Source organism: Cupriavidus sp. GW823-FHT07A04 (assembly GCF_058794615.1).
Window position 1 is genome coordinate 329,489 of the sequence record NZ_JBXAHA010000002.1, and the last position, 186,500, is coordinate 515,988.

At 64.4% G+C, this 186,500-nt stretch carries 167 protein-coding genes and 7 pseudogenes (1 of these 174 cut by a window edge); 73 read left to right on the top strand and 101 right to left on the bottom strand.

Features of this window, described 5'->3' with window-relative positions; translation table 11 throughout:
- Nucleotides 1-442: the 5' portion of a M35 family metalloendopeptidase gene (locus AC1Q7Q_RS04810; protein WP_492372049.1), read on the bottom strand. 143 nt of this gene lie to the left of the window's left edge; 442 of the gene's 585 nt are visible here — the first part of the coding sequence; the start codon lies at nucleotides 440-442; its stop codon lies off the left edge, out of view.
- Nucleotides 443-491: 49 nt separating this feature from the next.
- On the opposite strand from AC1Q7Q_RS04810, the gene AC1Q7Q_RS04815 reads away from it, so the two are divergent.
- From AC1Q7Q_RS04815 to AC1Q7Q_RS04830, 4 genes are read left to right on the top strand one after another with little or no spacing between them, the layout of a single operon-like run.
- A complete protein-coding gene (locus AC1Q7Q_RS04815) occupies nucleotides 492-839 on the top strand; it encodes a PAAR domain-containing protein (protein ID WP_492372050.1) in 348 nt (115 codons plus the stop codon).
- A 2-nt stretch (nucleotides 840-841) separates the two neighbouring features.
- Nucleotides 842-1,375 (top strand): PAAR domain-containing protein, encoded by a 534-nt coding sequence (locus tag AC1Q7Q_RS04820; protein ID WP_492372051.1) that lies wholly within the window; start codon nucleotides 842-844, stop codon nucleotides 1,373-1,375.
- Nucleotides 1,314-2,081, top strand: coding sequence for an EF-hand domain-containing protein (locus AC1Q7Q_RS04825; protein WP_492372052.1), 768 nt, complete (start codon nucleotides 1,314-1,316; stop codon nucleotides 2,079-2,081). Before AC1Q7Q_RS04820 ends, AC1Q7Q_RS04825 begins: the two co-directional genes overlap by 62 nt.
- Complete coding sequence (locus tag AC1Q7Q_RS04830) at nucleotides 2,078-2,389, top strand: hypothetical protein (protein ID WP_492372053.1); 312 nt, start codon at nucleotides 2,078-2,080, stop codon at nucleotides 2,387-2,389. Before AC1Q7Q_RS04825 ends, AC1Q7Q_RS04830 begins: the two co-directional genes overlap by 4 nt.
- Nucleotides 2,390-2,512: 123 nt before the next feature.
- Here the strand turns inward: AC1Q7Q_RS04830 and AC1Q7Q_RS04835 are convergent, their stop codons facing one another.
- Nucleotides 2,513-4,150: an acyl-CoA synthetase gene (locus AC1Q7Q_RS04835; protein WP_492372054.1), complete on the bottom strand. Its 1,638-nt coding sequence runs from the start codon at nucleotides 4,148-4,150 to the stop codon at nucleotides 2,513-2,515.
- Nucleotides 4,151-4,309: 159 nt separating this feature from the next.
- Here AC1Q7Q_RS04835 and AC1Q7Q_RS04840 point away from each other — a divergent pair, with 159 nt between their 5' ends.
- The 3 genes from AC1Q7Q_RS04840 to AC1Q7Q_RS04850 all read left to right on the top strand — a co-directional run bounded on the left by AC1Q7Q_RS04840 (nucleotide 4,310) and on the right by AC1Q7Q_RS04850 (nucleotide 6,432).
- The gene (locus tag AC1Q7Q_RS04840; protein WP_492372055.1) at nucleotides 4,310-5,065 is read left to right on the top strand and encodes a Crp/Fnr family transcriptional regulator; all 756 of its coding nucleotides are present in this window, start codon (nucleotides 4,310-4,312) and stop codon (nucleotides 5,063-5,065) included.
- Nucleotides 5,066-5,216: 151 nt separating this feature from the next.
- On the top strand, nucleotides 5,217-5,864 hold the full coding sequence (locus AC1Q7Q_RS04845; protein WP_492372056.1) for an AraC family transcriptional regulator: 648 nt from the start codon (nucleotides 5,217-5,219) through the stop codon (nucleotides 5,862-5,864).
- A 343-nt stretch (nucleotides 5,865-6,207) separates the two neighbouring features.
- Entirely contained in the window at nucleotides 6,208-6,432 is a 225-nt protein-coding gene (locus AC1Q7Q_RS04850; protein WP_492372057.1) for a hypothetical protein, read from the top strand.
- A 242-nt stretch (nucleotides 6,433-6,674) separates the two neighbouring features.
- On the opposite strand, the gene dmpG is transcribed toward AC1Q7Q_RS04850, so the two are convergent.
- From dmpG to AC1Q7Q_RS04885, 7 genes are read right to left on the bottom strand one after another with little or no spacing between them, the layout of a single operon-like run.
- The gene (dmpG, locus tag AC1Q7Q_RS04855) at nucleotides 6,675-7,691 is read right to left on the bottom strand and encodes a 4-hydroxy-2-oxovalerate aldolase (RefSeq protein ID WP_492372058.1); all 1,017 of its coding nucleotides are present in this window, start codon (nucleotides 7,689-7,691) and stop codon (nucleotides 6,675-6,677) included.
- Between the two features lie 27 nt (nucleotides 7,692-7,718).
- Nucleotides 7,719-8,669, bottom strand: a complete 951-nt coding sequence (locus AC1Q7Q_RS04860; protein ID WP_492372059.1) for an acetaldehyde dehydrogenase (acetylating) — start codon at nucleotides 8,667-8,669, stop codon at nucleotides 7,719-7,721.
- Nucleotides 8,670-8,695: 26 nt separating this feature from the next.
- Nucleotides 8,696-9,676 carry a Bug family tripartite tricarboxylate transporter substrate binding protein gene (locus AC1Q7Q_RS04865; protein ID WP_492372060.1) on the bottom strand — a complete coding sequence of 327 codons (981 nt, stop codon included), beginning with the start codon at nucleotides 9,674-9,676 and terminating at the stop codon, nucleotides 8,696-8,698.
- Nucleotides 9,677-9,728: 52 nt separating this feature from the next.
- Complete coding sequence (mhpD, locus tag AC1Q7Q_RS04870; protein ID WP_492372061.1) at nucleotides 9,729-10,520, bottom strand: 2-keto-4-pentenoate hydratase; 792 nt, start codon at nucleotides 10,518-10,520, stop codon at nucleotides 9,729-9,731.
- Between the two features lie 17 nt (nucleotides 10,521-10,537).
- The gene (locus AC1Q7Q_RS04875; protein ID WP_492372062.1) at nucleotides 10,538-11,488 is read right to left on the bottom strand and encodes a 3-carboxyethylcatechol 2,3-dioxygenase; all 951 of its coding nucleotides are present in this window, start codon (nucleotides 11,486-11,488) and stop codon (nucleotides 10,538-10,540) included.
- Between the two features lies 1 nt (nucleotide 11,489).
- Nucleotides 11,490-13,355 carry a bifunctional 3-(3-hydroxy-phenyl)propionate/3-hydroxycinnamic acid hydroxylase gene (locus AC1Q7Q_RS04880; protein ID WP_492372063.1) on the bottom strand — a complete coding sequence of 622 codons (1,866 nt, stop codon included), beginning with the start codon at nucleotides 13,353-13,355 and terminating at the stop codon, nucleotides 11,490-11,492.
- Between the two features lie 33 nt (nucleotides 13,356-13,388).
- Nucleotides 13,389-14,324 (bottom strand): alpha/beta fold hydrolase, encoded by a 936-nt coding sequence (locus tag AC1Q7Q_RS04885; protein WP_492372064.1) that lies wholly within the window; start codon nucleotides 14,322-14,324, stop codon nucleotides 13,389-13,391.
- A gap of 175 nt (nucleotides 14,325-14,499) precedes the next feature.
- On the opposite strand from AC1Q7Q_RS04885, the gene AC1Q7Q_RS04890 reads away from it, so the two are divergent.
- Nucleotides 14,500-15,306 (top strand): DNA-binding transcriptional regulator, encoded by an 807-nt coding sequence (locus AC1Q7Q_RS04890; protein WP_492372080.1) that lies wholly within the window; start codon nucleotides 14,500-14,502, stop codon nucleotides 15,304-15,306.
- A gap of 7 nt (nucleotides 15,307-15,313) precedes the next feature.
- Here AC1Q7Q_RS04890 and AC1Q7Q_RS04895 read toward each other — a convergent pair whose 3' ends face one another.
- From AC1Q7Q_RS04895 to AC1Q7Q_RS04935, 9 genes are all read right to left on the bottom strand, one after another.
- Nucleotides 15,314-16,321 (bottom strand): Bug family tripartite tricarboxylate transporter substrate binding protein, encoded by a 1,008-nt coding sequence (locus AC1Q7Q_RS04895; RefSeq protein WP_492372065.1) that lies wholly within the window; start codon nucleotides 16,319-16,321, stop codon nucleotides 15,314-15,316.
- 57 nt (nucleotides 16,322-16,378) lie between these two features.
- The gene (hpaI, locus tag AC1Q7Q_RS04900; RefSeq protein ID WP_492372066.1) at nucleotides 16,379-17,182 is read right to left on the bottom strand and encodes a 4-hydroxy-2-oxoheptanedioate aldolase; all 804 of its coding nucleotides are present in this window, start codon (nucleotides 17,180-17,182) and stop codon (nucleotides 16,379-16,381) included.
- Between the two features lie 21 nt (nucleotides 17,183-17,203).
- Entirely contained in the window at nucleotides 17,204-18,007 is an 804-nt protein-coding gene (gene hpaH / locus AC1Q7Q_RS04905; RefSeq protein ID WP_492372067.1) for a 2-oxo-hept-4-ene-1,7-dioate hydratase, read from the bottom strand.
- 63 nt (nucleotides 18,008-18,070) lie between these two features.
- Nucleotides 18,071-18,460 (bottom strand): 5-carboxymethyl-2-hydroxymuconate Delta-isomerase, encoded by a 390-nt coding sequence (locus AC1Q7Q_RS04910; RefSeq protein WP_492372068.1) that lies wholly within the window; start codon nucleotides 18,458-18,460, stop codon nucleotides 18,071-18,073.
- 51 nt (nucleotides 18,461-18,511) lie between these two features.
- Nucleotides 18,512-19,360: a 3,4-dihydroxyphenylacetate 2,3-dioxygenase gene (gene hpaD, locus AC1Q7Q_RS04915; RefSeq protein WP_492372069.1), complete on the bottom strand. Its 849-nt coding sequence runs from the start codon at nucleotides 19,358-19,360 to the stop codon at nucleotides 18,512-18,514.
- 42 nt (nucleotides 19,361-19,402) lie between these two features.
- A complete protein-coding gene (gene hpaE, locus AC1Q7Q_RS04920; RefSeq protein ID WP_174428113.1) occupies nucleotides 19,403-20,863 on the bottom strand; it encodes a 5-carboxymethyl-2-hydroxymuconate semialdehyde dehydrogenase in 1,461 nt (486 codons plus the stop codon).
- Nucleotides 20,864-20,931: 68 nt separating this feature from the next.
- On the bottom strand, nucleotides 20,932-21,696 hold the full coding sequence (locus tag AC1Q7Q_RS04925) for a fumarylacetoacetate hydrolase family protein (protein WP_492372070.1): 765 nt from the start codon (nucleotides 21,694-21,696) through the stop codon (nucleotides 20,932-20,934).
- Nucleotides 21,693-22,358 carry a fumarylacetoacetate hydrolase family protein gene (locus AC1Q7Q_RS04930; protein WP_492372081.1) on the bottom strand — a complete coding sequence of 222 codons (666 nt, stop codon included), beginning with the start codon at nucleotides 22,356-22,358 and terminating at the stop codon, nucleotides 21,693-21,695. The genes AC1Q7Q_RS04925 and AC1Q7Q_RS04930 overlap by 4 nt, the downstream gene beginning before the upstream one ends.
- A gap of 238 nt (nucleotides 22,359-22,596) precedes the next feature.
- Nucleotides 22,597-22,842, bottom strand: coding sequence for a hypothetical protein (locus AC1Q7Q_RS04935; protein WP_492372071.1), 246 nt, complete (start codon nucleotides 22,840-22,842; stop codon nucleotides 22,597-22,599).
- 35 nt (nucleotides 22,843-22,877) lie between these two features.
- On the opposite strand from AC1Q7Q_RS04935, the gene AC1Q7Q_RS04940 reads away from it, so the two are divergent.
- From AC1Q7Q_RS04940 to AC1Q7Q_RS04980, 9 genes are all read left to right on the top strand, one after another.
- The gene (locus tag AC1Q7Q_RS04940; RefSeq protein ID WP_492372072.1) at nucleotides 22,878-23,978 is read left to right on the top strand and encodes a substrate-binding domain-containing protein; all 1,101 of its coding nucleotides are present in this window, start codon (nucleotides 22,878-22,880) and stop codon (nucleotides 23,976-23,978) included.
- Between the two features lie 71 nt (nucleotides 23,979-24,049).
- Entirely contained in the window at nucleotides 24,050-25,081 is a 1,032-nt protein-coding gene (locus tag AC1Q7Q_RS04945; RefSeq protein ID WP_183032245.1) for an ABC transporter substrate-binding protein, read from the top strand.
- Between the two features lie 518 nt (nucleotides 25,082-25,599).
- Nucleotides 25,600-26,418 (top strand): ABC transporter permease, encoded by an 819-nt coding sequence (locus AC1Q7Q_RS04950; RefSeq protein ID WP_416052326.1) that lies wholly within the window; start codon nucleotides 25,600-25,602, stop codon nucleotides 26,416-26,418.
- A gap of 11 nt (nucleotides 26,419-26,429) precedes the next feature.
- A complete protein-coding gene (locus tag AC1Q7Q_RS04955; protein ID WP_492375212.1) occupies nucleotides 26,430-27,311 on the top strand; it encodes an ABC transporter permease in 882 nt (293 codons plus the stop codon).
- Entirely contained in the window at nucleotides 27,304-28,377 is a 1,074-nt protein-coding gene (locus tag AC1Q7Q_RS04960; protein WP_492375200.1) for an ABC transporter ATP-binding protein, read from the top strand. Before AC1Q7Q_RS04955 ends, AC1Q7Q_RS04960 begins: the two co-directional genes overlap by 8 nt.
- Nucleotides 28,374-29,237, top strand: coding sequence for a phosphodiesterase (locus AC1Q7Q_RS04965; protein WP_492375199.1), 864 nt, complete (start codon nucleotides 28,374-28,376; stop codon nucleotides 29,235-29,237). Before AC1Q7Q_RS04960 ends, AC1Q7Q_RS04965 begins: the two co-directional genes overlap by 4 nt.
- 492 nt (nucleotides 29,238-29,729) lie before the next feature.
- Nucleotides 29,730-30,392 (top strand): response regulator, encoded by a 663-nt coding sequence (locus AC1Q7Q_RS04970; RefSeq protein WP_492375198.1) that lies wholly within the window; start codon nucleotides 29,730-29,732, stop codon nucleotides 30,390-30,392.
- 3 nt (nucleotides 30,393-30,395) lie between these two features.
- Entirely contained in the window at nucleotides 30,396-32,207 is a 1,812-nt protein-coding gene (locus AC1Q7Q_RS04975; protein ID WP_492375197.1) for an ATP-binding response regulator, read from the top strand.
- A gap of 208 nt (nucleotides 32,208-32,415) precedes the next feature.
- Nucleotides 32,416-33,867 (top strand): aldehyde dehydrogenase family protein, encoded by a 1,452-nt coding sequence (locus AC1Q7Q_RS04980; RefSeq protein ID WP_492375196.1) that lies wholly within the window; start codon nucleotides 32,416-32,418, stop codon nucleotides 33,865-33,867.
- Nucleotides 33,868-33,919: 52 nt separating this feature from the next.
- Here AC1Q7Q_RS04980 and AC1Q7Q_RS04985 read toward each other — a convergent pair whose 3' ends face one another.
- Both AC1Q7Q_RS04985 and AC1Q7Q_RS04990 read right to left on the bottom strand, forming a co-directional pair.
- Nucleotides 33,920-34,552 (bottom strand): CDP-alcohol phosphatidyltransferase family protein, encoded by a 633-nt coding sequence (locus tag AC1Q7Q_RS04985; RefSeq protein WP_492375195.1) that lies wholly within the window; start codon nucleotides 34,550-34,552, stop codon nucleotides 33,920-33,922.
- A gap of 107 nt (nucleotides 34,553-34,659) precedes the next feature.
- Entirely contained in the window at nucleotides 34,660-35,283 is a 624-nt protein-coding gene (locus AC1Q7Q_RS04990; protein WP_492375194.1) for an HAD family hydrolase, read from the bottom strand.
- Nucleotides 35,284-35,444: 161 nt separating this feature from the next.
- Between AC1Q7Q_RS04990 and AC1Q7Q_RS04995 the strand changes: the two genes are divergently transcribed.
- The 3 genes from AC1Q7Q_RS04995 (at nucleotide 35,445) to rrtA (ending at nucleotide 40,763) form a co-directional block, all read left to right on the top strand.
- Entirely contained in the window at nucleotides 35,445-37,553 is a 2,109-nt protein-coding gene (locus AC1Q7Q_RS04995; protein ID WP_492375193.1) for an ExeM/NucH family extracellular endonuclease, read from the top strand.
- Between the two features lie 125 nt (nucleotides 37,554-37,678).
- Nucleotides 37,679-40,162 (top strand): ExeM/NucH family extracellular endonuclease, encoded by a 2,484-nt coding sequence (locus AC1Q7Q_RS05000; protein ID WP_492375192.1) that lies wholly within the window; start codon nucleotides 37,679-37,681, stop codon nucleotides 40,160-40,162.
- Entirely contained in the window at nucleotides 40,149-40,763 is a 615-nt protein-coding gene (gene rrtA, locus AC1Q7Q_RS05005; protein ID WP_492375191.1) for a rhombosortase, read from the top strand. The genes AC1Q7Q_RS05000 and rrtA overlap by 14 nt, the downstream gene beginning before the upstream one ends.
- On the opposite strand, the gene AC1Q7Q_RS05010 is transcribed toward rrtA, so the two are convergent.
- Nucleotides 40,738-41,202: a DUF2127 domain-containing protein gene (locus AC1Q7Q_RS05010; RefSeq protein ID WP_492375190.1), complete on the bottom strand. Its 465-nt coding sequence runs from the start codon at nucleotides 41,200-41,202 to the stop codon at nucleotides 40,738-40,740. The two genes, rrtA and AC1Q7Q_RS05010, sit on opposite strands and share 26 nt — an antisense overlap.
- 127 nt (nucleotides 41,203-41,329) lie before the next feature.
- Here AC1Q7Q_RS05010 and AC1Q7Q_RS05015 point away from each other — a divergent pair, with 127 nt between their 5' ends.
- A complete protein-coding gene (locus tag AC1Q7Q_RS05015; RefSeq protein ID WP_043354709.1) occupies nucleotides 41,330-41,557 on the top strand; it encodes a DUF3820 family protein in 228 nt (75 codons plus the stop codon).
- 21 nt (nucleotides 41,558-41,578) lie between these two features.
- Here AC1Q7Q_RS05015 and AC1Q7Q_RS05020 read toward each other — a convergent pair whose 3' ends face one another.
- Together AC1Q7Q_RS05020 and AC1Q7Q_RS05025 are read right to left on the bottom strand one after the other, a co-directional pair.
- Complete coding sequence (locus AC1Q7Q_RS05020; RefSeq protein ID WP_492375189.1) at nucleotides 41,579-43,072, bottom strand: fumarate hydratase; 1,494 nt, start codon at nucleotides 43,070-43,072, stop codon at nucleotides 41,579-41,581.
- Between the two features lie 132 nt (nucleotides 43,073-43,204).
- Nucleotides 43,205-43,933: a GntR family transcriptional regulator gene (locus tag AC1Q7Q_RS05025; protein WP_492375188.1), complete on the bottom strand. Its 729-nt coding sequence runs from the start codon at nucleotides 43,931-43,933 to the stop codon at nucleotides 43,205-43,207.
- A gap of 230 nt (nucleotides 43,934-44,163) precedes the next feature.
- Between AC1Q7Q_RS05025 and AC1Q7Q_RS05030 the strand changes: the two genes are divergently transcribed.
- The gene (locus AC1Q7Q_RS05030) at nucleotides 44,164-45,135 is read left to right on the top strand and encodes a tripartite tricarboxylate transporter substrate-binding protein (protein ID WP_492375187.1); all 972 of its coding nucleotides are present in this window, start codon (nucleotides 44,164-44,166) and stop codon (nucleotides 45,133-45,135) included.
- Between the two features lie 102 nt (nucleotides 45,136-45,237).
- On the top strand, nucleotides 45,238-45,948 hold the full coding sequence (locus AC1Q7Q_RS05035; protein ID WP_492375211.1) for a GntR family transcriptional regulator: 711 nt from the start codon (nucleotides 45,238-45,240) through the stop codon (nucleotides 45,946-45,948).
- Between the two features lie 5 nt (nucleotides 45,949-45,953).
- Here the strand turns inward: AC1Q7Q_RS05035 and AC1Q7Q_RS05040 are convergent, their stop codons facing one another.
- The 3 genes from AC1Q7Q_RS05040 to AC1Q7Q_RS05050 all read right to left on the bottom strand — a co-directional run bounded on the left by AC1Q7Q_RS05040 (nucleotide 45,954) and on the right by AC1Q7Q_RS05050 (nucleotide 49,056).
- Entirely contained in the window at nucleotides 45,954-47,213 is a 1,260-nt protein-coding gene (locus AC1Q7Q_RS05040) for an MFS transporter (RefSeq protein WP_492375210.1), read from the bottom strand.
- An 80-nt stretch (nucleotides 47,214-47,293) separates the two neighbouring features.
- The gene (locus tag AC1Q7Q_RS05045; protein WP_492375186.1) at nucleotides 47,294-47,992 is read right to left on the bottom strand and encodes a hypothetical protein; all 699 of its coding nucleotides are present in this window, start codon (nucleotides 47,990-47,992) and stop codon (nucleotides 47,294-47,296) included.
- Between the two features lie 152 nt (nucleotides 47,993-48,144).
- The gene (locus AC1Q7Q_RS05050; protein WP_492375185.1) at nucleotides 48,145-49,056 is read right to left on the bottom strand and encodes a LysR family transcriptional regulator; all 912 of its coding nucleotides are present in this window, start codon (nucleotides 49,054-49,056) and stop codon (nucleotides 48,145-48,147) included.
- Nucleotides 49,057-49,471: 415 nt separating this feature from the next.
- Here AC1Q7Q_RS05050 and AC1Q7Q_RS05055 point away from each other — a divergent pair, with 415 nt between their 5' ends.
- Nucleotides 49,472-50,317 carry an AraC family transcriptional regulator gene (locus tag AC1Q7Q_RS05055; RefSeq protein ID WP_492375184.1) on the top strand — a complete coding sequence of 282 codons (846 nt, stop codon included), beginning with the start codon at nucleotides 49,472-49,474 and terminating at the stop codon, nucleotides 50,315-50,317.
- Between the two features lie 112 nt (nucleotides 50,318-50,429).
- Complete coding sequence (locus tag AC1Q7Q_RS05060) at nucleotides 50,430-51,371, top strand: alpha/beta hydrolase (protein WP_492375183.1); 942 nt, start codon at nucleotides 50,430-50,432, stop codon at nucleotides 51,369-51,371.
- 174 nt (nucleotides 51,372-51,545) lie between these two features.
- Here AC1Q7Q_RS05060 and AC1Q7Q_RS05065 read toward each other — a convergent pair whose 3' ends face one another.
- The 4 genes from AC1Q7Q_RS05065 to AC1Q7Q_RS05080 all read right to left on the bottom strand — a co-directional run bounded on the left by AC1Q7Q_RS05065 (nucleotide 51,546) and on the right by AC1Q7Q_RS05080 (nucleotide 57,045).
- The gene (locus AC1Q7Q_RS05065; RefSeq protein ID WP_492375182.1) at nucleotides 51,546-51,863 is read right to left on the bottom strand and encodes a hypothetical protein; all 318 of its coding nucleotides are present in this window, start codon (nucleotides 51,861-51,863) and stop codon (nucleotides 51,546-51,548) included.
- A gap of 338 nt (nucleotides 51,864-52,201) precedes the next feature.
- Nucleotides 52,202-54,403, bottom strand: a complete 2,202-nt coding sequence (locus tag AC1Q7Q_RS05070) for a peptidase domain-containing ABC transporter (RefSeq protein WP_492375181.1) — start codon at nucleotides 54,401-54,403, stop codon at nucleotides 52,202-52,204.
- Nucleotides 54,404-54,455: 52 nt separating this feature from the next.
- Nucleotides 54,456-55,715, bottom strand: coding sequence for an HlyD family secretion protein (locus AC1Q7Q_RS05075; protein ID WP_492375180.1), 1,260 nt, complete (start codon nucleotides 55,713-55,715; stop codon nucleotides 54,456-54,458).
- Nucleotides 55,716-55,788: 73 nt separating this feature from the next.
- Nucleotides 55,789-57,045: a TolC family outer membrane protein gene (locus AC1Q7Q_RS05080; RefSeq protein ID WP_492375209.1), complete on the bottom strand. Its 1,257-nt coding sequence runs from the start codon at nucleotides 57,043-57,045 to the stop codon at nucleotides 55,789-55,791.
- Between AC1Q7Q_RS05080 and AC1Q7Q_RS05085 the strand changes: the two genes are divergently transcribed.
- Nucleotides 57,023-57,499: a hypothetical protein gene (locus AC1Q7Q_RS05085; RefSeq protein WP_492375213.1), complete on the top strand. Its 477-nt coding sequence runs from the start codon at nucleotides 57,023-57,025 to the stop codon at nucleotides 57,497-57,499. The genes AC1Q7Q_RS05080 and AC1Q7Q_RS05085 overlap by 23 nt on opposite strands.
- Nucleotides 57,500-57,973: 474 nt before the next feature.
- Here the strand turns inward: AC1Q7Q_RS05085 and AC1Q7Q_RS05090 are convergent, their stop codons facing one another.
- The 3 genes from AC1Q7Q_RS05090 to AC1Q7Q_RS05100 are packed head-to-tail and all read right to left on the bottom strand — an operon-like array spanning nucleotide 57,974 to nucleotide 60,041.
- Nucleotides 57,974-58,816, bottom strand: coding sequence for an NAD-dependent protein deacetylase (locus AC1Q7Q_RS05090; protein ID WP_492372174.1), 843 nt, complete (start codon nucleotides 58,814-58,816; stop codon nucleotides 57,974-57,976).
- A gap of 60 nt (nucleotides 58,817-58,876) precedes the next feature.
- Nucleotides 58,877-59,146: an oxidoreductase-like domain-containing protein gene (locus tag AC1Q7Q_RS05095; protein WP_492372173.1), complete on the bottom strand. Its 270-nt coding sequence runs from the start codon at nucleotides 59,144-59,146 to the stop codon at nucleotides 58,877-58,879.
- Between the two features lie 22 nt (nucleotides 59,147-59,168).
- A complete protein-coding gene (locus tag AC1Q7Q_RS05100; protein ID WP_492372172.1) occupies nucleotides 59,169-60,041 on the bottom strand; it encodes a helix-turn-helix transcriptional regulator in 873 nt (290 codons plus the stop codon).
- Nucleotides 60,042-60,155: 114 nt separating this feature from the next.
- On the opposite strand from AC1Q7Q_RS05100, the gene AC1Q7Q_RS05105 reads away from it, so the two are divergent.
- Nucleotides 60,156-61,592: an MFS transporter gene (locus AC1Q7Q_RS05105; RefSeq protein WP_492372171.1), complete on the top strand. Its 1,437-nt coding sequence runs from the start codon at nucleotides 60,156-60,158 to the stop codon at nucleotides 61,590-61,592.
- On the opposite strand, the gene AC1Q7Q_RS05110 is transcribed toward AC1Q7Q_RS05105, so the two are convergent.
- A complete protein-coding gene (locus AC1Q7Q_RS05110) occupies nucleotides 61,593-62,117 on the bottom strand; it encodes an SRPBCC family protein (RefSeq protein ID WP_492372178.1) in 525 nt (174 codons plus the stop codon).
- 369 nt (nucleotides 62,118-62,486) lie between these two features.
- On the opposite strand from AC1Q7Q_RS05110, the gene AC1Q7Q_RS05115 reads away from it, so the two are divergent.
- Complete coding sequence (locus tag AC1Q7Q_RS05115; RefSeq protein WP_492372170.1) at nucleotides 62,487-64,568, top strand: patatin-like phospholipase family protein; 2,082 nt, start codon at nucleotides 62,487-62,489, stop codon at nucleotides 64,566-64,568.
- A gap of 96 nt (nucleotides 64,569-64,664) precedes the next feature.
- Here the strand turns inward: AC1Q7Q_RS05115 and AC1Q7Q_RS05120 are convergent, their stop codons facing one another.
- From AC1Q7Q_RS05120 to AC1Q7Q_RS05135, 4 genes are all read right to left on the bottom strand, one after another.
- Complete coding sequence (locus tag AC1Q7Q_RS05120; protein WP_492387133.1) at nucleotides 64,665-66,188, bottom strand: efflux transporter outer membrane subunit; 1,524 nt, start codon at nucleotides 66,186-66,188, stop codon at nucleotides 64,665-64,667.
- Between the two features lie 35 nt (nucleotides 66,189-66,223).
- A complete protein-coding gene (locus AC1Q7Q_RS05125) occupies nucleotides 66,224-69,415 on the bottom strand; it encodes an efflux RND transporter permease subunit (protein ID WP_492372168.1) in 3,192 nt (1,063 codons plus the stop codon).
- 225 nt (nucleotides 69,416-69,640) lie between these two features.
- Nucleotides 69,641-70,903, bottom strand: a complete 1,263-nt coding sequence (locus AC1Q7Q_RS05130) for an efflux RND transporter periplasmic adaptor subunit (RefSeq protein WP_492372167.1) — start codon at nucleotides 70,901-70,903, stop codon at nucleotides 69,641-69,643.
- A 143-nt stretch (nucleotides 70,904-71,046) separates the two neighbouring features.
- Nucleotides 71,047-71,970 (bottom strand): alpha/beta hydrolase, encoded by a 924-nt coding sequence (locus AC1Q7Q_RS05135; RefSeq protein ID WP_416052301.1) that lies wholly within the window; start codon nucleotides 71,968-71,970, stop codon nucleotides 71,047-71,049.
- A 295-nt stretch (nucleotides 71,971-72,265) separates the two neighbouring features.
- On the opposite strand from AC1Q7Q_RS05135, the gene AC1Q7Q_RS05140 reads away from it, so the two are divergent.
- Nucleotides 72,266-73,222, top strand: a complete 957-nt coding sequence (locus tag AC1Q7Q_RS05140) for a LysR family transcriptional regulator (protein WP_492372166.1) — start codon at nucleotides 72,266-72,268, stop codon at nucleotides 73,220-73,222.
- A 33-nt stretch (nucleotides 73,223-73,255) separates the two neighbouring features.
- On the opposite strand, the gene AC1Q7Q_RS05145 is transcribed toward AC1Q7Q_RS05140, so the two are convergent.
- A complete protein-coding gene (locus AC1Q7Q_RS05145) occupies nucleotides 73,256-73,720 on the bottom strand; it encodes a RidA family protein (protein WP_492372165.1) in 465 nt (154 codons plus the stop codon).
- 127 nt (nucleotides 73,721-73,847) lie between these two features.
- Here AC1Q7Q_RS05145 and AC1Q7Q_RS05150 point away from each other — a divergent pair, with 127 nt between their 5' ends.
- The 3 genes from AC1Q7Q_RS05150 to pstS all read left to right on the top strand — a co-directional run bounded on the left by AC1Q7Q_RS05150 (nucleotide 73,848) and on the right by pstS (nucleotide 76,733).
- Nucleotides 73,848-74,507 carry a helix-turn-helix transcriptional regulator gene (locus tag AC1Q7Q_RS05150; protein WP_492372164.1) on the top strand — a complete coding sequence of 220 codons (660 nt, stop codon included), beginning with the start codon at nucleotides 73,848-73,850 and terminating at the stop codon, nucleotides 74,505-74,507.
- Nucleotides 74,508-74,647: 140 nt separating this feature from the next.
- A complete protein-coding gene (locus AC1Q7Q_RS05155; RefSeq protein ID WP_492372163.1) occupies nucleotides 74,648-75,463 on the top strand; it encodes an alpha/beta hydrolase in 816 nt (271 codons plus the stop codon).
- A 238-nt stretch (nucleotides 75,464-75,701) separates the two neighbouring features.
- A complete protein-coding gene (pstS, locus tag AC1Q7Q_RS05160) occupies nucleotides 75,702-76,733 on the top strand; it encodes a phosphate ABC transporter substrate-binding protein PstS (protein WP_492372162.1) in 1,032 nt (343 codons plus the stop codon).
- 41 nt (nucleotides 76,734-76,774) lie between these two features.
- Here pstS and AC1Q7Q_RS05165 read toward each other — a convergent pair whose 3' ends face one another.
- A complete protein-coding gene (locus tag AC1Q7Q_RS05165) occupies nucleotides 76,775-77,029 on the bottom strand; it encodes a hypothetical protein (RefSeq protein WP_183031900.1) in 255 nt (84 codons plus the stop codon).
- Nucleotides 77,030-77,118: 89 nt separating this feature from the next.
- Entirely contained in the window at nucleotides 77,119-77,877 is a 759-nt protein-coding gene (locus AC1Q7Q_RS05170) for a CDP-diacylglycerol diphosphatase (RefSeq protein WP_492372161.1), read from the bottom strand.
- Nucleotides 77,878-78,363: 486 nt separating this feature from the next.
- On the opposite strand from AC1Q7Q_RS05170, the gene AC1Q7Q_RS05175 reads away from it, so the two are divergent.
- A complete protein-coding gene (locus AC1Q7Q_RS05175; protein WP_492372160.1) occupies nucleotides 78,364-78,585 on the top strand; it encodes a DUF3562 domain-containing protein in 222 nt (73 codons plus the stop codon).
- A gap of 354 nt (nucleotides 78,586-78,939) precedes the next feature.
- Nucleotides 78,940-80,265 carry a type II toxin-antitoxin system HipA family toxin YjjJ gene (yjjJ, locus tag AC1Q7Q_RS05180; RefSeq protein ID WP_492372159.1) on the top strand — a complete coding sequence of 442 codons (1,326 nt, stop codon included), beginning with the start codon at nucleotides 78,940-78,942 and terminating at the stop codon, nucleotides 80,263-80,265.
- Between the two features lie 96 nt (nucleotides 80,266-80,361).
- Here the strand turns inward: yjjJ and AC1Q7Q_RS05185 are convergent, their stop codons facing one another.
- Together AC1Q7Q_RS05185 and AC1Q7Q_RS05190 are read right to left on the bottom strand one after the other, a co-directional pair.
- Nucleotides 80,362-81,384 carry an SGNH/GDSL hydrolase family protein gene (locus AC1Q7Q_RS05185; protein WP_492372158.1) on the bottom strand — a complete coding sequence of 341 codons (1,023 nt, stop codon included), beginning with the start codon at nucleotides 81,382-81,384 and terminating at the stop codon, nucleotides 80,362-80,364.
- Between the two features lie 336 nt (nucleotides 81,385-81,720).
- On the bottom strand, nucleotides 81,721-82,284 hold the full coding sequence (locus AC1Q7Q_RS05190; RefSeq protein WP_492387134.1) for a TetR/AcrR family transcriptional regulator: 564 nt from the start codon (nucleotides 82,282-82,284) through the stop codon (nucleotides 81,721-81,723).
- 174 nt (nucleotides 82,285-82,458) lie between these two features.
- On the opposite strand from AC1Q7Q_RS05190, the gene AC1Q7Q_RS05195 reads away from it, so the two are divergent.
- From AC1Q7Q_RS05195 to AC1Q7Q_RS05210, 4 genes are all read left to right on the top strand, one after another.
- The gene (locus AC1Q7Q_RS05195) at nucleotides 82,459-83,514 is read left to right on the top strand and encodes a sugar phosphate isomerase/epimerase family protein (protein ID WP_492372157.1); all 1,056 of its coding nucleotides are present in this window, start codon (nucleotides 82,459-82,461) and stop codon (nucleotides 83,512-83,514) included.
- Nucleotides 83,515-83,597: 83 nt separating this feature from the next.
- Nucleotides 83,598-84,479: an alpha/beta fold hydrolase gene (locus AC1Q7Q_RS05200; RefSeq protein ID WP_492372156.1), complete on the top strand. Its 882-nt coding sequence runs from the start codon at nucleotides 83,598-83,600 to the stop codon at nucleotides 84,477-84,479.
- On the top strand, nucleotides 84,469-85,407 hold the full coding sequence (locus tag AC1Q7Q_RS05205) for an alpha/beta hydrolase (protein WP_492372155.1): 939 nt from the start codon (nucleotides 84,469-84,471) through the stop codon (nucleotides 85,405-85,407). The genes AC1Q7Q_RS05200 and AC1Q7Q_RS05205 overlap by 11 nt, the downstream gene beginning before the upstream one ends.
- 278 nt (nucleotides 85,408-85,685) lie before the next feature.
- On the top strand, nucleotides 85,686-87,020 hold the full coding sequence (locus AC1Q7Q_RS05210) for an MFS transporter (RefSeq protein ID WP_492372154.1): 1,335 nt from the start codon (nucleotides 85,686-85,688) through the stop codon (nucleotides 87,018-87,020).
- Nucleotides 87,021-87,149: 129 nt separating this feature from the next.
- Here AC1Q7Q_RS05210 and AC1Q7Q_RS05215 read toward each other — a convergent pair.
- The 3 genes and pseudogenes from AC1Q7Q_RS05215 to AC1Q7Q_RS05225 all read right to left on the bottom strand — a co-directional run.
- Nucleotides 87,150-87,416 (bottom strand): annotated as a pseudogene (locus tag AC1Q7Q_RS05215) (DJ-1/PfpI family protein); the annotation flags it as partial.
- A gap of 163 nt (nucleotides 87,417-87,579) precedes the next feature.
- The gene (locus tag AC1Q7Q_RS05220; protein ID WP_492372153.1) at nucleotides 87,580-88,917 is read right to left on the bottom strand and encodes an MFS transporter; all 1,338 of its coding nucleotides are present in this window, start codon (nucleotides 88,915-88,917) and stop codon (nucleotides 87,580-87,582) included.
- 29 nt (nucleotides 88,918-88,946) lie between these two features.
- Nucleotides 88,947-89,639, bottom strand: a complete 693-nt coding sequence (locus tag AC1Q7Q_RS05225; RefSeq protein WP_492372152.1) for a DJ-1/PfpI family protein — start codon at nucleotides 89,637-89,639, stop codon at nucleotides 88,947-88,949.
- A gap of 58 nt (nucleotides 89,640-89,697) precedes the next feature.
- On the opposite strand from AC1Q7Q_RS05225, the gene AC1Q7Q_RS05230 reads away from it, so the two are divergent.
- Nucleotides 89,698-90,702, top strand: coding sequence for a GlxA family transcriptional regulator (locus AC1Q7Q_RS05230; protein WP_492372176.1), 1,005 nt, complete (start codon nucleotides 89,698-89,700; stop codon nucleotides 90,700-90,702).
- Nucleotides 90,703-90,871: 169 nt separating this feature from the next.
- Entirely contained in the window at nucleotides 90,872-91,909 is a 1,038-nt protein-coding gene (locus AC1Q7Q_RS05235) for a carbon-nitrogen hydrolase family protein (protein ID WP_492372151.1), read from the top strand.
- Between the two features lie 57 nt (nucleotides 91,910-91,966).
- Here the strand turns inward: AC1Q7Q_RS05235 and AC1Q7Q_RS05240 are convergent, their stop codons facing one another.
- The gene (locus AC1Q7Q_RS05240; RefSeq protein ID WP_492372150.1) at nucleotides 91,967-92,920 is read right to left on the bottom strand and encodes an AraC-like ligand-binding domain-containing protein; all 954 of its coding nucleotides are present in this window, start codon (nucleotides 92,918-92,920) and stop codon (nucleotides 91,967-91,969) included.
- Between the two features lie 226 nt (nucleotides 92,921-93,146).
- Between AC1Q7Q_RS05240 and AC1Q7Q_RS05245 the strand changes: the two genes are divergently transcribed.
- Nucleotides 93,147-94,013: a transporter gene (locus tag AC1Q7Q_RS05245; protein WP_492372149.1), complete on the top strand. Its 867-nt coding sequence runs from the start codon at nucleotides 93,147-93,149 to the stop codon at nucleotides 94,011-94,013.
- 91 nt (nucleotides 94,014-94,104) lie between these two features.
- Here the strand turns inward: AC1Q7Q_RS05245 and AC1Q7Q_RS05250 are convergent.
- From AC1Q7Q_RS05250 to AC1Q7Q_RS05260, 3 genes and pseudogenes are all read right to left on the bottom strand, one after another.
- A pseudogene (locus tag AC1Q7Q_RS05250) lies at nucleotides 94,105-94,422 on the bottom strand (helix-turn-helix domain-containing protein); the annotation flags it as partial.
- 123 nt (nucleotides 94,423-94,545) lie between these two features.
- A complete protein-coding gene (locus AC1Q7Q_RS05255) occupies nucleotides 94,546-95,187 on the bottom strand; it encodes a DsbA family protein (RefSeq protein ID WP_492372148.1) in 642 nt (213 codons plus the stop codon).
- Between the two features lie 31 nt (nucleotides 95,188-95,218).
- Nucleotides 95,219-96,097 (bottom strand): MBL fold metallo-hydrolase, encoded by an 879-nt coding sequence (locus AC1Q7Q_RS05260; protein ID WP_492372147.1) that lies wholly within the window; start codon nucleotides 96,095-96,097, stop codon nucleotides 95,219-95,221.
- A 113-nt stretch (nucleotides 96,098-96,210) separates the two neighbouring features.
- On the opposite strand from AC1Q7Q_RS05260, the gene AC1Q7Q_RS05265 reads away from it, so the two are divergent.
- The gene (locus tag AC1Q7Q_RS05265) at nucleotides 96,211-97,131 is read left to right on the top strand and encodes a LysR family transcriptional regulator (protein WP_492372146.1); all 921 of its coding nucleotides are present in this window, start codon (nucleotides 96,211-96,213) and stop codon (nucleotides 97,129-97,131) included.
- Between the two features lie 222 nt (nucleotides 97,132-97,353).
- Here AC1Q7Q_RS05265 and AC1Q7Q_RS05270 read toward each other — a convergent pair whose 3' ends face one another.
- Entirely contained in the window at nucleotides 97,354-98,130 is a 777-nt protein-coding gene (locus AC1Q7Q_RS05270; protein WP_492372145.1) for an alpha/beta fold hydrolase, read from the bottom strand.
- 166 nt (nucleotides 98,131-98,296) lie between these two features.
- Between AC1Q7Q_RS05270 and AC1Q7Q_RS05275 the strand changes: the two genes are divergently transcribed.
- The gene (locus AC1Q7Q_RS05275; RefSeq protein WP_492372144.1) at nucleotides 98,297-99,253 is read left to right on the top strand and encodes a LysR family transcriptional regulator; all 957 of its coding nucleotides are present in this window, start codon (nucleotides 98,297-98,299) and stop codon (nucleotides 99,251-99,253) included.
- A 139-nt stretch (nucleotides 99,254-99,392) separates the two neighbouring features.
- Here the strand turns inward: AC1Q7Q_RS05275 and AC1Q7Q_RS05280 are convergent, their stop codons facing one another.
- The 3 genes and pseudogenes from AC1Q7Q_RS05280 to AC1Q7Q_RS05290 all read right to left on the bottom strand — a co-directional run bounded on the left by AC1Q7Q_RS05280 (nucleotide 99,393) and on the right by AC1Q7Q_RS05290 (nucleotide 100,869).
- On the bottom strand, nucleotides 99,393-100,250 hold the full coding sequence (locus AC1Q7Q_RS05280; RefSeq protein WP_492387137.1) for an alpha/beta fold hydrolase: 858 nt from the start codon (nucleotides 100,248-100,250) through the stop codon (nucleotides 99,393-99,395).
- A gap of 26 nt (nucleotides 100,251-100,276) precedes the next feature.
- Nucleotides 100,277-100,445, bottom strand: a pseudogene (locus AC1Q7Q_RS05285) (AMP-binding protein); the annotation flags it as partial.
- Between the two features lie 58 nt (nucleotides 100,446-100,503).
- A complete protein-coding gene (locus AC1Q7Q_RS05290; protein WP_492372143.1) occupies nucleotides 100,504-100,869 on the bottom strand; it encodes a nuclear transport factor 2 family protein in 366 nt (121 codons plus the stop codon).
- A gap of 113 nt (nucleotides 100,870-100,982) precedes the next feature.
- Here AC1Q7Q_RS05290 and AC1Q7Q_RS05295 point away from each other — a divergent pair, with 113 nt between their 5' ends.
- Nucleotides 100,983-101,930, top strand: a complete 948-nt coding sequence (locus tag AC1Q7Q_RS05295; protein WP_492372142.1) for an AraC family transcriptional regulator — start codon at nucleotides 100,983-100,985, stop codon at nucleotides 101,928-101,930.
- A 59-nt stretch (nucleotides 101,931-101,989) separates the two neighbouring features.
- On the opposite strand, the pseudogene AC1Q7Q_RS05300 reads toward AC1Q7Q_RS05295, so the two are convergent.
- The 6 genes and pseudogenes from AC1Q7Q_RS05300 to AC1Q7Q_RS05325 form a co-directional block, all read right to left on the bottom strand.
- A pseudogene (locus AC1Q7Q_RS05300) lies at nucleotides 101,990-102,283 on the bottom strand (DUF3363 domain-containing protein); the annotation flags it as partial.
- On the bottom strand, nucleotides 102,220-102,540 hold the full coding sequence (locus AC1Q7Q_RS05305; protein ID WP_492372180.1) for a hypothetical protein: 321 nt from the start codon (nucleotides 102,538-102,540) through the stop codon (nucleotides 102,220-102,222). The gene AC1Q7Q_RS05305 and the pseudogene AC1Q7Q_RS05300, both read right to left, overlap by 64 nt.
- Nucleotides 102,541-102,638: 98 nt before the next feature.
- The gene (locus tag AC1Q7Q_RS05310; protein ID WP_492372141.1) at nucleotides 102,639-103,262 is read right to left on the bottom strand and encodes an HD domain-containing protein; all 624 of its coding nucleotides are present in this window, start codon (nucleotides 103,260-103,262) and stop codon (nucleotides 102,639-102,641) included.
- A gap of 134 nt (nucleotides 103,263-103,396) precedes the next feature.
- Nucleotides 103,397-104,050, bottom strand: a complete 654-nt coding sequence (locus AC1Q7Q_RS05315; protein ID WP_492372140.1) for an alpha/beta fold hydrolase — start codon at nucleotides 104,048-104,050, stop codon at nucleotides 103,397-103,399.
- A 112-nt stretch (nucleotides 104,051-104,162) separates the two neighbouring features.
- Nucleotides 104,163-104,513: a DUF6616 family protein gene (locus AC1Q7Q_RS05320; protein ID WP_492372139.1), complete on the bottom strand. Its 351-nt coding sequence runs from the start codon at nucleotides 104,511-104,513 to the stop codon at nucleotides 104,163-104,165.
- A gap of 271 nt (nucleotides 104,514-104,784) precedes the next feature.
- Complete coding sequence (locus AC1Q7Q_RS05325; protein ID WP_492372138.1) at nucleotides 104,785-105,426, bottom strand: HD domain-containing protein; 642 nt, start codon at nucleotides 105,424-105,426, stop codon at nucleotides 104,785-104,787.
- Nucleotides 105,427-105,603: 177 nt separating this feature from the next.
- Between AC1Q7Q_RS05325 and AC1Q7Q_RS05330 the strand changes: the two genes are divergently transcribed.
- Nucleotides 105,604-106,572, top strand: coding sequence for a GlxA family transcriptional regulator (locus AC1Q7Q_RS05330; RefSeq protein ID WP_492372137.1), 969 nt, complete (start codon nucleotides 105,604-105,606; stop codon nucleotides 106,570-106,572).
- Nucleotides 106,573-106,771: 199 nt separating this feature from the next.
- On the opposite strand, the gene AC1Q7Q_RS05335 is transcribed toward AC1Q7Q_RS05330, so the two are convergent.
- Nucleotides 106,772-107,728, bottom strand: a complete 957-nt coding sequence (locus AC1Q7Q_RS05335; RefSeq protein ID WP_492372136.1) for an AraC-like ligand-binding domain-containing protein — start codon at nucleotides 107,726-107,728, stop codon at nucleotides 106,772-106,774.
- A gap of 220 nt (nucleotides 107,729-107,948) precedes the next feature.
- On the opposite strand from AC1Q7Q_RS05335, the gene AC1Q7Q_RS05340 reads away from it, so the two are divergent.
- The 3 genes from AC1Q7Q_RS05340 (at nucleotide 107,949) to AC1Q7Q_RS05350 (ending at nucleotide 110,125) form a co-directional block, all read left to right on the top strand.
- Complete coding sequence (locus tag AC1Q7Q_RS05340; protein WP_492372135.1) at nucleotides 107,949-108,296, top strand: hypothetical protein; 348 nt, start codon at nucleotides 107,949-107,951, stop codon at nucleotides 108,294-108,296.
- Nucleotides 108,297-108,351: 55 nt separating this feature from the next.
- Complete coding sequence (locus AC1Q7Q_RS05345; RefSeq protein WP_492372134.1) at nucleotides 108,352-109,104, top strand: DJ-1/PfpI family protein; 753 nt, start codon at nucleotides 108,352-108,354, stop codon at nucleotides 109,102-109,104.
- Between the two features lie 352 nt (nucleotides 109,105-109,456).
- Nucleotides 109,457-110,125, top strand: coding sequence for a peroxiredoxin-like family protein (locus tag AC1Q7Q_RS05350; RefSeq protein ID WP_492372133.1), 669 nt, complete (start codon nucleotides 109,457-109,459; stop codon nucleotides 110,123-110,125).
- Between the two features lie 151 nt (nucleotides 110,126-110,276).
- Here AC1Q7Q_RS05350 and AC1Q7Q_RS05355 read toward each other — a convergent pair whose 3' ends face one another.
- The 4 genes and pseudogenes from AC1Q7Q_RS05355 to AC1Q7Q_RS05370 all read right to left on the bottom strand — a co-directional run bounded on the left by AC1Q7Q_RS05355 (nucleotide 110,277) and on the right by AC1Q7Q_RS05370 (nucleotide 112,396).
- A complete protein-coding gene (locus tag AC1Q7Q_RS05355) occupies nucleotides 110,277-110,993 on the bottom strand; it encodes a hypothetical protein (protein WP_492372132.1) in 717 nt (238 codons plus the stop codon).
- 205 nt (nucleotides 110,994-111,198) lie between these two features.
- A pseudogene (locus AC1Q7Q_RS05360) lies at nucleotides 111,199-111,534 on the bottom strand (transposase domain-containing protein); the annotation flags it as partial.
- Nucleotides 111,535-111,558: 24 nt separating this feature from the next.
- Nucleotides 111,559-112,083, bottom strand: a complete 525-nt coding sequence (locus tag AC1Q7Q_RS05365; protein ID WP_492372131.1) for a P-loop nucleotide/nucleoside kinase family protein — start codon at nucleotides 112,081-112,083, stop codon at nucleotides 111,559-111,561.
- A 124-nt stretch (nucleotides 112,084-112,207) separates the two neighbouring features.
- Nucleotides 112,208-112,396, bottom strand: coding sequence for a hypothetical protein (locus AC1Q7Q_RS05370; protein WP_492372130.1), 189 nt, complete (start codon nucleotides 112,394-112,396; stop codon nucleotides 112,208-112,210).
- A 353-nt stretch (nucleotides 112,397-112,749) separates the two neighbouring features.
- Here AC1Q7Q_RS05370 and AC1Q7Q_RS05375 point away from each other — a divergent pair, with 353 nt between their 5' ends.
- Nucleotides 112,750-113,133: a DUF2946 family protein gene (locus AC1Q7Q_RS05375; RefSeq protein WP_492372129.1), complete on the top strand. Its 384-nt coding sequence runs from the start codon at nucleotides 112,750-112,752 to the stop codon at nucleotides 113,131-113,133.
- A gap of 89 nt (nucleotides 113,134-113,222) precedes the next feature.
- Complete coding sequence (locus AC1Q7Q_RS05380) at nucleotides 113,223-114,176, top strand: TonB-dependent receptor (protein WP_492372128.1); 954 nt, start codon at nucleotides 113,223-113,225, stop codon at nucleotides 114,174-114,176.
- A 50-nt stretch (nucleotides 114,177-114,226) separates the two neighbouring features.
- Here the strand turns inward: AC1Q7Q_RS05380 and AC1Q7Q_RS05385 are convergent, their stop codons facing one another.
- The 4 genes from AC1Q7Q_RS05385 to AC1Q7Q_RS05400 all read right to left on the bottom strand — a co-directional run bounded on the left by AC1Q7Q_RS05385 (nucleotide 114,227) and on the right by AC1Q7Q_RS05400 (nucleotide 116,819).
- Nucleotides 114,227-114,835 carry a TlpA family protein disulfide reductase gene (locus AC1Q7Q_RS05385; protein ID WP_492372127.1) on the bottom strand — a complete coding sequence of 203 codons (609 nt, stop codon included), beginning with the start codon at nucleotides 114,833-114,835 and terminating at the stop codon, nucleotides 114,227-114,229.
- 39 nt (nucleotides 114,836-114,874) lie between these two features.
- Nucleotides 114,875-115,738, bottom strand: coding sequence for a GntR family transcriptional regulator (locus tag AC1Q7Q_RS05390; RefSeq protein ID WP_492372126.1), 864 nt, complete (start codon nucleotides 115,736-115,738; stop codon nucleotides 114,875-114,877).
- A gap of 216 nt (nucleotides 115,739-115,954) precedes the next feature.
- Nucleotides 115,955-116,263 (bottom strand): hypothetical protein, encoded by a 309-nt coding sequence (locus AC1Q7Q_RS05395; RefSeq protein WP_492372125.1) that lies wholly within the window; start codon nucleotides 116,261-116,263, stop codon nucleotides 115,955-115,957.
- 313 nt (nucleotides 116,264-116,576) lie between these two features.
- Nucleotides 116,577-116,819 (bottom strand): hypothetical protein, encoded by a 243-nt coding sequence (locus AC1Q7Q_RS05400; protein WP_150990685.1) that lies wholly within the window; start codon nucleotides 116,817-116,819, stop codon nucleotides 116,577-116,579.
- Between the two features lie 288 nt (nucleotides 116,820-117,107).
- Between AC1Q7Q_RS05400 and AC1Q7Q_RS05405 the strand changes: the two genes are divergently transcribed.
- Both AC1Q7Q_RS05405 and AC1Q7Q_RS05410 read left to right on the top strand, forming a co-directional pair.
- Nucleotides 117,108-117,785 (top strand): LysE family translocator, encoded by a 678-nt coding sequence (locus tag AC1Q7Q_RS05405; RefSeq protein ID WP_492372124.1) that lies wholly within the window; start codon nucleotides 117,108-117,110, stop codon nucleotides 117,783-117,785.
- Nucleotides 117,786-117,845: 60 nt separating this feature from the next.
- Nucleotides 117,846-118,649 carry a BPL-N domain-containing protein gene (locus AC1Q7Q_RS05410; RefSeq protein ID WP_492372123.1) on the top strand — a complete coding sequence of 268 codons (804 nt, stop codon included), beginning with the start codon at nucleotides 117,846-117,848 and terminating at the stop codon, nucleotides 118,647-118,649.
- Nucleotides 118,650-118,750: 101 nt separating this feature from the next.
- Here the strand turns inward: AC1Q7Q_RS05410 and AC1Q7Q_RS05415 are convergent, their stop codons facing one another.
- From AC1Q7Q_RS05415 to AC1Q7Q_RS05445, 7 genes are all read right to left on the bottom strand, one after another.
- Nucleotides 118,751-119,497, bottom strand: coding sequence for a type II toxin-antitoxin system HipA family toxin (locus AC1Q7Q_RS05415; protein ID WP_492372122.1), 747 nt, complete (start codon nucleotides 119,495-119,497; stop codon nucleotides 118,751-118,753).
- Nucleotides 119,391-119,783, bottom strand: a complete 393-nt coding sequence (locus AC1Q7Q_RS05420) for a hypothetical protein (RefSeq protein WP_492372121.1) — start codon at nucleotides 119,781-119,783, stop codon at nucleotides 119,391-119,393. Before AC1Q7Q_RS05420 ends, AC1Q7Q_RS05415 begins: the two co-directional genes overlap by 107 nt.
- Complete coding sequence (locus tag AC1Q7Q_RS05425; RefSeq protein ID WP_416052270.1) at nucleotides 119,783-120,244, bottom strand: helix-turn-helix domain-containing protein; 462 nt, start codon at nucleotides 120,242-120,244, stop codon at nucleotides 119,783-119,785. The genes AC1Q7Q_RS05420 and AC1Q7Q_RS05425 overlap by 1 nt, the downstream gene beginning before the upstream one ends.
- Nucleotides 120,245-120,394: 150 nt before the next feature.
- The gene (locus tag AC1Q7Q_RS05430; protein WP_492372120.1) at nucleotides 120,395-121,309 is read right to left on the bottom strand and encodes a glutaminase; all 915 of its coding nucleotides are present in this window, start codon (nucleotides 121,307-121,309) and stop codon (nucleotides 120,395-120,397) included.
- A gap of 84 nt (nucleotides 121,310-121,393) precedes the next feature.
- Nucleotides 121,394-122,551 (bottom strand): MFS transporter, encoded by a 1,158-nt coding sequence (locus AC1Q7Q_RS05435; RefSeq protein WP_150990695.1) that lies wholly within the window; start codon nucleotides 122,549-122,551, stop codon nucleotides 121,394-121,396.
- Nucleotides 122,552-122,859: 308 nt separating this feature from the next.
- Nucleotides 122,860-123,552: an LrgB family protein gene (locus AC1Q7Q_RS05440; protein ID WP_492372119.1), complete on the bottom strand. Its 693-nt coding sequence runs from the start codon at nucleotides 123,550-123,552 to the stop codon at nucleotides 122,860-122,862.
- On the bottom strand, nucleotides 123,545-124,033 hold the full coding sequence (locus AC1Q7Q_RS05445; protein WP_492372118.1) for a CidA/LrgA family protein: 489 nt from the start codon (nucleotides 124,031-124,033) through the stop codon (nucleotides 123,545-123,547). Before AC1Q7Q_RS05445 ends, AC1Q7Q_RS05440 begins: the two co-directional genes overlap by 8 nt.
- A gap of 167 nt (nucleotides 124,034-124,200) precedes the next feature.
- Here AC1Q7Q_RS05445 and AC1Q7Q_RS05450 point away from each other — a divergent pair, with 167 nt between their 5' ends.
- Nucleotides 124,201-125,097: a LysR family transcriptional regulator gene (locus tag AC1Q7Q_RS05450; protein WP_492372117.1), complete on the top strand. Its 897-nt coding sequence runs from the start codon at nucleotides 124,201-124,203 to the stop codon at nucleotides 125,095-125,097.
- An 865-nt stretch (nucleotides 125,098-125,962) separates the two neighbouring features.
- On the opposite strand, the gene AC1Q7Q_RS05455 is transcribed toward AC1Q7Q_RS05450, so the two are convergent.
- The 5 genes and pseudogenes from AC1Q7Q_RS05455 to AC1Q7Q_RS05475 form a co-directional block, all read right to left on the bottom strand.
- Entirely contained in the window at nucleotides 125,963-126,391 is a 429-nt protein-coding gene (locus AC1Q7Q_RS05455) for an NUDIX hydrolase (protein WP_492372116.1), read from the bottom strand.
- A complete protein-coding gene (locus AC1Q7Q_RS05460) occupies nucleotides 126,388-126,612 on the bottom strand; it encodes an AAA family ATPase (protein ID WP_492372115.1) in 225 nt (74 codons plus the stop codon). The genes AC1Q7Q_RS05455 and AC1Q7Q_RS05460 overlap by 4 nt, the downstream gene beginning before the upstream one ends.
- A 270-nt stretch (nucleotides 126,613-126,882) precedes the next feature.
- On the bottom strand, nucleotides 126,883-127,437 hold the full coding sequence (locus tag AC1Q7Q_RS05465) for a shikimate kinase (RefSeq protein ID WP_492372114.1): 555 nt from the start codon (nucleotides 127,435-127,437) through the stop codon (nucleotides 126,883-126,885).
- Nucleotides 127,438-127,441: 4 nt separating this feature from the next.
- Nucleotides 127,442-127,747 carry a hypothetical protein gene (locus AC1Q7Q_RS05470; RefSeq protein ID WP_492372179.1) on the bottom strand — a complete coding sequence of 102 codons (306 nt, stop codon included), beginning with the start codon at nucleotides 127,745-127,747 and terminating at the stop codon, nucleotides 127,442-127,444.
- A 32-nt stretch (nucleotides 127,748-127,779) separates the two neighbouring features.
- Nucleotides 127,780-128,027 (bottom strand): annotated as a pseudogene (locus tag AC1Q7Q_RS05475) (IS5/IS1182 family transposase); the annotation flags it as partial.
- A gap of 362 nt (nucleotides 128,028-128,389) precedes the next feature.
- On the opposite strand from AC1Q7Q_RS05475, the gene AC1Q7Q_RS05480 reads away from it, so the two are divergent.
- Together AC1Q7Q_RS05480 and AC1Q7Q_RS05485 are read left to right on the top strand one after the other, a co-directional pair.
- The gene (locus AC1Q7Q_RS05480) at nucleotides 128,390-128,905 is read left to right on the top strand and encodes a GNAT family N-acetyltransferase (protein WP_492372113.1); all 516 of its coding nucleotides are present in this window, start codon (nucleotides 128,390-128,392) and stop codon (nucleotides 128,903-128,905) included.
- A 274-nt stretch (nucleotides 128,906-129,179) separates the two neighbouring features.
- Nucleotides 129,180-129,359: a hypothetical protein gene (locus AC1Q7Q_RS05485; RefSeq protein ID WP_416052260.1), complete on the top strand. Its 180-nt coding sequence runs from the start codon at nucleotides 129,180-129,182 to the stop codon at nucleotides 129,357-129,359.
- 580 nt (nucleotides 129,360-129,939) lie between these two features.
- Here the strand turns inward: AC1Q7Q_RS05485 and AC1Q7Q_RS05490 are convergent.
- The 15 genes and pseudogenes from AC1Q7Q_RS05490 to AC1Q7Q_RS05560 form a co-directional block, all read right to left on the bottom strand.
- Complete coding sequence (locus AC1Q7Q_RS05490; protein ID WP_492372112.1) at nucleotides 129,940-133,752, bottom strand: M48 family metalloprotease; 3,813 nt, start codon at nucleotides 133,750-133,752, stop codon at nucleotides 129,940-129,942.
- 173 nt (nucleotides 133,753-133,925) lie between these two features.
- Nucleotides 133,926-135,698, bottom strand: coding sequence for a ShlB/FhaC/HecB family hemolysin secretion/activation protein (locus tag AC1Q7Q_RS05495; protein ID WP_492372111.1), 1,773 nt, complete (start codon nucleotides 135,696-135,698; stop codon nucleotides 133,926-133,928).
- A gap of 71 nt (nucleotides 135,699-135,769) precedes the next feature.
- Entirely contained in the window at nucleotides 135,770-136,282 is a 513-nt protein-coding gene (locus AC1Q7Q_RS05500) for a hypothetical protein (RefSeq protein WP_492372110.1), read from the bottom strand.
- A gap of 139 nt (nucleotides 136,283-136,421) precedes the next feature.
- Nucleotides 136,422-136,991 (bottom strand): hypothetical protein, encoded by a 570-nt coding sequence (locus tag AC1Q7Q_RS05505; protein WP_492372109.1) that lies wholly within the window; start codon nucleotides 136,989-136,991, stop codon nucleotides 136,422-136,424.
- A 152-nt stretch (nucleotides 136,992-137,143) separates the two neighbouring features.
- Nucleotides 137,144-137,527 (bottom strand): hypothetical protein, encoded by a 384-nt coding sequence (locus AC1Q7Q_RS05510; RefSeq protein WP_492372108.1) that lies wholly within the window; start codon nucleotides 137,525-137,527, stop codon nucleotides 137,144-137,146.
- A gap of 119 nt (nucleotides 137,528-137,646) precedes the next feature.
- Entirely contained in the window at nucleotides 137,647-138,102 is a 456-nt protein-coding gene (locus tag AC1Q7Q_RS05515; protein WP_492372107.1) for a hypothetical protein, read from the bottom strand.
- Nucleotides 138,103-138,315: 213 nt separating this feature from the next.
- Nucleotides 138,316-138,729, bottom strand: a complete 414-nt coding sequence (locus AC1Q7Q_RS05520; RefSeq protein WP_492372106.1) for a hypothetical protein — start codon at nucleotides 138,727-138,729, stop codon at nucleotides 138,316-138,318.
- A gap of 191 nt (nucleotides 138,730-138,920) precedes the next feature.
- Nucleotides 138,921-139,238, bottom strand: coding sequence for a hypothetical protein (locus AC1Q7Q_RS05525; RefSeq protein WP_492372105.1), 318 nt, complete (start codon nucleotides 139,236-139,238; stop codon nucleotides 138,921-138,923).
- Nucleotides 139,239-139,373: 135 nt separating this feature from the next.
- Nucleotides 139,374-139,811 carry a hypothetical protein gene (locus AC1Q7Q_RS05530; protein WP_492372104.1) on the bottom strand — a complete coding sequence of 146 codons (438 nt, stop codon included), beginning with the start codon at nucleotides 139,809-139,811 and terminating at the stop codon, nucleotides 139,374-139,376.
- Between the two features lie 630 nt (nucleotides 139,812-140,441).
- Nucleotides 140,442-140,633: pseudogene (locus AC1Q7Q_RS05535) on the bottom strand (hypothetical protein); the annotation flags it as partial.
- Nucleotides 140,634-140,727: 94 nt separating this feature from the next.
- Nucleotides 140,728-140,958, bottom strand: coding sequence for a hypothetical protein (locus AC1Q7Q_RS05540; protein WP_183032708.1), 231 nt, complete (start codon nucleotides 140,956-140,958; stop codon nucleotides 140,728-140,730).
- Between the two features lie 136 nt (nucleotides 140,959-141,094).
- On the bottom strand, nucleotides 141,095-141,550 hold the full coding sequence (locus AC1Q7Q_RS05545) for a hypothetical protein (RefSeq protein ID WP_492372103.1): 456 nt from the start codon (nucleotides 141,548-141,550) through the stop codon (nucleotides 141,095-141,097).
- The gene (locus AC1Q7Q_RS05550) at nucleotides 141,550-152,817 is read right to left on the bottom strand and encodes a hemagglutinin repeat-containing protein (RefSeq protein WP_492372102.1); all 11,268 of its coding nucleotides are present in this window, start codon (nucleotides 152,815-152,817) and stop codon (nucleotides 141,550-141,552) included. Before AC1Q7Q_RS05550 ends, AC1Q7Q_RS05545 begins: the two co-directional genes overlap by 1 nt.
- Nucleotides 152,818-153,318: 501 nt before the next feature.
- Entirely contained in the window at nucleotides 153,319-154,581 is a 1,263-nt protein-coding gene (locus tag AC1Q7Q_RS05555) for a M20/M25/M40 family metallo-hydrolase (protein WP_492372101.1), read from the bottom strand.
- Between the two features lie 115 nt (nucleotides 154,582-154,696).
- A complete protein-coding gene (locus AC1Q7Q_RS05560; protein WP_492372100.1) occupies nucleotides 154,697-155,956 on the bottom strand; it encodes a M20/M25/M40 family metallo-hydrolase in 1,260 nt (419 codons plus the stop codon).
- A gap of 122 nt (nucleotides 155,957-156,078) precedes the next feature.
- On the opposite strand from AC1Q7Q_RS05560, the gene AC1Q7Q_RS05565 reads away from it, so the two are divergent.
- A complete protein-coding gene (locus AC1Q7Q_RS05565; protein WP_492372099.1) occupies nucleotides 156,079-157,182 on the top strand; it encodes a GlxA family transcriptional regulator in 1,104 nt (367 codons plus the stop codon).
- 80 nt (nucleotides 157,183-157,262) lie between these two features.
- Here AC1Q7Q_RS05565 and AC1Q7Q_RS05570 read toward each other — a convergent pair whose 3' ends face one another.
- Complete coding sequence (locus AC1Q7Q_RS05570) at nucleotides 157,263-157,994, bottom strand: BON domain-containing protein (protein ID WP_183032701.1); 732 nt, start codon at nucleotides 157,992-157,994, stop codon at nucleotides 157,263-157,265.
- Nucleotides 157,995-158,201: 207 nt separating this feature from the next.
- Nucleotides 158,202-158,627 (bottom strand): OsmC family protein, encoded by a 426-nt coding sequence (locus AC1Q7Q_RS05575; RefSeq protein WP_150988105.1) that lies wholly within the window; start codon nucleotides 158,625-158,627, stop codon nucleotides 158,202-158,204.
- Nucleotides 158,628-159,075: 448 nt separating this feature from the next.
- Here AC1Q7Q_RS05575 and AC1Q7Q_RS05580 point away from each other — a divergent pair, with 448 nt between their 5' ends.
- From AC1Q7Q_RS05580 to AC1Q7Q_RS05615, 8 genes are all read left to right on the top strand, one after another.
- Nucleotides 159,076-160,161, top strand: coding sequence for a calcium:cation antiporter (locus AC1Q7Q_RS05580; protein WP_492387135.1), 1,086 nt, complete (start codon nucleotides 159,076-159,078; stop codon nucleotides 160,159-160,161).
- Nucleotides 160,162-160,291: 130 nt separating this feature from the next.
- Nucleotides 160,292-161,575, top strand: a complete 1,284-nt coding sequence (locus AC1Q7Q_RS05585; RefSeq protein ID WP_492372097.1) for an FAD-dependent oxidoreductase — start codon at nucleotides 160,292-160,294, stop codon at nucleotides 161,573-161,575.
- Nucleotides 161,576-161,644: 69 nt separating this feature from the next.
- A complete protein-coding gene (locus AC1Q7Q_RS05590; RefSeq protein WP_174428014.1) occupies nucleotides 161,645-162,568 on the top strand; it encodes a LysR family transcriptional regulator in 924 nt (307 codons plus the stop codon).
- Between the two features lie 177 nt (nucleotides 162,569-162,745).
- Nucleotides 162,746-163,123, top strand: a complete 378-nt coding sequence (hpxZ, locus tag AC1Q7Q_RS05595; RefSeq protein ID WP_458765397.1) for an oxalurate catabolism protein HpxZ — start codon at nucleotides 162,746-162,748, stop codon at nucleotides 163,121-163,123.
- A 157-nt stretch (nucleotides 163,124-163,280) separates the two neighbouring features.
- Nucleotides 163,281-164,354, top strand: a complete 1,074-nt coding sequence (locus AC1Q7Q_RS05600; RefSeq protein WP_492372096.1) for a porin — start codon at nucleotides 163,281-163,283, stop codon at nucleotides 164,352-164,354.
- 190 nt (nucleotides 164,355-164,544) lie between these two features.
- A complete protein-coding gene (locus AC1Q7Q_RS05605) occupies nucleotides 164,545-165,216 on the top strand; it encodes a uracil-DNA glycosylase family protein (protein WP_492372095.1) in 672 nt (223 codons plus the stop codon).
- A 223-nt stretch (nucleotides 165,217-165,439) separates the two neighbouring features.
- A complete protein-coding gene (locus AC1Q7Q_RS05610; RefSeq protein ID WP_492372094.1) occupies nucleotides 165,440-165,997 on the top strand; it encodes a nucleotidyltransferase domain-containing protein in 558 nt (185 codons plus the stop codon).
- A 144-nt stretch (nucleotides 165,998-166,141) separates the two neighbouring features.
- Nucleotides 166,142-166,420: a hypothetical protein gene (locus AC1Q7Q_RS05615; RefSeq protein WP_492372093.1), complete on the top strand. Its 279-nt coding sequence runs from the start codon at nucleotides 166,142-166,144 to the stop codon at nucleotides 166,418-166,420.
- A 213-nt stretch (nucleotides 166,421-166,633) separates the two neighbouring features.
- On the opposite strand, the gene AC1Q7Q_RS05620 is transcribed toward AC1Q7Q_RS05615, so the two are convergent.
- The 3 genes from AC1Q7Q_RS05620 to AC1Q7Q_RS05630 all read right to left on the bottom strand — a co-directional run bounded on the left by AC1Q7Q_RS05620 (nucleotide 166,634) and on the right by AC1Q7Q_RS05630 (nucleotide 176,217).
- Entirely contained in the window at nucleotides 166,634-167,137 is a 504-nt protein-coding gene (locus AC1Q7Q_RS05620; protein WP_492372092.1) for a phasin family protein, read from the bottom strand.
- 207 nt (nucleotides 167,138-167,344) lie between these two features.
- Entirely contained in the window at nucleotides 167,345-175,918 is an 8,574-nt protein-coding gene (locus AC1Q7Q_RS05625; RefSeq protein WP_492372091.1) for a GH36-type glycosyl hydrolase domain-containing protein, read from the bottom strand.
- 143 nt (nucleotides 175,919-176,061) lie between these two features.
- Entirely contained in the window at nucleotides 176,062-176,217 is a 156-nt protein-coding gene (locus tag AC1Q7Q_RS05630) for a DUF3309 family protein (RefSeq protein ID WP_183032690.1), read from the bottom strand.
- Nucleotides 176,218-176,748: 531 nt separating this feature from the next.
- On the opposite strand from AC1Q7Q_RS05630, the gene AC1Q7Q_RS05635 reads away from it, so the two are divergent.
- The 9 genes from AC1Q7Q_RS05635 to AC1Q7Q_RS05675 all read left to right on the top strand — a co-directional run.
- Nucleotides 176,749-177,009 carry a hypothetical protein gene (locus AC1Q7Q_RS05635; protein ID WP_492372090.1) on the top strand — a complete coding sequence of 87 codons (261 nt, stop codon included), beginning with the start codon at nucleotides 176,749-176,751 and terminating at the stop codon, nucleotides 177,007-177,009.
- Between the two features lie 87 nt (nucleotides 177,010-177,096).
- On the top strand, nucleotides 177,097-177,891 hold the full coding sequence (locus AC1Q7Q_RS05640) for a class II aldolase/adducin family protein (protein WP_459375788.1): 795 nt from the start codon (nucleotides 177,097-177,099) through the stop codon (nucleotides 177,889-177,891).
- Between the two features lie 99 nt (nucleotides 177,892-177,990).
- Nucleotides 177,991-179,556: an ABC transporter substrate-binding protein gene (locus AC1Q7Q_RS05645; protein ID WP_492372089.1), complete on the top strand. Its 1,566-nt coding sequence runs from the start codon at nucleotides 177,991-177,993 to the stop codon at nucleotides 179,554-179,556.
- 31 nt (nucleotides 179,557-179,587) lie between these two features.
- Entirely contained in the window at nucleotides 179,588-180,562 is a 975-nt protein-coding gene (locus AC1Q7Q_RS05650) for an ABC transporter permease (protein ID WP_043354633.1), read from the top strand.
- On the top strand, nucleotides 180,559-181,401 hold the full coding sequence (locus AC1Q7Q_RS05655; RefSeq protein ID WP_174428021.1) for an ABC transporter permease: 843 nt from the start codon (nucleotides 180,559-180,561) through the stop codon (nucleotides 181,399-181,401). The genes AC1Q7Q_RS05650 and AC1Q7Q_RS05655 overlap by 4 nt, the downstream gene beginning before the upstream one ends.
- The gene (locus AC1Q7Q_RS05660) at nucleotides 181,398-183,077 is read left to right on the top strand and encodes a dipeptide ABC transporter ATP-binding protein (protein ID WP_492372088.1); all 1,680 of its coding nucleotides are present in this window, start codon (nucleotides 181,398-181,400) and stop codon (nucleotides 183,075-183,077) included. Before AC1Q7Q_RS05655 ends, AC1Q7Q_RS05660 begins: the two co-directional genes overlap by 4 nt.
- Nucleotides 183,074-184,078 (top strand): 2-hydroxyacid dehydrogenase, encoded by a 1,005-nt coding sequence (locus AC1Q7Q_RS05665; RefSeq protein ID WP_492372087.1) that lies wholly within the window; start codon nucleotides 183,074-183,076, stop codon nucleotides 184,076-184,078. Before AC1Q7Q_RS05660 ends, AC1Q7Q_RS05665 begins: the two co-directional genes overlap by 4 nt.
- Nucleotides 184,079-184,156: 78 nt before the next feature.
- Complete coding sequence (locus tag AC1Q7Q_RS05670) at nucleotides 184,157-185,584, top strand: aspartate aminotransferase family protein (protein ID WP_492372086.1); 1,428 nt, start codon at nucleotides 184,157-184,159, stop codon at nucleotides 185,582-185,584.
- Nucleotides 185,584-186,500 (top strand): DMT family transporter (locus AC1Q7Q_RS05675; protein ID WP_492387136.1); only part of this gene is annotated, 917 nt, incomplete at its 3' end. The genes AC1Q7Q_RS05670 and AC1Q7Q_RS05675, both read left to right, overlap by 1 nt.

The window sequence follows — 186,500 nt, forward strand, 5'->3', positions numbered from 1 at the left end:
CAGAGTTCATCGCCTCCGGGAAATGTGAAACCTCATGAATGAGTACTGTTAGCTTACTATCCTTATCGAAGGGGATTCCCTCTGGGCTATTCTGCTCGTGATCCAGACGGCAGAATTTTGGGCCGACAAAAATGGTGTAGGTGCCATCCGGCTTGCAAACACTCGCGGTAGCTTCAATCTCCCCATCGCGGGCACGCGGTACACACCCCACGCGCCGGAGTCCCTCTTCTGAATGGCGTTCAAAGTTCTTTTCGCGCAAGCTTCCCATAATGTCACGGATTCTGGTCAACCCATCGCGTAGCGTTTGCCGCGTATTGCCAACCGTGTGACCGAACCACAGGATCACCTTGTCCTGGTCTGCTTGATTCCACCGCGACAACTCGAAAAGCCGATCACTCAGCGCTGTATTTCGGACTTGTCCGATTGACTTCAGCGGTTGCACCTGGTGATATGGATGTTGGCAATTCGCCACTTTCAATCAGGAGTAAATGATGAGCGACACAAAGATCAAGGCTGTCTATGTGGCAGCGTTCGCTGGCGCCAAGACTGCCAAGGGCGGCGAGGTTCTTATAGGGTCGGGAATACACAGCTGCGATGGTCTCACCCTCCTTCGCGTGGGCGACGTGGCAACCTATCCAGACGGCAGTACCGCGGTGATTGTCGCGGGCGCTGGCAGCGCTATGAAGGTAGAAGACATGCCCGTTGCGATTGTCGGGAGCCCTCTGAGCAATGGCGACACCATAGTATCCAGCCCTATCACGCCATTGGAATTTCATGAACTCGACGGCGAGCCCATTTTCGGCCTGCTTGATCCGTCATATCAAAGCGCAGGGGCTTAACCGTGGAACGCAGAGTTGCTTGTGTAGGTGATGCTCTCTCGACCGGCGGCAGGATTCTGCCGTATGCCGGACAAGTCTGCACCTTCGGGAGCGGCCATCAGGTCGCGCTCATTGGCGGGGATGCCTATTGTGAGGCTTGTAAGAGCATTGGCAGAATCGCAAAAACAGGCGGCCCTCGTCGAATCAATTTCATGGGCGAAACAGCCGCAGACGGTGACATTGTGCTGTGCAAGTGCGCAAGGCCTCCGCGAATCGTGGCGACCCTTTCCGGCAATAGCTGGTGCGATGACATGGCTGGCAGCGAGTATGCCAGCGATACATTTAGCGCCTTTGGTTATGACGATTCCACCTCCAGTCCTTTTGCTTACGACCAGCACTTTCTGATCGAGGACGAGGAAACGGGCGAGCCACTTGCCAATCGGCGTTATCGCCTCACGTATTCAGGTGGGGTGATCGATGGCCGCACGGACTCTCATGGGTTTACGCAGCGAATCGGAAGCGATAGCGCAGAAGCCGTACGACTGGAAATTTTCTAGGGAAAAAATGGGAAACGAAGCAATTTCAGTAAAAAATGGAAAAATGACGCCAGCGCAAGATCGAAACCCCATCAAAGCTCCCGTCAGGCCACCACTTTTATATTTTTCCATATATTACTATGACAAACACCATTCCTTCAAAAAGGCAGCCGAAACCAAAGAACGGGAAATAAGAAATTCTAGCAAATGGGATCAATCAAAAGATACCTACATTGCAATAGAAGTGCTAACGGAAGCCGATTTTCTTGCCGCCTGGGATCGCATAGCCAGTCTCGCCAATCAGGACGGACGTGTTATCGCCGAAGGTCACTTATTCACGCACGCAAGCAAACCGGGCGGCGAGAGTAGCGGCCTTGAATTCGCCGCCATACCTGGCACAGGCGATGGCACCCTCGATAAAGCCGAGTTGATGCGACTACCGGTATTGCCGTGGCGAAAAACTGGCGAACTGGTCCTCTATGGTTGCAATACATCGCGGACTGGCGAGCGCAGAGAATGGACGCCAGCGCAGCTTTTTGCTGATACGCAGAAGGTCAAGACAACCGGACAACCAGCATTCTCCGACTTTTCAAACAGACCGGACAAATACTCCAGAATATCCTCCGATTCCAATAACGTTTATCTTTTTCCATTTCACAGAGGGCAGAACGGAAGATTCGGGAATGGCTCCCGCTATCCGTCCCAATCATTTGAGCCAACCCCATGAAAAACATATTTGTTGCTATTGCTGCGTCCCCGACCATCATATCGTTGATGTTTCTTGCACATCGCGTTTTTCAAATTGACATCAATCATGTCAGCCTAACCCCCCATTATCTGGATATCCTTTCAATCTGCTCAATATTTCTCGCCTTGATATTTCGCGTGAGCCGTCCAGCGCTCTGGGGGATTACATTGCTCGCGGCCATTAATACTCTTATCGTTGTATGGGTTATTGACACACACAACTTCCTGGAATACGAGGACTGGATTAAGCGAGGTATGCCGGAAAAAACCGTGGGGCCAGGCTCCTAATGATTCAGATTGGCTTCGCTTCCCGTGGCCCCAGCTAAACCTCCCCTCCGTACGGAGAGAGAAAGTGACAGCCGCCTTCATTGCAGACGGCTCTGGCGTATCTGGCGACTTCGGACAAAGCCCTTACACGTCGATCGCCGCATCCGACTTGACCTTCTTGCGCAACTCGAACTTCTGGATCTTGCCTGTCGATGTCTTGGGCAACGGCCCGAAGTACACCGCCTTGGGCACCTTGAAGCCCGCCAGCAGGGTGCGGCAATGGGCGATCAGCTCCTCGGCCGTGGCGCTGGCGCCATCCTTCAGTTCCACGAACGCGCAGGGCGTCTCGCCCCATTTCACATCCGGCTGGGCCACCACCGCCACGGCCAGCACGGCGGGATGGCGATAGATCGCGTCTTCCACTTCCACGCTGGAGATATTCTCGCCACCGGAGATGATGATGTCCTTGCTGCGGTCCTTGATCTTGACGTAGCCGTCCGGCGTGCACACGCCCAGGTCGCCGGTGTGGAACCAGCCGCCGGCAAATGCCTCGCGCGTGGCCTTCTCGTTCTTGAGGTAGCCCTTCATGCAGATGTTGCCGCGGAACATGATCTCGCCGATTTCCTCGCCGTCCGAGGCCACCGGTTGCATGGTGTCCGGGTCCAGCACGGCCACCTCCGTCTGCAGGTGGTAACGCACGCCCTGCCTTGCCTTCTTGGTGGCGCGGTCCTCTTGCGACAGGCCGGCCCAGTCGTCCTGCTCGGCGCATACCGCGGCGGGGCCGTAGGTTTCGGTCAGGCCATAGACGTGGGTCAACGCGAAGCCCATGGCCTCCATCTGCGCCAGCACCGCGGCGGGCGGCGGCGCACCCGCGACCATGCCGCGCACCGGGCCGCGCAGGCCTTCGCGCCACGCCGGCGGGGCGTTAACCAGCGCGGTATGCACGATCGGCGCAGCGCAATAGTGCGTCACGCCCTCGTCGCGCATCAGGTCGAACACCAGCTTGGGCTCGAACTTGCGCAGGCATACGTTGACGCCGGCGCGTGCCGCGATGGTCCACGGAAAGCACCAGCCGTTGCAGTGGAACATCGGCAGCGTCCACAGGTACACGGCATGCTTGGGCAGGTCCCACTCCAGGATGTTGGAGATGGCGTTGATGGCCGCGCCGCGATGATGGTAAACGACACCCTTGGGGTCGCCGGTGGTGCCCGAGGTGTAGTTGAGCGCGATCGCATCCCACTCATCAGCGGGCATCTGCCAGGCGAACTCCGGGTCGCCCGAGGCCAGCAGGCGCTCATAGTCGGTCTCGCCGAAGGCCGGGGCGTCCTGCGGGCCGAGCGCGTCCAGCACCGCCACCACCTTCAGCCCGGGAATCTCGTTGGCGATCTGCCGCGCCAGGTCGGCAAACTCGGTATCGGCCAGCAGCACCCGCGCTTCGCCATGGCGCAGCATGAAGATCAGGTTGGAAGCATCGAGCCGGATATTCAGCGCATTGAGGACCGCGCCCACCATCGGCACCCCAAAGTGCGCCTCCACCATGGCAGGCGTATTGGGCAGCAAGGCCGCAACGGTATCGCCCTTGCCCACGCCCAGGCGTGCCAGCCCGCTGGCCAGGCGCCGTGCCCGCGCGTAGGTGTCGCGCCAGTTCTGGCGTACCGGGCCGTGCACGATGGCCAGCCGGTCGCCATACACGCTGGCGGCGCGCGCCAGGAAATCGATGGGTGTGAGGGGTACGTGATTGGCCGGGTTCTTGCCCAGGCCAGTGTCGAAATCGCTTGGCATTGCCGTAGTCTCCGCATGCGCCGGCTGTGCGGGTATTGGCCCTCAGGATGAGCCGCGCGCCGCCGGTCGCTGTTACTTTTCACTGTGCAAGGCTATCATCGCACAGGACCAAGCTCTGTCGTCCGGATGACAATGCCCGTGCCGGGCCAAGCCGAAATCATGCCCAGCCTGCCCGCAGCCACACCCAGATCGCCTACCCCTCCCCCCGCAGATATCACGACGCCACCGCCCTGCACCGGGCATGCCGCCCTGCTTTCCCAGCATGAATGGTTCGCCGCGCTCGCGCCCAGCCACCAGGCGCTGGCAGCGCGGCAGGTGGTGGTGCAGGATTTTGCCGCTGGCGCCTTCATCGCGCATCGTGGCGAGCCATCGCGCTACTGGATCGGGGTGGAGACCGGCCTGATCAAGCTCGCGGTCTACACGCCGGATGGGCGCGGTTGCACCTTTTCGGGGGTACCGGCGGGCGGCTGGTGTGGAGAAGGCAGTGTCATCAAGCGCGAAGCGCGGAGATACGATGTGATCGCCATCCGCGACTCCCGCCTGGCGCTGGTGCCCGACACCGTGTTCCATACCTTGCTCAGCGAAAGCCTGCCGTTTGCCAGCTTTGTGGTGCGCCAGTTGAACGAGCGCATGGGCCAGTTCATCGCCACCGTGCAGAACGAGCGGCTGCTGAGCGTCGATGCCCGCGTGGCGCAGGCGGTTGCCCAGCTCTTCCACCCGGCGCTGTACCCCCGTACCAGCGCGGTGCTGGAGCTGTCCCAGGAGGAGATCGGCCTGCTGACGGGACTCTCGCGCCAGCGGGTCAACCAGGCGCTGCGGCGCCTGGCGGCGGAGGGCATGGTCGATTTGTCGTACCAGAGCATCCGGGTGACCGACCTTGAGCGTTTGCGTCACTTTGGCCTGTCGGAGCTGTAGGCAGCGGCCATAGCGCAGCGGTCGCGGCCAAGGCCGGCGTTGAAACCCTCCTTCGGCATCGTGAAACTCACTGGCCGCGCGAAGCCGTACAATGCGATTTTTCCCTGGCGCCGCGCCCGATGCGCGCCAGCCTGCGTCACCTGAGCTTCGCATGGCCCTCGTCAGCAGCACCGATCTGCGCCTGTCTCACCTGCGCTTCCCCTTTGCCGTGCGCGTCGATGCGCGGCATGGCACCGCGCGCCTGCGCGACGCGAACGCGCGGCGGGAGGTAACGCCTGGCAACCCGTTCGTGGTGCCGGCGTTTGCGTACTTCGATTGCGACCTGCTGCCGGCGCCGGGCCAAAGCACCGCCATCACGCTGCAGGAAGTGCCGGACGACGCATGCCCGCGCATGACCCTGGCCACCCTGCCGGGCTGCCCGTGCCATTCGGAGAAACACTGGTCACGCGCGCTTGCCGGCGAGATCTTCGGCCAGCCTCGGCTACCGTGGAATGCGGCACTGGTCGCGCAGCGATGGGAAGTCACCCCGCGGCTGGTACGCGCACGGCTATTCGCCGAGGGCGAGGCACTAGGCGTGCTGCTGCGCGAGCAGCGCGTCGCGCGCGCGGTGTACCTGCTTGCGGGCGGCAGCGGCGTGCGCACCGATTGGCTGGCCGCGCAAGTGGGCCTGGGCAGCGTTGCTGCGTTGATCTCCGCTTGCGCGAACACGCTGGGCCCTGCCGCGTTGAGCCTGCTCGAAGCCAGCGACGACCGCGGGACCCCTCCCGGTCCGGCGCCGCGCTTGCACTTGGCGGCATAAGAGGCCGGCCCCTGGCGGTGACCGTGCAGTCGCGGATCTTCTGCTTTGTGCTGTCGGTGGCGCTGCCGGTCGGCTTGTAAAAACCTGCGGGATTTGTAAAAAGGGCTGGCAAGACCCCGCTAGCGGGCCCTGGCAAGTGCAGATCCACCGACTTGCAGTGCGTGTCCGACGCAGCATCTGTATGGACGAGGAAAGCGAAAGGCTGCGCCATCCCATGCCAGACAGGCATTTCCCGGGTATCAGCCGCGGCAAAACCCTCCCATGTGGCGCCAGCGCACAAGCCGTGGCACGCGCCTTGCACCTTTCCCTCTCGCGGCACTACCGCCGTGCCATGGAGACAGAGATGGGACAGCAACAGCAACCCGGCCAAGGCCAGCAAGACCAAAGCAAGCAGCACCAGCAAGGCGGCCAACAAGGCGGACAGCAAGGTGGCCAGGATCAGAAGGGCGGCCAGCAACAGCAGCAGGATCGCGGCCATGACAAGCAAGGCCAGCAAGGCCAGAAGACCGATCAGGCTGGGCAACAAAGCCAGCAAGGCCAGAAGAGTGGCCAGCAAGGCCAACGCTAGCCGCTTGGGGCTGCAACAGCCGCCCCAATAGCCTTCGGGACCTGACGCGACCCAACGCGACTGACCTTAGGCGACTGACCTTAGGCGACATAACGCACTTTGCCCGCGGCGACGTTCTCCGTCGCCGCGACACGCCGCCTGCCTGGCGAAAGCGGGGAGGCGGCGTCGTGTTGTCTGCCGAGGCACTGAGCCGCAAGCAGCGTGCCAGATAACATGAAACCTGAGGCGTCACGCCGATGACCTTAGCGCGCCTTCAGCAAATCCAGCGCCACGTCGACGATCATGTCTTCCTGCCCGCCCACCATGCGCCGGCGGCCCAACTCCACCAGCACGTCGACGGTCTTCAGACCATACTTGCTCGCCGCGGCCTCGCTGTGGCGCAGGAAGCTCGAGTACACCCCGGCATAGCCCAGCGCCAGCGTTTCGCGGTCGACCCGCACGGGACGGTCCTGCAGCGGACGCACGATGTCATCGGCCGCGTCCATCAGCCTGTACAGGTCGCAGCCGTGGTCCCATCCCATGCGCTCGGCGGCCGCGATAAAGACCTCCAGCGGCGCGTTGCCGGCGCCGGCGCCCATGCCGGCCAGGCTGGCGTCCACGCGGTCGCAGCCCTCCTCCACCGCCACGATGCTGTTGGCGACGCCCAGGCTCAGGTTGTGGTGCGCGTGCATGCCGGTCTGCGTTTCCGGCTTCAGCACCGTCTTGAAGGCGCGGAAGCGGTCGCGGACATCGTTCATGGTCAGCGCGCCGCCGGAGTCCACCACATAGCAGCAGGTGGCGCCGTAGCTCTCCATCAGCTTGGCCTGCGCGGCAAGGTTCTGCGGCGTGGTCATGTGGCTCATCATCAGGAAGCCAACGGCTTCCATGCCCAGATGGCGCGCGTACTCGATATGCTGCCGCGAGACGTCCGCCTCGGTGCAATGCGTGGCCACGCGGACGATACGCGCGCCGGCATCATAGGCAGCCTTGAGGTCGTGAACGGTGCCGATGCCGGGCAGCAACAGCGTGGCGATCTTTGCGTGCTTGACCACGCTGGCTGCGGCCTCGATCCATTCCAGGTCGGTGTGGGCGCCAAAGCCATAGTTGAAGCTGGATCCCTGCAGCCCATCGCCATGGGCCACTTCGATCGAATCGACCTTGGCGTCATCCAGCGCCTTGGCAATTTGCCGGGCCTGCTCGACGCTGTACTGATGGCGCACGGCGTGGCTGCCGTCGCGCAGCGTCACATCGGAAATGTAGATCTTCTTTTGGCCTTGCATGGCAGGCACTCCTTATCTGCAGGTGAGTCAGGCGGCGGCGCGCTGGGCAAGCATGGAGCTCGCCATCCGCTCGGCGATGGTGAGCGCGGCGCTGGTCATGATGTCGAGATTGCCGGCGTAGGCCGGGAGGTAGTGCGCCGCGCCCTCCACCTCCAGGAACACCGAGGTCTTGAGCCCGCTCACACGCCCCACCCCGGGCACCACCAGCGGCGCATCCGCCGGGATGCGGTCGAACTGCACCTTTTGCTTGAGGCGATAGCCGGGCACGTATTGCCGCACCTCAGCGGCCATGGCGTCGATCGACGCGGCGATGGCGGCCTCGTCCGCCATCTCGCTCAGGCAATACACCGTGTCACGCATGATCAGCGGTGGCTCGGCCGGGTTGAGCACGATGATGGCCTTGCCCTTGCTGGCCCCACCGATCGCTTCGATCGCCTTGGAGGTGGTCTCGGTAAATTCGTCGATGTTGGCGCGCGTGCCGGGGCCCGCGCTCTTGCTGGAGATGCTGGCCACGATCTCGGCATACAGCACCGGCGCCACCCGCGATACGGCCGCCACCATGGGGATGGTGGCCTGTCCGCCGCAGGTGACCATGTTGACGTTGTGCGCGTCCAGGTGCGCATCGCCGTTGACCACCGGGATGCAGTAAGGGCCAATGGCCGCCGGCGTCAGGTCGATCATGCGCAGCGACGGCCGCAGGCCACGCAGGAACGCATCGTTCTTCACGTGCGCGCCGGCGCTGGTGGCATCGAACACCACATCGATATCGCCGAACACCGGCAGGCGCGTCAGTCCTTCCACGCCTTCGTGGGTGGTCGCCACGCCCAGGCGCGCGGCGCGCGCCAGGCCGTCCGATGCCGGGTCGATGCCGACCATCGCGCCCATCTCGACGTACGCGCCGTGGCGCAGGATCTTGATCATCAGGTCGGTGCCGATATTGCCGGAACCGATGATGGCGGCCTTCAGTTTGCGGGTCATGGATCTCTCCTGTTGGATCTCTTGCGTCATTCCACACTGGCGCCGCTGGCCTTGACCAGCGGGGCCCAACGCGTGCTTTCACTGTTGAGGAAGGCGCCGAACTGCTGCGGCGTCATGGGCAGCGCTTCCAGACCCTGGTCGGCAAAGCGCTTGGTCACCTCGGGTGCCTTGAGCGCCTTGAGCGCGGCCTCGTTGAGACGCGCGACAATGGCATCGGGCGTGCCGGCCTTGACCACCATGCCAAACCAGACGCCGGCATCCAGCCCGCCGATGCCGAGTTCGGAGAGCGTGCGTACGTCCGGCAGCGAAGGCGAGCGGCGCGGCGCCGCGATGGCCAGCGGCTTGACCTTGCCGCCCTTGATCAGCGGCGAGGTGGTGATCACCGGGTCGAACATCATGTCGACCTGCCCGGCCATCACGTCCTGCAAGGCCGGGGCTGAGCCCTTGTAAGCCACGTGCGTCATGTGACCGCCAGCCTTGTCGGCAAACAAGCCGCCCAGCAGGTGGCCGATCGAGCCGATCCCCTGCGAGGCATAGTTCACGCCGTTCGGCTTGCTCTTGGACAGCGCTACCAGGTCCTTGACGGAATTGACGGGGCTGCCCTGCGGCACCACCAGCACCAGGGGCGACGACGCCAGTGCCGTCACCGGCTTGAAATCCTTGAGCGGGTCGTACGAGAAATTGCGGTACAGGCCGGGATTGATCGCGAACATTTCGGTGGCGGCCACGAACATGGTGTAGCCATCCGCGTCAGCTCGCTTGACCGATTGCGCCGCGATCTGGCCGCCACCGCCGGGACGGTTCTCGACCACGACCGGCTTGCCAAGGCCGGTCTGCATCTGCTGCGCCATCTGGCGCGCAATCATGTCGGTCACGCCGCCGGCGGGGAACGGCACCACGATGGTCAGCGGGTGGCTGGGGAACGTGTCGGCATGGACGGGGGCGCTGCCAAGCACGCCGGCGGTCACGAGCAATGCGCCTGCGAGGATGGATCTGGTGGGTTGCATGTTGTCTCCTTGTGTATTTTTAATGTGGTAAAAAAGCTTGAGATGCCGCACGTCACCCCGGCGCAAACCGTGCCCGCACGCTGCCGATGCCGCTGATGCGGGCCTCGAAGCACTGCCCCGGCGCCGCGGCCGCCATCGGCCCCAGCGCACCGGTCAGGATCAGGTCGCCGGCTCGCAGCGGGTCCCCCAGCGAGGCCAGTTTCCGGGCCAGCCAGACTGCGGCGTTAAGCGGATGGCCAAGGCAATCCGCGCCGGAACCCGTGGAAACTCGCTCGCCATCACGCAGCATTTCCATCTTCACGGTCTTCAGGTCCAGGCCAGCCAACAGCACCGGCACCGCGCCCAGCACCACCAGGCCGCTGGAGGCGTTGTCAGCCACCGTATCCACGTACGAGATATCCCAGTTGCGGATGCGGCTGCCGACCACTTCAATCGCAGGCAGCACGTAGGCGACGGCGTTGATCAGGTCGACCAACGTCGCATCCTCAGCTGGGACATCGCGGCTCAGCACCAGCGCGACCTCGGCTTCGGCCTTCGGCTGCAGGGTGCGGGCGAGCGGAATCGGCTCGTCGTCGCCGAAGACCATGTCGGCAAACAACGTGCCAAAGTCGGGCTGGTCCACGCCAAGCTGGCGCTGCACCGCGAGCGAGGTCAGGCCGATCTTGCGGCCAACCACGCGGCGGCCCTGGGCCCGCCACGCGTCGACGTTGGCGCGCTGGATGGCATAAGCCATCGCTGCATCGCCCGGCGGGATTTCGCCGCGCAGCGGCTCGACCGGCGTGCGCCTCTGCTCTGCCTCGCGCAGCCGCCTGGCGAGCGCGAGCGTCATTTCCTGGTTTGACATGGTTGGTCCTGGTTGGGTTATGCGTGCCCGGTGGCGGGCTGTGCCTGCATCACGCCGAAGCCTGCGATCCACTCGTCGATGGGCCGGTAGTACTCGATCGATGCCTGGTAAGGCCCGGCGGCCGCCAGCGCGCCAAAGGCGGCGATCCAGGTGCGGATCTCGTGCGCCGACTTGCCGGCGTCGCGCGTGATGTCGTCATTGCGCATGGCATCCACCGCTGCAAGGTTTGCGCCGGCCAGCCGTTCCAGGAAGGCGCGGTCCCATGCCGGATTGAGCGGATGCAGGGGGCTGTCGCCTTTGGTGAACGCTTGCGCGGCGGCCACGGTACGCGCCTGGCGGGCAGCACGCGACTCGGGCGGCGGATTGCGCCCGGCAATCAGGCGCTCGGCGGCCTCCGCATTGGCCGAGGCGATTTCCGGCACGGGCGGCTCGTGCGAGATGCCGCCCGACCCCACCACCAGCACACGCTTGCCCAGGCCCTGCAGGAAGCGTCCGATCGCGTCGCCAAGCAGCCGCGCACGCCGGCACGTTGCCATGGGCGGCGCCACCGAGTTGATGAAGACAGGGATGACCGGGCAAACGTCCAGCCCGCCCAGCAGGACTTCCAGCGCCTGCGCGCAGCCGTGGTCCACCTGCATGCGGTACGACACGGCCACATCCACGTCGCGGTCCAGCACCGCCTGCGCCATCGCGAGCGCGGTGGCGCGCGGCACATCGAGCGGGCCCGCCAGGCTCTTGAAGTCGCCAATGGCACTGGCCGCCACGCCGATGCAGAACTGCGGCATCACGTCGTAAAAGAAGCCGTTGAAGTGATCCGGCGCAAAGACCACCACCAGCTCCGGCGCAAAGGCTTGCACGCGAGCGCGCGCCGCGGCCTGCACGCGCTCCACTTCGGCCACGATCTCCGGCGCGGGATCGTGGTAGCCATGCAGCGGCGTGTGGGACAGGCATTCGAGATGCATCGGCATGTCAGGCTCCCCGCGCAAAGGCGATGGCGTGGTCGCGCGCCGGCTGCGTGCCTGGCTGCGCGGGCAAAGCGCCCGGCGCAGCGTCAGCCGACGGTGACGCGTCGGACAGCGCGAGCTTTGCGGCCAGCACCTGGATGGCATCGGACACTTGCTGCGGCGAGCACAACCCGGCGATAAAGCGGTCGGGGCGCAGCAGCACCACGGAGCCGGGCAGCTTGCCGAACCAATCCTTGAGACGCCCGGCAGTGTCGCCGATGGCGATCACCCCTTGCGGCACGTCGTCGCGATAGGCAAGCTGCGTATCGGGCTTGGCCATGACGAAGCACGCGCCCAGCTTTTCCCAGACGGTGCGCGCTTGTGGCGTCAGGCCAAAGGTCGGGTCCGCGCCCCAGGCGATGATGGCAAAGCGATTGCCGATCACGTCGTCCAGGCGCACGGTATGACCTTGCTCGGTCCGCACCATTGGCTGGATGAACATGCGCCCAACCGGCGAGCTTCCCGCCGGATCGCGGCCGTGAACGAGCCGGCCAACCAGCGAATCCCGCTTCTCGCTCATCAGGCCCAGCATGCGTCCCAGCGGCGAGTTGCCGGAGCGCTCCAGCAAGCGCGCGAGGAACCGGTCGTCACCCTGGCGCTCGGGCAATAGCACCACGCCCGATTCATAACGCGGCATGGGCTTGAAGCGCATCTCCACGAAGTACCGCTTGACCGAGGGAAACACGTTCAGCACACAGGTCAGGCCATCGCGCAGCGACGCGCCGAAGCGGCTGGCGGGCGCGAAGATATCGCCCGCCACTTCGGACAGGTGGATCATCGAGCGCGCATGAGCGCGCCGCTCCATGCTGTAGGTATCCAGCAGCCGGTCCTGCGCCACGCCCTTGACCACCATCGCCAGCTTCCAGCCCAGGTTGCTCGCGTCGCGGATGCCGCTGTTGTAGCCCTGCCCCTGCCAGACCGGCATGATGTGCGCGGCGTCGCCCGCCAGCAGCACGCGCTTGACGCGGAAGGTCCGCGCCAGGCGCGCGTTATGGGTGTAGACGCGCTTGCGGATGTAGTCGACCTTGTCCGGATCGGCCACTACCTTGCGGATCAGCGCGGCGAGGTTCTCCGGCCGGGACAGCTCCTCTTCCGTCTCGCCGGGCATGACCATGAACTCGAAGCGGCGGATCCCGTGCGGGAGCGCGGCCGACACATAGGGACGCGTCGGGTCGCAGTGCATGTAGATATGTGGCGTGCCGATCGGGTCATTGCGCACGTCCACCACGATCCACTGGTTGGGCTTGGTGCGGCCTTCAAACGGCACGTCCAGCGTACGCCGCACGACGCTGTTGCCGCCATCGCAGCCGGCCAGGTAGGCGGCGCGGATGGCGGTGACACGTCCGTGCGCGTCTTCCGCGCGGATCGTCACGCCGTGTTCGTCCTGCGTGAAGGCCGATAGGCCGTGGCCGAACAGCACCTGTACATGGGGAAAGCGCCGCAGGCCCTCGTACAGGATCCGGTCCGCCAGCGGCTGGATAAAGGCGTTGCGGCGAGACCAGCCAAACTCGTCGGTGCGCGGCTCGATCGACGCAAAGCAGCGGCCGGTGTGCGTGACAAAGCGCATCCAGTGGTGCGGCGTGGTATGCGGCAGCAGTGCATCGGCCAGGCCAACGGACTGGAACACCCGCAGCGCCTCGTCGTCCAGGCCAATGGCGCGGGGGTAGTCGATGATCTGGTCCAGCTTCTCGACCAGCACGACGCGCACACCCTGCAGCCCAAGGATGTTGGCAATCATCAGGCCCACCGGGCCGGCGCCGATGATGGCGACGTCGGTGTCCAGATCCCGCGGACGAGCGTCTGCGCCCGCCATCTCGATGGCGTTGTTCATGTCTCCTCTCCTGCTTGTCCGGTACTTGCCGGCTTAAACCGTGGCCGCTTCCGGCACGGCATTGCCGAGCAGGAAATTCAGGTGAATGCGGTTGAAGGTGTCGGCATCCTCGAACTGCGGCCAGTGGCCGCAACCGTCCATCACCGTGAACAGCGCGCCGGGAATCATGGTGGCGATGCGCCGTCCTTCCGACACATCGGCGGTGGGATCGTCGGAGGTCCACAGCACCAGCGTCGGGGCCTTGATGCGGCCATAGTGCTCGGCGCGAAGGATGTTGCGCTGGCGCGTTTCCATGTCCTGCAGCACCATGTTGCCGCGCTGGGCCTCGACCATGCCCGGTTGCGCGTAGATGGCCTGACGCGTGGCGATCAGGTCGTCGAAGGCCTTGGCCTTGTCGGCCATCAGCCATTCCACGCGCGCCTTGATGAAATCCCAGCCCGGTTCTTCCACGGCGCGCATGGACAGCGTCTTGAGGCGCTCCATCACCACCGGGTCCGCCTGCGAGCCACCCGCGGTGTTGAGCACCAGCCGCTCCACGCGTTCGGGGTGGTCAATCGCCAGGCGCGAGGCCACCCAGCCGCCCAGCGATTCCCCGCTGAACGCAGCGCGCGCGATGCCGAGGGTATCCATCACGCGGATCACGTGGTCGACGTAATCGGATATCTCGCGCCCGCCCGCCGGCTTGTCGGTCCAGCCGTGGCCGATCATGTCGATGGCCCATACGTCGAAATGCTCGGCATGCGATTGCAGGTTGCGCACGTAGGCCTCGGCGTGGCCGCCGACGCCGTGCAACAGGATCAAAGCGGGCTTGTCGCTGCTGCCGGCATGCAGGTAGCGGGTGCGGATGCCCTTGGCATCGAGCCAGCCCTGGCTGAAGGAGACGCCGCGCAACTCGCCCCAGATGCTCTGGAACGGCAGCTCGGGCTGGCTGGACGGGACGGACTTGAGGGGCGTGGCAGCGGCCGACATCGTGTCTCCTTCGTTCGTGAATGTTTTTGAATGGCTAACTGGTACAGCGGAGTGTAGAGAGCCGATTGCATCCGGACAAAAAAACGAACAGAATGTGCAAGGAGTGCACAACGTTGATTTAAAAGGGTTTTTTATGCCTGGAATGCCTGGAATGCCTGGGGTGCCTGATCGCCGCATCTCGCCTTACGCCAGCGTGCGCGGGCTGACCCGTGGCCTGGACGTGCTCAAGGCGCTGAACCGGATGGAAAGCGGGCGCGGGACCGCGCAGCAGCTGAGCGAGCTGACCGGGCTGCACCGCACCACGGTCAGACGCCTGCTGGAAACGCTGATCGCGGAGGGTTTCGTGCGCCGCAGCGACTCGGACGACAGCTATCGCCTGACGCTGCAGGTCAGGGCCTTGAGCGAAGGCTTCAATGACGATGAGTGGATCTCCACCATCGCCGCGCCGCTGATGGGCGAGCTGCTGCAGCGCGTGCTATGGCCGTCGGACCTGACGACGCCCGACGGCGACGCCATGATCATTCGCGAGACCACGCACCGCTTCAGCCCGCTGTCCTTTCACCGCGCCATGGTCGGGCGGCGCCTGCCGATGCTGTCGACGGCCGCCGGGCGGGCCTATTTCGCGTTTTGTGGCGAAGGGGAACGGGAGGACATCCTCAACCTGCTGCGCTCAGGTGGCGGCAGCGATGAGCAGGCAGCGCTGGCCAACAACGCCGCCTATGTGCGCAAGCTGGTTGCGCACGTGCGCGAGGATGGCTTTGGGTCGAATCGCGGCGACTGGCTGGAGCAGCGCAAGATCGGCGCGGTCGCCGTGCCGATCCGGCACGCGGACCGCGTGCGCGGCAGCCTCAACGTGGTGTATCTCGCGCGCGCCCTGAGCGAGCAGGAGGCGATCAAGCGCTTCGTGGCACCGCTGCAGGACATAGCCAGCCGCGTGCAGGCAGCCATGGCCTCGCCGGCGCCCGCGCGGCGGACCACTTAGGCTAGGCTCAATCCAGCACGATCTTGTGCGCGCGGATCAAGGCGCCCCATTTGGCGCGCTCATTGTCCACGAACGCGGCAAAGCCCGCCCGGCTATCGCCCATGGGCTCCAGCCCAAGCTCCTGCATTTGCTTGACCACCGCCGGGTCCTTCAGCGCTGCGGCAATGGCCGCGTTAAGCTTGTCGACCGAGGCCGGCGGCGTGCCGGCCGGGACCACTACGCCCTGCCACGCGAATGCCGTGAAGCCAGCCAGCCCGGCCTCGGCAAAGGTTGGCACATCCGGCAGCACCGCCGAGCGCTGCTCCGCGGGCAGCGCGATGGCGCGCAGCCGGCCGGCGCGGATCAACGGCACCGCGGCCGAGAGATCGGCCATCATGAAATCGACCTGCCCGCCCGCCACGTCCTGCAACGCGGGTGGCGTGCCTTTATACGGCGCGTGGACGGCGCTAGCCTGCACGCGGTCGAGCAGCAGCTCGGCGCTCAGGTGGTGGGGGCTGCCGGTGCCGACAGAGGCATAGGTGGCCTTGCCCTGCCCCGCTTTCAGCCACGTGATGAACTCGTGCAAGGTCTTTACCGGCAAGGCTGGGTTGGCGACCAGTATCACGGGCAGCTTCACCAGGGAGGTCACCAGCGTGAAATCCCTGGCGGCGTCATAGGGTAGCTTGCGATACAGCGCCGGGTTAAGCACCAGCGTACCCTGCCCGGCAGTCAGCACCGTAGCGCCGTCGGCACGCGCCTTGGCCACGTCCTGCGCGGCGAGGATGGTGGCGCCGCCCGGCTTGTTGTCGACCACGAAGTTCTGGTGCATGGCCGGCGCGATCTTCTGCGCGACGATGCGCGTGGCGAGGTCACTGCCGCCGCCAGCGGTGTAGGGCACCACCCAGCGTGCGGCGGGGTCGGCGGCGTGAGCGGCGCTGGTCCCGCCCAGCGCTATCGCCAATCCTGTGGCAACGCGCGAAGCATGCTGCGCCATGGCATAGAGGCGCGTGCGCCGGGCGCAGGCGTTTGCTTGCATGATTGGGTCTCCTCCGATTCTTCTGTTGTTTGTTTTTTTGCTTTGTGCAATCCGCAGCTAGTACGTCTTATCCTGGCTGGTCCCCGCACTGCCCTGGCCCTTGAACTGCGCGGCAAGACTCTCTGCCGCCCGGGCCAGCATCGTGGCATCCACGCCAACGGCGGTAAACGTAGTGCCCAGCGCCATGTACTGCCGCGACTGCGCCACGTCCGCGCTGAGGATGCCCGCGCCCTTGCCGGCGCGGCGGATGCGCGCGATGGCGTCGGCGATGGCGCTCTGCACGTCCGGGTGGCCCGGGTTGCCGAGATGGCCCATGTCGGCGGCGAGATCCGCCGGGCCGATGAACACGCCATCCACGCCTTCGGTGGCGGCGATGGCATCGAGGTGCGCAAGCCCGGCGCGCGTCTCCACCTGCACCAGCACGCACATCTCGCCGTTGGCCTGGGCCAGGTAGCCGCCGACACGGTTCCAGCGCGAGGCACGCGCCATTGCGCTGCCCACGCCGCGCACGCCTTGCGGCGGGTAGCGGGTGGCGGCAACCGCGGCGGCCGCCTCGGTCGCGTCCTGCACCATCGGCACGAGCAGGGTCTGCACGCCCAGGTCAAGCAACTGCTTGATCTGCACGGTGTCGTTCCACGACGCACGCACCACCGGCCGCACGGGATAGGCGGCCAGCGCCTGCAGTTGCGCCAGGATGGACGGCACGGTGTTGGGTGCGTGCTCGCCGTCGATCAGCAGCCAGTCGAAGCCGGCGTCGGCCAGTACTTCGGCGGTGTAGGGACTGGCCAGGCCGAGCCACAGACCGATCTGCTGCTCGTTGGCGGCAAGCGCGCGCTTGAAGGTATTGAGGGGGATTTCCATGATGGCGTCCGGGTCAGGCGTTCAGCCGAAGTGGCAGGCCACGGCGCCCAGCGCGCCATAGTCCACGTGGAATGTATCACCCGGGCTGGCCGCCACCGGCCGCGTGAAGGAGCCGCCGAGGATCACCTCGCCCGCTTCCAGGCCCACGCCATGCGGATGCAGCTTGTTGGCCAGCCATGCCACGCCGTTGGCGGGATGGTTGAGCACACCGGCGGCCACGCCGGTTTCCTCGATCACGCCGTTGCGCGACATGATGGCCGAGACCCAGCGCAGGTCCACATCGAACGGCCGCACCGGGCGCCCGCCCATCACCACGCCGGCATTGGCCGCGTTGTCGGCGATGGTGTCGAACACCTTGCGCGGGCGCTTGCTGTCGGGGTCGATCCCATGGCTGCGCGCATCGATGATCTCCAGCGCGGGGATCACGTAGGCGGTAGCGTCATACACGTCGAACAGCGTGCAGTTCGGCCCCTTGAGCGGCTTGTCCAGCACGAAGGCCAGCTCCACCTCCACGCGCGGCACGATAAAGCGCCCCGGCGGGATCGTCGCACCGTCCTGGAAGAACATGTCGTCCAGCAAGGTGCCGTAGTCAGGCTCGTCGATCTGCGAGGAAAGCTGCATGGCGCGCGAGGTCAGGCCGATCTTGTGGCCCTTGATGGTGCGGCCTTCGGACCGCTTGTGGGCCAGCCACTCGCGCTGGATGGCGTAGGCATCTTCAATCGTGATGTCAGGGTGGTCCAGCGAGATTTGCCGGATCTGCCGGCGCGATTGCTCTGCGCCGTGCAGGCGATGGGCGATCTGGTGGATCAGCTCTGGGCTGAGCATGGGGTCTCCGTGGGAAGCGTTGAGCGTTGTGCGCAGGGGCCTGTTGGTCGACGGTGGAACCGGTCAGGCCTTCTTGAAACGGGCGTGCACGTTGTTGTGCTTGTAGCTGCCACCCTCGTTGAACTCGACCAGCTCCATTGACAGCGCCAGGTAGCGCCGCGCATATAGCTCGGCAAAGTGCGCCTTGACAGCCTCGAAGAGCGCATCGCATGCCGCCTTCTTGGCCGCCTCGGGACGCCCGGCGCCGATCTTCAGCGTGATGTGGACGAAGGCGTAGTCCTCCTCGCCGTCGGCCATGCGGTAGTCGGCCAGCGCCAGCGCTCGCGAGCGGATGCCGCCGATGGGAAACACGCCGTCCTGCGCGATCAGCACGTCGTTGATGGTCTTGAGCAGGGTGGGCACGCGCGCGTCGGCGCGGATGTTGTCCGTGTACTCGACGATGATGTGGGGCATTGGCAGGCCTCTCCGATAAAGCGTGAATCGTAATCCGTGATCGGTGATCCCTCAGCACACCGGGAAGATCGCATTGATCTGGCCGGTGCCCGAGCTGGTGAAGTAGTCGGTGATGATCTCCACCGGGCGCTCGTACTTGTCCCAGCCCAGCAGGCCCAGCAGCATGGCGGTGTCATGCATGCCGCCCTCGCCGATGCAGTGCTCGTTGTACTCCGGCAACATGCGGCAGAAGGTGGCCCAGTCGCCCTGCTTCCAGAGCTCCACCACGCGCAGGTCCACCTGCTTGAAGAACTCGCGGCTGATCTGGTGGATGCTCTCCTCGGGGCTGTTGTTGTCGTTGAACCGGTGCGACAGCGAGCCACTGGCGAGAAACGCCACATTGGCATCGCTGGCCTCGATGGACGCACGCAGCGCCTCGCCAAAGCGGCGGCTTTCATCGAGCTGGTGCCAGGCGCACCAGGCCGCGATGGAGATCACCTTGAAATGGCGGTCGGCATTCATGTAGCGCATCGGCACCAGCGTGCCGTATTCCAGCTCCAGGCTGGCGATCTCGTGGGCGCGGGTCATCACGCCCTGCTCGCACGCGGTGCTGGCGATCAGCCGGCCCAGTTCGGGATTGCCGTCATAGGCGTAGGCCATGTCCTTGATGAAATGCGGCAGCTCGTTACTGGTGTAGATGCCCTCGAAGTGCGCGTTGCAGTTGACGTGGTAGCCGGCGTTGACCAGCCAATGCACATCGGCCACCACGATGGTATCGACACCCAGCTCCCGGCAGCGCCGGCTGATCTCGCGGTGCCCGGCAATCGCCGCCTCACGGCAGCCGTGGTGCTTGCCCGGCAGCTCGGACAGGTACATCGACGGCACGTGCGTGACCTTGGCGGCGAGGGATAGCTTGCCCATGGCGGTGTCTCCTGTTCTGTTTTGTTTTGGTGCGGGCTGGGCTCAAACGCCCCAGCGCGGAATATGATGCCCGCCCATCGAGATGCAAACGTTCTTCACCTCCGCAAACACCTCGAAGCTGAACTCGCCGCCCTCGCGCCCCGTGCCGGATGCCTTGGTGCCGCCAAACGGCTGGCGCAGGTCGCGCACGTTCTGGCTGTTGACGAACACCATGCCGGCCTCGATGCCGCGCGCCAGCCGGTGCACCTTGCCCACGTCCTGGGTCCAGATGTACGAGGCCAGCCCGTAGGCGGTGTCGTTGGCCATGGCCAGGCCATCGTCTTCGCCCTTGAACGGGATCAGGCAGGCCACCGGGCCAAAGATCTCTTCCTGCGCCACGCGCATGTGGTTTTCCACATTGGCCAGCACCGTGGGCTGCACGAAGTTGCCGTTGCGCAGGTGCGCCGGCAGGTCGGACGGGCGCTCGGCGCCGCCGGCCAGGATGGTGGCGCCCTCCTGCTCGCCCAGGCGGATATAGCCCGTGACCTTCTCCCAGTGCTGCTGGGTAATCATGGCGCCCACGTGCGTCTGCTCGCTGGTCGGGTCGCCCACGCGCAAGCGCCTGGCGCGTTCGGCGAACTTGCCAACGAAGTCGTCGTAGACCGTGTCCTGCACGAAGATGCGCGAACCCGCGGTGCAGCGCTCGCCGTTGATCGAGAAAATGGTGAACAGCGCGGCGTCCAGCGCGCGCTCCAGGTCCGCGTCGTCGAACACCAGCACCGGCGACTTGCCGCCCAGTTCCATCGAGAATTTCTTCAGGCCCGCGCGCTCGATGATGCGCTTGCCGGTGGCCGTGCCGCCCGTAAACGATACGGCCCGCACGTCCGGATGGCGCACCAGCGCGTCCCCGGCGCTGGCGCCGTAGCCCTGCACCACGTTGAGCACGCCAGCCGGCACCCCGGCTTCCAGCGCCAGCATGCCGAGCTGGTCCGCCGTGAGCGGCGACAGCTCCGACATCTTCAGCACCGCGGTATTGCCCAGCGCCAGGCATGGCGCGACTTTCCAGGTGGCAGTCATGAAGGGCACGTTCCACGGCGAGATCAGCGCGCACACGCCCACCGGCTGGTAGAGCGTGTAGTTGAGCATCTGATCGTCCACGGGATAGGTGCGGCCGTTCATCTGCACGCACACCTCGGCGAAGAAATTGAAGTTCTCGGCGGCGCGCGGGATCAGCTGCTTGCCGGTCTGCGCGATCGGCAAGCCTGTGTCCTGCGTTTCCAGCGCGGCAAGGTGCGGCACGTGCTCGGTGATCAGGTCGGCCAGGCGGCGCATGATGCGGGCGCGCTCCTTGGCCGGGGTATTGGCCCACTTGGGGAACGCCGCCTTGGCCGCCGCCACCGCGGCGTTGACCTCGGCCTCGCCGCCCGCGGCCACCGTGGCGATCTCTTCACCGGTGGCCGGGTTCCAGGTGGTGAACGTGTCCTTGCTGTCGACCTGCTTGCCGTTGATCCAATGCTTGATCATGGTTGTCTCCTGTTGGCATTTGGTGCGCCCGGTGCGCCTGGGTTCGCTTCAGCTCGCTTCAGCTCGCTTCAGCGCCCGCTGCCGTATTCGGTAGCCGAGGCAATGGTGTTCACCAGCCGCCCCACCCCTTCGATTTCCGTAACGATTTCATCGCCCGGCTGCGTGTCGGCCAGCCCTTCCGGCGTGCCGGTCAGGATCACATCGCCCGCCTCCAGCGTCATGAAGCTGCTGAGGTATTCGATCAGCCACGGGACGGCGAAGATCATGTCACGGGTGCTGCCCTGCTGGGTCAGCTTGCCGTTGACGGTAGTGGTGAGCGCGAGGTTCATCGGATCCGGCACGTCGTCGCGGTCCACCAGCCACGGCCCGAGCGGCGTGCAGGTGTCGCGGTTCTTCACCCGCAGGTTGGGGCGATAGTAGTTTTCCAGGTAGTCGCGGATGGCGTAGTCGTTGGCGACCGTATAGCCGCGCACGTAGTCATAAGCTTGCGCCGCCTTGACGCCGCGCGCCGTGCTGCCGATCACCACCGCCAGCTCGCACTCGTAATGCATGTACTTCACGCCCTCCGGCCGGATGGTATGCGCCCGGTGGCCAATGAACGCGCCCGGCCCCTTGAGGAAGACGAGAGGTTCTTCCGGCGCCTTGAAGGCCAGTTCGCGCGCGTGGTCGGCATAGTTCAGGCCAAGCGCGAAGGTGGTGCGCGGCACCACGGGCGGCAGCCACGTCACGGCGTGCTCGCTGACCACGCGGCCGTCGTCCAGGCGCAATGCGCCTTCGCCAGCCGGCTGCGCGGTGTGGACCAGGCCATCGAAGGCTACACGTGCGGTTCTCATGCTGCCTCCCCGGGCGCTGCCTTGATGCCGTGCCGCAGGCGCCCTACGAGTTCGATTTCGATCTCCACCATGTCGCCGGCACGCGCCAGCGGCGCGCCTTCGGGCACGCCCGCCAGCAGCACGTCGCCGGCTTCGAGCGACATGAAGGCGGTGACATCGGCCAGCAATTGCGCCACGGGGCGCAGCAGGTTGCCGGTATGGTTGCGCTGGCGTTCCTCGCCATTGATGCGCACCACCATGCTGAGCGCATCGGCGTTGCCGACCTGCTCGCTGGCCATCACCCACGGGCCAATCGGGCAATAGCCGTCGCGGCACTTGTGGCGCACCGCCGGGCGGTAATAGCTGGCGTGCGGCACGCTGACATCCGACACCACCGTGTACCCTGCGATATAGTCCGCGGCCTGCGCCGGGTCGATGCGGGTTGCGCGCCGGCCGATCACGATGCCGAGCGCGGCGCCGATTTCCAGGGTTTCCTGGCCCGGTGGCAGCGCGACAAGGCTGCCATGGGCGGCCAGGGTATTGGCCGGCTTGATGTAGAGGATCGGGCCAGCAGGCGGCGCCTGGTAAGGGGCCGCATTGACACTGTCGCCAAGGGCCGCGAGCGCGCCCTTGAAGTTCAGCAGCGTGCCGTACACCGTGCCGGTGATGGCGGGCTGCCACATGAATTCATCCTCGCGCAGGGCGCGCCCACCGTCCAGCGGCAGCAAGGTGGCACCGTCCACCGGCACTGCCCGCACTGGCCGGCCGCCGGCGGCGATTCTGGCTTGTCGCATCGTGCTCCTCTCTGGTTGCGCCCGCACGTGGCCGGGCGCTTGCGCTGCCGGGCCGGCGGATCGTCGACGGCGGATCGCCCGTTGGCGCCGCCTGTAATTAACATGTTAATGAAATTGCATGATAGTTTCAACCCCATTGTGATCCGCGGCGCCGCGATCCAGCCGCCCGGCCCTTCGCGTCCTCGTCTGCGCCTGTCATCGTGCTGTCATGCAGCATCCCCAGAATTCGCGCTGTACCGGGTTTCGCCTTGCCGCAGCGCGATTGCGCTAATGCACCGCAGCAGCAAAAAGGCTTGCGACCCGATTTTTTTGCGGCTTGAATGAAAACGTTTTCATTTTTACCGCTGTTGCGCGCCTGGTTCGCCATGCGCACGATGTGATCCCGAAACCAAGACCGGAAGCTCTCGCGTGAAGCGCACCCAGGACCGTTCCAGCAGCACCGCCCCGGACGCCGCCGGCACCGCCACGCTGGTGGACGTTGCGCAAGCAGCTGGTGTATCGCTAGCCACCGCATCGCGCGCGTTCAACAGCCCGGCGCTGGTGCGCGAAGGCACCGCGCAGCGCGTGCTGGAAGCCGCACGGCGGCTGAGCTTTCGCCCCAACCTGCTCGGCAGCAAGCTGCGCGCGCAGCAAAGCCGGATGATTGGCGTGATGCTGCCCACCCTGGAAAACGCCGTGTTCGCCGAATGCTGGCGCGGCATCGAGGACGCCGCGCTGGCCGCCGGCTACTCGCTGATGCTGGTGACCAGCGCCTACGACCCCGCGCGCGAACGCGAGCGCATCGAATACCTGCTGCGCCACCGGGTCGACGGCATGGTGCTCACGGTGGCCGACGCCGCCCGCAGCGCCGTGCTCGACCAGCTCGATGCCGAAGGCGTGCCCTATGTGCTGGCCTACAACCAGGCAGCCGCGCGCGGCCAGCGCCACTCCGTCTCCGTGGACAACCGCGGCAGCGCCCGCGAAGGCGTGCAAGCCCTGATCGCGGCAGGGCACCGCCGCATCCGCGTGGTCTCTGGCGCCTTCATCGCCTCCGACCGCGCGCGCCAGCGCTTCGAGGGCTACCGCGACGCCATGCACGCGCACGGCCTGGAAGCCGCACCACCGCTTTGCCTGCCCACCCACATCGCCAGCAACGCTGACCAGATCGGCGCGCTGGCCGCCGGGCCGGATGCGCCCACCGCCTTTTTTTGCACCAACGACCTGCTGGCGATCGGCGTGATTTCCGACCTGAAGCGGCTCGGCCTGCGCGTGCCGCGCGACATTTCCGTGCTGGGCTACGACGGCATCGCGCTGGGCGCGCTGGTGGAGCCGCCACTGGCATCGGTGGTGCAGCCCAACACCGAAATCGGCGAGCGCGCCGTTGCGCAGTTGCTTCAGCGCTTCGGCCTCGCAGCAACCGGCGTATCCAACGTATCCGGCATACCCAACGTATCCGGCGCCAGGCCCGGGCGCATTACCTTGCTGCCCCACGGCCTGCGCCTGGGCGGCACGGTAGCCGCACCGGCATGACCCTTCACCCACCGCGTTCCCCCAGCCCTAGCCCTAGCCCTAGCCCTCGTATGCAACCCAAGGAGTTCACCATGCAAGCAACCCGTTCCTGGCACAAACCGCTGCGCCGGATCGCCAGCGCGCTCGGCGCCGCCGCCGTCTGCGCATTCAGCCAGGGCGCGGCAGCGCAAACCGCGATCTGCTACAACTGCCCGCCCGAATGGGCAGATTGGGCCTCGCAGATCCGCGCCATCAAGGAAAAGACCGGCGTCACGGTGCCGCATGACAACAAGAACTCCGGCCAGTCGCTCGCGCAGCTGGTCGCCGAAAAAGGCAGCCCGGTAGCGGACGTGGTGTACTACGGCGTGACCTTCGGCATCCAGGCCAAGAAGGACGGCGTCACCGCCCCCTACAAGCCGGCCCACTGGAACGACATCCCCGACGGCCTCAAGGACCCGCAAGGCAACTGGTTCGCCATCCACTCCGGCACGCTCGGCTTCATGGTCAACGTCGACGCGCTGCGCGGCAAGCCCGTGCCGCAGTCCTGGGCCGACCTGCTCAAACCCGAGTACAAGGGCCTGATCGGCTACCTCGACCCGGCCAGCGCCTTTGTCGGCTACGTCGGCGCGGTTGCCGTCAACCAGGCGATGGGCGGCTCGATGGACAACTTCGGCCCGGCCTTCAAGTACTTCCGCGACCTGCAGAAGAACCAGCCCATCGTCCCCAAGCAAACCGCCTATGCCCGCGTGCTCTCCGGCGAGATCCCGATCCTGCTGGACTACGACTTCAACGCTTACCGCGCCCGCTACAAGGACAAGTCCAACGTGGCCTTCGTGATTCCGAAGGAAGGCACGGTGGTGGTGCCGTACGTGATGAGCCTGGTGAACAAGGCACCGCACGATGCACAAGGCAAGAAGGTGCTGGACTTTGTGCTGTCCGATGAAGGGCAAGCCCTGTGGGCCAATGCCTACCTGCGCCCCGTGCGCAGCGCCGCCGTGCCCAAGGAAGTGCAAGCGCGGTTCCTGCCGGCAGCGGATTACGCCCGCGCCAAGCCGGTGGATTTCGGAAAGATGGCAGATGCGCAGAAAGGCTTCAGCGAGCAGTATCTGAAGGAAGTCCGTTAAACGGCGAGCGCAAGTGGATGAGTGCAGCATCGCAAGCTTGACGGCGCCCGCCCTGTCCCCCGTCCCGTCTCCCACAAGTAGGAGAGGGCGCCAACCAGCGGACATAGCGAACGATTCGGTGTAGCCGTGTTTCCCGCCCGAAGGGGCGGGAAACACCCACGGCGATGCGAAGCGAGCCGTGGAGGTGTGCCAAGGCCGTATGGGGCGCCTCGGGATTCGGCGAAAAGAGCGGAAAAGAGGGACCCATGTCTGAGTATCGCCCTAAGGCGATGCGAGTTTGGGTCCCGGCCGCTCTTTTCGTCGAAGCCCGAGGGGGTGTCGCCCCATCCGGCGCGCCTTCTTTGCCTACTTTCTTGGCAAGACAAGAAAGTAGGTCGCCGCGCCGCAGGCGTGGTGAAACTGAAGTTGCAGTTGAAGCTGAAGTTGAAGTTGAAGTTGAAGTTAAGCAGCCCCCCATGAACCCAAGCAACCACCGTTGAAGCTGATCCTCCCCAACCCCGGGAAAAAGCAAACCCATCATGCCTAAACGAAGCCCCCCACTCCTCCTCTTCGCCCTCCCGGCCCTGATCGTCTTCTTCGCCTTCTTCTGCCTGCCCATGGCAAAGCTGCTGGCGATCAGCGTCACGGGTGAAAAAGGCGCGAGCGTCTACTGGACCGTCATCTCAAGCGAGCGCTATCTGCACAGCCTGATGGTCACCGTGCTGCTATCGGCAACGGTCACGCTGGCCACCCTGATCATCGCCGGCATCACCGGCACCTTCCTGGAGCGCAACGCCGTGCCCGGAAAGGCTCTGCTGGTCGCCATGCTGACGTTCCCGCTAGCCTTCCCCGGCGTTGTCATCGGCTTCATGGTCATCATGCTGGGCGGGCGCAACGGCCTGCTCGCCATGGTGGGCGACTGGCTGGTGGGAGACCGCTGGACCTTTGCGTACGGTCTCGCCGGCCTGTTCGTCGGCTACCTGTACTTCTCCATCCCGCGCGTGATCCTGACGGTGATGGCAGCCGTTGCCAAGCTCGACGCATCGCTGGAAGAAGCCGCCCGATCGCTCGGCGCGGGCCGCTGGCGCGTGGTGCGCGACGTGATGTTGCCCGCGCTGATGCCGGCCATGATTTCCAGCGGCGCGATCTGCTTCGCCACCAGCATGGGCGCCTTCGGCACGGCCTTCACGCTGGCCACGCAGCTCGATGTCTTGCCGCTGACCATCTACAACGAGTTCACCAACTACGCCAACTTCGGCATGGCCGCCGCACTGTCCCTGCTGCTCGGCACGGTCACCTGGGCCTTGCTGGCGGTGGCGCGCTGGTTCTCGGGCGACGCTGTCGCCGCTACTGCCTGAGGCTACCCATGATGACGTCTTCCCGCCGCGGCAATGCCTACTGGCTGCAGCTCGCGCTTACCCTTCTGGTATGCCTGTTCATGGTGGTACCGGTGGTGCTGTCCGTGCTGGCCGGCCTCACCAACAACATCTTTGTCGGCGTGTCCAGCGGCCTCACCACGCGCTGGCTGGTAGAGGTGTGGGCGCTCTACCGCAACACCATCTTCCTGTCGCTGGGCATTGCCCTGGCATGCCTGGCTTGCACCCTGGTGCTGGGCGTGCCCGCGGCCTACTACATGGCGCTGCGGCGCGGGCGCGTGACGCGCCTGATCGAGGAGCTGCTGATGCTGCCGGTGGCGGTGCCAGGGCTGGCCACCGCGCTTGGGCTGATCCTGCTCTATGGTGGCTGGCAGGCGTTCCGCACGAGCTGGGTGTTTATCCTCGTGGGCCATGTGCTGTTTACGTTGCCGTTCATGGTGCGCTCGGTGCTGGCCATCATGTCGGCCATCGATATCCGCACGCTGGAGGACGCTGCCGCCAGCCTGGGCGCAAACCGCCTGCAGCGCTTCTTCACCGTGGTGCTGCCGAACTGCCGCCAGGGCATCCTGGCCGGGGCGCTGATGGTGGTAACGCTGTCGGTGGGGGAGTTCAACCTGACCTGGATGCTGCATACGCCCACCACGCAGACGCTGCCCGTGGGGCTGGCCGACAGCTACGCCTCGATGCGGCTGGAGATCGGCTCGGCCTACACCATCGTGTTTTTCTTCATGATCATCCCGCTGCTGGTGCTGATGCAGGGCTTGTCCGCGCTGGGCGCGCGCGCCCGCAAGCACCAGCCGCTTGCCGACGGCGCCGACGCCAGAACGATCCCCGGCACCGATCCGCTCTCCACTTCCGAGGCCCGCCATGCATGAACCGACCACCATCACGCTGCGCCACTGCGGCAAGACCTTCGCCGACGGCACGCTGGCGCTGCAACCGCTCGACCTAGACATCGGCGCAGGCGAGACCGTGGTGCTGCTCGGCCCCTCGGGCTGCGGCAAGACCACCACACTGCGCATCATCGCCGGGCTGGAGTTCCCCGACGCCGGCGGCGTGGTGATGTTTGGCGACAACGATGTGACGCCGCTGCCGATCGAGCAGCGCGGCGTGGGCATGGTGTTCCAGAGCTACGCACTGTTCCCCAACATGACCGTGGCGGAGAACATCGCCTACGGCCTGCGCGTGCGCCGCATCGACGCCGCCGCGCGCCGCCGCCGGGTGGACGAGATGCTGGCCATGATGCATCTGGGGCCTTTTGCCGAGCGGCGCATCGACCAGTTGTCCGGCGGCCAGCGCCAGCGCGTGGCGCTGGCCCGCGCCATTGCCGTGCAGCCGCGCGTGCTGCTGCTCGATGAGCCGCTGACCGCGCTGGACGCCAAGCTGCGCGACGCCTTGCGTGCCGACATCAACCAGTTGCTGCGCAGCCTGCATATCACCGCCGTCTACGTCACCCACGACCAGGCCGAGGCAATGGCGCTGGGCGACCGCATCATCGTGATGGACCGTGGCCGCATCGCGCAGACCGGCACGCCGCAGCAGATCTACCGCGCGCCGGCCAATGCCTTCGTGGCGGATTTCATCGGCACCATGAACCGCCTGCCGGCCGTGCTGGAGGCCAATGCCTGGCGCGTGCCGGGCGGCCTGGTGCCACGCCATGGCACCGCCGCAAGCCTCGCCGCCGCGCCCTCGCCGCGCGCCGAACTGCTGTTCCGCCCCGAAGACGTCGCGCTGGCACAGGCCGAGGATGCCCACCTGGGCGGCTCGGTCGTCACCGCGCTGTTCCTGGGCAACTACACACGCTTGCTGGTCGACGTGGGCGCGCCGGCGCCGCTTGTCGTCGACACCACCCGGCGCGATGGCTGGCTCGCGGGCGACCGCGTGGGCCTGCGCCTCGATACCGGCCACCTGATCACGCTCCCCGAAGCGCTCTGCGCATGAACACCACCAACGACAACCCGGCCGGCACCTACCTGCTGGCCCACATCACCGACCTGCACATCAAGGCCGGCGGCAAGCTGTCCTACCGCATGGTAGACACCGCAGGCGCGCTGCGGCGCTGCATCGCGTCGCTGCTGGCGGCGCCGCAGCAGCCCGACTCCGTCGTCATCACCGGCGACCTGGTGGACTTCGGCACCGAGGAGGAATACCGCTTCCTGCGCGGCATCCTGCAAACGCTGCCGATGCCGGTGCGGCTCTTGCCCGGCAACCATGATCACCGCGCCACGCTGCGCCGCGTGTTTGCCGATCACCATTACCTGTTCGCCAACGGCGACGGTGACGCGCCGGTTCACTACAGTGTGGAGGCCGGGCCACTACGCCTGGTGGCCTTCGACTGCACGGTGCCGGGAAAGCCGGGCGGCCGGGTCGATCCCGCCGCGCTGCCGTGGCTCGAGGCCACGCTCGCGGCCGAACCTGGCAGGCCTACGCTGTTGATGCTCCACCACCCGCCCTTTCATACCGGCATCGGCCACATGGACCAGCAGGGCCTGAAGGATGCAGCGCTGCTGGAGGCGGTGGTGCGCAGGCACCCGACCGTCGAGCGCGTGTTGTGCGGCCACCTGCACCGGCACATCACGCACCGCTTTGGCGGCACCATCGCCATGACGGCGCCGGGTCCCGCGCATCAGGTCACGCTCGATCTCGATCCGCAGGCGGCCTCGCGGTTTCGCATGGAGCCGCCCGGCTACCTGCTGCATCAGTGGGATTCCGCGCATGGGCTGGTCAGCCACGCGGTGGTGATCGGTGACTTTGGCGCAGACCATCCTTTCTTCGATGCCGCGGGCAAGCTGATCGACTGACTGGCCGGTCAGTCAACTAAGAAGGCATCGGCAAATCGGCCTGCAACAGGTTGCATCCCCGGGCGGGGGGCCTATCCGGCGGCGCGAAACCGTGGGCCAAAAAAAACCCACTGCCGGGTGGTAGTGGGTAACAAAAGTGGTATGGGCGAGTCGCGGAAATCACCCATGCGTGCATGGTGACACCAGACGTGCGCGAACAAAATAATCCTTCTGGACTAGTGCCCATCCCTGCGCCAAGCCGCCGGCGCCCGCATGCGGCAGATCATTTCCCGCGAGCGCCAGCGCACAGGCGATCTGCAGGGCGGCACCACGCCAGACCCCGCTGCGCCCCACCCTTCCTTTCCCCTCTTTAGTGGGGAAATAGACAAGCCCACCATAATCGAGTCCAATTCGCCCTGGCGCTCGCTTCGACCGGAGCGCAGCGCGTCACATTTTGCTCCACTTGTTCCATCGGCCGCAGCCTGCGCGCCGTGCGCCGGCCAACCCCAACCCATGCTCAACGCCCACCTGCTGCTGATCGACGACCACACCCTGTTCCGCACCGGCCTGCGCCTGGTGCTGGCAGACAGCCCAAGCGTGGCGAGCATCATCGAGGCGGGCTCCGTCATGGGCGCAGTGGAGGAACACCGCGCCGCCAGCGTGGATATCATCCTGCTGGATATCCAGATGCCCGGCCTCAACGGAATCGAGGGCATCAAGGTGTTGCGCCGCCACTTCTGCGCAGCGCGCATCCTGATCGTGTCCGGCACCTCCGGGCTGGAAACCATTCCCGCCGCCGCGCGCAAGGAGATTGCCGGCTTCCTGCCAAAATCCGCGAGCAGCGGCGAGATCGAAGACGCCATCGCCTCTTGCCTTCGCGGTGACACGTACTTCAACGCCGGCGCCGACTGCGCCGACTGCGGCAACCCGGATGGCCATGCCGGCGGCAACGCGTACCAGGGCTACCAGGCCAGTTCGCTCACGCCGCGCCAGCTCGAGGTGCTGGACCAGCTCAGCCAGGGCCGCTCCAACAAGATCATTGCCTATCATCTGGGGCTCTCGGAAAACACCGTGCGCGTGCACGTGGCGGCCATTCTCGATTACCTGGGCGTGGTCAGCCGCGTCGAGGCGGTGCTGGAAGCCCAGCGCCGTGGCCTGGTGCAGACGGGCAGGTAAGCCATGGCGTTTCTCCTCCCTCGCTTTGACGAACCGCGGCTGCTGGCCGCGCAAATGGAACTGATCGACCAGAGCTTCGGCATCGCCATGCTGGGCTGCGCGTTAGCGGCGTTCATCCTGGCCCTCGGCCTGGTCCTTGGCGGCGGGCATCCGGGTGCGTTGCCCTGGGCGCTGACGATGGGGCTGGCCTGCGCCGCCGGGCATTTCGGGCGGCGCCTGATGCCCGAGCGCACGGCCGAAGCCCATGCCGGGCGCTACGCGCGCAGCATGACGCTGCTGCTGACGCTGATCGGCGCGCTCTGGGGACTGGCGGCGTGGCTCTACATGGATGTGAGCACGCCCGCGACGGTGATCTGCATCCTCTCGCTGATCGCGGGCATGAGCGCGGCCGCGCTGGCGGTGTTCTCCGCCTGCCTGCCGGTTGCCGTGGGGTTCTTCATCCCGGCCATCGTGCCGGTCTGGGCGGTCTTCATCGCCACCGGCGACGTCGCCTACCTGCCCATGTTCCTCGGCGCGCCGCTTTATCTCATGGTGCTGATGATCTTTGCGCGCAACTATGCGCGCGTGGCACGGCACGGCATTGCGCTGCGCTTTGCCAATGTGGAGCTGATCTCGCAGTTGCGCGAGCAGACAGCCCGCGCTGAATATGCCCAACGCGAGGCCGAGGAAGCCAACCGCGCCAAATCCGTGTTCCTCGCCTCGGCCAGCCACGACCTGCGCCAGCCCCTGCATGCGCTCGGCTTGTTCGTGGTCACGCTGGGCCGCTCCGAGCTCACCGACAAGCAGCGCCAGTTGCTCACGCACATCGAGGCTGCCTCCGGGGCGGCGCGCGAAATGCTCAACACGCTACTGGACTTCTCCAAGGTGGACGCGGGCGTGATCACCGCCCGGCCGCGCGCCTTCCGCCTGCAGCCCTTGCTCTACAAGCTGGAGAACGAGTTTGCGCCGCAGGCCGACGGCCGCGGCCTGTTCTACCGGACCCGGGATACCACCGCCACGGTGTTCGCCGACCCGACGCTGGTCGAGCTGATCCTGCGCAACCTGATCGCCAATGCGATCCGCTATACCACCCAGGGCGGCGTGCTGGTGGCATGCCGCCGCCGGGGTGAGCGCACGATGATCGAGGTCTGGGATACCGGGATCGGCATTCCCATGACCCAGCATCGCGCGATCTTCAAGGAATTCCACCAGTTGGGTAATCCGGAGCGGGACCAGCGCAAGGGCCTCGGGCTAGGCCTGGCTATCGTGGAAGGGCTGGCGCGCACCATCTCCACCCGGATCCTGCTGAACTCTCGGCCTGGCCGCGGATCGGTCTTCCGCTTCGCCCTGCCCCTGACTGAGGACCGCGCCGAAACCCAGCCCGCCGGCTTGCATCACAAGCCGAGCCTGAAGGGATTGCGCGTGCTGGTGATCGACGACGACCAGGAAATCCGGGTCGCCATGACGGCGCTGCTGGAGAGCTGGCAATCGGTGTGCCTGGCCGTGGAGTCCGAGGAAGACGCGCTGGCCGCGCTTGGCGCCTTCCAGCCCGACCTGCTGCTGGCCGACTATCGCCTGCGCAGCGAGCGCACCGGCCAAGAAGCCATGATGGCGATCCGCGAGCGGCTAGGACACGCCATTCCCACCGTCATCATCACCGGCGATACCGCCCCGGACCGCCTGCGCAGCGTCCATGCCGGGGGTGCCGCGCTGCTGCACAAGCCAGTTGTGGCGCATCAGTTGCATACAGCCATGACGGCGCTGTTGCGCAATGCCGGCTGGCGACAGGACATCCCCCGGGGCGCCGCGGTCCGGGCAACACGCGCCGAAGGCTGACGGGCGCGTCTGCCCCGCTTTTATCCCGTCTTGATTCATGCTTTTTTCGTATTAATCAATCCGTCCTATTAATTGGACTTAGTGCCAACGCCCACCCACACTGCATCGTGACAGCAGGCACGGGCGTCACTGGCAAGCCGTATTGCTTCCGCTAACGTGCCGCGAGGTTCACCGACCCCAAGTCACCGATCCCAAGCGAGGAGCAACCATGAGCACGCAGCCCCAACTGCCAAGACACGACCTGCTGATCGACGGCAAGCGCCTGCCACCCGGCACCGGGGAGTACTCCACCGACATCAATCCGGCCACCGAGCTCCCGATCGCCCTGGTCGCGCAGGGCAGCGCGGCCGACGTCGACCTGGCCGTGACCGCCGCCCGCGCCGCGCTCAAGGTCTGGTGCGGCCTGCGCGCGGCCGAGCGTGGCCGCATCCTGTACCGCTTTGCCGACCTGCTGGAAGCGAACCAGGAAGAGCTGATCGCGCTGGAAAGCCTGGATGCCGGCAAGCCGCTGGCCGCCGTACGGCGCCAGGACATGCCGGCGGTGATCGACACCGTGCGCTATTACGCAGGCTGGGCCGACAAGATCAACGGCCAGGTGGTGCCAACCCGCCCCGGCGCGCTGACCTACACCGTGCGCGAGCCGGTGGGCGTGGTCGCCGCCATCGTGCCGTGGAATTTCCCGCTGATGATCGGCATGTGGAAGATCGCCCCTGCGCTGGCCTGCGGCTGCACCCTCATCGTCAAACCCGCCGAGATCACGCCGCTGACCGCGCTGCGCGTGGGCGAGCTGGCACTGCAGGCCGGGTTGCCGCCCGGCGTGCTCAATATTGTCACCGGCAAGGGCAGCGTCGTGGGCAATGCGCTGGTGGCCCATCCCGGCATCGACAAGGTGACGTTCACCGGCTCGCCCGGCGTGGGGCGCGGCATCATGCAAGGCGCCGCCGCCAACTTCAAGCGCGTCACGCTGGAGCTCGGCGGCAAGTCCGCCAACCTGATCTTCGCCGACGCCAACGTGGATGCCGCGGTGCGCGCCGCCGCCTCGGGCATCTTCTTCAATGCGGGGCAAGTCTGCTCGGCCGGCTCGCGCATCCTGGCGCAGCGCGAGGTCTATGACGAAGTGGTGGAAAAGCTGGCGGCGCGCGCCGCCTCGATCCGCGTGGGAGACCCCGCCGCGCCGGACACCACCATGGGGCCGCTGGTGTCGTCCGCGCAAATGAAGACCGTGCTGGACTATGTGGAGATCGGCAAGCGCGAAGGCGCCATCGCCGTGACCGGCGGCGAGCGCGTGGGCGGCAAGGGCTACTACGTGCAGCCCACCGTATTCGCCAACGTCCGGCACGAGATGCGGGTCTCGCAGGAGGAAATTTTCGGACCGGTTGCCAGCGTGATCCGCTTCGAGGACGAGGCCGACGCCGTGCGCATCGCCAACGGCACCGCGTTCAGCCTGGCGGCGGGCGTGTGGAGCGCCGACATCGGCCGCGTGCACCAGGTGGCCGCCGAGCTCAAGGCCGGCACGGTGTGGATCAACACCTATGGCCACACCGACGTGCGCCTGCCCTGGGGCGGGGCCGGCGACTCGGGGCTGGGCCGGGAGCATGGCGACGCTGCCATCGACAACTTCACCGAGCCCAAGGCGATCTGGCTGTCGCTGCGGCAATAGTGGCCAACCTGCGGCGCGAGCGTGGAGCGGGGGCGGCCATTCTTGCGCGGGGCTACATCTTCGGGATGCGCAAGGTCTTGCTGATCATCAGCGAGCCGGAGAGCACGAACAGCAGCGCGAGCGGATGCAGGTCCGCAGGGCCGATCGACCACACGCCGCCGTAGAGCGCATCGCCCACCCGGCCCTGCCACGCGCAAAAGGCCAGCACGGCAGTCAGCAGCACGCTGGTGGGAATCGGCGTGCCCTCGAAATACGCTACCTTGCCGCTGCCCTCGGACAAGATCTCGGCGGTGACATTGAAGCGTGCCAGCCGGCTCACGCCGCAGCAGACGAAGTAGATCAGCGCCGCCATGTCCCAGCCGCCGCGCATGCCCGCGGCAAACGCCAGCGTGGCCGGGCCGACCCCGAAGGAAATGATGTCGGCGAGCGAGTCCAGCTCGCGGCCCAGCGCGGAATGCTGGTGGCGCCAGCGCGCGATGCGCCCGTCCAGCACGTCGAAAATGAAGGCCGCAGGCGCCAGCGCTGCCGCCGCCATGAAATGCGCTGGCAAACCCGAAGCGATGTAGAACATGGCGAAAAACACCGATGCCATGCCGCAGGCGGCGTTGCCCAGTGTGAACAGATCGGCAAGATGCAACTCGCGGATCATGGAGAAATGCTTGGGACGTTCTGGTGTGGATGCCATGGCGGCGGGCTCCTGAATCCTCTGGCGCGTAAGACTGTCGGAATGACGGTCGGAAAACAAGGTTTGCCCGCAACAAGCAAACCAGGCAATCGATCTGGCTAGTCTGGCTAGAAATGCAATCCCGCTGCGTGCAGCGCGCTTGCGGTCTGCGCGGCGCTGGCATGATGCACAGCCTGCCAGCCGAGTGCCGTTGCCGCAGCCACATTGGCCGCGTTGTCGTCGATGAACAGCAGCTCTCCTGGCGCGATGCCCGGCAGGCTGGCATCGATGCGCGCCTGCATGAGCCGGTAGATGGCCGGGTCGGGCTTGGCCACGCCAACCTCGCCGGACACCAGGATATCGCGGAACCATGACAGAAAATCGCCAATACGCTCGGCATAGGGATACGTTTCGCTGGACCAGTTGGTCAGGCCGAACAGTGGCACCTGCGCGTCGTGCAGGCGCTGCAGCAGGGCCACGCCATCGGCCAGCGTACCGCGCAGCATCTGCGGCCAGCGGCCATAGAACGCGCGGATCAGGCCGGCCTGCGCGGGATGCTCGGCCACCAGGGACTCGGTGGCCTCGTGCAGCGGCCTGCCGGCATCCTGGCGGATATTCCACGCCGGCGAGCACACCTCCGACAAGAACCGGGCGCGCTCCTGTGGATCCGGAATCAATTCGCGATACAGGTATTCCGGGTTCCAGTCGAACAGCACACCACCAAAATCGAACACTACGGCACGGACAGTCACGGTATCTCGTCAGCTGCGTTGAGGACAAGGCTGCATTCTCGCAGAGTCTGAGCCGCGCCCAGTATGAGAATTGGCTCAATCCGCGAGCCGGCCCTGGGTTTTACGCTTGGCATCAGCAGTCCATCCGGACCCACATGCGCCGAGACCTTGGAGACCCATCCATGCGCCTGTTCTTGCCAAAGCCTTTCCTGCACGGCTGCCTGCCGCGCATTCTGCCGCGCTGCCTGCCACCCTGGCTGGCCTTGCTCTGCTTTGCCTTGCCCGCGCATGCCGACGCGGGCGATCGCGATCAGGCACGTGCGCTGCTGGCCCCTCCCACCGCGCAATGCGGAGCGCCGGCCACGCTGATCGCGAACCTGCGGGACGAAAGCGAGGGCACGCCGTCGATCGGGCGAAGGGTCGCGCTGGAGGCGGTGGTCACGGCCGACTACTCGGGCGCCGACGGCCTCAGCGGCTTCTTCGTGCAGCAGGCCGACGCCCAGCGCCAGCGCCGTCCCGGCGTATCCGAGGGCATGTTCGTCCATGCGCCGCGCGCGGCTGCGCGGGCGGGCGATCTGGTGCGCGTGCTCGGCACGGTGGAGGACCGCGCGGGCCAGATGCGGCTTAGGCTGTCCGGCCCGGCCACGGTGTGCGCGGCGGGCCAGGCGGTCACTCCGGAAACCATCACGCTGCCCACGCCGCACACGGGCTCGCTGGCGGCCTATGAGGGCATGCTGGTGCGGCTGCCGCAGACCCTCACCGTCAGCGAGACCTTCGAGCTCGGCCGCTACGGCAGCGTGGTGCTCAGCCTCGGCCGCCCGCCGCTGCCCACCAACGTGGCCTTGCCCGGGGAAGCCGCCGCCGCACAGGCTGCCGCCAATGCGCTCAATCGCCTGGTGCTGGACGACGGCTACAGCCGGCAAAACCCGCCGCGCGTCATCCATCCCGCACCGGGCCTGAGCGCATCGAACACACTGCGCGGCGGGGACACCGTCGCCAATGTGCGGGGCGTGCTGGAATGGCGCGCAAACGCCTGGCGCGTCCAGCCGCTCCCCGGTGCGCCGCTGCCGGCGTTCCAGCGCACCAATCCGCGCACCGGCGCCCCGGCGCGCGCCGCCCGCACCGATCTGCGCGTGGCGGCGTTCAATGTCGAGAACTACTTCAACGGCAACGGCCGCGGTGCGGGCTTCGATGACCCCGGCAATCGCGGCGCCAAGACGCCTGCCGAGTTCGCCCGCCAGGAAGCCAAGATCCTGAGCGCATTGCAAGGCCTGAATGCCGACGTGATCGGCCTGATGGAAATCGAAAACAATGGCCATGGCGAGCTGAGCGCCATCCACCGGCTCGCGGGCAAGCTCGGTCCGGACTGGCGCTTCATCCATCCTGGCCGGGAGCAACTGGGCGGCGACGTCATCAAGGTCGCACTGGTCTACAACAGCCGCACCGTGGAACCCGTCGGCACGCCGGCCACCCTGGCGCTGGGCGCGAGAACCCGCCAGCCGCTGGCCGCCACCTTCCGCCTGCCGGGCCATCCCGCCAAGCTTACGGTGGTGGTGAACCATTTCAAGTCCAAGCGCTGCAACGACGCCCGCGGCGTCAATGCGGACCAGCGCGATGGCCAGAGCTGCTGGAATCCCACGCGCGTGGCGGCGGCCAGCCGCATTGCCGACTGGCTGGCCACCTCGCCCACCGGCGTGCCGGACGATGGCAAGCTGGTGATTGGCGACCTCAACAGCTACGCACAGGAAGACCCGATCCGCCTGCTGGCAGAGCGCGGCTATGCGGACATGATTGCGCGCTTCGCAGAAGCCGGCACCCCATCCTACAGCTATGTCTTTGGCGGCGAGGCCGGCTACATCGACCACGCGCTCGCCGATGCGGGGGCGGCGAGCCGCACCCTCGCGGCGCGCCATTGGCACATCAACGCCGACGAGCCGATTTCCCTGGCCTATGCGCTGGCCCACAAGAGCGAGGCGCAGCAGCAATCCTTCTATGCACCCGACGCCTATCGCTCTTCCGACCACGACCCGCTGGTGGTCGACCTTGCCATGCGCAGCGATGGCGTGGCCACGGGCGGCACAGCGGGCACAGACGACAGCGCGGGAAGTACGAGCACTCACACTGGCACCAGCGGTGGCAACGGCGCGAATGGCAGCAAGGAATCCATCGAGAAGGCGCAAGCCGGCGCTGGCGCCACGGATCCCTGGCTGCTCTGGGCGTTGGCGGTCGCCACGGCGCTCACCGCGTGGCACTGGTTTGTGCGCCGCGTCCTGCCGCGCTGGCGGGCGTGAGCCGCGTGCTTCTCCGGGGCGGCCGGGGGGAGGCGGTCAAATGTATGCCAGCCATTCATGCCCCTGTCACCTGCGCTCAATAGCATCACGGACTTTGCAAAACCCAACCCATCGAGCCGCCCCACATGCGCCTGTCCGTCCTTAGTGCCGCCCTGCTTGCCATCGCCCTGCCCGCTCATGCCGACCTGATCATCAGTGAGGTCGTGGAAGGCACCTCCAACAACAAGGCCGTCGAACTGTACAACCCGGATGCTACCGCGATCGACCTGTCGCAATACAAGCTGCAGCAATACAACAACGGCGCCACGGCGCCCACCAGCACCTTCACGCTCAGCGGCACACTGGCACCCGGCGCGGTCTACGTGATGGCGCATACCAGCATGGCGGCCACACTCGGCAGCCGCCTGAACCAGGTCATCGCATTTACCTTCAACGGCGACGACGCGCTGGTACTGACGCGCGCGGGCACCGTGATCGACCGTTTCGGGCAGGTCGGCGTGCAGCCTGCCGGCGGCGCCTGGGGCACCGGCGCCTCCACCACCAAGGACAACACCTTGCGCCGCAAGGCCGGGCTGGTCGCCGGCGACACCGACAGCACCGGGGCCTTCGATCCGGCGCTGCAGTGGGACGGCTTCGGCACCGATGCCTTCGCCGACCTTGGCTACTACAACAACGCGCCGGCGCCATTGCCGCCGGTCACCGCGCAGTGCGGCGCCCCGGCCACGTTGATCGCCGATATCCAGGGCGCCGGCGCCACCTCGCCGCTGGCCGGGCAGACGGTCGACGTGGAGGCGGTGGTGACGGCCGACTATCCCGGCACGGATGGCTTCGGCGGCTTTTTCGTCCAGCAGGCGGATGCCCAGCGCCAGAACCGTCCCGGCGTGTCCGAGGGACTGTTCGTGTACGCCCCCTCGACCAGTGCCCGTGCCGGCGACCTTGTCCACCTGGTTGGCAAGGTCGAGGAGAAGTTCGGCCAGACGCAGCTGGCGCTCGCCAGCACTGTGGCGGTTTGCGGCAACGGCCAGACCGTCACGCCCGCGGTAATCACGCTGCCCGCGCAGACCGCGCAATCGCTGGCTGCCTTCGAGGGCATGCTGGTGCGGCTGCCGCAAACCCTCACAGTCAGCGAGACTTATGAACTGGGCCGCTACGGCAGCGTGCTGCTGAGCAACGGCCGCCTGCCGCTGCCGACCAATGTGGCGCTGCCCAAGGCCGGCGCGGCCGCGCAGGCCGCGGCCAACGCACTGAACCGCCTGGTGCTCGACGACGGCTCGAACAAGCAGAACCCGGCGGTCGTGCCGTTCCCCGCGCCGGGCCTGAGCGCGGCCAACACGCTGCGCGGCGGCTACACCGTCAGCAATGTGCAGGGCGTGCTGGAAATGCGCTTTGGCAGCTGGCGCCTGCAGACCGTGCCCGGCGCGCCCGCCCCGGCCTTCCAGGCCACGGCAAACCCGCGCACCAGCGCGCCGGCACGCGCGGCCCAGTCCGATATCCGGGTGGCCTCGTTCAACGTGCTGAACTATTTCAACGGCGACGGCAAGGGCGCGGGCTTCGACGACCCGAACAATCGCGGCGCCAAGACGCTGGCGGAGTTCGAGCGCCAGGAAGCCAAGATCGTGGCCGCCCTCAAAGCGCTGAATGCCGATGTCGTTGGCCTGATGGAAATCGAGAACGACGGCTATGGCGAATTCAGCGCCATCCAGCGGCTGGTCGGCAAGCTCGGTGCGGACTGGCGCTTTGTCGACCCGGGCGTGGACAAGCTCGGCGGCGACGCCATCAAGGTCGCCCTGATCTACAACAGCCGCACCGTGGAGCCCGTGGGTGTGCCTGCCACGCTGGCCATCGACGACAAGAACCGCCAGCCGCTGGCCCGCACCTTCCGCCTGCCCGGCCAGTCCCGCAAGCTCACGGTGGTGGTCAACCACCTCAAGTCCAAGGGCTGCACCGGATCCACGGGCACCAACGCCGACCAGGGCGATGGCCAGAGCTGCTGGAACCCGACCCGCCTCGCCGCCGCCGGCAAGATCGCCGACTGGCTTGCCACCTCGCCCACCGCCGTCGCGGATGACGGCAAGCTGCTGATCGGCGACCTCAACAGCTACGCCAAGGAAGACCCGATCCGCCTCTTTGCCGACAAGGGCTACGCCGACATGGTGGCGCGCTTCATCGGGGCCGGCGCCTATAGCTATGTCTTTGGCGGCGAGGCCGGCTACATCGACCACGCACTGGCCAATGACGCCGCGGCAAGCCGCATCCGCGCGGTCAGCGAGTGGCATATCAATGCGGATGAGCCCATTGCCCTGGAGTACTCGGTGGCCTTCAAGAGCGCGGATCAGCAAACGTCGTTCTACGCGCCGGATGCCTACCGTTCGTCCGATCACGACCCGGTGCTGGTGGACCTCGCACTGCGCGACGACAGCCTTGCGCCGGAGGGTGAGCAAGCGGGTGCGGGCAACGGCAATGCCGGTGGCGCCACCGCCAGCCAGGGCGGCGACACCGGGACCGGCGCAGCGGACACGTGGATGCTGCTGGTTTTGGCCGGCGCCCTGGCCGCAGCGGCATGGCGCCGCTTGGCAGGCGGCATTGCAGGCGGTGTTGCGCGCCGCTGAAATGCACGCTGACGTGCACGTTGGCAGGCGGCGCGCCGCTGGCGGGTGGCTGCTGCTGGCCCTGGCGCTGGTCGCGCTCCAGGCTGCCGGGCCTGCGCTGATGCAGGCCCTGCGCTTCGACCGCGAGGCCATGCTCGCGGGCCAAGCCTGGCGCCTGCTGAGCTGCCATTTCGTGCATCTCGGCTGGACGCACTGTCTGCTCAACGTGGCGGGCCTGCTGATGCTGGCGGCGATCCAGCCGGCGCGCATGCGCGCCTGGCAGGTGGTGCCGCCGTTGGCTGCCATGACAGGATTGCTGCTGCTAGCCGGCGAGCCGGGGCTGCTCCGCTATGCGGGCTTCTCCGGCATCAACTACGGGCTTGCCATGGTCGCCCTGCTGCCCCGGGCCCGCCGCGATGGCCTCGCGGCGATGCTGCTGCTCGCGCTGGCGGCGCGCGCAGGCTGGCAGATTCTGGCGGGGCCCGCCGAGGACGCAGGCGCGTGGCTGGGCGGCCCGGTCGTGGCCAGCGCCCACCTGTACGGCCTGGCCGCCGGCGCATTGCTGGCCTGGCCACGCCGGGAGGCGCCTGCGATGGCTAGGCGCCGGCCGGATTGCGCCTGATGCTGTTGGCCAGGTAGGCCACGATCAGTACATTGGCGATGGCCAGCCCGATGTGAATCGCGCTGGGATGCGCCACCGCCTCGTACAGTTCCACCGGAATGTAGACCGCGCCCGACCATACGCCCAGCCATTTCGCCCACACGCGCTGACGCCATAGGCCGTAGGCCTCCGTGAGGCGCATGGCTGCGTACATCGCGGCGGATCCGCCAATGGCCCACAGCCGCGCGTCGCTCGGATGGGCCATCAGCGACAGGAAGATGGTCGGGTAGCGGCTCCCCGGGTTCAGGTGCAAGCGGGCCACAATGGCCTCGGCCAGCGCCTGCGCATCCCGGTGCAGCAGCGCCACCAGGCCCAGCCCCGCCAGGATCACCAGCACGCCCTTGGCGGCCTCGAACAGGGCGATGCCTTTCAGGCCAGCGCCAGTGCCTTGCTTTGCCATCTTGCTTGTCCTCGTTAGCGGTGAGGTCAGGATCGTACCCCGGCGCGGCCGGCGGCGGCAAACCGGGCGCGGCACGCTGGTAACATCCCCTTGCCGGCGCCATCCGAGGCCCGCCTGAGGTCGCTCCATGAATCCCGAACACCTGCCACTCCTGCTCACCCGCACCATGCCCTACGGCAAGTACAAGGGCCGCGTCATCGCCAGCCTGCCGGGCACCTACCTGAACTGGTTTGCGCGCGAAGGCTTTCCGCCGGGCGAGATCGGCCAGTTGCTGGCCCTGATGCACGAACTCGACCACAACGGCCTGACCAGCCTGCTGGATCCGCTGCGCGGGCGCTATCGGCCCCAGGCGTAGCTCCTCGGAGCGCTGCGGGCCTCAGCTCGCGACGATCCGATGAATCGACCGCCCTGTGGCATCCACCGCCACTGTGGCAGGCATGTCCTCCACCTCGAACTCATAGATGGCCTCCATCCCCAACTCTGCGAAGGCCAGCACGCGTGCCTTGCGGATCGCCCGGGAGATCAGGTAGGCCGCGCCACCCACCGCGATCAGGTAGGCCGCGCCGTGGCGGCGGATGGCCTCGATGGCCACTGGCCCGCGCTCGGCCTTGCCGATCATCACCAGCAAGCCCGTCTGCTCCAGCAACTGCGGCACGAACTTGTCCATGCGCGTCGCCGTGGTAGGCCCTGCCGGGCCCACCGCTTCGTCGCCCACTGCGTCGACCGGCCCCACGTAGTAGATCGCGCGATTGCGCAGCGGCACCGGCAGCGGCTCGCCCGCATCCAACATGGCTACCAGCCGCTTGTGCGCGGCATCGCGCGCCGTCAGCAGGCGGCCGCGCAGCCGCAAGGTCTCGCCAACCTGCCATTGCGCCACCTGCGCGGCATCCAAATTGTCCAGGTCGACCACGCGACCTGGCTTGGCGGTCAATGCGCCGGGAATGCCATCCCAGGTATCGGCAGGCGGTGGCTCCAGCCGCGCGGGGCCTGAGCCATCCAGCTCCACCGTGACAAAACGCGTGGCCGCGCAATTGGGAATCAGCGCCACCGGCAGCGTTGCAGCGTGACACGGCAGCGCGGCTACCTTGACATCCAGCACGGTGGCCAGCCCGCCCAGCCCCTGTGCGCCGATGCCGAGCGCGTTGATGCGCTCGAACAGTTCCAGCCGCAGCCGCTCGGTGTCGTTCGCGGGCCCCTTGTCGCGCAGCGCATGGATATCGATGGGGCTGAACAACGCGCGCTTGGCCGCCAGCATGGCCTGCTCCGGCGTGCCGCCCACCCCGACGCCAAGCACGCCGGGCGGGCACCAGCCGGCGCCCATCTGCGGGATGGCGGCGAGGATCCAGTCGACCAGCGAATCGCTTGGGTTGAGCGTGGCGAACTTCGCCTTGACATCGCCGCCGCCGCCCTTGGCCACCACCGTCATCTTGATGGTGTTGCCGGGCACCAGTTCCAGTTGCAGGAAGCCCGGGGTGTTGTCGCCGGTGTTGCGCCGCTCGCCCAGGGCCGAGCCAACCATGGTGGCGCGCAGCGGATTGGCGCTGTGCGTGTAGCCCCGGCGCACGGCAGCGTCCACCATCTGCTGCACGGACAGCTTTGCTGCGCCATCGCGCGCCGCAAAGCGCACGTCCATGCCCACGGTCATGAAAACCTGCGCCACGCCGGTATCCTGGCAGATCGGCCGGTGCGCCTCGGCGCTCATGCGGCTGTTGACCAGCAACTGCTCGATGGCATCGCGCGCCGCGCCAGCACGCTCGGCGGCAAAGGCGCGCTTGAGCGCCTGCACGAAATCGGCGGGATGGTAGTAGCTGACGTACTGCAGCGCGTCGGCAATGGTGTCGACGACGTCTTCCTGGAGGATCACAGTCATGGCGGGGTGGGCGCAGCATGCCGAACAGCGGCTGCGCGATTCAATTATGTCTATACATAATGACACGCCCCGCCACCGGAAAGCAAATCCTTTGGCCACCCGTCTCCGGACGATCTTCGGGCTGGCTAAGGCTCAGCCCTGACGCTGCAGCACCGTCGAATACGTGAAGCGATCGGCCGGATGCAAGCTCACCACCACTTCGAACAACCGGTCCGACTGGTCGAAATACCGCCGCACGAATTCCAGCGCATGCGCATCGGGCGCGGTGCCCAGCACCTCCGCGAGCGCAGCGGGCACGCCCACCGCCCGCACGGTCTGGCGCACTTCCTTGACCAGGCGCCCGGTAGTCTTGCCAACCAGTTCGCTGATCAGGCCGGGATCTGTCTTGAGCAGCTTGCGGATCTTGGCGCCGTCAGCCGCCATCACGTAGACATCGGACCATGACAACGGATGCGATGGCGCTTCGGGATTGGTGCGCGAGGTCTCGATATGCAGCCAGCGCGAGCCCGGCGGGCAGCCCAGCCGGGTGGCCAGTTCGATGTCCAGCACGATCTCGCGCACGCCGTGGATCACGCGCTGCGTAGCGGCGCCGTATTGCACCAGCTCGTCGATGGTGGAGAGCTTGGGCGTGTACTCGCTGCTGCGCGGCGCGGCGGCTTCCACCCGGGTGCCGGCGCGCTTTTTACGCGAGACCAGGCCTAGCTCCTGGATGCGCATCAGCGCCACCCGCACGGTGCCCCGGCTGACGCCGTGCTTCTCGGCCAGCTCCAGTTCGCCCGGCAGGCTTGACCCGACCGGATAGACCCCGCTCGTGATGTCGTGAATAAGTGCCTTGGTCAACTCGGCGTGGCGTGGCTCCATGGGTTCCCTGAATGGTCGATCGATGTGCCTGAGGCGTAGCAAATGCTAGCGCCTGGCGGCCCGCAAGCCAAGCGTAAAGGGTAAACGAGATGCGGATCCGGGTTGACGGTCTAGTGTCACATTCCTAGAATATGTTTAAACATATTTACAAAATGTACATATAAACAGTACCGGTCATCTCAAGACAACCGATCAAGACAACCAAAACCACCTCGATGATGGAGACAACAATGACCAAGCAACTGGGCGCCACCCTGGCCCTGCTAGCCCTGTCCACCAGTGCGCTGGCGCAAAGCTACCCCACCCGCCCGATCACGTGGATCGTGCCCTTCGCCGCCGGCGGCCCAACCGATGCGCTTGCCCGCAATATCGCGGACCGCGTCGGGCGCGATCTGGGCCAGCCGGTGCTGATCGAGAACCAGGCCGGCGCCGGCGGCACCATCGGCGCGGGCAAGGCGGCAAAGGCCGCGCCCGATGGCTACACCTTCCTGGTCGGGCATATGGGTTACATGGCCGCAGCGCCATCGCTGTACAAGAAGCTGTCCTACGACCCGGTCAAGGACTTCGAGGGCGTGTTCCGCTTCCCCGACACGCCGCTGGTGCTGCTGGTCGGCGCGAACTCGAAGTTCAAGACCGTGCAGGACCTGGTCGCCTTTGCCAGCGCCAATCCGGGCAAGCTCAACTTCGGCAACGCCGGTGTGGGTTCCACCTCGCATCTGGTCGCCGCCATGTTCGCCCAGCAGGCCAGGATCAAGGTGACCCCGGTCTCCTACAAAGGCGCCGGCCCGGCCATGACGGACGTGATGGGCGGGCAGGTGGATGGCATGTTCGACCAGACCAACACTGCCCTGCCGCAGGTCAAGGGCGGCAAGGTCGTCGCCGTCGCGCAGACGGCGAAGCTGCGCGTGCCGCAGTTCCCCGGCGTGCCCACCGTGGCGGAAACCGTGGTGCCGAACTTCGAGGCATCCACCTGGTACGGCCTGTATGCGCCAAAGGGCACGCCCAAGGACGTTATCGCCCGCAATTACGCCGCGTTCGCCAAGGCCATCGCCGACCCGGAGTTTGCGAAGAAGCTGGCCGACCAGGGCATCCAGCTGCTGCCGGACGCCGCCTACAAACCCGCCGCGCTAAACCAGCACACCGCGGCCGAAGTGGCCAAGTGGAAGGCCGTGATCACCACGGCGGATATCAAGCTGGATTAGGCATGCAGCATTAGCCCGGCGCCTAAGGCCGCGCCTGCTTTTGGTAGTACGATATCGCCCTTGCACGCGTTGCCGTGTTGTCGGGAGAGAGTTTTGCCATCAGTGGATCGCCGTAGCGCCGGCACATCGCGCGCCCGGGCCAGGACCGAAGAACCATCGCAGAATGAGCTGGCCTATACCGGCCTGCGGGAGCGGCTGACCACGCTGGTCTACCGCCCCGGCGAGCACCTCAACATCTCCACCCTGGTCGACGATCTTGACCTTGGCCGCACGCCCATCAACCAGGCGCTGCACCGGCTGGCCAACGAAGGATTGGTGCAAATCCTGCCGCGCAAGGGCGTGGTGGTCTCGCCACTGTCCATCGACGATGCGCTGCACCTGATCGACGTGCGCCTGGCCAACGAAACGCTGTGCGCCAGGCTGGCCGCCGAGCGCATCACCGCCGCCGGCCTGCACAAGCTCGAAAGCCTGCTGAGCCAGGTGGAAGACGCCGTGGCGCAGCGCAACCTGCCCGAGGTGACCAACCTGGACCGCCTGTTCCACGAGGAAATCGCGCAGGCCTCGGGCAACCCGATCCTGATCGAAATCCTCAAGGTGCTGCACGCGCGCTCGCAGCGCTTCTGGGCCATTTCGCTGTCGTCCGAAGGGCACCTGGCCGAGGTCGGCGCCGAGCACCGCGCGATCCTGAAGGCGCTGCGCGAGGGCGACGGCGCGGCAGCGGCCAGCGCGGTCACGGCCCATGTGCTTTCCTTTCGCCAGGCGCTACTGCAGGGCCGCCGCGAAACGGTCTTCGCGACGGCGAACGAGGGTTAGCCGGATCAGCTTTCGAGCGGCTTCTTTGCGGTTTCCCGCGCCACCAGCAGCGCCACCAGCGTCAGCGCCACGGCGGCGCTGACATACAGCGAGATCGCCAGCGTCGAGCCGTACGACTTGTACAGGCTGGCGATGATCAGCGGCGCAAAGCCGCCGCCCACGATGCCCGCCAGCGTATAGGCCAGCGATGACCCGGCGTAGCGCACCCGCGTGGGGAACTGCTCGGTCACGAAGGCCGCCTGCGGGCCGTACATCATGGCGTGGATGATCAGCCCGACCACCACCGCGGCGCAGATCTGCAGCGGCTGCGCGCTGTCCATCAGGCGGAAGAACACAAAAGCCCACACCACGGCCAGCAAGGCCCCGGCCATGTACACCGGGCGGCGGCCGAGCTTGTCCGACAGGCTGCCGAACAAGGGCACCGCGATGGCGTTGCACGCCGCGCCGATCATGGTCGCGCTCAGCGCCAGCGGCCGGGACAGGTGCAGCACGCTGGTCACGTAAGTCAGCGTGAAGACCACCACCAGCGCATAGAGCACGTCGGAGCCGATGCGCACGCCGCCGGCCACCAGCAGGCGCCGCCAGTGATCCACGAACACTTCCTTGATCGGCGTCTTGGCCGTGCTCTTGCGCGCTTCCATCTCCTTGAACAGCGGGGTTTCCTCGACGCCCTTGCGCAGCCACAGCCCGAACAGCACCAGCAGCACGCTCGACAGGAACGGAATGCGCCAGCCCCACGCCTGGAAATCTTCCGGGCTCAGCCACAGCGACACCACGGCGATAAAGCCGGTGCCCAGCAGCGTGCCGCACGACGGCCCCACCTGCGTAAACGATGCATTGCGCCCGCGCTGGTGCTGCTCGCCGTGCTCCATCGACAGCAAGACCGCGCCAGCCCATTCGCCGCCGATCGCCGCGCCTTGCGCGAAGCGCAGCGCCACTAGCAGGATCGGGCTCCAGATGCCCCACGACATGTAGGTGGGCAGCAAGCCCATCAGGCCCGTGGCCACGCCCATCAGGATCAGCGTGGCGACCAGCACGAAGCGCCGGCCGAGCTTGTCGCCCAGATGCCCGAACAGCACGCCGCCAAGCGGACGGGAGACATAGCCCACCGCATAGGTGGAAAACGCCAGGATCGTGCCCGTGAGCGGATCGAACGAGGGGAAGAAGACCGCGTTGAACACCAACGCGGCCATCAGGTTGTAGACGGTGAAGTCGTACCACTCCAGCGTGGTGCCGATGGTGCTGGCCGCGGCCAGCCGGCCCATCCTGGGCTTGGCGGCGTGGGTGACCGCATCGAGCGTGCCCGCGGCGCCCTGCGTGGTGGAAATCGTGCTTGCGTTAGTCATCACGCCACCTCCCCGGAGAAGAGCTTCCATTTCAACGCGTAGCGTGCGGCCTGCTGCATCGATGCGCCCAGACGCTTTGCCGCCTCCTGCAGTGCCTGCTCGCTCGCGGCTTCGGCGCTGCTCTCGATCACCAGGATGGGCAGCAGTTGCCGGTCGGTCAGGCTCTCCTTGGGCAGCGGCTGGCTTAGGTCGGCGTCTGGCATCAGCAGGTAGGACTGGACAAAGCCGGGCTGTGCGGACAGTTGCCCGCCAACCTCGCCCGCCAGGTCGACCAGTGCCAGCGGATCTTCCGGCTGCGCCAGCGGCAGCACGGCAATCCAGCTGCCGCTGCCCTGCCCAACGGTGGCGGTGACTTCGCTCACGCGGCGCATCGGCTGGCGCATGCGGTCCAGGTTGGCCACCGACCACGGCGTCTGGCGGCGAAAAGCCGCCTTGTAGGCCGCGGAGGTGAATGCACCGAGCGACTCGGTGCGATACAGGCCGAGATACTTGGGGCCGCCCTGCACGGCCTCATAGCGCGCGGCGGAGATGAAGCCTTCGATGCGGGCGCGCTCTTCCACGTGCTCGCGGTCGTACCATTGATTGAAATCGGCCTCGTCGGCCGCATCCACATTCGACGCGACAAACAGCATGCCCTGCGGGGCCATGCCTGCCGCGCTCTTTGTCGCCGAACTTTCGGTCGCAAACATCTCGCTCATCAAACTCTCCGGTTGCCACGCCAATACAAAGCGGTGAGCTGATGATCGGCGCGATCGCCGCGCGCGACAAACGGGTTTTTCTTCGTGTTTCCGATCAGTTTTTCTGTTCGATCCGCCTGCGTTCGCGCACCAGCTTGGCGCGCGGCCGTGCTTCACTCCGGCGCAAACGGTGCAGGCAGCGAACGCACAAAGCGATCCGATTCGCGGCAGGCCAGATCCGCCACCAGGCGAATCGCCTCCGACGCCGCATGGTCGAGATGGCTCACTACCAGCCGTTGATGCGGCAGCGGCACATCGCAACAGATCACGCGCAGCTCGCCGCGCTCCACCTCTTCACGCACCGGCGCCAGCGGCATCAGCGCATTGCCAAAGCCCGCCTTCACCAGCCGCACGATGGCCGCGATGGAGCTCACGCAGTGCACCTTGCCAACGGGCAGCCCGGCCTTGCGGTACAGCTCCTTGAGCGCCACGTGCGGCTGCGACCCCGGACTCATGGTGATAGTCGGGTGCTGCAGCAGCGTGGCCAGTTTCCCTTCATCGGGCTGCGCCGCGCCGGGCCGCCCGACCCACCCGATCGCCATCGGCAGGCACGGCGTGCTGGTGATGCCCTCGCCCACCGCGGGGTCCGTCTGCAAGGCGATATCGATGCCGCCGGCGCGCAAGGTCTTGTGCAGCCCTTCCGTGGTCTCGGAAGTGATCTGCACCTCGATGCCCGGATAGGATGATTGCAGGTGCCGCAGGAAGTCGACCAGCCAGGTATGCACCACGCTCTCGATGGCGCCGATGCGCACCAGCCCCAGCAACTCGTGGCCGGAGCGCCCCAGCACCATGATCTCCCGCTGCAACTCCAGCAGCCGCTCGCCGTAGCCAAGCAGGCGCAGGCCCACCGGCGTGAGCCGCAGGTCCCGCGCCTCGCGCTCGAACACACGCGCGCCAATCTCCTGCTCCAGCGAGGCAATGCGATTGGACATGGCGGCCTGGGTGATGTGCAGCTTCTCGGCCGCCGCGCGAAAGCTGCCTAGCCTTGCTACCCACATGAAGGCTTCGACAAAGCGCGTGTTCATGGCCTCGTGCTCCCGGCATCGCCTCCCGGGCCGCCGCGCAGGCTGCCCCCTGCATGGCCACGCTCCCGTGCACCGGGCGGCCGCGTGCGCGCCAGGTTTTGCTGGCCAGGCGCACCGTTGCAGTGCGGCAGCCGCGTCAATGCCGCCCCGGACGAGGCTGGGAGAGACGCTGAATTCGTGCCGGTATCTGCATTTTTATCCGTCATCTGAAATTTCACAAGATTTACAGAGAGATTTTTATGCAAATTCCACGCCAGCGCTCTAGTGGCATTCCCTAGGGCCGCCATGCCCGGCCAGGGCAAGGGGCCGTCCGCGGCGAGCCCCTTGCCTCACATCATCGACGGCAAGGCCGATGCGTACAATGCGGGGCAGTCCATCCAACTGTTCAACCGGCTTCTCCGCCGCAGCGTACGCCATGCCCCGACCGCGCGACCATGCCATCCCCGCCGGCAGCGGCAAGCCTGCCGTCAGGCCCGCACCCAAGAGCACCAACCCACTCGACTACCAGCAAACCGCCCGCCCCGCGGCGGTCATGCCCAAGGAATTCCCGGACGGTTTCGTAGTAGCTGCGCACCGGCACGAACGCGCACAGCTGATCTATGCTGTGGCCGGGGTGATCGAGGTGGCGGCGGGCCACGCCCTGTGGCTGCTGCCAACCCAGCGTGCGCTATGGATGCCGCCAGGCATGGAACACGGCATGCGCGCCCGCGGTGCCGTGTCGCTGCGCACGCTCTATATCCACCCGGAAGCCCGTCCCGGCGCTACGCCGGCGCAACCCCGGCTGGTCAATGTGTCGCCGTTGCTGCGCGAGCTGGTCGTGCGTGCGGCAGCGCTGCCGCTGGACCACGCACCGGGCGGCCGCGAGGACCGGCTGATGCGCGTGCTGCTGGACGAACTCGAATGGTCGCCGGAACAGCCGCTGCCGTTGCCGGCTGGCGAGGACCGGCGCCTGGCGCGCATCTGCGACGCCCTGCGCGACAACCCCGCCGACGCGCGCACGCTGGCCGAATGGGCCCTGGAGGCAGGCGCCTCCAGCCGCACGCTGGCGCGCCTGTTCCAGGCACATACGGGCGTGTCCTTCGTGCACTGGCGCCAGCAGGCGCGGCTGCTGTACGCACTGCCCCGCCTGGCCGCCGGAGAACCCGTCGCAACCATCGCGGCGGAACTGGGCTACGACACGCCCGGCGCTTTCGCCGCTATGTTCCGCCGCTATACGGGCACCACGCCCAGCCAGTATTTCAGGATGTCCGATCCGGCGTAAAGAGTGGCCCGGCCGGCGCAGACGCACCGCCTGGCCGGGCGTATCGTGGCGGGCATGCCCTTTCGCTACAGGCTACAGGCAACGGGTATGGCACGATAACCAGGACCAGGACATGACACGTTCAGACATCGAATTCATCTCCGAAGGCGCCACCCTGCGCGGGTGGCTGTACGCACCGGAGGGCACATGCACGGGCCCCCGCCCCGCCATTGTGATGGCCCACGGCTTTTCCGCCGTCAAGGAGCAGTATCTCGACCGCTACGCCGAGATGTTCGCCGCCGCGGGCTTTGCCGTACTGGTCTACGACCACCGGAACTTTGGCGCCAGCGACGGCACGCCCCGGCAGGAAGTGGACCCGGCCCTGCAAAGGCGCGGCTACCGCGATGCCATTACCTGCCTGTGCAGCCGCGATGATGTCGCGCACGAGCGCATCGGCATCTGGGGCACCAGCTACAGCGGCGGCCATGTGATCGAGGTGGCGGCACTCGACCGGCGCGTGCGCTGCGTGGTATCGCAGGTGCCGCAGATCAGCGGCCATGCCTCCGCGCTGCGCCGCACCCGCGCCGACCTGGTACCGGCCGCGCTCACGCGCTTCGAGGCCGACCGGCTGGCGCGCTTCCGGGGCGAACCGCCGGCCATGCTACCGGCCGTCAGCGCGGACCCGGCCGCCGCCTGCGCCATGGGTGGCGCCGACAGCCACAAGTTCTTCACGGACACCGCCACCTTTGCGCCGGCCTGGCGCAACGAGGTGACGCTGCGCAGCGCCGAACTCGCGCGCGAGAACGAGCCCGGCATCCACATTGCGCGCATCAGCCCCACGCCGCTGCTGATGATCGTGGCCGACCGCGACCTGCTGACCGCCACCGACCTGTGCCTGGCAGCCTATGAACAGGCCTTGCAGCCCAAGCAGCTGCTGATGATTCCGGGCGGGCATTTCACGCCCTACCTGGAACAGTTCGAAACCACCAGCCAGGCTGCGCGCGACTGGTTTGTACAGCATCTCAGGCCGCAATCTCCGGCCATGGCATCTCAGGCCAAGCATCTCAAGCCATAAGGCGGCTGCGCAGGATTGCCAGGCAGCCTCGGAGCGCCCAGCCATTGCGAAACGCGGCTGGCCGGCATGGCGCGGGAATCGGCGGCAAGCCTTCGCCCTCCCCGGCGTAGCCGGCAATTGATGGAAACCGCCGACGCCGGGCAGCGGGCATGCCGCCCGGCACCGGGAGCCGCCTTAGACCTTCGGCGGGTTCAGGGTCGGATCCAGCAGGGATCCGGTGGCATTGTTGAAGACAGGCACGGTTGCCGCCCAATCGTTCACGAAACCATAGGCAGCGCCACTGACAACACCGGCGATGCCGCCAACGATAAAGCCGACACCCGCCGACAGGATGCCCAGACCCAGCAGGCCACCCGAGCTGCCGCCAGTCACGGCGCCCTTGTATACGCCCTGGACCAGGCCGGCAATGCCGCCCAGGACTGCGGCACCCGTGCGGGAGGCGAAGCTGGCGCCCGAAACCTGGTCAAGTTCCATTACGGTCAATTCACGCATTGATTTATTTCCTTGTTGCTGATTAGTGATCGCCAATCATTCCGGGCCGGATTGGCTTCGGCCATCTTGCCGGCATCGATCGCCGGCAGAATTGCTGCCGGCATGCCCACATCCCGTCGCGGGATTCCATCGCCGCCCTTCGTGCCATGAGGCATGCAAGCTCGAGCCCTGCCCTTGCCCGTTCAGCACGGCCTGGCACCCGGGCACACCTCGGGACCGCTGGCGAAACCAGGCTCGGCATCAGACGGGCGCCGAGGGAGAAAATCGCCTTTGGCACTCAGGCCGCCAGCGCCCCGGATTGCTTCGGTATGGTTCCGCTTGCACAGTGCTCAACGCCATCAAACAGGCTTGCTGATCAACTCGCCCGGAGCGGCGTCGATCTCCCCCTGCATGGCTGATTGTGCGGGCAGCATCTCCGGCGCCAGCGCACGTACCGCGCCTCGCTCCAGCACGATCACCCGGTCCGCGCTGCGGATCGTCTCCGGCCGGTGCGCTATGATGATTCGCGTGACCCTCATGGCACGGATGGCCTGGTTGATGCGCTGTTCGCACTCCACATCCAGGTGACTGGTGGCTTCATCGAGAATCAGGATGGACGGCTTGCGGTAGAAAGCCCGCGCCAGCAGCACGCGCTGGCACTGGCCGCCCGACAGCGATGAGCCCATGTCTCCCACCAGGGTCTGATAGGCCATCGGCATGGCGGCAACGTCATCGTGGACCTGGGCCAGGCGCGCGGCTTCCTCGATGCGTGCCATGTCCGGCTGCGGATCGAAGAAGCCGATGTTTTCGGCAATGGATCCGGCAAAGAGAATGTCGTCCTGCATCACGCAGCCGATCATGTCGCGGTACTGGTGCAGGCCCAGCTTGCGGATGTCGACGCCGTCGGCGCTCACCGCCCCTTCCTCGGGTACCAGCAGGCCCAGCAGCACCTTGGCCATGGTCGTCTTACCCTGTCCCGATGGCCCCACCAGGGCAACGGACTCCCCTGGCGCGATCGAGAACGTGCAGCCGTCCAGCACCCACGGCTCGGTCTCTGCGTAGCGAAAACGCAGGCCGCGCACGTCGATGGCGGGCGAGGCCACCAGGCCTTCGGCCGCTGCCGGCGGACGTAGCGTCTTCGTTTCCATGTCGCTCTCGACGCAGGTCAACACGATGTCGGCCAGGCGCTCGCCATGCAGGCGCAACATGCGGAAATCGATGACGGTGTCGATCAGCCCGGACGCCCGGGACGAGAACTGCTCCGCGAAGCTGACGAAAGCCACCAGCATCCCGGCGGAGAACTGGCCGTCGAGCACCAGTCGCGCCGCCAGCCACACCAGCACGACCCGCCCGGCACCGGAGATGATGCCCTGCAAGGTCGAGAAGCTGATCGAAAGCCGCTGGATCGCCACGTTCTTGTTGGTGGTGTCGACCACGGCGTTGGCGTAGATGGCAACGCGCACATCCTGCTTGTTGCTCAGCTTGATCGCCTGGACGCCGCGGATCGATTCCAGCAAGTTCGACTGGGCGCGTGCCGCATAGACGATCTGGTCCTCGTTGGCCTGCCGGAACGGACGGTAGGAGACCCAGCGGATCAGGGCATAGGTGGTGAAGAGTCCCAACTCGAGCCAGGTCAGCATCGGGCTGTAGATGAACAGCATGAGGAGCGTCACGATCGCCATGACGCCGTCGAGCAGCGTGCTGACAAAGCGCGTCGTGAGCGTGCTCTGGATGGTGCCGATCGAGCCAAAGCGCGACACCACGTCACCGATATGGCGCTGCTCGAAATACGACATGGGCAGCTTGAACAGGTGCGAGCAGAGGTTGGCCGTCCACTGCACGTTCAGCAGGCTGGAGAACCATGTCAGCACCCATGCGCGCAGGGCAGCGATGGCATTCTGGAACAGCACCACCATGAGGAAGCCGATGCCGAGCAACGTCAGCAGGTCGACGTCGGCCGACACCAGCACGTGGTCCATCACCCATTGCATATAGAACGGCGAGACGATGCCGAAGACTTCCAGGGCGACCGAGAGCAGCAGCACCTGGAAGAACGCGGCGCGGATGCCGGCCACGCTGCCGATCAGCTTCAGCATCGAGATGGATTCCTTCTCGCGGGTACGCTCGAAGGTGGGCGATGGCAGCAATTCCAGCGCCACGCCGGTGAAATGATCCGACGCTTCGGACAGCGGTACGTCGAGTATGCCGCGGGCGGGATCGTGGATCGTGATCTTGTTGCGGCCGATGCGCTTCAGGACCACGAAGTGATTCAGGTCCCAGTGCAGGATACAGGGGCGCCGCAGCTTGACGAGCTCGCCGAGCTCGAGGCGCAGCGCGCGCGAGGCCAGTCCCAGGCGCGAGGCCACCAGCATCACGTCGGCCAGGGTTGCCCCCTTGAGCGAGGGGCTGAAGCGGCGGCGCAGGCTGACCAGATCGATCTCGCGGCCGAAGTAGCCGGCGACCATCCCGACGCATGCCAGGCCGCATTCCGCCGCCTGGGTCTGGAGCAGCACCGGCAGGCGCTGGCCCCAACCGAACTGCAGTGCTTTCATAAAACTCATGATCCGAGCGATTCCAAGGTGATTTGACGCATGGCGCGATGGCGGAGGATCGTCACGATCCGGCGCGGCGGCCCAGGGCATACAGCGGCGCCAGTACCCACTCGATCAGGCGTCGCCTGTCAAGCAGCACGTCGGCTTCGAGCGCCATGCCGGGCTTGAGCGGCTCATGCTTGCCATAGGCCTGGATGTCCTGCCGGTCCAGCGCGACAACCACGCGGTAGTGCTGTTCCTGCACGTTGCCCTGTCCGGTGAGATTCGCGACCTCCTTCGGCGAGAGCGCGGTGCGCGACACTTCGGTCACGCGTCCCGATTGCTGGCCGAACTTCTGGTATGGATAGGCCTGGTAGCGCAGCACGACAGGCGCGCCGGGGCGGATGAAGCCGATCGCCCGGCTCGGCACCATCAGTTGCGCCTCGAGCTGCGCGCCCTGCGGCAGCAGGGACATGACGGTCTGCCCGGCATTGACGATCTGCCCCGGTTTCGCCAGCAGCGCGCCCACCACGCTTGCCCGCGGCGCGCGCAGGATCACCGAGCGGCGCGACTCGTTCTCGGCCGTCGCCTGGTCGATATCCGCGAGCTTGCGTGCGATCTCGTTGCGCTGGTTGCTCATATTGAGCGGCAGCTCGCGCTGCCGCTGGCGGACCTGTTCGAGCTGTTGCCCGATGTCCAGCCGGTGGCGGACAAGCTCCTGCAGCCTCGCCTGGGAATCGATCAGCACGCCCTCCTGCTGCTCCACCTGGCTATTCGAGGCATAACCCTCGGCCCGCATGGACTGCAGCTTTTCGAGCTGGCGTGTGGCCAGGTCGGCCTGGCGGGTACGCTGTTCCTTCTGCGCCTGGATCTGTGCGAGCTGCTCGCGCAGCATGCCGGCTTGCATCTGCAGGCCGCGCTGCGCCTCGCCAGCCAGTTGCAACTGGCTGGCGAGGTCGATCTCGAGCTTGGAACGCTGCAGCTTGAGCTGCGTGCCGATGTGCTCGCGCGTTCCGCCCAGTTCCGTGGCCACTTCCGCGGAAACCACCATCAGCCCGGCGCCCTCTTCCACGGACTGGCCTTCACGCACGCGGGTCTCGACCAGGGTGCCGGTGAGCGGTGGCGTGATACCGAACAGGCCTTGGGCTGGCAGCAGCTGGCCGAGGACGCGCTCGCGCTTGGTGTAGGTGCCGAACACCAGCAAGCCCGCGATGGCAGCCGCCAGCGCACCGGCCACGCCGATCATCAGCCACCGGTACGGCGGGGAATACAGGCTGACCGCGCCCATGAGCCTGTACTTGCTCGCGTCGAGCGCTTCTTGCCGGAACAGCGAATCAGTCATTGCAACGTCTCGACATTGAGTCAGGATTGAATAGCGCGCGGTGCCCGGCGCGCCAGCGTCTGCCGGCCGATGCTCACCCCTTGTGCTGGTGGCATGCCAGCGCGGCGGCATCGCCCAGCGAGCCGAGCGCGGCCGACAACTGCAGGCGCGCGCGCAGGTGCTTGTAGCGCGCGGAGGCCAGGTCACGTACCGCCTCGAAGTAGCGCTGCTGCGCATTCAGTTCGTCGATGTTCGTCCGCATGCCCACCTCACGGCCAAGGCGGGTCGACTTGACCTTGCCTTCGGCGGATCCCAGCGCACGCTGCCGTGCTTGCACCAGCGCGCCACCGTTCGTCATGCCGAGATAGGCGGCACGCGCGCTCTCGCGCGCCCTGCGCCGCGCATCTTCGAGCGCGTCGCGGGCCTGGGCGCGGCGGCTGTAGGCCTCGCGCCCGGCCGAGAGTTGCGCGCCGCCGGCAAACAGCGGAATGGTGATCGTCACGCCGATCGTCGACGAGCGCGTCTTCGAGGTGGTGCCGAAGATCGCATCGAGCCTGTTCTCGCCGGCACCGTAGCTCCAGTTCGTGCCGTAGGATGCCTGGGCGCTGACGACAGGCAGGTTTGCGCCCACGGCAGCGGCGACGTCGGCCCCGGCCTGCTCGGCCTGCTGCTCGGCAATGCGCACCTCCAGATTGTCCCGGGCGGCTTCCTCCATGGCAGCCTCCATGTCGGCCGCCATGGCCGACGGCATGCATTGCAGCCCGACAGCTTCGACTTCGTCCGCCGACAGGCCGGTCAGCCTGCGGTACGTGCCGCCGGCAATCTCGAGATCGGTCAGCGCAGCCACTGCGCTGGCAAGCGCCAGGTCCAGGTTGGCCTGCGCCTCGTCCACGTCGGTCCGCGTACCCTCCCCGAGCCGTAGCGCGGCTGTTGCCTGGTCGAGCTGCTTCTGGAATGCCAGCTTTGCCGACACGGCCGCCTGCAGAACCTCGCGCTGGTACAAGACATCGAAATAGGCATCGGATACGCGGACCATCAGGTCCTGCTGCGACTTCTCGAACTCGATGTCCGCCAGGGTCGCCAAGGCAATGCCGCGCTTGACGTCGGCAAAGCGCGGCATATCGAAGATGGGCTGCGTCACGCTGGCGGCAATGCTGTGCCGGCGCACGGCGGTGGCATAGGCCGCCCCGGGCTGATCCTGCTTCGCGTAGCTGCCCTCGAGCTGCGCGCGCGGCAGCAGGCCGGCGATCCCCTGCCAGCGCTTCTCCCGGCCAGCCATCCGGGCATTGCCCGCGGCGGAAAAACCGGCGTCGAAACCTCGCGCCGCATTGATTGAATCCAGCAAGGTCACCGCGTGCGAGACCTGGGCACTTGCCAAAACACAGGGAAGAACCAACAGATCAATCAACTTCATCTTCAACATCGGCGCCCGATCCTCTCCAATCCATTGGGGAGCTTTTTTCAACATGAAACAAAGCGGTCCTGAGCAGGGAGGAACAGCGAATCCGGATCACGAAATGATCCGCCTGCGCAACGGTGTGCGCCTGCAAGGGCGAGGTCGCGGACAGGACAAATGGTACGTTCCGTGCCGTGCAACGACGCCAGGGCTGCAGCCTGGAGCATTTGCCGCGCAGCGGCGATCGCCACCGGATCCTCGCACCAGACTCGTTCCTGTCGCATCTGCATCGCGCTGGCTTAAGGATCGGACGATAGCAGGGATCGTCGATGAAAAAACCAGGATTAATCTGATTCTTTCAATCCTAAATCTGAGAGAGGCCGACATTTCCAAACTCCATGATGAGTAGTCGGAGTCGGGGGCTCACACCCATTATGGGATCCGCGCAACGGCATTTTCTATACCTGGCGGCGGGCGCCCGCGCCCGCCACGGCGCCGAGACACCCGCGGGGTTCGGAAATCAGCGTGTCGCCCACGTGGGCGCCATGAAAGCAAGGCCTCGGAATTCCCGCCCGCCTGCTGCCCCGATTGCGAAACGCCGCGCAGCCGTGGCGCGAGTGACTGAGTGACGCAGCAGCCGCGCGCGCGTTGTGCCATGCCCGCCGGTTGACGTAATGCGCTTCGCGAGCAACCATTGAACCATCCGCCCGATCCACCTGGATCCGGAGGACATGGGCCATTAATCCGCGCGGCGATCGGCGAATGGACGTTGGCAACACCGCCGCCCGCAATCCCGGCCCTGGACATCAGTTGGCGTCACGCCGCATCGGAGTCGTGGCGCTGCGCTTGCGGCTTTGACCTTGACACCGGCAACCAAGGCCCCTCACCCCACCCCCAGCCGCCCGGCAAGATCCACCAGCGCCGCCGCGCAAGACACCTCCGCCTTCAATGCCAGCAACGCATCCGCGCGCGTCTGCCCGAGATTGACCGCAGCGACCGGCTTGCCAAGCTTGCCCGCTGCGAGGCAGAAGCGATAGCCGGAGAACACCGTCAGCGACGACCCGATCACCAGCAGCGCATCGGCCCCCTCCAGCGCCTGCATGGAAGCGTCGACGCGCTCGCGCGGCACCGACTCCCCGAAGAACACCACATCGGGCTTGAGCACGCCGCCGCAGTGCCCGCACGCGGGAATGTGCACGGCCTCGAAACTGGCCAGCTCCAGGTGCGCATCGCCATCGGAAGCCGGCAGCGCGCGCAGTTCCGCCAGCGCCGGGTTGTCCGCCTCGAGTTGCGCCTGCAGCGAAGCGCGCGGGCGGCGCGTGCCGCATTGCAGGCAGATCACGCTGCCCACATGGCCATGCAGCTCGATCACGCCGGTGCTGCCAGCGCGCTGGTGCAGGCCGTCCACGTTCTGGGTGACAAGCTGGCGCACATAGCCAGCCGCTTGCAGCTGAGCCAGCGCGAAGTGCGCGGCGTTAGGCTGCGCGTTGGCCAACACCGGCCAGCCCAGCATGCTGCGCGCCCAATAGCGCTGGCGCACCGCATGCGAGCGAAAGAAATCCTGCGCCTGCACGGGCGGCGTGCGCTGCCAGTTGCCCTGCGCGTCTCGGTAGCCGGGAATGCCGGAGTCGGTGCTGATGCCGGCCCCCGTCAGCACCAGCAGGCGCGGATGGTCCCGCACGAACGCGTGGAGATCGGCCAGCAGGTTCCGGTCGGTGACGGTCAAGGGGAGCTCCTTGTCTTGTGCGCGTGGCGTGCGGGGGGCGTGCGTGGCGTATCAGCCGGATCAGAAGCTGGGACCGCCCGCGCCCGCGGCGGCATCGGCGGTCTGCCCGGCGAGCGCCAGCCAGGCCTTCAACTCGGCGCGATACTGCTCCATCGCCGCGGCGTGCAGGTCGAAGATGCAGGGATCGCAGCCATTGCCGCAGCAATCATTGATATCCGGCGTGGGCGGCGCTACAGGCTTGGGCGGCAATGCTTGCGCTGCCGGCTCCGGCGTAGCCGCCGTTTCTGGGGTGCGTCCTGCGGGGGACGCCAGGTTTTCTACCGACACCATCGACTCCAATTGAATTGCACGATCAGTATACGGCCGGCGCGCGCGCGCCGCTGCCGATGCCACTGGCCAGCCATGCCTCGAATGCCTCGCTGCCCGGCTCCCCCGCTACCGCCGCGTAGACCACCAGCCGCAGGTGACGCTCCTCGTCCGCAGTGAGCGTGGCATGCTCGCAGCGCACCGTGCCCACCGCATCCAGCCACAAGGCCCGGATGCCGGTGCAAACGCCCTGCACATCGTGCTGGCGCCACCATTGCCTGAAATCCGGCGCTGCGCGCTCCAGCTCGTCCACCAGCTCAAGCAGGGTCGGATCGTCCGGTGCGCGGGCCAGGTCGAGGCGAAAGCTCGCCAGCATCTGTGGCGCCTGCGCCTCCCAGCCGGCAAAGCGCTCGCGCATGGCCGGGTCCAGAAAGATCATGCGCAGCATATTGCGATGGCCCGGCGCGCAAGCGCCAAAGCCGAACACGCGCTCGGCCGCCGCGTTCCACGCCAGCACATCCCAGCGCAGGTTGAGCACATAGGCAGGCCGCAGCGGCAGGTCGTCCATCAACCGGCGCACCAGCGGCGGCACCGTGCACCAGGTGCGCCCGCTCTCGGCTGGCGGGCGCTGGTGCGCCAGCAGAAACAGGTGGCGCCGCTCGGCGGCGTCCAGCCGGAGCACGCGCGCCAGGTTCTCCAGGAACGCCGCCGAAACGCCGATCTCGCGCCCCTGCTCCAGCCAGGTGTACCAGGTCAGGCCCACGCCGGCCAACGCCGCCACCTCCTCGCGGCGCAGGCCCGGGGTGCGGCGCCGGCCGGCGCTGGGCAGGCCCGCCTGCGCAGGCGAGATGCGTTCGCGCCGCTGGCGCAGGAAGTCCGCCAGCGCAGCGCGGGTACGGTCTAGGGTGCGTGGCGGCATGAAATTAGCGGCATGGCGTTAGCCTGTTGCCTGATGTAATAGCATAATTAGTTAAATTGTAATACTTTAACGAGCAGCTGAGAATGCGGGCCTAAGTATTCAACAGGATCCCCCATGCCCTCTCCAAGCGCCTTGCCCGTGCTGTTCGTGCTGTTGCTAGGCGGCTTTGTCACCGTCTTCGACCTGTTCGTGGTCAATGTGGCGATTCCTTCCATTCAGGCCGACCTGGGCGCCAGCTTCGGCGAGATCGGGGCAGTCGTGGCGGCCTACGAACTGGCCTACGGCGTGCTGCTGATCACCGGCAGCCGCCTGGGCGATCTCCACGGCCGGCGGCGGCTGTTCGCGCTCGGCATGGCAGGCTTCACGCTGGCCTCGGCGCTGTGTGGCGTGGCCCCTACCGCGGCGCTGCTGATCGCGGCGCGCGTGCTGCAAGGCGGCGCCGCCGCGCTGTTGTTCCCCCAGATCTACGCCGTGATCCGCGTCAGCCTTGACGAGGCCGCGCGCCGCCGCGCCTTCGGCCTGCTCGGCATGACGCTTGGCCTGGCTGCCATCGCCGGCCAGGTGCTGGGCGGCCTGCTGGTGCAGAGCGACCTGTTTGGCCTCGGCTGGCGCCTGATCTTCCTGATCAATATCCCGGTGGGCGTGGCAGCCATGCTGGCCGCGCGGCGCATCCCCGAATCGCGGGCCATGGCAGCGCCCGGCTCGCCCGCAAGCGGGCTGGATTGGGCCGGCGTGCTGCTGGCCAGCGCCGGGCTGACGCTGCTGCTGGTGCCGCTGCTGGAGGGCCCCGCGCGCGGCTGGCCGGGCTGGGCCTTTGCCTCGCTGGCGCTGGCCGCCGCCTTGCTGGCCGGCTTTGTGCGCTTGGAGCGGCGCCGATCCGCGCCGTTGGTGGACCTGGCCCTGTTTGCCCAGCGCCGCTTTGCCCTGGGCACGCTGGTGGTGCTGCTGGTGTACTCCACGGCCAGCGCGTTCTTCCTGTGCTTTGCCCTGCTGTTGCAGGCTGGGCTGGGCGTCGGCCCGCTGCTGGCCGGCAGCGTGTTCGCGCCGGCCAGCGTGGGATTCGTTGCCGCGTCGATGTGGGCGCCCCGGCTGGTGGGGCGCTTCGGCAACGCCGTACTCGCCGTGGCGGCCTTGCTTTACGCCACGGCGCACACCGTCCTGACGCTCCAGGTGGTGACGGCAGGCGCCATGCTGGTGCCCTGGCATCTGGTGCCCGCGCTGATCCTGTTCGGCCTGGCCCAGGGCATGCTGATGACGCCGCTGCTCAATCTCGTGCTCGGCCTTGCACGCGAGGCGCAGGCCGGCATGGCGTCCGGGCTGGTGTCGACCATGCAGCAAGTGGGCGGCGCATTCGGCATCGCCATCGCGGGCATGTTCTTCCAGCAGGCGCTGCAAGCCGAAGGCGGCATCGGCAGCGCGCAACGCTATGCCCACGCGTTTGCCGGCGCGATGGGCTACAACCTGGCGGCGGCGCTGCTCTGTGCGCTGCTGTTGCTCGCACTGGCTCGGCCGCTAGCCCGCCCGGACGCCGCGGCCCAGGCGGCACGCTGATCAGCCGCCCGTGCCGGGCGAGGGCTTGCGGGCCTCCAGCACCGCCCGCAGCCGCGTCACCGCCTCAGCCGACTCGGCCTCAATGCGCTTGCGCAGCACCAGCCAATTGGTCAGCGCAAACAGCAGGTTCGGCGCGGGGTAGCTGAATTCGCGCCGGAAGTGCGTGCCCTGCGGCGTCTGGGCGAGCGTGTAGCGGACCGCGCCCGCCTCGCGCCCATCGATGGTGCCCTGGATCATCCAGGCCGAGGACGGGCTGCGCTCCACCGCGGTCCACACCACCTGGCCGCGCCGCCCGGCTACCGAGAACGTCTCGGTGACCTGCTCGCCGGGCAGGAGCGAATGACCGGCCGAGGCGCCAGTCACGGCGAGCGAAGATGGATGCCAGTTGGGCCAGTTGGCGGGCGTGGAAACGTAGTCGAACACCACGGCATCAGGCTGCGCGATCGTCACCTCGTTGACGATATGCGTGACGGCGCGCCACGACCGCGGCAAGGGGAGCAACAGCACGGCCGCCGCGCCCGCCAAAACCAGGAACCCGACGAACAGGGTCCGCCGCTTGTGGGTCCGCCTTCTGTGGATTCGCCGCCTGCTCATGGTGGGGGCCTGGACTATCAATGCGCCGACGGGCTGCGGTAAGGCCTGCGGCCCTCTCCGGCTAGGGTGGCCGAAGTGCTTTTAGCTTTTAGTGTAGTCAGCTTTGATCGCCGCGATGGCTCGGCGAATCACGCATGCAAGACGCCCTATCACGGGGACGGCCACCTCGCCCATCCCATGAAATGCTTACCCCCAATTGGCCGTATTCCGGCCATTGGCTGGTTGCTATGCTCAGTGCCGAAAAGGCGGAAAAAGCAGAGAAGGTAAAAAAGGCCGGATGGCTCTATGGAGACGAGGTATATGCGCAAAGCACTAATTTCCTGCCTGGGACTGGCAATGGCGGGCTGCGCCGTGGGTTATCGGAACCCCGATCTCGCCGGGGCTCAGGACCTGCGCATGCCGCTACCGCCCTGCACCGCCCCCGCGGCTAGCAACTGCCTGAACGACAGCCAATCACTCGAACCAGAGGCCATTTACGCGGCGGAAGTGGGATCCCGAACTAACAGTCCGCGCGTCGGGCTAGCACTGTCCGGAGGTGGGTCAAAGGCGGCACCGTTCGCGCTTGGCGTCTTGCAGGAGTTAGTCAACGCCGACGCGCTGGGCAGCATCGACTATATCTCCAGCGTGTCGGGTGGCAGCTATGCGGCACTTTACCTATACGCCAACGCGTTGAGGGTCAGCGAAAAGCCCGAACTCGGGCCCCTCAAGCGGTACTTCGCGGATATCCGTCCCGTTAGTTTCCCCCCAAAGGAAAAGACGGTTGGCACCGAGGGCTACGTGCCTGCTGCCAGCCCGGGAGGGCTGAAGAAAGACCTGCAATTGGACGTGGCCCAGGCAGGTGCCTGCGAGAAGATATTCACCCCGGCGCAGGAACCCGTCGTTCAAGACAACCGGAACCTCGGGTGGGTAGATTGCTACCAGGACATCCTGTTTACCGCGCCCGGCGGAACGTCCAAGCGCTATGACCGTACAGAGCCTGTGCGCAAAGCGGCCTTTACGGCGCTGGAGAACATCTCCACCGCGCCCGTTGCGCTGCTCAGTGGCGTGCTGTTTGACTGGCGTCTACCCACCTCACCCTCGCAGCAGCAATATGCGCGAGGGATTTTCCGGACCTACGGTTATCAGCCGTCCGCAGGCGAGGAGGTTCCAGCGCCCCTCTGGAGCGCGGATATCGCAGCGCAGATGAACTCGCTGACATTCAGGCGGCTGAGGACGCTCTATTCGGCATCGCCTGTGAATCCGCGCGTGCCGATCTGGATCATCAACGCCACCGCAGCGAGTGGCAATGTGCTGCTGGATGTCGACTCCGCACCTTATGACCTGTCCGAAGCCGTCTTTGAGGCCACGCCGTTTGGTTACGGCGCTGGCCGCTTCGGCTACGTGCGGGGCTATCTGGACGACCTGGGCGTCGGCGTCGCCGACACCGTGCTGGCTTCGGCTGCCTTCTTCGACACCGCCCAACGACAATACAACCGTTTCGCAGTCAACAGCGTGCTGACGCTAACGAACTCGCGGTGGGGAATCGATATCGCCAACTATCGCGTCGGCGACGCCACGCGCCGCTGGCACTCGCTGCTGCCCTGGCCGTTCTACTACCTGAATGACCTCCCCTCATCGAACAGCGGCCCCACCATTCATTTGTCCGACGGCGGGCAAAGTGGCGACAACCTTGGGATGGTCAGCCTGATTCGGCGCGGCATGGACAAGCTGATCGTAGTGGCAGGGGAACAGGATTTCACCGCCACCGGCGAGCGCGATGGCTATTCGGACTTCGCTTCGCTTTGCGCAGTCAACCGCTATCTGGGCCAGCAGTCGCCGCAGCGGCATATCGTGTTCTTCGGCCATCCGTCGGAGCCAAACGAGGATATGTTCGACCTTTCAGCACAATGCGATGCCGACAAGGTTCGCCTCAAGACGGCAATCTTGTCTGCCGAAGCCAAGCAACCCGTGCCGGGAGCCGTCAACCCCTTGCGCTGGCGCAATGCGGTTTGGCGAGGCCGGATCGTCCCGCTCGACGATACGCAAGCCGCCGCGTCGGAAAAATGCGTTCAGCCAGCTTGCGCGGAGGTGTTCTATCTGATGTCTGGATTGGATCGAGCGCGCTGGATGGCCAAGGCGGCCTATCTGATCGATGACAAAAAATACGCGGAGGTGCAAAACTGTATCGGATACAAGGCCTTCGATCCTGACGGATTCGAGTACAGTTGCCCTGTGTTGCAGTACTTGTTCGAGCAGATACGCGATCCGGTTTGGCGCTGGCCACAGACTACGACCGTCGGCACCACCTATAACAGCAGTGTCAACCTTGCGCGTGCCTACCGTTACCTCGGCGTACTGGGCGCACGCTCGCTGCGCGAAAGCCGGTTGTTTGCCAAAGAATAGTGCAGCGAGCCCGTACGGCCGGTTGTCCGACGCATACGGGCCCATCGTGCGGCAACGCAAGCACAGCCAGGCAGCAGGACACCACGCTGCTTGTGCTCAGTGGTTCGATGCCAGCGGGCCAGTGCCCGCCTGCGCCACACTGGGTGCGGCATCCGGCAACGGCCCCCACCCGCCGCCCAGCCGGCGCACCAGCGCCACCGTGGCGGAGGCACGCAGCCCGGCCACCTGGTTGGCGTCGCGCTGCGACTGCAGTACCGTGCGGTCCGCGTCGATCACCGTCAGGTAATCCACCGCGCCCGCCTCGTAGCGGCTGCGCGAGATCTTGGCCGCGCGGCGGGCGCCGCCCAGCGCGCCGTCCAATGCGCCGGCCTGCTGGCTCAGCCAGCGTACGTCCGCCAGGCTATCTTCCACCTCGCGCATCGCGGTCAGCACGCTCTGGCGGTAGCTCGCCACCGCTTCCTCGTGCTGGGCGCGCGCCGCCGCCAGGTTGGCCTTGTTGCGGCCTCCGTCGAAGATCGGGGCGGCGATCGTGCTGCCGATCAGCGGCCCCAGCGCCCACGCGCTGGAGGACCACTTGAACAGGTTCGACAGGTCGCTCGACTCAAAGCCGAACAAGCCGCTCAGCGTGATGCGTGGATAGAACGCGGCCTTCGCCACGCCGATGCGTGCATTAGCAGCCGCCATCAGGCGCTCGGCTTGCGCGATGTCGGGACGGCGCTCCAGCAAATCGGAGGGCAGCCCCGCCGGCACGGTGATCAGCGCGGCGTCCAGCGGGCGCGCAGCCAGCGTGAAGGCGGCCGGCGGCGCGCCGGTCAGCACCGCCAGCGCGTGCTCCTGGTTAGCGCGGCGGCGCTCGATGCCGGCGAGATCCGCGCGGGCTGTACCAAGCTCGGCTTCGGCGCGGGCGGGGTCGAGGTCCGTGGTTTCGCCTTCGTCGAAGCGGCGCTTGAGCAGCTTGAGCGCGTCCTCGCGCAGGGTGATGGTGGCGTTGAGCAGGTCGCGCTCGCTGTCCAGCGTGCGCAGCGCGAAGTAGGCTTGCGCCACGTCCGCCTGCAGCGCCAGCAGCACCGAACGATACAGGTCTTCCGCCGCATCGCCTTCGGCGCGCGCCGCCTTGACGTTGTCGGCCACGCGACCGAACAGGTCAAGCTCGTAGCTGGCAAAGGCGCGTGCCCTGAGCACGGTCTGCGGCGCCACCTTGGTGCCATCGGGCAGCCCTTGCGAGGCGGCCGACAATTGCGTGCGGGTCGGGTCCAGGCCCACGCTCAACTGCGGGTACTGGTCGGCCTCGGCCACGCCGGTGAAGGCGCGGGCCTGCTTGAGGCGTGCCGCGGCGATCGCCAGGTCCTGGTTGGATTCGGTCGCGGTGGCGATCAGGCGGTCGAGATCGGCGTCGCCGAAGATCTTCCACCATTCGCCGCGCTGCGCGCCTTCGGCGGGCGTGGCCACCTTCCATTGCGTGCCTTCGGCTTGCGCGGCCATCGCTTCCTTGTAGGCCGGCGTGGCGGCGGTCGCGCTTTCCGGCACCTTGTAGGTCGGTGCCAGCGAGCAGCCCGCCAGGATCAGGGCCACGGCCAGCGTGGCCAGGCGCGGCAGCGCCGCAGGCAGTAGCGATGTCATCTTGGATGTCAATGTTGCGTTCATGTCGATCACCGTTATTCAGCGGAGGCGATAGCCTTGTGGCTCGCCGACGGCGCTTCCGACACCTTGCGGCGCTGGCCACGGGTCGCCAGCATACGCAGCGCCACGTAGAACACCGGGGTCAGGAACAGCCCGAAGAAGGTCACGCCCAGCATGCCGGCGAACACTGCCACGCCCATCGCATGGCGCATCTCGGCACCCGCGCCGGTGGACACCACCAGCGGCACCACACCCATGATGAACGCGAACGACGTCATCAAGATCGGGCGCAGGCGCAGGCGGCTGGCTTCAATGGCGGCGGCCACGATGGAGCGGCCCTCATGCTCCAGCTCCCGCGCAAACTCCACGATCAGGATCGCGTTCTTGGCTGACAGCCCCACCAGCACGATGAAACCAATCTGCGTGAAGATGTTGTTGTCGCCCTTGGTCAGCCACACGCCAGTCATGGCAGCCAGCAGGCTCAGGGGCACGATCAGGATCACGGCCAGCGGCAAGGTCAGGCTTTCGTACTGCGCGGCCAGCACCAGGAACACCAGCAGCACGCACAGCGGGAAGATCCATACCCCCGCGTTGCCGGCCAGGATGTCCTGGTAGGTCAGGTCGGTCCACTCGAACTTGATGCCCTTGGGCAGCGTCTCGGCCGCAATGCGTTCAGCCGCGGCTTGCGCCTGGCCCGAGGAGAAGCCCGGGGCCGGGCCGCCGTTCATGTCCGCCGCGGTGAAACCGTTGTAGCGGATCACGCTGTCCGGCCCAAAGCCCTGGTTGACGGTGAGCAGCGACGACAGCGGCACCATGTCGCCCGCGCTGTTGCGCGTCTTCAGTTGCAGGATGTCCTCGGCGTGGGCGCGGAACTGCGCATCCGCCTGGACCTTGACCTGGTAGGTCCGGCCAAACTTGTTGAAGTCGTTGACATAGGCCGAGCCGAGGTAGGTCTGCAGCGTGTCGAACACGTCCGTCACCGGCACGCCCAACTGCTTGGCTTTCACCCGATCCAGTTTCACATCCAGCTGCGGCACGTTGACCTGGTAGTTGGTGAAGATACCGGCCAGCTCCGGCGTGGCGCGCGCCTTGGTGGTAAAGGCGTTGGTTGCGTCGAACAAGGCGTCGTAACCCAGCGCGGCACGGTCCTCGATCATCATCTTGAAGCCGCCGATGGTGCCCAGGCCCTGAACCGGCGGCGGCGGGAACACGGCGATGAAAGCATCCTGGATCGCGGCGTACTTGCCATTTAGCTGCGCTGCGATGGCGTTGCCCGACAGTTCCTTGGTCTTGCGTTCTTCAAACGGCTTGAGCGAGACAAAGACAATGCCGGCGCTCGGGCTGTTAGTGAAGCCATTGATCGACAGGCCCGGGAAGGCAATCGCCGATTCCACGCCCGGCTGCTTGAGCGCGATGTCGGACATCTGGCGGATCACGTCCTCGGTGCGGTCCAGCGTGGCGCCGTCAGGCAGCTTGGCAAAGCTCACCAGGTACTGCTTGTCCTGCGCCGGCACAAAGCCCTTGGGCACCAGCTGGAACACACCCCAGGTCAGCGCCAGCATCACGGCGTAGACGCCGAACACCGCCGTCTTGCGCGAGATCACGCCCTTCACACCCTTGCCGTAACGATCGGCGCTGGCGCCAAAGAAACGGTTGAAGCGGCCAAAGAAGCCACCCAGCACGCGATCCATGCCGCGCGAGAGCCAGTCCTTGGGCGCATCGTGGCCGCGCAGCAGCAGCGCGGACAAGGCCGGCGACAGCGTCAGCGAATTGAAGGCCGAGATGATGGTCGAGATGGCGATGGTCAGCGCAAACTGCTTGTAGAACTGACCGGTCAGGCCCGTCATGAAGGCCAGCGGCACGAACACGGCGATCAGCGTCAGCGCGATCGCGATGATCGGGCCGCTCACCTCACGCATGGCCTTGTAGGTGGCCTCTTTTGGCGATAACCCCTCGGCGATATTGCGCTCGACGTTCTCCACCACCACGATCGCATCGTCCACCACGATCCCGATAGCGAGCACCAGCCCGAACAGTGACAACGCATTGATCGAGAAGCCAAAGGCGTGCATCAGCCCGAACGTCCCCACGATCGACACCGGCACGGCCAGCAGCGGAATCACCGAGGCGCGCCACGTCTGCAGGAACAGGATCACCACCAGCACCACCAGGGCGATGGCTTCGAACAACGTGTGGGTCACGGCCTCGATGCTATGGCGCACGAACTGCGTCGGGTCATAGACGATGCTGTAGTCCACGCCATCGGGGAAGTTCTGCTTGAGCTCCTCCATGGTCTTGCGCACGTCGTCCGATATCTGGATGGCGTTGGAGCCAGGAGCCTGGAAGATCGGAATGGCCACCGCGGACTTGTTGTCCAGCAGCGAGCGCAGCGCGTACTCCGACGCGCCCAGCTCGATGCGGGACACGTCTTTCAGGTACGTCACGCCGCCATCGGGCGAGGTCGCCACGATGATGTCGCCAAAGGCCTCCACGGTTTCCAGGCGGCCCTGCGCGTTCACCGAGAGCTGCAGGTCAGCGCCCGGCAGCGCGGGCGAGGCGCCGATCACACCAGCGGCCACCTGCACGTTCTGCTCGCGGATGGCCTTGACCACGTCGGCGGCCACCAGCTTGCGCTCGGCCATCTTCTCGGGGTTCAGCCACACGCGCATGGAATAGTCACCCGAGCCGAACAGCTGCACCTGGCCCACGCCCTGGATCCGCGCCAGGCGGTCCTTGACGTTGATCACCGCGTAGTTGCGCAGGTAGGTCATGTCGTAGCGGTCGTTCGGCGAGACCAGGTGGACCACCATGGTCAGGTCGGGCGAGCTTTTCACCGTGGTGATGCCCAGGCGGCGCACGTCCTCCGGCAGGCGCGGCTCGGCTTGCGCCACGCGGTTCTGCACGAGCTGCTGGGCCTTGTCCGGATCCGTGCCGAGCTTGAAGGTGACGGTCAGCGTCAGCAGGCCATCGCTATTGGCTTGCGACGACATGTAGAGCATGTCCTCGACGCCGTTGATCTGCTCCTCCAGCGGAGACGCCACGGTCGCGGCAATCACCTTGGGGTTGGCGCCCGGATACTGCGCGCGCACCACCACGGACGGCGGCACCACCTCGGGATACTCCGAGATGGGTAGCTTGAACATCGAGATGGCGCCGATCAGGAAGATCAGCACCGATAGCACGCCGGCAAAGATAGGCCGGTCGATAAAGAATTTCGAGAGATTCATCTCAGTCTCGGCAGTCTTGGCGAAAGGGCTCCCCCTGGCGGCCTGAATGGCAGGCGCCATGTGGAGCGGGGAAGCTAAAAAATGGTTTGGCCTCGGGGGAGAGGTACTTTCAAAGCCGGCGCACCGTGGATACGCCCGCCCTCTCCCCCGGCCCCTCCCCCGCCATGCGGGAGAGGGGAGCAAACCCTTGACGGATTCAGCGTATGCGGTTCATGCCGGATCGGCTCAGGTCACCGGCTTTCCGTCGGCCGCCTTATCCGTGGTTTTCTCCGTGGCCGCTTGCTTGCGGTCAGCCGATTCGCCGCGTTGATCCAGTTCGCGCTTGAACGCCATATCGACCGGCTTGGGCGCAACCGTGATGCCGGGGCGCACACGCTGCAGGCCATTGACCACGATCTTCTCGTCGGCCTTCAAACCCTGGCGGATCACGCGCAGCCCTTCATACGACGGCCCAAGCGTGACTTCGCGATAGGCCAGTTTGTTGGCGCCATCCAGCACCAGCACAAACTTCTTGCCCTGATCGGTGCCGATGGCGCGGTCGTTGATCAGCACCACCGGATGCGGCGTGCCGCCGCCGAGCTTGATGCGCGCATACAGTCCCGGCAGCAGGCGGCCGTCCGGGTTGTCGAACACGGCGCGCACGCGGATGGTGCCGCTCTTGGTGTCGAGCCGGTTGTCCAGCGACTGGATATGGCCCTCGCGCGGATAGTCCTCATCGTTAGCCAGGCCCAGGAACACTGGGAGCTTTGACTGGCCACCTTCGCCACCGGACGCTTTGTCCGCCGTATAGCGCAGGTAGGTCTGCTCATCGAGCTCGAAGCTGGCATAGACCGGCGAGACCGACACCACCGTGGTCAGCACCGGCGTGCCGGCACCGGCCGCCACCAGGTTGCCCACCGTGATCTCGGCGCGCGATACGCGCCCGCTGACCGGCGCGGTGATGCGCGTATAGGTCAGGTTAAGGCGAGCCACATCCAGCGAGGCCTGCGCGGCACGCACATTGGCGATGGCTTCGCGCGAACCGTTGTCGCGCTCATCGAACTCGCGGCGCGATACCGCGTTGTCCTGCACCAGTCGCTGCGCGCGGGCCAGTTCGGTCTGCGCGTGGCCGGCACGCACTTGCGCGGCGGCCAGCGCGGCTTCCGCACGCGCTACCTCTGCGGCATAAGGACGCGGGTCGATGGTAAACAGCGGATCGCCCTTCTTCACCAGCGCGCCTTCACGGAAGTGCACGGCGTCGATGGTGCCGCCAACGCGGGCGCGGATCTCAACCCGGTCCACCGCTTCCAGACGGCCGGAGAACTCGTCCCATTCGGTGATGGTCTTGCCAAGGGCCGCTGCCACGTCCACGGTGGTGGGTGCTGCCGGGCCAGGCACGGCCTGCGCCTCGCCGGCGTGCCAGGGCTTGAAGATCGAGGTGGCCAGGCCAGCGCCGAGCACTGCGACGATGGCCAGGGCAATCATGGTGCGTCGAGTTTGCTGATTCATTTTCTTGACTCCGTATTCCGTCTGCGGGTTTTCTTCAACTGGAAAGCAAAAATAGGACGAACGCCCCCGCCGGAGCGCGCAAAGGGAGCGCGCCCGGTACGCCTGCTGATCGCAGGCCGGCGTGGCTTATTGGTAACGCGGGATCAGCCGGGCGGGCTGGCTCCTGTCTGGCGTTCGGCCTTGGGTGAGGCGTCGTCGTCGCCGGCAAGATAGCCTTGCAGGTAACGCGCGCCTTCGTTTATCCACACCTGACATCGGTCGTGGGACACTTCCACGCCGGCGCCACAGGCACCGGGCATGATCTGGACCTGCGCCGGCACACTGGCCGTCTGCAGGCGGCTGACGAAGGCTTCGCCTTCGGCACGCAATGCATCTTCTTCCGCCACCTGCACAAAGGTGGGCGGCAGGCCGGCCAGCCGCGAGGCCAGCGCCGGGGCCGCGTAGGGATGCACGCTGGCGGCCGGGGTCGGCAGGTAATCACGGTAGTAGCCCGCCAGGCGCTGGAGCATTTCCAGCGGCACGCTGCGCCCGCCCTGCCCGACCGAGCACGAGGCGTGCTGCAGGCATGGATCAGTCACCGGGCGGATCAGCCACTGCGCGCGCGGCTCGGGCAAGCCGCGGTCGCGCAGCATCTGCGACAGCGCGATCGCCAGGTTGCCGCCCGCCTCTTCGCCCACCAGGGCAAAGCGCAGCTTGTCCACCTTGAGGCGGCGCGCATGGCGCAGCACCCATTCGGCGGTATGAAACACGTCCTCCGGCGCCGCCGGGAACGGAAAATCGGGGGCCAGCGAATACGCCGGAGTGACCACCACCGCAGGCACGGTAACGGCCAGCGAGCGCGCCAGGCGCTGGGATTTCTCCAGGCTGCCGTCCACAAAGCCGCCCGCATGCAGGTAGATCAGCCACGGCAGCGACGGGGCGGCCTTGCCCTCCGGATAGCCCGGCGGGTAATTCAGGCGCACCGTGATGGTGCGCCCGCAGCTCTCCACCGCGTGCTCCGTCACGCGCCCCTCGGCCAGTTCGGCTGCTAAGGCTGCTGCTGCGGCTTTCGATTGCGAGGGCGACATGTCGGTCACGTGCGGCGCGATGGCGACGCATCCATTGCATATTGCGATGCAGCGAATTATGGTGGTTGATGAAGGTGGGATAAAGCGAGGCTTTACCAATGCACTGTTTCTCCGGTGAAATAATCGGGCATGTGGCGCCCGGGAGACCCTTCGCTGTGCAAGGTCATCCATTTTGTGCTCCACTCCCGCACTTGCGCAGCCGCGCAAGCCGTCATGAGCCACGCCGGGCCGCACCCCACCCGGGTGCCTGCCCCGCCAGCCAGACCTGCCTGTTTCCTTACCCAGGGGAGTGAACATGGATCGTCTCGTATCAATGCAGGCCTTCACCCGCGTGGTGGATGTCGGCAGCTTTGCGCGCGCGGCCGAGGCCATGGACCTGCCGAAAGCCACGCTCACCCGGCTGATCCAGAACCTGGAAACCCATCTCGGCGTGAAGCTGCTGCACCGGACCACCCGGCGCATCAGCGTGACCACCGACGGCGCCGCCTATTACGAGCGCTGCGTGCGGATCCTGGCGGACGTGGAAGAGGCCGAGCAATCCCTCACCCACCAGAACAACACGCCGCGCGGCACGCTGTGCGTGGACACCACCGCCGGGCTGGCGCAACTGGTGCTGATCCCCAAGCTGCATGAGTTTTTTGCCGCCTACCCCGAGCTCAAGATGGAGCTCACCATCAACGGCAAGCCCATCGACCTGCTCAAGGAAGGCGTGGACGTGGTGCTGCGCGTGGGCGACCCGGTGGACGACACCATGGTGGCGCGCCGCATCGGCCAGCTGCGGCTGGGGCTCTACGCCTCGCCGGTCTATCTCAAGCGCAACGGCACGCCCACCCAGCCCAGCGAGCTGGTGCAGCACCGGGCCGTGAACTACCTGTCCAACCGCACCGGCCGCGAAGTACCGTGGCCGCTCGGGCAAGGCGAGCAGCGCACGGAAATGCTGCTGCCCTCGTCCATCTCCACCAACGACGGCGACGTCTACCTGAGCTGCGCGCTGGAAAGCCACGGCATCGCCCGCATCTCGCGCGCCATGGCCCTGCCCTATGTGGAAAGCGGCCGGCTGGTCGAAGTACTGCCCGACTGGCCCACGGACTCGTTGCCGATCGCCGCGATGTACCCGCAGAACCGCCACCTGTCGGCCAAGGTGCGCGTGTTCGTCAACTGGGTGGCCGAGCTTTTCGCGCACCATCCGCAGTTTGGCGAGACCCAGGCGGGACAGCCTCAGCCATCCCGGCAACCCAAGCTGGCGGCCTGAGCGCAACACGGGCGTACTGCGCATTAGCACCGGTTACACCGCGCCGGAAGACGCGGCGGACATTGAGCCCTCCGCCACGGCCAGCGCTTCCACCTCGAACAACATCCCGTCAAGCGCCAGCCGCGGCACCGGAATCAAGGTGCATGCCGGCTTGGGTGTATCGCCCCAGGCGCGCGCCACCGCCGCCGCCAGCACGGCCAGGCGCGCCTCGTCGTGATCCACCACCAGCACGGTCAGCTTGGCCACATGGCGCAACTGCGCGCCAGCGGCGGCCAGCGCCACGCCCAGGTTGTCGAACGCCTGGCGCACCTGCGCCTCGAAACTCTCAGGCAGGCTGCCATCCGCGCGCTCCCCACCCTGCCCGGCCACGCAGACCAGGCCCGCGCCGGGCGCGACCATCGCCACATGGGAGTAACCGTTGGCGCTGGGATCATAGAGGCCAAGCGGATTAAGCATGGTGAGCTGACGCGATGCGTGTTGGGTACGAGTGGCTTGCATGGGACGATTTCCTTGATAGACAGCGTTGAAACAGCAATGATCGGCTTGGCCAGATGCAGGACAGACTCGACATTGCCGCCCGCCTGCCCTAATATCCAAGACAGTTTTTGGATATTAGGGTGCACCCATGAATTATGCAAACAATAACTTGGATAACCATACTGGGTCTCCGGGTGATCGCATCCTGTTCCTGTTGAAGACCAAGGGCGCGGCATCGACCACGCAGATCGCCCAGGCGCTGGGCGGCACCGCCGAGGCCGCACGCCAGCAGGTGCAGAAGCTGCTCGCCGCCGGGCTGATCGAGGGCCGACAGCAAAGCGCCAGCGGCGCAGGCCGGCCGCGCCAGGACTGGACCCTCACCACCAGCGGGCACGGCCGCTTTCCCGATACCCACGCGCAACTCACCATCCAGCTGATCGGATCGGTGCGGCAGTTGTTCGGCGAGGAAGGCATGGACAAGCTGATCGGCCAGCGCGAGTCCGAAACCCGCGCGCAATATCTCGCGGCGGTCGCCGGCCAGGGCGAGTTGCAGCAGCGGCTCGCCACGCTCACCGCGCTGCGCCAGGCCGAAGGCTATATGGCGCGCCTTGAGCAAGACGGCAAGGACTGGCTGCTGATCGAAGACCATTGCCCGATCTGCGCCGCTGCGCAGACCTGCCAGGGGTTCTGCCGGGCAGAGCTGCGGATCTTCCAGGAGGTCATCGGCGCGCAAGCGACCGTCACCCGCGAAGAGCATCTGCTGAGCAACGCGCGGCGCTGCGTGTATCGCGTCACTGCCGCGGCATAGGTGCCATAGGTGAAATAGGTGAAATAGGTGACCAGCCGGGGTTAGCGTGGATTGGTCATCCTCGCCGCCGATGCTATCTTGCTGCGCACCCACGGCGCCGTGCCCGCCAATTCGAAATTCGAACCCCGGAGAGACAACCCATGCCTTGCCGCCAAGCAAACACGCCGCGACGGTTGCGCCAGGCCACGCTCTGCCTCACGCTGCTGCTCTGCACCCTGGCAGCGCGCGCACAGACCGCGCCAGAGGTGGTTGACATCCCGACGCGCCCCGGCGTGACGCAGCGCTTCCTGTATCTGGCGCCCGCACAGCCCACGGCTGCGGTGATCCTCTACGCAGGCGCGCATGGTGGCCTGAATATCTACCCCAACGGGGGCGTTGCCTGGGGTGCCGGCAATTTCCTGGTGCGCTCGCGCCAACTCTTCGTCGACAACGGGTTCGCGGTTGCCGTCATCGATGCGCCGAGCGACCGCCTGTCCTGGCCCTACCTGAGCGGCTTCCGCCTGTCCCCCGAGCATGCCGAAGACACCAAGGCCGTGATCGCCTGGATGCGCAGCCACACCAACCTGCCTGTCTGGCTGGTCGGCACCAGCCGCGGCACCCAGTCGGTAGCGTCCACCGCGATCCGGCTAGCGGACGATGGCGGCCCCGATGGCATCGTGCTGACCGCCACCATCCTGCGCGACGATCGCGGCCAACAGGTGCCGGCGATGGCCCTCGACAAACTCAAGATACCCGTGCTCGTGGTCCATCACGAACAGGATGGCTGCAAGCAGTGCCCGTACAACGAAGTGCAAGGACTGATGGACAAGCTGGCCAAAGCCCCCAAAGCCGGACTGATCCACTTCGCCGGCGGCAAGAGCGTTGGAGACCCGTGCGAGGCCATGTCCTATCACGGATTCAACGGGATCGAGCCACAAGTGGTGACGGCCGTAGCGGGGTGGATGGCGGAAAAGTAAAGACTCGGCAAGCCATGATGACAGCCCGGCGACAACTTCATGACAACGCGATGACGCACCGTTGCGCCTCTCCGTCGCACTTGCAAAACACCTTGCCGATAACAAGGCAGCGAGTGCTAGGATAAGCATGTGACCTCCCCGGCGGACCGCGCCGTTGAAGCGTTACATGCAGTACGTCCGATACGGGGCGTACGTGCGCTAAGTGCGCCGTTCACTGACATGCCTGGGAGGTTGCAAGATGACTCCAACCCTCTTTTGGCAAAACGTGAAGCGCAGCGCCACGCTCATCAGCCTGTTCGCCGGCTGTGCGCTTTGCGCGCACGCGGGCGATATCACCGGCGCTGGCTCCACCTTCGTCTATCCCCTGCTGGTGAAATGGGCGGCCACCTACTACGCCAAGACCGGCCAGGAGGTGAACTACCAGCCCACCGGCTCGGGCAACGGCATCCGGCAGATCAAGGCGGCCAATGTCACGTTCGGCGCCTCCGACATGCCGCTCAAGCCAGATGAATTACGCGCAGCCGGACTGGTCCAGTTTCCGCTGGTTGTCGGTGGCGTGGTGCCGATCGTCAACCTGGACGGTGTAGCCGCGGGCCAGATCCGTTTTACCGGCCAACTGCTGGCGGATATTTATCTGGGCAAGATCGCCAACTGGGATGACCCGGCCATCGGCGCGATCAACCCCGGCATCCACTTCCCCAATCAAAAGATCCTGGTCGTGCATCGCAGCGACAGCTCCGGCACAACCTTCAACTGGGCCGACTACCTGTCCAAGGTCAGCGACGAATGGAAAGGCAGCGTGGGCTCGGGCACCACCGTCAAATGGCCGGCAGGCGTCGGCGCCAACGGCAACGAGGGCGTGGCCACCTACATCAAGAATGTCAAAGGAGCGATCGGCTATGTCGAGCTGACTTACGCACTGCAACGCAAGCTGCCCTACACGGCCGTGCGAAACCGGGACGGTGCGTTTATCGAGCCCGCGCGGGAGAGCTTCAGCGCAGCGGTAGCATCCGCAGACTGGAGCCAGCACCCCGACTTCTATCAGGTCATCACGGACGCGCCCGGCACGCAGGCGTGGCCAATTACCGGCGCCGTGTTCGTGATCATGCCAAAGGCCCCGAAGGATCCCGCCAGCGCCAAAGCCGCTCTCGCATTCTTCCGTTGGGCACTGAATGACGGGCAGGCTGATGCCGCGGCAGAGCACTACGTGGCGCTGCCACCCGCGCTGGTCAAGCAGATCGAAGCCTACTGGGGAGAGAACCTGAAGTGAGTGCGGAAAGCCCTGCGCTGCAGCGCGTTCCCGGTTTCCGCTCAGTGCTCCGTATCGCCGGCGTGGGCGCTCCAGTCAATATGGTCCGAGAGATAGTGCCTGTAGGCATACTCGACATCGGCATCGGCGTCCTCATGGGCCTGGAGCGGATTGTCCCTGCACATGGGGCAAGTGTGCCGTGATGACGCTTGCGTCTGCGTGCCCTCCATCATGGTCACAAACCCTCTGTAACGCCCCCAGGGCAATTCCTCAACAGAAGTGACGAGGAACAAATCGCCGCGCTGATACGTTGCCATGGCTGCACTCCTTCATGCTGATCGGGGACATTCATTCTAGCAACGGCTTGCGCGAGCGCAACCCCGGTTTGGCAGCCTCGAAGCCGAGGTTACTCAAGCGCCGCTGGCGCGTCTTCTTGCACATCCTCTTGCGCCAGTTTGCACTGGCGGTCCAGGAAATCGCTGGCGTGTCCATTGCTGCCAGCCTCACGATCGACCGGTTGGTCCACGATGACAAAGCCGCCCGTGCCCTTGGCATCCGCCACATAAGTGACAAACACGCCCCGGTCCGGCACGACTGACGCCGCCTCGCCAAGACGATGCTTGATAAGCAGGAATGGATTGACGGACAGCGCCGCTCCCGGCGAAGGCACGAAAACAGCCTGTACCGGCTTGCCCATGAACCGCAGCGCCGTCCAGGCGGTCCCGATACGCGCACTCGCGCCGGCGACAAAGTCCCTGGCATCCCGGCTGATGCAGTCCAGGTGGATATGCATCTGCTCCTGGCTGCGTGCCGCCTTAGCATTGATCGCCAGCCCCAGGATGCCATCGGGCAACGGCCGCCCGCGTGCCTGCCCGACAAACCGCCTGACGTCCCAGCCGAATGCCCACGGGTTCGGCCCGCCCTCTTCCCACAAGCCTCGTTCCTCCACGCCAGTCACGCGATGATCCGGAATGACGAGAAAATGCGAGCGGCCGATGGCATCCTTGTAGAGCACCAAGCCTTTTTCACGATCCACCACCACGCAATCGGGATGATGCGGCGCGCCGGGTGCTAGGCAGCGCGCCTGCACGTTACGCCAGAGCCCATCCTTGGCAAACATCGCAAGAAACCCGACGTCCGCATCGGCCCAGGCACTCGTCGCCATGCATAGCACCAGCAGCAGGGCCAATCGCCGCGCCGTGGCACCAAAAGCAAAACCAAAAACAAAAAGAGCCATCAACCTGATGGCTCCACACCCCGCGAACAAACCAGCAAAGCACACCCCATCCCCGGCATCCCCGGCATTCTTGGACGCACGGTGAGACCACAAAGCGAGGGAGAGGCCAACCGACTCGTTACGACGACTACGACGATCCAGGCCTGGGGCAGTCGTGGGTATTGGCATTCAGAACTTATCCACCTGAGTCGGCATAGCCTGCATTGTGCAGGACAAATATGGCAACACGATGGCGTGTTTAGCGACGCTGCATTCCTATACTTGAGAATGCGCCTCACCGATTATCAGGCGAGTGCCTGACCACGCCCTTTCGCCCTTTCGTCCTCAAACAACACGCGCCAGCACAGCGCCACATCACGCACCGCCGCTTCCTGCCAGGTGGCAGGCAATATGAAAACCGAATCACAGTCCTCAATGATCGCCAGGATATCCGAAGCCCTGAAAGTCCCGGTGGAGGAGGTGGAGCGCGCGTATTTCGCCGCCTGGCACGAGCTTCAGGCCGGCGCCAAGATTCACGACTACCTGCCGCTGTTTGCCGCCAGGCGCGTGACGGAGGCGTTTCGGAAACAACGGCAATCCTCAGCGCTACCACCCCCGCCTGTTCCGGCATCGGCCGCGCCGCCGCGCTACGTTTAGCAGCCGAAGGGGCCGAAGTCATCGTTGGCGCGCGCCGCACTTAAGCTAGAGGAGTGGTGGAGCGGTGTTCCTAAGACCACTGACTTTCTGCGTACCAAACGCCGCTTTGTGCGATTTTTTCCGCTTGTCCGCGTAACCCGGACACGGACACGGACAAGCCTCCTACGGCGCATACGCTCTCCCCCACTATCGATCAGCCCCAATCGAGGGGGCGCTCGACCTCCTTCTTGTTCGCGTCCGCCTGTCGCTACCCGCCCGTATCTATTCACGAGGCAGCGACCCAAGCAAGAAAACACTTCCAAACCATTGATATACAATGAATTCCTGAAATGACGATCCATTCAATATCTATTCATGCCCACCCGACCATCCGCCCTGCTGGAAATCCTTAGCGAGGGACCCGCCAACGCGGCGAGCTTGTGCCTGCGGCTGAAGATCAGCCAGCCCACGCTGTCGCGCCGTATCGCAGAAGCTGGCGACCGCATTGCGCGTGTTGGCAGCGCGCGGGCTGTGCGGTATCTGGCATGCCGGATTGTGGCGGGGCAGACGCAATTTGCGCTGTACCGTGTTACGGCTGCAGGTCGGATTGAACAGTGGGGCGAGCTGCTGCCGGTCCATCCAGGCTTTATCCTACGCCAAAGTGGCGAAGACGACTGCTTGCTGGACAGCTTGCCTTGGTGGCTACAGGACATGCGCCCGCAAGGCTTTATCGGGCGGCACTGGGTGCGCCACCGTGCCGCTGCGCTAGGTTTGCCAGATGACCTGCTGAATTGGAGCGACGACCATGTGCTGGCCGCGCTGGCGGCGGGAGAGCATGATGTGCCCGGCAATCTGCTTCTGGGTGACGCAAGCCGCTCCGCCTGGCTGGCACACCAGCCGGACAGCATCGCCACGAGTGAGCGCGCACAGCATTACCCTCGCCTTGCCGCCCAATCGATGGCGGGCGAATTGGTTGGCTCCAGTGCCGGCGGGGAGCAACCCAAATTCGCCGTGCACGTGAATGGGCATGCAGTCCTCGTCAAGTTCAGTGCCGCGCAGGACAACGCGATTAGTCAGCGTTGGCGCGACTTGCTGCTGGCGGAGCATCTCGCCCTGCAACAGTTGGCCAATCACGGCCTATCCGCAGCAAATAGCGAAGTGCTGGATGTCAACGGCCAGCGTTTCCTGCAGCTATCGCGCTTCGACCGCACCCAGCAGGGTGGTCGGCGTGGCGTGGTGTCACTGGCCACCTTGGACGCGGAATTCGTCGGGCGGGCTCGCGCGACCTGGCCGGAACTCACCGAAGCACTACTCAAGCAGGGCCGCATTACGACGCAAGCCCATCAGGATGTCTGCCGGCTATATGCCTTCGGCCGCCTGATCGGCAACAGTGATATGCACAATGGCAACCTTGCCTTTCTGCATGAAGGCACCATGCCCCTGTCACAGGCCCCTGCTTATGACATGCTGCCCATGGCCCTGGCCCCCGACCGCAGCGGCACAATGCGCGACAACCTGCCCACGTTCACACTGCCCACTCAGCCGCCGGCCAGCGTATGGCACGAAATGCTGCCGTTGGCCCGCGCATACTGGCGGCGCCTCGCCGAGCACCCGCTGGCCAGTTCAGAATTTGCGGAGATTGCCGGACGGCAGCAGGCCTGGCTCGACGAAGCCAGCCGGCAGCTCGAGCGGCTGGCCTGAGAGCAAGCACGCCCGCATGCTCTGGGGCCATGCTGGCAAAAAAACGAACGTGCTGGAACCCGACGATTCTGCTGGCGAGTCATCATTTTCCCAGGCTCAGTGACCAAGACCACTCCTGGCGATCTGCTGCTCAACGAACTGGGCGAACAATGCATGCAGGCGCGTCGCCGGATGAAGGTCGTCGGCGAACATGTAGGTCTGATCGGCATTGGCCGTCACGTAGGTAGCCGGCGAGCACAACAAGGCCGTGTCGTGAGGCGTTTTCGCAGGATCGCAGGCGACGCCGGTGTTTGACACGACGAAGCCATTGGCCTGAAAGCTCGCAATGATCTGGTTCTCCCATGTATAAGAATCGATCTGGATGACCTTGCCTTGCAGGCCATCGGCCTGCAAGGCAGCGATCAAGCTGTTGTTGAAGATCTGCGATAGCTGGGTCAGGTTTGCCCCGCCGTCGGACGAGGCGATGCCTTTGGGCGATAGTCCGACATTCGGGACATTGACCACGACGACATGCGTGGCGCCGTTCTGGATGATCTGTCCGACTATTTGAGCCAGGGTGGTTGCCGCCGTCTGCACGGTCTGCGCCGCGGCCGGCAGTGCCCCGGCGCGAAGCACGTCGTTCGAGCCGCCCCAGACCAGCACCAGCTGATTGGCGTTGAAGCTCCCGTGTGCGGACAAATAGCTCGAAACCTGCTGGTTGACGGGCATTTCGACGTTGCCGATCACGTCAGTCAGAAAATTGTTCAGGTTTGCCGGCGTTGCCACCGTGGCGCCGCCCTCCGCATAGCCGAGGCCGCCTTGCGCACTCAACTGATGCGTGATGCCGATCGTAAACGCAGCGCTTAGCGTATCGCCATAGTATTGCGCCACATTCTGAGTCCACACTTGCCCAGGATTGGTTGTGAATCGCCCTCCGCCGACCGCGCTAGCGATCGGCGCAAAGGTCCCGACATCAGACAGGCTGTCGCCAAACGAGACAACTTGCAGCGCAATGCCGCCTGCCGGGCCGGACGCGCCACTGCTGCTACCCGAGCCGCCTCCATCCCCGCCGCATGCGGCAACCAGCGAAATCACCACGGCAAGAATCGCGGCACGTACCTGATCGATGCTTCTTTGCATGGTTTCTCCCCGCAGGTTGGCCGGGCAACCGCCCCCACGTGGCGGGCCGATCGGCGGCCCGCATATCGCTCTTGCGATAGGTACCTTGTCAGGCTGACGAGTGCAAAGCGCACATGGCTGCCTTGCCGCTGACCGGCGGCTCATCAGTAGCCCATCAGTAGCTAGACTAGCGAAGGGCTCTGCGCGATGACGCATGACGCATTGATTATAGTGACCTGAACGGGCCGTGCAGTCGGTACGGTGCCGGACATGGTGGACGTCCGGATGTCAATCCGGCCCAGATCAGCAAGCAGGGGCCGCACCCGGTGCAGCGAGCGCCACTCTTCCGAATCAACGTTAAGAGTCGGCTTTGCCAGGGGCTGCGGCAGCATCCAGAGCCAGCATCGCGGGCCCGATCATCGCCTGCAAGCGGGCGCGGCTGACGCCGTCGCGGGCCTGCACGGAGATGCCGTGCAGCAGCGCGCCGTAGAGATCGCCAAGCGCGGCGATGTCGGTGTCCTGCCGCAGTTCACCGCTTTGCACCGCCGCATGCAGCCGGTCAATGATGGATTGCGTGCGCTGGCGGCGATGTTCTGCCAGCCAGTCGGCCACCGGTTCGTTCTCGAGTGCGCAACTGCTGGCCGCGGACACCACCAGGCAGCCATGCGGACGGCCGCGTTTGGTGTAGGTCCGCGCCGCGTCGTTGAGCAAGCGTTCGATGGCCTGCCTGGCCGACTCCTCTTCCTGCATGGCTCGATCCGCGAAGCCACCTTCGCCTGCCTCGTAGAGCGCCACCGCTTCCCGGAACAACGCTTCCTTGCTGCCGAACGCCGCGTAGATGCGCGCCGAGGCCAGGCCCAGCGCCTCGACCAGCGTCGACATCGACGCGCCTTCATAGCCGCGCTCCCAGAACACGGTCATGGCCGTATTCAGGGCTTGGTCTCGATCAAATTCTCTGGGGCGTCCGGCCATGTTCTGCTCGTGAGTGAATGCTGTCGCGGCGTGCATTTTACCGTCGCGGCGCCGAACACGGTTGACTTCCTCATCCTTGCCATCTATTCTTTGTCGCTCAACAAACAATAGGCGGTTCAATCCATGCAAACCATCAAAGGTCCAAGTCTCCACCTCGCCCAGTTCAGCGACACGCAAGCGCCGTTCAACACGCTGCCCGCCATCGCCAAATGGGCCGCCGACATCGGCTTCAAGGCATTGCAGATTCCAGCGTGGGACGAGCGCCTGTTCGACGTGAAGACCGCAGCGCAAAGCCAGACATACTGCGACGAAGTCAAAGGCATGCTGGCCGGGCACGGCCTGGTCATCAGCGAACTGACCACGCATATCTTCGGGCAGCTGGTGGCGGTGCATCCCGCCTACGATTCAATGTGCGACAACTTCGCGCCGCCCGCGCTGCGCGGCAATCCGCAGGCGCGCTCCGCCTGGGCGCTGGAGCGCCTCCAGCTTGCCGCCAAGGCGTCGCGCCGGCTTGGCCTGACCGAGATGGGCACCTTCTCCGGCTCGTTCGCGTGGCCTTACCTGTTCCCGTTCCCGCAGCGCCCGGAAGGCTTGATCGAAGCCGCCTTCGAAGAACTCGCCAAACGCTGGTTGCCGGTGCTCAATGCCTGCGATGCGCAAGGCGTCAACCTTTGCTATGAGATTCATCCCAGCGAAGACCTCCACGACGGCGCCACCTTCGAGCGCTTCCTCGGCCTGGTTGGCGACCATCCGCGCTGCCACATCCTGTTCGATCCCAGCCACTTCGTGCTGCAACAGCTGAACTACCTGGACTACATCGACTTGTACCGCGACCGCATCCGCATGTTCCACGTCAAGGACGCCGAGTTCAACCCAAGCGGGCGGCAAGGCATCTATGGCGGATATACGTCGTGGACCGAGCGCGCCGGACGCTTCCGCTCGCTGGGCGATGGCCAGGTCGATTTCAAGTCGATTTTCTCCAAGCTTGCGCAATACGACTACCAAGGCTGGGCCACGCTCGAGTGGGAGTGCTGCCTGAAAGACCAGGAAGACGGCGCGCGCGAAGGCGTGGATTTCATCAACCGCCATATCATCCGCGTGACCTCACGCATCTTCGACGACTTTGCTGGCGCCACCGTCAACAAGGCGCAGATCGACAGCATGCTCGGCATCGCCTGACACCGACATCGCATTCATCGCATTCATCGCATTCATCGCATCCAATGCCTCCGATGCATCCAATCCATCCACCGAAGACATCCATGCAAGACAACACCCAACACACGCACACTTATGTACGCATTGACGGCCACCGTGTGCACTGTGTCACCGCAGGCAGCGGCCAGCCGGTTCTGCTGATTCCCGGTTGGCCGCAGACGTGGTTCGCCTGGCGCCATGTCATGGCGGCGCTCGCACAACGCGGCTTTCTCGCCGTCGCGGTCGACCCGCCGGGCACTGGGCATTCCGACCGGCCGCCCACGGGCTACGACACCGGCGCCACTGCCCACACATTGCACCGCGTGATGGCCGCACTGGGCCATGGCCGCTATCAGGTGGTCGGCCACGATGTGGGCATGTGGGTGGCCTACGCGCTGGCCAGCGACCATCCCGACGCAGTCACGCGGCTGGCGCTTACCGAGGCCGTGATCCCCGGACTTGCGCCTGCGCCGAGCATCTTCGCCCCGCCTGCCGAGAACAAGTTCCTGTGGCACTTCATGTTCAACCAGGTAGCCGATCTGCCCGAGACGCTGATCGCCGGGCGCGAGGCCGCCTACCTGAATTTCATGTTCGACCAGTGGTCCCATCGTCGCGACCGCGTGGCCGTGGACACCTACATCGCGGCCTATTCGGCGCCGGGCGGCCTGCGCGGCGGTTTCGCCTACTACCGCGCGATTCCGGAAACGGTGCGGCAGAACCGCGAACGCGCAAAGCGCAAGCTGGCGATGCCGGTGCTAGCCATCGGCGCGGAGCACGCGACCAACGATGCGCCACTGGAGACGCTGCGCGACAACGCCATCGACCTGCGCGGCGTGGTGGTGCCGGACTGCGGCCACTTCATCATGGAGGAGGCACCAGAGGCATTCATCGCTGAACTGCTGCCGTTCCTGGAAGCGCAGCAGGGAGGGCATGCGCATGTCCGTTGATGTAGATATCGTTCGCTTCCTGGCAGCGTTACCAGCAAGTGTCGGTGAGACGTCGCTAGTGGAAATGCGCCAGGCCACCGAACGAGATTTGCCTGCGCTGCACGGCCCCTTGCAGGAAGTGGCCGCGATCAAGGTGTTCAGCGTGACAGCCGATGACGGCTACGAGATCAGGATTCGCGGCTACTGGCCGACGGCGTCGCGGCAAGCTGACGCGCCGCTGCCTGCCATCGTGTTCGCGCACGGCGGCGGCTGGGTTCTCTGCTCGCTGGCGCTTTACGACAACCCCTGCCGTGCCTTGGCCAACGCCACCGGCTGCGTGGTGCTGTCGGTGGACTACAGGCTCGCGCCCGAGCACAAGTTCCCTGTGCCGCTGGAGGACGTGTATCGCGCGGTGGTGTGGGCATTCGACAAAGCTGCGGAACTCGGCATCGATCCAAAGCGGATCGCGGTGGGCGGCGACAGCGCCGGCGGCAACCTTGCAGCCGCTGCGGCCCTGCTGGCACGCGACCGCAATGGCCCCGCCATCGCGCATCAGTTGCTGCTATATCCCGCGTTGGACGGCGCGATGGACTCGGACTCCTACGCCGAATTTGCCGAGGGCTACTACCTGACGCGGGATGTCATGGCGTTCTGCTGGTCGGCCTACCTGCGCGGACCGGCGGACAAAGGCTCGCCATATGCGTCGCCGCTGCGCGCAGAGCGGCTCGATGGCCTGCCGCCCGCCACCATCTTGGTCTGCGAGTACGACCCACTGCGCGACGAAGGCGAGGCCTATGCCCGCCGGCTCGCCGACGCGGGCGTCATCGTGCAACAGACTCGCTTGCCGGGCATGGTGCATGCCTGCATCCACCTGCTCGGCGTGGCGCCTGCTGCGCAATGCCTGTTCGATCGCGTCGGCGCGATGATGAAAGCGGCGCTACGGGCGTAACCGTCGGATGCCACTCAGGCGCGCAACGCGCCGGACGCTACCGGATGAACCTGGTGGACGCTGGGCAGGCCATCGCGCCGCCCGCGAGCAGCGCGTCATATCGCTCGCGGGCGGCATTCTCCGCGCGAATGCGGTAGGCGTGGGAACATCGAGTCCCATTTTTTACCTACACGTTTCCCGCACTGACGCTCTATTCTGTTAACCATGCCCGGTGGCGCAGCCCGCACATGCACGGGAGCCCCTCCGATTGGTTTTCCGAGGACGTGTACGTGGCCCCCATGTCCAAGAACTTCAAACGCGCCTCTACGAAAACGCCGGCCGCATCCGCTCGTCACGGTGCCGAGGGCAGCGACCGAACCCTGCTGTATTTCGGTTGCCTCACCCTGTTCATCTATCTGGCAACGCCGGCGGGTTTCCTGGTTGATGTACAGACGTCGTACATACTCAAGAACCAGTTGCATGCAACGGCAACGCAGATCTCGACATTCCGGCTGGTTACGGGCATACCCGTGTACATCGCGTTCGCTTTTGGCCTCGCGCGCGACCAATGGAACCCGCTGGGATTGCGCGATCGTGGCTTCTTCCTGATTTTCGCTCCGGTGACCGCGGTGGCATTCGTCTGGATAGCGTTTTCAGGTTTCTCATACGCGGGACTGGTCATCGGGATGCTGCTGGCAATGCTGTCGTCCCGATTTGTCGCCGCGGCCTATCAGGGCTTGATCGCCTTGGTGGGCCAGGAAAAACGCATGTCCGGGCGCCTGAGCGCGCTGTGCAACTTGGTCAGCTCCGTCCCGGTCGTTGCGGGCGCGTTCGCTTCCGGGTACATCTCCGATCATCTTGCCGCGAAAGAAGCCTTTATCCTGGTGGCGACGGTCACGTTATTGATTGCCGCGCTGGGGCTCTGGAAGCCCGTTTCCGTCTTCGGCCAACTCTACGATCAGCCGCAAGCCAGGGGCGCGGATCTCCTTGGCAACGTCAGCAGGCTGGCGAAGCATAAGGCCGTCTATCCAGCGGTTCTCATCTGCTTTCTGTGGAACTTTGCGCCAGGATCGGCCACTCCGCTACAGTTCTATCTGACCAATGTGCTGCATGCATCGGATTCCATTTACTCGTACTACAACGGGATCTTTGCCGCCGCGTTCATCCCGACATTTTTGCTGTATGGCTTTCTGTGCAAGAAAGTACCGCTGAACAAGCTGCTGTGGTGGGGAACGATCGTCGCAGTGCCACAGATGATTCCGCTAGCATTCATTCACTCAGCCAATCTCGCGCTTGTGTTGGCGGCTCCGATAGGGCTGATGGGCGGTGTAGCCACGGCAGCATATCTCGATCTCGCGATGCGGTCCTGCCCGCCTGGCTTGCAAGGCACCTTGATGATGCTGGTGGATGGCGTACTCGCGCTCTCGGCGCGTGCCGGGGATCTATTGGGCTCATGGATCTATAACAGCAGCCCAACGCACGGATTCACCTATTGCGTGATCGCGACGACCGTGGTGTACGCCCTGATCCTGCCCTTGATCCCGCTGGCGCCGAAAGAATTGATTGCTACCAAGGATGGCGAACCCAACCCGGAGGTCGAAGCCAAGGTGCTGAGCGAGATCCGGGAAACGTAAGCGAGTGACTTGTACCGTCGGGCCCGTGCGTGGCGATCCGCTCTGATAGGGAGGCTCTGGATCGTACTCCATCTGGAGCTGTACTTCCTGTGCCACGTCATCGCCCATAAGGTCGGCCGCTATGGATAAGGCAAAGTCGATCCTCGAGGTTACACCCGCACCAGTAATCCGATTTCGATTCCGCACAACGCACTCGCGAACGGGTTCTGCTCCGAGCAGACTCAACTGATCGATAGAGGACCAATGGCAAGTTGCACGGTAGCCCGTGAGGAGGCCAGCCGCCCCCAAAACCAGGGATCCAGTGCAGACAGACGGATCTGTTCGAGCACCGTCGTCTTGAATTCGGCGCTGTACCCGCGCCTTCGCGCTCCGCCCAACTGTCGACACATTATCCATCGTCTCCACGATCTCCTTCGTGGGGACGATGCAGGATCGCTTCGATCAGCTCAAAGTGGGAAAGCTGGACGCTTACCGTTCGACGTCGAATCGAACGACGAGCTGCTGGCGCTCATCAGCGTGCTTCCTCTCGTTCCGTACATGGACCCTTCTCGCGTCAGCGCTAAAGAGTCAACTCTGAACTCACGGAACTTGCGCGCCCGTTGTTACGGCTGATCCACTGCATCGCGAACGCCGATGTGAGTCCGCCGATCGCGACAATCGCGACCAACAACCCGGGTGCCGCCTTGTTTCCGGTTGCATTTGCGATCAGTGTAGTGGCGAGAGGCGTAAATCCACCCAAGAGGGCAGCGGCAACGTTATAGCTGATCGCCAAGCCGCTGAAGCGAAGCCTTACGGGAAATAGACTCGATGCAAGTACGCCGAACGAGCCTGAGATCAGTGAGCATACAAGCGCCATGCTAAAAAACGTGAGATATGGAGGACGTGCGGGCGCCGTGAGCAGCGATGCGTAGAACGGGTAGGCACCCATGGCAATCGCTGCGCTACCGAGGATATACAAGCTGTGGGGGCGTATGCGATCTGCAGCATAGCCGACGACGACGATGGCAATCGACATAACTGCCACGGCGGTCATCACGAGACCGCTGGCTGCACGAGCCGAGAATCCGGCTACCTGTTCGAGGTACGGGACCATCGCAACGTTCAGCATTGCTATCAGCATCTGGTTCAACCCCACGATACCAACGCCAACCGCGATCTGCGAAGAGTACGTGCGTGTTACCTCCCATGCCGGCAATCGAGCGCGTTTTTGAGCTTGGACCGAGAGGAACATCGGCGTCTCACGCAGATTTCCACGCATGCATGCACCAACGACACCGAGCACGCCACCTGCAAGAAACGCCAGTCGCCAACCAAATGTGCCTATGTCCTCGGCATTCAGTATTGTATGCAGCCCCATGCTAATGCCGACGGCGAGTAAGCTCCCAGTATTGACGCACGAGAACATGAGGCCACACGCCAGTCCGGTCCGATTCGGAGCCGTCTCGACCACGTACGCAATTGCTCCTGGCAGTTCCCCGCCGACACATGCGCCCTGCACAAAGCGCATCAACACGAAAAGACTGGTCGCGGCGACTCCGAACGATGCATATGTGGGAATGCACGCCATGATGATCGTCGCGGCAGCCATCGTGATGAGCGATACGTTGAAGGCGGCGCGACGACCGAAGCGATCACCAATGTGACCGAGAACAAGACCGCCGACCGGTCTTGCGAAATAGCCGACAGCAAATGCAGCGAATGCAGCGGCCATCGACGTCGCCGGACTACCGGTTGGAAAGAACGCACGAGCGACGTATGGGGCAAACACGCCATAAACGATGAAGTCGTAGAACTCGAGGCCACCGCCGATGCTTGCAATCACTATCGTGCGCCAGTCGATTCTCTGCTCGGAGCGCGCGTGTGCGTCAGTGGGCGAACTGACACCGCTTGTTCCCATGTCATATCCTCCGCTCAATTCGGTTGTGTTCAGGGATGGAGTATTGCAGCGGCACGCGCAATGGCGTACTGTCGACGTTTCATCCGATCTTGGCTCAATGCATCGAGTTGCTCTCGTACTGCTCGTGGCGCACGATCCGGCGATCCCGAGTCGAACGGAGGAGCCGGGTCGTACTCGAGCAAAAGCTGGATGGTCTGTGCAGCCTCGGTGCTTACCAAATCGCCGACGACCTTCAGCGCCATATCGATGCCGGCAGTGACCCCACCCGAAGTAAAGAAACGTCCGTCCGTAGTCATGCGTTCGCGCGTAGGAGTCGCGCCAAAGTCTGCAAGCAGGTCAGCGGATTGCCAATGGCAGCTTGCACGCAGACCGTGTAGACAACCTGCTGCGCCGAGCAGCAAGGGGCCAGTGCAGATGCCAAACACGTAACGAGCCCCGGCCGATTGCTCGCGGACAAAATCGACGGTTCGTGGATCAAGCATGGCATCGTCTACGCCAGGGCCACCCGGTACGACCAGCAAATCGTACTGGGGCGCCTCGGCAAAGGACGTCGTTGGCAACCAGGAAAATCCGCGCCCGCAGCGTACTGACTCGCGTGTTTTGGCGACCAAATCTACCTGCCAACTCTCGACTGCGCTTAGCACTTCGAGTGGACCGTTCATGTCCAACTGTGTGATTCCTGGATACATCAGCATCCCTACCCGAAATACAATGTCACTCATGTGATCCGCTCCTTTGACTGGGCTGGTGTCAATTCTAAGGAGCGCAAAGTTGGCAAAAATGTCAAAGTCCCCGCCTTTCGCGCCACATGTCGAGCGACGTGTCGTTGCGGTCGCTTTTGACGACCATCAACCGCTAGATATTGTTGGACCGATGCAGGTATTCAATCTCGCGAATCGGGAAGGAATTCAGCCCCTGTATGAGGTGCGTGTGGTCGCAGAAGTGCCTGGAAGAGTACGAGTTGCCGCGGGGCCGGATATTGTCGTTGACGACGATCTGTCGCTGCTTCAGCTGGCAGATACAGTCATTGTGCCCGGCGGACCTGGAGTCGGCTCCGCCGCACAGAGCATGGCGCTGCGGCGTGCGTTGAACGCGAGCCGCGGTCGAGCACGGCGGATCTGCTCGGTTTGCACTGGCGCGTTCGTACTTGCGAGCGCCGGGTTGCTTGCGGGGCGCCGTGCGACTACGCACTGGGAGAAATGCGGCGAATTGGCCCGCCTGCATCGTGATGTTGAGGTGCTTACTTCGCCAATCTACGTCAACGATGGCGACGTTTGGACGTCCGCTGGTGTTACGGCCGGCATTGATATGGCACTTGCACTCGTGGAGCAGGACCACGGACATGTAATCGCCGCTCGGATCGCGAGGAAGCTGGTTGTGTATTTGCGGCGTCCTGGCGGCCAGCCCCAGTCCAGCGAGATGCTTGCAATGCAAGAACGTGCCGGCAACGGCCTTTATCTCGAACTCATGAACCGAGTCGCATCAACGCTATATCGTCCATGGAGTATCGAGGAATTGGCTGATGCGGTCGGCCAAACACCGCGAACTTTCCAGCGGCGCTTTAGAGAAGCGATGGGATGTTCGGCATTTGTCGCAGTACAGGACCTGCGACTCGCACGGGCCAGATTGCTGCTTGAAACGACTGACGCACTCACCGCAACGATTTCCAACAAGTGCGGTTTCGCGTCCGAAGAGCAGATGCGCCGGGCATTTCGGCGGAAGTTTGGGGCGCCGCCGGCATCGTTCAGGAGTTTCCCAAAGCAGAAGGAGACAGGAGCGGAATGACAGTGCGAGTGAAGCGCTAAAGCCCTCAGCGATTAGCTGCGTAGTCGGATGTGAACGCGACTACGCAAGCGAGGCATCCCAGGAAACTAGCACATGACAAGCAGGAATCTCAGACAAGGAGGTTGAATTTTCTCGACTATGCTTGGGAACCACACATCAGGAGACCACAATGGCCATTGAACATCCCCGCTATCGGGTAGCTGCTGTCCAGGCGGCGCCAGAGTTTCTTAATCTCGAGGCAACCGTTGACAAGACGATTTCGCTTATCGAAGAGGCTGCACTAGGCGGCGCAAGTCTCATTGCTTTCCCTGAAACGTGGATACCGGGATACCCATGGTTTGCCTGGCTTGGCGCGCCGATCTGGGGCATGAAATTCATTCAGGCATATCATGACAACTCGATGCTCATCGACAGCGTGCAGTTCGATCGCATCGCGCAAGCGGCATCGCGTTGCAACATCACCGTTGTGCTCGGCTTCAGCGAGAAAGACGCAGGAAGCCTGTACATTGCCCAGGCCATCCTGAGTCCTGAGGGGAAGACCATCGCCACGCGCCGCAAGCTGAAGCCCACTCATGTCGAACGCGCGCTCTTCGGCGAAGGCGATGGCAGCGACCTGGCTGTTCACGACACCAACCTCGGCAGGATTGGCGCCCTTTGCTGCTGGGAGCATCTTCAGCCACTTACCAAGTATGCGATGTATGCTCAGAATGAGCAGGTCCATATCGCCGCTTGGCCCAGCTTCTCGCTTTACGTCGACGCGGCTTACGCGCTCGGACCAGAGGTAAACAACGCCGCGAGTCGGTTGTATGCGGTCGAGGGCCAGTGCTTTGTAGTTGCGCCGTGCGCAACGGTTTCGCAAAAGATGATCGACATGCTTTGCGAGACACCCGAGCAGCAAGCGCTGCTGAAATTGGGGGGCGGCCATGCGCAAATCTACGGACCTGACGGCCGATCGCTGGCCGACCCGCTGCCTCCAGATGCGGAGGGGTTGCTATACGCGGACATTGACCTCGCAGCAATCACCCTCGCTAAAGCAGCTGCTGATCCGGCTGGGCATTACTCGCGCCCGGACGTGACACAACTGCTGCTGGACCGCAATCCAAAGCCTCGTGTCGTGCATGTGAAGTACGGCCAAAGTGCAAACGGCAACTTACCGGGCATGCGAGCCGTCGAGCATATAGAGCTCGAGGAAGGTGAACAGGCCTGAGCGTTCAAACGACGTCTCCGATCAAGCTGTCCCACAGGGGACTGAACCGCCCGGCTGTTATTCGCGCGAGCGGAACGCAGCCGGGCTTTGGCCGAACCGTCTCCGGAATGCGCGGCTGAAGTGTGCGGGATCGTTGAATCCCCAGCTCATGGCGATCTGCTTGATGCTCAACCCGGAACAAGCGACGTCGAGCAGCGTCGCCCGACATGCCTGCAGCCTTTGATCCCAGATCCACTCGGCGAGCGAACACCGTTCCGCCTCGAACACTCGATACATTGAGCTGACGGACACACCGAGCGCTTCGCTGATCGAGATGATGCTCAGGTCCGGATCCGATAGATGTTCGTGAATATAGGACTTGATCCGGTTCAAGTGAAACAGCTTCAAGGTCGGTAGCGATCCGACCTGCGAAGCCGGCAAAGTCGCCAGGGCCGTAGCGACGAGATCGAGCACGGCGTTGGAGACAGATGCCTGTGTCTGACCAGCCATCGCTTCTGCATGCTCTGTTAATCCCACCACCAACTCCCCTAGCAGGCGCCCTATGCCCTGGCTGCCGCGAATGGCGATGGCCGTCAACCGTTCCGCCGATGGTGCTCGCACACGCAGGCGGTCGCGTGGCACCGTCACGACCAGTTGTTCGAAGTCCTCCCGGAACACGAGTTCGTAGGGACGAGTGCTGTCATAGATCACAAAATCCCCAGCTGCAAGTACTGCACGCCGACCATCTTGGCGTACTTCCCCCTCACCTGCCAATTGGAAGCTGACCAGGAACAGTTCGTCCTGAGTCTGCCGGATCAGTCGCGACGTCCGCCGCACGTGCTGGCCATTGGAATTCACCACCGCAAGTTCGATGTCCGCGAGATCACTCTGGGTGATGCGACCAGAAAACTGCCGCCCTCCATTGAGCTTAACGGGGTCGAAGTCCAGTTTGACGAAGGCGCGACTGATAGCGTCTCGCCAAAAGTCCAACCGCTCTTCAACAGGTGCGGAATCGGTACTCGTGCTTTTCATCGTCTAACGCATGAACAGGACATCAGTGATGTCTTGGATTGGTGCTGCTCGCCGAACAGTAATAGCCCAGGCACGCCATTTCCCGGGAGAAATCATCGGAACCGGGCCGGCAAGCTGAATCAACGATGTCGGGAGCGTGGTGCAATACCCGCGATCTTTGGCATTGCAGAATGGAACCGACCGGCAGGGGGGACTTCCTTGCCGAACCTTCCTCTGGGTATACTAAATGAAAACTCGTTTCGCCAGCTTGCTGTTTCTCTCGTTGATGGTGGCAACCTCTGCCAAGGCAACCGTTCTCGCGACCGATCCTGCGGACTATGTGCCTTTGCCACCGGGCACTAACCTCGGCCTGCTTTATTACCAGCACAGTGAGAGCACCGCTTTCTATGCCGACGGAAGGCGCACGCCGGCACCCTTTGATGTCCAGTCGGATATCGGCGTTGTCCGCTATATCCACTACGCAAGCCTCTTCGGCTTCACAGTGACGCCGCAGGTCATCATGCCCTTCGGCAGCGTGCGCATGAGTGCCCCGGCCAATCTTCATTCGAATGGTACTGGCGATCCGTTCATCGGCTCGGCGATCTGGTTCATCAACGACCCTGATCACCAGCGCTATCTCAGCACCGCCCAGTTCGTCTCCGCTCCGCTTGGGACCTACCACACCGATCAGGGATCCCTCAATCTCGGCGCACACCGCTGGACAGCCGTGACGCATCTGAATTATTCCCAGAACATCACTGGTCCAGTTTTCCTCGACTTGACAGGCGAAGTGGCTTTCTACGGCACTAACAACGATTTCGCTGGGGCTGACTACAAGCAGCGGCCGACGTTCAGCCTGCAAAGTCACCTCCGCTACGAACTCAGCAACAGAACACGGATCGCGATCACCTATTACCACACCGCGGGCGGCCGTACCGAACTCAACGGCGTCACTCAGAGCGCAAGCATGTCGACCGATACGTGCTTATTCACAGTGGCTCACTTGTTGACACCATCACTGCAACTGGAAATCCAGGGCGGCCAGGACGTACACGTGCGCAACGGCCCCAAGGACAAGCTTCGGCTCAATCTGCGTTTAGCAAAAGCGTTTTAGCGATCGCAAGCGCGCCTGAGATATTGATGCAGCACTTATGCCGGAGAACAGGATCGATGAACGGCAAGCCCTGGGCCAATGCACAGCATGCGCGAAAACCGGTTTCCTTAGCGATGACATCAAGCGGATGCCGGCCCTGTTCGATCATCAGTCGCTCCGCCTCCAGTCGCAGCCCTTCGATTGCCTTGGCGGGAGACTGCCCCGTTTCCAGCGTGAACACACGACCGAACTAGCGCGGACTCAGATGAACAGTCTCGGCCAGTTCCTCCACGCTCAGCGAACGGCTCCGATTCTAACGTGCATAGTTCAGCGCATTCTGGATGCGATCAGAATTTGGCGCTAGGTCGAGCATTTTGGAATGCTGGGACCGCCCGCCCGCCCGACGCTGATGCATAACCAGCTTGTGCGCCGACCAAGATGGCGCCCGCCTAGCCAACGACGAAGTGCGCGTTGACCATGGTGAAAGGAAGGATGGAAATGCGACGGATGACAGTATTGGACTCATAGACGATTGACGAATCAGACCCGCGGCTCAAGCCAGTAATGCGTCGAGCCTTTCGTTCAACGTGCTCAGCGCTGCTCCGGTCGCAGGGAGCTTATGCACGTTCTTTCCGTCCACGAAGAACAAGGTAGGGTAGGAGGACGCACCAAGTCCGCGCGCCAGTTCGAAGTCCACTTTCGCCTGTGCCTTGCCAAAGCCGTCTGACAGAGCACGCAATGCCAACTTCTCGTCGAGACCATGGGCCGATGCGATGCCCGCGATCGTTGCAGGATCGGACAGGCTAAGACCTCGACCGTAGAACGCCGCCTGCAGTTCATGGGCCCAATGCACGGCACGCCCAGGGGCTTGCGCCCGCAGTACAGCCAGGCCCGCGGCGGCATCGACGGAGTCCATGACCATGTTGCCGTGCCTCAGCAGACTCTGATAGGCCTCGCCAAATACGGCGCCGGTCAGCTGGGCGATTCGCTCGTTGGCCTGCGGGATGTGGGGGTAACTGGCGATCGGCTTAGCGCGCTCGCCAACGAACAGGCCGCCACTAATGGCGCTGAACGCGACCTTATTGCGATTGGCGGCTTCGAACTCGCTCATGCGCTCCGAAAAGCCCCAGCACCAACCGCAGTAGGCGTCCGTGACGTACACGACGGACTTGGGCGGCAGATTGAATGCGTGCATGGTGTTGCCTCCTTCTCGCGCTTTTTTCCCACTACCACTTCATTTCGCCCTTGCCGACCTTGGCGCCGATGTCCAGGGCGATGCCGAGTCCAGCGGTGGGATATGCGGCCTTCATCGCGCCGATGAGCGTGGCACTATCGTCTGCCTGCCCCAATTCAGCATCCCAACGCTGCAGATATGCCTGCGTGAAGGCGACTTGGGAGACGTTTTGCTCCTGACCCGGAGCAGAGTGGCCTGGCACCACAATTGTCGGCAGTAGCGCGGCGATATCGCTAAGCTTCTTGGACCAAGCAGCGCGGTCTTCAGCGCTAGCGGCGTCAGCCGTCCAGACGTGTAGACCGGCGAACACATTCACTCCACCGACTACGGCCTTGATAGAGGGGATCCAGACATAGCTACGGTGTGGCAGGCGATCTTTCGTGCCACGGATTTCCAGCGTCTGACCTTCCAGCGTGATCGTGTTGCCGACGAGAACCTCTGGCAGGCTGACACTCTTTGGAGCGTTCGCGCCCATCTTCGGCGGCCAGAACGCCAGCTTCTTGGGCAACGTAGCTTCAATCTTCTTGATGGTCGGAGCAGTAGCGACGACTTTCACATCAGGGAAGTACGTCTTCAGGACGTCGATGCCAAAGTAGTAGTCGGGATCTGGCTGGCTGATATAGATCAGCTTCAGCGTCTTGCGGCTATCCAACACCATTGCGGTGATGCGCAATGCGTCTGCTCGGGTGAAGCCCGTATCGAGCAGCACAGCGTCGGTTTTGCCCGTCACCAGCACCGAGTTGACATTGAAGCTGTCCGCGTCAGCGTTGTAGACCTTCAAACTCAGCGGTCCGGGCTGGGCGTGGGCGGTTACCGCGGTAAGCGCAAATGCTGCAGCAGTAACCAAGCTGGTGAGCGAGCGAGCGATCATGGAGTTCTCCTGTTGGCAGCGGGATGCTGTCGTCAGGTGAACTATATTGACTACCAAAAGAGAGATAAACTGCGTTTCGATTAAATGTTTGTCAACTAAACCGAGCAAATGACATGGACAGACTGACGGCGATGCGCGTCTTCATCGAGATCGTGGATCGAGGAAGCGTTAGTGCGGCGGCAGACACGCTCGGCATGTCCAGAGCGATGGCAAGCCGTTATCTCGAGGGGCTGGAGGATTGGCTTGGTGCACGGCTCCTGCACCGCACTACACGTAGGCTCGCCTTGAGCGATGCGGGTGAGCGAGCGTTGGAGAACTGTCGCGAAATGGTTGCGCTGGCCGAAGACGTCGCCGCGCAAACAAGCCAGGGTGGTGGCGAAGCGCACGGGCGACTGCGGCTGACTTCGTCGCCGGCGTTCGCGCAAGCGCAGTTGACTTCGGCGATCGTGGATTTCCAGGCACTTCATCCCTTAGTGGAAATCGAGTTGATCCTGGTTGACCGAGCGGTCAACCTCGTGGAGGACCGTATCGACTTGGCCGTGCGTCTCAGCAATCGGATCGACCCCGGGCTTGTCGCTCGTCGACTAGCGACCTGCCATTCAGTCCTATGCGCCTCACCGGCGTACCTCAAGCGTGCGGGCGTTCCCAAATCCCCCGAAGACCTACGCACTCACCGCTGTATCATCCATAGCACCGCGTTCGCGCCCGAATACCACCTACGGCTCGAAGGTCAACTGACAACAATTGAAGCTCAAGGAATCCTCACCGCGAACGAGACCTCCATAATGCGGGCAGCCGCACTGGCGGGTGGCGGAATCGTAATGCTGCCCACGTTCTATGTGGGCGACGACCTGGCTCGAGGTACGTTACAGCCTGTGCTGCCCAAGTACGCGCTCGATCCCTTGGAAGTTCAAGCCGTCTTTCTATCTCGTCGGCATCAACCCAAGCCCTTACGACTTCTCATTGAGTTCCTTGCCGATCGTTTTGGTGGCGAGGTCGCGCCGTGGGACGCGAGGACGCACAGCGCGCGTTGAGCGTTTCGTACGCGGGCTGAGCTGCAGCTAGCAAGGGACGAAGAACAGCGGCAAGAGATCGCTTACAGACAGGACGTCCGTCTCGAGAGGAATTCCAGTTTCCACGTTATTCTCCTTTCTCATACGAATCCGGCGAGATCCAACGTTAGGGGACAGCCGCCGGACGATTTCAATAGACCGGGTTAGCAAGCCCCAAGTGAATTGGGCATTGGAAGCACCGCGCTATAGTTCGGCGACGAAGCGGCGGATGGCTGCCGCAACTGCAGACGGTGCTTCTAGCGGCGACAAGTGGCCGATGCCGGGTAGCACCTCAAGGCGCGCGCCGGCAATTCTCGGCAGCAATTCGGCACGCAGCGTTTCCACGCGATCTACCTTGTCCAGCTCGCCGGAGATCACCAGTACGGGCACGTTGATGGCGGCCACGTCGGCGGTGATGTCCTCGCGCATCGCCAAGTTCGGCCATGCGGCCTTGGCTTGCGGCGCACCGCGCAGGCTATCTTCGATCACCTGCTCGCGGCGCACCGGTGCGAGCGGTGTGGCAGTCAGGACGTTGTCCAGCACCCAGCCGATTGATTCGCGCGACGCATAAGCGCCTACCATGGCCGTGCGTTGCTCGTCAGACACCATCATCGGCGACGGCGGCGACGGTGCCACGAGCACCACGCCTTCCAGCCCCGGCAGCCCGCGCGACGCCAGCAGTTGCGCAGTCTTGCCGCCCATCGAATGACCGACGAGCACGTAGCGCTTCAAGCCCAGCGCTTCGATCACGCCTTGCGCGTCGTCGGCAAGGTCGGCGATCGTGTAGCCGGCTTCCGGGGCGTCCGAATGACCCCAGCCGCGGTGGTCGGTCGCCACCGTCCGATAATTGTCCGACAGCTCGTCTGTGACGAACTGCCAGGTTCGTGACGATCCGCCGTAGTAGTGCAGAAACACCAGCACCAGGTCGCCTTGCCCCTTCTCGGTAACGCGAATCCGGATGCCGTTTGATTGGATGTCCATTGTCATCTCGCTGCTTCGTCTGTTTGTGTGGATTCAGATGCGGTCCATATTTGGCTTGCTTGCCGTTCGAACCGTGTCGTTATCGTAGACACTGGCTTCAGAATTTATAATTGTCGTTTCGTGACCTGCAGTCGATAATATAGTTATCGAATCAAGGGGACGGAAGATGGACCGATTCACTTGTATCGGCGTATTCGTGGCCGCGTTTGACGAAGGCAGCCTAGCCGCGGCCGCCCGGCGTTTCGGACTCTCGCCTGCCATGGCAGGCAAGTACGTGACCGCGCTCGAGACGGAGCTGAACGCGCGGTTGCTCCAGCGCACCACCCGCCGCCTGAGCCTGACCGACGTGGGGCACACCTATTACGACCGGTGCAAGCGGATTCTCGAAGCGTTTGACGAGGCGAATCGCGAGGCAAGCGATTCACAAAGCGTCGCCCGCGGCGTGTTACGAATCGCCGCGCCCATGACGTTCGGTGCGATGCATCTGGGAGGTGTTGTGGCGCGCTATATCGAGGCGCACCCACACGTCAACGTCGAGGTGCTGTTGAACGATCGCTATGTCGATCTGCTGGATATCGGAGCGGATTTAGCAATCCGGATCGGTCGGCTACCTGACTCCGGCCTCGTCGCACGGCGGATTGCTCCCTGTCGTATGGCGGTGTGCGCGTCCCCCGCCTATCTGCAGAAGCACGGCACGCCGCACACGGTGGAGGACCTGCAGGGCGCGCAGCGGCTTGTGTTCAGCGAGGCCGTGTCAGCCGGTGACTGGACATTGATAGACACGACAGGCCGCGCGCACGTCATCGGCGGTACGTGCCGCATTAACGCCAACAACATGCAGCTGCTGCTGGCTGCGGCACTGGAAGGCGCCGGCCTCGCCTATGGACCAACGTTCGTCTTCGGCGAGTACATTGCGCGTGGTGAGTTGGTCGCGCTGCTCCCCTCCTACCGCGCGACGGAGTTGACGATCCAGGCGGTCTATCCGAGCACGCGTCACGTGCCACTCAAAGTACGCCAGTTCATCGACCAACTAATTGGAGCATTCGGCGACCAACCTCCTTGGGATCACCTGCAGCCATCGCATGGAGCCCATGCGATGTCACGGTCTGCTTCGAGGGGCTAGCCTTACATGGTCACACGACAAAGCTAGTGATCAGCGCTTTCTCGCGTGAAGCGAAGTGCATGTCGAGCGACAGTAGAAATCAATGTCTCTGCGCATAAGTGTTCCGTCGGGCTTGTTTGATGAGTAGCACCTGCCGTCGCTAGACGGTTCTGTAGCCGCCTCGAACCCATTCCAGGATTGCCGCGGCGTACTCTTCCGCGCGGTCTTCCCAGGCGAAGTGCCCGCTGTCGAGCAGCAGGGAGCGAGTTCTCGGCAACGACTTGTTCAGGACGTCGGCGTTTTCAGGAGGGACAAGTGGATCATGCGCACCCCATATGCTCAGGATCGGGGTTCGAATGCTGGGGAATGCCGCAGGCAGAATCGGAAGATCGATGGGGTAGGCGCGCACATAGGCCATCGCCTCGATGAAGCGCCGGCCAGCCGAAGCCGCCAGATAGTCCTTCAGGGCTTGAGGCTCCGGCTTGGACTTCATCATCGAGTCAATCGCGGCAGCGGCGAACGTCTCACCATTCATTTCTTCGAAGGCAACCGTCGATGGCGCGTTGATGATGTCCTTCAACGCGCCCGCCGTGAGCGCTGCATCGGTGGCGCCGCTGCCCACTACCAAGCTCTCGAACAGTTCCGGCTGTGCCTGGGCCGCAAAGAGAAGAGCAGAGGTGCCGACGTCAGGCCCGACGGCATGGACACGGCCAAGGCCGAGCGCCGCCAGAATCTTGGGAATGAAATCGCCCATTGCTCGGGGCGACATCAATTGCTGTCGACTTTCCGAGAGTCCAAAGCCGGGAAGATCGAATGCAAGGAGGGAGGCTTCCGCGCTGAGGATCGGCCAAATTCGCTGGAAGGCATATAGACTTTCCGGCCATGGACTCGTGAGCACGATAGGAATTCGTCCTTCAACTCCGTTACGTTGGAAGCGGATTTTCAAGCCATCTACTTCGATGAACTCCATGCTGTCTGGGTTTATTGGTTTCGTCATGATGTGTTCCTTGGTTTGCATGCAATATCGCTGTGACGGGATCTCTTTGTGGGTGTTAAGTACCGCACCGCTGCCCGGCACGCCAAAGTGCGCCTCCAGCATCGCCGGCACATTCGGCAGCATCGTGGCCACCCTATTGCCGACGCCGACGCCCATTCGAGCCAGCGCAACGGCAAGGCGGCGGCAGCGCGCGAAGGGCTCGCCCCATGTTTGGCGGCGTTGCGTTCGAGGCCAGCCGCGTATGGATTGGTCTGTGCCACCGCCATGTTCCCACTCAGAACATCGTGTTCGTGTTGTTGGTCATTTCCGGAACCGGTTGCAGTACGTCCCAGTGCTCGACGATCTTTCCATCGGCATCGAAACGGAAAATGTCTACGCCAGCGGTTTCCTTGCCGCCCCAGTCCAGGTAGCGCACGTGGATGAAAGCCAGGTCGCCGTCGATCGCAATGCGCTTGACTTCGCACGGCACCTTGCCAACCTGCTTGATGTAGCCGGCGATGAAATCGGTGCCATCCGGAAACAGCGGGTTGTGCTGGATATGCGGGCCGGCAACCAGGCCTGGCAGCAGCTCTGACTCGCCTTGGTTGAAGATGCGCGCGTAGATGGTGTCGATTGCGGCTTGGATGCGATCTCTATTCATGGGTTCACCTCTTGATTGTGGTGAACTGTATTGAATCAATCGCGAAGGAGATTAGCCATGTCGATAATTCGCTAACACATATCAATTCGTCTCATTCATGCTAACATGAGACGATGGACGCATTGAATGGTTGGTTGAAAGCAGTTCGGGCCGACGGCTTGGTGCTGGTGCGCACACGCGTGGCAGGGCCATGGGGGTTTGCGGTGCAAGCTCGCGATGCCGTGGTGTTTCATTTCGTCGCGGCGGGGCGCGCCTTCGTCCGCCAAGCCGATGCGGCAACCATCGAGTTGCAGGCTGGTGAAATGGTCATGTTTCCGCGTGGCCATGCGCATGAAGTGGCGTACTCAAAGCGCGGCCGAGCCATACCGCTCGAATCCTTCCTCGCCCAGCGCGATGGCGTTCTCGACAGCAATCCAAACGCCACCACGTTGATTTGCGGTCAGTTCAACGTGGATCAGCACCTGGCGCTTCCTGCTCTGCGGGCATTGCCTCAAGTCGTGGCGTTGCGCGCCGGAATGGAACCTGGCAGCTCATCGCTGAGCGATACGCTACGCATGCTGCGTCACGAAGTGGAGACGTCGAACTTCGGCAACCATATCGTGGTGCGCAACCTGCTCTCATCCCTGTTCGTTTACTTCATGCGCGGTTGGGCCGATGCGGCTTCTCCGGCGGCGAACGACTGGTTTTCAGCTTTGCGCTCGCCGCAGATGACACGGGTTCTCGCGCGTATACACGAAGCACCCGACCGTGCATGGACACTGGAGGAACTCGCCAAAGAAGCTCGCTTGTCGCGTGCTGCTTTTGCCCGCAACTTCTGCGCCTTGGTCGGCGAGCCACCACACCAATATCTGACGCGCTGGCGCATGGGCATTGCCGCGCAACTGCTGGAGGAAACCGAGTTGCGACTTGGCGAGATTGCCTCGCGCGTTGGCTATAGGTCGGAGTTTTCGTTCAGTCGTGCCTTCAAGTTGGCACGGGGGGTTTCGCCGACCCAGCACCGCCGCGCACCACGGCGCCACGCGCCTGCTGGCCAGCGCGAGCCTGGATCGGTTACATCATAGGTCTATGTTCAAACTGAAGGCCCACGTTGTCTGCCAAGCTTCCAGGACGCGCCACCACCGCGCAACGTTGCCAGCAGATTACGCGCGAGGATGAGGCGCCGACTAGCCTGTTCGGCCAGCCCCTGTTCAGTCAGGAAATCGGCGCGCTGCCGCGGCGCATCCTTGATCTCGCTACCAAAGCCCAAGTCACCCTGCCCCTTGCCGCCACCGATCAACTACTGGTCGAGCCAAGTGGCGCCGATCACGCGCGCCTGCCGCTCAATTAGCAGGTGCGATTTCAGTTCCACGGTCACGCTGCCGCCCAGGCGCTGCGCATCGTGCTGGCGGCCCCGCTCAGTCGAATCTCCGGGCACATCAGGGGCCATTTCCGGACCGCGTTGGCCACGGTGTCGCGAACGACCTTGAATGCTGGTTGTTCCGGGACGCCCAGTTCCCCGCAGAACGTGCGAATGATGGCGGGGCTGATGCTCGGTTTGGCCGCCCGCCCGCGTGCTTCATCCTTCTTGGGTTTCGCCATCAGTTCTGGCGGCGGGATGTGCAACGCATGCCCGCTGCGCTTGTTGTAGGCGGAGTCGATTTGAGGCCGATCTCGGGGAACAAGGACGACCAAGTCCTGTTTGATATCGTCGGAAATCCGTTCGGGATCTCGCTGTTCCGCGCTGATCCGGTGCGCCCTCCCTGTAGGGAGAGCGCGAGATCGAGTTCAGGCTACTCGTCGAACGGCGCTCCGTTCAGCACCGCCTGCCCGTCGGGCATCGCCATCGGCGCGCGATTGTGCGCGATGCAGGTGCATATGTGGTTAAAGTGTTGGTAGGGCTGCTTGGTGTCGAGCTCTTCGCAGAGGAGCTCGTAGAAGCCTCGTTTAAAGCCCAGGCGTGGATAGCGCTTCACGACTTCAGCCACGTCTGCGGGGTCGAGCTTGGCGTCAGGGAGTCCGACGACATCGTACAGGATCCCGAGCTCCACCAGGCGCGCTTCGTCCTCCTTGTAGAGATTGATGTCCCATGTATGCAGAGCGATCGTGCTCCACACCTGCCACGACCGGATATCCGGCACGCCCCGATCCTTGAGGAACCGACGGGCCGCATGAGCACCCTCGATCTCGAAGCGATGCGGGCCGCGCCCATGTTCTGTGAAGCCGAGGTCGTGCAACGTCGCCGAGAGGAACATCAACTCGCGATCAGCCTTGGAATTTTCCTGCCGTGCAAACAGCTCGGTAAACCAGTAGCACCGCATGACGTGGTTGTAGAGCATCGCGCTGGACGACGATTGCACGAACTCCTCAGCTTCCCGGGCCAACTGGGTCTCCGGTGCTTTAATTCCTGAGATCATAAGTACCTCCTGCAGTGTGCCCTACACGATGGTTGATCGAGGTAACGGGCATGCCCGATCCCCCGCCGGCAATGAAGATGGTGTTGCCTGCGAGTTTCATGTTTCCGCTCCTTCTTGAGGGTTAGCTACCGGTGTCAGTCAGGGAACCGGTCGCCAAACATCGGCAAGCCGCCGAGGGACTGTGTCTTGGTTGCCTCTGGCCTGGGTAGCTGCCGACGTCGTCCGAATCGAAGGCGGTAAGCACGTCCCAATGCTCGGCGAGCCATCTGCCGGCCACTGCCGGAAACGCGTCCGTGCGAGATCACGTAATCCTCCTCAGCTGCGATGGCGTGATTTTCGTATTCCAGCGCGCGCGGCACCGTCCGGACCTGGTTGAACAGTCCGTCGGGGCTGGGCGCAATGTGAGCGCTGCGCTGAATGTAGCCATCCGACCAATACTGGTCGGCGGCCGCGTAATCCCGCTTGTTGAAGAACGTATCGAAGGCGCCGAGAACGAGCGCCGTGCTCTGCTCTTGTGTGAGCTTGCCCGCGGCGCGCACATCCGCGAATTCATGAATCAATCGCGCGTGCTCTTTGGCCGACTTCAGGGGCAATAGATGGCCAGTGTCCTGCACGATCTGTAGAACGGCATGCGGAACGCGCAACAATGGCTCTGCCTTGAAAAGCTCGATGGAATCGGCCACATCGAGTTCGCCCGCGATGACGATGGTCGGCACGTTGATTGCCGGCACGTCACTGGTGATGTTCAGAGTGAGTTCACCGTCGCTGCTGTCGGAGGTGATTGTCATGACAGTCTCCTCGACCTTTGACGGCTATACTTGGCACCCACACTGCCACCTGCGCGCCGCCGCAAGATTCGCAAAGATAGGCATCGATGATCGGGTAGCTCTGTGAAAAGGCTTAGCCCGGACGAGCCATCTTGACGTTGCCTAGCAGTACATCCGAAAAACCCTCCGCAGGCCCGCTGACATTCACCTGCTCAAAGTAGTCGTACCAGCCGGACGCAGCAATCCGGCGCTCGAATTCGCGCTGAAACTCAGCACTCGGCACGCGATAGACGCAAAAGAAATCGTACGGCGCACGACGATCCGTTTCGCAGGCGTTCTTGCCATAGGCGATGACATCGACGCCGGCATCTTTCATTCCGTTTACCGACTCGATAACTTTTTTAATGAAATCGGCCCGCTCATTTTCGGAGAGTTTGGCCCAGGCAGGACCGTAGTTGTAGAGTTCGACAAATATCTGTTGCACGGATGTTACCTCCGAGTGTGCTAAATGAAGCCATTCCTCGATGAAAAGCGTGGTTGCAGCAACGTCAAGGTGAATTATTTCGTGATGATCCCATGCCGTCCCTTGACGTATTTTGCATTGGCTACTCGGCGAAAGGTGAATTGCGCGGGAGATCAACTGCAGACATACACTTATACTCAGGCACGTACATCATTGTGCATTTCGCTGGCCAACGGCCAGCGAAGAAATTCGCGACCCGTTCTAACCCACCGCGTTGACGCGACAAAACCTCTCAGCTGTCGAATGGAGCGTCGTTGATGAGGTCGCACAGGTTTGGACAACCGAAGCCATGAACATGGCGATGTCCAATATCGACCAATCCGGTGCCAAAAGATGTATGGGGCTTTTTCCTGACGACTTCAGCTAACGCTTCCGTAAACGCGGCCTTCATTCCTATCCGAGGGTAAAGAGCAAGCACATCATCAACTAGGGATGGCGTAATTTCATCAAGTCGAAGCCCAAAAAGGTCGGCATAAGCCCCGATGTGAATCAGTGCAACCTCGGGCTGCTTGCGATCAACGATGCCCGTGGAAGTGTGGAGAGCGATGGCATCCCAGACAAGCTCGGCCTTGGATTTCGGGTAGTCGTTCTCGAGCAGGAACCTGTTGGCAGCATCGGCGCTATCAACCTCGAAGCGCTGGTCCGCCGCGAATTCGTCGGAGAGACTGAGGTCGTGCAGAATTGCGGCTAGGTAGACAAGCTCGCGGTCGTACGCTAGCCCCCGCCGCTTGGCGATAAATTCTGCAAACCACCAGGTCCGGTGCAAGTGGTTAAGCAGTACCTTTGAATGGACCCGTTCGACGAGCGATACCGCTTTCCGGGTGAGCGCAGAATCCGGGGCGCTGACGCCTCCGATAGTGACTGGCGTGTTCATGTGTCCTCCGCGAACGTGAAGTGAACGAGGCTTTCAGTCTAGGCGCCCTCAGCTTGGCGCAAATGACTGTTTTCAGTCTATTTGTGCCAAAATTCAATCTTGTACATACGCGAGGCGAAAATGAGGAAGCGGACGGAGGCGCGTAAGCAGCCTAAGGCTGGCCGGCATAGGCGAATCGTGATTTTGGGTTTGCCGCCGGTCGATGCGATTGACGTGATCGGACCTGCCGAAGTGTTCTCCTTTGCGAACCGGCTACTCGATGGGCCCGCTCCCTACACAATTGAATTGGTATGCTGCAGTGCGGATGTGTGTCTGGAAAGCGAAATCGGCATCGGACTACGGGGGCACAGGACGCTTGAACAGGAGAGCCGTAGTGACGAGTCGATCGACACCTTGATTGTCGCTTCGGGCTTGAAGGCAATTGACCGACTTGATCCAGCAGCGATTGAGTGGATCCGAACCAAGTCACCGTCAGTGCGCCGCGTATGCTCAATATGTGTTGGCGCGTTCGCGTTGGCAGATGCAGGACTACTGGACGGTCGTAGAGCGACAACTCATTGGTGTATGGCAACACAATTGGCTGAACGCTACCCAAAAGTCGCGGTCGATCCGACGCCTATCTGGGTGAAAGATGGCAATGTGTATACCTCGGCCGGCATTTCCGCAGGGATCGATCTAGCGCTCGCGCTGGTAGCCGAAGACCTAGGAGATGATGCCGCGCTGGAAATTGCGAAGACTTTAGTCCTATTCCTGCGACGGCCAGGCGGGCAAGCGCAGTTCAGCGTCGCCCTTCGATCGCAGCGGGCGTCGAGTTCGAGCCTGGACGAGTTGTGCCTTTGGATCGGCGAGCATTTGCATGCGGAGCTTACGGTAGAGATACTGGCAGACAGACTATCAACCAGTGTCAGGACGCTTATCCGTACGTTTCGACGGGAATTAAACGTCACGCCCGCCAAGTATGTGGAAGAGGTGCGGTTAGAAGCTGCCTGCCGGGCAGTCGAGTTGGGGCGGAATTCGACGGAAGAGATCGCACGTCGATGCGGTTATCGTAGCGTCGACGTGCTGCGAAAGGCGTTCATAAGACGTATGGGCGTGAGCCCCAACGAGTACGCGCGACGTTTCGCGCGAGACGGCGAGCCGGGCTAAAGGGGCTAGGGCAGCCCAAGTAGGGCCATATTGGCCCCTACTTGACGCGAACAACTTCGTCCCGTCTTTATCGCGACACAACCGGATCAGCGGCGGCCATCGGCACGGCAATTCAAGGCCATGCAGGCGGCGACGCCCGAGTGCTCAAGATCGCCAATGCGATCGAGGCTAGGCTAGGCGGAACTTTCCGAAAACGCTTTCAATCTCGAACGAGCGTCGCCTTGTATTCGCGCGGCGACATGCCGAAGGCGGCGCGAAACCGCTTGCTAAAGTGGGCAAAATTATTGAAGCCATTGTCCATTGCGATCTGGCTGATATATCTAGCCGCCAACAGCGGATCAGCCAGGTCGCGTCGCGCGCGTTCCAGGCGCCTGCTCCAAATACAGTCACTGACTGTTTCCCCCTCCTCGCGGAACAGCGACTGCAGATAGCGAGGCGAGATGCCGAGGACCGACGCCACCCTTTCCGTATTGAGATCAGGATTGTGCAGCGACTCTTCGATTACCGCCTTGGCCCGGCACTTCAGTGCGGTACCGGCCCAACTCGGTCGACGCTCGTCGGCGGAGATTAAGTCACTCAGAGCAGCGGTCACCAGATCGACGGCGATGGAGGATAGACGACGCGCCATGGCCGGATCGACCTGCGACACCACGCCGCCAAGTTGGCGCAGGAAGGGCACCGTCAAGGTACCTAACAGGCTACCGCCACGGACGGCACGAGCGGTCATCCGTTCCGTTTGCCCCAAGCGGCCGACTAATCGTTGCCGGGGAATTTGGAAAACCAGCGCTTCGAAATCATCGCGGAATTGAAGCGTGTACGGACGGACGGAATCGTAGCAGACACAATCTCCGGCGGTGATCGTTGCATCCCGCCCGTCCTGCACAACCGTGCTATTGCCGCTCAACTGAAACTGCATGAGGGCGTACTCCTCACGCCCTCCGTCGATCCGCTGGGACGTACGAATCACTTGATGGTCGCGGCTACGCACCTGGGAAAATTGCAAGTCGTCGACCTGTGCCGTACTAATTTCGCCAAAAAAAGGGCGATCCGACAGCGGAACACAATCTATCTGCACAAATGTGTTGCACACGACATCCTGCCAGTAGGCGAACCGTTTGGAGTCGGCTACACCTGTCGTGGAATGGAACCTGTTCATCCCGCCACCCGCTGCACGAAATACGGCATTTGGAGGCAGCCACGATATCACGTGACCGCTCCAATCTCAATGCATCAGCGACACGTGACACATTGGGCATTTTTCTCCTGGAGCGATTTGTCGCACTGCGCTTGGAAACAACTATTACCTCGCCACCAGAAAAGTGCGCGGACGGCAAAGGAATAGTCTAGGCGACTACATATCAACGTGAAGAAAGGCGATGGAAGCGATCAAAGCCGCGTGCGTACAGGCGGCCCCCCGTGTCAAGCTGCTGAGTCCGACTACCGGCAAGCCGGGAGGCGGCTTCTCCATGATCTATGGGCTGGATGGCCATCCTTTGTGTTCGCCTCTGCCCGAGGATGAGGAAGGCATTCTCTATGCCGACCTCAATCCCACCAAAATCGTCCTCTCCAAGAGTGCCGCCGATCCTGTGGGACATTATTCGCGCCCCGACACCGTGCGGCTCGTCGTCGACAAAACGCGCCGGAAGGTGATGAGCGTCGTCGGCGAGGATGTGCCCAGTCCCACAGACCAGGAAGCGCCGCAGCTGCTATATGCGGCCGTTTGATTACAACCATATCTCCAATCGATGTCTCTTTGAGTATCAATAGAAAGCGAGCGTAATGATGACCAATGAATCCCTGAAAACAGACATTCCTTCTCTCAACAGGCTTCGCGACGCGACCGCAAAAAAGGGCCCTCCGTTCCGGGTCGGCATTATGATCGGCCCCGGCTACTTTCCGCTGGACATGGTTGGTGTCCAGGCCGTCCTTGGCACGTTGCCTGGCGCCGAAATTTACTTGGTCTGGAAGTCGCGCGAGCCGGTCGAAGGTTTCCAGGGCTTTTGGACGCTCCCCACAGCGACCTTTTCCGATTGCCCTGACCTGGATGTCATCGCCGTGCCGATGATGCCTCCGGAAGTGCAGACCGATCGCGAAGTTGTGGACTTTGTCGCGACCCGGGGAAAAATGGCGCGCTACCTCATCGGCGTTTGCAATGGCGTACTGACGCTCGGTGCCGCCGGGTTTCTGCGAGGCAAGCGCGCAACGATCAGCCATAACTCCCACTCGATTCTGCCTCACTACGGCGTGACGGAGGTCGTCACGGGTGGAGTTGTCGCGGATGGGAATGTCTATACCGCCGGTCCGAGCGTGGGCAGTTTCGAAGCGGCCCTTCTCGTGGCGGAACAGGCGTTCGGGCGACAGGTCGCGGAACTGGCCGAATTTATCGTCGAGTACGACCCGCATCCGCCATTCGGCACCGGAACCGCGGCAAGCGCAGGTCCCGCGGCGGTGGGCAAGTTCGAAGGAATGATGGCCGACATGATTTCCCTCTATCGCGCCGAAGCTTTGAAGTTCGCCGCCGCTACCGCCTGAAGGCGGCGCTCGGAAGCGCTGGCTTGGTCGGCTGGGACGTAAGTTCCAGCCGACTTCGGCCGGCGGACGTTCTCAAGACAGTACCCGTCGCGCCTAGCTCTTGTTACAGATGAGAACGGGGTTCCTCGCAGTCGCATCCTGTCGACGACGCACCGCTGAGCCAGCCGAAGCAACAGCAAAGGAAAGGCTGATTTAATCTGCGTGGCAGTCGTCGTTGAGTGGCTCGTAAGCGCTGTCATATGTGTGCCTGAGAGATGAGTCAGAGATGAAGCGACAGATCGGTTTTGCGAAAGCGCAGAGCCACTGCCGGTGTACATGCCTTTATTCAGTTATTCCCTAAACGGAAATCGCTATGTCTTTGAAAGAAAAGCTCGACACCTTCAGAGCAGACGTCGAATCTGGTACGAGAATCCCGAGTTCCGTGGTGGAGAAACTTCACAGGTCAACCGAGGAACTCGTCGTCTCAGGCCAAGCGGAGCGAGCGAAAAAGGCAGGCGACAGAGCGCCAACGTTTGCGCTCGAGAATACCGACGGTCAAACGATCAATCTTGCAGATCTTCTGGCCAATGGGCCGGTGGTTTTGACCTTCTATCGCGGGGTCTGGTGTCCCTACTGCAATATGGAACTTCAGGCGCTGGAAGAGGCCCGCAGCGACGTCGCGGCTCGGGGCGCACAGCTGGTCGCCATTTCAATGCAGACCGCAGCGAACAGCCGCAAGTCGATCAGAGACAATAAGCTCGGTTTCCCGATTCTGATCGACCCACGCGGTACAGTAGCCGACGCGTATGGCCTGCGCTTCGCGTTGCCAGACTATCTGATCGACATCTACAAGACCGCCTTCAAAAACGATCTGGCTGTCATCAACGACGATCCTTCATGGACCCTGCCGATGCCGGCCCGCTATGTCATCGAGCAGAACGGCATGATCGTCTATGCCGAGGTGAACCCCGACTACACCCGTCGACCGGAACCGGCCGAACTGTTGCCCGTTCTCGACCGGCTCGGCACGCCAATCGTATAGGAAGCACAATTGGCGACACCGTGCGATGGCAAAGTCAACACCAAAGGGACACGCGCGGCGTTAATTCGTGTGTCTGGCTGGCCGGCGATGCGGCGCTCGACGACGACATGGGAGGGCTCGGCAACAAAGCCGCCGAAGCGGACGTTCGAAATCAATCTGAAGCTCCACATCGACTGACCGCATTCCTGAAGTCGTCGCGCACGGGGAGCGTTGTGCTCCTCAAGCGGGCGCATCGTGCGCACCAAGGATGTGCGCAAACAGTTGCCGCTGCTGGATGACTTGGTGGAAGGGCTGCGCCGACAGTGGGTGGCGAACGGCACGTCGCGCTGGAACCGTTTCTGGCGCTGGGTTGCCGTGGTCTGAAGCGGGCCGTCTGGCGGCCGGAGATGCCGAAGGCGTACACCCAGGACAGGAGCATCGCCAGATAGAGCAATGTCAGCGCCCGGGTCAAGTAGACCGGCCAGTAGCGGACGATGCCAATCTTGCGCACCAGCATAGCGACGATGTCCCCGCTGTTCAATGCCGGCAGTGGCAGCAGGTTAAAGGCTGCCGCCTTGACTGCCACCAGCCCCAGCAGACCAAGGAACGACGACCGCGCGAAGGCGCCGCCGGCGGCCCGCAGGTACTGCTGCGCATCGCCCTCGGGCGACAGCGGTCCGCCAGCGATCTGGCTGAAACCGTCGAGGAACTGGGGCAGGATTTCGCTGCCCAGACCGACCAAACCGAGCGTGAGCAGCGCGCCGATGCCGGCCAGCGGAATGGCGATCTGACGCCAGGCAGGTTGGGCGTCGAGCGCATCGTGGGTTTCCCAGTCCTCGAGCAACTCGGTCGTGGAACCCTTGAATTGGACGAATCCGCCCATGGGCACCAGCCGTATCTGGGCACGCCCCCACGGGCGACGACGGGCCCGAAACCGAACGCCAGGGCCCGGACCCGCAAGCCCAGCGCGAGGTGAGCGGCCCGATCATCGCCATTGCGCTAACGCCGATCGCCGTGCCCCAGCACGTTCGATGTGAGCGTCCCGCCGGCCCACCTTGTCATTGGACGGACGTTTGTGCGTGTAGCGGACGCGCTCAGCGCGCGGGACGCCGGTGGTGAGGAAGCAGCTCGTCGATGCAGCTGTTCAGGTGTGTAGGCAGGCGGGTCAACATATCGTTGAGGTAGGCCCACGGATCATGTCCATGAACTTTGGCTGATTGCACCAGGCTCATCACAACCGCGGCACGCTGGCCGGCCATTTCGCTGCCGGCGAACAACCATGCGCGCCTACCCATCGCCCAAGGACGGATCAGGTTCCCCAAGCTGTTGTTGTCCACGCTCCCCTCGCCATCGAGCAGGTTGCGCGTCAGCGTCGCCCAGTTTTTGAGGCTGTGATCCAGCGCTTTGGCCGTCACGCTGCCATCGGGCACGCGACAACGCAATTGTCTCGAACACTAGAGCAATCGACTCGCCGAAGGTGACATCGAAAGGCGGTGAGTGATAGTTTCAACGGCCTGTTCAACTGAAACGTTAGCTGTATCGACTATAAGATGGTCTGATTCCCATGCGTCATATTGACGTTCAAGCACGTTCTTCCATGTCGGCAGCTTGTGGCCTGGGATATCTGCCTGGCGCCCCTCGACCCTCAGACGGTGCGCCGTTGTATCAGAACAAATCAGCTCAATCTCGAAGATGCGCACACCTGCTTCGAGCGCCACGCTTCTCCAGGAGCTACGCGTCACATGCAACGAATTGACCGAGTCCGCGACGACGGTCGTCCCAAGGCACAGATTATCTTTTGCAACGGCATATCCGGCCAGATAGCCCGCAGGGCCGATATCAGCCCCGTCGCTCCCGGCCACAATAAGTGCCTGTTCCAACGTATCAATACGCAGATAAACCGCGGCGAGCTTGCGTGCAAGTGTTTTCGCTACCGTTGTCTTTCCGGTGCCCGGTAGTCCTCCGAAGGCAATCAGCATTTGCGACGCTCCCTGTATTCGAATTTTGGCTGATTGTCGCGGATTCCTGTCGCGACCTCCAGTGGCTGGTGTTGGCTCGGACGCTCGCGCGAAACTGCTATCGTCTCTGACCGACCCGTTGCGATCATTCGAACGTTCGTAGGACAGAACAGCTAGCAATCGGGCTGTATTCCGGGGCGGGCTGGTCAATGATTTCGGATAGATCATATTGCTCAATCCAGCGTTGCATATCGCGTGCCGAAACCTTGTCGAACACGGCCAGATTCGGCTGGCCGTGACGCATTAAGGTGATTTCCCTGTTCACTGTATTCATGTCCTTGCTGTTCAGTGAGTGCAGAGGATACACGCTGCGGGTACTTTGTCTGAAGGCTTGATGCCAAGCTCCTTAATGACAAGTCACCGGAAACAAAAAGAGACATCGACTTGATGGCGCCGCATCATGCACCACCGCTTTCGTGGTGTAACGCACAAAGAGCAGGGAAATCCCGGCGTAGGCTCACTATGACAAGGGAAGGGACAATGAATGCCCGATGCTACACATGGCAGCCACGATGTCAGTGGGTGCGGCTTTGTGTCCCACCCGGGATCACGCAAAACGAGGACTGAACGCGTCGGCTTTGGCGGCCACCCACCACGATAATCAGCGACCCATTTTCTCTGCACGATATGTCGTTCGCACATCGGCTCATCTTGTGGCTTGCGCTGCTTGGCATGGCGTTGCACGCGCCATGGCCGATGATGGCCCACGCACAATCGGCCGAGGGGGTGATAGATCACACAATCTGCAGCGCAGGCGGAAACCGCGTCGTCTCCAGCGATGATCAAGTGGCGCCCGATGAGGACGCTCCCGGGGACCACCAGAGCCTCGACGATCGCCTCTGCTGTCTGCTCTGCGCGGACATCGGCGGCACGGATGCGATAACGCACGCCCCACTTGTGTTTCTGCCTCACCTCAGCCAGCTTGGTTTCGTGCGGGCAGTGCCACAGCGCAATGCGTATCGGCCTCCGGGCATCCTTCGCGCGACAGCTCGAGCGCCACCCTTGGCATAGGCACCATCGCCTGACCACCCGCGCGCGCCAAAAGCCCGCGCTCTTGCCACGGGCGGACCACCGGTTCGCCCCCGTATGCCCAGAACGCCATGAATCCGATCCTTCGCGCCGGCACCACAGGTGCCGCCCTGCTATTCCCCACCTTTGCGTTCGCGTGCGCAAGCTGCGGTTGCACGCTGAGTTCCGACTGGGACAGCCAAGGCTACTATGCCGATGCAGGCCTGCGACTCGACCTACGCTACGACTACCTGAACCAATCGCAGTTACGATCCGGCACGCACGCGGTCGACCGCGGCAGCCTCGCTGTCCCGAACGACCGCGAAGTCGAGCAAGGCACAATCAACCGCTACACTACGCTCGGCGTCGATTACAGCTTCAACGCCGATTGGGGCGTCAATGTCCAGGTGCCCTATGTCAGCCGGACCCATACCACGATCTCGCCAGGAGACACGGACGTATCCGGCTCGTCCGGCAACGGCCTGGGCGATGTGCGCGTGGTGGGCCGATACCAGGGACTCCTGGAGAGCAAGAACTTCGGCCTGCAATTCGGCGTCAAGCTTCCAACAGGAGGTTTTCACCAGAACTTCAATTCGGGGCCTTCCGCCGGCTCGCCGCTTGACCGTGGCCTGCAGTTTGGCACCGGCACTACCGACCTGATGGCGGGCGCCTATTACTATGGAGCGATAAGCCAGGATTTCGACGGCTTCGCCCAAGCGATGCTGCAGGTGCCGCTAGATTATCGGGAACAATACAAGCCGGGCATGTCCCTGTCAGTCAACGCCGGGGTGCGGTATTTGCATTTTGAAGCTGTTACGCCGCAGTTGCAGATCAACACCAGAATTGCCAAGCGAGACCTTGGCGACAATGCCGACACCGAAAATAGTGGCGGCACCCTGGTTTATCTGAGCCCGGGCGCCACGGTGAACATCAGCAAGCACGTCAAGCTCTACGCCTTCGTCCAGGTGCCAATCTACCAGCGGGTCAACGGGCTGCAACTGGCCCCTCGCTGGACGGGTACGATCGGCACCCGCTACGTCTTCTGACCGAGTTGAACCGGCTGGGGGGCGCAGCTTCCGGCCGGCGTCGCGGTAGCCTAACGCTTGAGCAGCGGCACGACTTGCTTCTCGAGCAATTCCAGGTCGACAGTGGGCTCGGCATGCCAGCCATCCCTGCGCAGGATGCCGTTCTGGTCGATCACGAATGTCACCGGAATTCGCCACAGGCGGCCGAAGCCCTTCACGTCGGCATCGCCAACGAAAGCCAGCGCAAACGTGTAGGACTTCATTACCGCCTGCGCCTCGGCCTGGTCGCTGGGCTTGTCAATGCTGACGGCAATCACGTCCACGCCTTGCGCGTGATGTTCTCGATAGAACGCTTCAAGCGCTGGCATTTCTTTGCGGCATGGCGCGCACCAGGTCGCCCAGAAGTTGATGATCGTAACTCGGCCCGCCGCGGCGCTCGGCGTGACATGGCGACCATCGGTGAGCTTGATGTCGAAAGCCGGGACCGCCTCGCCGACCTCCAGTCCGCCGGCCATGGCCGAAACCGACCATAGCGCACAAGTCAGAACCGCCAGCATGCGCATATTGAGGACACTCCAATGCCATTCGGTAGTCCACATTTTACGGCCGGCATGCCGGCCGTAGAACCGGCCCTCACCGGGCCAAGCGCCTAAGCGCTTCCGAAGGGTCAGGTTGACCATTGACGATTGTCTTGGCCAGCCGTGTGAAAACAAGGTGTGTTAACTCGACCTCAGCGTGAACGCCAGGAGCAGCACATTCACGATGAGCAAGCCGTACAGGATCGCCATGCCTGCGGAGATGGCCCGACGCCGTTCATGTTTAGGCGAGGCGCGCCGATCTCGCTTGCGTTTCCAAAGCCAGGCCACGCCAATGCTAAAGGCGGCAAAGCCCATCAGCAAGCCTGACAACAAGCCTGGCGATAAGCCTGGCGACACCATGGCGCGAGAGGCTGGCTCGGGCGGGACTTGCCCGGTTTCGATCGAGGCGGGCGGCGCCTGAACGTCGGCGACCGCCGGCGATGTCGGCTCGCTCGATTGCGCGCTCTCTGGCACGGCAGCCAACTGAGTCGGCGTCGCCGGGTCTTGCGCGGGAGGTGCCGGCTCCTGCTTTGGCGGGACAGAGGCTGCAACGGCGGTGCTCGGCACAACGGTCGTGCTTGGTACAACGGGCTTGCTCGGCGCAACGGCGGGCCGTGCCGGCTTCATGCGGGCAACGTCCCGCCACCGCCACCATTCATGGAACAGGCTATCAAGACAGCGCACGGACCCGCAGGCATCGCGCTTGCTGCGCCAGGCGCGGACGTCGGCATCGTTGGTGACGCCGCTGTGCAGCAGCCTCTGCTGTTCGGCATAGATGCGCTCGTAGCGCGTCGAAAGCTCCGCGTTATCGCAGACCAGGTGCTTGTTGCGCGAGCGCCCGTCGGTCGCCAGGCCACATCGCATCCCGTTGCCGTTTGGATCTTCACAGCGGACCGATCCCGCGCCGAACGCTGACTTACAGTCGATGTCGGAGGCCTGCGCCCCATGCAAGACAGACAGGCCAAGGACAACGAGCACGGCCAGGTGTCCTATGACCCTGTTCATCACGGCTCCTCATCGACGCGGCCACATCGGCCTTGAGATTCAACATAGTCGATGGCTGCATGGGGCCGCAAGCGCGCGATTGGCAGCGCGATCGGCAGCGCGTGTTGTAGTGCACTTTGTTTGGCGCCGCCAAGCTGCGATGCGCGCGAAGTACCGTATCGATGTCATGCGCCGCGCGCCCATCTTCCCCCCTGTGGCTAGACGGCCGGCCAGCCATCATCCATTGCCGCCCTCCCCCTCACCCTCACCCTCACCCTCATCGTCCTGGGCGGCCAACTCGCTCAGCACCAGCGTTTCATGCGCGAGCACGGCCGCCAGCGAAAGCAGATGGCTCTGCGTCTCTTCGGTGATGTTGCACAAGGAGCCGCCAGCAGCGTTCTCGACAGCCACCGAAAGCAGCGCGTTGAGTTGCGCGGTTTTCTCGGCGGCGAGGCTTAGCGGGCTTTCGGAAAGGGCGTGGGCCGTGAGGAAGGTGTCACGCCCGGCGCGCTGGGCGGTGATGTTGTAGTGCGGGTACCTATGCATCGGGCGCCCTCCGTTGGCAGGCGCGCGGGCGCTGGCTGAGGATGGCTGGCTTGGAAGATACGATTTGCCCGGGACGAGCAAGCGAAGACTGGGGCATGGGTATGCCTCCTTTTTCACGCGGATTGATGGCGGATTGGTCACCTTTTTCCGCGGGCTGCTAAACCCGGTCGCTGTGGTTGCAACGACCTGCGCAGTATAACGGCACAAAGTACGCTCCAAACCACCCGCCACAAAAAATCACACTGCTACACCATCAGCCGGCAAAAAGCACCAAATCGACGTTTACCAGCCCTTTCCGGGCATCAACCGCACCCTAAGCCAGCCGTTTCGCCAGCTCCGCACCGTGGGCAAAACCAGCCGTCTCCGCCGCGTCCGCCGTGGGGAACAGGTCTGTTACCTTGGACGATTCCAGCAACGTCCCGGCGGCCCGGATGTTCGTGCCCGGGCGGCAGACCCGCACCGTGTACTCCCAGACCGTGGGCGTTCTCGGCCGCACCTGCACTTGTACTTCATGGGTCTCGAAAACCCGCTTCTTCCACGCGTATTCTTTAATCATGGCCGTCTCCGCTTTTTATTGGAGAACCGCAACCTCGCCGGGCGAACGCTAGTCGTTCAAGCGCGCATCGCAAGCGCCATAGCGGTTGCGGGCTACCGTTGCGTTCTAACCATCATCGTATCAAAACACGCAATGTCTGCTCATCTCGTGCAATCCCGGCTTGCATTTTTGCCAATTGCGCAACACATGGCGCGGCAACGCCGGGCATGCCAGGCACTGGACAATCTGCCGGCGGGCAATCATCCTATGTCTCCCGCCCGCCCACGTGTGCGCCAGCCAGATTGCACCATGACGCTCCCTACCCTGCTGCTCTTCATTTTTGCCTCGGCCGTGACCATTGCCACTCCCGGTCCGACCGTGCTGCTGGCCCTGAACAACGGCTCCAGGCACGGCGTACGCAAGGCGTGCTGGGGCATGGCCGGGGCGCTCGCGGCCGACATCATCCTGGTCGTCACCGTGGCCGCGGGGCTTGGCGCCGTGATCGCCGCGTCCGAGGTTGCCTTCGAGGCGATCAAATGGTTTGGCGCCGCTTACCTGGCGTATGTGGGGTGGAAGATGCTGCGCTCAGGCAAGGAGCCGCAGACGGTACCGGAGACAACACCGGAGCCGACACCGGATACGCCTTCGGATTCCGCTGCCGCCCGGACGCCGGCATCGGCGCGAGGCCACGTCCTGTTCTCACGCAGTTTCCTGGTGGCGCTGACCAATCCCAAGGCGCTGCTGTTTATCTCGGCCTTCCTGCCCCAGTTCATCGATACGAGCGCGGCGTTGCTGCCGCAGTACGCCATCCTGACGCTGGCCCAATGCCTGCTGAACCTGGCCGTCATGCTGGTGTACGCGGCGCTGGGCGCACGCATTGTGCACGCCTTTCGTGGTGACGGCATGCGCTGGCTGAACCGGCTGTCGGGCGGCACGCTGATTGCGCTGGCTGGCGGGCTGGCGTTTTACCGCCGCGCGCAAACCTGAGGCGCGCAGCACCGCTGCCACACTATCGCGCCCAATCGGGCAAAAAAGGGCCAAACCATCATGCCGAAGCCCCAGATCCTGACCTATATCGACGCCGGCACCTCCGACGGGACCTCGCGCCTGATGCGGATGATCGGGCAGCAGTTGCTTCCCGGCGCGTACGAGATCCGGGCGGTCATGGCCGACGACATCCGGCAGGACGAAACGCTCTTTGATGATGCCGTGATGTTTGTCATGCCGGGCGGTGCGGACCTGCCCTATTGCGCAGCCCTGAACGGCGCGCCCAACGCGCGCATCCGGCGCTTTGTCGAAGAAGGCGGCGCCTACCTGGGCATCTGCGCGGGCGCGTACTACGCCTGCAGGGAACTCGCCTTCCATGCCGGCACCCAAGGCGCTATCTGCGGCCCGCGCGAACTGCGCTTCGTGGATGCCGTCGCGGTTGGCTGCTTGCCCGAACTCACCCGGGGCGTCGCGTATGACGCAACACCGCGAAGCACCGCGGCAGCAGAAATACGCACCACCCATAGCCTGACCCATGCCCCGATCACGCTGTATGCGCACTACCACGGCGGCTGCCGCTTCGACTTCGGCGATGCAACAAACCACGCGGCGCAGATCCTGGCCGTGTACACGGGCCTGGAAGGCACCCCGCCCGCCATCGTCAGCGCCCCCGTGGGCAAGGGCTGCGCCATCCTCACAGGCATCCACCTGGAGATCTCGGACCGCGAGTGCAAGGACGCCCTGCGCGGACACAGCGACATGACGGCGCACCTGCACGTTTGCCGCAAGCTGGCGCAAACGGGAGATGCCCGGCTGGCAGTGTTTCGCCACTTGCTGGCGCATGCCGGGTTGATGCTGGGCTGACTGGCTGATCTCGATACCCACATCGAGCCGGAAAACCTCAGGCCAGTAACCAACGGATTCCGGCTCCGGGCCTCTTCGATCCGAGCGGTATCGCGCCCTGCCTATCGCAGCGCCAGGCGAAAGGCAGAAGCCATATTGTCCTGTTCCCGCTGCGACAGTTGCAGTCCGTTCGCAGCAATCCGCCACTGACCGACAACCCTCTTGAAGTCCTCGATGATGTCATCGGCATCGGACATGGAAACCCGGAAATACCCGGCCACCTCTCGTGCAAGCTCCAGATCCAGCGCGTTGTCAGCGTGAGTGATGTTCAGCGTCAAGCCATCGGCGATGGGAACAGGGTTCATGTCATAGGCTTCGGATAGCCGCCACCCCTTTCCTGGCATCAGGATGAATCCATGATTGCGCAAATGGTCATCGGTATTGGAGACAAGGATGTTGAAGACGATGCGTGACCAAAGCTCGCACAAATCCTCGCTGGGCTGCGCACCATGCCGGATGATCACTTCGGCCAATTCTAAATAGCTCGCGCCAGCAGCAGCGTCGTCGCCATCGACCCGACCGGTCATGGTCATGGCGGAAGCGAAATGCAGTCTCCGGCCAGCACTGGTGCGATCGAAGCGCTTGACCATGAAGCAGTGGTGGTCGCTTGCGAAGCGCTGCGCCATCCCTTTCGCTACCCGCAACTCGCACGCTGTAGCCAGGGCGTTCACGACCATCTCCCATGCGCCAACATCATGCTCATCACGGGTGCTCGGGAATTTTGCGATCCAGAGGTGGCCATCGCTGTCCGAGCAGGTAGTCGGACTCAAAGAGCCTTGTGCCCTTGGGGAAGATGCCGTCGCGAACATCGCGCTCCAGCCGCCGCCTCATCAACACGCGCCCCCATCTATCAGGACACCAGTCGGCAAATACCCCGAACTTGTCGTGATGTTCTCCTGGAAACTGTGGGCCAGAATAGAGCCCGATGCGGGGATCAATCTGCAAGCGCCCCAATGCGGGATCAGCCAAGGCCGCCGGATCGTACTCGAACTCGAACAGCTCTGCTGCCCTTGCCTTCCTGGCATGCAACCAGCCAAGGCGCTTGGCGGATGCCAGGCCATCCCAGTCAGCGTAGACCCCGATCATCTTGCTCATCACTCGTGTTCCTCGTCCGCTGGCTTCTTTCTCCTTGGGGAGATCAAGGCAGCCAAGGACTCACTATTGACGGGAAGCGGGGTTGCTGTCTCAACTGGCCACCTGTCCTCTGGACGGGCGACTGTTTCGTCGCGAGGCAGGCGCGGCGCAGCGGCGCGCTGGCTGGACGTGCGTCCTAGCAAACGGGAATCTTGCAGGCCTCTGCCGATCTCGTCCGTCTCCGCGATCTTGGCCAGGTCTTTCTCGACGCCCAACACCTGCATCACCGAAAGATAAGCGCCGATCGTTACGCCCGAGCCACCGGCCTCAAGCGATCGCAATGTCATCTGAGACATCCCGGCGCGCTCTGCCACCTGCTTGGCCGTGAGCTTTCTTCGCAGGCGAGCGAGCTTGAGACGTTCGCCGAACTCGACAAGCAAACGCTGGGTTGAGGGAAGGAGTGGCGCGGTTTTTTTCGCCATGGTGGCAATATTTCTACATATCCAGGCCGAGAATGCAAAAATAATAGCACTTTTCAGGAGCGACGCAATAAGGCAAATACTCCGGCCATCGTGCGTCCGTAGTGCAAGAATAATTGCATTTATGGCGCTTGCCGCACATTTCCTCCCTATTCAGAAAATTGAATGCCCGCTCAACGTGGTCAGCCACTCCAGGGCCTGCACCCCGGCCAGCGAATTGCCGCTGTGGTCCAGCCCCGGCGACCAGACGCACACGGCCCACCTGCCGGGCAGCACCGCCACAATGCCGCCGCCCACGCCGCTCTTGGCCGGCAAGCCCACCCGATAGACAAAATCCCCCGCAGCGTCATAGGTGCCGCAGGTCAGCATCAGGGCCGACAGGCGCTTGGTGGGGCTGGTGTCCAGCACGCGCTCGCCGCTCCACGGCACCACCCCGCCATGCGCCAGGAACAGCGCCGCGCGCGCCAGGTCCTCGCAGCTCATGGTGATGGCGCATTGGCGGCAATAGGCGTCGATGACCTTGTCCACCGGCATCTCAAGGCGGCCAAAGTCCTTCATGAAATACGCCATGGCGCGATTACGGTCCGCGTGCTCGCGCTCGGACTGCGCCACGCGCGGGTCGTAGTCAATGGCCGGGTTGCCGCTGAGCCGGCGCAGGAACTGCACCATGGCGGTCTCCGCCTGGACAAAACGGCTGCACAGCACGTCGGTCACCACCAGCGCGCCCGCGTTGATAAACGGATTGCGCGGCTTGCCTTGCTCGTACTCCAGTTGCACCAGCGAGTTGAAGGCATTGCCCGAAGGCTCGCGCCCGACCCGCTGCCACAGGTCCTCGCCCAGCAACTGGAACGCCAGCGTGCAGGCAAACAGCTTGGAGATGCTCTGGATGGAGAACGGCACCGCGGCGTCGCCCACGCAATGGCTGCGGCCATCGGCAAACACCAGCGCCATGCCGAAATGCGTGGCGGGTACCTTGCCGAGCTCGGGGATGTAGTCCGCTACGCGGCCCTGGGTGAGCAAGGGCGCGATGTCGCGGTGGATGCGTTGGAGGATGTGTGCGTAGTCCATGCCGGGCCCGAAGAAACGTTGCTGGCAACATCCTACAGCCCGACGGGCCTCGCCGGCACTCCGCGCGCCATGGCGCGGCTGGTACTAAGCCGCTACCGGGCCACCCCGGTCCAGCGACGCCGACACCCCCACTGCCAGCAGCGCCAGCGCGGCCACCGCCGCGCCCAGCCACGGCAACTGGGTCAGCGGCAGGCCGGCGCTGATCATCAGCCCGCCCAGCCACGCGCCGGTGGCGTTGCCCAGGTTGAACGCGCCCTGGTTCAGCGTGGACGCCAGGTTGGGCGCGCCCTTGGCCTTGTCCAGCACGCGCACCTGCGTGGCCGGCACCACGGCAAAGCTGACCATGCCCCACACAAACAGCGTGAACAGCGTCGGCACCGGAAAATGGCTGGTCCACGAGAACACCAGCTGCACCACCGCCACCGCGGCCAGCAGGCTGGCCAGCGCGGGCATCAGCTTCCAGTCGGCCAGCTTGCCGCCGGCCAGGCCGCCTACCGTGATGCCGGCCCCGAACAACAGCAGCACCATGCTCTCCTGCTGCGCGGTGAAGCCCGTGACGTCACGCAGGATGTAGGCGATGTAGGTGAACACGGTGAACATGCTGACCGATGCCAGCGTGCTGATCAGCAGCGCCAGTTGTACCTGCGCCGCGCCGATGGAACGGAACTCGCGCAGGATGCTGCCGGCCTGCATCGGGATAGCCTTGGGCAACCAGGCCACCAACGCCGCCGCAGCGGCCACGCCGATCACGGTGACGGCCCAGAACGTGGAGCGCCAGCCCAACGCATGCCCAAATGCAGTGCCAAACGGCACGCCCAGCACGTTGGCTACCGTCAACCCGGTAAACATCAATGCCACCGCCTGCGCGCGCTTCTCACGCGGGACCAGCTCCGCGGCCACCACCGCGCCAATGCCGAAGAACGCCGCGTGGCAGAACGCCGTGACCACGCGCGCAGCCATCAGCAATGCATAGTTGGGCGCCAGCGCGCACAGCGCATTGCCAAGGATGAACAAGCCCATCAGCCCCACCAGCGCGGTCTTGCGCGGCCACTTGTTGGTGAGAATGGCCAGAATGGGCGCGCCCACGGCCACGCCGATGGCATAGCCCGAGACCAGCATGCCGGCAGCCGGCGCGGAAACGCCAAGATCGGCGGCAACGTCGGGCAACAGCCCCATGATGACGAATTCGGTGGTGCCAATGCCAAAGGCCGCGGCAGCCAGCGCGAGAAGCGGTAATCGCATGATGTTGTTATTGAAAAACGAGAGAGAGATCGGTGAAGCTTGCGCGCGCGGTGCGCACAATCGGCGCAGAGGGACGGCGCGCGCGCCGTGGCGGGAAGAACGGCAAGCCACGTGCGGATGAGCGGCGCATGTCGGCGCGCCGGCACGATCGCGCAAGTGCCGCATTTTGCGCCAATTTCGCGCGGCGCGTTGGCGGGCGCGCGAAAAACCCTGCGCCCGGAGCGGTCGCAAGGCCATAGGCTACGCAGTACTACTCAGGGTCTGCGCCCAATCGCCCGCAGCCATTGCGCAGTACTACGCAAGCCCGCTCAGAAAAACACGCTGCGGATCAGCGGCGCGGCCAGCACGCTGACCAGCCCCGCGATCATCATCACCAGCGATGCCACGACACCCTGCACTTCACCCAGCTGCCTCGCCTTGGCCGTGCCGGCACCATGCGCTGCGGCGCCGAAGATTGCGCCTTGCGCCAGCCGGCTGCGCACCGAGGGCAGGCAGGCCAGCACGGTCTCGCCAATCGCCATGCCCGTCAGCCCGGTCATGACCACAAAGATCGCGGCAAGATCCGGTGGCCCGCCCAGCGCGCGCACCGCATCCACGGCAAACGGCGTGGTCACCGAGCGCACCGCCAACCCCTTTTGCAGCATCACCGGCAAGCCAAAGCCGCGCGCCAGCCAGACCGAGCTGAGCACCGACGTCACCACCGCCGCCAGCACGCCAACCGATATCGATAGCCAATGCTGGCGCACCAGCGCACGGTGATCGTAGATCGGCAATGCGAAGGCGATGGTGGCCGGGCCAAGCAGCCACATCAGCCAGCGCGTGTCGGCGATATAGTCGCGATACGGCACATGCGCCGCCAGCACCAGCGCGATCAGCACCACCGGCGTAGCCAGCAGCGGCATCAGCCACAGCCGCGCACGGCGCGCATAGAGGCGCTTGTTGATGTAATAGAAGGCAACGGTTGCCACCAGGCTCAGCGCCGCCAGCACGGAGTCATGCATGGTGCTGCTGCCGGTTGTGCGTGGCACGGCGCGCGCGGCGCGCCAGCCTGCGTTCGAGACGGACCACCTGCTCCACCACCAGCGCCGTCACCACCATCACCGCGAGCGTGCTCAAGGCAATCACCGCGCAGATCCGCCAGCCCTGATGCCGGACCAGTTCGGGGTACTGCACCACGGCCAGCACCGCCGGGATGAAGAACAGCAACATCTCGCCCAGCAGCCAGTTTGCCCCGCGACGCACCCAGCCACCGCGCACCGCCCCGCTGAACAGCAGCGCGGCCAAGGCCAGGAGCCCAAGCAAACCAGCCGGCAATGGCAACCCCAGCCGCCCGCGCAACCAGTCCGCCAGCAGCCACAGGGCCGACAGCGCCACCACCTGCGTCAGCGCGATGGCGCCAGTGCGCAGGCGGGCACCGGGCGGCTGCGGCAAGGTCGCGGAGGTGGAGGTGCAAGTGGATGAAGTGGATGAAGTGACAGTCACAGCGCGTGGCATCGGAACATTCAAGCTATGGCGCCACGCAAGACGTGGCAGTGACGCTAGTGTACGAAGCGCACTTCGATATATAAAATGAATATAAATTATTGATTCGATGCCATATTGGAATGGCAAGCCGTGATCACCCACGCACGCCACATCCGAGGAGCCCCATGGATATCCGCGCCCTGCGCTATTTCGTGGAAGTCGTCCGCCAGAACGGCTTCACCCGCGCCGCCGAAACCCTGCATGTGACCCAGCCGACCATCAGCAAGATGGTCAAGAGCCTGGAAGACGAACTCGGCGGCCCGCTGCTGCTGCGCGAAGGCCGCACGGTACAGCTCACCGACGCCGGCGAGGTCGTTTTCGCCCGCAGTCAGGCCGTGCTGGCCGAAGTGGCACGCCTGCGCCAGGAAGTCGCCGAGGTAGACGGCATGGCGCGCGGCGAGCTCAAGGTAGGCATCCCGCCCATGGCCGGCCGCTACCTCGCCCCGGTGATCGGCGCCTATCGCCGCCAGTACCCCGGCGTAAAGCTGCGGCTAAGCGAGCAAGGCGGCCGCGCACTAGAAGAAGGCGTAGCCACGGGCCAGCTCGACCTCGGCGTCACGGTGCTGCCCGCCGCCGTAGCCGGCCTGGCCAGCCTCACCGTGACCCGCCAGGCACTGGTCGCCGTATTTCCCGCCGAGCGCGCACCACGCCGTGCCGGCGCGGTCCGGCTAACCGACCTCGCCACCCTGCCCTTCGTCATGTACGAGGACGACTTCGTGCTGTATCGCGTCATCCTGGACGCCTGCGAAGCCGCCGGCTTTACACCGCAGATTGCCGGGCAGAGCCGGCATTGGGACTTTATCGGCGAACTGGTCGCGGCCGATGTAGGCGTCGCCATCCTGCCTGCGCCAATTGCCGGGCAGCTAGACCCCGAGCGGGTAGCGATCCGGCCCCTGGTTGCACCTGAGCTGGTGTGGGAACTGGGGCTGGTCTGGCGGGAGGGGTATTTGTCGCGGGCGGCACGCGCCTGGCTGGTTTGTTGTGAGGAGGCGTTTGGGGCGGGGCGAAAGGATGCGATATGAGCGGTTGCGTTGGGACTAGCAGCTCTTGGCCGATGGCGCACAAAGGATCAGGAATTGAAATTCGAGATCGAAGCAAGCAACCGCGGCGGTATCGCCGAGTACCTTGCGCTGAAGGCCCCCTCTATTGACGCCTTGATGGGATCGCGTCCGATTTCAGCAAAGTGATAATGGCGTAGGTGCCATTCTGCCGGCCCGGACTTCGACCGCTCATGTGGCGGCTGATCGAAATTGGCAGCACTCGGAAGCGCAAGGCCGGTGGGCCAAGACCGGATCTCGACCAACTACGCCAGTTCTGGGCAAAGCGATGAAGCCTGCCGCCATCGGAGCTGCCTTATCCGGAATTGGTAAGATGCAGCCTGGCAACCAAAGCAGAGTCTCAACCCGTGATATTCGACAAGCGACCGGAATTTCGGCGTCCGGTAGTGCGCCCCTATCGGGCCACCAGTTGGCGTGGAATGGCTGACACAGTATGCAGCGCGCTTGTCAAAGGTTTGAAGGTCGTCGGCATTCTCATCTTCCTGGTCGTGACTCTGGCTTCTGGCGGGAGTGATCTTCCAAGTGCACGCACGGTCTGGCGCGGCGCTGTCCTTGCGATCGTAGTGGCCCTGCTCTTGTGGGTGGCCTATTACATAGGCCTACTGCACTAGCGGCCCGCATGCACTCCCCCACCCCCTCGCCGAACGGCCGTTCCCGGGTAGAGCCATGCAGTTCGGCTACCGTCCTCAATCAACATGGCCAACTTTGGCATGGAAATTTGGTCGAGTCGCGAATCGCAAAGCTCGGCGTAATCTGTCCACAGCCAGTGCATTCCTTCAGCGCCTTTCAGCTCCTTCGGCGCGAGTACGGGGTTGTTTCGGCGGACCGCTCAAGCTGACCTCGTTAGCGCTCCGATTCGCGCACGAACCTCGCGTAAAGCCGATTGAAAGACCGGGTGGCATTGTGCGGGCAAGTCCCGCTGCAGCGGGTGCCAATAAAATGCAAACGTGTGGCCGCCGTCGTCGCTAGTCTCGAAGGTCCACTCGTCAGGCAATTCCGCCCCCGACTCGCACAGCTGGAAAGACCAGATCTGTTCCTGATAGGAAGCGCTCCAAAGACCAAGATCCGAGACCACGTGAGCATCGCAAATACCTGACTCTTCACAGAGCTCACGAATTGCCGCCTCCGGCGAAGACTCACCCTGCTCAATGGTGCCCTTTACCAACTGGTGGCCTGCGGCAGGATGCTTGAATGCGAGGATATGTACGATACCGTGACGACTGCGCAAAACAATCGGGCACGCTTTTGTTGCGATCATGTGGCTCCTTGGATGGATTCCTTAAAAAGAATTGCGGTGTCAACGCCGATCGCAAAATTCGAGTGCATCAAATAATCGCCGCTACCCGTATCCCAGTAGATTTCGTCGAACGGGATGTGTGGGATACCGGTCTCCTGCGACAGTAGACGCGCGAGCGTGGTTTTTCCCGCACCAGAGGGGCCAATGAAACATATTTTTAGATTTCCATTTGTCGCTGACATATCGATACTCTCTTAATGTGCGCCTGCCTCGAATCGCGGCTTTCATCATAAGCGAGGCAGATGGAACCGGCCCACGATTGTCGCCAATCCGGATCGCGATGTCGACTGGTAGCGCTGACGCCCGGCTCGTTCTGTTCGCGCGCGCCATGACATTGGGGTGGACGATCGAGAGCAACCAGAATCATTCGCCTGGCCTGGACGTCTCAGAGTAGCCGGGATCGGAGGTGCAGGGGGACGACGGTAGCCGCATTCTACCTTTTCCAACGGCGCCTACTTAAGGAGGACGATACGTCTGCGCACAAACCGCTCAATCTGCGACGCCGTTTTGTCTGGCGCAGCATCGCTTCGAAACCGGGCGCATGACAACGCCATGAACTTTGGAAATCGCTCTCGTATCCGTCGTTCCTCGCTTGCTCTGTCACCAGGAAGATACGGTCTCGAAAGTTGCCGTTGCACGATGATCTCCACACACGGCTCTAGCTCGAATGCCGGCAGCAACAAGGAGGTCAGTGCATCAGATTCGATGGCGCTACGGAGAGCCTGATACTCATGGTCAATGTCTTCTGGGTACGTCAGAAAGCCCGAGGATAGAGCCAAAACGGTGGGGGCTGCGAGCGAGGACCTGACCCTCCGGTAAACAGCGATGTTCTGCCGTGCATAGTCCACGTAGCCCAACGTCGCTATGAACGCGCCGATGTTCCCTTCGAACGACATGAAGCGCTCGTCCAGGTCGATGAACTGCCACCCGAGCCGCTGAGCCAAGATGGGACCGACAGAGGTCTTCCCGGCGCCGCCGGGCCCGACGAGATGAAGAACGCTTGTCAATTTTTCACCAGAGCGCGACCCATTCATCAGTAGCGTGATTGTAGGTAAATACAGCGATCGGCATCACACTTAGTTGGTAGAGTTCGTCTTGCTCGTCCGGCATCACCTGCCATTCGCATGGACGGACACCATATCCTTGCTCTGCATCTTGTTTGGCTTCCTCCACCGTTGCGTACCAATGATCTCCCTCAACCTGGCGAGTCGAAAATGAGAAGTAGCGGATGAGCAGAACGCCGTCAGTCAGCCCGAGGATCAAAACTGATTCTATCATCGGAAAATCGTGTAAGTTCGCTTTCGCCCACAATCGCATGATCTCTCCAACAAATTTGTTCTCGTGCCGATGATACCAACGGTCTGCGGGTGAGCGAGTGCGCCATGCGGTTGGGTACGCCTACGCGGATCGCCACCTCAGCGGCCTGGGAGCTGACCTCGCGTGCCCGCAAGCAATTGCTCGTGAGCATCTTGATGCGGTACATCAAGGCCTCGACGAGCGAACGTCGGTGGTAACCGATGGACGGCTTCCATTCGCGTCTGCTACTTCGCGCGATGGCGTCGATGACCTCATTGCGCCATGCCGCACCGGGAGCGTTGTTGCACAAATCCGCGTGTCGGGCGGCGGCCTGACGTTTAGGAAGTGCTGATCAATAAGGTTTTCGAATGGCGTTGCCAACGGCTTTGGCCTCGGCTCTTCGCAATGAGGGAGTAGCGGGGCGGATTCGCCGCGGCTTTTGCTCATTTTGCCGATCTCGTCGGACAGCCTTCGCGTCAGTTCATGCGCGACCACGGCACCACGCTTTCCATCTGTCACCAAGGCTCGGTTAGCCGGTAGCTCCCAGAACGGCCACCAAACGGAACGTATCATGAAGACCGGTGTGTTGTGATAATCTGTTTTGGGAACCACCCGTTAACCGAGCCGATTTCGCTTCAGAATTGACGGTCTATGGCAGACCGAATGCGTGAAATTACCCTTCCGACAACAAGGAAGTTCCAGATGAGTGCGAAGCCATATCTCCACCTCTGCAGACAGACTGAAGATGAGGGCGCGTACCAGCCTGATTGGCCAGGAAATGCGCGTTTGGTCGAATTCACACTGTCATTGGCTGAAGATGCCCATGATTTGATGCAATCCTCCTACGCCATGGGTGGCGGTCAAATTTCAGAATTTCGACCGTGGCTGGACACGCTTCTCGCCGATGCAGAATACGATCCTGCTCTAGTCTTTCCAGTGCTAGATAACTGTGGGCGAATGGTTGCGTTCGCCCAGTGCTGGAGCAGCGGTTTCATCAAAGACCTCGTCGTTGATATCGATCGGCGTCAGCAAGGACTTGGGGAAGCCCTGCTACGCCACCTGCTGGTGACGTTTAGAGAACGAGGGGTGAAACGCGTGTGCTTGAAAGTCGAGTGTGATAACCCAACCGGTGCTGAAAGGTTGTACAGACGCCTTGGATTTGACACCGCACTCGCATGACCGTCCCGATATCCTTCGCCTCAGGACACATTGATCATAGCCAGAAGATGACGGTGGTGACCTGAGACCCGTCTTCCCTCCAGATTTCAGGAGAGTCTTGGTTTTTTCAATGAAGCCTTATGCGGCGCCCCCTCCCCAGCGTACGGCATCGCACAGACTCCCGCTACAGCGGCTCGTAAGATACCTTCTCGGCCCCCCGGCCCATCAGCCGGCAGAGAAGTTGCATCGCCGATTCTGCCAACGCTGGTGTTTGCCATTGCCATCAGGAGTAGCCATGACGACAGATGCTGAGAAGAAGCTGTGGGCAGAGTTCGACGATATCGCATCCAAGAGCGAGAATGAAGACGTTCAATCGATAGTCAAGGCCATCAAGCTGCATGCGCAAGTGATGAGCCTTCGGCTCGGTGCGCTTGAGGCGAACGCAAATACCTCAGCCAAGCATCCAGCAAAGTGACGCGGCCCGGTGCGATCGCCTCGTGCCTGGCACGGCAGGCCCTTGCACTGTCCCATCGACACCTTCCTCCCTGGGCTTGCACAAGAAACCCATGCAAATGCACACTAGCGTACCGACCTGATCCCTGTCCGCGCCCATTGTTGGGTTAGATGCCGATCCGACAAGCATGGAGTCCTTTGAGATGGATGCAAGCCCAATCTCGCCATCTCGACGTCACAGATTGATGAGGAGGAGCAACTCGGCCTTTGCGCGGACGAAGCGAAGGCGATAGCAAGGCGACTGAATGAACGCCCGTGCAAGACACTAAACTTCGATACACCGGCTGAACGATTCTATCAAGCTGTTGCATCGACGGGTTGAATCTGCCACCAACGACGGCCATCCGCTCGAGCTACTCTCTACGCAAAGCCCAAGTCAATCCGGGCTCAATTCGAGCGCTGCCAGATCCTCGCGAGTTCGTTCATCCGGCTCGCATAGCTGCCCCACAAAGGCGATGCAAACCAGATAGTCCCATTTCTCTTGCCCGGCAATCCTCGTTGCCTTGCAGTTCGCCGAGTAGAGACAACACCGCTCTGATCTGTCACGGCTGCTCCATGTATGGCCGTTCAGCGGCGAAGAGCACACGCTGCGCAAATGTACGCCAATCGGCCGGCGCGCGATCGCCAAGCAGATGAATCCCAGCCACTAGCGCCTGGGCGCGCAGTTGCAGCGGTAAGCCATCGAGCACGCGCTCGGCAGCCGCGGGATCGCCACGGCGGACCAGCGCGAAGAAGCGTTCCATCTGCGCGACAATGCCCGGCTTGTCGTACTGCGCGACGATCGAATCCAGCACCCGCCTGACTGCAGGCATCCCTGTGTCGGCCCCCGTGGCTACGGCCAGCCATACCGTCTGCCCGTCGATGCCATCGTCGGCGGACAATGTCCGCGCGCGGGCACGCAGTTCCGGCGATGCGCCGCGCGAGGCGGCAGCCAGGCGCAGCACATGGCCATACACCGGCGTACCGTCCGCAGCGGCCACGGCTTCGTCGAGCCGACCGTTCGCCAGCAATGCGATCGGTCGCATCGGGCCTTCCACAGTCAGGGGGCCGGGCTCAAACGCCAGCAGGCTCCGTAGCGTCGGCGTGGTTCCCGACGCCGCTTCCTGCCTGGACCTGGCGGCCGCCGGGTCGAGAAGGCGAGTCAACCGCAGCGCCTCGCCCGCCATCATCTGGCGCAGCGCCGGATTTTTCGACATGGCCAGGTCAAAGCGCTCAAGCGCTTCGCGGTAGCGCCCATGTTCGCTTGCCTGCCATCCCACGGCGTTGGCATACCACGCGGAATCAGGCCAGCGGCGAGCCCCGGCCTCGAAGGCGGCCTCCTTCTCCGGCCCATCGGGCATGCATCGGGTCGCCAGGTACGCAAGCGCCGGCTGTATTGGCGTGGTCTCAGCCAGCGCGCGATGGCGCGCGCAGAGCGCGGCGCGCGGCGCGCCCTTAGCCAGATCCTGCTCGGTGCGCATCGCAATGATGTCGACCGGGAAACGCACGCGCCGCTCGGAGAACGCCTGCTCGAAGCCAGGCTCCTCACTCGCCAGCGCCAGCCAGTTCGCCAGGTAGGGAGAATCCGGCGCATCGAAGCGGACATGCGCCAGGATCATCGCTGTCGCGCCGGCTTTATCCTCTAGTTGACTGACGAGAACATCGGGCGGCGTATCGTCGGCCGCATCCACGACCGTGCGGACCCCGCCGCCCCTGGCGTTGATCCTCTCCGGTGGCCGGGCAAAGACGACGTCAGCCGACGCAGGCTGCCAGCGCTGCGGGCTCAGCAAGTGTGGAGCTGCCGCGTTGGCGCTGCCGTAGGTCGCCGTCCATTCCCGCAGAGGCGCGGCGCTCGCGACCGTATAGACCATGTGGGTAGCCTTCCGGCGAACTGCGGCGCTGAACGACTCGATCGGCTGGCCGTCAAGCGTCCGTGTCACCACCTGCACGTCGATGCCGCCGTGAACCTCAACTTCGGCATGGAAACCCGGCGTCAGCTCGACGCGCTGACCATTCACGGTGGTGACGACCGATTGTGCCAGGCCGTTGTAGACAATAACACTTACTTTCCCCATGGACCAACCGATGGCAAGCACAGTCCCGATGATGCCAACGGCGACACAGGAACGGGCCAATCCCGGAAGGAATCCTGTTGCTGACTGGAAGCGCTCCCAGAGGTCGGGCTTGTTCGCCCGCAAAGCGCGCTCGTTCCCCAACGCCAATGTGTCGTAGGCTGGCGGAGGTGACGGAACCGAAACGGGTGGCGCGGCCAATGGATCCCCCGCCGCAGCCGCGGCAATCATGGTTTCCGTGCGTAGAAGCTCGTCCAGTGCGGCGCCACCCAGCGCCGACAGACATGCGGCTGCATGGTTGACCCAACCGTCCACGACGCGCAGCCAGTCATTGATGTTCTCCCGGACCGGTACGCCGAGCCCCAACTCACCCAACATCGCCGCCCAGCTCTCACCGTTCAGGTCCGCGAGCACCTGTTCCCCGGGCCGCAAGTCCGGTGCTTCACGAAAGATCTGATGCAGCGCGCGCTGTACGTCTTCGGCGGCGGCAAGAACGATCTTGACGCCGCGCTCATTGATCGAGCCCGCCGCCGTTGCGCGCTGCCATGCCAGCGCCAGCGCGGCCCGTGCATCCCGCAGATTCGCTTCGGCATGGTTTGCATAATGGAGGACATGCACCAGGCCTCTCAGATAGGCATGCCATTCCGGTGAGCGTTGTTTCGCTACGGCCAGATGGAAGCTGCGCACCCGCTTCAGCGTCGATTCCAGGCGCGTGCGCACAGTCCTGCATTCTTCGTCGACCGCCGCAATTGCAGCAGGCAAGTCATTGCGTTTCAGAACGCCACCACGATGACGGATGACACCATCCGCCGCGACATAGACCCCATCGCGCAGCGAGCGCAGCAAGGCGAGTTCTCGCTCCAGCGAGCGCCACTTTTCGAGATCGTTGCCGATGGATTCGGGATAGAGTGCTTCCAGCGTCAATGGCTCCGAGAACGACGTCAACTCATACAGATCATCGGCGCGCGTCACATGGCGCGTCGCTGAGAAAGCGAGGTAGATGCCGCGGTAGCACGGCTTCAGCCGTTCGCGCGCAAACTGCTCGTCGAGCCGCTGCAGGGTGACGTCCGACTCGGCAGGGGGGCAATCCGTATCGCCAACCAGTTGCCGGGTAATGCTCTCGCGCAGTGCCGGCGCATCGTCGAAAACGAGCCACGCGCTGCGTTCATCCTCGGGCGCGCACAAATACGTACGTTTGGCGTTCTCTTCGCGCTCATGGTTCATGGGATGGGTCGCCCACATCTGGGGCGGTTGCGCCATTTCGCCCTTGAAGACTCGAAATGCCGCCGCCTCCGCTGCAGGTACCTGTGGCCGCCGGCCATAGGCGGGGTCGTTGTAGATCCGACCAAGCCGGGCGGCAATGGCATCTTGCACAACAAATGCATCACGCGGGGGGCGCTGCCCCCCAGTCTCGCCACGCAGAAAAAGCAGGGTCCGGTCCCACGCATCGTCGGCAATCTGCAGCCGATGCAGCGCATGCACCAGCGCGTCGCTGCCGGTCAGCGACACGGCGACCCGGTCGGCCTGCATTTCCATTTCGCGGGACAGGGCTCGCTGCACGATGATCACCAGCCGGAACACGCTATCCACCACCGCGCGAAGTGCCCAGATAATGAGGCTGAGCACCCAGCCGATCCAGGCCACCCGGTAGTCGATACGTGAGAGGTGACCCAGGAATCGATCCAGGGCATCACGCTTGCTGACGATATGCGCCGCAATCTGCTGGGCGGTATATACCCATCGTCCGAGGGCCATGGAACGCTGCGCGAAATGTCCAAATTCGTGAGCGCAAACGGCCTTGAACTCGCTTAGGTTGAGCATATTGACCAAGCCCAGGCCGATCTCAAGGTTCTTGCGCGAGGGGAAGATCAGGTTGAGCGGCGAAAGGTCGTAAAACACCGAGGCATTGACCCGCCCACTCACGTAGATCTTGTGCGGACGCGGCGCCCCAGCCTCGTCCGCAACCCGGTCCAGAAAGGCAAACAGGCGGGGCTGCTCCGCCCGCTTGAGTTCAATACCGCCTGCGTACTCTCCCTTCTTGATGAAGAAGAGCGCCTTGATCAGAAAAACCGCTAGAAACAGACTGCATACGCCAACAATTAACTCAAGCGGGCTTGAGCGCGTGCCAATCGCGAGCAGGCGGGTGACTCCCGTCATCGCAAAACAGGCTGTCAGCGCAAGATACAGCGCGAGGAACGTCAGCAGCCCGGCGACCGCAAACCAAGCTCTACGTCTGTAGGATGCGCCGGGACGCGTGAAGCCGGCTGGCACTGCTGTTGGACCCACTGGATAGATCGTTTCCACTCTTGATTCTTCTTGTCAGTTGTTATGGGATAAGGACGGTGTTCAAGACAACGTCAGTTGCAGGCGCTGGGGCTGGAACCGCGCCGCCGCTCTCACGCCGCCCTCAACAAGGGCGAGGTGGCATCGAACCGGCAGTGATTGTCGGAGGGGGGAAGAAGTCGCGCGCGTCATTTTTAGTACTGATAAACGAGCTGCAACCCCGCCGTCACACCCGCCGTATGAAACGCCGCCGGTTTATAAACCGGCATGCCCAAAAACAAGTCATACGACACCGCCCCTAGCTTCGACCCCAGCCCGCCTCTCAGCCCGATCACCGCGCCCGCCAGCCGGGTACCCACCAGCCCCTCGGTTGACGGCCCAAACACGCGACCATAATCCAGCCCCGCGTACAGCGCCTGCCCGCTCCCGCCCAGCGGCGCCTGTAGCTCATTGCGCCAGTAGAAACCGCGCTCCCCCGCCAGCAGGCTTTCGCCATCGAAGCCGCGCACCGTGTACCGGCTGCCGATGGTCAGCGCGTCGATATAGAACAGCCGGTCATTGGTGAACTGCCCGCGGATCGTGGTGACATAGCGCAGCGACTGCTCCGCCAGCTTGAACGGCACCGACAGGTTCGCATCCAGCACGGCCATGCGGTAACGCCAGGTGGGGCCGCCCAGCTGGGCCAGCGTATCGGGCTGCGCGCCAAGGCCGGCCACGCCCTGGCGGTAGGCCAGGCTGCCGTCGAACTGGGCGGCGCCGAAGTAGTGGCGATCGGTGATGCCCACCTCCACCACCGTGTTGTTGCGCCGCTGCTGCTCGATCTCCGTATCCTCGATAAAGCTCTTGCCAAAGCGCTTGGACAGCCGGAACTGCAGGCCAAGCACATCGTTCTGGCTGCGGCTGAGCACCCGCTGCAGCTTGAAATCCACCGTCTGCGAATTGCCGCTGGAGACAAAGGTCTGGTTGACGCCGGCAATCTGCTGGTAATAGGTGCTGGAATACGCCGACACCGTGCCCGTCCAGTAACCCCACGGCACCGAGTAGAAGCCGTTCCAGCCATGCGTGCCGTGGCGCCGGTCGCCAAAGGCCAAGTCCTGGCTGTAGCCCACGTTGAACAGGTCGTTCAGGCCCAGCGGGTTGTCAATGCCCACGCTCAGGTTGCCCTGCAGCTTGCCGGTGGAGCGCGTGCCCGAGTTGTCCATCGACGCCACCACCGTCCACGGCTTGGTCCGCTTGACCGCGATCACCACGTCGCTCTGGCCCGGCACGCTGGTGGGCACAACCTGCATGTCCACATCCTGGCTGGTCACGCGCTTCATCTGCTCCAGGCCTTGCTCCAGGTCCCGCAGGTTCAGCAGATCGCCGGGGCGCGCGGGAAACGCGCTCTTCCACGTGCCCCGGAGATCCGCCTCGGCAAAGCGGAATTGCCCGATCACGCCGGGGATCAACGCCATGCGCAGCGTACCGGAGCTCAGATCCTGCTCGGGCAGCAACACGCGCGTGGTCACATAGCCCTGGCCAAGGATGACGTGCTGCACGCCCTTGGCCAGCATGTCCACGCCCTGCTTGCCGATGCAAGCCCCCTGGTAGTGATCCAGCCACGCACGGGCAAAGGCGAACGGATCCTGCGGCAAGGCAGACGCGCCGCGCGCATGCAGCGCGGGCGGCAGCTCCGCCGGGACTTCAAGCACAAAGCGCTCGATGCGAAAGCACGGCTGCTCAACCGGCAACGCGGGAAACCCCTCTGCCGACGGCTGCGCTGCCCGCACGCCCGGCGCCTGGACCGCCTGGGCGCGTTCGCGGGCTTCCTGCTGCTGGCGCACGCGCTGCTCCTGTTCCGCGCCGGAGAGGATGGCGGCCTGACCCGGATTGGCGGGAGGCACCTGGGCACGCAATGACGTGCTGGTGTAACCCGCACCACCCGCTACCGAAAGCATGGCGGCAATCATTCGTCTTCTGATCTGCATGAAAGCTTGTATTTGCGTGACCAAGCGTCACGGCATGTTTGGCACCCGCGCGCGGCTAACCGCTCACGCCATTAATCGAAACCGATGCAGGTAAAACCCCGCTGGCGCGGCTCGACCCGCTTGATCTGCACCGGCTTGACATCCGTCTCGTCCGTCTCATCGAACACCGCGATATGGCAGTAAGGCTTGTTCGCGCTCACCGCCTGCTTCCAGATGGAAACCTTCGCCGACTCCTCATCCGGCCCCGGCCGGCCATGCGCGACGTACTTGTGCCCCGCCTCCGGCTTGAACCGGACCATATCGCGGCAGCGATGAATGCCCGATGCACCGTCAATCGCAATCACCAGCGGACGCGCGGCACGCACGCGGATGCTTGGCGCTGCGGACTGCGTGTTCAGGATGGCATCGCCCTGGTAGCAGCCCTTCTGGTTCACTTGCGGAATGGTCATGCTGAAGCCGCCGGTTCCGTAAAGCTCGGCGGACGGATCGTCGGGGCCGAGCGGCGGCGCGAGCGTGGAAATCGATGTGCAGCCGGCCAGCAGGGCTGGCAGTGCGAGCATGGCGAGACGAGAGAATTGACCCATATGGCGACTTCTTTATATTGACTTGCTGACAACCCCGGGAAATGCACCCCCGGATACGACGTCCGGCCAAGAGGGCGCGCACTCTGCGTTACGCACAACACCCGCAACCCCAGCCCGACAAGACAACAACCGCGGAGCGCTACTCCACGCTAGCCGGAGCAACCGCGGAAGCCGGCGCGGCTTCCGCCGCCGGCTCGGCAGCCTCCTTAGGCGGCGCTTCCTCCTTGATCACGTAAGACGGATCGGCAACCCAACGCCCCAGATCCTTCCCGATGGCAACGGCGGTACGGTCAAGGATGGAGCACGTTCCCTTGAAGCCACCCCACATCCCACCCACCGACCACCGGTTGATCTTGGTATTGCGGATCACCTTGCCGCCTTCAAGTAGATCGGCAGTCACAGTGATAGCTTTAGGGCCAGTCCAGGCACCGCCGCCAACACCCAGGATGTGGGTGATCTGCAGCCGGAGCACCTGTGCACCGTTGGCATCGCCAGTGGACGCGACCGTGCCGTCGCCGGTCTTGTTCCGTTTGCGCAGTACATCGCCAACGCGGGTCGTCAGCATGTTCTCGATCTGGCATTCGGACTTGACCTGGTCGACTACGCTGGCGCCCGGAGCGTAGGTGACTGGGGTTTCCAGGAGGACTGGGCTGGCTGCGAAAGCGGTGGTGGTGGAAAGGCAGAGGCCGATTAAAAATAGATGCTTCATGATTTTGTTTTTAGATAAAGTTAAAATTAATGTGGCTCTATATTAAAAAGTCCGATTTCGATCGGCATACTCAATGACCAACTCGCCGACATCTCGAAATTGCGTGCGACGAACGCCACCCCCTCTCGGGGAAATATATTTTTCCGCTACATCTATAACCTACCGATCGTATCCTCCCTCTCATCATCCAAAAAATTTCCAGGTGGCGCATAAACCCCGCCGATCAATATAGGACACCACCCGTAATCGGAATAGAAAAATGAAAGATCAATGATCTTGTAGAGCCCCATCTGAATTTCACTCAGCGTCACCATTCCGTGCTTGTAGTGGGTAAAACTCCCACCAGCACCCACTACAGCCCGCTCTTCAAGCAACTTACGATCCCATCCATCAACGACGCCGACCACGTCTTGAAGAGGCGATTGAAAGACGACTTCAAACAGCGACCCGGATACACGGCACAGGCATGGAATGTTCTTCTGCCTGATCAGGCTCAGCGAAACTAGGTTTTCTGCGAACTCAATTTTCAAATTCATAATCATGCTTCCCAAGGAGTACCGATGGAGAGGTATTACTCAAATACTGCGCGTCGTTCCCGCATCCGTCTCTGACCTCGATACCTTTGCAAAATCAATAACTTATGATCCACAAACAGCTATTCTTTCGAAAACATCGCTTTCAAATGCTCGGCCAATCCAGATAGATCCGCATAAGCCAGCGGCCCGAAGTCCGGATATTTTTCCTCCACATACTGTTCAGCAGGAACCCTGACCTCTCGCGCCACTTCGGATACGTCAATAACTAATTTTGGGCAAATCATCCAATTGGTGGTTCCTGGGAACGAATCCCGACAATGGCCCACCATTACCCACTTGACATTCCCCTCAAATGCTTCTACAGCCGACTTAATTCTTGATATTATTTCAGGATTTTCATCCACAAATCTAAAACTAGTGAAAGGCGGAACTTTAGATCGATCCTCACTTATTGGATCTTGATCTTTGAATTTGAAAATCGGATATCTTGACTCAAATCTTTGCCAAGCCAGCGGACCGAGTTCTTCAATAAAGTCAAGTAACTCCCGTCCTTGCTTTGTATCGTCGTGTCCCATTGCCGCAGCCTTATTAACTTGTTAGAAATGATTAACCCGTCTGGATCAATAATCAGAAAATGTTACACCCACCGCAACGGAATGGTTTTTTCGAAATACGATAATCACAGCATGGGATTTACCTGGCTACCCTCGAGATTAATTCACGATTCTCCGGAATATCATGAAAATACCCTTCACCCACCTCAGTCCAGGCTTCTGAAGATTTCCAAATCAGTCGCTGGATAAAATACCCTTTAGCTCCTTGGCTGAGTATTCCTCCTGACCAGTTAGCACACATGAATCATTGTAGACAATGGAATCGGCGTAACTACATAATGCGTATGCAACGACGCCTGCAAAATCCCACGATCCCCTTGATGTTATTCCAGCCAACCACGTCCATTCCTTATTTCCCGTGACATCGGGAGTGGTCTCAAAAAATGAAACCCAGCACCTCTCACCAGAACCGACGTCCTCTACGAAGACAAAATTGTCTTTCCAGTTTTCATCAGCATCAGACGATTTAGCACTGTATATATTTGGCGCGAACCTCCCAACATCGGAGAACCCGGAGGCAATCAAATTAATAATCTCGCTGAGCCCCGATGGAACCGCATGAAGGGGGACAAAGATACTATTTGCCATACCAGCCCGCCTCTTTCACACCTGATATTCTTGACCACATCACCCATAGTTACTCAAACTAGCCAAATTTCGATTCGATCATGAGCAATGCGATAAAATCATCAAATTCTGGTTCCTACGATCCGTCGCTGCAAGGCTCTCATCACCGTATCTAGGGCCAAGATATCCACACAGCGCGACCGGGGATATTTCTATTCAAAAAATTCATGCCTTAGCAAGTTAAATTCTGTACCTAACAACGACTTTATTTCTTCATAACGTAGCGTCATGTCCACATAAAGCAAAACCGGATAGTCAGAGAACATTTGCTCAACAGGTTCCCCATCGAAAGGATCAATATTTCCCTTCACAATAAATACTTCTGACTCCTTTTCGCCAAACTTATAATATATCCCACCTTGATATGAGCTATCTCTCCCCTCGAAGGAAATGTTTAACTTCCCCTCGATTTTTGATTTAGCCTCAAAAATAGATGCACCCTTGAAACCATACAAATCATAGGCAGCCATTTTAATAAATTATGAAAAATATGACTTTTGCATCGAATTATTGACGAGTGGAGGCGAACCATAAATCATTAATTTAACATCTCGACCAGATTACTAATTGATCCAATTAGCTAGGCACAGCTCCTTTTCAGCAACTCAATTTTTACCGTTTAGGTTATCTCGCCACGGCGCGAGCAAGCCTTCCTTTAGGACTCGATCAACGACACCATCCTCAATACTGCCGACATATGTAGCATCTAATTTAAACTCAAAGGAAAGACTACCTTTCTCGGATAATTCCCTAATAGCGCCAATCAGCTCTTCCACTTCGTCTAGATTTTTCGAGTCCACATCAAAAGGAAGCATATTCGGCTGTAAAGCCGAATAAATCTCGATCACCCCACCTACCACTTCAAAACCGTTTTCGTCTATTTCATCAATGAAGCTTGGCGGAGCAATGCTCCATACCCTTGACGCATTAAGCTTATTTATAAGCTGCTGCACATCAGACCTAACGGCCTGATCAAAATCCTGAGCTACGTAGAAAACCAACGCTTGCTTCGCATAATCTAGCGGCATGGAATGCATTACCATGAGTTTCGTTTGATTCAACCTGGCATCAACGACGAGGAGATCTCGGAGATTGTCTGTCGGCACGGTGACGAGATCAGTAGGCTCTCATCACCGTATTTAGGGCCGAGAGGAGTCAAGCCAGCCACGTCAACGAACCGCCTGCTCTCAATGGCACTGCTCGACTCATTGAGATGAAGAAACTGCCGCCCCCCCAATCACGATGAACCCTCATTTTCCAATGCTACCGGCAAAAAAAATCGCCCTCTGCAAAATCTCAGCCCATTGATACAACCCTACGGTTACGCTTCCGTCTACTCGGTATAGGGTAAATGCAATGTCCCTTTCTTCTGTCACAGAAATCTCCCTGAACGGTTCCACTGCCCCTTTTATGTAGACACATAGATAGGGGTACGTACCGTTAATATCACCAACTTTCTCAAATATTAATTCACTCATTTTATCGCCCCCTCGACCCAATAATCAGACGACGATGGAGCTCCGGGTAGTGCCGGCGGCATTGCCTTCGATCGGCTTTTGCGCATTGCCTGCCGCCGTCGCCGCGAGGGTGTTCACGCCGTTCCGCAGCAAGTTCCCGTTGCCCCACTCGGTGTGCGCCTTGATCAGGGTGTCGCCGTCTTTGACGTCGGGCATGCTCTTGCCAGCGGTGAAGCTGCCGGCAATGGTCGACGAACTGCTGCTGTACTCTGCCTTGTTCTCAATATCGCTGGTGGTCAGCGTGCCGGTGGTGAGGCTGTTCTTGCCAGCGTCAGCGGTGCTGGCCAGAACCGCCCCCTTCAGGTCCGTGTTCTGCTTGACGTCGACCTGGAAGCCGCCATTGCCCGCATATTTCATGCGTAACCGATGTCGCTGATCTGCCAACACACTCCAATCAGACGATTGAGTCTCGCTCGGCGTATTCGGAAATTTCTCCACCTCATCATTCGGGGGACGAGGCACCCTCGCTGATACCTTTGGCCTTCCGTACCGCTTCCAGCCAGTCATTCCAAGCTGCGGGATCGGCTGGGCCATGCCCACCCTCCCACACCTGCCAAGAGAGGGATCCGAGTATTCCCCCGAGCTCATCCGATTTTGTCAACTCGTACTCATGCTCAAGAAAATAGAACATTGCACGATACGCCTGCTCAATGGTCAATTCTGACTCGTTCATTATCTCCACTCCCAATAATCAGGCGACTGGAACTATTCAGGCGACGCTCTCGGTGATTTACCCGGAGGTTAAAAATGGATAAACCGGACAGGTATCCGCTTCCTTCAAGCGATGCAGCAAGAAACTTACCTTACAGTTATTCACCGGAAAATACCGAGCGAACGTGTGAGACCAACCCCAAAAGATCAGCGTAGGCTATCGGCCCAAAATCCGGATCGTTCAGTGCCATGTATTGACCAACCACCATGCCAGCATCGAGAGCGATTTTCCGAGATTCAGATGTTCTCTTTGGATAGATAACCCAGTTTGTTGTTCCGGGAAACATTTCTCGCGAGTGTCCTTCCATGACCCACTCAATCTCTCCGCTGTATGTTTCTACGGCAAATCTAAGTCTATTAATTACCTCCGGATCTTCATTCTCAAATCGAAAGCTAGTATAAGGCGGCATCGCCGACCTATCTTCCATTTTCGGTTGCTGACCTCTAAATTGAATTTCTGGATACCTGGATTCAAATTTTTGCCAAGCGAGCGGACCAAGGGTCTCGATGAAATTCAACAACTCTCTCCCTTCAGTCAAATCAATAAATTCCATTATTTAAGCCCCTTTAGTTTAGTGGATATAGTGATTTCGCCTGGATTAATATTTCGCATGTGCTGCTCCCAATCCCCAAATGGAATTGCCTTTTCAGAGATTCGCGGATCATATATATATCGACCATCCGTGTATACCTGATGGTAGGATATTTTCCTATCAATTACTCCACTCTCGAATACACTCAAGCTACCCGACTTCACGGGTCTAACTTCCAGTATCTCCCCTTTCCCGCCCGCCGCCTCAAGTAAGCGCGACGCGATATCGGAGCAATCAATGCACTCAAGGTTCTTTGTCATTTCCCTCATTTGGGGGCTACCCATTGCATCAAGCACAGACTGGTTCGGCGGGAAACTTGGATTTGGCGGACGAACGGGGCGACTCATGCCGGGAAGAGTGACTTCACCAGTGATCCCCACGCCCTTTCCGAGGGTTGCCGCCTTTGCGGCCTCCTCCGCCGCCGTTGTCGCTGTCTTGACTACGCCGGCAGCGCCACCAAACGGCAAATACGTAACCAACTCACCACCGATTCGCCCAATTTCCTTGGCGTCTCCCTTCTCGTAAGCCGACGCCAGTCTCTCCCTCTGCTCAGCCGTAGCACTAGCTATCAACGCCTCCCAAGCTGTCGGATTCGCCAGAAGCCGCCCCAGGCCATCAATTGTGCCTCGCAACTCTTCACCCGCCTTCTGGTCACCCATCCCTGAGGCCACGACGGTGCCCGCCAGCTTTGCCATGTCAGCGAGTCCCTGGGCGATTGCATGCCCGGCGCCGGTAGCGGTGCCAACAAGGCGATCAACCTTCGACATTGTTCCCGCCGCCTGCGCCTCTGTGTTCATGGCAAGCAGAATGTAGTCGACCGGGCTCACGCCGAATGCACCGAAGGTGTCGTCCCGCTTACGAAGGATCTCTGCCTGGGCGGAGCGAACTTCCTGTTGCAATCCTGTGCAAATCGCGCTGCTGCTCCCCGCGCAGGCTGACAGAGCTGCATCACGTTGCTTGTCAAGTGCAACGAGCCGATCGCGCTCCCGGCAAGCTTCTGCGTTACCGCTTGCCGTGCAGGATTGATTTGCCTTCGTGAAATCAAGTATCTCTTGGTGCTTCAGATAGTTGTTTTCCGTGGCAACCTTGCCCACGCTACCGCCCGCAGCCAAGTCAGAGCCGGATCCACCGGCAGCACCGCCTGCTACGCCGCCAACGATCATGCCCGCGAGCTGCACCAGCGCCTTTCTGTCTTCTACGCTGACGCCTTCCATACCAAGCAGTTGAGCGCCGAATGACTCCACTGCCAGCTTGGCGGCGGCCCCGCCTGCTGCGCCGGCCGCAAAGTTGCCGCCGATCGCCATTGACATGAGACCGCCCAGAAGGCCGTGCACGGCCACCTTGGTCGCCGCGGGCTGGCCCTGGAGAAGGTCTCCTGCTTTGTCATAAACCATCGGCGCCAACTGCTGCACCAATTCGGCCCGGACCTTGTTCTCCTCCTGCTGCTCCTTCACCTCCTTCGCATCAAAGATCTTATCGAGAGCCTGATTGGCGCCATCCGTATCCCGATTCAAGCCGGCAAGCACTTCTTCCACCGTCTTGCCAGTCTTCTCCTTCTGCGCCTCGGCATTGGTGATGGTCACCGTGCCATTGGCAATGGCGCTCCTGGTAGTGCCGGCGGCATTGCCTTCGATCGGCTTTTGCGCATTGCCTGCTGCTGTGGCTGCCAGGGAGTTGACGCCGTTCTGCAGCAGGTTCCCGTTGCCCCACTCCGTGTGCGCCTTGATCAGGGTGTCGCCGTCTTTGACGTCCGGCATGCTCTTGCCGGCGGTGAAGCTGCCGGCAATAGTCGACGAACTGCTGCTGTACTCCGCCTTGTTCTCAATATCGCTGGTGGTCAGCGTGCCAGTGGTGAGGCTGTTCTTGCCAGCGTCAGCCGTGCTGGCCAGCACCGCTCCCTTCAGGTCCGTGTTCTGCTTGACGTTGACCTGGAAGCCGCCATTGCCCGCGTAGATGCCGCTTTGCTCCCTGACCGAGTTGTAGGTGCTGTCGGTGTTGCCGCTCGACACACTGACGCTGCCGCTGACCGTGGTGCCGTAGCAGATCGGGGGCACGCACAGGCTGGCCTGGAAGCCGGATGACGATTCGCGGCTGTGGTAGTTGTCGGTGTCTTGCCGGCTTTCCACATTGAGGTTGCGCCCCACGTCTGCCCGCACGGTGTCGCCGGTGACTTGCGCGCCCTTGAGGTTGGTGTCGCGCCCGCTGGTGATGGTGAGCTGGTCGCTGGCGCTGACATGGCTGTTGTGGTTGATGACGGAGTCGCCGTCGCCCTTGGCCTTGTTCTGGCTGGCGGCGAGTTCAAGCGTGAAGCCGTTTTGCTGTCCGCCGAGTGCGAGGCCCACGCCGATGCTGGCGTTGCTGCCTCCGCTCTTGCTGCTTTGGCTGGCGGTGTCTTGCGCGCTTTCCAGGTTGACGTCGCGGGCGGCGCTGAGGGTGACGGACTTGCCGTCGATCTGTACGCCGCGCCCGGTGATGTCGCCGTCGGTGGCGTAGCCGTTGGCGTCCTTGCCGCCGGAGCCGGCGGCGACGACGGTGACGGCGTTGCCGGCCTTGACGGTGGTGCCTTGGTTGGCGCTGGCCTGGCTGCGGGATTCGGACTCGGAGCTGCCGCCGCCGATGCTGTCGGTGGCTTTGATCAGCGCGGTGCCGCCGGTGCCGCCGCTGGCGAGGTCCCGGACGGTGCTGACGCCGTTGGCGACCGCGAGCGCGGCCTGCGCCGCGTAGAGCCCGCGCAGGCGGTCGTTCTTGCTGTCTTCCATGCCGCGGGCGGCGTTCTCGATGGTTTGCGCGGCGGTCACCGCGTAGCCGGACAGGGCGAGCGTGACGCCGTACTGGCTGGTTTTGTCGACCTGGTGGCTGTTTGCGGTGTCCTTGCCGGGGTCAAGCACCACGTTCTTGCCGATCAGCGTGACGTCTTTCCCGGCGGCGATGTCGGCGCCGCGTGCGGTGAGGTCGTCCTTGGCGCTGATGGTGACGCTGCCATTCTGGCTGACCACCTGGCTGCGGATGGTGTTTTCGGTGGTCTGCGCCGTGTCCAGGTGGTGGGACTCGGTGCGGATGCCGACGGTGCCGGTGTAGCCGGTGCCACCCAGGTCGCCGATCTGGCGGCTGCTGCTGTCGCTGCGCTTGGTCTTGCTGTCCTGGCCGGAGAGGATGTCGACCTTGCCTTGCAGCGCGGCTAGCGTGAGGTCGCCTTCGGCGGACAGGCCGCTGCCGGCGATGGTGATGTCGCCGCTGCGGGCCTTGACGGCGACGGTATTGCCGGTGACCACCGTGGCGTTTTGCCGGGCGGCGCTGGCGTCGCCGCTGGCGCTGGCTTTCTGGTTGCCGTACGACAGCATGGAGACGCCGCCGTTGTTGGGGCCGCCGCCGACAAAGCGGCCGACATCGCCAAGCGAGGGCGCGGCGGTGCTCAGGCTCCAGCCGCTGCTGCTGGAGCTGGTGGCTTCGCGGTAGCTGTCGGTGGAGGCTTGCAGCAGGACGTCGCGCTGGGCGTCGAGGATGGCGGCAGCGCCGGCGCTGACGGTGCTGCCGGCGATCAGGATATTGCCGTCGGTGGCTTTGCCGTTGGCGTCCTTGTCGCCGTTGCCGGTGGCGCGCAGGCGGATATCGCCGGCGCCGGTGAGCTGGCTGCCGCGCTGAGAGATCGATTCGGTCTCCACCTGGCTGCTGCTGCGGTTGCTGCCAAAGGTGATGCCCACCTGCGGCGCGGTGAAGGCGGCGGCGCCGAGTTCATTGAGCGTTTGCTTGGCGCGGGTGACGGTGCTGGGGTTGCGCTGGATGTCCTGGAGGTTGCGCGCCGTGTCGAGCGGCGTGCCGGTGAGCGCCATGGACAGGCCGCTGGAGCGGCTGCTCTGGCTGCTTTCCTGGGTGATGTGGTCCACGCCAGCCAGCACGGCGATGTTCTGCGCCTGGATGTCGATATGGCCGGCAGTGGTGTTGCCTTCCTTGCGCCCGGCGATCAGGTCGCTGCCGAGGATAGTGGCATCGCGCCCGGCGCTGATGGTGACATTGCCGTTGGTGGCGCCCACCGTGCTGCGCGCATCGCTCTGGGTGACGGCAAGTGCGTGGCCGGCGCTGTTGGCCTGGTTGCTGCCTGCCGAGACGCCGATGCCGCCCTTGCCGGCAAAGGCGGAGAGGCCGGAGGATTTCTGCTCGTGCGCGTAGCTTTCTTCGCGGGTGTTCTGGCCGGCGGTGATCAGCACGTTGCCTTTGGTGGCGGCCAGGGCTACGCCGTCGGTGGCGGCGATGCCGCTCTGGCGCACGGTGAGGTCGTTGCCGGCGGTCACGCGCACGGTGTCGCCGCTGACCAGGCTCCCTACGCCAAGGTCGGCATGGCTGCTGGTCTGGTCGTGGCTGGAGCTGCGCGAGAGCAGTCCGCTGCTTCTGCTGCGGCCATCGTAGCTGGCGTCGTGCACTTCCCGGGCTTCGCCGATGGTGATGTCCTGGGTGGCGACGATGCTGACGCCGGAGCCGCTCACGCCGGGCTTGCCGGCGCTGACTTCCGAGCCGGTCAGCGTGACGCTGCCCGTGCCTGTGACCGGCGCGGCGGCGGTGATGCCGTTGGCTTCCAGCAGGCCGGCTGCCAGCGTTGTTTGCCCGGCTGTCAGGGTGGCGCTGGTGCCGCCTTGCACGGTGCTGCCGCGCACGGTTTCGTCGTAGGCGGACTGCGTGTAGGACGCGCCCTTGCCGCCCAGCGAGCCTTCGCTGTGGGCGGTGGTGTCCTTGAGCGCCGTGACGGTGAGATCCCGCCCGGCGATCAGGGAGACATCGCCGCCCGCCCCCACCTTGGACCCCGCCAGCGCGGCGTCGCGCCCGGCCACCGCCACCACATTGCCGCCTGCCTGCACCGTGCTGCCGGCCACCGTGCTGGTCTTGTCGTGGGCATAGCTCTGGCCGCCGCGCGAGACAGCGTCCTGCGTGGTGCCGAGGGTGACCGCGCCAATGGTGAGGTCACGCCCGGCGCCGATCAGTGCGCCCTTGCCGGCTTCGAGCACGGCGCCGCTGAGGGTGACGTCGCGCCCGGCCAGCACCACGGCGTTGCCGGTTGCCGAAATCGCCGCCACCGCGGCCACGCCCGTGGCGCCCGTGCTGTAGCCGTTGGGCCCGATCGTGCGGACTTCCGTGACGGTCTGCGTTTCGTTGACCACATCGCGCCCGGCTTGCACCAGGACGTCCTGGCCGCCGATGCGCCCGCCCAGGTTGCGTACGTCCTGCAGGGCCTGGACCACGGTGGTGCCGGTGGTGTCGCCAATGGCGCCGCGGTTGACGATGTTGTTGCCAAGCACCTGCGTGGCGACGTCGCCAACGATGCGCCCGCTGTTGTTGACGTTGCCGGTGGCATTGAGCGCGACGCTGTTGCCGGTGACGAGCGCGCCGGTGCTGTTGAGGTCGACGGCGTTGGACTGCGCCAGGTAGACCTTGGGCACCAGCACCGATTGATGCGTGCCGTCGGGCAGCGTCACCTCTTGCGCTACCAGCCAGACCATGTCGGTGGTGAGCTGGCGCATCTGGTCATCGGACAGGCCTACGCCGGGGGACAGGCCGAAGGCTTTGGCGTAGGTCACGCCGCTGTTCATCAGGGCCTGGTATTCCTTCAGCTGGTCGGTGTAGCCGGCCAGGAAGGTACGGCCGGTTAGTGCCGTGACCTGGTCGCGGACGAGCTTTTCTTCATAGAAGCCGTCGCCGAGGCGCTTTTGCACCTGCTGCGGGTCCAGGCCGAGGGCGCCCAGCATGTAGTCGCTGGAGAGGAAGGTCTTGTACTGGGTGAAGCGTGAGTCGGTCTCGATCAGGTAGGGCGTGGCCGGGGCCGGGCGCAGCGTGAACAGGCCGTTGACGGGCAGCGTCAGGTTGGGGATGCCGCCGGCGGCGGTGCCGAGCGTCTGCGGGCGGTTGGTGGTGCCGGTGGCGGCCGCGACGGGGCCGGCGCCGAGCGTTGGCGCGGCGCCGGCCGTGCCCGCGAGGCTGTCAAGCTGCGTGCCCGAGGCGCTGCCGCCGGCCACGCCGCTGCCAGTGACAGTCTGGCCGACGCGGTTGACGGAGCCGACGGTGATGTCCTGCGCGGTGGTCTGCACCGCCTGGTTGGCGGTGGCAAGGGCCGGCAGCGCGGCTACCGTGGTGGGCGCCTGGGGCGTGGTCGGATACGGCACCGTTTGCTCATCGCTGTTGCCGCCGGATTTCTGGTGCCAGTAGAACGTGGAGGTGTCGGTGGTGCTGACCGTCTGCTGGAGCACCGTGCCGACGTCCTGTACCCCGCCGCCGGCAGCGCGCCGGGACAGGTTGCCGCCGGCGGCCATGATGGACGACTGGTTCAGGATGCTGCCACCGTCGCTGTTGATGCGGATCGAGCCCTGGGCCTGGACCTTGGCCGCGGGGGTCGCGCTGACCAGGCGGTCGGTGGCAACAGTGGTGACGGTGGTGCGGGAAGTCTCGCTGTAGTCGTGAACGTCCGGGCCGAGGTCGTAGCGCACGCGCACCTGGTCCGGGCGGAGGTGCTTGGCAGGGTCCCAGTCAGGCCAGAAGGTGATCCTGTAGGTGGTGCCGGTGTCCTGGATGTCCTGGTAGTACTGGGTGGGGTTGGTGGCAAACGGGCGCCCGCCCGGTCCGCCTTCACCGGCGCAGCCGTTGTCGCCGCACATCGGGTTGTCGTTGCCGACGTAGGACTCGAAGGGCGGCTCCGTGAAGGAAAGCGTCTTGGCCGTGGTGTTGAGATTGACCACTTTGGACTTTGGCACTTCCAGGGTGACCGGGGCGCGCAGCGCGTTGACCATGTCCCCGCTGATGCTTGCCGCCGTAGTGCGCCAGGCCCATCCGGGGAACGTGGCACTTAAGTGACCATTGGTTTCTCCGTCACCCAGCCCGGCGAGCCAGAGCGAGAGCGTCTGCGTCGTCGTGGTCTGCGGCGTGCCCGCCTCCGTCACGATGCTGGTACGCGTGTTGTTGACCGTGCGCGCGGCGATGTCGATATCGCCGTCTGCCTCGATCGTTGCCGAGCGGTTGTTGAGCACGCCGACCTGGTTGGCCAGCATGCCGGTGCCCGGGTCGCGCGTGCCGTCGCGGGCGATCTGCAGGTTGCCGGCACTGTAGATCAGCGCGCCGTCCAGGTTGGAGACGGAGTTTGAGGCATGGATCTTGAGGTCCTGCGCGGCGGCGATGACGGCGGCCGGGCCGGTATTGCTCACGTCCGCTGCCTGCACCTGCACGGTGTTGCCGATCACGGCGCCGGTGTTGGCCAGTGCGCCGCTGATGGTGTTGACGGCATTGCCTTCGATGCGTCCGGCGTTGGTGATGGTGCCGTCGGCCTGGACGGTGGTGGCCTGCGAGTTGATGCCGGCGCCGGCGGCATTGTTCACATTGGCGCCGCGCACGGCCAGGCTGCCGCCGGCCGCCAGCGTGCCGGTGTTGGTGACCGCGCCGCTGGCACGCAGTTGCAGGTCGCCGTCGGCGCGCAGCTTGTTGGCGGCGTCGTTGAGATAGTCGCCCGCTACGTTGAGCGTCAGGTTGCGCCCCGCCGTCATCTCGCCGCTGCCGCTGACGGTGCCGGCGCGGCTGGATACGCCCACGTCCTGGTTGGCGCGTACCGCGCCGCCCTGGTTTGTCATGGATGCGACGGTGAGCTGCACGTCGGTGCCGCCAAGCACGTTGCCGCCTTCATTGGCGAGCGTGGTGCTGGCCTGGTTGAGGGTCAGGCCCTTGGCGCCGTAGATCCTGCCGCTGCGATTGTCCACGCTGCGGGTCACGCCCAGCGTGAGCGCGCCGGCCGCGGCGATCTGCGCGCCGCTTGCGTTGGCGAGATCGGTGGCGGCGAGGGTCACGTCGCCGTTGCCGCCGAGCGTGCCGCTGGTGTTGTCCAGCGCGCCGGCGGCGGTGATGGTGGTGGCGCCGTCGCCCGCGTTGGCAAGCCGCCCGCCGCGGTTGTCGATGCCGGATGCGGAGACGGTGGCCTTGCCGTGCGCGCCGTTGGCGGTGAGCGTGCCGGCGGCGTTGCTCAGTGTGCCAGCGGCTGCGACCGACAAATCGCCGCTGGTCTGCGCCGTGCCGCCGGTGTTGTCCACCTGGCCCTGGCTGGTGAGCGACAGGCCGGACTGGCCGTAGAGCGTGCCCTGGCGGTTGGCCAGGTCCGCGCCCGTGGTGACACTGGCGGCGCCTTGCGCGGACAGGTTGCCCCGGGTGTTGTCCAGCGAGGCCGCCTGCACGGCGAGTGCGCCGTTGCTCTGGATGGCGCCGGCTGTATTGCCCAGCGCGCCCCGGCTCGTCAGCGCCAGGGCGCCGTCTCCGGCGTGCGCGATGCGCCCGCCGTCATTGGCCAGCGACTGCGCGTCCACCGTCAGGTTCTTGCCGTTGGTGGCCAGCGTGCCCGCGGTGTTGTCGAAGGCGCCACCCGCGTTGATGACCGTATTGGCCTTGCCGAACTGGTTGATGGCGCCGCCGTTGTTGGACAAATTGCCTGTGGTGCGGATGCCGGCCTGATCGCCTTCGATGCGGCCGGCGGCGTTGTCCAGCGACGCCGCCGACAGGTCGACGACACCACCGGACAGGGTGCCCTGGCGATTGCTGGCCGCGCCCGACACAGTGGCCGTGAGCGCTTCGCCCGCCGTGATGCTGCCCTGGCCGTTGTCCAGCGACTGTGCATCCAGGCTGGCATCGCCCTTGGCGGTGATCTGTGCATGATTGGCCAGCGTGGCGGCTGCCAGCTCCACCTTGCCGTTGCCGCCGATCCGGCCCGCATTGGCGTTGACCAAGGCTTGCTGCGCCTGGACCCGGGTCAAGCCATCGCCCGCATTGACGATGCGCCCGGCGGTGTTGTCCACGCTCGCGGCGGCAAGTGACATTGCGCTGTGCGTGCCGGCGGTTTCGATCCGGCCGGCCGCGTTGGTCACCGCGCCGGCGGCCCGCAGGTCCAGCGCGCCGTTGGTCTGGATGGTGCCCGCGGCATTGCCCAGCGCGCCACGGCTGGTCACGGCCAGCGTGCCGTCGCCCGCGTGCGCAACGCGGCCGCTGTCGTTGGACAGCGACTGCGCATCCACGGTCAGGTTCTTGCCGTTGGTGGCCAGCGTGCCCGAGGTGTTGTCCAGGACGCCACCCGCGCTGATGCGGGTGTCTGCCTTGCCGAACTGGTTGATGGCGCCGCCCCGGTTGGCCAGATCGCCCGCCGTGCGCACGCCAACCAGGTCGCCTTCGATGCGGCCCGTGGCGTTGTCGAGCGAGCCGGCCGTCAGATTGAGCGTGGCGCCTGACATCGTGCCCTGGCGATTGCTGGCCGCGCCCGCCACGGTGGCCGTGAGCGCATCACCGGCCGTCACACTGCCCCGGTTGTTGTCCAGCGACTTGGCGTCCAGGCTGGCGTTGGCCCGCGCGTTGATCTCGCCGGCATTGGCCAGCGCGCCGGCCTTCAGCCGCACATCGCCGTTTCCGCCGATCACGCCGCCCTTGGCGCCGCTGGCCGTGGTGCCGGCGGCATTGGCCAGCGTGCCTGTTGTGGTGACCGCCAGGCCGCCGGCGCCCAGCGAGGCCAGGCGGCCCGCGCTGTTGTCCAGCGAGCCGGCGTTGACGGCGAGCGCGCCGCCCGCCTGCAACTCACCTTGCTGATTGTTGACGGCGCCGGCCGATTGCAGCGTGGCTGCGTCTTGCGCCAGCATCCGCCCGCCCTGGTTGGAGACGCTGCCGGCCGTGATGGTGGTGCCACCCTGGCTGGTCAACTGTCCCCGGTCGTTGACGAGCGCCCCGCTGGCATTGGCGCTTAGCGCCCCGCCCGCCTGGCTGCTGGCGCCGCTGAGATTGATGTCGCCCGCGCTGGCGGCGAGGCTGAGGTTGCCCAGCGCCGCGTTCTGGCTGCCGGCGAGCTGCAGCGCCGTGCCCTGCAGGCTGGCATTGCCGCCCGCGAGGTGCTTGCCGCTGGCCGACAGCGTGCCGGCCGCCACCACGCTCAGGTCCGCCTGCTGGCCGATCGCGCCGTCGCCATTGACGCCCGCGCCCAACGTGCCGCTGGAGACCACGCTGCCCGCGTTGACGCGCAAGCCCTGCTGCGCCGCCAGCGTGCCGCTGTTGCCGAGCGCGCCCGCGGTATCGAGCGAGACCGCCTGCGCGCCATAGATGGTGCCGCTGTTCTCCACGCCTTCGCGCGCGGCGATGGCGAGGTTGCCGCTGGCGCTGGTCTTGCCGGCGAGTTCCAGCCGGCCCTGCGCGCTGAGCGTCAGGTCGCCGGCCTGCGCGGCCAGCACGCCGCGGTGGCTCACGCCCACGCCAGCCTCGGTGCCGACCAGCAGGATCTTGTTGGCATACATGCCGCCTAGCTGGCTTACATCGATGCCGATGCCCGGCGCGGGACCGGTCCCGGCGATGGGCGTGGCGGCCAGCGTGGCGCGGTCTACCTGGCTGGCGCCGGCGATGACGTTGAGGTTGTTGGCATAGATGGCCGCATTGGCGGTGACGCTGCGGGCGATCAGGTCGACCTGGTCGACGTTGCCAGCGTTCAGCCCGGTGCCCTGCACCGAGATCTGCCCGCCGGTGACGCGGAAGGCGTCGAGGCTGCCGGTGCCGCCGTACACGGGCACGCCGGTGGTCAGTGTGGCGCGGCTGGTGTTGATGAAGCCACCACCGTCCACCATGATGCCGTTGGGGTTGGCCACCACCACTTCAGCCCGGGCGCCGGCCACTTCCAGGTAGCCGCGCAACTGGCTGGGCAGCGCGCTGGTGACCTGGTTGACGATGATGCGCGCGTTCTGGCCCGGCAGCAGGTTGGGGTTGCCGTTGACGAAACCGGCTTGCTGGGTCGAGACGATGGTGGGCGAGTTGTTGAGGATCGCGCCGCCCTTGGGCACGTCGAACTGGGTGTAGGCGTTGGTGGACACGCCCGCGCCCGAGGGCCGCGTGATGTTGACTTGCGCCAGGCCGTTGCTGGTCTGGATCACGCCGGGGCGGTTGGCGCCGGCATTGGGGTCCGCCACGATCTGGGCCGTGGCCGGGGCAGCCAGCCCAAGCAGGGCAACCGAGGCCAACGAGGCAGTTGAGGCAAACGAGGCAAAGCGCGCGCGCGGCATGGCTGGCAGCGCGGCCGCCATCGATGCCAGCGATGCGCCAGGCGCCGGGCCTTGCCCTGCGCGGCGGCGGCGCCGTTGCGCGCGTGCGCCGCCTTGCTGTCCTGTTCCGATGCTGGCGGCCGATTCTTCAACGGCGACCAGCATCGCGCGATGCCTGCTGTAGACCAGGCGGAAACTGCCCTTGTTCATAATTGGATAGACCCTGGATTAGCGGTGCTTTTCTGATGACTGGCACCCTTGCCGGAATGACTGGCGACAACCGTCACCCTCTTTGAATGTGTGGACAATATTTAATGATGACGGCAATGCGGTCAATCGGACACGTACGAATAGAGGGGTATTGCGAGCGCACAAGAGCGGGCATTGCACACCTCTGCTCACCGCCAATCGGCGGCTGCAAGCGGCATTGCGGGAGATTTCGCAGCGCAGGGCGCGCTTTGACCTACTGAAGGGGGATTGAAAAGCAGACGCGCGGCGTGTTATTAGCGCCGGGATAAAAGGCAACGCCCAGGATTAGGACTAGGATTAGGACTAGGATTAAGACATTCCTAATCCTAGTCCTAGGCGCCTTAATCAATAGGAATTATCAGAACAGATACATTTCACTAAGAACGGAATTCAGACTATCTCCGACTACCTCCATTAACGGCAGATGTCCGCGATCCTTTAGCGCGCAAGCCGGGCGCGGCTTCAGCTACGCCCGATCTCCTGCAGGATGCGCGTGAGCAGGTACAGTCGCGGCACGATGGAATCGATCTCGATGTACTCATCGCGTGCGTGGTATCCGAAGCCCGCCAGGCCGAAGCTCTCCACGACCACCGCCTTGCCGGAGCGCCCGGCGAAGCCCGCATCGGTGGCGCCGCCGGTGCCTTCGGCCAGTGCCAGCTGGCGGCCGTCGAGCTCGGCGTAGATGGCTTGCGCGCGCTGCGCCAGTTCGCGGCCGCGCGCGTTGGCGACAAACGGCGGCCGGCCGGTTTCCATGGTCACGGTGGTTTGCGTGTCGGGGACGAGCTTGCCTTCGTCTACCTTCTTTTGCAGCGCGGCCTGCAGCTTGCCGGCGCCGTCCTTGACCGTGGTGCGCACGTCGCCGATGGCGGTGGCGTGCTCGGGGATCTGGTTGCGGACCTCGCCGGCCTGCGCGGTGGTCCAGTTGAGCTGGGTGCCGGGCACGGATTTGGCCACGTCGCGCGTTTGCTGCAGCTGGTAGGCCAGCTCGATCAGCGCATTGCGGCCCAGCTCCGGCGCGGCGCCGGCGTGGGAGGCGCGCCCCTTCACTGCCATGACGGCGGTTGCCGTGCCGCTGGCGCCCATCAGCAGGGCCTCGGTCTTGACCACGGCCTTGGCGGCGGTCGGCTCGAACGACAGCACGACGTCGTGCTGGTCGGCCAGTTTGGCGATGGTCTCGCCGGAGCCGATGGAGCCGACTTCCTCGTCGGGGTTGAAGAGCACGGTCAGTTCGGCATAGTCGTTCCAGCCGGCCGCCTTGAGGATGGCCAGTGCATGCAGGATCACCGCGATGCCGCCTTTGTCGTCGGCGATGCCGGGGCCGTACAGGCGGTTGCCGTCCTGCTTGATGGGCTGCGTTGCCAGTATGTTGGCCGGATAGACCGTATCCATATGCGCGATCAGCATGATGCGGCGCTTGCCCGTGCCGGTCAGCGTGCCTTTGACCATGAGGCCCGGGCCCTTGGTGACCGCGATGCGCTCGGTGCGGGCGCCCAGCGCCGCCAGCCGGCCTTCGGTGTAGCTGGCCATCTGCGCCAGGCCCGCCGCGTTGGCGCTGCCCGACTCGATCGACACCATCTCCTTGAGCGACTGGATCACCGCGGGCTCTGCGGTGCGGGCTGCGGCCAGCAATTGGGCGTCGGCGGCGTGGGCGGCGTAGGCGCCGCCGGTGGCAAGGATCAGGGTGGCGATGGCCGCCTGGGTCAGCCGGCGCAGGGAGGAATGCATGGTGTCTCCTGTGGAGGATTGGGTCGTTGTGAAGGCAGGCCGGGAGGCCTGCCGGGCGATGCTAGCGCGGGCGCGGGCGACTGCGCAAGGGCGCTGCCGCCCGCGCCGGAGCGCCTTAGTTGCGCCCGATTTCCTGCAGGATGCGCGACATCAGGTAGAGCCGCGGCACGATCGAGTCGATCTCGATGTATTCGTCGCGGGCGTGGTATCCGAAGCCCGCCAGGCCGAAGCTCTCCAGCACCGTGGCCTTGCCCGAGCGCACGGCGAAGCCGGCGTCGGTGCCGCCCCCGGTCTGCGGCACCAGCGTCAGCTCGCGGTCGATCTCCTTGTAGATCGCCTGGGCTTTTGCCGCCAGCGCGCGGCTGCGCGCGTCGCTCACGTAGGGTGGACGCCCGGAGATGACTTTGACCGTGGTTTCGGTGTCGGGAACCAGCTTGCTTGCGCTGACCTTGGCTTGCAACGCGGCCTGCAGCTTGTCCTGCGCGTCGGGCTGGGTCAGGCGCACGTCGCCCACGGCGCTGGCCTTTTCGGTGATCTGGTTCAGCGGGCCGTTGGTGTTGGCCTGGGTCCAGATCAGCGCGGCGCCCGGCACGTCCTTGGCCACTTCGCGCGTTTGCAGCATCTGGTACGAGAGTTCATAGAGCGCGTTGCGGCCCAGCTCCGGCGCGGCGCCCGCATGCGCGGCGCGGCCCTTCACATCCAGCGTGGCCGTGGCGACACCAGCCGCGGCCAGCAGCAGCGGCTGGCCCTTCATGACCACCGAGCCCGCGGACGGCTCGCAGGACAGCACCACGTCGTGCTGCTCCGCGAGCTTGGCAATGGTGTCGCCGGAACCCAGCGAGCCCACTTCCTCATCCGGGTTGAACAGCACGGTGATCTGCGCATAGTCCTTCCACCCGGCTGCCTGCAGGATGGCCAGCGTATGCAGGATGACCGCGATGCCGCCCTTGTCGTCGGCGATGCCGGGCCCGTACAGGCGGTTGCCGTCCAGCTTGATCGGCTGGGTGGCCAGCGTGTTGGGGCCGTAGACCGTGTCCATATGCGCGATCAGCATGATGCGGCGCTTGCCGGTGCCGGTGAGCGTGCCCTTGACCATGGTGCCGGGGCCTTGCGTCACGGCGATGCGCTCGGTGGTCGCGCCCAGCGCCTTGAGGCGTGCTTCCGTGAAGCTGGCCATTTGCGCCAGGCCGGCGGCATTGGTGCTGCCGGACTCGATCGACACCATGTCCTTGAGCGACTGGATCAACGCGGGCTCGGCCGCGCGGGCGGCGTCCAGCAATTGCGTGTCCGCGGCACGTGCGCTGCCGGCTGCCCCGAAGGCCAGCGCGAGCGCTGCCACAGCGGTATGGGTAAGTCGGCGCAGGGATGGCTGCATGAAGTCTCCTGTTGCTTGCTTCGTTATTGTGGTTAGGGCGGTGGTTCGCCGAGCGACGATGCTAGCCCTTGCGGGCGCGCCAAGGTAGGATCAATCCCGCCAATTGGAATGCCGATCCCGCCATGCCTCCCTCTTCTGCCACTACCGCCCTGCCCGAGCCACCCTCCACCAGGCGCCCCGTGCCGCTGCACGTGCGTTTGCTGTGGTTGCCCGAGGCCATGCCCGGCATGCTGTTCGGCGCGCTGGATGTACTGCGCGCCGCGGCCGGGGTGGCCCGGCTGCAACGCCCGGATGCGGACCGCGATCTGAGCTGGACCGTGATTGGCCCGTCAGGCCGCGCGCTGGCCCTGCCCGCCCTGGGGCTGGAGCCCGCGCGGCGGCGGCGCGCGACGGAAGACGGCAATGCGCTGGTGGTGGTGCCGGGCGTGCTTGCGCGCAATGCGCCGCACCTGGGCGAGATCCTGGGTGGCGCCGGCCAGGCGCTGCGCTTGCTGGAGCGGCACGCGCAGGCGGGCGGATGGATCGCGGCGGGTGCGAGCGGCATCGCCTTTCCCGCGGAGCTGGGCCTGCTGGATGGCGCGCGCATGGGCGCGCCGTGGACCTTCCAGAGCTGGATGAGCCAGCGCTATCCGCGCTGCGATTTTTCCGCGAGCGAGCCGATGGGCTTGCACCAGCGCGTGTTTGGCTGCGTGGCGCCGGCGCTGCAGACGGAGTTCATGCTGCGCGTGCTGGGGCACCTGCATGACCCGGACCTGGCGCAGACCTGTTCGCGCATGCTGCTGTACCAGGCCGAGCGCCAGCAGCTCACGCCGGAGCTGGTGTCGCAACGCTGGCTCAGCAAGACCGCCGACAGCCCCGTCTACCGCGCCATGCGCTGGCTGCAGGCCAACGTGGATGCACCGTACCGGCTCGCGCTGGTGGCCCAGGCGGCGGCCGTGAGCGAGCGGACCTTGCTGCGGCATTTCCGGCAGGTCAGCGGCATGACGCCGCTGGAATACCTGCACGGGCTGCGCGTGGAGCGTGCCAAGACCCTGCTGGAAGTGACCCTGCATGGCTCGCAGGCGGTGGCCGAAGCCTGCGGCTACAGTGACGCGGCGGCGTTCAGGCGGCTGTTCCAGCGGGCAACGGGGATGTCGATGTCGAGCTACCGGGCGCGCTTTGCGCTGCGCTCGCAGCGGCGCTACTGGCGCGTGGAGGACATGCCGCGCCCGGCGGGCACGGCATGATCCGATCCGGCGATTGAATCTGTGAACCTGCGAACTTTCGAACCTGCAAACCCGCGACGTGCTGTTGGCAGTAGTGGCGCTTAGTTGCTCAGCACGATGCGGTTGACCACGTCCTCGACACCATGCACGTACCAGGCATCGCGCTCCGCCTGGCGTTTGCCGGCCTCGGTGGTGGCGTAGCCTTCGAGCGTGACGACGCGGTCCTTGGTCTGCACGCGGATGCGGTCAGCATCGACGAACTGGTCGGTCTCCAGCACCAGCTTCAGCGCTTCCGTGACTTCGTCGTCGCGGTCGGCTTCGGCCGGGGCCACCACCAGCTCGTTGACCACGCAGCGGCAACCTCGCGACCACCACGCCAGCACACCGGCCAGGCGCATGTGCGACAGGCTGATCACGTGGCCGCGCAGGGTCACCACGCCGTCGACGACTTCGATGGCGATCTCTCCGCTGGACTCGCCAACGGCTTCGCGCACGGGTTCGATCCTCCCCTTGGCATGCGCGCAGATGCGGCAATTGCGAAAATCGATCGCCTGCAGCAACCGTACGCAGATGGCATTGCGCAGTTCGCCGTCGCCAACCGCCGCGCCGCCATCGGCAACGCGCAGGTGATCGATCACGGCGGACACACCGTCGACACGGCGTACCGACGCGGCAACGCGGCTCTTGTCGACAATATCGGGGACTTCGCCTTCGAGAATCAGCGCGCCGTCGCTCAGGCGCAGGTGGATGGTGGGATGGATGGGATGGCTGTGGAAAGGCACGTGGGCGATGGCCGCCCTAGCCTGAGTCAGGACTGCTTCACTGCTATGCATGATGTCTGCCTTATCTTGGAAGGTCTGGATATAGGAGACGCGTTCAGTCCATTGAACGCCCGCGCGGTCCCGCGCCAGGTGCGGCGCGGGACGGCGAATCTTCATTATAGGTAGCCAGGATGGCCACGCCCGACCTATTGGGCTGCTGGCCTGCTGGCCTGTTGAGATATTGACCGGACACCGGGCCTGGCACCCGCCGTGGCCGGATCAGGTTTCCACCTTGGCATCCATGGTGATCTCCGCCTTTAGCAGCTTGGACACCGGGCAGCCGGCTTTGGCCCCTTGCAGGCATTGCTCTACCGCCGCCTTGTCGGCCCCCGGGACGCGCACCGTCACGTCCAGGTGCACGGCGGTGATGGTGAAGCCGGCGCCGTCCTTGTCGAGCGTGACCGTGGCCTTGGTGGCAATGCTCTCGGCGACCATCTTGGCCTCGCCCAGGATCAGGGACAGCGCCATGGAGAAGCATCCCGCATGGGCCGCCCCGATGAGCTCCTCTGGGTTGGTGCCGGGGCCGCCTTCGAAGCGCGCCTTGAAACCGTAGGGCGCATCCTTGAGCACGCCGCTCTCTGCCGAGATGCTGCCCTGGCCGTCCTTGATGCCGCCTTGCCATTTAGCCGATCCGTACTTTTTCATGAGCGTTCTCCATCGTCGAGGGGGGAAAGGCGCGGCATTCGCCGCACCGGTAATGGGACGCTTGCGGCGCGTCCGGAAACGCTTGTGCTGCCATGGTGCGACGCTAGAATGGCCGGCCGGGTTCACGACTTGTGGCGCCCAGGGGTTCCGGACCACAGGACAAAACCGCCAAATCCCCGCCAAATCCCCGCCAAATCCAGCAAATAAACCTTCAATTCCTTTTAATTTAAGCGAATTTCAGGGAACTGAATCCCTGATGCGATTGCCTTACATGCGCGCTGCCGCCCGAGCGGATCGCTGCCGCCCCAAGCTGAACCACAATAGGACGCCAAGGGGAAAACGGCCAGCAAGCCCACTAAGGACGGCACTTTCTCGTCAGCCCGGACGCGCCTCATTAATCACAAAAAAGCTGAATCCACACATTTCATCAACAAGAAAGGGAGATCGGATGCCATTGACGTCGAATAAATTGCCTGCCTGGACCTTGTGGCTGCCGCTGGCAGCCTGGGGCATCCTCGGGGCGGGCATGGCCGCGCCCGGTCAGGCGCTGCTGCTGGTGTTGGCCGGCCTGGCGCTCGCGGGCTCGGTATTTGCAGCGGTGCACCATGCCGAGGTGGTCGCGCATAAAGTGGGCGAGCCCTTTGGCACGCTGGTACTGGCGATTGCCGTGACCGTGATCGAAGTGGCGCTGATCGTCTCGGTGATGCTGTCCGCCGGCCCCGAGAAGGCCGGGCTGGCGCGCGATACCGTGTTTGCCGCGGCCATGCTGGTGTGCAACGGCATCGTGGGGATCTGCCTGTTGGTGGGTGGCCTGCGCCATCGCGAGCAGGCTTTCCAGGCGCCGGGCGCCACCGCCGCGCTGGCTGTGCTGGCCGCGCTTGCCGTGCTCACCATGGTGTTGCCCAACTACACCAGCGCAATCCCCGGGCCAATGCTGTCGCAGTCGCAGCTGGCCTTTGCGGGCATTGCCTCGCTGGTGCTCTATGGCAGCTTTGTCTTTGTGCAGACCGTGCGCCATCGGGACTACTTCCTGGTGGAAGGCACCTCCGACGAAAGCGTGCACGCCCCGCCCCCGCCCACGAAGATCGCGCTCGCCAGCGGCGGCATGCTGCTGGTGTGCCTGGTGGCGGTGGTCGGCCTGGCCAAGCTGCTCTCACCCACGGTGGAAGCGGCGGTAGCAAGTGCCGGCGCCCCGCCGGCCGTGGTTGGCATCGTGATTGCCGCGCTGGTGCTGCTGCCCGAGGGGCTGGCCGCACTGCGCGCCGCGCGCGCCGACCGCCTGCAGACCAGCATGAACCTGGCGCTGGGCTCAGCGCTGGCCAGCATCGGGCTGACCATTCCCACCGTGGCCGCGGTATTTATCGCGGTTGGCAAGCCGCTGACGCTGGGCCTGGGCCCGACGGAAACCGTGCTGCTTGCGCTGACCTTGCTGGTCAGCACGCTCACGCTGCACTCGGGCCGCACCACCATGCTGCAAGGCGTGGTGCACCTGGTCATCCTGGCGGCGTACCTGTTCTTGTCGGTCGTGCCTTAAGCCGGGCACAGTCTCGGCGGGGGCGGCTTCTGGCTGATGGCTTCTCCCCGCCGAGCGCACACAATGCGCGCTCGCCATGAGACCAAATCGGTGCTGGTTGCGTGCAGTCCTTTTGCGCAAACTGGCGCCCATGACGCTTATTACGCCCAGGATCCCCACCAAACGCATTGTCATCGTCGGCGCCGGCGTGGCCGGCAGCATCATGGCCCGCGCGCTGGCCATGCAAGCCGGGCTGGAAGTCACCTGCCTGGAGCAGGTTGCACCGGATGACCACGCAAGTGCCGGGCTGGTGATCGGCCCCAACGCCATCAAGGCCTTGCACATGCGCGACCCGCTGCTGGCCAGCGCCATTGGCGAGGCCGGCCTGCCCTGGGATCACTGGCGTGTGTCGCTGTGCAGCGGCGAGGTGCTGCTGGACCTGCCGCTCACACGCGTGGCGGACCATGGCGGCGTGCGCATCCTGCGCGCCACGCTGTACCGCGTGCTGCGCCAGGCCGCCGGCAACACCGTGCGTTACCGTTGCAAGCTGCTGGCGTGCGGCGCCAGCCCGCAGGATCCGGCACGCAGCTACGTCGTCTGGGAACAGCATGGCCAACAACACCGGCTTGACGACATCGACCTGCTGATCGCGGCCGATGGCCGTGACTCGCCGATCCGAAGCGCGTTTGACAGCCAGCCCCGGATGCACCAGCTTGGTGCCCTGCTGTTCCGCCTCCTGGTGCCGGACGCCGGCGCCGGCCGGATCGACGATTACGAACAATGGTGCAACGGCCCTAACCGCCTGCTGGCCTTCCGCTTGCCGGACGGGCGGATCAATATCGCCGGCAGCCTGCCGCTGGCCCCCGGCGAAAAGACGCAAAAGACACCTCACGCGGGCATCGGCCCGCAGGCGCTACGCGCCGCCTACACGCCTGCACACGCCAGGCCGGGGCCGCAGGCTGGCTGGCTGATCGATACGCTTTGCGCCAATGTGGATGCCATCTGCTGGTACCGCATGCAGGCGTGCGGCATCCGCTTTGCCGAGCCGCACGCGCAGGTGATGTACCTGGGCGACAGCGCCCACGCCATGGCGCCACCGCTTGGCCAGGGCGTGGCGCAGGCCATCGAGGATGCCTGCAGCGCCGCCGAGTTGATCGCCACTTCGCTGGCCGGTGGCGAGACCAGCCCGCGCGCCTGGCTGACCACGTTTGAAGCGGCCCGGCTTGAACGCCTGCGCTTTGTGATGTCAGTGGCCCCGCACGCCGCTGGCCTCATGCTGGGCGATGCCACGGAGCAGGACCGGGCGTCGGCGCTGGGCGCGCTGCGCCAGCTCTACTGCCAGGTCGCGTTGCCCTGCCATGGCGGCGGCTCCGTCGCTGGCGCTGGCTTTGGCCATGGCGTTGGCCCTGTCACGGGGACCGGGCTGCCCGCGTAGCGTCGGCGCGTGCACGATCCTTGCTAGTGAGAGCGGATCGTTCTCACTAGCGCCCGAGCGCACGCCGCCATGCTCCACCCACCCCGCCTTTATCTCTATCTTGACGCCGTGGCCCGCGTTGGGTCGATCCGCAAGGCCGCCGAACAACTCCACGTCGCCTCCACCGCGCTCAACCGGAAGATCCTGGAGGTGGAGCAGGATATCGGCACGGCGTTGTTCGAGCGCCTGCCCCGCGGCGTGCGGCTGACCGCGGCTGGCGAGGTGTTGATCGCCACCGTGCGCCGCAGCCTCGCGGATCTGGATTCGGCCGCCGCGCAGATGGAGCAGCTGCGCGGGCTGGTGCGGGGCACCGTACGCATGGCGACGGTCGAGTCCGTCGCCACCGATTTCCTGCCTGAAGTCATTGGCCGCTACCAGTCCACCCACCGCGGCGTGCAGTTTCGCGTAGCGGTAGGCAACTCCGGCGACCTGCTGGCCGCGCTCAAGGAAGACGAGGCCGACCTGCTGCTAGCGCACGACCCGCCCCCGACAACCTTCCTGCACGAACTGGCGGTATCCGCGCAGCCCTTTTGCGCGATGATGCGCCCGGACCATCCGCTGGCGAGCCGGCGCACGTTGCGTTTATCCGATTGCCAGCCCTATCCCGTGGCCCTCGGGCCAGAGAGCTTTGGCAGCCGGCGGCTGATCGAGGCGATCTGCGCGCGCAACCGCTTGTCGCTGCGGGTGATGCTGGAAGCCACCACGGTGGAGATGCTGAAGAGCTTTGCGCGCCAGACCGGCGCGATCTGCTTCCAGTTCCAGGCTGGCACGCTGCGCGAGACGCGCCAGGGCACGCTGATTGCCGTGCCCCTGTCCGACCCCGAGCTGTGCGGCGGGCGGCTGGTGCTGGGCGCGCGCAAGGGCCGCAGCCTGCCGCCCGCGGCGGCGGCGTTTGCCGAGCATCTGAAGGCCGCGCTGACCGGCCTGCACCAGCCATTGGCCGAGGCCGCCTGATGCGTGGCCGGGGCTTGCACGGCGAGCCGGCACATGCAACAGCGAGTGCACACAAATTGCGTGCGCCATGAGAAGAAATAAGTGCTGGTTGTATGCAATCGAATTGCCGCAAACTGCATCCATCGCAGTCATGCCAGGCAGCATTACCGGGCCGCTCCGGATACCCACGAAAGCAAGATGAGAATCAACGATCCCGCCATCCTCGCCGAGGTGGAAGCCGCCTTCGACGCCTATGAACGGGCGCTGGTGGGCAACGACGTCGCCGAGCTCGACCGGCTGTTCTGGGAAAGCCCGCACACGCTGCGCTACGGCGCGGGCGAAAACCTCTACGGCATCGAGGCCATCCGCGCGTTCCGCGCGGCGCGCCCGGCAAACGGCCTCGCCCGCGAGATCACCGAGCGCAGCGTCACCACCTTCGGCGACGATTTCGCCGTCGCGAATATCGCCTTTCGCCGCACCGGCGAGCCGCGCCTGGGCCGCCAGAGCCAGAGCTGGGTGCGGCTGCCCGAAGGCTGGCAGGTGGTGGCCGCGCACGTGAGCTGGCAGCAAGCATGAGCCAGCGGCGCTAGCGTACCGGCGCCATCCCGCGCCAGCCATTTCAGGAGCACGCGTTTTTAGATAGCCGGGGCTTGCCCCCGGAGGGGTGTTGTCGTGCCCAGTGAATGCGACAGAGCCAGCAACGAGAGAAAACGGGTCAACCACGGAGGTCTTTATGCAACACAATTTCAAGCCGGTCGTGAAACTGGCAGTCATGGCAGCAGCCTTGATCTGCGGCAACGCCATGGCGCAATCCAGCGTCACGCTTTACGGGATGGTTGACGCTTATGTCGGCGCCACCAAGGCCGGCGGTGCGGACCGCGCCTACGGCGTCAACAGCGGCGGCATGCAAACCTCGTACTTCGGCATCAAGGGCACCGAGGATCTTGGCACCGGCCTGAAGGCGATCTTCGACCTGAACGGCTTCCTGCGCCCGGACACCGGCAAGCAAGGCCGCTTCGACGGCGATGCGCTGTTTACCCGCAACGCCTTTGTCGGCCTGCAGAGCGCAACGCTTGGCACGGTGAAGCTCGGGCGCAACACCACGCCCTACTTCATCTCGACCATCCTGTTCAACCCGTTGGTGGACTCCTACGTGTTCTCGCCGGCGATCTTCCACACCTACTTCTCGGCCAGCAATGGCCGCGTCTATGACCCGGGCATCATCGGCGACTCGGGCTGGAGCAACTCGCTGGTGTACTCCACGCCGAACTTTAGCGGCCTGACCGCCAACGCGATCTACTCCTTCGGCGAGCAGGCAGGCAGCGTCGGCAAGAACAAGTGGGGCGGCAACGTGCTCTACTTCAACGGCAACTTCGGCGCCACCGTAGCGTTCCAGCAGGTCAAGTTCAACAGCACCCCGGGCGATGTGACCGCGCCCACGGCGCTGGCCGGCTTCGACAAGCAGAACGCCGTGCAGGTCGGCGTGAGCTACGACTTCAAGGTGGTCAAGCTGTTCGCACAGGGCCAGTACATCAAGAGCGACGTCAACAACGCCACGGGCGACATCAAGCACACCAACGGCCAGGTTGGCGCTTCAATCCCGGTGGGCAACGGCAGCGTGCTGGTCTCCTATGCGTACGACAAGACCAAGAACAGTGTCGCGGACTTCAAGCGCAACACGGCCGGCCTCGCTTACGACTACAACCTGTCCAAGCGCACCGACGTGTATGCCGCGTACTTCTACGACAAGCTGAGCGACCAGTCGCACGGCGACAGCTTTGGCGTGGGCATGCGTCACCGCTTCTGATTGGAAGCGCCACGCGGGTGGGCCGTGCTTCGGCGCGGCCCGCTTGCGCAATCTGGAAAGGCTCCGTGGCCGCCCGGCCACCTTTTGTCGTCATTGCGCCCTCTTGCGCACCTGCCTTGTTTGGCAAACCTCGCCGAACTGCATACACTGGGCGCCATCGGCACGACTATCCCGTTCACGTTTGCCGGACATGAAGCGCGTCCTTCCCGAAACTCCCGTCACTCCCGTAGCGTCCGTCGCTGCCTGCGCCGCAAGCGATGAGGGCAAGACCGACCTCGACACCCTGCTGACCGAGGTACGCGCCTGCCGCCTGTGCGAAGCGCACCTCCCGCTTGGTCCCCGCCCGGTGGTACAAGCTGCCGCCAGCGCCCGCATCCTGATTGTCGGCCAGGCGCCAGGCACACGCGTGCATGCCAGCGGCATTCCCTGGGACGATCCCAGCGGTGACCGGCTGCGCGAGTGGATGGGCGTGGATAAGACGGTGTTCTACGATGCCGCGCGCATTGCCATCATCCCGATGGGCCTGTGCTATCCGGGCCGTGGCGCCAGCGGCGACCTGCCGCCGCGCAAGGAATGCGCGCCGTTGTGGATGGATGCGCTGCTGGCACGCCTGCCGGAGATCGAGCTGACCTTGCTGGTCGGGCAGTATGCGCAGCGGCGTTTCCTGGGAGCGGCGGCGCGCGGTGGCGTCACGCCTACCGTGGCGGGCTTTGGCGCGCATGGGCCGCGCTTTATTCCGCTGCCGCACCCATCGCCGCGCAACCAGGGCTGGTTCAAGCACAACGACTGGTTTGCGCGGGACTTGCTGCCGGTGCTGCGCCGGCGCGTGGAGGCCGTTCTATTGGCACCACCCGCTGGCTGACGCGAGCTTGGCCCGGGCCCCGGCGAGTTGCGCCTCGGCCATCCAGAGCTCTTGGTCGATGCCGCGCGAGACTTCGGTAAGCACATCAGCGGTGTCGGCATCGCCAGGCTCGTCGGCTGACTACTCTATTTAATCCCCAAAATGGGGACATAAATCCCTCTATTGAGGATTCACCAAATAATCCCTATAATAAGGACACTTGTCCCTATTTAGAGGATTCACCGTGAGCCTTGCCGACTTTCTCTTCACACCGGGCTTGCAGCGAGTGCTCGGAGCCACACTGCTGCAGCCTGACCGCAGTTTTACGCTACAGGAACTGCTGCATCTGGCAGACAGTGGGCGCGGAAGCGCTCAAAAGCAGGTGGACCGCCTAGTCGCCGCCGGCGTACTTCGGGAAGACGCCCGACGAGGCCGGCAACGAAGCATCCGGGCGAATACCGAATTCACCCTCTATCCAGAATTGCTTAGTATCGCGCGCAAATCATTTGCCGTTGTGGAGCCGCTGAAAGAAGCCCTCGCGCCTTTTGCCGACCACATCACCTCAGCGTTCGTGTTTGGCTCCGTGGCCAAGCGCACCGACGGTGGCCAGAGCGATATCGATCTGATTGTTGTCGGCAGCATCCCTCTGCTCGAGCTATCCGAGGCCTTGCACAAGGCCGAACAAGGTCTGCTGCGCCCCGTCAACTTCTCTTTGTACGAGCCTGCTGAATGGGCCGCTCTGTTAGAGTCTGACCCCATCATGGCCCAGATTGCACAAGGCCCTACGCTGAGGGTACTGTGATGCCGCGCGCAGCTGAATACGAAAACCTTATCGAGACGAAAGCCTTTGAGGCGGTCGCCCCAACGCCTGGCGCTATCGCAGGCTTCCTGCGTAATGCAGCGGACTATAGGTCCACACCCTGGCCGACATCTGCAGGTGTTTACTTTGGCCTACGAAGGCTATTTCCAGGTAGTCCAGGCCGTACTGGAGTTCTATGAGGTACGCACCAAAGAATCCGGCCGTAACCTAGCCATCCAGCGTGTGTCCACCTCGCTGGGCGTGGACTCCCAAGAATTTGCCTTCATCACGAAGGCCCACGAGCGTCGCAACGGTACCTCGTACGTTTCACCGTTTCCCCCGGTATCGAAGGCTGAGGCCGCCACCATGCTGAGCATCTTGGCTAAGTACCTTCCCGTTGCGCATACACTGGCCGGTACGCCGTGAGGCCCTAATTTGCGGAGCAGTTTTTCGCTGAGAGACAAAGTGAAAAATCCTTCGCCAACCCCAGTCGCATGGCTGGGTTTTGGCCGTCCTCACACTACAGAGCACGACGACGCAGATCCCGCTTTGTCAGCAAAAAAACTGCGCCACATGGGCGCAGTTTTCTTGCTACTAGCTTTGGCTTCGCAGCGGCCAGCGGTGCCGCCTGGCTTGGCCTTACTTGGCAGCCGTGGCGGGCATGACCTTCTCTAAGGCGTCGCGCATCGGCTTCATGGCCGTTTCGTAGGCTGCCACCCAGCTCGGCGCGCTCGCGCCGGCAGCCGGGAACGCGCCACCGGCGCTCGACATCAGGTTCTGGCCGAACGACGCCATGGCTTCCTGGGTCTGCGCGGCGTAGGTGCTCATCTGGCGCTGGGCTTCCTGCGCGAACTCTGCGCCGGTGCTGGCGAAGATCTCGTTCATGTGGCCGGCATAGGCGTTCATCTTCTGGGCAAACCCATTCGCCAGTTCCGGCTTGAGGCCGGACATGCCGGCGCCAACCGGCTGCTGGCTGGATTCGCGGACGTAGTTCGTGGTATCCGCCAGGCTGCTCTTGACGGCCTGCATGTTCAGCTCGTTGATTTTCTCCGCGCCACGGGCCAGGGGACCGACCAAGGCCAGGAACAGGTCCAGGTTAGCTTGCTGGACGCCGAAGAATTGAGCTTGGGTGGGATGTGCCATGAAATAGTCTCCTGGGGATGATCCAACGCTGTCGAAGAAGGTTCCGTGAGCGGCATCATCGTTTTGCTGCAATGCAGCAATTGGACACATCATAAGCTTATTACCCGAGGAGTCAAGCGATTCCCGGAAAGACTTCTCCGGGCATCGCCAGATGCATCCCATGCATCCCATTCCGCCCCATTCCGCCCCATTCCGCCCTATAGCTCCCTACTCAGCCGCCGCCGGGATGCATACCAGCAGCCTGTGCCTGCCATCGTCCAGCGGCACGCGCACGGCACCGTCGCCGCATGCCACCGCCAGCCCATCGAGGACGGCATGCGCGCCGCCCGCGCCTGGCGCCAGCGTCTGCACCCGGATGTCGTAGTGGCACGCCCCCAGGCACACCGTCGCCTCAAACCCAGGCCACGCCGCCGGAATGCTCGGCGCCACGATCAGCCAGCCCGCTTCGCGGCGAATCCCCAGGATGCCTTCCACCCCGGCGCGATACATCCAGCCGGCCGCGCCGGTGTACCAGGTCCAACCGCCGCGCCCGATGTGGGGCGCCACCGAATACACATCGGCCGCGATCACGTACGGCTCGACCTTGTAGCGCTGCACGCCTGCGGGCGTGCTGGCGTGGTGGATGGGGTTGAGCATCGAGAACAGGTCCACGGCCTTTGCGCCCGCGCCGAGACGGGCAAAGGCAAGCACCGACCACATCGCGGCGTGGCTGTATTGCCCGCCGTTCTCGCGCACGCCCGGGGGATAGCCTTCGATGTAGCCAGGATCGGGCGAGGCGCCATTGAAAGGCGGCGCGAACAGCAGCGCCAGGCCGTCGTTGCGCCGCACCAGGTGCTCGGCCATGGCCGCCATGGCGGTGGCAGCGCGCACGGGATCCCCGGCGCCCGACAGCACGGCCCACGACTGGGCAATGGCGTCGATCCGGCAGGCCGGGCTGGTCTTTGAACCCAGCCAGCTGCCGTCATCGAAAGTGGCACGGCGATACCATTCGCCGTCCCAGCCGTCGCGCTCCAATGCCGCGCCCAGCATTGCCCCGTGGGCACGCCAGTGCGCTGCGCGCCCGGCATCGCGCACCTCGGCAAGCGGCGCGAAGAGTCCGATCGTGCGCATCAGCAGCCAGCCAAGCCACACGCTCTCGCCCTTGCCGCCGGCCCCGACCCGGTTCATGCCGTCGTTCCAGTCGCCGCCGCCGATCAGCGGCAGGCCATGCTCGCCGGTCAAGGCAAGGCATCGCTCGATGCCGCGCGCGCAATGCTCGAACAGCGAGGCCGACGCCTCCCCGGTCATCGGCTGGAAGAAGGCGTCATGCTCATCCGCGCCGAGCACCGGCCCGTCGAGGAAGGACACCGCCTCATCCAGCACCGCCGCATCGCCAGAGCCGGCAATGTAGGTCGCCGTGGCGAAGGCCAGCCAGACGCAATCGTCGGAGATGCGCGTGCGCACGCCCTGCCCGGTGTGCGGCAGCCACCAATGCTGGACGTCGCCTTCAGCAAATTGCCTGGCCGCGGCACGCAGCAGGTGCTGGCGCGTGGCCGCCGGCTTGGCGAAGGTAAGCGCCATGGTGTCTTGCAACTGATCGCGAAAGCCATAGGCACCGCTCGCCTGGTAGAAGGCCGAGCGGGCCCAGATGCGGCAGGCCAGGGTCTGGTACAGCAGCCAGCCGTTGAGCATGATGTCCATTGCCCGGTCCGGCGTGCTGACCTGCACGGCGCCAAGCAGGCTATCCCAGTGCCCGGTCACGGCATCGAGCACGGCGTCGAGATCGGCAGCGCGATAGCGGGCGATCAGCGCCCTCGCCGCCCCGGCCGAGCCGCACTCGCCGAGAAACGCGACGATATCGAGCGTCTCGCCCGCGGCAAGCTCCACGACACACTGCACCGCGGCGCACGGATCCAGCCCCGCGCCCACCGCGCCGGACAACGGCGTGGTGCCAAGCAGGGCCGCCGGCGCCTCGGCGCCGCCGTTGTAGCCGAGGAATTCCGTGCGGTCGGCGGTCCAGGCCGTTTGCCTGCCGCCGAGATCGGCAAAGGCGACCCGGCCCGGGAAGGCGGAGCTCCAGGGATTGCGCGCCAGCATCGCGCCGGTGGCCTCGTCGCGCTCGGTCACGATGAACGGTGCCGATGCGCCGCGCGACGTGCCGAGTACCCACTCCACGTAGGCGGTGACAGACAGCCGGCGGCGCCCGGCGGTCAGGTTGCTCAGCGTCAGCCGTGAAATCTTGACCGGGTCTTCCAGCGGGACGAACTGCAGCAGCTCAGCCGCGATGCCCTTCGCGTGGTGCGCAAAGCGGCTGTAGCCATGGCCGTGGCGGGCCGTGTAGGTGCCTGCGTCGCGGATGGGCTGCGCGGTCGGGCTCCAGACTTCAAGGCTGTCTTCGTCGCGGATGTAGAACGCTTCGCCGGCCGGATCCAGCACCGGGTCGTTGGACCAGGGCGTGAGCTGGTTCTCGCGGCTGCTCTCGGCCCAGGTATAGCCGCTGCCCTGTGCCGAGGCATGGAAACCAAAGCTGGGGTTGGCGATCACGTTGATCCAAGGCGCGGGTGTGGTGGCGGCGCCGTCAAGCACGATCACATACTCCCGCCCGTCCTTGTCGAAGCCGCCGAGGCCGTTGAAGAACTCGAGCGCCGGCGTGGCTGGCGCTGGCATTGGCGCCGGCCGTGGTGGCGTGCGGCGGCGTATGGGCGCGGCGCGCTGCGGCGCCTGGGGCACCCGGCCAAGTTGTTCGGCAATGGCCCCCCTGCGCGCGGACAGCGCGACGCGGGCCACCGACAAGAGCAGCGCGCGGGCATCGCAGTGCATCAGGTCGGCGCGCAGCGTGTAGACCGAGCCCTGGGCGAGCTCATCGCCAAAGCGTGGCCGCGACTGGCTGCTGCGCACCGCGGTCTCGATGGCGTTCTGCAGGTCCTGCGTATAAGACGACGCGCGCTCGTTGACGATGACCAGGTCCACGCCAAGCCGCTTCATGCGCCAGTACTCGTGCGCGCGCAGCAACTGGCGCACCTGCGCCATATCCTCGATCTCGTCGATGCGCAGCAGCACGATCGGCAGGTCGCCGGAGATGGCGTGCGGCCAAAGCCCGGACTGCGGGCCCGCGCCGCGGGCTATGGCCTCGGAGGAACCCCGAAAGCGGGGATCGGCGTAGAGGATCGGCGCGGCCAGGCGCTGGAAATCGGCCGCTTCGTCTGCCTTGACGTCGAGATGGCGCAACTGGACCTGGGCCTGCGTCCAGGCCAGGGTCTTGGCACGCTCGAAGGCACTGCGGTCATGATGCTTGTCGATCAGATCCAGCAGCGCGGCGCGCGAGGGCGCCACCAGCGTCCAGAATGCGATGCGCGCCACGCCGCCTGGCGCGACCCGCACGCGCTGCCTGAGCGAGAAGATGGCGTCGAGCACCGTGCCCGTGGTGTTGGACAGCGCACGGCCATGCCGCACGCCGTGCGCTATCCTGCCCGTTTGCCCCGCTTCCAGGAAGCGCGCCCGGTCGGTCTCGTACTGCGGATCCGCTACCACCTCGCCTTCGACGATGGCGAAATGGGCGGCCCATATCGTGGGCTCCGTCGGCGAGCGCGGGCGGCGCGTGGCAACCAGCGCGCCGAACTCGGGCAGGTATTCGGTTTCCACAAACAGCTTGGAGAAGGCCGGATGCGCGGCGTCGGCCGCCGGCACGGTCAGCACCAGTTCCGCATACGAGGTCAGCTCGATCTCGCGCGCGCGCCGCCCGCTGTTGGCCAGCGAGACCCGCCGCACCTCCCCGTCATCCTCGCCGGAGACCAGGATGGAGAGCGTGGTGACCAGGCTGCCATCGCGGCGGATGAACTCCGCGTGGTCTTCGGCGAAGACCACTTCGCTGCCCTGCTCGCCATCGTCCGTATCGCCGCCGGCAAATTGCGCGCCGGCCGGCCAGACGGCACGGCTTTGCGTATCGCGCAGGAAGATAAAGCTGCCAGCGTCGTCGCGGGTGGCATCCTCGCGCCAGCGCGTCACCGCCAGGTCGCGCCAGCGGCTGTAGCCCGCGCCGGCCGCGGTCAGCATCACCGCGTAGCGCCCGTTCGACAGCAGATGCGTGACGGGCGCACCGGGCGCATAGCCCGCAAGCCTGCGCACCGTGGAATCCTCGCTGCCGGACTCCATCGTGGACGCTTTCACCTCTTCGGCGCGCGGATGCGCAATGGCGACGTTGCGCGGCATGCGCTCCTGCAGCAGCAGCTCGGTGGCCTGGATCATCGGCTCGCGGTGAAAGCGCTCCCGCATCTGGCCGCCGTGCAGCGTGTTGGCGATCGCCACGATGGTCATGCCCTGATGGTGGGCCATGTAGCTGCGCACGATGGCGAACGCCTCATCCTCGGGCAGCCGGGAGCGGGTGAAATCGATGGCCTCGTAGAAGCCGAAGCGCCCCTTTGCCCCCATCCGCGCCAGACGCGCGAAGTTCTGCTGCGCGCCTTGCGGATCCACCATGGTGGCCAGCCCGCTCGCATAAGGTGCGATCACCACATTGTCGGAAAGCCCGCGTTTCAGGCCCAGGCCAGGCACGCCGAAGTTGGAGTACTGGTAGGTGAACTCCATGTCGCGCGCGTTGTAGGCGGATTCGGACACGCCCCATGGCACGCCCAGCGCGCGGCCGTAGCCTTGCTGGCGCTCCACCACCAGCCGGTTGGTCTGCTCGAGCAGGCTGCCCGCCGGCGCGCGCATGATCAGCGACGGCATCAGGTACTCGAACATCGACCCGGACCACGAGATCAGCGCCGACCCATTGCCCAGCGGCGTGGCCGTGCGCCCAAGCCGGAACCAGTGGCGTGTCGACACATCGCCCTTGGCGATGGCAAACAGGCTGGCAAGACGGGCCTCCGACGCAAGCAGGTCATAGCAGCTGACATCGAGCCGGTTGTCGTCCTGCGAGTAGCCGATCGAAAGCAGCTTGCGCTCTTCGTCAAACAGGAACGCAAAATCCATCGACAGCGCCATGTCGCGCGCAACGACGGCCAGCGCTTGCAGGCGCGCGCCGAGCAGCTCCGGCGCTTCGATCCGCTCTACCCGGTCTTGCTCGTGCTCGGCCACAGCCTTGCGCAGCGCCTGCACCCAGAAGGCCAGGTCGCCAAGGCTGTCGTCGCCGGTGGCGGGCAGGATGTCGCTGGCGATCGCGGCGGCTTTTTCCGTCAGCCGCTTGAGCGCGGGCATCAGCATGGCCATGGCCTGCGTGCCCTGCGTGCCCTGCGTGCCCTGCGTGCCGTTAAGCTGGGTTTCGACCTGTTCCAGGAGTTCGCCGAGCTTGCCGGCGCGCTCGCCGCCCGCCAGCGCCAGCCCGGCAATGGCCTCGCGCGCCAACGTGACGGTATCCATCATGCCGAGCCGGAAATCCGGCGTCACCTCGGCATGGGTCCATTCCTCACAGGCATTGGCCAGCGCAATCAGGTGGCCAGCCAGGTTGCCGCTGTCGACCGATGAAACATAGGCAGGCGTCAGGGCACGCAGATCCTGCGTGCCATACCAGTTATAGAAGTGGCCATGGCAGCGCTGCAGCTTTTGCATGGCGGCGAAGGCTGCTTCCAGCCGCGCGGCCGTGGCCGCCGTACCGCTCCAGCCGAAGTCGCGCGCGGCGATGGCCGATAGCAGGTACAGGCCGATGTTGGTAGGCGAGGTCCGGTGCGCCAGGACCGGCTTCGGGCGCTCCTGGAAATTGTCGGGCGGCAGCATGTTGTCCGCTGGCGTGACCATGGTCTCGAAAAAGCGCCAGGTGCGGCGCGCGGTCAGGCGCAGCTCGCGCGTGTCAGCATCCGACACTACCAGCCGCCGTGCCACCTTCGGTGCCCGGCTTGCCCACAGCGCCAGCATTGGCGCGGCCAGCCAGAGCCATCCAAGCGGCAGCGCGAGCGGCCAGGACGCGGGCGCGAAGGCCAGCGTGCCCGCCAGCAGCGCCAGCGTCAGCAAGACGCCGCCGGCCATCTGGCGGTAGGAGCCGGCCAGGTCAAGCCGGGGGCTGGTCATGGACTGGGCGGCCGTGGTCCACTCCAGCAGGTGGCGGCGGGTCAAGCGCAGCCGCACCAGCGTGCGCGCGATGGCGTCGCTCATGCGCCAGGCCACGTCGGGCAGGAACGCCAGCGTCAGCAGCACCTGCGCCACGGCGGCGCGCAGGTCGTCCCACAGTATCCTCACGTGGGTGCGCAGCTGGATGCCGGCACGATGGGGAATGACGGAAAACACACCCGGCAACAGGGCGGGAATCGCCATGGCCGCCAGCAACAGCAGCGTGCCGCGCAAAGCCGCGCCCGGCGGCAGCAGCCAGCACGCGCCAAAGCACAGCAGCAGCGACGGTGCTAGCACCGAGCGCCGCAGGTTGTCCAGCATCTTCCAGCGGCCGAGCATCGGCACCGCCTGGCTGCCCTTGCGGCCGCGCACGATCCAGCCAAGGAGTTGCCAGTCGCCACGCGTCCAGCGATGCTGGCGTTTGGCCGCCACGTCATAGCGCGCGGGAAAATCCTCGACGACCTCGATATCCGAGGCCAGCCCGGCACGGGCGAACATGCCCTCGAACAGGTCGTGGCTGAGCACCGCGTTCGCCGGCACGCGGCCGCGCAGCGCGGCCTCGAAGGCATCCACGTCATAGATGCCCTTGCCGGTATAGGAACCCTCACCGAAGATGTCCTGGTACACGTCCGACGCGGCCGCCGCATAGGGATCGATGCCGCCTGGCGCGGAGAATATGCGCTGATAGAACGAGCCCTCGCTCCCCACCGGCAGGGATGGCGTGACGCGTGGCTGCAGGATGGCGTAGCCGCCAATGACACGTTGCAGCGTCTCGTCGAACCTTGGCCGGTTCAGCGGGTGGGCCATCTTGCCGATCAGCCGGAGCGCCGCGTCGCGCGGCAAGCGCGTGTCGGCATCGAGCGTGATCACGTAACGCACGTCGGGCGGAACCTGGGGCGGCGCGCCATCGACAGCAACAAAGCTGGTGTCCGTGGCGCCGCGCAGCAGGCGGTTGAGTTCATGGAGCTTGCCGCGCTTGCGCTCCCAGCCCATCCACTTGCCTTCTCCGGCGTTGAACATGCGGTGCCGGTGCAGCAGCAGGAAGCGGTTGCCGGCGGGGCCCGGCCCGTAGCGGCGATTCAGCGCACCGATGGCTTCGGCCGCCACCGCCAGCAAGGCCGCGTCGCCGGGCATGACGGCCTGGTCGGCGTCGGTGCCGTCGGTGAGCAGCGCAAAGGTCAGGTCACCACCGGCGCCGGCGAGATGGTGCACCTCCAGGCGCTCGATCTGCTCGCGCAGGCTGGCTTCGCCCGATAGCAGCGTAGGCACCGCCACCAGCGTGCGCAGCGCTGGCGGCACGCCCGCCGTGAGCTCAAGCCCCGGCAGGATGGATGCGCCAAAGAGCCAGGCGATGCCGCGGTTGACCACCGCCGTTGCCACCTCGCTGGCCGGGACAAAGCCCAGGCAGCCGATCAGCGCAAGCCAGCCGCCGGAGAGCGCCGGCATGGCCGCCGCCGCAAGCAACCAGAGCGATCCACCGAGCAGCGCAAGGGTGACCAGCAGGATGGCGCCCACATAGCCACAAATGCCCAGCGCGATATTGAGGCGGGAAAACCGCAGCCGCGCCGGGGGACGAAAGCCGATTGCGCGCTCGAAGGCGCGCCGGCCCTGCGCGATCAGGTGATATCCCGGGTCCCCGATGCGCTGCGCCTGCGCCGCATCGGCGGTGCCTGCCGCCGCGGCGCGGGCCGTGGCCAGCGCTAGATCGGCAATCTCCAGCTCCGAGGCAGGCGAGCCGCGCGCGAGCTGCTCGATGGCGCTGCGGTAAAGATTGCGCGTGGGGAAGTCCATGTCGGCGTAGCCGCTGCCATCGCGCAAACGCGCGTCGACCAGGCTCACGCTCTCGAACAGTTCGGCCCAGTCGATATCCGATATCAGCCGCATGCTGGTAATGACATTGCGCACGGTCACGTTGGATGCGCCCTGGCGCTGCTGGGCGTGGCGCACCACGTCCTCGATGGATGCGCCCTGCCGGCCGAGCCGCTCTTCCAGCCAGCCCAGGGTTGGCGTGGTCCGTGGGTCCTGGTCCCGCAGGCGCTTGGCCAGTTGCGCGGCGAACAGCTCCGACAACGGCGCGGCGGCGCGCGAGGCGATATCCGTGTCGAGCGCCGAGCGGGCGCAGCCCGACTTGAGCAGTTGCCTGGACAGATCGTCCGCGTCGGCGCGGGCGATGCGCCCGGCGGTCATCTGCTCGGCCAGGCGGCGCAGGTTCTCGATCAGCACGATGCGCAGCGTGATGGCCACGGCCCACAGCTCGCCGATGGTCAGCGGCTGCACGCGCTGGTAGGCGGCAATGAAGCGCCGCAGGGTGTCCGGGTCGATATGGCTGTCGGTATGCGCGACAAAGGCCCAGGCAAGGCCAAATACGCGGGGATAGCCGGCGAAGGGACCCTCGCTGAGCTTGGGCAGCTGGCGATAGTAGCCAGGCGGCAGGTCATCGCGGATCTCGCGGATCTGCGCTTCCACCAGGTGGTAGTTGTCCAGCAGCCACTCGGCCGCGGGCACCACGGCCCTGCCGCTCTCCAGCTCCGCCGCGCTGGCCCGGTAGGCCGCGAGCAGTACTTCGGCATTGTCGTTGAGGCGGCTGCGCAGCGTGCGCACGCGCGGGGGCTTGGCGGTAACGGGCTGGGCGGCGGCAAGGCTTTGCGCATGCTGCTCCAGCCGCTCGATGCCGAACAGTTCCTCCCGGACTGGCGCCTTGCTGTCCCACGGCGAAGGGATGGATGCGTACTCGAACGTACGGCCTAGCACTGAATACATGGGCGCCTTGGTTGCCAACGGGGATCGGGAGACGGGTTCGCCTCCTTAAAAACGGCTGGCCGGCAAGCCTGAAGCTTGCCGGCCATCACGCGATCGCTTCGCGGACTGTTGCGCCAAGGCGAGCTTTCTCGCCTCTTTCTCGCCTATAGGCGGCCCATCAGCACCAGCACAAGCACCACGATCAGCAGCAGGCCCAGCACGCCGCTGGGCATGTAGCCCCAGGAACGGCTATGCGGCCAGGTCGGCATGGCACCGAGCAAGACAAGCACCAGCACGACCAGTAATACGGTTCCTAGCATGGAACGCTCCTTTCCCGACTCCGCGTGATGGGCCAGGCCGCCGCCGATACCTCGCCAGGGGACCGGAATCTTCGAGCCCGATGCGAATGTAGCCGCGCCGTTTGGCATGGACCTGACCGCTACGGGCACGTTGCCATGGATGGCGTGCGGTGTCGGTACGATGACGGACAATTGGCGCCCGCTACCGGGGCTGAGGCTTGGGGGGTTGGGCCTTGGCGGTTGGACGGCGCAGGGGTGAGAGCGAGCGGAAAACACGACGGGCATGACCGCCGTGTGGTGGCCTTGAGGCCAGCGGGAAGGCAGCATGCTTCGGGAAAGAACTGAACCAGGGGCAAGGCCGCAGGCGGAAAGTCGTGGGTGCGACTGGGGTCAGGTCCAGACAGCCGGCCGCGCGTATTCGCAGCGCCGCTGTGCGCGCATCTTCGCATACTCCAGCCCGGAACCCTTCTTATATTTCCGGCGGCGGCGTTTCTGCGCCCCGCGAGCACGCCAGGCCGCGCTTGCTCGCTCGCCATGTGTCACAAGAGACACATGGACACCCTGGCCGCCTATCCCGACGCTGGATTTTCTGCACGCCACCAAACCGTGCGCCGCGCCCCATTCCCGCTCGCCAATCCCGAAACCCTGCTGCCGGTGCCCATTTTTTGCGCATGGCACCATTCCCCCGGCAAGCCGCCGAAGCCGCCCGGCAGCCCGCCATCCACGCCAAGGCAAGCCCGCATTCCCTTGAAAATCAACGCCTTGCATCTCGCACTGCAACATATGCGGCTGCAAATTGAACACGTGGCCTGAACTTTGCGTAATCGGTATAAGTGCCAACTGTCGACAGCTGACCATCGACCTACAGTGACCTAATCGCCAATCCAAGGAAACACAAACATGGGCAACAACGTCTCTTCCCGCCTGGTTCCCGCCATCTCCGAGGCCGAGCAACAGGTGCGTGAGGATCTCGCCGCCGCATACCGCCTGGTCGCCCTGTACGGCATGGACGACAGCATCTACACCCATATCTCGGCCCGGGTGCCGGGCACCGAGGACCGCTTCCTGATCAACCCGTTCGGGATGCTGTTCCGGGATATCACCGCGTCTTCGCTGGTGTGCATCGACCTGGATGGGAACATCATCAGCGGCCCGCCGGGGCAAGACGTGAACCCGGCGGGCTTCACCATCCACAGCGCCGTGCATGCCGCCCGGCATGACGCGGTCTGCGTGCTGCATACGCATACCGTGGCGGGCGTGGCCGTATCGTCACTGGCGTGTGGCCTGCAGCCCTCCAACCAGTGGGCGCTGCAATTCCATGACCGCGTGTCGTACCACGACTTCGAAGGCATTGCGCTGGACCACGAGGAGCGCGTGCGCCTGGTGGCCGATCTCGGCCCGGACAAGCGCGCCCTGATCCTGCGCAATCACGGCCTGGTGACGCTGGGCCGCAGCGTGGCGGAGGCCTTCATCCTGATGCACAACCTGGAGCGCGCCTGCCGCGTGCAGGTGGCGATCCAGTCCAGCGGCCAGCGCGTCAATCCGGTGCCGCCAGCCATTTGCGAGAAGACCGCGCGCCAGTACGAGAGCGGCGACACCAACCGCCTGCCCGGCGCGGCCGATCCGTACGCGCGGGAATGGCGCGCCTTGCGGGAGCGGCTGGAGCCGGCCGCTGCCACGTCGTTCCGCGACTAGCGCCCTGCCTGCCCTGCCCGCCCCGCGCGCTTTCGCCATTTTGTGTTGCCAGTTCCGTCTTGCCAGTTACCCATCCCTAGCCCCCAGGAGAGTTCCGCAATGAATCGTCGCCAACTGATCAAAATGGGTGTTGCCACCACCGGGCTGTCGCTCGCCGGTGTGCCTTTCCACGTCCTCGCGGCCGGCAAGAAGGGCGGCGTGATCAACGCGCTCGTCCAGCCTGAGCCTTCCGGCCTGATGATCGGCATTACCCAGAACGGCCCCACCCAGCTGATCTCCGGCAACATCTATGAGGGCTTGCTGCGCTACGACGAAAAGCTGGAACCGCAGCCAGCGCTGGCGACCTCCTGGACGGTAAACCCGGCTGGCACCGTGTACACGTTCAAGCTCAAGCCCAAGGTCACCTGGCATGACGGCAAGCCGTTTTCCGCGGCCGACGTGGTGTTCTCCGCCGACGTGTTCCTGCGCAAGACCCACGCCCGGCTGCGCGCCAACCTGGCGGCGGTGGAGAGCATCCGCGCGGTGGACCCGCTCACGGTGGAGTTCAAGCTGAAGTACCCGTTCAGCCCGTTCCTCGGCATCTTCGAAGTGGGCACCATGCCCATGGTGCCCAAGCATATCTACGAGGGCACGGATTTCCTGACCAACCCGGCCAACGCCAAGCCCATCGGCACCGGCCCGCTGAAGTTCAAGGAATGGGTGCGCGGCTCGTACATCCAGCTGGTGCGCAATGACGCGTATCACCAGCCCGACGTGCCGCTGGTCGACAGCGTGTACTTCCACGTGATCCCCGATGCCTCGGCGCGCGCCGCGGCGTTCGAGTCCGGCAAGGTCGACCTGGTGCCCGGCGGCGCGGTGGAGTACTTCGACGTGGCGCGCCTGAGCAAGCTGCCCGGCGTGCAGGTCACCACCAAGGGCTGGGAGTTCTTCGCGCCGCACTCGTGGCTGTGGGTCAACAACCGCAAGGCGCCGATGGACAACATCAAGTTCCGCCAGGCGCTGGCCTTTGCCATCGACCGCGACGCGATCGCCAAGGTGGCATGGCAAGGCTATGCCAAGAGCGCCACCGGCCCCTTCAACAGCCATATCAAATACGCCAGCACCGACGTGGCCAAGTATCCGCGCGACCTGGCCCGCGCCAAGCAGTTGCTGACCGAATCCGGCTACAAGGGCGAAACCCTGCGTCTGCTGCCCCTGCCCTACGGCGAGACCTGGACCCGCTCCGCCGAGATCGTTCGGCAGAACCTGCAGCAGGCCGGCGTAAAGATCGAGATGACCCCCACCGACGTGGCGGGCTGGGGCGAGCGGCTGAACAAATGGGACTACGACCTGGCCTTCACCTATGTCTACCAGTACGGTGACCCGGCGCTGGGCGTGGCGCGCAACTACACTTCGGACAACATCGCGCAAGGCTCGCCCTTCAACAATGTGGAGGGCTATCGCAACGCCAAGGTCGACGAGTTGTTCCAGGCTGGCGCGCGCGAGATCGACCCCGCCAAGCGCGCAGCGATCTACCACGAAGTGCAGAAGATCCTGGTGGACGAGATGCCGGTGGTGTGGCTGCACGAGCTCAACTTCCCCACGCTGTACCGCAGCCGCATCAACAATCCCATCAGTTCCGGCATCGGCCTGAACGACGGCATCGGCCGCGCCTGGCTGGCGTGATGGCAGTCATCTTTATCTCTGGGGCAAAGCCATGAGTCGTACGCAGCGCATGCTAGGCCGGGTGGTACAGGGCGTGATCGCGATCCTGGTCATCGCGACCGTCAACTTCCTGCTGATCCGGGCCGCGCCGGGAGACCCTGTCTCGGTGATGGCTGGCGAGGCCGGGGCCTCCGACCCGCAGTTCGTGGCGCAGTTGCGCACGCAGTTCGGGCTGGACAAACCGGTGCCGGAGCAGCTTGCCACTTACCTCGGCCATGTGGTGCACCTGGACCTGGGCTACTCCTACCGCCAGCAGCAGCCGGTGCTGGACCTGATCCTGCAGCGCCTGCCTGCCACGCTGATCCTGACCGGCAGCGCCTTCTTGCTCTCCGTGCTGTTCGGCGTGGTGCTGGGGGCGTGGGCTAGCCGGCGCGCGGGGAGCTGGGTGGACAACGCCATCACCCTGTTCGCCCTGGTGTTCTACGCAACGCCCTTGTACTGGCTGGCGATGATGGCGGTGCTGCTGTTCTCGGTCAAGCTCGACTGGCTGCCCGGCTTTGGCTACTTCACCGTGGGGGCGGACCTGCATGGCCTGGCGCTGGTGTTCGACATTGCCACGCACCTGGTGCTGCCCGCGCTCACGCTGGCGCTGTTCTACATGGCGGTGTATGCGCGCATGACGCGGGCCTCGATGTTGGAGGTGGCGCAGATGGATTTCGTCAAGACCGCACGCGCCAAGGGTGTGCGGCCCGGGCGCATCCAGCGCGCCCACATCCTGCGCAACGCCCTGCTGCCGGTGGTGACGCTGGCCGGCATCCAGGCCGGCGGCATGATCGGCGGCGCGGTGCTGACCGAGACGGTGTTCGCCTGGCCGGGCATTGGCCGCCTGATGTTCGACGCCCTGCTGCAGCGTGACTACAACCTGCTGCTGGGCTGCTTCCTGGTCACCGCGGCCATGGCCGTGTTGTTCAACCTGTTGACCGACTTTGTCTACACGCTGGTCGACCCGCGGATCGAGATGCAATGAAAAACACTTTCTGGCGGCGGTTCTGCCGCAACAAGGCAGCCGTGCTCGGCATGGTGGTACTGGTGGGCTTTGCCGTGCTCGCGCTGTTCGGGCCGTGGATGGCCGGGCATGATCCCTGGGACATGGTGCAGCAGCCGTTCCTGCAACCGATGCAGGAACCCGGCTTTGCCATGGGCACCGACACCATGGGGCGCGACATCCTGGCGGGCGTGATCCACGGCGCGCGCATCTCGCTGCTGATCGGCGTGGTGTCCACGGTGGTCTCGCTCTTGATCGGCGTGACGCTGGGCGCCATTTCCGGCTACTTCGGCGGGTGGATCGATGCGGCGCTGATGCGCTTCACCGAGCTGTTCCAGGCGGTGCCGAGCTTTGCGCTGGCGCTGGTGCTGGTGGCGATCTTCGAGCCGTCCATCGGCTCCATCGTGGCAGCGATCGCCATCGTGTCCTGGCCGCCGGTGGCGCGCCTGGTGCGCAGCGAGTTCCTCACGCTGCGCCAGCGCGACTTTGTGCAAGCCGCGAAGCTGGCCGGGCAATCGACACCGCGCATCATCCTGTCGCAGATCCTGCCTAATGCCAGCTCGCCCATCGTCGTGATGGCCTCGCTGATGGTGGCGACCGCCATCCTGCTGGAATCCAGCCTGAGCTTCCTGGGTCTCGGCGACCCGAACCACATGAGCTGGGGCTATATGGTGGGCTCGGCGCGCACCGTGCTGCGCCAGGCCTGGTGGATGGCGGTGTTCCCCGGCACGGCCATCCTGCTGACGGTGCTCGCGCTCAATATGGTGGGCGAAGGCCTGAACGACGCGCTCAATGCGCGCCTTGGCGGGAGTGGACGATGAGCACACCGGTACTAGATATCCAGGACCTGAGCATCCGCCTGCCTGCTGGCGGCGACCGCGCGCTGGCGGTGCAGGCAGCCTCGCTGACGCTGGAAGCGGGCCAGACGCTGTGCGTGGTGGGCGAGTCCGGCTCCGGCAAGTCCATGATCGCCAATGCGGTGATGGGCCTGCTGCCGCGGCCCCATGTGGAGCCGGTGGCCGGGCGCATCCTGTTCGAGGGCCAGGACCTGCTGCAGCTGGATGACGACGCCATGCGCGAGCTGCGCGGGCAGAAGATCGGCATGGTGTTCCAGGAACCCATGACGGCGCTCAACCCGGTCATGCGCATCGGCGACCAGATCGCCGAAGTGTTCGACGCGCACCAGCGGCTGGGCGCGGCCGAGAAGCGCAAGCGCATCGTGGCGGCGCTGGCCGACGTGGGCCTGCCCGATCCGGAGCTGCTGTATGACAGCTACCCCTTCCGCTTGTCGGGCGGGCAACGCCAGCGCGTGATGATCGCGTGCGCCATGGCGCTGGAGCCGCGCCTGCTGATCGCCGACGAGCCCACCACCGCGCTCGACGTCACCACGCAAGCGCAGATCCTGCAACTGATCCGCGAGCTGCAAAAGCGGCGCGGCATGGCCGTGCTGTTCATCACGCACGATTTCGGCGTGGTGTCGGAGATCGCCGACCAGGTGGTGGTGATGCAGACCGGCACCATCGTCGAGACCGGGCCGGCCGCGCGCGTGCTGACCGATCCGCAGCATTCCTATACCCGCAAGCTGATCAGCGCCATTCCCGGCGGGCACCTGCGCCAGCCGCCCGTGCAGGTGGAGGTCAACCGCGTGCTGCAGGTGCAGGACCTGTGCAAGACCTACCGCACCGGTGGCGGCCTGCTGCGGCGCGGGCGCGAGGTGCAAGCCGCGCGCAACGTGAACTTTGAGCTGCTGCGCGGGCAAACGCTCGGGCTGGTGGGTGAATCGGGCTCCGGCAAATCGACGGTGGGCCGCTGCATCGTGGGCCTGGCGCCGTTCGACAGCGGCCGCATCGTGATCAACGGGCGCAACCTGTCCCAAGGCGGCGGGCTGCTGCAGCGCGCGGGCGGCAAGCTGCAGATGGTGTTCCAGGACCCTTATGCCTCGCTCAATCCCCGGCATCGGATCGGTGCGGCCATCGCTGCCGGCCCCATCGCGCAGGGCGTATCGCGCCAGGAGGCACAGGCGCGCACGCTGGAGCTGCTCGGGCTGGTCGGGCTGGGGCCGGAGGCGGCCGAGCGCTACCCGCATGAGTTTTCCGGCGGGCAGCGCCAGCGCATCGGCATTGCCCGGGCGCTAGCGATGCAGCCGGAATTGCTGGTGGCGGACGAGCCCGTCTCCGCGCTGGATGTGTCGGTGCAGGCGCAGGTGCTGGAGCTGTTCGCCAAAGTGCGCGAGCAGTTCAAGCTGGCTATGGTCTTTATCACCCACGACCTGCGCGTGGCCGCGCAGATGTGCGACAAGATCGCCGTCATGCAGCGCGGCGAGGTGGTCGAGTACGGCGAGACGGCTCGCGTGCTGAGCGCACCCGAGCATGCCTACACGCGCAAGCTGATCGAAGCCATCCCGCGCCTGACCCGGGTGCAGGAGGCAGCGCAGGCACCCGAGACACCAGAAACACCAGAGCCAGCCCGCCTGCAAGCGGTCGGGGGCTACGCATGACCCGCACCGACCTCGACAATCTGGCCGGAACACGCAACAAGATGGACATGACGACAACCAAGCCTCCCTGTGTGGCACTGCTCAGCAGCGTGCTCGACATGCACTACCTGGTACCCGCCTTCCGCGCGGCGGCGCCCGGGCTGGACCTGCGCGTGGGCGCCGACCTGGGCACGCTTGACGACATCGATGCCGCGGTCTGCTGGGCGCCCCCGCCCGGCTTGCTGGCGGCCATGCCCAAGCTGAGCCTGGTGCAGTCGCTGGGCGCGGGCATCGACCACCTGCGCAGCGATCCGGACCTGCCGCCAGGGCCAACCGTCTGCCGCATCGTGGATACCGCCATGGCGGGCACCATGACGGCCTACGTGACGTGGGCCGTGATCCAGCACCAGCGCAGCATGGGCGCCTATCTGGCCAGCGCGGCGGCCGGGCAGTGGCAAGAGCAGCCCATCGTGGCGCCGTCGCGGCACCGGGTGGGCATTGCGGGGCTGGGCACGCTGGGCATTGCCAGCGCCCGCGCGCTGCAGGCGGTGGGCTATGCGGTGCGCGGCTGGAGCCGCAGCCCCAAGGCGGACCTGCCCGAGGGCGTGGAAGCCTTCCACGGCCAGGACGGCCTGGATGCCTTCCTGGCGGGCTGCGACGCGCTGGTTTGCCTGCTGCCGCTCACCGCGCAGACGCAGGGTTTCCTGTGCGCGGACCTGTTCGCCCGCCTGCCGCGCGGCGCGCACTTGATCAACGTAGGCCGGGGCGGCCACCTGGTCGAGGCCGACCTGCTGCGCGCGCTGGACGACGGTACGCTGGGCGCGGCCACGCTGGATGCCTTCCAGCACGAGCCGCTGCCATCCGGGCATCCGTTCTGGCGGCATCCGCGCATCAACGTCACGCCGCATGTGGCGGCCCGCACCGATCCGGCGACGATCGCGCGCCAGACGCTGGATAATCTGGCCCAGCTGCGCCGCGGGCAGCGACCTGCCGTGGCAGTCGACCCGGCACAGGGATATTGATATTGACGCGTTTGACCTTGGCATGCCGCTGCCCCAGCACTCCGACACACCCGATACCAACAACAGGACGTCACTGACATGACCGTCGCCTTGCCCTCCCACGCCGCCCTTGCCGCAGACGATATCGCGGCCCATCTGCATCCCTTTACCAACCTGGCCGCCCACCCCGGCGTCGGCCCGCTCGTCATCACCAAAGGCGACGGCATCTATGTGGAGGACGACCAGGGCAAGCGCTACCTGGAGGGGATGTCCGGCCTGTGGTGCAGCTCGCTCGGATTCAGCCATGCGCGCGTGATCGAGGCCGGCGTGCAGGCCATGCGCACGCTGCCCTACTATCACACGTTCAACCATCGCTCCAACCCGGCGGCCATCATGCTGGCCGAGAAGCTGGTGGCGATGGCGCCGGTACCGATGTCCAAGGTGTTCTTCGCCAACTCCGGCTCGGAGGCCAATGACACCGCCGTGAAGCTGGTCTGGTATTACCACAACGCCATCGGCAAACCGGACAAGAAAAAGATCATCGCGCGCACCAACGCCTATCACGGCGTCACCGTGGCAGCGGCGAGCCTGAGCGGCCTGCAGGCCAATCACCGCGATTTCGACCTGCCCATCGACCGCATCCTGCGCGCTGGCTGCCCGCACCACTACCGCTACGGCGCGCCGGGCGAGAGCGAGGCGGCGTTCGCCAGCCGCCTGGCGCAGGAGCTCGAAGCACTGATCCAGGCGGGGGGCCCGGACACCATCGGCGCCTTCATCGCCGAGCCAGTGATGGGCGCGGGCGGCGTGATCGTGCCGCCAGCCACCTACTTTGCCGAGATCCAGGCCGTGCTGCGCCGCCATGACATCCTGCTGATCGCCGACGAGGTGATCTGCGGCTTTGGCCGGACCGGCGCGATGTTTGGCTCCACCACCTACGGCATGCGGCCCGACATCCTCACCTGCGCCAAGGCGCTGTCCTCCGGCTACATGCCGATCTCGGCGGTGATGGTGTCGGAGAAGGTGCATGCGGCCATTGCCGCCAACAGCGGCAAGATCGGCACCTTCGGCCATGGCTTCACCTACTCGGGCCATCCGGTCACTACGGCGGTGGCGCTGGAGACGCTGCGCGTCTATGAGGATGACCACATCCTCGATCACGTGAACGCCATCGCGCCCCACTTCCAGCAAGCGCTGCGGGCCTATGCCGGGCGAGCGCTGGTGGGCGAGGTGCGCGGGGTCGGCCTGCTGGGCGCGGTCGAACTGGCGGCGGATCCGGCGGCGCGGCGCGCCTTCGACCCGGCCCTGAAGGCTGGCCCGCGCCTGGCTCAGCTGGCGCAGGAGCACGGCCTGATCGTGCGCGCCATGGGCGACACCATTGCGTTCTGCCCGCCGCTGATCATCACCGAGGCGCAGATCGACGAGCTGTTCGCGCGGTTCGAGCGCGCCATGGTGGCGCTGGAGCGTGAGCTCCCGGCCGGCAGCAAGGGAAGCAATAGCGGCCATGGTGGCAACAAGGCTGCAGCCTGATGACCGGCCCGGCCAATCCTTCGCTACGGCTCACCACGGCGAGTGCGCGCCGCGATGGCATCGCGCTGTTCTTCTGCGCGCTGGTGGCGTTTGCCAGCTACGACGCCTTCTGCAAATGGATGCTGCGCGACCACTCGGCGCCCATGATGAACCTCACCCGCTATGTGTCGGTAAGCGTCATCGCGCTGGTGTGGCTGGTGCGCGAAGGCGACCTGAAGCTGTGGCGCACGCCCTGCAAGTGGCTGCTGCTGGCGCGCGGGCTGGCGCTTGGGATCGTGGCGAGCTGCTTCATGGCCGCGCTGGTGCACATGCCTCTGGCAGAGGCCACCGCCATCTACTTCACCGCGCCGCTGATCATGGTGGCACTGTCGCCGGCGGTGCTGGGCGAACGGGTGGGGCGCGCGCAGTGGGCGGCGGTGCTGGCCGGCTTTGGCGGCATGCTGCTGATCGTGCGGCCCGGCGGCGACCTGCCGCTCGTGGGCACGGTGCTGATGATGGTCTCGGCCGTATGCTACGCCGCCTTCCAGCTGCTGACGCGCCGGCTGGCCGGCGTGGTCGCCGGGCCGGTGCTCTATGCCTGGACCGCGCTGATCTGCCTGGTGGTGACCGGCGTGCCGGCGCTGGCGACGCTGCCTGAGGTCATGCCGCCCGCGCCCGACATCTTGCTGATGATGACCGGTGGCGCCTGCAGCGGCCTGGCCCAGTTGCTGCTGCTGGCCGCCTTCCGGCGCGTTGCCGCCTCCACGCTCGCGCCGCTCAATTACTTTCAACTGCTGCTCGCCGTGCTGATCAGTACCTTTGTCTTCCAGCGCCCGCCCGATGGCATCGCGCTGGCGGGCATCGTGCTGATCATGCTGTCGGGCGGCTACCTCGCATTGGGGGGGGGGGAGGGGGCGGTGGGGGGGGGGGAGGGGGG

Bases quoted from the DNA above. Each gene is read 5' to 3' on its own strand.
- AC1Q7Q_RS05270 (WP_492372145.1), bottom strand. From the start codon at position 98,130: ATGGACATCCAATCAAACGGCATCCGGATTCGCGTTACCGAGAAGGGG.
- AC1Q7Q_RS05050 (WP_492375185.1), bottom strand. From the start codon at position 49,056: ATGAACACGCGCTTTGTCGAAGCCTTCATGTGGGTAGCAAGGCTAGGC.
- AC1Q7Q_RS04845 (WP_492372056.1), top strand. From the start codon at position 5,217: ATGGCCCTCGTCAGCAGCACCGATCTGCGCCTGTCTCACCTGCGCTTC.
- AC1Q7Q_RS05185 (WP_492372158.1), bottom strand. From the start codon at position 81,384: ATGCAAAGAAGCATCGATCAGGTACGTGCCGCGATTCTTGCCGTGGTG.
- AC1Q7Q_RS05105 (WP_492372171.1), top strand. From the start codon at position 60,156: ATGCCCTCTCCAAGCGCCTTGCCCGTGCTGTTCGTGCTGTTGCTAGGC.
- AC1Q7Q_RS05260 (WP_492372147.1), bottom strand. From the start codon at position 96,097: ATGATCGCTCGCTCGCTCACCAGCTTGGTTACTGCTGCAGCATTTGCG.
- AC1Q7Q_RS05530 (WP_492372104.1), bottom strand. From the start codon at position 139,811: ATGGTAATGCATTCCATGCCGCTAGATTATGCGAAGCAAGCGTTGGTT.
- AC1Q7Q_RS05015 (WP_043354709.1), top strand. From the start codon at position 41,330: ATGAATCCCGAACACCTGCCACTCCTGCTCACCCGCACCATGCCCTAC.
- AC1Q7Q_RS05440 (WP_492372119.1), bottom strand. From the start codon at position 123,552: ATGCATGACTCCGTGCTGGCGGCGCTGAGCCTGGTGGCAACCGTTGCC.
- AC1Q7Q_RS05570 (WP_183032701.1), bottom strand. From the start codon at position 157,994: ATGCATAGCAGTGAAGCAGTCCTGACTCAGGCTAGGGCGGCCATCGCC.
- AC1Q7Q_RS05390 (WP_492372126.1), bottom strand. From the start codon at position 115,738: ATGAACAGGGTCATAGGACACCTGGCCGTGCTCGTTGTCCTTGGCCTG.
- AC1Q7Q_RS05125 (WP_492372168.1), bottom strand. From the start codon at position 69,415: ATGAATCTCTCGAAATTCTTTATCGACCGGCCTATCTTTGCCGGCGTG.
- AC1Q7Q_RS05220 (WP_492372153.1), bottom strand. From the start codon at position 88,917: ATGGGAACAAGCGGTGTCAGTTCGCCCACTGACGCACACGCGCGCTCC.
- AC1Q7Q_RS05635 (WP_492372090.1), top strand. From the start codon at position 176,749: ATGGACACCCTGGCCGCCTATCCCGACGCTGGATTTTCTGCACGCCAC.
- AC1Q7Q_RS05605 (WP_492372095.1), top strand. From the start codon at position 164,545: ATGAAGCGCGTCCTTCCCGAAACTCCCGTCACTCCCGTAGCGTCCGTC.
- AC1Q7Q_RS05585 (WP_492372097.1), top strand. From the start codon at position 160,292: ATGACGCTTATTACGCCCAGGATCCCCACCAAACGCATTGTCATCGTC.
- AC1Q7Q_RS04850 (WP_492372057.1), top strand. From the start codon at position 6,208: ATGGGACAGCAACAGCAACCCGGCCAAGGCCAGCAAGACCAAAGCAAG.
- AC1Q7Q_RS05650 (WP_043354633.1), top strand. From the start codon at position 179,588: ATGAGTCGTACGCAGCGCATGCTAGGCCGGGTGGTACAGGGCGTGATC.
- pstS (WP_492372162.1), top strand. From the start codon at position 75,702: ATGACTCCAACCCTCTTTTGGCAAAACGTGAAGCGCAGCGCCACGCTC.
- AC1Q7Q_RS05245 (WP_492372149.1), top strand. From the start codon at position 93,147: ATGAAAACTCGTTTCGCCAGCTTGCTGTTTCTCTCGTTGATGGTGGCA.
- AC1Q7Q_RS05510 (WP_492372108.1), bottom strand. From the start codon at position 137,527: ATGAATTTGAAAATTGAGTTCGCAGAAAACCTAGTTTCGCTGAGCCTG.
- AC1Q7Q_RS05045 (WP_492375186.1), bottom strand. From the start codon at position 47,992: ATGAGCGAGATGTTTGCGACCGAAAGTTCGGCGACAAAGAGCGCGGCA.
- AC1Q7Q_RS05365 (WP_492372131.1), bottom strand. From the start codon at position 112,083: ATGCTGATTGCCTTCGGAGGACTACCGGGCACCGGAAAGACAACGGTA.
- AC1Q7Q_RS05495 (WP_492372111.1), bottom strand. From the start codon at position 135,698: ATGCAGATCAGAAGACGAATGATTGCCGCCATGCTTTCGGTAGCGGGT.
- AC1Q7Q_RS04960 (WP_492375200.1), top strand. From the start codon at position 27,304: ATGCATGAACCGACCACCATCACGCTGCGCCACTGCGGCAAGACCTTC.
- AC1Q7Q_RS04865 (WP_492372060.1), bottom strand. From the start codon at position 9,676: ATGCAACCCACCAGATCCATCCTCGCAGGCGCATTGCTCGTGACCGCC.
- AC1Q7Q_RS05415 (WP_492372122.1), bottom strand. From the start codon at position 119,497: ATGTTCGCGACGGCATCTTCCCCAAGGGCACAAGGCTCTTTGAGTCCG.
- AC1Q7Q_RS05600 (WP_492372096.1), top strand. From the start codon at position 163,281: ATGCAACACAATTTCAAGCCGGTCGTGAAACTGGCAGTCATGGCAGCA.
- AC1Q7Q_RS05060 (WP_492375183.1), top strand. From the start codon at position 50,430: ATGACACGTTCAGACATCGAATTCATCTCCGAAGGCGCCACCCTGCGC.
- AC1Q7Q_RS05580 (WP_492387135.1), top strand. From the start codon at position 159,076: ATGCCATTGACGTCGAATAAATTGCCTGCCTGGACCTTGTGGCTGCCG.
- AC1Q7Q_RS04965 (WP_492375199.1), top strand. From the start codon at position 28,374: ATGAACACCACCAACGACAACCCGGCCGGCACCTACCTGCTGGCCCAC.
- AC1Q7Q_RS05375 (WP_492372129.1), top strand. From the start codon at position 112,750: ATGTCGTTCGCACATCGGCTCATCTTGTGGCTTGCGCTGCTTGGCATG.
- AC1Q7Q_RS05500 (WP_492372110.1), bottom strand. From the start codon at position 136,282: ATGGGTCAATTCTCTCGTCTCGCCATGCTCGCACTGCCAGCCCTGCTG.
- AC1Q7Q_RS05380 (WP_492372128.1), top strand. From the start codon at position 113,223: ATGAATCCGATCCTTCGCGCCGGCACCACAGGTGCCGCCCTGCTATTC.
- AC1Q7Q_RS05025 (WP_492375188.1), bottom strand. From the start codon at position 43,933: ATGGAGCCACGCCACGCCGAGTTGACCAAGGCACTTATTCACGACATC.
- AC1Q7Q_RS05325 (WP_492372138.1), bottom strand. From the start codon at position 105,426: ATGAACACGCCAGTCACTATCGGAGGCGTCAGCGCCCCGGATTCTGCG.
- AC1Q7Q_RS05350 (WP_492372133.1), top strand. From the start codon at position 109,457: ATGTCTTTGAAAGAAAAGCTCGACACCTTCAGAGCAGACGTCGAATCT.
- AC1Q7Q_RS04825 (WP_492372052.1), top strand. From the start codon at position 1,314: ATGGGTTTACGCAGCGAATCGGAAGCGATAGCGCAGAAGCCGTACGAC.
- AC1Q7Q_RS05410 (WP_492372123.1), top strand. From the start codon at position 117,846: ATGCCGAAGCCCCAGATCCTGACCTATATCGACGCCGGCACCTCCGAC.
- AC1Q7Q_RS05340 (WP_492372135.1), top strand. From the start codon at position 107,949: ATGGAAGCGATCAAAGCCGCGTGCGTACAGGCGGCCCCCCGTGTCAAG.
- AC1Q7Q_RS05040 (WP_492375210.1), bottom strand. From the start codon at position 47,213: ATGGGCCGGCTGGCCGCGGCCAGCACCATCGGCACCACGCTGGAGTGG.
- AC1Q7Q_RS05670 (WP_492372086.1), top strand. From the start codon at position 184,157: ATGACCGTCGCCTTGCCCTCCCACGCCGCCCTTGCCGCAGACGATATC.
- AC1Q7Q_RS05130 (WP_492372167.1), bottom strand. From the start codon at position 70,903: ATGAATCAGCAAACTCGACGCACCATGATTGCCCTGGCCATCGTCGCA.
- AC1Q7Q_RS05460 (WP_492372115.1), bottom strand. From the start codon at position 126,612: ATGTCAGCGACAAATGGAAATCTAAAAATATGTTTCATTGGCCCCTCT.
- AC1Q7Q_RS05225 (WP_492372152.1), bottom strand. From the start codon at position 89,639: ATGAGTGACATTGTATTTCGGGTAGGGATGCTGATGTATCCAGGAATC.
- AC1Q7Q_RS04925 (WP_492372070.1), bottom strand. From the start codon at position 21,696: ATGAGAACCGCACGTGTAGCCTTCGATGGCCTGGTCCACACCGCGCAG.
- AC1Q7Q_RS05625 (WP_492372091.1), bottom strand. From the start codon at position 175,918: ATGTATTCAGTGCTAGGCCGTACGTTCGAGTACGCATCCATCCCTTCG.
- AC1Q7Q_RS05450 (WP_492372117.1), top strand. From the start codon at position 124,201: ATGGATATCCGCGCCCTGCGCTATTTCGTGGAAGTCGTCCGCCAGAAC.
- AC1Q7Q_RS05525 (WP_492372105.1), bottom strand. From the start codon at position 139,238: ATGGCTGCCTATGATTTGTATGGTTTCAAGGGTGCATCTATTTTTGAG.
- AC1Q7Q_RS05010 (WP_492375190.1), bottom strand. From the start codon at position 41,202: ATGGCAAAGCAAGGCACTGGCGCTGGCCTGAAAGGCATCGCCCTGTTC.
- hpaE (WP_174428113.1), bottom strand. From the start codon at position 20,863: ATGATCAAGCATTGGATCAACGGCAAGCAGGTCGACAGCAAGGACACG.
- AC1Q7Q_RS05645 (WP_492372089.1), top strand. From the start codon at position 177,991: ATGAATCGTCGCCAACTGATCAAAATGGGTGTTGCCACCACCGGGCTG.
- AC1Q7Q_RS04945 (WP_183032245.1), top strand. From the start codon at position 24,050: ATGCAAGCAACCCGTTCCTGGCACAAACCGCTGCGCCGGATCGCCAGC.
- AC1Q7Q_RS05155 (WP_492372163.1), top strand. From the start codon at position 74,648: ATGCCTTGCCGCCAAGCAAACACGCCGCGACGGTTGCGCCAGGCCACG.
- AC1Q7Q_RS05255 (WP_492372148.1), bottom strand. From the start codon at position 95,187: ATGCACGCATTCAATCTGCCGCCCAAGTCCGTCGTGTACGTCACGGAC.
- AC1Q7Q_RS05075 (WP_492375180.1), bottom strand. From the start codon at position 55,715: ATGACTGATTCGCTGTTCCGGCAAGAAGCGCTCGACGCGAGCAAGTAC.
- AC1Q7Q_RS05335 (WP_492372136.1), bottom strand. From the start codon at position 107,728: ATGAACAGGTTCCATTCCACGACAGGTGTAGCCGACTCCAAACGGTTC.
- AC1Q7Q_RS05230 (WP_492372176.1), top strand. From the start codon at position 89,698: ATGTCAAAGTCCCCGCCTTTCGCGCCACATGTCGAGCGACGTGTCGTT.
- AC1Q7Q_RS04875 (WP_492372062.1), bottom strand. From the start codon at position 11,488: ATGCCGATGCATCTCGAATGCCTGTCCCACACGCCGCTGCATGGCTAC.
- AC1Q7Q_RS05280 (WP_492387137.1), bottom strand. From the start codon at position 100,250: ATGCAAACCAAGGAACACATCATGACGAAACCAATAAACCCAGACAGC.
- AC1Q7Q_RS04885 (WP_492372064.1), bottom strand. From the start codon at position 14,324: ATGTCGGCCGCTGCCACGCCCCTCAAGTCCGTCCCGTCCAGCCAGCCC.
- hpaI (WP_492372066.1), bottom strand. From the start codon at position 17,182: ATGGAAATCCCCCTCAATACCTTCAAGCGCGCGCTTGCCGCCAACGAG.
- AC1Q7Q_RS05660 (WP_492372088.1), top strand. From the start codon at position 181,398: ATGAGCACACCGGTACTAGATATCCAGGACCTGAGCATCCGCCTGCCT.
- AC1Q7Q_RS05195 (WP_492372157.1), top strand. From the start codon at position 82,459: ATGCAAACCATCAAAGGTCCAAGTCTCCACCTCGCCCAGTTCAGCGAC.
- AC1Q7Q_RS05120 (WP_492387133.1), bottom strand. From the start codon at position 66,188: ATGACATCGCTACTGCCTGCGGCGCTGCCGCGCCTGGCCACGCTGGCC.
- AC1Q7Q_RS05100 (WP_492372172.1), bottom strand. From the start codon at position 60,041: ATGCCGCCACGCACCCTAGACCGTACCCGCGCTGCGCTGGCGGACTTC.
- AC1Q7Q_RS04910 (WP_492372068.1), bottom strand. From the start codon at position 18,460: ATGCCCCACATCATCGTCGAGTACACGGACAACATCCGCGCCGACGCG.
- AC1Q7Q_RS05565 (WP_492372099.1), top strand. From the start codon at position 156,079: ATGCCTCCCTCTTCTGCCACTACCGCCCTGCCCGAGCCACCCTCCACC.
- AC1Q7Q_RS05480 (WP_492372113.1), top strand. From the start codon at position 128,390: ATGCGTGAAATTACCCTTCCGACAACAAGGAAGTTCCAGATGAGTGCG.
- AC1Q7Q_RS04880 (WP_492372063.1), bottom strand. From the start codon at position 13,355: ATGAACAACGCCATCGAGATGGCGGGCGCAGACGCTCGTCCGCGGGAT.
- AC1Q7Q_RS05395 (WP_492372125.1), bottom strand. From the start codon at position 116,263: ATGCATAGGTACCCGCACTACAACATCACCGCCCAGCGCGCCGGGCGT.
- AC1Q7Q_RS04955 (WP_492375212.1), top strand. From the start codon at position 26,430: ATGACGTCTTCCCGCCGCGGCAATGCCTACTGGCTGCAGCTCGCGCTT.
- AC1Q7Q_RS05540 (WP_183032708.1), bottom strand. From the start codon at position 140,958: ATGAACGAGTCAGAATTGACCATTGAGCAGGCGTATCGTGCAATGTTC.
- AC1Q7Q_RS05405 (WP_492372124.1), top strand. From the start codon at position 117,108: ATGACGCTCCCTACCCTGCTGCTCTTCATTTTTGCCTCGGCCGTGACC.
- AC1Q7Q_RS05150 (WP_492372164.1), top strand. From the start codon at position 73,848: ATGAATTATGCAAACAATAACTTGGATAACCATACTGGGTCTCCGGGT.
- hpaH (WP_492372067.1), bottom strand. From the start codon at position 18,007: ATGCTCAGCCCAGAGCTGATCCACCAGATCGCCCATCGCCTGCACGGC.
- AC1Q7Q_RS05630 (WP_183032690.1), bottom strand. From the start codon at position 176,217: ATGCTAGGAACCGTATTACTGGTCGTGCTGGTGCTTGTCTTGCTCGGT.
- AC1Q7Q_RS05430 (WP_492372120.1), bottom strand. From the start codon at position 121,309: ATGGACTACGCACACATCCTCCAACGCATCCACCGCGACATCGCGCCC.
- AC1Q7Q_RS05400 (WP_150990685.1), bottom strand. From the start codon at position 116,819: ATGATTAAAGAATACGCGTGGAAGAAGCGGGTTTTCGAGACCCATGAA.
- yjjJ (WP_492372159.1), top strand. From the start codon at position 78,940: ATGCCCACCCGACCATCCGCCCTGCTGGAAATCCTTAGCGAGGGACCC.
- AC1Q7Q_RS05000 (WP_492375192.1), top strand. From the start codon at position 37,679: ATGCGCCTGTCCGTCCTTAGTGCCGCCCTGCTTGCCATCGCCCTGCCC.
- AC1Q7Q_RS05550 (WP_492372102.1), bottom strand. From the start codon at position 152,817: ATGAACAAGGGCAGTTTCCGCCTGGTCTACAGCAGGCATCGCGCGATG.
- AC1Q7Q_RS05560 (WP_492372100.1), bottom strand. From the start codon at position 155,956: ATGCAGCCATCCCTGCGCCGACTTACCCATACCGCTGTGGCAGCGCTC.
- mhpD (WP_492372061.1), bottom strand. From the start codon at position 10,520: ATGTCAAACCAGGAAATGACGCTCGCGCTCGCCAGGCGGCTGCGCGAG.
- AC1Q7Q_RS05620 (WP_492372092.1), bottom strand. From the start codon at position 167,137: ATGGCACATCCCACCCAAGCTCAATTCTTCGGCGTCCAGCAAGCTAAC.
- AC1Q7Q_RS05345 (WP_492372134.1), top strand. From the start codon at position 108,352: ATGATGACCAATGAATCCCTGAAAACAGACATTCCTTCTCTCAACAGG.
- AC1Q7Q_RS04950 (WP_416052326.1), top strand. From the start codon at position 25,600: ATGCCTAAACGAAGCCCCCCACTCCTCCTCTTCGCCCTCCCGGCCCTG.
- AC1Q7Q_RS05145 (WP_492372165.1), bottom strand. From the start codon at position 73,720: ATGCAAGCCACTCGTACCCAACACGCATCGCGTCAGCTCACCATGCTT.
- AC1Q7Q_RS05590 (WP_174428014.1), top strand. From the start codon at position 161,645: ATGCTCCACCCACCCCGCCTTTATCTCTATCTTGACGCCGTGGCCCGC.
- AC1Q7Q_RS04995 (WP_492375193.1), top strand. From the start codon at position 35,445: ATGCGCCTGTTCTTGCCAAAGCCTTTCCTGCACGGCTGCCTGCCGCGC.
- AC1Q7Q_RS04840 (WP_492372055.1), top strand. From the start codon at position 4,310: ATGCCCAGCCTGCCCGCAGCCACACCCAGATCGCCTACCCCTCCCCCC.
- AC1Q7Q_RS05385 (WP_492372127.1), bottom strand. From the start codon at position 114,835: ATGGTCAACCTGACCCTTCGGAAGCGCTTAGGCGCTTGGCCCGGTGAG.
- AC1Q7Q_RS05275 (WP_492372144.1), top strand. From the start codon at position 98,297: ATGGACCGATTCACTTGTATCGGCGTATTCGTGGCCGCGTTTGACGAA.
- AC1Q7Q_RS05240 (WP_492372150.1), bottom strand. From the start codon at position 92,920: ATGAAAAGCACGAGTACCGATTCCGCACCTGTTGAAGAGCGGTTGGAC.
- AC1Q7Q_RS05115 (WP_492372170.1), top strand. From the start codon at position 62,487: ATGCGCAAAGCACTAATTTCCTGCCTGGGACTGGCAATGGCGGGCTGC.
- AC1Q7Q_RS05165 (WP_183031900.1), bottom strand. From the start codon at position 77,029: ATGGCAACGTATCAGCGCGGCGATTTGTTCCTCGTCACTTCTGTTGAG.
- AC1Q7Q_RS05170 (WP_492372161.1), bottom strand. From the start codon at position 77,877: ATGGCGACGAGTGCCTGGGCCGATGCGGACGTCGGGTTTCTTGCGATG.
- AC1Q7Q_RS05095 (WP_492372173.1), bottom strand. From the start codon at position 59,146: ATGGTGTCGGTAGAAAACCTGGCGTCCCCCGCAGGACGCACCCCAGAA.
- AC1Q7Q_RS05020 (WP_492375189.1), bottom strand. From the start codon at position 43,072: ATGACTGTGATCCTCCAGGAAGACGTCGTCGACACCATTGCCGACGCG.
- dmpG (WP_492372058.1), bottom strand. From the start codon at position 7,691: ATGCAAGGCCAAAAGAAGATCTACATTTCCGATGTGACGCTGCGCGAC.
- AC1Q7Q_RS05370 (WP_492372130.1), bottom strand. From the start codon at position 112,396: ATGAATACAGTGAACAGGGAAATCACCTTAATGCGTCACGGCCAGCCG.
- AC1Q7Q_RS05455 (WP_492372116.1), bottom strand. From the start codon at position 126,391: ATGATCGCAACAAAAGCGTGCCCGATTGTTTTGCGCAGTCGTCACGGT.
- AC1Q7Q_RS05065 (WP_492375182.1), bottom strand. From the start codon at position 51,863: ATGCGTGAATTGACCGTAATGGAACTTGACCAGGTTTCGGGCGCCAGC.
- AC1Q7Q_RS05135 (WP_416052301.1), bottom strand. From the start codon at position 71,970: ATGTCGCCCTCGCAATCGAAAGCCGCAGCAGCAGCCTTAGCAGCCGAA.
- AC1Q7Q_RS04830 (WP_492372053.1), top strand. From the start codon at position 2,078: ATGAAAAACATATTTGTTGCTATTGCTGCGTCCCCGACCATCATATCG.
- AC1Q7Q_RS05545 (WP_492372103.1), bottom strand. From the start codon at position 141,550: ATGGAATTTATTGATTTGACTGAAGGGAGAGAGTTGTTGAATTTCATC.
- AC1Q7Q_RS05555 (WP_492372101.1), bottom strand. From the start codon at position 154,581: ATGCATTCCTCCCTGCGCCGGCTGACCCAGGCGGCCATCGCCACCCTG.
- AC1Q7Q_RS05470 (WP_492372179.1), bottom strand. From the start codon at position 127,747: ATGCGATTGTGGGCGAAAGCGAACTTACACGATTTTCCGATGATAGAA.
- AC1Q7Q_RS05190 (WP_492387134.1), bottom strand. From the start codon at position 82,284: ATGACCGTGTTCTGGGAGCGCGGCTATGAAGGCGCGTCGATGTCGACG.
- AC1Q7Q_RS05515 (WP_492372107.1), bottom strand. From the start codon at position 138,102: ATGGGACACGACGATACAAAGCAAGGACGGGAGTTACTTGACTTTATT.
- AC1Q7Q_RS04835 (WP_492372054.1), bottom strand. From the start codon at position 4,150: ATGCCAAGCGATTTCGACACTGGCCTGGGCAAGAACCCGGCCAATCAC.
- AC1Q7Q_RS05655 (WP_174428021.1), top strand. From the start codon at position 180,559: ATGAAAAACACTTTCTGGCGGCGGTTCTGCCGCAACAAGGCAGCCGTG.
- AC1Q7Q_RS05200 (WP_492372156.1), top strand. From the start codon at position 83,598: ATGCAAGACAACACCCAACACACGCACACTTATGTACGCATTGACGGC.
- AC1Q7Q_RS05265 (WP_492372146.1), top strand. From the start codon at position 96,211: ATGGACAGACTGACGGCGATGCGCGTCTTCATCGAGATCGTGGATCGA.
- AC1Q7Q_RS04975 (WP_492375197.1), top strand. From the start codon at position 30,396: ATGGCGTTTCTCCTCCCTCGCTTTGACGAACCGCGGCTGCTGGCCGCG.
- AC1Q7Q_RS05295 (WP_492372142.1), top strand. From the start codon at position 100,983: ATGGACGCATTGAATGGTTGGTTGAAAGCAGTTCGGGCCGACGGCTTG.
- AC1Q7Q_RS05575 (WP_150988105.1), bottom strand. From the start codon at position 158,627: ATGAAAAAGTACGGATCGGCTAAATGGCAAGGCGGCATCAAGGACGGC.
- AC1Q7Q_RS05290 (WP_492372143.1), bottom strand. From the start codon at position 100,869: ATGAATAGAGATCGCATCCAAGCCGCAATCGACACCATCTACGCGCGC.
- AC1Q7Q_RS04970 (WP_492375198.1), top strand. From the start codon at position 29,730: ATGCTCAACGCCCACCTGCTGCTGATCGACGACCACACCCTGTTCCGC.
- AC1Q7Q_RS05030 (WP_492375187.1), top strand. From the start codon at position 44,164: ATGACCAAGCAACTGGGCGCCACCCTGGCCCTGCTAGCCCTGTCCACC.
- AC1Q7Q_RS05485 (WP_416052260.1), top strand. From the start codon at position 129,180: ATGACGACAGATGCTGAGAAGAAGCTGTGGGCAGAGTTCGACGATATC.
- AC1Q7Q_RS05435 (WP_150990695.1), bottom strand. From the start codon at position 122,551: ATGCGATTACCGCTTCTCGCGCTGGCTGCCGCGGCCTTTGGCATTGGC.
- AC1Q7Q_RS04860 (WP_492372059.1), bottom strand. From the start codon at position 8,669: ATGACCCGCAAACTGAAGGCCGCCATCATCGGTTCCGGCAATATCGGC.
- AC1Q7Q_RS05665 (WP_492372087.1), top strand. From the start codon at position 183,074: ATGACCCGCACCGACCTCGACAATCTGGCCGGAACACGCAACAAGATG.
- AC1Q7Q_RS04895 (WP_492372065.1), bottom strand. From the start codon at position 16,321: ATGCAAGCAAACGCCTGCGCCCGGCGCACGCGCCTCTATGCCATGGCG.
- AC1Q7Q_RS05425 (WP_416052270.1), bottom strand. From the start codon at position 120,244: ATGGCGAAAAAAACCGCGCCACTCCTTCCCTCAACCCAGCGTTTGCTT.
- AC1Q7Q_RS04985 (WP_492375195.1), bottom strand. From the start codon at position 34,552: ATGGCATCCACACCAGAACGTCCCAAGCATTTCTCCATGATCCGCGAG.
- AC1Q7Q_RS05520 (WP_492372106.1), bottom strand. From the start codon at position 138,729: ATGGCAAATAGTATCTTTGTCCCCCTTCATGCGGTTCCATCGGGGCTC.
- AC1Q7Q_RS05235 (WP_492372151.1), top strand. From the start codon at position 90,872: ATGGCCATTGAACATCCCCGCTATCGGGTAGCTGCTGTCCAGGCGGCG.
- AC1Q7Q_RS04815 (WP_492372050.1), top strand. From the start codon at position 492: ATGAGCGACACAAAGATCAAGGCTGTCTATGTGGCAGCGTTCGCTGGC.
- AC1Q7Q_RS05310 (WP_492372141.1), bottom strand. From the start codon at position 103,262: ATGATCTCAGGAATTAAAGCACCGGAGACCCAGTTGGCCCGGGAAGCT.
- AC1Q7Q_RS05315 (WP_492372140.1), bottom strand. From the start codon at position 104,050: ATGACAATCACCTCCGACAGCAGCGACGGTGAACTCACTCTGAACATC.
- AC1Q7Q_RS05640 (WP_459375788.1), top strand. From the start codon at position 177,097: ATGGGCAACAACGTCTCTTCCCGCCTGGTTCCCGCCATCTCCGAGGCC.
- AC1Q7Q_RS05175 (WP_492372160.1), top strand. From the start codon at position 78,364: ATGATCGCCAGGATATCCGAAGCCCTGAAAGTCCCGGTGGAGGAGGTG.
- AC1Q7Q_RS05505 (WP_492372109.1), bottom strand. From the start codon at position 136,991: ATGAAGCATCTATTTTTAATCGGCCTCTGCCTTTCCACCACCACCGCT.
- AC1Q7Q_RS05055 (WP_492375184.1), top strand. From the start codon at position 49,472: ATGCCCCGACCGCGCGACCATGCCATCCCCGCCGGCAGCGGCAAGCCT.
- AC1Q7Q_RS05420 (WP_492372121.1), bottom strand. From the start codon at position 119,783: ATGAGCAAGATGATCGGGGTCTACGCTGACTGGGATGGCCTGGCATCC.
- AC1Q7Q_RS05205 (WP_492372155.1), top strand. From the start codon at position 84,469: ATGTCCGTTGATGTAGATATCGTTCGCTTCCTGGCAGCGTTACCAGCA.
- AC1Q7Q_RS04980 (WP_492375196.1), top strand. From the start codon at position 32,416: ATGAGCACGCAGCCCCAACTGCCAAGACACGACCTGCTGATCGACGGC.
- hpaD (WP_492372069.1), bottom strand. From the start codon at position 19,360: ATGGGCAAGCTATCCCTCGCCGCCAAGGTCACGCACGTGCCGTCGATG.
- hpxZ (WP_458765397.1), top strand. From the start codon at position 162,746: ATGAGAATCAACGATCCCGCCATCCTCGCCGAGGTGGAAGCCGCCTTC.
- AC1Q7Q_RS05140 (WP_492372166.1), top strand. From the start codon at position 72,266: ATGGATCGTCTCGTATCAATGCAGGCCTTCACCCGCGTGGTGGATGTC.
- AC1Q7Q_RS05210 (WP_492372154.1), top strand. From the start codon at position 85,686: ATGTCCAAGAACTTCAAACGCGCCTCTACGAAAACGCCGGCCGCATCC.
- AC1Q7Q_RS04930 (WP_492372081.1), bottom strand. From the start codon at position 22,358: ATGTGGCAGCCCGCCATCACCGGCACGGTGTACGGCACGCTGCTGAAC.
- AC1Q7Q_RS05070 (WP_492375181.1), bottom strand. From the start codon at position 54,403: ATGAGTTTTATGAAAGCACTGCAGTTCGGTTGGGGCCAGCGCCTGCCG.